Genomic DNA, 229,263 nt, shown 5'->3' with positions numbered 1-229,263 from the left:
TGAGTGAAGCAAGCTCGATTGTGGTTCATCGCGAAGTGGATGCCATTGGCATGAACTGCCCTTTGCCTATTTTGCGGACCAAGAAAACTCTCGCAGAGATGCAAACTGGTGAGGTGTTAAAGCTCAAGGCAACTGATTCGGGCGCAACGCATGATATCCCTGCCTTTTGTAAACAAACCGGTAACGAACTGATTGCCACCGACAACGAAGGCGATACGATGGTCTTTTACGTCAAGCGACGTTAAGACAACCCAGCACTTCGACCCAGCATTTTTTTAGCAGCCCACAAAACCTGACTGGGCTCTAGCAGGTCAAGGCACTCACTTTTGCTATTGGCCGTATCAAAGCAGCCTGCCTTTCGGCAGGGAACACAATCGCCAGGACCCTGCAAGATGCACACCTGATGCACGATTTGGGTACGGTCCCGAAGTTGATAAGGGCGTTCTCCAACAAAGCCATTAGGCCATGGCCCAAAATTAGTGGGCGGTGTGGGGCCAAATAAAGCAATCGTTGGGATTTCGCAGGCTGCGGCAAGATGCGTTACTGAGGTATCGACACCGATATATAAAGCCGCACCGTCTAACACGGTTTTGACTTGGGGTAAGTTGAGATGCCCTTTGGTGTCGAGCACTGATCGGCTCACCTCATGATCGAGCAAGGAGAGAATATCTCGATTGAGGGCCAGATCCTGCTCTGCGGGGGATGCGCTCAAGACTATTTGATAGTTCATGGCGACCAACTCTTTAATCAATTGAGCCCAATAGCCTAAAGGCCAACGCTTGTAGCCATTGAGTGGCCCTGGATGTAAAACAATATACGGTTGACGTAGCTGGCTTTGTAATGCTGGGTTAAGAACTTGACCGATGGGTGGAGTAACCGAGATCGAATTTGCAAAAAGATCGAGACCCTTAGCCCGATAAAAGGGCTCAAGAAGTTTGAGTTTTTCAACAATCACATGTTGTTCAAAATAATCGACAGCAACCCAATGCATGCAGATGGAACGCTTCCATGCACTTTTTTGATAATTCTTCGGCGTATCTTGTACGACCACGCCAACCCGACGAAGTGCAGCAAGGGATCCAAAAAAATAAGCTCGATCACTTGGTTGGGTAATGATCGCTAAGTCGTAACGCTGAAATAGCCGGTTGAAGAGCCTAAGATATTCCCAAAGACTGGGATGTTCGGAAGTTTCAATCAGATTATGCAGCTCCGGATTACCTTTGAGCATATCGAGCTTACCGCGGTAGCCCAGAAAATCAAATCGAGCCTCTGGCCAAATCCGGCGCGCAGCTTGAATGAGGGGTGTGGTGACTAGCACATCACCAATTTGTCGCGTAGCGATGAAGAGAACCTTAGATGGATCCCTCATTGCCTATTGGTATTGTCCAGAGCGCATTAATTCGATTTTATCGAGAAGTTTTTTAGTGCTCTCAGAGTTATTTGACTGGTCTCTAATTTTATGAAAGAGGTGAAGAACCTCAGTAGACCAAGACCCAGATTTTCTTTGCAATCCAATATTCTCTAATCGAAAAATAAAGTCAGCATCTTCATGACCCCAGCCAGTTATTGTTTCGTCAAAGCCATTCACTCTGACAGCATCTGCTTTCCAGCACGCCATATTGCATCCTTTAATACGCCTCCAAACAAATTTTTTGTAATTTCTCCACAGGCCATCATTGAGTTTTATATATAAGGGAAGAAATTTATTTAAATACCCTCTTAGACGATAAAAAAACGACCATGATTTAAGATGATTAAAGTCGAATTGTTTTGTAGATAAAATTTCTTGAGTAAATTCTTGATTCAATAAAATTCGACTTCCAGTAACAACACAACCTTTTTTTGCGAGACGAAGATGGTTTTCAATAAAATCTGGTTGCACAACACAATCTCCATCAAGAAAGACTAAATAATCCCCTTTTGCGGCATAAATCCCTTTATTGCCAATTAAAGTTTTCCTGCATCCGATATCTTCTTGCCATAAATGAGTGATACGGACCGGAAAATCTTGCGAGTGGCTGTCAATAAGAACCCGGGTATTTTCTTTGGAGCCATCATCCGCTATCAAGATTTCATAATTATTTACGGTTTGATTGCGCAACGATTCTAAGCACAGGTGAAGAGCTTCTGGCCAGTTGTACGTAGCAATAATTACAGAAACGAAGGTCATTGTTTTCTATTTTTTTCAAGCTTCCACAGCTTAATATAGCGTAGATATGATCCTTGTGCGTTAGCTAGAGCAAGAGAAAAGCCTTGGGGACCATCTAAAAAACCAGCCCGTAAGAAGTATGTTCGAATAAACGACCAGGTTCCATGCAAAACGGCTTTGATTGGATTGCCAGTTTTGCCTTTGGCAAATGCCTGTTGAGCGGAGTCGGTAGAATAGCGCTCCATTTTTGCTCTAACCTGCTCAGGGTTCATAAAGCTGTAATGAAGCATTTGATTTTTGAGTTTCAGAACAGAGCCCTCGGGGATTAAACGTTCATGCACTAAGTCAGACGAGAACCTAGCAGTTCCCCGCTTAAAGAGGCGATCAACATAATCGGGTGTCCAGCCCGAATGGCGCATAAATCGTCCGCAGTACCACGATAGTCTTGGAATGGCATAGCAGTTGGTTTGCGGTTGATTGAGAACTGCTTTGATCTCAGCACGAAGTTCGGGAGTGAGTCGCTCATCGGCATCGAGCGATAGGACCCAATCGGAGTTTGCCAAGTCAAGGGCTCGATTCTTTTGGGGACCAAAGCCTGGCCAATCCTCAGGGGAACTGATCAGCGCCCCATACGCTTTAGCAATCTCCAGGGTTTTATCAGTGCTTTGGGTATCTACCACTACAATTTGATTAGCTAGCCCGTCTAAGGAGGCTAAACAATCCCCAAGATTGGCTTCTTCATTCCGAGTAATAAGTATGACTGATAAGGTGGGCATAATTCATTATATGAATGCTTCAGACCGTCAAGCCCTAAATCGACTCATTGGCTATTTACGCCCCCATACCCGCCTGATCGTTGGATCCCTGTTGGCTATGGCTCTGGTAGCCGCCTCGGAGACCTCTATACCCGCTCTGATGAAGCCCCTCTTGGATGATGGCTTTTCTGGCAAGATGAATAATCAGTTATGGCTCGTCCCCGTCTTTCTGGTGGGGCTGGCTATTGTGCGAAGCGGCGCTCAATTTCTCTCTAACTATTTGCTAACCAAGGTGATTAGCAATATTTTGTTAAAACTGCGCGAACAAATGTTTGCCAGGCTCTTGCGTGCCAAGACCGAGTATTACCAAAAGACCACAGCCTCAAACTTAATTAATGCAGTGGTCTTTGAGGTCAATAATGTCTTATCGATTATGGGTGGAATGTTGATCAGTCTGGTACGCGATTTACTGACTGTGATCGGCTTGATGGGGTATTTGCTGTATTTGAACTGGCGCTTGACATTAGTAGTCTTCGTGATTTTTCCCATCATTGCGTATGTGATGAGTAAGATCAATAAGCGCTTACGCAGCCTCAATCGCCAGCAGCAGAGCATGACCAGTGAGTTAGCGTACGTGGTTGAGGAGGCTGCGGCCGGCCATAAGATTGTCAAAGTGCATGGCGGTGAGGATTATGAGATGCGGCGATTTATGGAAAAAGCCGAGCAATTGCGTAAGTTCACGCTCAAAGCCGCAGTTGCTGGTGGACTAAATCAGCCGATCACTCAGTTGATTGCCTCGATGGCTTTATCGGTAGTCCTGGTCATTGCCATCATGCAATCAGCGAGCCAGGGCGTGACGGTTGGTAGTTTTGCGGCGTTCATCACAGCGATGCTATTGATTGTGTCGCCACTTAAGCATTTGGCGGACATAAATCAACCCTTGCAGCGGGGGCTGACTGCTGCTGAGATGATCTTTCAGTTAATTGATCAGCCGATTGAGGAAGAAAAAGCGCAAACATCCAATTTGAAGCGGCTTGATAAGGCCAAGGGTGAGATAAACTTTGAAGACCTTTCTTTTTCTTATGATCAAGAAGGGGGCCGAAAAGATACTTTACGCAATATCAACCTTGGGATTAAGCCGGGCGAGGTCGTTGCCTTTGTAGGACCATCGGGTGGTGGCAAATCAACATTGGTTAATTTATTACCTCGTTTTTATCGGCCTAAATCTGGTCGAATTGTGCTCGATCAAATTCCGATTGAGGAAATCGTTTTAACTGATTTACGAAAACAAATTGCCTTTGTCAGCCAAGATGTCATTCTATTTAATGACACCATTGCAGCGAATGTTGCCTATGGCTCAAGTACGGGTGATGCGATTGATCGTGGTCGTGTAATCGAAGCGCTTGAGGCGGCTAATTTATCTAATTTACTTTCTGAGTTACCTGATGGAATAGATACGCAGATTGGAGATAATGGCAACCGCTTATCCGGTGGTCAGCGACAACGCCTAGCGATTGCGCGTGCGATTTACAAAGACGCACCAATCTTGATTTTGGATGAAGCAACGTCAGCCCTTGATTCAGAGTCTGAGCGGCAAGTGCAAGAGGCACTTGATCGGCTCATGGCTGGTAGAACCACTTTGGTTATTGCACATCGTTTATCGACGATTGAGCATGCCGATAATATTGCGGTAATTGATCATGGTGAGATCATGGAATATGGCCCGCACTGTGAGTTGATTACGAAGAATGGGCTATATGCAAGCCTGCATCGCTTGCAGTTTAGTGAAACGCATTAATTTAGAACAATATCGTATTGCTCTTGCTTAAAGCCAGCCTCCGCTTGGAGGCGAATTGGTTTTTGAATAAAGTCGCCGAGCATGGCTAAGAACTGATTTTCTTCCTCTAAAAATAAATCAATAACATCGGGCGCAGCAACGATACGGAACTCCTTAGGATTAAATTGACGGTGTTCGCGCACAATCTCTCGCAAGATTTCATAGCAAATCGTCTGGGGTGTTTTAGTTTCGCCCTTACCATTGCAGGAGGAACAGGGTTCACACAGAATATGAGACAAAGACTCGCGGGTGCGTTTGCGAGTCATCTCAATGAGTCCTAATGATGAGAAATCATTCACATTGGTGCGCACATGATCGCGCGCTAAATTCTTTTTTAGCTCGCTAAGAACGGCTTCTTGATGATCGCTCTGGGTCATGTCGATGAAATCAATAATAATGATGCCGCCCAAATTGCGTAAGCGCAATTGACGGGCGATTGCTTGTGCAGCCTCTAGATTGGTTTTAAAGACGGTATCGTCTAAATTACGAGCCCCTACGAAACTTCCAGTATTGACATCAATCGTGGTCATTGACTCGGTTTGATCGATCATGAGATAGCCGCCCGATTTAAGATCGACGCGCCGACCTAAGGCTTTATTAATTTCAGAGTCAATATCAAAGAGATCAAAAAGGGCGCGCTCACCCCGGTAGAGAGTTAGCTTTGAACTCAGCTGCGGCATAAAGGTTTGTGCAAACTGAGTGAGGCGCTCAAAGTTTTCTGCTGAATCAATCCGAATCTGAAGGGTTTCAGGGCCAGCCATGTCGCGCAATACGCGCTCTGCCAAATTGAGGTCCTGATGAAGAAGCGCAGGAGCCGCCTTCTCTTTTACTCGTTGAGCAATTTGCTGCCAGGTGGCACGTAGATACTTCAAGTCTGAAACTAAGGTTTCGTCGCTAACATGCTCAGCACTGGTGCGAACAATGATATCCCCGGATTCATCTGCAGGAATTAGGCCCTTGAGGCGATTTTTGAGGGCTTCGCGCTCCTCAGGGTTCTCGATCTTTTGCGAGATTCCGATATGAATCTCTTGCCCTAGCGGTCGATGAATTTGCGGCAGGTAGACTAAATTACGCCCCGCAATACTAATTTGGCGGGTGAGCCTTGCTCCCTTAGTCCCCAGTGGATCCTTCAGCACTTGCACTAGGAGTGTCTGACCTTCAAACAACACCTTTTCAATTTGACCGCCAGGTTGGGGTTCACCCAAATCATTAAAGTGAATAAATGCCGCACGCTCTAGGCCAATATCGATAAATGCCGACTGCATCCCAGGTAAGACCCGCGCCACTTTGGCTAAATAAATATTACCCACAATTCCACGTTGACGCGTCCGTTCAATATGCAGCTCTTGAACAGCATTTTGTTCTATTAAAGCAACTCGTGTCTCTTGTGGGGTGATGTTGATGAGGATTTCTTGACTCATGGATGGTTTAATCCAAAACGTACGTGGGCTGTTTGCAATAGTTGGGCGGTTTCGAATAAGGGAAGCCCCATGATACCGCTATAGCTTCCAGAAATCTCCTCGATAAACGATGCTGCCATCCCTTGAATACCATAGGCACCCGCTTTCCCAAACGCTTCGCCACTGCTCACATAGGATTTAATTTGTTCAGGGCCTAATGTTGCAAATCGTATCCTTGATTTTTGCAATGCACAGACTGGGGTACTTGTTGGCTCTGGGGTGATGGCAACTGCTGTGTAAACCCAATGCGTCTGACCGCTCAAGATTTGCAATATTCTTTCTGCATCTTCTTCATCGCGTGGCTTTCCGAGGATTTCGTGATCGGGTGAGTCTGGAAGGCTGACGGTGGTGTCTGCACAAACGATTGGGGCCCATGGAAAATCGCGATTGAGTTGACGTTGTTGCTGCCAGCGCTTGATGGCCGCGATGCTTTTAGCAATGGTGACCCGTTGTGTGTAGTCGGCGGCGCGCTCGTTTTCAAGGACTAACTCCAAAGATTCAGCATCTTCTTCTGGGCTTGGAAGCAGTAACTGAAAGCGAACTCCAATTTGCGAGAGTAGCTCTTGACGGCGCGGGCTTTGGGAGGCGAGGTAGATAAAGTCGTACTTCATACAAAATGATTACCAATTTACTCGCGATGATAGGGGTGACCTTGGAGGATCGTCCAGGCACGATAGAGTTGTTCGATCAGCACAAGGCGAGCAAAGGCGTGGGGCAGTGTCAGGCTTGATAGTTTCCAGATATGGTTTCCATTCGCTTTAAGGCTTGGGTCAAGCCCATTTGCGCCCCCAATCAAGAAAGCAACATCTTGACCGTTCGTGCGCCAATTCGTGAGGTGATCGGCAATCGCTTGGGTTCGTAGATCGATGCCATGCTCATCCAAGGCAATCACTACTGCACCCTTCGGAATCGCCGCGACGATCTTGCTCGCTTCTTTGGCAGGGCTGATATCAGGCTTTAGCTCCTTAATTTCAATGGTGCAGTCGCTGGGCATGCGTTTTTGGTATTCCTGGCATGCTTTAGACACCCAGTCTGGCATTTTGTGACCAACCGCAATAATCCAAAGACGCATGTTTATTCGTCGCCAGCGTCTTCACTGGCTTTGACTAGCTTCTTAGTGCCAGATAATTTGACCCGAACCGGTTTATCTCCCCAAAGCCCTTCCAGTTGGTAGTAGGCTCTGAGCATGGGTTGCAAGATATGAACCACAATATCACCGCAATCCACTAGAACCCATTCACCCGTCTCCAAGCCCTCGATCGAGATTACTTCGCCGCCTTTTTCAAGAACCTTTTCCTTTACCGATAGAGCGAGTGAGCGAGTTTGCCGATTACTGTTACCCGTTGCAATAATGACTCGATCAAAAAGTTCGCTGAGCTTACTGCTGTCGTAGACACGAATGTCTTGTGCTTTGACATCTTCGAGGGCGTCAATGATGGTGCGCTGTAGTTTTTTGATATCCATATGGGTTTAAGAACTCATCTTACCTTGGATTGGTAGAGGCCTTTTTCTAGAATAATGTCCCAGACCGATTCTGGCAGCCATTGTTGAATGGCATCGGCATTGGGATGCTGGGCAAGTAATGGTCGAAGGCTACTCGATGCTAAATCAATCGATAGCTCCTCATCCAAATAAATAAGACCGCAAGATTGCTTGCCCAATTGCAATGCATTGGTACTTTGATGAGCCTCATAGTGAGTTAGTAACGGCGGATGGTCACGTAGTTGGACCTTAATCCGATAGGGTGGCCGACTCGCGACCGCTAAGTGGATGTAATGCATTAAGTCTCGCCAGTCATTCCAGGTGTAGAGCTGTAAAAAACTATCAGCACCCATAAGCCAAATGAGTGAAGTTTGATCGCCATAGTTCTGTCGCAGGGCTTTGGCGCTATCGATCGTATAACTGGGTCCAGCTCGATCGATTTCCATGGTGTTTACAGTAACTCGAGTACCTAAGCCTAGTTGTTGAAGCTCGAATTCTAGAACCTCAGCTGCTGCGAGCGTCATGGCATAGCGATCAACTGCTGGAGTGATGTGCGCACCCTTTTGCCATGGCTCACCGCTAGGTAACCACATGAGTTCGTCGAGCTTTAGGCGTTTAGCAAAATGCGCTGCAAGATGAATATGGCCCCAATGCGGCGGGTCAAATGTGCCCCCCAGGATGCCGATGGTTTTATTCAAGAATGATTCGCCTTAAGCCTCAGTTAGCCAATCGCGTGGCTTCAGATAGCGATCATAGAGGCGTGCCTCAGGAGTCCCTGGTTGGGGCTGCCAATTGTATTTCCAGGTGACAACGGGCGGCATGGACATGAGGATGGATTCAGAGCGCCCGCCCGATTGCAGACCAAAGATGGTTCCACGATCAAAGATTAGGTTGTATTCAACATAACGACCGCGACGGTATTCCTGAAAATCGCGTTCTGCTTGAGTATAGGGTTCTTGGTAGCGGCGCTTGAGAATCGGTAAATACGCCTCGATGAATGCGTCTCCGACTGAACGCATCATGGCAAAACTTCTTTCAAATCCCAACTCATTGAAATCATCAAAGAAAATGCCTCCAATGCCACGCGGTTCATCGCGATGCTTAAGATAAAAATACTCATCGCACCATTTCTTAAAGCGTGGATACAAATCGGCACCGAATGGATCGAGAGCGTCTTTAGCGGTTTGATGAAAATGCTGACAGTCTTCATCAACCCCATAGTAAGGGGTTAGATCAAAGCCACCGCCAAACCACCAAACTGGATCTTGATTGGGAGCTTGGGCAATAAAGCAACGCACATTCATATGGGTTGTGGGTGCCTTGGGATTGCGGGGATGAAACACTAAGGAAACGCCCATTGCCTCAAAAGTGCGCCCAGCAATCTCAGGACGATTTTGGGTGGCCGCTGGCGGTAATTGATTTCCGCTTACGTGCGAGAACCCGACACCACCTTTTTCAAGGACATTGCCATTTTCCAGAATGCAGGTTCGCCCCGAGCCCTGCAATTTACTGTCTTTGGGTTTTTCCCAGCTATCCGTAGCAAATGATTTGCCATCGACTGCGCCAGTTGCGCTGGTAATTCGGTCTTGTAAATCGAGTAAATAAGCCTTGACGGCCTGAGTATCAATCGTTGCTGCCATTCAATATCCTTAACTTGTTCTTACCTATTTACTTGAGGGCTCGAAAGCCAATATCGCTGCGGTACTGCATTCCATCAAAATGAATTTGTTCAATGGCAGAATACGCTTTTTGTTGCGCACCTTTTACGGTGTCCGCTAGACCAACAACGCACAATACTCGGCCACCGGATGTGCGAAGCTCACCATCCTGTATTTTGGTACCCGCATGAAAGATGATCTGATCAGTCGTTTCAACAGGTATTCCAGTAATTGCAGCACCTGTTTTGGGATTTTCTGGGTAGTTAGCAGCTGCTAATACCACCCCAAGAGCAATACGCCGATCCCAAGTTAGTTCGACTTCATCAAGTTTGCCGTCAATGGCTTTATCCAACGCAGGCACTAAATCGCTCTCAAGGCGCGCCATAATCGGCTGGGTTTCAGGATCGCCCATGCGGCAATTGAACTCCAAGGTTTTAATCTGACCATTAGGCTGAATCATCAGGCCAGCATAGAGAAAGCCGGTATACGGAATCCCATCGGCGCGCATACCCTCTACGGTTGGCATGATCACTTCACGCATAGCACGTGCATGCACCTCGGGAGTCACCACTGGGGCTGGCGAGTAGGCACCCATACCGCCTGTATTGGGGCCTTGGTCGCCATCGAGTAAACGCTTATGGTCTTGGCTACTGGCAAGCGGTAAGACATTTTTGCCATCGACCAAAACAATAAAGCTTGCCTCCTCACCTGTAATAAATTCTTCAATCACAACCCGTGCGCCAGCATGCCCCAATTTGTTATCTGAGAGCATCATGTCAACCGCCATGTGCGCTTCGGGTAGACTCATTGCTACAACTACCCCTTTACCTGCAGCAAGACCATCTGCTTTAATCACAATGGGCGCACCTTTTTGATCAATGTAGTCATGCGCAGCTTCTGCATTAGTAAAGGTTTGGTAATCTGCTGTTGGAATACCATGACGCTTCATGAATGCTTTTGAGAAATCTTTGGAAGACTCCAGTTGTGCTGCCAATTGCGTCGGACCAAAAATCCGCAAGCCCTGATTGCGAAAGACATCAACAATTCCGGCAGCCAAGGGGGCTTCAGGCCCAACCACGGTCAGGCCAATTTGCTCACGTTTAGCAAATGCAGCAAGCTCTTCCAAATCAGTGATTGGTAAATTTTCAATACCAGCATTTTTTTGATTAGTCGTGCCACCATTACCAGGAGCCACGAATACTTTTTGCACTTTCGGTGAGCGCGCTAATTTCCAAGCCAGAGCATGTTCGCGACCGCCTGAGCCAATTAATAAAATTTTCATAAGGAACTTTCTTGTTCGGGCTTAAAGGTTGGCGTTGGTATAGACCGCCTGGACATCATCTAAATTCTCAAGCGCATCTAATAATTTTTGCATCGACTCGGCTTGCTCTTCACTGAGTTCAACCTCTGTCGATGGGCGCATTGTGACTTCGGCTAACTCGGGTTTTAAACCTGCCACTTCCAAGGCATTTCGAATATTGCTGAACTCAAAGGGGTCGGTCATCACCTCCAGCGATCCATCGTCATGCGTAATCACGTCATCCGCACCAGCCTCAAGGGCTAACTCGAGTAATTGCTCTTCATTCGTACCTGGGGCAAAAAGAAGTTGGCCGCAGTGTTTAAATAAGAAAGCTACGGAGCCCTCTGTGCCCATATTGCCACCATGCTTTGAAAAGGCATGGCGGACCTCGGCAACCGTGCGAGTGCGATTATCGGTCATCGAATCCACAATCACGGCAGCACCATTAATGCCATAGCCTTCATACCGAATCTCTTCGTAATCGACGCCATCGGCTGCACCCGTTCCACGAGCAATAGCACGTTGCACATTATCGTTGGGCATATTGGCATCTTTGGCCTTGTCGATTGCCAGGCGCAGACGCGGATTGGCGCTCAGATCACCTCCACCTAAGCGGGCTGCAACAGTAATCTCTTTGATGAGTTTGGTCCAAACTTTGCCACGCTTTTCGTCCTGGCGGCCCTTGCGGTGTTGAATATTGGCCCATTTTGAATGACCCGCCATGGTGGCAATCCTTCTCTGATGAATAAATGAATTTCGGCTTAGAACCATAATTTTAGGCAAAATACGGGCTTGGCTTAAAAAAACACACCCCAAGCATCGATTTCGATGAATTTGGAACAAGAACATTCAGGAGAATCTATATGTCAGTCATGAACACAAAAGCGATTCGGATCGATGAAGTTGGACCGCCCGAGGTCATGAAATACGTCGATGTTTCATTAGGTGAACCAGGACCCGGAGAGGTTTTAATTGCGCAAAAAGCATGTGGCTTGAACTACATTGATATTTACTTTCGATCGGGTTACTACCCTCAGCCATTGCCAGGCGGTATTGGCATGGAAGCGTCGGGCATGATTGAGAAAGTCGGGCCAGGCGTGACGCACCTTAAAGCGGGCGATCGCGTTGCCTATGCAGGTAGACCAACAGGAGCGTATGCACAGGCCCGCATCATGCCCGCAGAGGCGATTGTGAAGTTACCCGATGCGATCTCGTTTGAGACCGGAGCCGGCATGATGTTGCAAGGACTTACAGTGCAATATCTCCTAAATGATACCTATAAGGTACAGCGCGGTGATACGGTCCTCTTTCATGCGATTGCTGGCGGCGTTGGCTTAATTGCCTTGCAATGGTTAAAGGCAATTGGTGCCACAGTAATTGGTACGGTAGGCAGCCCTGAGAAGGCGGCACTCGCCAAATCCTACGGCTGCGATCATGTGATTGAATACCGTACTGAAGATTTTGTCACGCGCGTAAAAGAGATTACTAATGGCAAAGGGGTCGCGGTTGCCTACGATGCGGTCGGCAAAGATACCTTCATGAAGACCTTGGACTGTATCGCGCCCCGTGGCATGGCAGTGAGCTTTGGTAATGCCTCTGGATCAGTTCCGCCGATCGATTTAGCGGTCCTGTCAAGTAAGGGGTCGCTAAAGTTAACTCGTCCTACCTTAATGACCTATGTACATAACCGCGCATTACTGGAGCCAATGGCTAAGGATTTATTTGAGCGAGTGACTCAGGGTCAAATCAAGATTGAGATTAAGCAAACATATCCTCTGGCAGATGCTGTGCAGGCGCATCGCGATCTTGAGGGGCGCAAGACGACGGGTACAACGATCCTCATCCCTTAATTAGTTAATTTAGGCATTTTGGGTACAAGGCGATGAGATTGGTTAAAATCATCGCTTCAATCATGATTGTTAACCGTCCAACGTTAACGAACTTGCCTCGGTGATGGAATTGGTAGACGTGCCGGACTCAAAATCCGGTGCCGCAAGGCGTGTCGGTTCGAGTCCGACCCGAGGCACCATCAAATTTGATAATCACTCGACTCGCTTGACATGGCTTGTTCCACAATTTTGCGTGTGAGGGTGGGTGAAAAAAGCTCAATAAAAGTGAAGATAAATGAGCGCAGGTAAGCGCCTTGTTTGATGCCGATATGCGTGACATTGGTACCAAAAATATGTCCGACTGAAATTGATTTCAGTTGCCGATCGCGTTCGGGATCTAATGCAACCCCTGCCACAATCCCAACGCCCATCCCATTCTCGACATAGGTTTTGATCACATCCGCATCAATTGCTTCCAAAATGATGTCCGGGGTGAGATTGCGTTGCGCAAATGCCGCATCGATTTTGCTGCGCCCAGAGAATGCTTTTGCATAGGTAATGAGTGGATACTTGCTTAAGAGCTCCAGGGTGATGGATTCATGATTCAGTAAGGGGTGACCAGATGGCACAACCACTGCATGTTGCCATTGATGACTGGGAAGAGCCAAGACTCCAAGGGTATTGGCAAGCCCCTCCGTAGCAATCGCCAGATCCGCACGATCTTCAAGCAGCATTTGGGCAATTTGACTGGGGTTACCCTGCAACAGGCTTACGCGCACTTTTGGAAACCGCTTTGTAAATTCGCTCAAGACCTTAGGCAAAGCATAACGGGCCTGGGTATGAGTCGTGGCAATCACAAAGCTACCTTGGTCTTGATTGGCGTAATCATTGCCAACTCGCTTTAAGGTCTCGACTTCCTCCAACAGGCGTTCAATCGAAACTAAGATTCGCTTACCGGGTTCGGTTAATGAACGAATTCGCTTGCCATGGCGTCGAAAAATTTCAACACCCAACTCATCCTCAAGTTCAATGATCGCTTTGGAGACGCCGGGTTGCGAAGTAAATAGCGCTTTCGCAGCCGCAGTTAGATTAAAGTTCTGACGGACCACTTCACGAACAAAACGCAGTTGATGAAGGTTCATCCGAAAGTATCCTTACGCACGAGCTACCCACTTTAGAGCAGCGATTGCTAACAGTAAATAAATCAATGGTGGAAAGATTGCGGTAAACAGGGCAGGAAGTGCGCCGAGTAAGCCGACGCTGGAGAAAAGGGTATTAAATAGCTGAAAACTCATGCCCAACATGATGCCACCAAAGACCTTAATACCAACGCTTCCAGCCCGCACTTTCATGAACGCAAACGGTAGCGCAAGAGCGAGCATCACAAAAATAATAAAGGGGTAAACCACTTTTTTCCAAAAGGCGATCGCATGGCGTTGTGCATCTTGCTTATTTTCTTGAAGGTGCAAAATAAATTGGCCCAAACTGATGATGGACATCTTCTCGGGGCTGATCAGAAGAACATTAAGGATCTGTGGAGTAACTTGGGATTCCAAGCTCAGTTTTGGAATGGTTTTAGTTTGGGCGGTATAGACCGCATCTAAGGGATCACCACTGCGTTTCTCAATAAATCGGGTTTCTGAAACATCATTTAGTTCCCAAATACCCGCATTATTAAAGCGACCGGACGCAGCGCTACGAATTGAGAGAAGGCGGTAGTTGGGATCAAATTCATACATCCGAATTTGACGAATTTGATCATCTTGATCAATCGAGCCAACATTGACATACCGAACCCCAGCTTTAATCGGACCCGCTCCATCCTGATCGCGTAATTGATCTTTGAGCCAAACACCCGATCGAAACTGGGAGCTAAAGCTCGAGCCCAAGGCTTCCATTCGAATCCGCTCCGAGAGCCTCTCACTATATGGCCCTAAGCCCTCACTGATCGCAAGGGTCAATGCGACGATTGGTAAGGAAATTTTGGCAAGCGTGTAGAGGCTTTGTTTGATATCTAATCCAGCCACGCGAAAGATGGTGAACTCTGATTGACTGGCCATCATCGCAAAGACATAAATACTGCCAATTAAGCCAGCGATTGGAATAATTTCAACCATACGGCTAGGCGCTTTCAAGAGCACATGCAAAAGTGCCAGCGGCAGTGTGTATTTTGAATTGACCGATCCCAGTTCACTCAGAATGTCAAAAAATAAGAAGAGTGCCAGAAGGGCAAACAAAATAAAGCCAAAGCTCGCATAAATTTGCTTGGCAAAGTAACGCTCGTAAATTTTGGGAAAGAGCCAACTCATTTGCTTTGCCAGGCCCTTGGAAGTTGACGTTGCCACCACTTCACGGATGGATTAATGCGATTACGAATCAAAACAAACGCCAATCCGAATGCAATCAGGTGAATAGGCCATAGACCAATGAAGAAGTCGACACGACCTTGCGAAACGTAATTTTGGCTAAGGTTTAAGAGGTTGCTGTACATCAGGTAAATGAGGACGGCATAAAACATGGCCGTGTAGTTTCCTAAACGGGGATTCACATAGGCCAAGGGAATCGCAATTAAGACTAAACCAAGGGCCATGATAGGTAGACCAATACGCCAGAGCAACTCTCCAAAGTTAGCGCGTCGGATGTTGGGATCCGACTCTTGGATTAGCTCAATCACATTTTTTTCTCGATCGCGTGGCGGTGGCTTACTAACTTCCTTACTTAAGATCTTGGTCTCGTATTCATCAAACTCTAAAATTCTGAAGTTGGCTTGGGTTGGTTGACCTTCATAGCGACGACCTTTTAAGAGAACCACACTTTTATCACCGTTTGGGGCATTTTCAATGTAACCCGTAGCGGCAACCGCAACACTTAACTTTTGATTGCGCGTATCGGCCACAAAGATATTTTTAACTTCCCCCTTATCAACATCAAGATCTTCGATGAAAAAGACTCGCTCTGCCTTGGCAGATTCTTTGAATTGACCTGCTGCAACCATGGATACATCGTCGCGTTGTTGAAAGCGTTGACTAATCACACTCGACTCGCGATTTGCCCATGGCCAAACAAAAGCAGCCAATAAGGCAATGATGAGGATGAGCGGAATTGCAAATCGCAGGATTGGGCCAATTAAATTGGTAATACTCAATCCACTCGCAAACCACACGATCATTTCTGAGTCTTTGTACCAACGAACTAGAACAATTAGGACGGCAATAAACAGCGAGACGGTTAATAGAACGGCAAAGTAACCGAGGGTGGCTAGAGCAATTAACACTAAGGCGTCTTCGGGATTTACTGAACCACTCGCTGCAAATCCTAAAATTCGAATCACGAGCGTGGTAATCATGATGGTGACCAAGACCAAAAACACAGCACCTGTGGTCATGCTGAGTTCGCGGCGGAGGGCTTGTTCAAAGATCATGGTTACGGGGTCTAATTCTGCGACTTTAATTCGGTCGGTGGATAATGTAAAAAAACCCTTAATGGTGAAAGACGATGACGATTCAATTTAGCACGAAAGTTCTTGCCGATATCGATTTTAAAAGCCCTAAGGGCGCCGCTGCGGTTTGTGGCTTAAGTGGCGATTGTTTGGTGGTGGGGTACCGAGCCAACGAACTCTCCCAGCTAGAGGCGCTTGATGATCTTCTCGGTGGGGCCATTTCAGAGGCCCGCTCAGTGGGGGACCTCGATGGTAAAGCAGGAGCATGCACCTTATTACGCTCCACTCGGGCGTGGGCCTTGAATAACGTAAAGCTCAAACGGGTTTTATTGGTAGGCCTTGGTGATAACGAGTCTTTAGGTGATTTTGCCAAGATTGCACGATCGATTCTGAAGGCGGTGAGTGGTGGTTCCATTCAGTCAGTGCTGTGGCACACATCCAGTTTTGTTGGAAAGCAAAAATCCAATCAAAGTCCAACTGCAATCGTAGAACGGATTCGTTTGTTAGCCCAAATTGTGGGTGATCAGGTTTATCGCTTTGGGGTTCGACAGGAACAGTTTAAGACGAAGCCTTTGGAAAAACCAGACGCTCTACAGCAGTTCACCGTGCTTTCCAGTGCCAAGCAGGCATCGCTTGTGAAGGCAGCTGTTCACGAGGGATCGGCTTTGGTAGAGGGAATGAATTTGACCAAAGATCTGGGTAATTTGCCACCCAATGTTTGTACCCCAAGCTTTTTGGCACAGACTGCATTAAACCTTCCCAAGAAAACCAAGCTAAAGGTACAGGTGCTCAATCAACAACAAATTGAAGCACTTGGCATGGGCTCTTTCTTAGCAGTTGCTAAAGGCTCAGACACGCCCCCACGGTTCATCATCATGCGTCATGATGGTGGAAAGGCGAATGAAGATCCGATCGTTTTGGTTGGCAAGGGCATTACCTTTGATACCGGCGGCATTTCATTAAAGCCTGGCGAAGCGATGGATGAAATGAAATACGACATGTGTGGTGCGGCATCCGTATTTGGCACCATGTATGCGGTGTCTTTGTTGGGATTAAAAAAGAATGTGATCGGAGTGGTGCCAACCTGCGAGAACATGCCCTCAGGTCGCGCAACGCGTCCAGGCGACATTGTGAAGAGCATGTCTGGGCAGACCATCGAGGTTTTAAATACCGATGCTGAGGGCCGCCTGATTTTGTGTGATGCGCTAACGTATGTTGAGCGCTTTAAGCCAAATGTTGTGATCGATGTGGCTACTTTGACGGGCGCTTGCATTATTGCCCTAGGCCATGTGCATAGTGGTTTGTTCTCAGATGATGAAGTCTTAGTGAAAGCCTTGAGTAAGGCTGGTCATCAATCTTTAGATACGGTATGGCGTTTGCCTCTTGATGCGGCTTACCATGAGCAATTGAAGTCAAACTTTGCGGACCTCGCCAATATTGGGGGGCGTCCCGCAGGGAGTGTGACCGCCGCTTGTTTCCTATCGCGCTTTGCTGAAAAATTCCGGTGGGCTCATTTGGATATTGCTGGAACTGCATGGAAGAGTGGAGCCGCTAAAGGGGCAACGGGTAGACCAGTTCCACTTCTCCTCAATTTCTTACTCGATCAATAAGCGCTTAGTGCTCAGCGAATGGCCAGAATTGATTTCCATAGTCATGTTTCGGACAAACTACTCTATTGCTGTCGCCTAAGTCGCAAAATTTTAGCGAGTACTCATCCTCAGGGATTGCCGCGTACTATCGTCATTACAGGTGGTGAGCAAGACCTAAAAGGGCTTGATGATTTATTGTGGACCTTCAGTAAAACCGATTTTCTACCTCACGCCTGGTTGCATCAAGAGGGCGCCCACGAGACCCCGATTTTGTTGGTTCATCACTTATCCGAGTTAGATAATCAGGCGTTGGCGCATCAAGATGTCTTACTTTACTTGCACACGGAGGCACCACTTGGTCTTGATGCCTTGCTTGAGCGGTTTCCTCGTTGGATTGAAGTAGTTACGACCCAAGAGAATGAACTAAAAGCGGGGCGTGAGCGTTTTAAAGGTTACCGCGCCTTGGGGCATGAGCTCCATCACTTTGATCAAAGTAAGGCAGCAACTTAATGTTGATACACCCCCAAATCGATCCAGTAGCTCTCCAACTAGGCCCATTGGCGATTCATTGGTACGGACTAATGTATTTGTTTGCCTTTGCTCAATTTTTGTTACTTGGGCGACTGCGAGTTCGCCAAGAACCCTACCAAGCGATGCGTTGGACTTTTAAAGATGTCGAGGACATTTTATTTTGGGGTGTACTGGGTGTAATTGTTGGGGGCCGCTTGGGGTATGTGCTTTTTTATATGCCAAGTTTTTATCTGCAAAATCCAATCGCTATTCTTAAGTTATGGGAAGGGGGTATGTCCTTTCATGGCGGTTTATTAGGGGTCTTAATTGCCTTAGCGTGGTTTGCAAAGCGTCGTCAGATCTCCTATTTCGTGATAACGGATTTTGTGGCGCCACTCGTACCGTTGGGACTTGCTTTTGGTCGTCTCGGAAATTTCATTAATGGAGAGCTGTGGGGGCGGCCTAGCGATTGGCCTTGGGCAATGGTCTTTCCGATGGTCGATCAAGTTACTCGCCATCCGTCGCAGTTGTATCAGTTTGCAGGCGAAGGCCTTTTATTGGCATTGATTTTATGGCTGTATGCGAGTCAGCCAAGACGAGTAGGGCAGGTATCGGGCCTCTTTTTACTGGGGTATGGACTGCTTCGTTTTCTGGTGGAGTTTGCTAGGGAGCCCGATGCGTACTTGGGCTTATTAGGCTTGGGTTTATCTATGGGGCAGTGGCTATCGATACCCATGATCGGTTTGGGAATTTACTTACTACAGCGAAAGCCGCGCTAATAAACCATTTTTGGCCAATTGATTTAAACCTTTGTTAAAAAATCTGGTTATGCTGTCAGCATGCTAGAAAAAATTGCCCAAACTCGTTTTTTATCCCGAGCGACCAGCGCAGTTCGCCGATTGGTCTCCGAGCGGGGTGAGTCAAACGCTGTCAGCATGGCCCTCGATGTGATTTCAAACTATCGCAAGCTGAATGCCGAGCAACGACCAAAGTTCTTTGCCATGCTTGCTGAGCAATTCAATATTGATGCAGAGCAATTGACGAAAGCCGCTCAAAGTTTTGCAGCAGATCCAAATGCAAGAAACTACATTCGCCTACAGAAGATTTCAGAATCCCCACGGCAAGAGCTGTTAAGGCGACTCAACCGCGCTCCGGGCGGCACGGCCGCGGTAGTCGAGATGCGTCGCGACCTTTTGACTTTGCTGAATAAAAAACCAGAGTTGATGGGTTTGGACTATGACATGCGGCATCTCCTGTCATCTTGGTTTAACCCCGGCTTTTTGAAGATGCACCGTGTTGACTGGAAATCGCCTGCCGAGATTTTGGAGAAGATCATTGCCCATGAGGCCGTCCATGCCATTGATGGCTGGGATGATCTGCGCCGGCGTTTACAACCCGATCGGCGTTGTTTTGCCTTTTTCCATCCGCAGCTCCCCGATGAGCCTTTGATCTTTGTGGAGGTTGCTTTACTTCCTGAGATACCGGTTGCCATCATGCCCCTGGTGGATAAGAAATCCACCCCCGTAGAGCAATCCAACCAATTCAAGGTAGCCGCCTTTTACTCCATCAGTAACTGCGAATCCGGATTACGGGGTGTTTCGATGGGCAACTTCTTAATTAAGCGCGTTGCCGAGCAACTGCACGCCGAGTTCCCAGGATTAAAAACCTTTGTGACCTTATCGCCGATTCCAGGCCTCATGGAGTGGATCACCGCTGGGGCGCATCTGGGCGATCTGCCAAGCTCCGACAAAATTAAGCCAGCGGTTCGTAAGGCGCGCGATGATGCTCTGGAACTTCTAAAATTAAATGGCAGCAATTGGATGGATAAGCTGGGTAAAGCATGGCATCCAGATCAATGCAGTGAGCGCGAGAAAGCGGCATTCATGGCATTAACCGCGATTTATCTAACAACCGTGACCCCAAGTCGGGATGGGAATCCGGTCGCAAAATTTCACTTGGGAAACGGCGCCAAACTACATCAAATTAACTGGGCGGGGGATTTGTCCAAGAATGGCCTGCGGCAATCTGCTGGGTTAATGGTGAATTATCTCTATGATCTGTCGAGCGTTGAAGAAAATCATGAGCGCTTTGTGAATGGGGAGATGATTTATTCCCGCTCCGTAAGTAAGTTGATGAATATTTAAGCCTGAATAAGTCCTATATAAGACTCGGTTCTTGGTTTTTAGGGGTTTTGCCCTAGATTTTGAAGTTCGTTTTAGAATGATGTTCGCGATCGTTTTACCCTTTATAAGAATTGAAGAGGAGACAAATAATGGTGTTGAATCAAAAGAAAAAAATAGCGGGCCTCGTGCTTAGCTTATTAGCTGTAGTCGGCTTATCAAGTACCGCCAATGCACAAGAGTGGCCAGTTAAAACGGTCACCTTCTTAAACCCATTCCCAGCGGGCGGTGGAACGGATGCATTTGCCCGTCCTTTGGCTGCCCAATTAACAGAGCAATTGGGCAAGCAATTTATTATTGATAACCGTGGAGGTGCTGGCGGTACGGTCGGTGCTTCGGTGGCTGCTAAAGCAGCACCAGATGGTTATACATGGTTCATCGGCGCCTCGCATCATACGATTGCCCCTTCCATGTACAAGAACTTGGACTATGACATTCAAAAGAGTTTCATTCCAATTGCCTTGTTAGCAAGTGTTCCGCAGGTATTGGTTGTTAATCCAAATCGTGTGAGTGCTCGTAACCTCAAAGACTTCATTGCGCTCATGAAGAAGAACCCTGGTAAATACAACTTTGCTAGCGCAGGTAGTGGTACCGTGCATCACCTTGCAGGCGAGTTATTTAAGATTCAGACTGGTACCTTCATTGTTCACATCCCTTACCGTGGCGCTGGTCCAGCCATGAGCGATCTTCTCGCTGGTCAGGTTGATTTGGAATTTGATGGTTTGGGATCATCTGCTTCGCAAATTAACGCAGGTAAGTTATTTGCGATTGCTGTTGCATCCGATAAACGCAATCCAGCAATTCCTAACGTACCAACCTTTGTAGAAGCTGGTTTGCCTGACTATCGTGTATCGACTTGGTACGGCATGTTTGCTCCTGCTGGCACACCAAAACCAATCGTTGACAAGATGACTGCTGAAGTTCAAAAGGCGCTGAATTCTCCAAAGCTGAAAGCAATTTGGGCTCAAAACGGTGGGGATAATCCCAACCTATATGGAGAGGCATTTGGTAAGCAAGTTGCTTCCGACGTAACGCGTTGGTCTGAAGTTGTTAAGAAATCAGGCGCCAAGCTCGATTAATTTTGTATTCGTAGTTAAGGGTTTTGAGTGAATTTATACGCATTACTAGAGTCTGGCTTTCCTAAAAATCCCGAGGACTGTGCACTCGAAACCCAAGAAGGACTGTATTACTCGTGGCGTGATTTAGATCGCGCCACGGCCATGATGGCAAATTTACTCAAGAGCCTGAACTTACCCCAAGGCTCACGAGTTGCTGTCCAAGTTGAAAAATCCCCAGAAGCACTTTTTCTATACCTAGCTACTTTGCGAGCTGGGTATGTTTATTTGCCCCTAAATACGGCGTATCAAGAGTCTGAGATTGAATATTTTCTTGAGAATGCAGAGCCAGCTGTTGTCGTTTGCAGTTCCAAGAACTTTTCTTGGATTTCGAAGATTGCATTCAAAAGTGGCACTCTAAATGCATTTACATTGGATGAGAACCGCACCGGATCGCTCTTGGATCGTGCTGCACAATGTTCTGATCAGTTTAAGACCGTTAAAAAGGCTGACGATGATCTAGCAGCCATTTTGTATACATCGGGTACCACCGGGCGCAGTAAAGGAGCCATGCTGACGCATGGCAATCTTGGTAGCAATGCTCAGGTATTAAAAGAGTTTTGGGGTTGGAAAAAAGGCGACATCCTTTTGCATGCACTGCCCATTTTCCATGTTCACGGTTTGTTTGTTGCGGCTCATGGGGCATTATTAAATGGCAGCAAAATGATTTGGTTGCCTCGTTTAGATACAGCGCAATTAATTAAGCATTTGCCGCGTTCAACCATCATGATGGGTGTACCCACATTCTACGTGCGCTTATTGCTTGATCCAAACTTTAACCAGAGTGTTTGCAAAAACATGCGTCTGTTTGTATCGGGCTCAGCGCCATTGTTAACCGAGACCTTTAATACTTTTCAGAAGGTATCGGGGCATACCATTCTTGAGCGTTATGGTATGAGCGAGACCGTGATGTTGGTTTCTAATCCCTATCAAGGGTCGAGAGTCGGCGGATCTGTTGGAGTGCCTCTCCCAGGTGTTGAGGTTCGCGTCGTGAATGAATCTGGATCCCCATGCGGCGTCAATGAGATTGGTGCCATTGAAGTGCGAGGTCCAAATATATTTAAGGGCTACTGGCGCATGCCAGAGAAGACCGCTGAAGAGTTCACGAACGATGGTTGGTTTAAAACCGGTGATGTGGGTCGCTGGGGTGGTGAGACCAGTGCCGGTAAGGTTCCCGATCACTATCTTTGCATCGTCGGCCGCAATAAGGATTTAATCATCTCGGGTGGTTATAACGTTTACCCAAAAGAGATCGAGAGTTTTATTGATGATATGGATGGGGTTGAGGAGAGCGCGGTGATTGGTATTCCGCATAAAGATTTTGGTGAGGCAGTCATGGCGATTGTGGTTCCAAAGCCTGGAGCTAAACTCAATAGCCAGTCCATGATCGATGCATTGAAATCAAAGATTGCGAACTTTAAAGTTCCTAAGCGAATTGAAATAGTCGAGGGATTACCGCGTAACGCAATGGGCAAGGTGCAAAAGAACGTGTTGCGTCAGCAGTACAGTCATTAAGCACTCAGCGCTTTATGGGCTTCATTAAACATAAAGAGCGCCAAGAACATCAGCATTACCCCAAAGACACGTTTGAGCTGAACGACATTGAGCTTGCGAGCTAACTTTGCCCCTAACGGAGCAGTGAAAATACTCGTTGCTACGATGCAAGCAACTGCAGGTAGATAGATAAAACCAAAAGAGCCAGCGGGCAAGTCGGGTCGTCCAAAGCTACCAAAGACGTAACCCAGGGTTGAAGCAAGGGCAATCGGAAAACCCAGTCCCGAGGACGTTGCCATCGCCACATGGGGGCTTACGTTGCACCAGATCATGAATGGGACGGTGACAAAGGCACCGCCAGCACCCAATAGGCTCGACAAGCCTCCAGAGAAGGCGCCATAAGAAAATAAGCCTAGCTTCCCAGGCAGTTCGCGCTCGGGCTTCGGTTTTTTATTAATGAACATCTGAATTGAGGTGTACACAATAAAGACCGCAAAGAAAAGGGAGAGCCAGCCTGTATTAAACGCCTCAAATAACTCGCTACCCCCTAAAAAACTGCCAACAATAATTCCGGGGGTAAAGCCCGCAACCAGTTTCCAGTCAATTGAGCCGTGGCGATGATGAGCCCGAATAGCCGAGAGCGAGGTAAACAAAATGGTGGTCATGCCAGTGGCGATTGCCATATGAACAATGATGTCCTGGCTAAAGCCCTGGTGATTAAAGACGATGATCATGAAGGGAACCAAAATCATCCCACCACCAATCCCCAAAAGACCCGCTAAGAACCCAGCACATCCTCCGCAAACTAGGAGGATTGCAATGTCAGTCAAAAACATGAAAGGATCCCCGCCTTGGTCGCTAGACCGTCATCCTGAACCCTAAAGTTCAAGGTGGTACGGTAGCAATACTTCGGGTGCATCAAATGATTCAGGGAGTGTCGGACGGACCCACACTGTAAATCGATAAGACGCTCGCGCCCATACTGCAATACCCGTTCCGTATGCTTACGCATCGGTTCAAGGAACTATTGGCCTTGGCGCACCAGGCAGGGAAAGTGTTTTGATTAGAGAGTCGACTTGTTGTTCAAGTGCGTTCACTTCTTGCTCAATCAGATTTAGTTGTTCTGGATCAATCGTAGGGGTAGCAGAGGCTTGCGCAATGGATTGCTGAGATTGAATCAGGTCACCCGCTAATTTAATGGCAGCCATCATCGCTGCGCGCTCAATACTCTTATTGCCGCTAGCAAGAGCCAACTTGATTTGTTCATCCACCAAAGAGCAGGCCTCACGGAGCAATAGCTCGTGATCGCTTGAGGTTGCAAGCGTGATTTTGTGGCCAGCCAGACTGACTTCAATGCGTTGTTGGGTCATGGTCTTTATCAATCATTGCGTTATCACCCAACAGGTTCATTTGGCGCGAATCACTCTGTTCAGGAAGGCGCTTTAAGATGTGCTCGATGCGCTTTTGAGCATCCTCAATTTTTGACTCGAGGGTCACGCGATCTTGTCGTAATGCCTCAACGGAGGCATTCACCATTTTTAACTTCTCAGAAAGACGTCGGAGCGTTTGCTCAATGGAATCTTGCGACATATCTAAAATCGTATCAGAACTAGGCTAATTTCTTTTTAGCGGTTTCGGTAACCAGATAGAACCCGAGTGAGGCAACGGCAATGTAGCAGAGGGTGAAGAACAAATTACTAAAGAAATAAGTTCCAAATAGCTCAGCGAATCCCACAAGCGATGCACCGCTCTTTTGTAGATAAAAAGCCCCACTGGAGATTAGCTCACAAATCGCAACCCCAGCAACCAAGGCAATTGCAAATTGACCAATCTTGAACCCGTTCTGTTCATAGTGCTGGCGCAACCACCGACCGGCCATCCAGAGCGCCAAATACGATGGGATTAAAGCAACGTAGGCAAGGTTGAAAATGAAATCGCCCATAGCCAAATAATCGATTACAAAGGCTTGAGTCAAAACAAGCAAAAAGAGGGCTGGGCTTAATAAGAAACCAACTACAAAAGCAATTGCCCAGGTAGCGTCAGGCAAGCCCATCAGGGAGGCTACATGTTGTCCTCGAGTGGCCCACAAAATCAAGGAAAAAACCACAGCAATCCATACGGTCTGTTTGGTCGAAAGATTAAACATGATTCCTCCTTGAGTAATGGGGCTATTTTAGACCTAAATTAACACAAAACCTTTATTTCATGGCGTACCGAACCCCAATAAAAAGGTTCGATCCTGGGGTGTTGTAACCATAAGATAGTTGGTAATCTTTATTGAAGATATTGTTCCAACGACCAAAGATCGACCAGTCTTTGGCAAATTCGCAATTGCCATATAAATTGAAGATGGCATAACCGCCCATATAACTGGAGTTGCCCGAGTTATAGCGTCCTCCTTGAAACGTTCCCTCGGCGCCCACATTCAATTTCTGATAACGGTACTCAGCACCAAGGTTCCCAAATTGACGAGCGCGCTTAGCCAGTAGAAACCCCGTGGTTTGATCAATCGGATTTTGTTGATCATAGGATGCTTTCAAGCGAAGACTCGATAACTTTGCAATACCGCCAACGGATACGCCAGAGATTTTTGCAACACCTGCATTGCCAGCACATCCGCCATTAGGACCATTAAGTTGTGCAATCGTGCATGGAGGGGCAGTCGTGGTGTACTGAATGAGATTGGTAATGGTGCTATTAAATCCAATTAAATGAAGATCCAAGCCGCTGGACTCATAGTGGAGACCAATCTCGGTATTTTTACTTTTTTCTGCTTGTAAATTGGTATTACCGTAATCAGGAAAATACAAGTCATTAAATGACGGGGCCTTAAAGCCGGTACCGTAATTAATATTGCCTCGAATTTGTTTGGAGAAAAAGTAACCATACGATGCGCTGCCTGTCGTTTGTGGCCCATACCCAGTAATGCTGTCATTACGAAGTGCAAGGTTTGCTAAGTGTGATCCATGTTTAAGCTGATAAGAACCTGCCACGGTATTGGTATTTTGATCTTGACTGACGATACCGCCATCATTGGAGTAACCGCTTAAAGTTTTTCGCTCCGCAACAAGTTGTAATAGATCACTACCAATCTTGATATCGTTTTGCCAGGAATAAATCATCTGTTTTGTTTTGTAAACAGGATTTCCGGTGCTGTAGAGATTCTGTGAGTAATCATTTGACTGGGAGACTTGAAGCATGCTTTTCCAGTCTTTGTTGATTTGATTGTTCGAGAATAAGGAAAAGATCCCCAAATTGCTAATTTGACTCCCAATGCCACCCCCATAAAAACTAGAAACAGGGTATTGATTGTCGAGTCGAGAAGCCAAAAACTGAAATCCAAACTCTTGCCCACGATCCCATTCCTGGGCAATACGACCAGCACCACCACTCTTGGTATAGCCTGTTCGATTTTGACTTAATGCATTTCTATTATTTGTAGCTACAGAGTTAAACCCAGTAGAAATTTCTTGCGATCCGCTAATGGCGTAACTTGTTGTCCTCGTGTCTCCGAACGAGCCATAAAGGCTGGCATCCGTAATGCTGGTTCCATAACCGCCATACCCCGTTGAGGCATTCGCTTGAAACGGCCCCGTACCCTTTTTGGTAAATATCTGAATGACACCGCCAATGGCATCCGAACCATAAAGACTACTTTGTGGACCAAAAATGATTTCAATTCGATCAATAATTCCAAGTGGAATGGCTTGTAACGAAAACCCACCCGTTCCAGCAGCTTGACTACGCACACCATCAACCAATAAAAGAGCTTGATTCGAGTTTGATCCTCGCAAGAACACGCTTGCTGCGGATCCGGGACCGCCAATGGTTGAAATCTCCACCCCTCTTTGACGCTGTAAGAGCTCCACAAGACTGGTTTGTCCTGCATCAGCAATTTCTTCGGGGCCGATAAAAACGTAGTCAGCCAATACATCGTTGGCGCGAGTGGGGGTGCGGGTAGCAGTGACAATCACCGGATCCATCGGGTTATTGGCTGTGCTAACCAAGACATTCCCACTTTGGGCATAGACAGTTTGGTTGCTAAAGGAAATGGTTAATGCGAGAGTGAGAGCGGATAGGCGCCAACGGTTGTTGGCCTTCCAAAGATTACGGCAAGGTTGCATGACAAATCCAAGTTGTAATGCCTGCCAACCTCCCCGTTAGCGGGCGATACAGAACTCGGAATAGGGATGAGCGTCAATGTGGGCGTGTGAGGGCCCTCTATTGGCGCGCGAAGGTCCCCGTTCACGAAATTCCACCTGTCTTGGCCGGTATCCGGGCTGGTGAACTTTAGATTTGGCCTTCCCATGCATTGATACACAGTGGCTTATCAAACCATAGCACCGAACGACTGGCGCATTCACTTACCGTTGCGGGGGCAGCACACGTTTGAGTAGTGTTTCCCGTTTAACCCAAATGTCATACAAATGGGCACCACGACGACTCAATATTACCCTATTTATGACTAGGAATAACCCGAATTTCCTTTATTGGAAGGCTTACAATGAATAGTTCGAGTGAATATTTCAATGACCATACTAGATAGACATCCAGAAAAAAATCTAATTCGCTTGCAGCTTAGCCAAAATATTGTTTTGCGTAATTTAGATCCGGGCAGCATGGCTGAATTAGAGAGTTCCCTTGAGATCTCGGATCTTAAGAAATCCGAGATCTTGTTACGTCAAGGCAACTATCAAATGGAGCAATATTTTGTTCTTGATGGCATCTTAAAACGTATTGTTTCAAGTGCTGATGCAAAAGAAATGATCCTGCGATTTGCCATTGAGAAAGATATTGAAACCAGTTATGCCGCATGGCGCTTACAGCGCGCTGCGCCCTACAGTATTGCTTCGGTCACTAAGGCGCGGGTTGCGCGGATGCCTCTTAAAAAGTGGGCTGAGTTTTTGGATAACCACCCAAAACTAAAAGAAAGTTTTGAGTTTGAGGTGATGCGTCTCATGAGTGAAATCATGGCACACACGATTACATTGCACATGCTCGATGCCCCAGGGCGGGTTGAACGGTTTTTGCGAAAATACGAAAACTTATTTGAGGTTTTACCCAAGAAAGAATTGGCCGCTTACCTGAATCTTTCGCCCGAAACCTTAAGCCGTTTAAAGAGCAAACACAAAGAGCTATTTATCTAAATTTTAGGGTTATTTGATTCATTGAGTAAGCGCTAACCCTAGGTTTTTATTGGATTTTAGGGGAAATTGACGAAAGTCAATGCTGAACCCTCCTCTGAGTCCTAAGATTCGTCTCAGTTCAGCTGAGACTCTTTTATGGAGGCGAAGTTGAAGACAACCAATCCCACGGAGAGAGACAACGTTATGTTGACAGCTACGAAAGAGCATTCTGCCAATGTTGCTGCAGAAGATACCCCACTAACCGACGGTTTCCATTTGGTGATCGATGCCCTAAAGGCCAACGATATCGATACTATTTTTGGACTGGTTGGTATCCCTATTACTGATTTAGCGCGTTTGGCCCAAGCGGAGGGAATGCGCTTTATTGGATTCCGGCACGAACAGCATGCGGGTAATGCTGCGGCGATTGCTGGTTATATGACTCAAAAGCCCGGCATTTGCCTAACAGTGTCGGCACCCGGATTCTTAAATGGTTTGACTGCTCTAGCAAATGCAACCACCAACTGTTTCCCCATGATTCTGATTTCTGGATCAAGCGAGCGTGAGATTGTGGATTTGCAGCAGGGTGACTATGAAGAGATGGATCAGTTAAATGCTGCCAAGCCTTACGCAAAAGCATCCTACCGGATTAACAAGGCAGAAGACATCGCTATTGGTGTTGCGCGCGCCATTCGTGCCGCAGTATCGGGACGCCCAGGCGGAGTCTACCTTGATCTTCCTGCGCAGTTATTGGGGCAAAGTATTCCTGCTCAAAAGGGGAAAGAATCCTTATTCCGTGTGATTGATGCTGCACCTAAGCAAATTCCTGCACCGGATGCCATCAAGCGCGCGATTGATGTTTTGAAAAACGCCAAGCGGCCTTTGATTCTTTTGGGCAAGGGCGCTGCTTATGCACAAGCCGATCAAGAGATCAAAGATTTGGTTGAGAAATCAGGTATTCCTTATTTACCAATGTCAATGGCAAAAGGTTTGTTACCAGATACCCATCCGCAGTGCGCATCTGCAGCCCGTTCATTTGTGTTGGCAGAAGCGGACACCGTGATGTTGGTCGGTGCTCGTTTGAATTGGTTATTGGCCCATGGCAAAGGTAAAACTTGGGGCAACCATTTGAAGAAATTTATTCAGATTGATATTGCAGCAACTGAAATTGACAGCAACGTTCCGATTGCAGCCCCAGTGATTGGTGATGTCGGCTCTTGTGTCACCGAGCTGTTGAAGCAAATTGGTAGCGTTCCCAAGCCAAGCGCTGAGTGGATTCATGCAATTAATGAGAAAAAAGACAAGAACATTGCCAAAATGGAGGAGACACTCTCCAAAAATCCTTCCCCCATGAACTTCCACAGCGCATTGCGTGCGATTCGTGAGGTGGTGAAGGCCAATCCAGATGTCAATATCGTGAACGAAGGGGCTAACACCCTTGACTATGCTCGTAGCATCGTCAATATGTATAAACCCCGTAAGCGTTTTGACTCTGGTACTTGGGGAATCATGGGTATTGGTATGGGCTACGCCATCGGTGCAGCGGTTGTTAGCAAGCAACCCGTCATTGCCATCGAAGGGGATAGCGCGTTTGGATTTAGCGGCATGGAGCTTGAAACCATCTGCCGCTACAACCTGCCAATCATCACAGTCGTGTTTAACAACAACGGTGTTTACCGTGGTACGGATGTGAACCCTACCGGTGGTGCGGATGTTGCGCCAACCGTGTTTGTAAAAAATGCACGTTACGACAAGATGATGGAGGCGTTTGGCGGCGTTGGTTATAACGTCACTACTCCCGAGGAATTGACTGATGCATTGAACAAGTCTCTCGCCTCAGGTAAGCCAACGGTCATCAATGCTGTGATTGACGAAACTGCGGGTACTGAGAGCGGTCGTTTGACTAACCTCAACCCAGCTTCTACTGCAACCAAGAAGTAATCATTTATTGATATAAAGAGTCCAAAGGAGATTCAAAATGAGTAAACCACTAGACGGAATTCGGATTATCGATTTCACCCACGTACAAGCAGGTCCTGCTTGCACCCAATTGCTTGGCTTTTATGGCGCCGACGTGATTAAAGTTGAGCGTCCTGGCTCTGGCGACGTGACCCGTAGTCAGTTGCGTGACATTCCCGATGCCGATGCTTTGTATTTCACGATGCTTAACGGTAACAAGCGTTCCTTAACCTTGGATACCAAGACCCCAGAGGGTAAAGAGGTGCTCGAGAAGTTAATCAAGGTCTCTGATGTGATGGTTGAGAACTTTGGTCCAGGCGCTTTAGATCGCATGGGTTTCTCATGGGATCGCATTATGGAATTGAACCCCAAGATGATCTTGGCTTCAGTCAAAGGTTTCTCAGACGGTCATTCGTATGAGGATTTAAAAGTGTATGAGAACGTCGCTCAGTGTGCTGGCGGTGCGGCATCGACCACTGGTTTCTGGGACGGCCCTCCCACTGTATCCGCTGCTGCATTGGGCGACAGTAATACGGGTATGCACTTGGCAATTGGTATCTTGACTGCTCTCATGCACCGTCAAAAAACAGGTAAAGGTCAAAAGGTGGCTTGCTCGATGCAAGACGCTGTATTGAATCTCTGCCGTGTGAAGTTGCGTGACCAACAGCGCTTGGATCGCGTTGGTTACCTCGAAGAGTATCCACAGTATCCTCATGGCAAATTTAGTGATGTCGTGCCCCGTGGTGGTAACGCTGGCGGCGGCGGTCAGCCTGGCTGGGTCTTAAAGTGCAAAGGTTGGGAAACCGATCCAAATGCCTATATTTATTTCACGATCCAAGGTCATGCTTGGGAGCCAATTACCAAAGCCCTTGGCAAACCAGAGTGGGCAACCGATCCAGCCTATATGACTGCGCAAGCTCGTCAAGACAAGATTTTTGATATCTTCGCGACCATTGAAGATTGGCTCAAAGATAAGACTAAGTACGAAGCGGTCGATATCTTGCGCAAGTTTGATATTCCCTGCGCACCTGTCCTCTCCATGAAAGAGATCGCTGAGTCACCTGATTTGCGTGCTAGTGGATCCATTGTTGAAGTGGATCACAAAGTACGTGGCAAGTACCTCACGATTGGTAGTCCAATTAAGTTCTCTGAATTGAAGGTCGAAGTGAAGCCATCTCCAGTATTGGGTGAGCACACCGATGAGGTTCTATCTGATCTTGGCTATAGCAAAGAGCAAATTGCTCAATTGCATGCGGCAAAAGCGGTTTAATCGGTATAGCGCTTAAGTAATGGCGCCTTCGGGCGCCATTTGCTTTTCAGGGGAGAGACATCAACTATGAGCAACGAGGTCGATCTTCATCAACTCATTGAGGTGATTGGTGATGCTGTTGTTGTCTCCAATGTGGCGGGCAAAATCACTTTGTGGAATCGCGCTGCCGAGGACATGTTTGGATACACCGCTAGAGAGGCACTGGGACAAAATCTCGACATCATTACACCTGAACGATTTCGGGGACGTCATTGGGAGGGCTATCACCACTCCATGGAAACGGGCACTACAAAGTACGGAAAGCAAACTTTGCGAGTACCGGCGCTTCATAAAGATGGGCATACGCTGTCGATCGCATTTACTGTCGCCATGCTCCATGACGAACACCACCAAGTCAGCGGTGTCGTTGCGGTGATCCGAGACGAAACCGCTCGATTTATCGAAGAAAAAGAGCTCAAAAAACGTTTGATCGAGCTGGAATCCAAGCCGGGCATGTGATCCCTGCGCTTGCCCTAAATTGGGCTTGTATCGCCATTTTTAACCAATACCAGCGCTGGTAAAATGGCTTTCATCAAATTTTCATACTTTTTAGGACTCTTTTATGGCAAAAGCACTTGAGGGAATTAAGATCCTCGACTTTACGCACGTTCAATCTGGGCCAACGTGCACCCAGTTGCTCGCTTGGTTTGGGGCCGATGTTATTAAAGTTGAGCGTTCGGGTGAGGGTGATGCGACTCGCAAGCAATTGCAAGACATACCGGATGCCGATAGTTTGTATTTCACGATGCTAAATCACAACAAGCGCTCTTTAACTGTGAACACCAAAACGTCTGAGGGTAAAGATATCCTGGAGCGCTTGATTAAGCAGTGCGATGTGTTAGTTGAGAACTTTGCGCCGGGTGCTTTAGATCGCATGGGTTTTACTTGGCAGCGGATTCAAGAACTCAACCCCCGCATGATCATGGCCTCGATCAAAGGCTTTGGACCAGGGCCTTATGAGGATTGCAAGGTGTATGAGAACGTTGCGCAATGCGCTGGCGGTTCCGCATCGACCACAGGCTTTGATGATGGCCCACCGATGGTGACCGGTGCTCAGATTGGTGACAGTGGTACCGGTTTGCATTTGGCACTCGGGATTGTGACCGCACTTTATCAGCGCACGCATTCGGGTCGAGGGCAGAAGGTGGATGCCGCCATGCAAGACGCGGTTCTCAATCTGTGCCGCGTTAAGCTTCGTGATCAACAGCGCCTTGATCGAAACGGCACGATGCAAGAGTACCCCCAGTTTCCAAATGGTACTTTTGGCGATGCGGTTCCCCGCGCTGGTAACGCCTCAGGCGGTGGTCAACCCGGCTGGATTCTGAAGTGCAAGGGCTGGGAAACCGATCCTAATTCTTACATTTACATCGTCGTTCAAGCTGCGGTGTGGGAAGCCATTTGTAAAGTGATCGGCCGTGAGGATTGGATTACCGATACCGATTACGCATCACCCATGGCTCGTTTGCCCCGACTTATGGGGATCTTTGCAGAAATTGAGAAATGGACCATGACCAAGACAAAGTTTGAGGTCATGAATACGCTCAATCAGTACGATGTACCCTGTGGCCCGATCCTTTCTATGAAGGAGATCGCACAAGAGCCGGCTTTACGTGCAACCGGTACGGTGGTTGAGGTTGATCATCCAATTCGTGGTAAATATTTGACGGTTGGCAATCCGATCAAATTATCCGATAGCCCTACCGATGTGACCCGTTCACCCCTATTGGGTGAGCATACCGATGAGATTTTGCAAGAGCTTGGTTTTAAGATCGATGATCTGATTGATTTACGCCATAAGAAAGTCATCTAAATGCGCATCGCACTCATTGGCAGTCAAGATTTTGGTAAAGCCGCTCTTGAGGCTTTTTTGGAGCGTGGGGATGAGGTGGTGGCAGTGTTTTGTCCGCCCGATAATCCGAAGGCCACTAAGCCTGAGATCTTGAAAGAGACCGCCATGGCTCGGGGTTTGAATATGCTCCAGTTTCCGAGTCTTAAGGGACCGGAGGCTGCCAATGCAATGCGCGATAGTAAAGCGGATATTTGTGTGATGGCCTATGTGTTGCAATTTGTGCCACAGGATCTAGTGAAGATCCCACGCTTTGGCACGATTCAGTATCACCCATCTTTATTACCAAAGTACCGCGGTCCCAGCGCGATCGGCTGGTCGATCGCCTTAGGTGAAACCAAGACTGGATTAACGATTTTTAGGCCCTCCGATGGTCTCGATGAAGGCGCAATCATTTTGCAAAAGGAAGTACCGATTGGTCCAGATGACACCTTAGGTCAGGTCTACTTTAATCACCTCTTCCCCCTAGGAATTGCAGCCTTATTAGAGGCGGCCGATTTAGTAGCGGCAGGTAAGCACCAAGAAATGGTGCAAGATGAGTCGCTAGCGAACTACGAAGGTTGGTTTGATCAAGCTGCTGCTCGGATTCATTGGTCAAATCATGTGAGTCAAATTTATAACCTGATCCGGGCATGCAATCCAGCCCCAGGTGCTTGGACTGCACTCAATGGTGAGAAAGTTCAGATTTATGATGTGCGCAAACACATCACCCCAACCTACGGATCCGTTCAGGGTAAGCCCGGCGAAGTCGTTGAGGTTACCTCGAACTCATTTAGGGTGGCCTGCCATGGCGGTCAGATTGAGGTTCTCAAAGCCAAAGCCGGAAAGGGTTCGAAAGTCTCCGGGGGGGAGTGCGCTAGTGCGGCCGGTATTCAGGTCGGCCAATTCTTTGACGCGTAATTAGATCTCAAGATTATCAATTAGGCGAGTCTTGCCAAGTTTGGCAGCCGCCAAAATGACGAGTTCTTTCTTCGCCAGCAGGTCTTCATTGCTCGGCGTTAATAAATCGGCGCGCTTACGAATGGCAATGTAGTCAGGTTGCCAGCCACGTTGTGTAAGAGCATCAGCGGTCTTTTTCTCAAGCTCACGTAGCGATTGATCCAGAGGCTTCATGGGGCTGGCGTGATGCATGGTATCCAAAACGGCAAGTCGCAGCTCTTGCAGGCTTGTTTGTAAATGAGGGGCTTCAGTGCGTTCAGCCGCATTTAAATAAGCATTGCGCGAAGATAATGCTAAGCCATCATCGGCACGAATGGTTTCACCCGCCACAATCTCAACGGGTAAGGCAAACTGATGCGCCATTTGACGAATAATCATCAGTTGCTGATAGTCTTTTTTGCCAAAGACGGCGACACGGGGTTGAACGCAGGAAAATAATTTCAGAACAACCGTACAAACTCCCTTAAAAAATCCTGGACGGAATTCGCCTTCTAAAATATCGCCTAATTGCTTGGGTGGATCAACACGGTATTCTTGGGGCTCGGGGTAGAGGACTTTCTCGGTGGGGGCGAACAATACATAAACCCCTTCCTTTTCAAGCTTTTCGGCATCCGCCTCAAGGGTTCGTGGGTACTGATCAAAATCTTCATGGGGACCAAACTGCAGACGATTTACAAAAATACTGGCTATCACTGGATCGCCATGTTGTCTTGCAATGCGCATTAAGGAGAGATGCCCCTCATGCAGATTGCCCATGGTGGGTACAAAGGAGGCGCGGTTCTGTCCACGTAATTGATCGCGCAGCTCTTGAATATCGGTAACGATTTTCATGCGCTTGGGGTATAGGCTAGTCGGACGTAAATCGGTGCGTAGGGCTCGGCTTGGGTGATTTCAATTAACGATTCACGTGAGAGTTCGAGCATGGCAATAAAGTTCACCACAATCACCGGCACACCATTACCTGAGCGAATGGCATCTTCAAACAGTTCACTGAACTCAACAAAGCGGGTGTTCTGTAAGCGCCGCAGAATACGAGTCATGAAGTCGCGAACCGATAACTGCTCACGGGTAATCGTATGGTGTTGATTGAGTTTGGCCCGATGCAGCACATCGCGCCATGCCATTTGCAGATCCTCGAGATTAACCTCAGGCCAAGTCACTGCAATGCTGGTATCGACATAACCATGCGCCACCTGAAAATCACGACCGACTTGAGGAATGCGATCGAGCTCTTGTGCAGCTAATTTCATCCGCTCGTATTCCAAGAGGCGTCGTACCAGTTCGGCGCGCGGATCTTCCACTTCCTCATCACTGTCCGCCTTTTTCATGGGCAAGAGCATGCGCGATTTAATTTCAATCAACATTGCAGCCATTAATAAATACTCAGCTGCGAGTTCGAGATTGTGATGACGGATTTGATCGATGTAGCTGAGATACTGCTGTGTGACCTCCGCCATCGGAATATCCAAGACATTGAAGTTTTGCTTACGAATCAGGTAGAGCAGTAAATCCAAAGGACCCTCAAAGGCTTCTAGAAAAACCTCTAGAGCATCCGGTGGAATATATAAATCACTCGGTAATTGAAATAAGGGTTCGCCATACAACTTGGCAAACGCAGAGCTTAGGCCATCAATTTTTTCTTCCGATGGGCCATTGGGGAGCGGCTCGAGCTCCTCAGTCATTGCCATAAACGTATGCGCGTTGCTTAACTTTGGCGAGTTGGTTGCGGCGAATTTCTTCGGGACTTAATGCAGGCTTATCCCAAAGTAGAGCGCGACCCTCACGTTGCGCTTGCTCCAGTTGGGGATTTTGCGACTTTAGTTTCTCTAAAAACAAGGTGGCTTGAGATTTATATTTCTTCATAAAATCAATAACTTACATAATAAAATGGATTACAACACCCTTCATTATTAACGATTTTTAGGGATCCTCAGCGATTTAATTCGAGAAGCGCATCAACCTGGGCGGGCTCGACCCGTGTCATTAAATGACGATAGGGTTGGATTGCAGAATTGCTCTTTAATGATTTGCCGATATCGTGCCATTGCATTGGTGGAATGGACAAAAATTCTTCAACCTGACCCACCAAATTCGGTAAAACTGGCTTTAAGTACAAACTCAACCGGCGAAATGATTCTAAGATGACACTGCACACTTCATGCAGTTTGGCGAAGCCCTGAGGATCTTTTGCAAGTTCCCAAGGCTTATTCTCATCAACATAAGCATTCACAAGATCAGCCAGCTCCATGATTTGGCGTACGGCTTTTGCAAATTCGCGGCTTTCATAAAAATCAGCAATCAAGTCACTTGCGTTTGCTATCGACTCGAGTAAAGGATGCGTCATTGCCGCATCGGAGATCCGACCCTCAAAGCGTTTGACTAAAAATCCGGCAGTCCGACTGGCAATATTGATGTACTTTCCCAAAAGGTCGCTATTGACGCGTGCCACAAAATCGTGGAGATTTAAATCAAGATCTTCCATGGTTGCATTTAACTTGGTCGCAAAGTAATAGCGGAACCATTCTGGGTTCAGGCCCGCCTCAATCACACTGTTTGCAGAAATGAGCGTACCGCGCGATTTACTCATCTTTTCGCCATCCACGGTTAAGAATCCGTGAGCATAAACATTGGTGGGTGTACGATAGCCAGAAAAGTGCAAGGTAGCCGGCCAAAAGAGCGTATGAAAATACAAAATATCTTTACCAATGAAATGGTATTGCTCAGTCGTGCTATCGGGCTTGACCCAGTTGGCAAAATCGAGACCCCGCTCCTTACAGTATTTCAGGAAGCTTGCGTAATAACCAATTGGGGCATCAAGCCAAACATAAAAATACTTTCCTGGTGCGTCGGGGATTTCAAAGCCAAAGTAGGGTGCGTCACGCGAGATATCCCAATCGCCTAGTTTGCTGTCCCCTTCGGTGCCCACCCACTCCTTCATTTTATTTTTGGCTTCAATCTGTAGAGGCGTTTTCACCTGTGTCCACTCGCGCAAGAATGCCTCGCAACGCGGATCGGAGAGCTTAAAAAAATAATGATCAGATACTTTGCGAACCGGGGTAGCGCCACTGACGACAGAGTAGGGATTTTTGAGATCGGTGGGCGCATAGGTGGCACCACACTTTTCACAAGAGTCGCCATATTGATCTGCTGCACCACATTTTGGGCAATTGCCTTTAATAAACCGATCAGGTAAAAACATCTCCTTGACCGGATCGTAGGCTTGTTCAATTGCTCTTTTTTCAATCAGACCCGCATCGCGTAACTTGAGATAAATCTCGCGCGATAACTCTTCGTTTTCTGGGCTATCGGTAGTGTAGTAGTGATCAAACGAGATCAGAAAGTGATCAAAATCTCGCTTGTGTTCGTGCCACACTTTATCAATCAGAGCCTTGGGGGTAAGCCCTTCTTTTTCGGCCCGTAGCATGATCGGGGTACCGTGGGTATCGTCTGCACCGACGTAATGTACTTCGTGGCCTCGCATTCGTTGGAACCGAACCCAAATATCGGTCTGTACGTATTCCACCAGATGACCAATATGGATTTGGCCATTGGCATAGGGCAGGGCAGAGGTTACCAGCAGTTGACGCATATTAATCATTCTTGTTAAACATAGATTTTAGACTGCGGTTAAAGTGTATGGTGAGATACCGCTGGGTATCGTTGATGGCTAAGGATCAAATCACCGATGAGCAGTACTTCACAAACAACCATTGCAATGACCAATGCCTCGGTACCCGTGGTTCACGAGGTAACGATTATGGATGAGCTGGGTCGTCAGAAGAGCACTTTTATTCCGGGCGAGCGTTCCTTGACGATCTATTTGGATAAGCGCGAGGTTGTGACCTTGATGACCTTGGGCGCAGCCCCCGAGGCTTTGGTATTGGGATATTTACGCAACCAACGATTGGTTGAGTCTGCTGATGACATTGAGAGTATTCAGGTTGATTGGGACACCGATTCGGCAGCGGTCAAGACCCGACGAAGTTCTGTTGATATTGATGCAATCACCAGTAAGCGAGTTGTGACCACGGGCTGTGGTCAAGGAACCATGTTCGGTGGACTGATGGAAGACATGGCTCAGATTCAGTTACCAGAGGGCCCCAAACTTCATCAAGCTGCGATTGTTAATCTCTTGGAGCAAATCCGCTCGCATGAAACCATCTATAAGAAAGCCGGATCGGTTCATGCTTGCGCCGTATTTGAGCGTGCCGGGAGTGATCACGTCAAGCTCCTCCATTTGATTGAGGATGTGGGGCGACACAATGCGGTTGATTCCATTTCGGGCCTACTCTGGTTGGCCAAGCGCCATGGTGAAGACCTCATCTTTTTTACGACCGGCCGTCTAACTTCGGAGATGGTGATCAAAGGAGCGCAGATGGGGATTCCCTATTTGCTCACCCGCTCCGGAGTGACCCAGATGGGCTTGGAGCTAGCTAAAAAGACCCACTTAACCCTGCTATCGCGCTGCTCCGGTAAGCACTTTGAGATCTACAACGCCCCGGAGCGTGTGGTTTTTCAGACACCCTAGACCTTAAACCAGGGGTTTGTGTCCTCTTGGGCACGAAAGTCTTACAATCCCGCCATGACTATTAAATCTGACCATTGGATCCGCCGGATGGCTGAAAGCGGCATGATTAGCCCCTTTGAGCCTGGCCAAATTCGAATCAACTCTGCGGGGCAAAAAATTGTGAGCTACGGCACCTCAAGCTATGGCTACGACATTCGGTGTGCCGACGAGTTCAAGATTTTCACCAACATCAATAGCACGATTGTTGACCCAAAACAGTTTGATGAAAAATCATTCGTGGATTTCAAGGGCGATGTTTGCATCATTCCGCCCAACTCCTTTGCTTTGGCAAGAACGGTGGAGTATTTCAAGATCCCCCGCAATGTTTTAACGATTTGCGTTGGCAAAAGTACGTATGCGCGTTGCGGAATCATTGTTAATGTCACACCCTTTGAGCCTGAGTGGGAAGGTTATGTCACTCTGGAGTTTTCTAATACCACTCCGTTGCCAGCCAAAATTTATGCTGGTGAGGGTTGCGCTCAAGTCCTTTTCTTTGAGAGCGATGAAGTATGCGGCACCTCCTATAAAGACCGTGGCGGTAAGTACCAAGGCCAACACGGCGTTACTCTTCCCAAAACCTAAGCCATCATGAAATTCCGTTTCCCGATCATCATCATTGATGAAGACTTCCGCTCCGAGAACATTTCCGGTTCCGGTATTCGTGACCTCGCAGTTGCGATTGAGGGAGAGGGGATCGAGGTCATCGGTCTTACTAGCTATGGGGATCTCACTTCGTTTGCGCAGCAAGCCTCACGGGCATCCTGCTTCATTTTGTCGATTGACGATGAAGAGTTTGATGCCGTCATCGACTCTGAGGACAGTGATCTACCCGCGATTGCTAATTTGCGTTCCTTTGTCGTCGAAGTGCGTAAGCGCAATGAGGATATTCCGATCTTTTTGTATGGTGAGACCCGTACCTCGCGCCACATTCCCAACGATATTCTGCGCGAGCTGCATGGCTTCATTCATATGAATGAGGACACTCCGGAGTTTGTGGCCCGCCATATTATTCGTGAGGCTAAAGTGTATTTAGATTCCCTGGCGCCACCGTTTTTTCGGGCGCTTACCCATTACGCCTCTGAGGGCTCCTATTCATGGCATTGCCCAGGGCATTCAGGAGGTGTTGCCTTCTTGAAGAGTCCCGTTGGTCGCATGTTCCATCAATTTTTTGGTGAGAACATGTTGCGTGCTGACGTCTGTAATGCGGTTGAGGAGTTGGGTCAGTTACTGGATCACACCGGACCCGTGGTAGCGAGTGAACGCAATGCAGCACGCATTTTTAACGCGGATCACTTATTTTTTGTTACTAATGGCACGTCGACCTCGAACAAAATTGTTTGGCATTCAACCGTTGCTCCTGGAGATGTTGTTCTGGTGGATCGCAATTGCCATAAGTCCGTGATTCATTCGATCATGATGATGGGCGCAATCCCGGTCTTCTTGATGCCTACACGTAATCACCTTGGCATTATTGGACCGATTCCAAAGGAAGAGTTTGAGTGGGCCAATATCCAGAAAAAAATTGCAGCCAACCCCTTCATTAAAGATAAAAATGTTGTGCCACGGGTCTTAACCATTACCCAAAGCACCTATGATGGAATTGTCTACAACGTTGAGATGATTAAGTCGATGCTCGATGGCAAGGTCGACAGCTTGCATTTTGATGAGGCTTGGTTGCCGCATGCGGCCTTCCATCCCTTCTATCAAGATATGCATGCAATCGGGCAGCATCGCAAGCGTCCACAGAAGAGCCTATTGTTCTCGACCCAGTCCACCCATAAGTTGCTTGCTGGCCTATCGCAAGCCTCCCAAGTTTTGGTGCAGGATGCCCAAGAGCGCAAACTCGATCGGGATTGTTTTAACGAGGCCTACTTAATGCATACCTCGACTAGCCCCCAGTACGCCATTATTGCGTCGTGCGATGTGTCCGCAGCGATGATGGAGTCGCCCGGCGGCACAACCTTAGTTGAAGAGTCGATTGCAGAAGCTCTTGATTTTCGTCGTGCGATGCGTAAGGTCGATGAGGAGTTTGGTTCTGACTGGTGGTTTAAGGTGTGGGGGCCGGATCATTTGGCCGAAGAAGGGATTGGAACGCGTGATGATTGGATTTTGGAGCCCAACGCCTATTGGCATGACTTTGGTCCTTTAGCCAAGAACTTCAATATGCTTGACCCCATTAAAGCAACGGTGGTCACCCCTGGCCTCGATATTGAGGGTAATTTTGGTGAGATTGGTATTCCGGCAAGCATTGTGACCAAATACTTAGCCGAGCATGGTGTGATTGTTGAAAAAACTGGGCTTTATTCCTTCTTCATCATGTTTACGATTGGTATTACCAAAGGGCGTTGGAATACCCTCGTGACCGAGTTGCAACAGTTCAAGGATCACTTTGATAAGAACCAACCCCTGTGGAAGGTGCTACCCGAGTTTGTCGCAAAACATCCCCGTTACGAGCGCGTGGGCTTGCAAGAAATTTCTGCGCAAATCCATTCGTTTTATAAGAGTCGCGATGTGGCTCGCATGACCACCGAGATGTACCTCTCGAACATGGAGCCTGCGATGATGCCAGGCGATGCCTGGAGCAAGATGGCCCATAAAGAAATTGATCGAGTACCGATTGATGAGCTTGAGGGCCGCATTACTGCCATGCTGGTGACGCCATACCCGCCAGGTATCCCCCTGCTCATTCCGGGCGAGCGCTTTAATAAGGCGATTGTGGATTACTTACGCTTTGCCCGCGACTTTAATCAGCAATTTCCGGGCTTTGAAACCGATATCCATGGGCTTGTTAAAAATGCGGATGGCAACAACGGTTACTACGTTGATTGCGTGCGCGCTTAACTTCCCCTCGTTATTACTTCTTTCTCAGACCAGTACGCGCACGTTTGATGGCTGCAAGCACTTGTTTGGGTGCCGTGCCTCCCACATGATTGCGGGCATTGACCGATCCCTTGGGGGTTAGTACCGCAAATACCTCTTGGGTAATTAGCTTGGACTTCGGGCTGAGACCGCAAGCCTTGATGAGTTCAGTCAGACTGAGATCGCTTAAGGCGCAATGTTTATCGACACAGTGTTTGACTGCATGGGCAACCGCCTCATGCGCATCCCGAAAGGGTAAGCCTTGCTTCACTAAATAATCAGCGAGGTCAGTTGCAGTTGCAAAACCCTCCTGCGCTGCGTGTTCCATAGCAGTCCTATGAACCTTGATATGCGGCACCATGTCCGCAAAAATTTGGATCGTTTGACTAACCGTATCAACGGCATCAAAAAGTGGTTCTTTATCCTCTTGGTTATCTTTGTTATAGGCGAGAGGCTGCCCTTTCATCAGGGTTAAAAGGGCAATCAAATCACCATTCACCCGCCCAGTCTTTCCCCGGGCTAATTCTGGGACATCGGGATTTTTCTTTTGCGGCATGATCGAGCTACCGGTGCAAAAACGGTCTGGCAAATCGATAAAACCAAAGCGTGGGCTAAGCCACAGAATCAGTTCTTCAGACAGTCTTGAGATATGCATCATCAGAATTGCAGCGCTTGCGCAAAACTCAATCGCAAAATCACGATCAGAGACAGCATCAAGCGAGTTTTGGCAGACCCCATCAAACCCAAGTGTTTTAGCAACGCGTGCCCGATCAATTGGGTAGCTCGTGCCAGCTAAGGCAGCGGCACCCAAAGGTAATTGATTTACTCGGGCGCGGCAATCGGTCAAGCGCTGAGAATCCCGGGTAAACATTTCGTAGTAGGCCAGCAGATGATGCCCAAATGTAACGGGTTGAGCCACCTGCAAATGGGTATGACCCGGCATGATGGTGCTAGCGTGCTCCTCAGCAAGGCGAAGAACAGCAGTGCGTAGGCGTGTGAGATCCCCCTGGATTAAATCAATCTCACTTCTTAGCCATAAACGGATATCGGTAGCAACTTGATCATTGCGAGAGCGACCGGTATGCAGACGTTTGCCTGCATCCCCAATCAATTTGGTGAGCCTGGCTTCAATATTGAGGTGGACATCTTCAAGGGCTAATTGCCAATCAAAGCGTCCGGCCACAATTTCTTTTTCGATCTGTGCCATGCCCTTTTGGATGGCCATGAAATCTGCCTTCGAAATGATTTTCTGGGCAGCGAGCATCTCGGCGTGGGCAAGGGACCCAGCGATATCAACGAGGGCTAGGCGCTGGTCAAAGGCGAGCGAGGAGGTGTAGTGCTGAACGAGGGTATCAACGGGTTCAGCAAAGCGGCCAGACCATGCTTTGGATTTATTGGCTAAGGAATTTTTGGATGAGCTCATAAACACAGTATATTGTGTGTCGTAACAGTTTATTTTAATTCTGAAGTTGCCCTATGAGCCCAACGCGTTTAGTTATTGCCTCTCGTGAGAGCAGGCTTGCCATGTGGCAAGCCGAGCATGTTCAAGCATGTCTCAAAAATCTTTATCCCAACTGCGAGGTCATCATCTTGGGGATGACCACCAAAGGCGACCAGATCTTAGATCGCGCCCTCTCCAAAGTAGGGGGTAAGGGATTATTTGTGAAGGAGTTAGAAACGGCACTTGAGGATGGTCGTGCTGATCTTGCTGTGCATTCATTAAAAGATGTGCCAATGGTGATGCCAGAAGGATTTGACCTGTCATGCATTATGGTGCGAGAGGATGCGCGCGATGCCTTGGTATCCAATCAATACGCAAGCCTCGCTGAGCTACCAGCCGGAGCGGTTGTTGGTACATCGAGTTTGCGACGTGAAGCCATTATTCGGAGTCAGTACCCGCATTTGCAGGTTGAGCCCTTGCGCGGTAATTTGGATACACGCATGGCTAAGCTTGACCGTGGTGAATACCAAGCCATTATTTTGGCTGCTGCAGGCTTAAAGCGTCTTGGCATGGGTTCTCGCATTAAAGCCTTATTACCCTACGACCCCCATACCCCCGCTGCAGGCCAAGGTGCATTAGGCATTGAAACTTTAAGTGCACGCTCTGATGTGAAAGCTTGGCTTGCACCCTTAAATGATTTGCCAACCGCTTTAGCGGTGACTGCTGAGCGGGCGGTATCGCGTAAATTGGGCGGCTCGTGCGAGGTGCCTTTAGCAGCGCATGCTCAATGGCAAAGCCCTCAGGAGCTCACGATGCGCTCGTATGTCGCAAGTACCGATGGTCGGCAAATTTGTTTGGCTTCCGGTTCGCGAGCAATCAGTAATTATCAAGAGGCCGAAGCATTTGGTTTGGCGATTGCCGATGATTTAATTGCGAAGGGGGCGGCAGCCTTATTGCCGCACTAAATCTGTGAAGGCGTTTGAACCGGCGATTATCGTAACCCGACCAACCGGTCAAGCACGGCGCTTAATTGAATTGATGCAAGCAGCTACGCAGGCAATTTATCCATCAGTGCAGATTATTAGTCTTCCCTTGCTGACGATTGTTCCAAAAAATGATTCGGAGCTTTTAACGAAATTACGTAACGCTCTTCAACAGGCAACACTAATCATTTTTGTTAGCCCCAATGCGATTGAGTGCACCATGCGGGCCATTGACGACAGCAATTCATCCTGGGACCAATTGCTCGCAGCTAAAGCTAGGATTGGGGTAGTTGGGCAGAGTAGTCAGGAGGCCCTCATCCGGCACGGCGTTGATCAAAAGTCCATCCTGGTTCCTGCCCAGGATGAATCTGATTCTGATGGATTATGGAAGGTGCTCCATGCCACTATCCATGACTGGTCAACGGAGTCAGTGTTGATCATCAAAGGCGAAGGGGGTCGCGAGACCTTAATTGAGCGATTGGGCACGGTTGGCGCCACGGTTGAGCTTGTTTCGATTTACTCCCGGATTCCTTTAGACCCTGCAAGCCCGCTGTGGCAGTCGTATGCCGAGACTCAGCCACAGCACACCTTATGGACCTTAACATCCTCTGAGGCAGTTCGTCATCTGGGAGAGCGTTGCAAAGCGCTCAACCGAAGTCCGAAAATAATGATTGAGAATAGCCATGCGCTTTGCAGTCATTCGAACATCGCAAACGCGGCCCGGCAGATTGGATTTACGAATATCTTGGTTTGTGAGCCGCGAGATGAATCGATTAGTCAGTCTGCTGCAGTTTGGCTAACAGAGCAGGTAAAAAGATCTCCATCACTAAGAGAGGATGACCGTTGAGGTGGTAGAGGGTTCGCCTGGCCCAAACGCGTTTGGGGAGATCGGCATAGCGACGCTGACAAACTTTCCACTCAGGATGGTGAGGGTCTAAACGAACGATTTGCCGAATGGGACGAAAGCGTCCCTTAAGAACTTTGGCAAACAGAACCGCACCCAAGGGTTTATGGCCTAATTTCAGAATCGTATGATTGCTTCCGATCGAACTCGTAATCGGTAATACACTGCGCGCCATCACAATTGGTTCACCCTGATCGCACAGCAAGATCTCACGAATTCGTGAACGATTAATGGGGCGACTAAAGAATTTTTTCTCCGATGCCACTAAATCCTGTTTGCAATCGGCAAGAATCTGCAATTCAAGGTGACGATCGTCGGGGTAGAGAAGTGCTTTCTCGAGTTTGCGTGTGAGTGATCCGGTATCACTTAACCATTCTTGTAATGCCAATGGAGCACCCAAGGGTGCCCCATGATCAAGTTGATGCCAAGTGAATGGAGAGCGAGACTTCCGCCACAACATAGCAAGCGCTAGTTAATGCTGACGTGTGCTATTTTGGAATGAGCCGGTACGGGCGCCAAACCGTGGCCCTGAACTTTTGCGAGCTTGTCCACCAAACTTGGGTTTATTCCGCTTAGCGGTACCAGGGCGATGATTGGGTTTATGTGCACTGGGTTTTTGTTGGGGCTCAAGACCAGCAATTTCAGCCGCCGCCATGGGTTGCTGAGTAAATCGCTCAATGGCTCTAATCTTCACACGGTCACGATGCTCGGCCAATGTAATCGCAATGCCATTGCGACCAGCACGACCCGTACGACCGATGCGGTGGGTATAGTCTTCCGGCTTCATGGGTAGGCCAAAATTGATGACATGACTGATGCGAGGCACATCAATTCCGCGCGCAGCGACATCGGTGGCAACCAAAATACGGGTTTGACCTTTGCGCAATGAATCAAGGCGACGATTGCGAACGGCCTGTGGCATCGCGCCATGCAATGCGCTAGCCTGATAGCCATTGGCACGCAAGGTGTCGGCAATCTTTTCGCTTTCCACTTGGGTGCTCGCGAAGACAACTGCTTGATCGAGCTCGGGGTCGGAGAGCAGGTGCTCCAACAAACGATGCTTATGCGCCATGTTGTCGGCCCAATGCAGTTTTTGGGCAATGTTGGCATGCGCTTCACCGGCATGAGCCAGTTCGATGCGCTTTGCATCCTTTGTGAGGTTGGAAGCAAGGCTCATGATGCGCGGTGCGAATGTTGCTGAGAACATCAGTGTTTGGGAACGGCCCTTGCATCGCTCATCGATTGCCTCGAGATCCTCGGCAAAGCCAAGGTCTAACATGCGATCGGCCTCGTCGACGACTAGACACTCAACTTGGTCTAAGCGAATGGCACGGGAATTAAATAAATCCAGCAAACGGCCTGGGGTTGCTACTACTAAGCTTGCACCCTTAATGGCTTGGATTTGCTTGCCATAGGGCATACCGCCCATGATCGTAGCAATCCGCAGACTCTTAATGCCGCGAGCTAGATTAATTGCGTCGGTGGCAACTTGTTGGGCGAGTTCACGCGTTGGGCACAAGACCAAGATCTTGGGCTGAGCACGACCGGGCACAGGACTGCCATGCGGGTTGGCAAGAACGAGTTGGTGAAGAAGAGGTAGCAAAAAGGCGGCGGTTTTACCGCTACCCGTTTGGCTGCTTACCAATAAATCGCCGCCCTCGAGGGTCGCAGGGATAACCTGTGCCTGTACGGGGGTAGCTTGGGTATAGCCAAGCGCCTCAATGTTTTTGAGTAAGGGCGCGGCTAAGTTCAGTGAAGCAAATGAATGATTCGTAATTTCAGCAGAATGTGACATGCAATATCCATCCTCTTACAGGATGGTCTCCGGTTGTGCGCCTGGTTTATATAAAGGCGCGATGGTCTAGGGCATCGACCATCAGACAAGCGGCAGCGGGGTAAAAACCAAAACGCTGAAAAATGTAAATTGCTGGGGACGATGTTTCAAAAAGCTCACTATTATGACACGTTTCCTGTTTATGATCTAGTCATGCTGGATTGGATGAATTTGACTCAGGTAGGCGTTGTGGAGTTGCCGACCTTTATTCTGGGTACTATCGCGATTGTTTTATTGCCGGGCCCAAACTCCCTTTATGTTCTAGCGACCACCTCCCAATTGGGTTGGAGAGCAGGAGCGTGGGCATCATTTGGTATTGTTGTGGGCGATTCGCTCCTGATGGCAGCGATTGTTTTGGGTGCCGCGTCGCTGTTGCAAAACTCACCAACCCTCTTTATTGCATTACGCTGGCTCGGGGCGATTTATTTATTGTGGCTAGCTTGGGGTCTAATGCGAACCGCTTGGTACCGTTTTCAAAAAAGTGTTCCACAGAGTGGCGCCCAAGCAGGCTCGATTCGATTTCTGCAAATGCATCCTTTTGTCGCTGCTCTAGCTTTGTCGCTGACTAACCCCAAAGCCATTTTTTTCTTCATTTCCTTCTTTACTCAGTTTGTGGATCCGCAATTTGCCAACCCGGCGCTCAGTTTTTTATACCTTGCCATCATCTTGCAAGTGATTAGCATCACCTACTTAGGGGCACTGATTTGGGCTGGCGAAACCCTTGCCCATGGATTTGAGCGTCGCCCGCAATTGGCGGCTATGCTGTGGTTTGGAGTCAGCATCTTGTTTATTTATTTTGCATTACGCTTACTCATGGGAAGTTAAGTTCAAACAGCATTGGAGAATCTTCGTGGCAATGATTTCAGAGAAGGCGATATTGGGTGGGGGGTGTTTCTGGTGCCTCGAGGCGGTCTATCAGCGCGTCCAAGGCGTACAACATGTGATCTCCGGATATGCTGGGGGCCATATCGAAAATCCAAGCTATGAAGCGGTCTGCTCAGAGTCAACGGGTCATGCTGAGGTTGTTCAGATTGAATTTGATCCCACCGCCGTCACCTATCGGCAGTTATTGGAAATATTTTTTGTGATCCATGATCCAACCACATTGAACTATCAGGGGAATGACGTTGGAACCCAATACCGTTCGGTCATTTATGCCTTAAGCGAGCAGCAACTACAAAGCGCTAAAGAGCTCGTGAGAGAGCTTGAGGCACAAAGACACTTTTCCGATCCGATCGTCACCGAGGTGATCATGGCCCCAGTTTTTTATCCTGCTGAAGACTATCATCAAAATTACTACCGCAATCACCCATTTCAAGGGTATTGCATGGCTGTGGTTGGACCTAAGGTGAGTAAGTTCAAAAAAACCTTTGCAACCTTGCTCAAGGATTAAGGTATCCGCCCTATGGCGCTAAGCGACTAACACGCCATACCTCTTGAGTCTTGGTAAACAAAATGCGATCGTGCAAGCGCGAGGGGCGGCCCTGCCAAAACTCAATCTTCTCGGGCTTTAGGCGATATCCCCCCCATTGTGCTGGTCGGGGAGGGTTTTCTCCAAATTGTTCTTTAAAGCGAAGTTCTTCCTGTTCTAAAAAAGCACGACTCTCAATTTCTCGACTTTGGGGTGAGGCCCAAGCACCAATTCGAGAGGCTGGAGGACGTTGAAAAAAATAGTCATCACTCTCTGCTGCGGTGAGCTTCGACACAATGCCGTTAATGCGAACCTGACGTTCTAGTTCGTGCCAATGAAAAAGAAGTGCCGCTTGTGGACGGTTTTCAAGCTCTTGCCCTTTTTGACTGGCGTAATTGGTAAAGAAACAAAAATCACCCTGGCTGATTCCTTTTAATAAAACCACCCGTGCCGAGGGAGTACCGCTTGCATCAGCGGTAGCGAGCACCATCGCATTCGGTTCAGGGCACTGCGCCTGACTAGCCTGTAAAAACCAGGTTTCAAATAGAACAACCGGATCTGCTGGCACATCGTTTTCCGATAATTGCCCTGCGGTATAGTTTTTGCGTAGATCGGCTAAGTTTTTACTGATTGTGCTCATGGATTGAGTATAAAGAGAGCCTATGGCAAACGAAAGAACAGTTGACCAAACCACCTGTGAAAGCAACCCGGCTGCAGATCGACGATTTGCTGGAGTCGCCCGTTTATACGGCGAAGATGCATTTGAAGCTTTTGGCCGTGCCACGGTCGTAGTGATCGGTCTTGGCGGAGTTGGGTCATGGGCCGCCGAAGCTTTAGCACGCTCAGCCGTTGGCCATTTGGTTTTGGTGGATTTTGATCACATTGCGCAAAGTAACGTTAATCGTCAGTTGCATGCCGTTGAAGGAAATTTCGGAAAAGCGAAAGTGCTAGCGATGGCTGAGCGTTTACAAGCCATTAACCCAACGATACAACTCACGATTCATGATGCATTCGCCGAGTTAGGAAATCTAGAGCACATCATTCCCCAGGGGGCTTTTGTTCTCGATGCTTGCGATGAGGCGTCTACCAAGGTCGCGCTTGCCAATTTTTGTCAGCGTCACCAGATTCCATTAACCATGTGCGGGGGTGCCGGGGGGAAGTTAGACCCCACCCGAATTCAGATTGCCGACCTGGCTAAGACCATTCAAGACCCCTTACTGGCCAAAATCAGAGCGCAATTGCGAAAAAACCACTTATTTAGTAGGGATTTAAAGAAACCCATGGGAATTCAGGCGGTTTACTCATCCGAAGCCAGGAGGGGCATAGCCAGTGGGGGTTTGGAATGCTCAGGGTATGGTTCCGGGGTTACTGTAACCGCGCCGTTTGGGTTTGCGGCGGCCGCCGCTTGCCTTAAGCAAATCGCCAATTCCTCGGGCCAATCTTTTTGCTAAACTCCTGATTTACTTGAAATTGATGTTCAGGTAATTAGTTTGTCAACGCTTTGTTTTTCGGGAGCGTTAATGAACTAGCTTCGGCTAAAGCCATTCGTAGCTACATTGGTTTTGGTTGAGGTGGCAGTTAGATCCGTAGGAGACTACGTTTATTAATTTTATTTTGGAGTTTTACATGAAAAAGATCGTTGCTATGTTAGTTGCTGGTTTGTTCTCCGCTGGTGTTTTCGCTCAAGCTGCTCCAGCTAAGAAAGACGAGAAGAAAGACGCTGCTAAGCCAGCTGCTGCTGCTCCTGCTGCTAAGCCAGCTGACAAGAAGTAATCCTTTTTGTCTCAAAGAACCCCAGCTTGCTGGGGTTTTTTTGTATCTAATTTTCTGTTTGAAATTACTCCCCAATCCCCATCTTTTTTGATGGCGTCTTATACAAAACTGGTTAAACATCAGCGCGCCATTTAGATTGAAACAATCTCCTATCGCCAAACCATGTTCTACGCCATCGTTATTTTCATTTCCGCGTTCCTAATTTTTCTGGTTCAGCCTTTAATCGCAAAACAAATCTTGCCGTGGTTTGGGGGTTCTGCTGCAGTGTGGGGAACATGTTTACTTTTTTTTCAATCGGCGCTTCTCGCAGGTTATGCCTATGCCGATGTCTTGACTCGTTATCTGTCGATGAAGCGACAGGTCATGGTGCACGGCGTTCTTTTGGTAGCTGCAATTATTACGATGCCGATTATTGCGAGCGATGCGTGGCGCCCCTTTGGTAACGAGGATCCGATTTTAAGAATCCTAGGACTGCTACTAGCAACCATCGGGTTGCCGTATTTTTTACTCGCAAGCACTACCCCGTTAATTGGTGCTTGGTATTGGCGTCGCCACCAAGCCTCAGCCCCTTATCGCCTCTTTGCCCTCTCAAATTTTGCTTCACTCCTGGCTCTGCTCGGATACCCATTTTTGATTGAGCCTTGGCTTGGTAACCGTGAGACCGCTTGGGCATGGTCCGGATTATTTTGTATCTTTGCAGTCTTATGTTTTGCTCTTGGTTTATCAACCGTTAAGAACGCACAAAACGTTGGCGATCAGCAGGTTGGTGGATCCGATTTAAATGCTGCCGCTCATTCCATTCATATTGGCCAATGGTTACGTTGGGTGGCGTTATCGGCGATTGGTTCGGCATTGCTATTGGGAGTTAGTAGTCATTTAACCCAAAACATCTCATCAGCACCATTACTGTGGGTGGTACCCCTTGCGCTTTACTTAATCACCTTCATCATCAGTTTTGATCATCCCCGCTGGTATAAGCGCGCAGTATTTTTGCCGCTAGCGATTGTGCTGGTTCCAGCAATGGCGTGGCTGTCGGATTCCCTCAATCTCAAGATGGTGACACCGGTTTATGCACTCGGTTTATTTGTGGTTTGTATGGTGTGCCACGGTGAACTGGCTCGTCTGAAGCCACATCCTTCCAAGTTAACGACTTTTTATCTATCCATATCGATTGGTGGGGCACTTGGCTCATTGGCCATGGCCGTCATCGCACCCTTGGTCTTTACAGGGTATTTTGAGCTCTATGCCGCTCTCATTGGTGCTGCGGTGATTGCTCTATTTATACCGATTGGTGAAACCTCACGGATGCGTTGGTTGGCTAAGGGGGTTGCTTCCCTCGTTGTCTTAGCCGTTGGGCTGTTGTCATGGCAGGGAATTCGGGACTACACGCTTGATGTGCGATTTATGGAGCGCGATTTTTATGGTGTTGTACGTACCCGCGATAACTCTACCGGAGCGAATTTCCGAAGCTTGATTCATGGCGCGATCGCGCATGGCGGACAGTTGCTTGAAGAAGAGTTGCAAATGACGCCATCGAGCTACTATGGACCAACGAGTGGTTATGGACGGGTCTTCGCAAGTTTGCCCGACACACCAAAGACTGTCGGGGTAATCGGTTTGGGAGCGGGCGCGTTAGCAGTCTATGCCAAGCCTGGTGATCATTGGGTGTTTTATGAAATCTCACCGTCGGTGGTCACTGCGGCTAAAAAAGATTTCACTTTTTTGGAAAAGATGAAAGGAACCCATGAAATCGTGATCGGCGATGGTCGCCTTTCCCTCGATCGCGAGCCATCTCGACAATTTGATGTGTTGGCAATGGATGCCTTCTCAGGGGATTCAATTCCGACCCATTTAATTACCAAAGAGGCGATGGAAATTTATATGAAACACCTCAAGCCCAATGGCGTAATCGTGTTTCAGGCAACCAACCGTTTTGTGGATTTATTACCTGTGGCTAAAAATTTGGCCGATGCCCATGGCTTATCGATTGTTTTGGTAACCGACTCACCCGATTTTGAGACCGGGCCTGAGTATTGGTTGGCCAATACTGACCAAGTCATCATGACGCGAAATCAAAATTTATTGAATCAAGAGAAGATCAAATCCGGCGCAGTGGAAATTCAAAAGCGCACTGGTTTCCCGATGTTTACCGATGACTACATTAATTTATTACGGTTGTTTAAGCGTGGCTCTTAAGAATTCTCTGTTATTTGCCTAGGGCTATCCCTGTAAGAATTTACTGATTCTTCTGTAAGTAATCTTTTTTATTTAAGCAATTCATCTTGATTATTCAGCAGTTTCTACGAGAAGTCTAAGCACTAATTTAGTTCTTGATACTTCTGTAATTTTTAGGTACTGGTTTCAATCGAGTTCGCTCCATAGACTTTCATGCGGTGGCGTTGTGCCACCGTCATCATGAAAGGAGTTCTCTTGGAGAAGAATGAAGAAGGCTTAAAGCGCCACCTCAAAGTCAGGCACATTCGCTTAATGGCTTTGGGTTCTACGATTGGTGTTGGATTATTTTTAGGATCTGCCACCGCAATTCAAATTGCAGGGCCATCCATCTTGCTTGCCTACTTCTTGGCTGGCATGGTTGCATTTGTGGTCTTGCGAACCTTGGGAGAAATGGCTGTCCATGAACCGGTCACGGGATCATTTGCCACCTATGCCAATACCTATGTCAATCCACTAGCCGGATACATGGTGGGTTGGGGGTACTGGACCTACTGGGTGGTCGTGGCCATTGCTGAAGTGACTGCGGTGGGTATTTATATGGGGATTTGGTTTCCAGACACACCGCAATGGATTTGGGCATTGTCTTCCATCATCTTGATGGGGCTGATCAATTTGATTGCCGTCAAAGTATTTGGTGAGTTTGAGTTTTGGTTTGCACTCATCAAAATTATGGCAATCGTGCTGATGATTGCATTGGGTTGCTCAGTAATCTTCTTTGGGTTTACTAACGATTGGGTACCGATGGGTCTGAGTAACCTCTGGCAGCATGGCGGATTTTTTCCAAACGGGTTTAGTGGGTTTTTACTCTCATTACATATGGTGCTGTTTGCCTATGTCGGCATTGAAATGATTGGGCTATCTGCAGGCGAAGCACAAAATCCGAAACAGACAATTCCGATGGCCATCGACTCACTCATTTGGCGCATCCTCATTTTTTACTTAGGTGCGCTGATGGTTATTCTGGCAATCTTTCCATGGAATGAGGTCGGTCAGCAAGGTAGTCCATTTGTGGCCATGTTTGAGCGCATTGGCTTACGCGAGGCCGCTGGCATTATTAATTTTGTGGTGATTACTGCAGCTCTATCCGCCTGCAATGCCGGGGTGTTTAGTGGTGGCCGCTTGTTATATGCCTTATCTGCGAATGGCTATGCTTCAAAGTCTTTTGTTACGTTGTCACGAACGGGTGTTCCGCATCGTGCTGTGATTGGAACGGTATGCGTACCGATGGTTGGTGTCGTACTGAACTATTTTGTTCCTGAAAAGGCTTTCCATTACATGATGGCGGCGGTCACATTTGTGGGCCTCATGGTCTGGATCTCCATTTTGTATACCCACTTCCGCTTTCGGGCAAGTCTTAGCAAGGATCAACTTGCGCAATTGTCATACCGCGCTCCCTGGTGGCCGTATTCCAGCTGGTTTGCCTTGGCCTTTATTGCGTTGGTCATTGTCTTGATGAGTTTTCATGAGGATGCGCGCATGGCACTCATTGTGGGACCAATCTTATTAACCATTTATTTGATCCTGTATTTCGTATTAGGAATTAATAAAAAACACGTACTTCAATTAGGAGAGCAGAAATGATTATTGGTATTCCAAAAGAAATTAAAAATAATGAGTTTCGGGTTGGACTAACCCCTAGCCTGGTCAATGGCCTTACCCGCCAAGGCCACTCGGTGCTGGTAGAAAAAAATGCTGGCGCACAAATTGGGTTTGCCGATGCGCAGTATCAAGCGGCTGGTGCAACATTACTCGAGGATGCCAAAGCGGTCTTCGCCGCCGCCGAGTTAATCGTCAAGGTTAAAGAGCCACAGCCCATCGAGTGCGCCATGCTGCATGCAGATCAGACCCTGTTTACTTATTTGCATTTGGCGCCTGATCCAGTCCAGACACAGGCATTAATCGAGTCCAAAGCCATTTGCATTGCCTATGAGACGGTGACCTCATCGAGCGGTGCATTGCCACTGTTGGCGCCCATGAGCGAGGTGGCAGGGCGGATGTCGATTCAGGCAGGGGCTGCACATTTGGAGAAATCCAAAGGGGGCTCTGGATTATTGTTGGGCGGCATTCCCGGTGTTGCTACTGCAAAGATCTTGATCTTGGGCGCAGGCGTTGTAGGCCGTCATGCCTTGCAAATTGCGGTTGGCATGGGCGCGCACGTGAGCATCATGGATCGCGACTTAGATCGCCTACGGCAAATTGATGCGCTCTACGGTAATCGAGTGCAAACCCTGTTCTCTGATCAGCAAAGTATTGAGAATGCAGTGAGAGAAAGCGATTTGGTGATTGGCGCAGTGTTGCTGCCAGGTGGCTCAGCACCTAAATTGGTGACCGCGGCCATGATCAAGCAGATGCGAGCCGGATCGGTTTTGGTCGATGTGGCGATTGATCAAGGCGGTTGTTTTGAGACCTCACGCCCCACCACCCACGCAGAGCCGACCTACATAGAACATGGAGTGATTCATTACTGTGTGGCCAATATGCCAGGCGCGGTTGCTCGGACATCCACGATTGGTTTAACGAATGCGACCTATCCCTTTATTGAGCAAATTGCCAATCTTGGAGTGATGGAAGCTTTGCGATTGAACTCGCATTTAAGAAATGGGCTGAGTATTTGTCGTGGGCAACTCACTTCTGCACCCGTTGCTCGGGCACAGAAGCGGTCGCACGTTCCAATCGACGAGGCGTTATTAAGCCCCGATTTAGTCGAGGTCTGTGACTAAGGAAGCGAGTGTTTCATGGGGGAGGGTTTCGACATGCATGGGATAACCCTTGTGGTCGCAACCCACCATCATCTGGGCACCCGCCTTGAGCGCGTCTTTCATGGCCGGTGTTAGTGGAATGCGCAGGAAATGCACGGCCGAGGTTTTCTCGGTCGTTGCTCGCTCTAAATCCTCGTCGGCAATTGCGTAGACCCGTGGCTGACCTTCAATCTCAATAAAAATCTGATCTTCAACACCAACCAACTTTGCAAGCGCGACGCGACGATCGGCTTCATTGGGATACTCAATCATCATGGTGACCTTAAAGTCCGAACCACCAGGTACCATAGGGTTGTATGCATCCAACTCATCTTGAATGCCTTCATCTTCAAAGGTTTTCTCAACGCGTAACATTTCTTGAATCTGATAACGCATTAAGAACTCGTTCTCAAAAATCAGTGTGAGATGCTCGCCCAAATGAACAGTGCGCAGTTTGCGTTCAGCAATGGCGCGTGCCCTCATTTCAGGACGTGCTTTGTGGTAAGCCTCAAGGCTTAATAAACTATCGCGTGTAATTTTTCCCATTTCAATTGATCCTGTTGTCATGATTTAGAGTCCGTAGGCTTTGGCCATTAGTGTTAGTGGATGCGCCATGGCAGTTTTCGGCAAACCAAGTTCATCCATCCCTTGAGCAATATGATGCCCAGCGAGTTGGCAATCGGAGCTAATGTAATTGGGCGATTCTTCGGCCATGCTACGAAATACTGGACGACCAATTTTCATCGCCATTGCATGAAACTCTTTCTTTACACCCCACGTTCCTGAGTGGCCTGAGCAGCGTTCAACCACATTCACTTCAGTACCTGGAATCAGTTTCAATGCTTCAGCGGTCTTCTGGCCAACGTTTTGTACGCGCGAGTGGCAGGCAACGTGATAGCTCACATGACCCAACTCTTCTTTGAAGTCTTGATTGAGGAGGCCATCTTTGCTGCGCGCAATAAAGTACTCAAACGGATCCCACATCGCATCTTTGACCGCTTGCACATCAGCATCATCTGGGAACATGAGGGGCAACTCTTGTTTGAACATCAGGGTGCACGATGGAATTGGGGTCACGATGGCGTAGCCCTCACGCGCCAATTTAGCAAGTTTTGGGATGTTCTTATCTTTATTTTCTTTTACGGATTCAAGGTCACCCAGTTCGAGTTTTGGCATTCCACAGCACGCCTCTTTATCAACTAGCGCATAGGGAATCTGATTGTGATTCAGAATCTTGATGAGGTCTTGACCAATACCGGGCTCGTTGTAGTTGATGTAGCAGGTTGCATAAATGGCGACCTTGCCAGGAGTGCGTTGACCATCTTTAACTGGAAACGCCGCTGATGCCTTCGCCAATTGTGGGAAGGTCTTCGCAGCATATTCAGGAACCCACGCTTTTTTATCAACGCCTAGAGCACCTTCCATTACCAGTCGTGTAACACCCATGTTATTAACCGCATTGACTGTTTGGGTCACGATTGGAATGCCTGCAAACTGACCGAGTTTGTCCGTAGACGATAACAATTTGTCGCGAAAGGTCGTTTTACCCTCTTTGAAGGCAACGGCTTTGGCGCGCAACATGAGGTGAGGGAAATCAATATTCCACGGGTGAGGTGGGGTGTAGGGGCATTTGGTCATGTAGCAAACATCACACAGATAACACTGATCAACAACTTTTTGATAATCCGCTTTCGCTACCCCTTCCACTTCACCTTCTTCGGTCGCATCGACAAGATCAAAAAGGGTTGGGAATGAGCCACACAGGTTGACGCAGCGACGGCAACCATGGCAAAGATCGAACACCCGCTCCATCTCGGCTTCGAGCTTTTCGGTGTTGTAGAAGTCCGGATTTGTCCAGTCCAAGGGGTGTCTGGTTGGGGCTTCGAGATTACCTTCGCGTAAAGTCATGGGTTTACCTTCGAGAGAAAAATTAAGATGGACGCAGTTTAGGGTTTTTTCCTATGATAGCCAAATTGTATTAATTAAAAATATTGATAGATTTTATTTAAATAACTGATTTATATGGATTTTTATGGATTATTGATTTCCACTGGGGTCGTTGCCCTAGCGGAAATCGGGGATAAGACCCAGCTTTTATCCTTGATGCTCGCTGCGCGCTATCCCAAACATGCTTGGCCAATTGTGTGGGGGATCCTGCTGGCAACCCTTGCCAACCATGCCCTGGCCGCCTATGTGGGGCATTGGGTTGCTGGGCTACTGAGTCCTGATCTGTTGCGTTGGATCTTGGGGATTGGATTTTTAGCCCTCGGCGCATGGCTACTCATTCCCGATAAATTGGATGAAGACCAGGCTTCAAAACCAGCCAAAGGGGCTTGGGCAATTTTTGTCTTAACCACCAGCTTATTCTTCATTGCTGAAATGGGAGATAAAACCCAAATCGCGACGATTGCGCTCGGTGCAAAGTACGACAGTGTTTTATCTGTAACGCTTGGAACCACTATGGGCATGATGTTAGCGAATGCCCCGGCAGTATGGCTTGGACAACAATTTACCAAGCGCTTGCCAATTGCGTGGGTGCATCGCATTGCAGCCACGATTTTTATTCTGCTAGGAATGGCTACTCTACTTTGGGGTGGGAATCTTACCTAATTACTTATTTAGGAAGCAACTAAAATCATTTCATGCGAACTGATTCTGCCAAGCGCTTTTTGCGCCTCCACTACAAAGCTCCTGATTATCAATTTGGCCAGGTGGAACTTGATGTTGAGTTAATACCCCAACGTACCCTCGTACATAGTCGCATTGAGGTGATCCCGACTGAGGCAACACAAAATACTAAAGACGAGGTTCCCCTCATCTTGGATGGTGAAGATCTGGAGTTTATTAGTTTGCGTATCAATGGCCAAACGCATCGTCATGTGGAGTTAACACCAGGCCGAATGGTGATTCATGGCCTACCTAATCGAGGTAAGCAAAATTTTGTCATTGAAATCAAAACCGCATGCATACCTGAAAAAAATACTTCCCTAATGGGGCTGTATGTCTCACGCGGTAATTTCTTTACGCAGTGCGAAGCAGAGGGTTTTCGCAAAATTACCTATTACCAGGATCGCCCCGATGTGATGGCGCGCTATCGGGTGACCTTGCGTGCCCACAAAGCGGATTACCCGGTCTTGCTCTCGAATGGAAATTTGATTGCCAAAGAGGATTTAGCCGATGGTTGGCATAGCGCCATTTGGGAGGATCCATTTCCGAAACCTTCTTATTTATTTGCATTAGTGGCTGGCAAATTTGTTTGCTTAGAGGATGTCATTACTTCTGGTAGTGGCGATAAAAAGCTATTGCAAATTTGGGTCGAGCCCCGCGATTTGCATAAAACCCATCACGCGATGGATTCTTTAAAGCGATCAATCGCCTGGGATGAAGAGCGCTTTGGATTGGAACTTGATTTAGAGCGCTTCATGATTGTGGCCGTGAGCGACTTCAATATGGGGGCGATGGAGAACAAGGGTCTCAATATCTTTAATACCAAGTTTGTGCTTGCGGATGCGCAAACTGCCACGGATACAGATTTTGCTAATGTAGAGAGCGTGGTCGCGCACGAGTATTTTCATAATTGGACGGGTAACCGGGTTACTTGCCGGGATTGGTTTCAGTTATCACTAAAAGAAGGTTTAACGGTATTTCGGGATCAAGAGTTCTCAGCCGATCAAATGGGTACTGAGTCTGGTAGGGCAGTCAAGCGCATCGACGATGTGCGTTTATTACGCCAGATGCAGTTCCCCGAGGATGCGGGACCTATGGCGCATCCCATTCGCCCTGATGAGTATCAAGAAATCAATAATTTCTACACGGTCACGGTTTACGAGAAGGGTGCCGAAGTTGTACGGATGTATCAAACCTTACTCGGGGTCGATGGCTTTCGTCGCGGTATGGATTTGTACTTCAAGCGACATGATGGGATGGCGGTCACTTGCGATGAGTTCATCGCGGCGATGGCAGACGCCAACGGGCGTGATCTCAGTCAGTTTAAAAATTGGTACAGTCAATCGGGTACCCCACGGGTTCAAGTCAAGGAACAATTTGATTCGCGCAAGCACGAGTACCGCTTGACCCTCAAGCAATCTTGCCCACCCACTCCCGGGCAAAAGACAAAAAAGCCATTTCATATTCCATTAAAAGCGAGTTTGTTATTTAGCGGCAATGCAGCGCTTACATCTAAAGAAGCCAACTATTTTGGTCAGGAAGTTTTACTGGAACTGACCCAGCCTCAGCAAACTTGGGTGGTGAAGCAAATTCCTGCAAAACCCGTACTGTCGATTAATCGGGATTTCTCTGCTCCCATTGTGCTTGAGCATCCGCAGAGTGAAGCAGAGCTACTTGCTCTGATGGCATACGAAACCGACTCGTTCAACCGCTGGGAGGCTGTGCAAAAGTTAGCCCAACAATTTATTTTGTCCGACCGAAAGCCCAACCAACAATTATTAGAGGCATACCGCAGATTATTGGTTGATCCACAATTGGATCCAGCCTATAAGCAACTTCTCTTTACGCTACCAGCCGAAACCTATTTATACGAGCAGGTTCAATCGGTTGATCCTCAGAAATTACATTGGGCGCGTAGAGGTTTTAAGTCAACCCTAGCAAATGCGTTGAAATCCGATTGGGAGAGAATCTATCACTCATTACAAACCTCGGCCAAATACAGTCCAGATGCGAAGAGTATGGGTCGGCGTGCCCTCAAAAATGATGCACTCATGATACTTTTGGAAACTAAGGATACGCAGTGGTATGAGATGGCTGAAGAACAATACGAGTTAGCAAACAATATGACCGATCGCTTTGCCGCATTACAGGCTTTAGTGGCTGTCGGCGCCCCCCACGCCAAGAATGCGTTAGCGGATTTTTATCAGCGCTTTTCCGAAGACCCGCTTGTGGTCGATAAGTGGTTTGCTTTGCAGGCCACCCAACCCCCTCAGACTCGGGGCCATACTGTGCTTGGTCACGTTCAGGAGCTCATGCACCATCCCGCATTTCAGATGAACAACCCCAATCGAGTGCGCAGCTTACTGCATGCATTTTGCTTGAGCAACCCGGGTGGATTTCATGCGGCCGAGGGCGTGACGTATGCTTTTTGGGCACAGCAGGTTATTGCACTTGATGAGATCAATCCCCAAGTAGCGGCACGCCTCGCCCGAGGTTTGGACCGCTGGCGGCAGTTTGCACCGCGCTACCAAAAGTCAATGAAAGTCGCATTGGAGAAGGTTGCGGCCGTTAACCGTCTTTCCCCCGACGTTCGGGAAGTGGTTTCCAAGGCGTTGCTTGCAAAGCCTGCTCCGCGATGAGCAATTTGCTCAAAGTGCTGAGCTAAAATCATTGCTTCAAACAGGGTCTTTTTATCTCATAAGCCGGAATAGCTCAGTTGGTAGAGCAGCGCATTCGTAATGCGAAGGTCGTAGGTTCGATTCCTATTTCCGGCACCAATTCGGCTCGTAAATAAGTTTCCAAAGCAAGGGTTTTCACTAGTCAGTACGGGTTTTACTTATGTGAAAATTTTCGTTTGTTGATGTTTGTCAATTTTTGTCTAAAACTTTTATTGAAGAATTAGTCGTCAAAGTTGCTGCATAACAAAATTAATAATTTTGAAAATTTATTGGAGGAGCATCCATGCGTTTGAAATTCAAATCCACGTTGTTGAGCGTTGCTTTGGTAGCTGGTTTTGCAGCTACGACCACCGCTCACGCTCAGGCTAAGTGGGAGCCAACAAAACCTGTTGAATTCATTATCTCTGCCGGTCCTGGTGGCGGCGCTGATCAAATGGCGCGGATGATTCAGGGAATTATTTCTAAAAATAATTTGATGAAGCAATCCATGATTCCAGTAAATAAAGGTGCTGGTGCTGGTGCTGAAGGCTATCTAGCAATCAAGGAAGCCAAAGGCGATCCCCATAAGATCATTATTACCCTCTCAAATCTATTCACAACCCCACGTGCAACGGGTGTGCCATTTAAGTGGCAAGACATGACCCCAGTCGCGATGCTGGCACTTGATCAATTCGTGTTGTGGACAAATACTGAAAAAGGCTATAAGTCTGCGAAGGACTACGTTGATGCCGCTAAAGCTGCAGGTCCTAATAAGTTCAAGATGGGTGGAACTGGTTCGAAGCAAGAAGACCAAATCATTACCGTAGCACTTGAGAAAGCAACTGGTACTAAGTTCACTTATGTTCCATTTGCTGGTGGCGGCGCAGTAGCTGTTCAGTTAGTTGGTAATCACGTTGATTCCACTGTGAACAATCCAATCGAAGCCGTTGCTCAGTGGCGTGCTGGTAAGTTAACTGCGCAGTGCGTATTTGATACACAGCGTATGCCATACAAGGAGAAAATTACCCCAACGCTATCTTGGAATGATGTTCCAACCTGCCGTGAAGTGGGTGTGAATACTGACTATGTGATGTTGCGCGGTATTTTCATGCCACCTGGTGTGACTCAAGCACAAGTGGATTTCTACGTCGACTTGTTCAAAAAGGTTCGTGAGACACCGGAGTGGAAGAAGTTCATGGCCGATGGCGCATTTAACCAAACCTTCATGACCGGTAAAGAGTTTACAAACTGGCTCGAGAAAGCCGACGCTCAGCATGCTCAGCTGATGAAGGAAGCCGGCTTTATTGCGAAGTAATTGGTAGATGTGAAATAAGACCTCATGGTGAGGTCTTATTTTTTTTAGTAATCGATTAAGAGAAGAGTGAAGAATGTCAGAGAATTCAAATCATGATTCAGTCGTAAGTATGCGTACGATGGAAATCATCACCGCCCTCATGTTTATTGTTGTCGGCGTTGTGGTGATGGTGGGAAGCTTAAAACTTGGCGCTAAATGGGGCAGCGATGGTCCTGAGTCAGGCTATTTCCCTTTCTACATTAGCCTGATTATTTTGATTTGTAGCTCAGTGACCTTGATTCAGTCGATTCGCGCTAAAGAGCTTGCTGACGAGACATTTGTTGAGAGAGAACCCTTTCGGCAAGTGATGGCCGTTCTCATTCCGGCAGCCCTCTTTGTTTTGGGTGTTCAGCTGATCGGTATCTATGTTGCCGGCGTCCTCTACATTACCTTTTTCATGGTCTGGCTCGGGAAATACGTATTTTGGAAAGCCCTTGCGGTTGGACTGGGTGTAAGCATCGTTCTTTACATGATGTTTGAGTATTGGTTTCAAATTCCGTTGCCACATGGTTCGTTGTTTAACCCCTTGGCTATATTTGGTTTGCAGTAAGCAAAGCATCCACTACAAGATTGAATAAAAGGAGCAAACGTGGAAGAAATTAACGCGCTATTTGGAGGCTTTGCCGTAGCATTGTCACCCTACAACGTCATGTTGATGTTGATCGGAGTGATCCTCGGAGTCATTATTGGGGTATTGCCTGGGCTTGGCGGAGCCAATGGCATTGCCATTTTGCTACCCTTGACTTTTACCATGTCGCCCACTTCGGCGATCATCATGCTCTCCAGTATTTACTGGGGTGCTTTATTCGGAGGTGCGATTACCTCCATTCTGTTTAACATTCCCGGTGAGCCATGGTCGGTTGCGACAACATTTGACGGTTATCCAATGGCGCAAAATGGTAAAGCGGGCGAGGCACTTACAGCTGCCTTTACCTCATCGTGTATTGGTGCCGTTTTTGCAGTCGTTGTAATCACCTTCTTGGCGCCGCTCGTGGCAAAGTTTGCTCTGCAGTTCGGACCCCCTGAATTCTTTGCAGTTTACTTATTAACCTTCTGTAGTTTTGTGGGCATGAACAAAGGCTCACCGTTCAAAGTTTTATCAGCAATGATGCTTGGTTTTGCGTTAGCTGCTGTGGGAATGGATACCGTTACCGGTCAATTACGCTTAACCTTTGGCTCGTCGGAGTTAATGCGCGGCTTTGATTTCTTAATTGCGGTGATCGGTCTATTTGGTATCGGCGAAATTTTGCAATCCATGGAGGAAGGTCTCAAGTTCTCCGGTAAAAGTGCCAAGATCAAAGCAAAGGTTGTTTTTGAAACTTGGGCTCAGTTACCGAAGTACTGGGCAACATCCCTACGCAGCTGCTTAATTGGTTGCTGGATGGGTATTACTCCAGGCGGCGCAACTCCAGCCTCATTTATGAGCTACGGCGTTGCAAAGCAGATGGCCAAAAATAGAAATAATTTTGGCAAGGGTGAGATGGAGGGTATTGTTGCTCCAGAGACCGCAGCTCATGCTGCCGGTACCGCAGCTTTGCTCCCGATGCTCTCCTTGGGTATTCCTGGCTCACCAACCGCTGCGGTGTTATTGGGCGGCCTCCTGATCTGGGGTTTACAGCCAGGACCACTATTGTTTGTTGAGAAGCCAGATTTTGTTTGGGGCTTAATCGCAAGTATGTACTTGGGTAATATTGCCGGTCTCTTTGTGGTCTTGACCTGCGTACCGATTTTTGCCTCCATCTTAAGAATCCCATTCTCAATCATTGCTCCAGTGATCATTGTTATTTGTGCTGTTGGCGCATTTACGGTGAACAATGCGATGTTTGATGTATGGCTGATGTTGGGCTTTGGAGTCTTGGGCTACCTCTTTAAGAAACTCGACTACCCGATGGCGCCAATGGTTCTTGCCTTGGTATTGGGCGATCGTGCTGAAGATTCTTTCCGTCAAGCGATGTTGGTATCTCAGGGTAGCTTGGGCATCTTCTTCTCCAACTATCTGGTTGGTACGATCACCGCCTTGGCACTCATCCTGCTTTTCTGGCCGCTGATTTCTAAATTGCGTCAGATGAAGGCGTAATGCTGGTAACTTAAAAAAAGGGGGGCGCAAACCCCCTTTTTTGTTATTTCATACGCTTATCGATAAAATGACCAGATGTATTTTCCATACCGAAAACTGATTCATTGGCTAACTACTCTGGCGTTTATTTTCGGAGCACTGGCACCAACGATGACCCATGCAGTATCCATGCCAACCAATGGCTCGGCTTTGGCAATGGAAATTTGTATGGCGGACGGTACAAAACAAGTGCTTGACCTAAATACCGAGGATGCGGTAACGAACGCGTCTGTGGACTGCCTGTATTGCCTCGCTCAATCGGTAGGACTTCCTAATTTATTAAGTAATCTTGAGTTTGCTAGCCCTTCAACGCATGCATTGATCCCAAACCTTTTTCTAGAGTCTGCAAAGACACTCTTTGCATGGGTCAAGCTTCCCTCTCAGGGACCACCTCAGAATACTCGCACTTAAGTTCAATGGCGGGGCTGTGTTGCCCCTAATGCGAAGTTTTTATGGGAGTTTAAGCGTGATGAGTCACTTCATGCGTTCTTGGTTATTTACATTACTCGCGGTATTTAGTTTTTCAGCATTTGCAGGACCCAATGACCCACTATTTATTAGCCTAACCAGTGGGGAGCCTCATCGGGTTACGATGGCCCTCAATTTCGGTAAGCATCACAACGAAAATGGGCATCCCTTGAGTATTTTTCTAAGCGATCAAGGCGTCTTTGTTGGTGTTAAATCGGGTGCTGATAAGTACGCCGATCAACAAAAAATACTTCAAGAGATTATTGCCAAAGGGGGTACGGTCATTATGTGCCCCATGTGTTTAAAGCATTACGGATTAAGTCCAGGCGACCTATTGCCTGGAATCAAAATGGGCTCTCCTAAAGTAACAGGCGACGCACTCTTTAAAGATGGCACTAAAACAATGACATGGTAACGATTACAGAAAGGATCATTATGAATACCAAATTTCTACACGCAATCACCGCAAGCGCTCTAATCGGCTTTTCTGGCTGGTCCCTTGCCCATAGCGACGCTAAGGGCTCGGACTATCGGATTGGGCAACTGAAGATTGAGAATCCCTATGCGCGAGCAACGGCCCCAGGTCAAAAAGCTGCAGGCGGGTTTATGAAGATTGAAAATAAAGGTGCCGCTGATCAATTGATTGCGGCAAGCTCCCCGGTAGCTGGCGAGATGCAGCTGCACACCATGGCGATGGACGGTAATGTCATGAAAATGCGCGAAGTCAAGGGGATTGACGTCCCGGCTAATGGCTCTGTCGAGCTAAAACCGGGCGGCTTACACCTCATGTTTATGGATATTAAGACGCCCTTAAAAGCAGGCGAAACCGTTCCGGTGAAGCTGAAATTTCAGAAATCGGGTGAGGTGGAAGTTAAATTACAAGTTAGGGATATCTCCGGCGGTCATGGGGGCTCGATGAAGCACTAATTTCCTTGACTAAGGGTTTTTCCCGTAATTACCGCTTTTGGTGCGCCCGATTGATTTTTTGACTTCTAATTGTGATAAATTTATAGCTTATGGCAGATCTTTAGAGGGCTGCCTAATACTAAATTTATAAGCAATTATTCACGCTATTTAAGGGTTTTTCATGGTCGATGCAAATCAATCGGGTTGTCTATTTGTTGGTGAAGGGGTCATTTTGAAGGGAAATTTTGCTGTGCCCGATATTGCCTCGGTTTCCGGTGTTGTGGAAGGCGATTTGTCTGCCAAACAAGTGATTGTTGAAGCTTCTGGTTTGATTCGTGGCAAAGTGGTCGCAGAATCGGTTGATATCCGAGGAGAAGTTGCCGAGCAGTTAACTGCCTCCCGGTCGCTAATTATTCGCTCTAGCGGTAAAGTCGGCGGTTCTGTTCATTACGCTGAGATTGAGATCGAAAAGGGTGGATCTTTGCACGGCGATCTGCACCTTATTTAACCTCCCATTTAGGTGATCTATGTTTTCAAAGAAATCCAATGACATTCCAGAGAATCCCTCTGATGAATCTCAAAATACGTATTCAGAGCCAGTAACCGAAGTAGCAGCTGAGCCGGATCAAAGCTATGGCTATGAAAACAATGTAAATCGTGCAAATCCAATTAAGCCTTCCATTATTAGCGAAGGCTTTGAGTTTGTTGGAACCATTACATCCGAAGGCGTTTTAAATATCTCTGGTGTGATCAAAGGTAAAGTAACGGCCAAATCCGTTTTGATTGATTCATCGGGCCTTGTAGAGGGCGAACTCTTCTCCGATCAGGTGATGGTGAAGGGTAAAGTTCTGGGTGATATTAATTGCCAAGAGCTCAATATTGGCCCACTTGCCGAGGTTGATGGCTCCGTATCGTATGACTCGGTCCACATCCAACGTGGCGGTAAGATCAAGGGTCACTTCATTAAGAAGTAATTGCAATTATGTTTGGCAACAAATCCAAATCAATCAAAACCCTTGGCCAAACCATTGAGTCATTTCAGACCATGGTTGGCGAGGCCACTGAAATCCATGGGCGTCTGGTTGCCTCTGAGAGCTTGCGAATTGACGGTAAGGTCATTGGCAATGTGGAAACCTCGCAAGACGGGGTTGTCAGTATTGCGGTTGGAAAAAATGGTTTGGTACAAGGTGATATTTACGCCTATCGCGTCATTATTGCGGGGCGGGTCGAAGGCAATGTCTACTGTACGGAGCGCGTTGAACTTCACAATGGTTCTGTCGTGCATGGCGATGTGACCTACGGTCAGATTGGTATTGAGCCGGGCGCTCGCTTAAATGGCTTAATGATTTCAAGATCCAAGGACTTGGATACTCAGGATAGCAGTCAAGTATTTAAGAAAAACTGGGAAAAAATTACTTCTACCTAAGCCCTTTAGATGCAGCGGTAGAGTTTTCGTAGGTTTTCGATTTCACCAAACTTCACATTAGCGGCATCAAATTCGCGGTCAAAGCTCTCGTTTTTGTGGGCATGGGCAAAGATGGCAAGTACGCGTTTCGCTTGCTCATGCCCCATCATTGCCGCCAAGGTTAGGTAATAGGCTGCTTTGGAATTGTCTTGAGGAATAAATTCACCCTTGCCGTAGAGTGAGCCAATCGTGAAAGCTGACTGACGACTACCCGACTCGGCACCCTTACTGAGTAATTCAAGTCCTTTGAAAATATCCCGAGGAACCCCTTGCTCCATACCTAAGCCGAGGGCATAAATATTGCCTAAGTTGCAATAGGCATCATGGACTTCTTCTTTAATGGCTTTCTCGTAGTACTCGACCGCTACTTTGTAGTTTTGTTTTACTTTACCCAAACCGCGTTCGTGCATTAAACCCACGTTATAAAGGGCGTAGCCATTACCGTAGGACGAATGGGAGTTCTGAAACTCATAAAACTGTTCAATCTGTTCGGGGCCTAATTGACCATCGAAAGTCATCCGAGTCAACATGTAAAGTGCATCTTCATCCAGATCATTTTTGGCAAGATCAAAGAAGATATCAAAGGCAATATCGACCTTGCCTTTATCAAGATTTAGTTTGCCTAATTCGAATGCGCCTGCGTTATATCCCATCCTAAAATTATATAGGGTTAATCCTAGGCGCGTTATTTAGTCGATGCGCAAAATGTTTCAATAATATGAAAACCAACGGAATCAACGGGTAGGTCTATCCACGGCGGATCGCTCTCTGTCAGATCGATAAAACGACCCTTGCCCATGGGCTCGATGAAGCCTTGACTATTGAGTTTTTGGGACTTCTTTTCCTGGCAATCAAATTGAATTAGCGTGATCGCCGAGCGATAGGGTTCGTCATTTGGTCCCATCCGTTGGGCAAGGTAGTCTTGCAAGATCCATACTTTTAGGAAGGGCCCAATTTTTTCAATGGATTTTTCTTGAATGTAAATTGTGCTGTTAGAAAGCTTGCCAAATACCTTCCACGACTCGCTATTTGATTGCGCAAGAGCCGCCATTGAAAGGACCATCAGAAGGACAACAAGTAATCTATTAATCACCGGCAGCGAGGAAGAGAAAAATTTCATAAAGACTGCGCCTAAGAGCACCATGAGACATTTTGGAACCAGAATTTGAGTCGGCGCTGTACACGAGCGGTATGAATTCCATTTCGCGTGCTTTCAAATTCAATGCGATTGCGAGGGGTGGGATCCAAAAGTTGACAGCCAACGCGTATCCGCGAAGATTCTTGGCTCAGACGTGTGTTACGAATAACAAGATCAAATGGCTCAGAGCGATTTTTTAGGCGTTCAAATGAGCAGCGTGTCCAGATTGTGCCAATTGACATATCAGTGGCATCAGCACGCAAATCCAACTGGAGGCCATCCTCCGACATATCAACAATTTGCGCAATCATTTCCTTGCCTTGGGCAAAGTAAATCAGTAATTTAAAATCCCGATCAAAATTACCGGGTCCCGGTGTTCTAAAGCTTTTGCGTCGTTGAACAATTGCAATTTTTTGGGGAAGATCGCTGGTGTAGGACGAATCGGTCGCGAGGCGGATGTTGTTTAAGCTGAACTGCACCTTACCGCTATCCACATAAGTCACTAAGATGCGGTTACCAATGATGGCGGGATGGGATCCGTCTGCCAAAGGCATCACCTTAAAGCGTAATCCAGTGGACTCAACACCTAGAACATTGACGCTAATTCCTTCCCGATCTGAAGCATTTTTGAATAATCCACAGATTCGGTCTTCCTCAAAAATGCGTTCTAGATTTTTATAGGTAAACCGAGGGTCTACCCAGTAATTAGGGGCAATCTCTCCAAGTTCGGGGGGGTAAATGCGAGCGCTCAAAGGTGGTAAAAAATCTTATTTTGCCTGATAAATCATTTGTATACTAAGTTTCAGAACATTAATTAAATTCATCTTTATCAATATTCATCATGAATCATTTTCTTCCCGACGATCGATTGCGGCGATTTTTGATGCTTCTATTTATTGTGCTTGCCGTGATCGAACTTTCGCGAGCATCATTTATTTGGGGAGCGATTGATATCATTTTTGCAGCAAGTTTCTCTCCACGCGTTCAGGTCTGGGCTCAAACTCAGTGGGCGCGGATTTTCAAAAAGTAGAGATTTAGGTTGATAACTAGGAATGAAAAAAGACTACGAAATTCGACTTGCAACTCAGGTTCGAGGTAAGTGGTGGCGAGTTGATTATGTCAATAAAGAGGGCAGAATGGAGTTTGAGACCGTTGAGGCGCTCGATGTACAAGAGGCGATATCACTTACCAACACTATTTTGCGTCGCAAATACCATGCTAGAGAGAAAAAAGTTAGGAAGTGAACAAACTTCACATGACTTGGGAATATCAGGAATATCCCTCTACACTCAAAAAAACAGCTTGGTATCCAAATTAAATAAAAAAATCAATAAAATCAAGTACTTATAAAATTACCAGGCTATTGGATACTTTTATTTGTCGTAATTTTGACCTAGAATCAATGTGTTTATCATGATTAATATTGCATATGGCTGACACCCCGATAAATTCCGTATTAGCCCCCTACGTTGGCAGTTCCAACTTGCGTAGTGGCGCGACCTTGGCTGAGCTTAAACTGGGTCTTCCAGAGACCCAGGGCGATTATCGCTACGTTCCAAAATCCAATGCCATTGAGGGTACTGAAAAAGCCAGTGGCGTCATTGTTGACATCAATCCTTTATCAACTTCTTTGCAAACCAGTGTGGTTTATCCCAATGATCCTCGTTTGAAGATCTACAAGCAGATCGAGAACTCATAAAGGGGTATGGATCGTGAGACGGCCACAGCGCAATGATATGTATGTAAATGGTGAGGGGATGAAGGTGGTTGTTAATAATGTTCTGGCACCCAATCCGGCCGGCGTACAAATTTTGGAGTACAAATTTATTGGCTCACCCGAACTCCACTTTATTCCCGTTGACGAATTTACAGGTCAGTTTGAGTTTGTAGAAACTTTTTCATCATTTGATATCTACATCGAAGAGCGCAACAAAATACTGCAATTAAAAGAAGAGGAAGAGGAGCGAGCCGCATTGGCTCGTAAGAAGGCCAAGGAAGAGGCAGCCAGTGCAATTAAGCGCTGAGTTTGCGCGCATCGGTATTGGTATCTAGTCAGTTATGGAAAATTCAGATTTTTATGAGGCCGAGCGCTACCTCAAGTTAGGCCTTTATCCACAAGCCTTTGAGGCGTTTATGGCATTGGAATCCGGCAGTTACGAATGCACATACCTGATGCCATGCAAGATGGCCCTCAACAATCAATTAACTCCTCAGCAGCTCGAGCTTTTGTTTCATGACCTTGAGCGGGAACTTAAGCAAAAGAATCCAAGGGCCATCTATAACTATGGATTGGTGTTAGACCACATGGGCAATCATGCAAAAGCGATTGAGTTATTGCAAATTGCGATGGATCTCGATATTCCAGAAGCCAGAGCGGCACTGAGCCGTATTCTAATTAAAGGCTCTTAAGAAACCCTTACTTTGTATTGAGGTTGTTGGATTTGCTTTTGACCGGAGCAGGTGTGGCGATATCGGCAAATTGATCTTTAATGACCGTCAGCTCTTCAATTTTTTGATTGACCTGTGCAATATTGGCTTCCAGTTTTTGTACCTGTTCTTTGTAACTGGCCTCAATCGACTCTTTTTGTTGAATCGATATCGCTCCACCCATTGCCCGAGTGAGCTCGGGGTTCACATGAAAGGCAATCCGGTAGCCTAAAAAATGAACACCAAATCCAGTCAGGAACAAAAAAATACAGATAATCACGGTAAGCTTGATGAGACCCTTACCAGTGATACTGATTTTCTTGACTTGGGAGGTTGAGCCTCCGATCCAAATAAGTTGCATGCCTTATTTTAAATCCAGATCCGTGACAGCCCCAAGACTGGCGCTACTCGCTAGACGAGCGTACTTTGCCAGTAAACCCCGTGTATAGCGCGATTTTGGTTGTTTCCAGGTAGCTCGACGCTTGGCGATCTCCTCCTCGGGGACATTGAGCTGAATCAATAGTTGATTGGCATCGATGGTTACGGAGTCGCCTTCTTGAATCAGGGCGATGGTTCCCCCAACAAAAGCCTCTGGAGCTACATGTCCTACCACCATCCCCCAGGTGCCTCCAGAAAACCGTCCGTCGGTAATCAGGCCAACACTTTCTCCAAGCCCCTGGCCAACTAAAGCAGAAGTAGGCGCTAACATTTCGCGCATTCCAGGGCCACCTTTGGGTCCTTCATAACGAATAATCACCACATCACCGGCCTTAATCTTCTGGGCAAGGATCGCTGCCATGGCATCGTCTTCTGAGTCAAACACCCGGGCAGGACCGGTGATGGACGGATTTTTGAGACCAGTAATTTTTGCAACACAGCCCTCGGGGGATATATTGCCCTTTAGAATTGCCAAGTGCCCATGGGGATAGATTGGGTTGCTGAGTGGTCGAATGACCCGTTGATCGCTTCTTGGTTTTGCTGGGACATCTTTTAATACCTCGGCAACGGTTTCTCCAGTAATGGTTAAACAATCGCCGTGGAGCAGGCCGCCATCGAGCAAAATTTTCATGATTTGTGGAATTCCGCCGGCTTGGTGCAAATCGGTTGCCAGGAAAGTTCCGGAGGGTTTCATATCGGCGATGACCGGAACTCTTTTGCGGATCCGCTCAAAGTCATCAATCGTCCAATCAATCTCAGCGGCACTGGCAATTGCTAAAAAATGTAAGACCGCATTGGTTGATCCACCAACAGCCATGATGACGCTTACTGCGTTCTCAATTGATTTTTTGGTGATGACATCACGAGGACGAATATTTTTCTTAATTGCCTCAATTAAAACGCGGGCGGATTGGGCGGCGCTCTCGACCTTTTCTTGATCTTCGTTTGCCATGGTTGAGGAGTAAGGCAGGCTCATGCCGAGTGCCTCAAAGGACGAGCTCATCGTATTTGCGGTGTACATACCGCCACATGACCCGCTGCCTGGGCAGGCATGCTGTTCAACACCCTTGAGATCCTCCTCGCTCAAGCGACCGGCGGTAAATTCCCCAACCGCCTCAAAGGCCGATACGATGTTCAATTCTTTACCTTTGTAATGGCCTGGCTTGATGGTTCCACCATAAACATAAATGCCAGGGACATTGGTTCGAGCTAGTGCCATCATCCCGCCAGGCATGTTCTTATCGCAACCCCCAATAACCACTACACCGTCTTGCCAAAGACCATTGACGCAGACTTCAATGCTGTCAGCAATGACCTCCCGTGAAACCAATGAGTACTTCATGCCCTCGGTCCCCATGCCAATACCATCGGAAATGGTTGGAGTCCCAAATACTTGGGCCTTGGCGCCGGATGACTCAAGGGCGGCAATTGCAGCATCGGCTAGTTTTTGTAAGCCGCTATTGCAGGGTGTCACTGTGGAATGACCGTTGGCAACCCCCACCATCGGTTTGCCAAAATCCGATTCTTTGTAACCCATTGCGTAATACATGGAGCGATTGGGAGCCCTTGCAACCCCCTCGGTCACCTTGCGAGAGCGTTCATTTAAGCGTTTTTCAGTCTTGATATTTGACATGGGTTTGGTCATCCAAAAATTAAAGCATTAACGAGTTCGTCAGTGTATTCCTACACCGAATTGCTAAATAGCCATCATTTCAAAGCTATCTTTACCAGCGCCGCAATCTGGGCATGCCCAATCACTAGGTACCGCATCCCAAGGCGTTCCGGGGGCTATTCCATCCTCAGGGCGCCCAGCCGACTCGTCATAAATAAAGCCACAGACAATGCATAAATAGGTTCTCATGGGGTTTGTACTTTGAATTAAAAGAATTATTTTAGTGATATTGACCTAAATTAGCCATAAAGCGAATAGCCTAACGGGATCGGGGTCGGTAAATTCCAAAAATGCCAACTAGGGGAAAGCAATGAGCACATTGAACGGAACCATCTACTTAATTGATGATGATGATGCCATTCGCCGCTCCTTATCCCGCATGTTGGTAGATGTTGGCTACGATGTATTTGATTACAACAGTGCGACATCTTTTTTAAGCAATAGCCGCGTTGTTTCCCCAGCAGTTATTTTGCTTGATATGCAAATGCCCGATCTCTCAGGCTTGGAGTTATTGGATTGCCTCGAAAAAAATGGCAGTACAACACCGATTATTTTTCTGAGTGGACAAAGTCACCCCCAACAAATTGTTAAAGGGTTGAAAAAGGGGGCATTGGATTTTCTATTTAAGCCATTTAATTTAGAAGAATTATTAAATGCGATTCAAACGGCACTTGAATATGACAGGAAGCAGTTCAAGCGAATCCTAAAAACGAGCGAAATTAAGCAAAACTTTTTGTTATTGACGCCTCGCGAAAAGGAGGTTTTTTCTCTATTGGTGAGTGGCTTAATGAATAAAGAAATCGCTCAGCAGCTAGGAACAACCGATGCAACGATTAAGGTGCATAAGGCCCGGGTTATGGAAAAAATGCGCGCCGGGTCGGTCCAGGATTTAGTCCGTTTTCACCTTGAAATGAATTAGCCCCGAGGTAAATAGACTTTTGTTGATGTTTGGGCTATAGTGCGTTGATAAATAATGACTAAGATCGTTATAAATATTAATAATAAATCGATGAGACTGAATGCCAAATCATAATCCTCTGCCCGAAATTCGGGGTGAAGTCATTAAAAAGACTCGAGAGTCAAAAGGCATTTCTATCCACGAAATATCGAAGGATCTTTGTTTTTCGGTCAAACAAATCGAACAGATTGAAAGTGGTGAGCGCAGTCATTTTTATTCCTTAGCGATTAAAGTGGCTGCAGCTAAAAAAGTCGCTGATTATTTGGATTTAAGTTATGACGATGTTTTTGACTTTGGTCCCGATTTGGTTCAAGAGAGTCAACAGGCAGAAAAAAATGCTGAGGTGGAGCAGAGCGAAGTCCCCGAAGAAAAATCAAGCGAGCCACCAGTAACAAAACCAATTGTTGAAAAGATTCCTGAAACCATAGAACGTTTTGATTTGAGTGATGATGAACCAAAACCGAAAACTTCAAATACGAAGTATGTATTTTTTGCGCTCTTTGCAGCAATCGCCGCTACTTTTTTAATGATCGATTTTCCTGCGAAAGAGAAAGTTGTTGAGCCACCGCTTGCTAAGATGCCTACCGAGTCGCTTGACACTGCTCCGAAGAAAGAAGAGCCAGTGCCCGCTGCAACAACCAATCCAGCACCCGTTGCCACGACGACCCCGGCAGTGACCACTGCGACCAATGAAAACTGCCCAGCGCCCGATGCCAATCAAACCACGTATCGCTCCCCAAGTCCCACGAAGGCTGGAAACATGGTTTATATCTCCAGCCGTATTAAGCAAGTGGTATGCGTCAAAGATGGAACGGGCAAATTAGAAAAACGTGCCTTGGATGTAAATGGCTCACATTCGTTTTTTGGTAAAGCCCCATTTGTGTTGATGACCACCAATCTTTCTCAGGCGGATATCTTTTTTCAGGGCTATCGCGTTCGGATTGACGATCCAAATGCAAGCAGTGTCATTCTTGAGGAAGTTCAGTACTAATCAGCCCTAGACTGCAGCATCATCGATTTCGCCAGTACGAATTCGAATCGCTTGTTCTACGGAGCTCACAAAAATTTTCCCATCACCAATTTTTCCAGTGCGTGCGGCTTTGATGATGGCCTCGGTCACGGTTTCAACCAAGTTATCGGAAACCACCACTTCTACTTTCACTTTGGGCAAAAAATCAACCACGTACTCAGCGCCTCGGTAGAGTTCGGTGTGACCCTTTTGACGGCCAAAGCCTTTCACCTCGGTAACGGTAAGGCCAGTCACACCAACCTCAGCTAGTGCTTCGCGCACTTCATCAAGTTTGAAGGGTTTAATAATTGAAGTAATTAGTTTCATAGTGTCTCCTTTGCCTCAATCATACTCAAGGACGATGACTTCCTCATTTCCCCATGATTTTTAGGACTAGAGCTTGGCTCCTGATGTAATGGGGTAGCGCCAATCTCGGCCAAAGGCGCGAGCGGTAATGCGAACCCCAGGCGGTGCCTGACGGCGTTTGTATTCATTTATCTGAATGAGGCGTGTAATTTTTTGCACCGCCGCAGAATCAAAGCCGGCTGCAACGATTTCCGTACTGGATTGATTCTGTTCCATATAGCGCGCCAAGATGGCATCTAAAACTTCATAGGGAGGCAGGCTATCTTGATCGGTTTGATTGGGGCGCAATTCTGCCGATGGTGCCCGAGTCAAAATCCGCTCGGGGATCACCGGTTTTATTTGATTACGATAGCGACAGAGTTGATAGACCAAGGTCTTGGCAATATCTTTAATCACGGCAAAGCCCCCGGCCATATCCCCATAGAGGGTGCAATACCCAACGGCCATTTCACTCTTATTGCCCGTGGTGAGGACTAAGCGCCCCGTCTTATTTGAGAGTGCCATCAAGATCGTGCCACGCGCCCGAGCCTGAATATTCTCCTCGGTCGTATCGCTTGGTAAATCAGCAAATTGCTTTTGCAGGGCATCTTCAAATGCACCGACGGGACCTTGAATCGAAATCTCATCGTATTGCACACCCAAATTAGATGCGAGTTCGCGCGCATCAAGCCAAGAAATTTCTGCGGTATAGGGCGAGGGCATCATCACCGCACGGACCTGCTCAGGTCCGAGTGCATCAACTGCAATCGCCAATACTAAAGCGGAGTCGACCCCACCCGAAAGCCCAAGGATAACTCCTGGAAAACGATTTTTATGCACATAATCACGTGTTCCCATGACCAGTGCTTTATAGACTTGCGCCTCGAGCGTTAATGCAGGGGCGATTACTCCTCGCTGCGGTTCGCAGGCTTCAATTCGAAGGAATCCGACTTCTTCTTCGAACTGTGGCATTGCAAAAACGAGCTCCCCCTTGGAATTGACTGCGCATGATCCACCATCAAAAACGAGTTCATCTTGCCCACCCACCATATTGAGATAAACAATGGGTAAATTACAGGCTTGACTCTGCTGCTTGAGAAGCTCATAGCGTGTGTGTTCTTTTTGGAGGTGGTAGGGCGATGCATTTAACACCACAATCATTTGTGCACCAGCTTGTTGAGCTTTGAGCACAGGTTCTGGATGCCAAACATCCTCGCATAACAAAACGCCCAATTTCAAACCATGGTGATCAAAAACGCAGGCATTCTCACCCGCCACAAAATAGCGCTTCTCATCAAAAACTTCGTGATTGGGTAATTCGTTTTTGAAGTAAGTCGCAATGACCTTGCCGTTCTCAATGACCGACGCTGCATTCCGTAACCCACCATTGGATACAGCAGGGTGACCCACAATCACGGTTAAGCCTTGTAATGCTCCTAGTTGGGTACACAGGGATTGGAGAACGGTTTGTGTCTCTTTGATAAACCCAGGACGTAGTAAAAGATCCTCTGGAGGGTAACCAGTTAGGGAGAGCTCCGGAGTTAGGAGGAGGCTCGCCCCATGATGATGGGCTTTTTGAGCTGCCTCATAGATAGCCCGCGCATTACCAATGCAATCACCCAACAGAGGATTGAGTTGCGCTAGAGCAATCTGCATGGGGGAATGAGCACGCTGACTCATAACCAACGCCATGCACGATTCATGCTTATGCCTTCTCTTTCTGATAGCGGGCCATGCCATCGGTAATTTCTTTGTGGGCATCCGCAATGGAACCCCACCCTTTGACTTTGACCCATTTGCCCTTTTCTAAATCTTTGTAATGCTCAAAAAAATGCTGAATCTGATTTAAGCGCATTTGGTTGATATCCTCTGAGCTCTCCCAATGGCTATAGATCGATAAAATACGATCCTCAGGAACCGCCAGCAATTTGGCATCATCACCAGCCTCGTCATTCATTTGCAAAACGCCAAGCGCACGGCAACTGACCACCACTCCGGGGATTAAAGGAAACGGTGTAATTACCAAGACATCAACTGGATCGCCGTCCCCCGCAATGGTCTTGGGGATGTAGCCGTAGTTACAGGGGTAGTGCATGGCAGTACCCATAAAGCGATCTACAAAAATCGCCCCAGTTTCCTTATCGACCTCGTATTTGATGGGGTCGGCATTCATGGGGATTTCAATAATGACGTTAAAGTTCTCGGGAACCCTCTTTCCTGGGGTGACGTTATCAAGACTCATAAATGCTCCAAATTAAATAAAAACGGTCTGCTTAGTAGATACCCTGATCTTAGCAAAGTGGTAAAGCGCTAATTCTGTTGGATACTTTCAAAGCTGCAGGCTCACTATTTTAAGCCTTTGGGCTAATAGCAAGCTTGTCGTTTCAAAATTAAATTGAATCCTCAACCAAGTAGGAGTGATTTAGCATGAGTGATGTAACTTTTGGTCTGTATTTTGCCCTAGTGTGTGGTGTCATCGCGGTGGTATACGGCTTTGCGATGCGCACCTGGATTCTTAAGCAAGACACCGGCAACGCCCGGATGGTCGAGATTGCTGAGGCGATTCAGCAAGGGGCGGCTGCTTATCTAGCACGCCAATATAAAACGATTGCCATTGTCGGTGTGGTGCTAACCATCCTGATGGCGGTCTTTCTTGATTTAGCAACGGCGATCGGTTTTGTGATTGGTGCTGTGCTGTCGGGAGCCTGTGGCTTCATTGGCATGAACGTTTCAGTGCGCGCGAATGTACGAACTGCGCAGGCTGCTACTGAGGGCATGAACCAAGCCTTAAACGTTGCCTTTAAGGGGGGTGCGATTACTGGCATGCTCGTGGTGGGGTTGGGCCTCTTAGGTGTTGGCGTATTTTTTATGCTCCTCGTGTCGATGGATAACGGCCAAGATCTCTCTGATGTCTTGCATCCGCTGATTGGCTTAGCCTTTGGCTCTTCTTTAATTTCAATCTTTGCTCGTTTGGGCGGTGGCATCTTCACGAAGGGTGCTGACGTAGGCGCTGATTTAGTTGGCAAAGTCGAAGCGGGTATTCCGGAGGATGACCCACGTAACCCAGCGGTGATTGCCGATAACGTGGGTGATAACGTCGGCGACTGTGCGGGTATGGCTGCTGACTTATTTGAGACCTATGCAGTGACTCTGATTGCAACGATGGTCTTGGGAGCACTCATGGTCATGAATGCCCCAGTCGCAGCGGTTATTTATCCGTTAGTGCTCGGCGGCATTTCGATTATTGCTTCAATTATTGGTTGCTCGTTTGTCAAAGCGAGCCCTGGTATGAAAAACGTGATGCCTGCTTTGTATAAAGGCTTAATCATCTCAGGCGTGATTTCCTTGGTTGGTTTTTACTTTGTAACCAATTGGATTATTCCGGATGACGCCTTGGGCATCCCAGGCAGTCAGTGGCGCTTATTTGGATCATCGATTGTTGGTTTATTGCTGACCGCTGGATTGGTATGGATTACGGAGTATTACACCGGCACTGATTACAAGCCCGTTAAGCATATTGCCGAAGCATCAACCAAAGGGCATGGTACGAACATCATTGCGGGTCTTGGCGTATCAATGCGTTCAACTGCTTACCCCGTTATTTTTGTTTGTATGGCGATCTTTGCTGCGTATTACTTAGCAGGTCTTTATGGAATTGCAGTGGCCGCAACGGCCATGCTCTCCCTTGCCGGAATTGTGGTGGCACTCGATGCTTATGGCCCCATTACCGATAATGCTGGTGGCATTGCTGAGATGGCAGGATTGCCCGATTCAGTGCGCGACATCACCGATCCCTTGGACGCAGTGGGTAACACCACCAAGGCGGTGACCAAAGGGTATGCGATTGGCTCAGCGGGTCTTGCATCCCTGGTCCTGTTCGCAGACTACACCCATGCTTTAGAGGCAATCGGCCAGCAAGTGACTTTTGATCTTTCTAACCACATGGTGATCATTGGTCTATTTATTGGCGGCTTGATTCCTTATCTCTTCGGAGCGATGGCAATGGAGGCAGTAGGCCGTTGTGCAGGCGCCGTGGTGGAGGAAGTGCGTCGTCAATTTAGAGACATCCCTGGGATCATGGAAGGAACTGCTAAGCCAGAGTACGGTAAGGCTGTCGACATGTTGACCTCCGCAGCGATTAAGGAAATGATCATTCCATCGCTCTTACCGGTCGTGGTTCCAATTCTGGTGGGTCTCTTCTTAGGACCCGCTGCACTGGGCGGCCTTTTGATGGGAACGATTATTACTGGCCTCTTTGTCGCAATCTCGATGTGTACTGGAGGTGGTGCGTGGGATAACGCCAAGAAATACATTGAAGAGGGTAACCATGGCGGTAAAGGATCGGAGGCTCATAAGGCTGCCGTGACCGGTGATACCGTTGGCGACCCTTACAAAGATACTGCAGGTCCCGCGGTCAACCCGCTCATTAAGATCATTAATATCGTGGCACTCTTAATTGTGCCGCTCTTACCTGTAGTGCGGTAGGGAGCGAACCAAAACAAATAACCCAGATTTACTCTGGGTTTTTTGTTTGACAAGAGTAGTTCATTGAACTACTATAAGCGATGGACTTCGAATGGGATGAGTTAAAAAGTAATGATTGTTATATTCAGAGAGGGTTTGATTTTGAGGCGGTTATAGATGTATTTCGAGATCCCTACCGATTAGTGGAAACCGACGATAGGTGGGATTACGGTGAGGACCGATTTCGTTTAATTGGAAAATTAGACGAAAAATGCTACGTTGTTATATTTACTCATCGATCGAATATTATTCGAATAATTTCTGCCCGAAGAGCAAATGCTAGAGAGGTAAGAAAATATGAAAAAAGTTCGAGTTAGTATTGATTTGAGTACACCACGGAAGAAGGTTCGAGGGCGAATTAATCAAAAATTAATTGATGCTACAACCGAAATTGACATTGCTCGGCATAAAAAAAATGATGATGCTATGGCAATGCGTGACGCGGGTAAATATGCAGCTCGAGTCAGAAAGAAGATGGGTTTATCCCAGCTAGAGTTTTCTCGAAAAATTGGTGTATCACTAGAAACAATCCGCAATTGGGAGCAAGGTAAACGCGCTCCTACTGGTGCTGCTCGAGCGCTTTTGCGCATACTGGATCGCTCGCCCGAGCTTGCGCTAATTGCTCTTACTGCTTAACCGTCAAGTGCCTCTAAATAACGCTGCGCATCCAGTGCTGCCATACAACCTGTGCCTGCACTCGTAATGGCTTGGCGATAGATATGATCTTGGACATCCCCAGCAGCAAAGACGCCAGGGATATTGGTTGCGGTGGCATTACCCTCTAGGCCAGAATGCGTTTTGATGTAGCCATTGTTCATTTCGAGTTGACCTACGAATAAATCGGTATTGGGTTTATGGCCAATTGCAATGAAGGCGCCCGATACTGCAATGTCTTCTGTATTGCCATCCTGTTTTTTGATCCGTACCCCGGTCACTCCTTTTTCATCACCCAAGACTTCATCAAGGGTGGCGTTCAATTTAAGTTCAACCTTGCCTTCAGCAACCTTTGCCATCAATCGATCATTCAGAATCGGCTCAGCACGGAACTTGTCACGGCGATGAATCACCGTCACTTTTCGGGCAATACCAGTAAGGTAGAGCGCTTCTTCAACGGCCGTGTTGCCACCGCCGACCACACAGACATCCTGGCCTTTATAAAAGAAACCATCGCAGGTAGCGCAACCCGATACTCCGCGACCCATAAATGCCTCTTCACTCGGCAGACCAAGGTATTGGGCAGAAGCACCCGTTGAGATGATGAGTGCATCACAGGTGTAGGTGCCGGAGTCGCCTACCAGGCGAATGGGCTTTTCAGTGAGAGCGGCTGTGTGGATGTGATCAAAAATGATCTCGGTATTAAAGTGCTCCGCATGCTTTAAGAAGCGATCCATGAGCTCAGGACCTTGAACACCATTGGGGTCTGCTGGCCAGTTCTCCACGTCGGTGGTGGTCATGAGTTGGCCGCCTTGGGCGAGGCCAGTAATGAGAGTGGGTTTCAGGTTAGCGCGGGCGGCGTAGACTGCAGCGGTATAGCCGGCAGGGCCGGAGCCCAGAATCAGAACTTTAGAGTGTTTGGTGGTTGTAGTCATCCCTAAATTATAGGGTTCTACAGGCAAGGCTTGTTTACAATCAGACCAACATGGCTCGTAGCTCGCTTCCACAGATTAAGACCCCGTTGCCTCCCGAGGGCGGCACTGGCAAGATGTCTCGCCTAATTGCGGAAGTACGCTGGATGCTCCTACTGGCTATCTGCTTAGGCTTATTTGCTGTGCTGATTACGTACACCAAATCTGATCCGGCATGGTCGCACGCCAGTTTTGAGGCTCCTAAAAATATTGGTGGACGCATCGGTGCATGGACCGCTGATTTGATGCTTTACATTTTTGGGGTCTCAGCATTTTGGTGGGTCATTCTCTTTGCTAGACGGGTATATCAAGGTTGGCGTGAGCTGTGGAGTGTGCCCCTACCAGTTGACCCAGAAGCTAAACCAGAATCCTTTTGGACACGTTGGTTGGGTTTTACTTTGACCCTGACCTGCAGCATGGGGCTGGAATCGATTCGGATGCATTCCTTGCAATGGGAGTTACCAAGACCCCCAGGCGGCATCTTAGGCGAAGTGATCGGGGACCCCCTGCAAATGGCCTTTGGCTTTACAGGCGCAACCCTGATTCTTATCTTTGGCCTGGCGGTAGGACTCTCACTCTTTTTGCATTTCTCATGGCTAACACTCGCAGAGCAGGTTGGGCGCTATGTCGAGCTTGGTGTGCGGCGCTTACGTGAAAAGCGCGAAGCGCAGGAGGACCAAAAGATTGGTGAGCAGGCAGCTGTTGAGCGTGAAGAGCATGTCGAGGAAGTACGAATTCGGGAAGAGGTGGCACCGAAGGTACAAATTTTCAACCAGCCGCTCAAGATTGTGAAGAGCGAGCGGGTTGAGCGTGAGAAGCAACAACCGCTCTTTGTGGAAATACCGGACTCGGAGTTGCCGCCACTCTCACTTTTGGACCCCGTTCCTGAGGCGAAAGAAACCATTTCTGCGGAGACCCTGGAGTTCACCTCACGATTGATTGAGCGCAAACTCGATGATTTTGGGGTGCAGGCCAAAGTCATTGCGGCCTACCCTGGACCGGTCGTGACGCGGTATGAGATAGAGCCTGCAGTTGGTGTGAAGGGTAGTCAAATCGTCAATCTGTCACGCGACCTATCGCGCTCATTGGGTGTCGTGAGTTTGCGAGTGGTCGAGACCATTCCCGGTAAAACCTGCATGGCACTTGAGTTACCCAATCCCACGCGACAGTCGGTTTACCTCTCCGAGATTTTGAGTTCGCAAGTCTATAACGACAATCACTCCTTACTGACTTTAGCCTTAGGTAAGGACATTTCGGGTAGTCCGATGGTCGCAGATTTAGTGAAGATGCCCCATTGCTTGGTTGCTGGTACCACTGGCGCCGGCAAGTCGGTTGGGATTAACGCGATGATTTTGTCGATCCTCTTTAAAGCGAAGCCCGATGAAGTACGACTCATCATGATCGATCCCAAGATGCTTGAGATGTCGGTCTATGAGAAGGTGCCGCATCTTCTTTGCCCAGTCGTTACCGACATGAAGCAAGCCTATAACGCGCTGAATTGGGCGGTCAATGAGATGGAGCGCCGCTACAAACTGATGAGTAAGTTTGGTGTGCGTAACTTGGCGGGCTTTAATAAAAAGATTATGGAAGCCGAAGCCAAGGGCGAGAAACTCACTAATCCATTTAGCTTAACGCCTGAGGATCCTGAGCCACTCTATAAGGCCCCGATTATTGTGGTGATCATCGATGAACTCGCAGATCTCATGATGGTCTCCGGTAAGAAGATCGAGGAGTTAATTGCGCGGATTGCGCAAAAAGCGCGTGCCGCCGGAATTCATTTGGTGTTGGCAACGCAACGGCCTAGTGTGGATGTGATTACCGGTCTGATTAAAGCGAATATTCCAACTCGGATTTCGTTTCAGGTGAGCAGTAAGGTTGACAGTCGCACCATCTTAGACCAACAGGGTGCCGAGACCCTATTGGGGATGGGCGATATGCTGTATATGCCACCGGGTACTGGATTGCCGATCCGGGTGCACGGCGCATTCGTCTCTGACGATGAAGTGCATCGCGTCGTTTCATGGCTCAAAGAGAAGGGTGAGGCAAATTACATCGAGGGTGTGCTCGAGGGTGCCGATGAGTCCACCATGGATGCGATCAATGGTGGTGGCAATGGTGGTGGCGAAGCCGATCCCCTCTATGATCAAGCCGTTGCGATTGTGCTCGAAAACAAACGCGCCTCCATCTCGCTTGTGCAGCGGCATCTGCGAATTGGCTATAACCGGGCAGCACGCCTTCTAGAGGATATGGAAAAAGCCGGGTTAGTTTCGAAGATGGGCGGTAATGGTAATCGCGAGATTCTGGTTCGTCCAAGCGAATAAATCAGCAAATCGACGACATGGTGCGCGTTTTTTATTCCATCCTCTTAGCCTTTGTGCTCTTAAATCCTGTTCATGGACAACCAACAACACCATCCGGAATAGAGCAGCTCAAACAGTTTGTAAAGACAGTGCGCTCTGCTCAAGGCGAGTTTGTGCAACAACAAATGCGCTCACCCAAAGCGAATGAGCCACAAGATAAGCCAAAGATGATTCGGCAAACGTCAGGGCAATTTGTATTTCAGCGCCCTGGCCGTTTTGTCTGGGATACCCAAAAGCCATATGAGCAAAAACTCATCATGGATGGCAAACAACTTCTGATGTGGGATAAAGACCTCAATCAGTTAACGATTCGCTCGGCCAATCAAGCCTTAGCGGCATCGCCTGCTGCCATCCTCTTTGGGGATGTCGTCCTCGATCAGCAATTTGATCTCGAAGAGGCGGGGACCAAAACTAATCTTCAGTGGGTGAACTTAAAGCCAAAAGCAAAATCTGGGCAGGGCGATCTGCCATACACGCAAATTGCAATTGGCATGAGCTCGGGCCTACCCAGGGCTTTGGAGTTAACCGACGGATTTGGCAGCATGGTGTTGGTGATTTTTAATTCAATGCAAATCAACCCCAGCGTGGACCCCAGTCGCTTTCAATTTAAACCTCTGCAAGGCGCTGAGGTCGTGCGACTAAACTAATGGCTTGAACCCAAAGGAATCGTATGCTGGACCCCCAACTGCTCCGTAAAGATTTAGAGAGCGTCAAGGCACGCTTAGCAACCCGTAAGTTCGAGCTTGATGCAGACCTGTTTACTCAGCTCGAGAATGAGCGTAAACAGCTCCAAGCCGGCACTGAAGAGTTACAAGCCAAGCGCAATCAATTGGCTAAAGCCATTGGTATGAAAAAAGGCAAGGGCGAGAATGCGGATACGGAACTTGCCGAGTCGGCTAATGTCAACCAAGCGCTTGAGAAAAATTCTGCGCGCTTAACGATTTTGCAAGAACAGATTAAAGATTTTGTGCTTAATATTCCCAACTTGCCCGATGCGAGTGTTCCGGTTGGTAAAACTGCCGATGAAAACAAAGAGATCAAGGTTTGGGGAAAGCCAACGCACTTTGATTTCACCCCCAAAGACCATGTTGATTTAGGTGCACCGATTGGACTTGATTTTGATGCAGCTGCCAAAATCAGCGGCGCTCGTTTTGTGGTGTTAAAGGGAAATGCAGCGAAATTGCACCGTGCCCTAGCGCAATTCATGCTTGATGTGCATACCGAGCAGCATGGGTATCAAGAAGTCTACGCACCATATATGGTGAGTGCTCAAGCGATGCAGGGAACTGGACAACTTCCCAAGTTCGAAGCCGATCTATTCAAAGTGCCACGCAAGATGGGTGGGGAACACCCAGACGATGGGGGTGAGCGGATTGAAAACTTTTACCTGATTCCGACCGCTGAGGTACCCGTGACCAATTTAGTGCGCGATGAAATTATTAATAGTGAGCAACTGCCAATCAAGTATGTAGCCCACACTCCGTGCTTTCGATCGGAGGCTGGTAGTTATGGGCGCGATGTGCGCGGTATGATTCGACAGCATCAGTTTGATAAGGTTGAGTTGGTTCATATCAGTCATCCCGAGAAATCGATGCAGGCGTTAGAGGAACTCACTGCTCATGCTGAAAAGATTCTGGAGTTATTGGAGTTGCCATATCGCCGTGTGCTTTTATGTACAGGGGATATGGGATTTGGCAGTACCAAGACATATGATCTAGAGGTATGGATTCCCTCGCAAAATGCTTATCGGGAAATTAGTTCCTGCTCAAACATGGGTGACTTCCAGGCGCGACGGATGCAGGCGCGTTATAAAACTGGGCAGAACAAGCCCGAGCTACTCCATACTCTGAATGGCTCTGGATTAGCAGTGGGCCGAACGGGAGTAGCGCTGCTCGAGAACTACCAGCAAGCCGATGGCAGTATTCGGATCCCCAAGGTACTTCAGCCTTATATGGGCGGCTTAGAGGTGATTCGTTCGATATCTTAAAGAACCAGTGCCTTAATCATTGCTTTCTCTGAGTTTTTAGCAAGTACTTTATCCAAAGTCACCATCAATTTTGACTTCATCTCTTTCGCAGCAGCAAGATGCAATGCATCGCCTGCCCGAAGGTTTGACTTTGAATCTAAAGTCAACAGCCCGGCAGAGTAAAAGACATTTCTTTTGATTGGCAGCAACTCGACATCATACGAACAAATTTTTTCAAAGAGAGTCCAAGCACTACGACTTTGTTTGGAAGTAATTTGCCCAGTTCGCTCCTTAATTGCCAGCGCGCTAGCAAACTCAGTACAAGTCCAGATTGAACTAATCAGATCACCGCTTGCTTTCTCATACCAAACCTCAACAGCCTTACTTTTTGCTTCGCGTGTGCACAGCGCAACAAAAACACTCGTATCGATATAAATCATTGAAATTAGTATCGAGCTGAGTCGCGCAATTGCTTGATCACCGATTTGCTAATCGGCATTGATTCACGCAAATCATGGAGCTCACGAATCAGTGATTTACGGTCAACGTGCTTGGAGCGCAACACAATCGTTCCATCGGGCGTAAGGCTTGCACTTAAAAAATCACCCTCTGTCAAATTTGCCTCTTTTAAGAGATGCTGGGGAATCCGCAATGCAAGACTATTGCCCCATTTGGATATTTGAATATTCATGAACTGGTCCTAGAATTTGAATAATGTATATCTTTTAATGTAGATACATTATAAAGGCAGCCATCATTTGGGTCAATGCCAATCCCAGCTAATTCAGAGGGTTGGCTATAATTCAGTTTGAGTCGGAGAGGTGGCAGAGTGGTCGAATGTACCTGACTCGAAATCAGGCGTAGGTGCAAGCCTACCGTGGGTTCGAATCCCACCCTCTCCGCCAGTACTTAAAAGTTCCCAATGCTACTTCTCGTCACCTCGATCATCAATAGCTTGATTGCATTATTTGTGATCGTCATTCACTACGAGGTTTTATACAAACTAAATCACATTATGTCGGTGATTAAACATATTCATGCGCGTTATAAAGTACTCATTGCGGTCGGTGTAATTTTTATCGCACACATCATCGAGATTTGGGTATTCGCGATTGCCTATTACCTCATGCTGAAATTTCCAAATCTAGGCAAGATTATTGGTACCGCCTCAGAGCACGGTTCACTTCTCGATAGTGCGTATTTATCATTTGTCACATTTACCACGGTGGGGTATGGCGATATTGTCGTGGACGGTTATCTTCGATATCTGACTGGAGTCGAGGCGCTAACAGGCCTGATTCTAATTACCTGGTCTGCATCATTTTTATTTATTGAAATGCAAAAGTACTGGGGATCACAGCATTCGAAGTAAGATGGGCCTACTTAAAAAGATTTGGTGTATCTCAACGCTAAGCGCCGACTCTCCATAAAGCCATTCATTGTTGCGATATCGTTGCCATACTGAAGCATGAAGCGTCCAATTTTGGTGTAAGCAACACCGCTTACAAAGTAGCGCTGGGTCACTACGGTATTGTTTCGCTCAATGCCATTAAACGCAGTCTCTCCACCGGTGACATAGACATAAGTTGCAGCAACGGTATAGGTTTGGTTAATGCGATAAATAGGACCAATTTGGCTACTATAGAGAGGCTTCTGAGTGAACTGCAAGTTTGTTGTTGAGGAGCAGGCAGCCGCACATTGGCTATTAGCTCCGTACCAAACCGTATCAAAAGCAAATGCACCATCCACACTCTTGGTTATGGGCCGCTGATAACCAAGCTGCAATGCCTGGCTGTAGCGATTATTACCAAGATTGAAGGCTTTGGTCGAGGAATACTCGCCAGTAGGCAGGGATAGATAGGCTGCGACGCCAAAATAAGTACGCGTCGTATGGTTTGCATAAGGCCAAATTGCTGTTGCAATAGTGGTGTCAGTCATGCCTTGGCTTGCCGGATAGGCTGACAAGGATCCATCCGGAGATAAAGTGCCTCCACCCACTTGCACATAACTTACCGCAGGTAATGAGCCAATGGTATAGGTATGACCAAGGCGAACGATTCCAAGGTTGGATTCTAGATTGGGTGATGCGCCGGTAGGCACATTATTGACATACAAAGTGATATTTTGAGCATTGACATAAGAGATCGAAATCGCTGTTCGGTCAGGGGTCGGAGCCACGATATCGTTGGGCTGTAGATCAATTGCGAGTGCATGGCTACTGAGCACGCTGAGCGTTCCATATACAAGGAGGCAAAATTTAGCTGATTTGGCCATTTATGGATTAAGTAGGCAATTCAAGTACGATGAGAATATGAAAGTTTTACTAGCATTAAATTTCTTTATCTTTGCGGCCATTCAGTTTGGATTACTGCTAGGCATCCTGCATTATCTCCAGGGCGAATCAAAATCGAAACCCAATCCCTATTGGATATTGGCTCTTATTACGAGTGTAACCGGGCTCACATTTTTTGCGATTGGACTTTTAAATACGGATGATATTCAAAAAGTCCCACCCATATTTACGCCGGCCAATACCCTGTTTTATGCAGCAGCAATTTCTCAAGGTCTATTCTTTTACTCATTTAATCATTCAGTGAGCAAGTCCTTAAAGTTAGCCTTAGGACTTTCAATCCTTTGTTATGGACTTTTCTTTGAATACCTTAGACAGAATTGGACATTCGAGGCGCGGACGATGTTTGTGGCCTCGACTTATGCAATTATTCTTGCTTGGCAGATCCGAGAAGCTCGTATGGTCAATCGGGATTTGGGCTTGCAGCAATTGCGCTATTTTCAATATGCAGCGATTGGTGAGGCACTCTTTTTGGTCCCACGACTTATTGTTTTATTGGGTTCGAACCATCCAATTAATACCATGGAGCAATTACCGCAATTACTCATCATTTTTACTTATGGTCAAATTTTGATGAACACAATATCGTTCATCGCGATTTGGGGCTATTGGTCTGAAAAATTAGCCCTTGAGAACCGCTTAACGGTTAGCGAAACGGAAGAGGTAAAGAATCTATTACAAGAACGAGAGGCGCTCATCATCTCGCTTTTGAGGGCCAATAAAACGATTACCACTGGCGCCCTATCAGCCTCGATTGCGCATGAAATAAATCAACCTCTCGGTGCCATTCAGATTAATAGTGAATATTTGCAAAAAAAGATTCAGGAACCACAAATTGATCGTGAGCAAGTCAAACAGATCGCCAAAGAGATTGAGCGCGATAATATGCGCGCTGCTCAGATTATTAAGATCTTAAAATTAATTTTTACTGAAAAATATTCAGCAGTTCCTACTTTCGTAGCGGTTCAGGAAGCGATTGATTCCGTATTATTGTTATCAAGGTCGGAATTTATACGTCGGCGAATCGAAATGGAGATTAATATCGAGCCCGGCTTGCAAATTCCAGTGAGTTTTGGTGAAGCGGAGCAACTGTTTTTGAATTTATTGAATAATTCAGCACAGGCCTTAGAGCGCTCAAGCAATGAGCCTAAACGGATTCATCTGATTGCTAAACGGCATGAGGAAAAATCCATTATTCGAATTGAAGATAATGGCTGCGGTGTGCCAATCGATAGGCAAGATAGTCTCTTTGATCTATTTGCAACCACAAAACACGAGGGAATGGGCTTGGGTTTATGGCTTTGCCAATATATCGTGACGCGTAACGGGGGAAAGATTAGTTTTGACCGGAATTTCAATCAAGGTGCAGCATTCGAAATTGAGTTCCCGAGCCTAAGTTAATCAATCACTCGTTAGCCTTGCGATAACGAACAATCGCCGTTAAACGTTCTTGAGGATCAAAATCCAATCGATATACATTATTTTGATCAAAAATAAAGGAACGATAAACGCTAGAGCTCCAGCTCATTTTTAAGCGAATCATGCGGTACGAGCCTTCACTTAGGCCTTCCACCATCTTTTTTACTTGCTCAAATTGATTTCGTTGTTCTTCATTTGGATTAGCAACGCTACCCACATACTTTTCGTATGCATTCACTAATTCGGACTTATTGATTGTTTTGGCATAGTAGAAGATAGGTTCTTGAGGGTTTTCGCTAGGCTCGGTACCTAACCATTTAAACGAAATATCCGTTTTGGTCTCTAAATTCGTGATGACAAGAGCCTCACCTGAGATGGTGATTTGATTATTGGTGTCTAACCATTTTCCAAGCCAGCGTTTGTTAATTGGTTCGCTAGCAACCAGGTTTGGTTTAGAGGCCGGCTGGGGCTGGGTTTGAGGTTGGGGGTCACTTGGTTTTTCTTCAGCGGTTGGAGTTTTCACAATCGCCTCGGGCTCATCAGCCGGTTTTTGTTTGATGAAATAAATAGCAGAGGCAATCATGCCCACAATCAATAGCAACAAAATGAGTAAGCGATGATCGGATTTTTGGCTCTCGGCCCTTTGAGGCTTGGCTGCTTTGGGGGTGGGGCTCATGGCTGCAGGTTCGGCCGCTGGCTTCGGGCTTGCAAACCCAGGCTCGATGCGAGGGGTTACGGGCGGCGTAGTCTGTAAAACCGCGTTTTGGGGTTTGGCTGTTTCAGTGACTGGTAGTTCAGTGGGCTTACTAAAGTTGGTGGGCGGGGCAGTTAAGCGTGGTTTGGGGATGGTTTTTGAACCATCGGCATCGCTAGCGGTTCTCGATTTATAGAGGATGCCAAAGCCAATGAGACTAAGGCTCGCTAGGGATTGGGCGATGAGGCCTAAAAAGACAGGATTACCTTCAGTAACCACTTCTGGAGGGTTATTCATTGCGAAATGAACCCACTCATGGATTAAGTAGATCGACCAATTAATGCCGCTGATGATGGAACCTGCTTTTAATAGTTTTATAAATTCCATACCGATTACTCCAGGATGATTAAGCTAAAGTTTGTTGAAATCCTGAGTAATAATAGCAAATACTGTTTATAAAATGGATAACAAAAAGCGAGCTTTTAATTGATGTCCGATCGGAAATCCATGCAAAAAGTCATGACAAAATCCATCATCAAGGAACTTGAGCAATCGCAATGCATGTTCTTTTGGTCAAAAAAATGGATTTTTCAGAACTCATTAATTAATTCAAGTGATGCTTGGGCGATTACCAAGCAAGTCTACTTTCGTAATGTCCGCAAACATCGTGCCTTGGCATTTGCGCTTCCCTACATAGTGATTGAGGTTCCCTTGCTAGAGCAATCCACTCGGGCGCGGATATTGCTAAGCTACGCTGCAGACATTACCTTAATGATCGGTGCAATGGATCATTTCATTAAGGTTGAAAAAGGAATCAATGCTTGGCTCGAGAGACCTGACAAAACATGGAACCGTCAATCTTTAGCGTCGGTCTGTGGTCGAATTCTGAATACCGGGATTATTGCCGATGAGATTGCCTTACTGCGCTACCACGAGCCTTATCACAAGAAATTGGCTGGTCAATGGGAAGTCTTAGAGTAAGTATTTATTGAAGGACTGATTAACGATTAATCATAAATGCTTCAAATAAAACCGCTTGCACTGGAAGATCTTCGACTGTGATCTCAAGTGGAAAATCTTCTGCAGTCTCATCTGGATTGGGTTTTGTTGAGCCTGCATTATTTTGTTTGAGATAAATCGCGGTGAGCTGAGGATCAAGTAGATCATTTGAAAACAGTAACAATTGCTGTGCGATCTTGTTGCGTCCTGCGGTTGTGCGAAGCTCGTCGGCTGGAATTGAACCGAGAATCGTGTTTGCTTTGTGCTCAATTAAAGGAAGAATATCTTTTAGTGCACTTTTGACAGAGCTATTTTGAACTTTCAATACCAGTTCTGCCGTTGCATAACTGCGATATTTCCCGTCTTTAACGTTGACTTGAATACGGTTATAAAAATGACTTGAGACTTTCACATAATGGTTGTCAAATGGATTCTTTTCTCGGTATTTCCTCGCCTTAATAATTTTATTTTCTAATTTATTTTCTTCAATCTCGGCTAATTTCTTTTGATGCTCATTCTCTTGATAAGCTAAAAATCCACCGACGGCAATCAATACCAATAAAACCGCGCCAATCGCAATCAGCGATTTTCGGGTGAGCTTTAATGATGGAAGTTTTGGCATAGCAAGTGGTGGAATAGCTCAGCGAGTCATGAGGGTAGGCTTATTCTAAAGGCTTATGGCGCAATCTAGTTTTTACGAAGGTGGGCTGGAGGAATCCGCAGTTGTTCGCGGTACTTGGCGACCGTGCGGCGGGCCACGGTAAAACCTTGGGAAGCCAGTAAATTGGTGATTTGATTATCGGAGATTGGCTTTTTAGGGGCTTCGGCCGTGATGATTTGCTTAATTAACGATTGCACTGCAGTGGCCGAGACCGATCCACCCTTATCTGAACTTAATTGAGCACTAAAGAAATATTTAAATTCAAAGATTCCTGCTGGACAGGCTAAGTATTTGTTATTAGTAACACGCGATATGGTCGACTCATGCATACCAATTGCGCTGGCAATTTCACGCAGAACCATGGGTTTCATCGCAATATTGCCTTGATAGAAAAAATTTTGTTGGCGCTCAACGATTGCTTGCGCAACTTTTAGGATCGTTTCTTCGCGCTGTTCAATATTTTTGATTAACCAACGGGCCTCCAACATTTTTTGGTGTAACGCAGAATTACTCTTTTTGGAATTATTTTCTTTCAGAATCCGACTGTATTCTTGGTTTAACGTCAGGCGGGGTTTGAATGCTTGATTCGAATGAACTACCCACTTCCCTTTGGTGTTTAGCTTTACCACCACGTCGGGCGTCACCCACTGCTCCACATTGGTATCAAAGCGCAGGCCGGGGTTGTGTTGCAGAGATTTAATAATGGCAACCGCTTCAAGAATGGCTGACTCGGATTGTTTAAAGAGTTGCCGCAGTTTCCCCCAATCTTTTTGTGCAATTTTGGTGAGGTGATTCTGGGCAAGTAAAAATGCGAGTTCTAGGCAATCTTTATGCTCCAGATCAGCGGTCATTCGCCGTTGTATTTGTAAGCTCAGGCACTCGCTTAGCGAGCGAGCGCCGACGCCGGGGGGGTCGAGCTGCTGCAGTTGGGTTAAGCCCTCTTGCAATTGCGACAAAGCTGCCGCAGGAGTCAACTGCAAGGATTGATGGATCTCGATGGCTAAATCGTCTAATGACTCTAATAAATAACCGCGATCATCTAGGCAGCCTGCAAGATAAAAGATAAATCCTTTTTTCGCGGGATCGAGGCGCAAAGACTGTATTTGTTCCTCAAGATAGTTCAGAAGGGAAGTGGTCTGCGCCTGTTGTTCATGGCGAGTATCCCAATCCTCATCATCGTCACGCGAGCTTGGGGCGCTTGATGCCCAATTGGCTTGCATGACTTCGGCTTTGCCAGACAAATCCCCATCTTCTTTGTGCTGATCTGGTGGTGCATATTCCAAGAGGGGATTTTCTTCAGCCGCTTTGGCAAGCTCCTCTTCCAATTCGGCTGATGAGATTTGCAATAACTCAATAGAGCGCTGCAATTGCGGGGTTAGCGCAAGATGCTGGCTAAATTGAGTTTTGAGTGCAATCTTCATGGATTTATTCTAGAAGAAAGCAATGGCGTAACCAAATTAAGGGCCAAGGCCGAATGGCATGGCTTGCACTTCAGGGTAAATGCGTTGGGGGATGAGCCCCACGTGCGACTTAATAACTCGGCTTACTAATGACTTTTAGATCGCCAGTGAGATGCGCACCTTTTTCTACGCTGATTTGCGAATACTCAATGGTGCCAGTAATTTTGCCGGTAGCGTAAACCGTTAAATGGTCGGTCACTGAAAGGCCCTGCGTAATTTCGCCACGAACTTCGACGGTTTCTGCATTCACTTTGCCGTTGATCACCCCAGACGAGTCGACCATAACTTGCTTTGTTGTTAGCTCACCCTCGACCAACCCGGCAATGGCAGCCATATCGGGCACATCAAAATTACCTTTAATGACCACACCCTCACCAACGAATAGGGAGCCGGGTTTGATGTTTTCAGCCATTTTTTCTTTTCCTTTTTTTGAGGGCAAATTGCTAATGCCTTGATTCTACAAAATTATTCACCGGATAATCAATTGGCATGTGCATTAGTCAGCCCAAATAGGTATCAGAAGGGGCCTTCAAGTCAGCAATGTAAATGGATACTAACTTTATGAATGCAAAACCAATTCATCCATATGTTGGTAACTCCTTGATTCATATATTTAAATTATTGATGCCGGGAATCGGTTAATGGGTGACATGCTTTTTGCCGTTATATAAAATTACCAGGATCAATTAAGGTAAATCGTCATGTCGTCTCATCTCATTCAAGAATCTCGCATCAGTAGCCAGCGCTTCTATACCGTGATGCGGGAGAGCAAGATTAAGTTTTATACGACAAGCGTTGCAGCGGCTCGGTATTGGATTAAAAACTGCTCAGAGGCTCCACCACTGCATTCAAATGGTAAGGCGGTTCCAGCGGCTCCAGCGGCAGCTGAGGTTGCTAGCGAGGAGGCAGCATTGCCACCAAGCACAGAAAACCCCGAGGCGGCGCCAAACGCCTAATCGATACTTTGCCCAAGCTGGATTTGTTTTTATTGAGAGCGCGGGTAAATGGTGTTTTTCTGGACGTCTTCGGGATTCCAGTTTTTAGTCATATCGCCCGTCGGGCCAAAGAGCGTTAAAAGCAGCAAAACACCTAAAACCGCAAATGCGACCCCAAGGATTAGGAGTAAATTCTTGCTCTTTTTTTCTTCGTTAGCCTTAATGCTTGGTGGTCTGGCAGGGGGATTAAATTTCTCAGGGAAAGCCGATTCGATTGCCGCATTGGCTTTTTTAATATGGGCATAGATCGTCGCATCGTCTTTTTCATCCTCGATGGCGCGCATTGCCTCCAGATAGGAACGGTGAGCCAATTCAATCTGTTTAGCGGTTTTTAGGTACTGTTCGTGCCTAGAAAAATGTTCGGGCTTCATAAGGATGTACTTATAATTCCTCTACACTAAGTGCCTAGATTCGTAAGCCCATCAAGGATATGGGGTTTGCCTAGGGATGTTGATCATTACTGCTCTATGTTAACCAAAAACCATACTACCGCGCTGCAATCATTTTCAATGATATCCAATCAAGGAATTTATTGGTTACTTGCTTTGGTATGGCTTTGGGCTGGGGCTCTACAGGCTCAACCATTAATGGCAGATCTAAAACCGATCCTAGATACCAAGACCCATAGTATTTACATCTATAAAAGCTCGGTTAAAAACTTACCGCCTGATTGGAAAAAGGTCTGGGTATTAACGAACTTTTACCCAGACCCTAACCAGCCCCCGCTTACCGTTTTATCAACGCGTCGCAATGTGCTATTTGATTGCCGCAAGAATCGGTTCTCTACTTTGGCACTGATTCGTTATGGAGAGCCTAACGCGCTGGGCAAGCCTCTGTTGCAGACCGACTCCGGTTTTGATCTCAAAGAGCGCGAGGTCCCCGAGGGGTCGGCAATGGAGATTATTAAAGGCATTGTGTGCGGTTCCTAACAGGCTTGTTTAAACTAATGGGTTATGAAATTTAATATTTATCCTCCCGAAACCCCGGCTGTCATCGATCCAAATTGGAAAATCGATCCACGCTTTATAGCAAAAACCATCGAGCGGGAGGGGGAACGTCAGCCCTATGGCGGTTTTTATCCGAGTGCTACCGATCTGGGGGTGCCCATGGAGCTCTTGCGGGTCGATCCGGCCCAAGGCCTCATGTTTAAGCTTCATGGCGGCAGCGTCGCTGAGTTCATCGGTAGCGAGCAAATGGCGGTGTTATGCGGTCCCAACGGCAAGATGCAATTCAAAGCCCAAATAGCCAAAGCCAATGAAAAAGGCGAGCTAATTGCAGCTATACCCAATGAGTTAATTCTGATTCAGCGTCGCAAACAGTTTCGTACATTGGGTCCACCGGATGAGGACTTTAACTTTGTTCTAAGCCTTGGCGCTGGCCAGGAGTTACTAACTAAAGTGATTGATATCAGTTCTGGGGGTATGCTGCTCGATATTCGTTTAGATGCCACCCAAGTCGATATTGGGCGCTATTGGCATGACTGCTATTTTGAGCGCCTAAAGTCGCGCTCTGGCCCAATCGATTTACAAATTAAGAATAATCGCCCAGGTGCTCAGCTAGATCGCATTCGAGTGGGTTGCGAATTGTACGAACCGAACACTCGAGTTTTAAAAGAAATGGAAAGTACGCGCAGTGCGATTGAGAATGCACGCGTTGCTTCGAAATTAAATCGTTGGTACCTAAACGCATCGTGGTACGACTAAGCGGTTGATTGGCGATGATTGAGGTTCGTCAATCCCAGCTTCAATCGCTAAGTCAACATGAAATTGAGCGCTTGGTTTATGTTGACCCCTTAAGTCAATTACCCAATCGACGCTACGTCGAGGAATCGCTTCCCAACTTACTGCAAAAACTCGATGGAACTGCGCTATTTTGTTTTGTCGACATCGATCGCTTTAAACAAGCCAATCAAATTAGTTATGCATTTGGCGACTCTCTCTTAAGTGCATTTTCTCAACGGCTCGCATCGCTTCTCAGGGCCCATGACTTGGTATGCCGTTTTGGTGGTGATGAGTTCATCGTCATTCTGTCTGATCTATCCGCTGCGGATGCTTCGATGCAAGGTCAAGCCATCTGTGAGCGACTCTTAGCGCGCATGCAAGAGCCTTATCGGATTGATGGGAGACTCTATTCGGTCACAATCAGTATTGGATCTTGTCTAATCGACACGCAATCCACCTTTGAGGGACTGATCAAGAGTGCTGATGATGCACTTCGTGCAGCTAAGCGCAGCGGTGGAAATGCGCTGCGGATGGCAGATGCGCTCCCGCCCGAGGTCACTAGTGCACAGGCTACTTCGTTCGCGGCAGCGATGCAGATTGATAGTCATCAGAGTGGTGTTGGTGCAGAAATTCTATTACCTGCAGCGTGCATGGATTTGGCGCAATGGTTTCATTACTTAGAGCGCTTACGATTACACCATGCAGCATCCTTCGTTTCGGGTCATACGCCATTTCGTTTGGCCATTGATGTACCGCAGCGTTTGATTATGCAGGATATGGCATTAATTCAATCGTTTACCCAAATGCTCCAAGCGTATGTCGTGAATCATGCATTACCTGCTCAAACGATTTGCCTCGAAATCGACGAATCATTTTTGCAGTCAAGCCCGATGGTGTTGGATCATTTTTATCGGGCGATGAGTGAGGCTGAGATTATGCTGTGTTTGGATCATTATGGGCGCCCCCAATCGCGTTTTGGCAGTCAGTGCGAACCATTTTTTTCCTTGGTTAAGCTCTCTGTACATTTATGCGATCGGATTTGTGATGACGCACGTGCCCGATCGCAGATTGAGGGTATTGTTACTATGACCAAGACTATGGGCCAAATTCCCATTGCACAAAATTCCACTCATGATGCTGCCACTCAATTGGCATTAGCCGAATTGGGTTGCGAATATTTCCAAGGACCTTATAAAAGCCTTTAACTCCTCCCTATAAGGACTCGCATTGATTTTCATGGGCGCAGTCTAGAATAGGGCTATGGAGCATTGAACAGGTATTGGGCATTCGTTAAACTAAAGGTTTTGGTAGCGCTATGTTGGCATTCTTTCAGAATATGACCCTTGGAAAATGGATTGTGGTGGTTTGTGCCACCCTGTTTTGCATTGTCGCGATCGTATTCCTGCGGGACTTACTGACGAAGAAAAAAGAAGAGGAAGAAAAACCGGTTTCGCCTGAGGAGAGTGAAAAGGTCAAACTCGAACCCTTGTTGGTGGGCAGTCTACAAAAGACCCATCAATTAGAGGATGTGATTAATCAAAAAATAAGCAATATGAAGTTGGATTTGATGGCCGAGCGTCTTCGCATCACTTCCACCGCCGAGGTCTTAAAAAATTTAGCCATTGAGAAGCGTTTTCCAGAGACCCTCTATCAAATTTATTACGAAACCCGTGCCTTTCCTAAAAAATCACCCGAGGCACAAGAAACGGATTTGGAATGGCATCGTCAGGCGGGCATTACTGATTTATCGGTTGAGCCAATTGTTGCTGAAGACGGTATTTTGATTCGTTTCACACTCCAAGACCATCAGTACTCTCTGAGTGCAATCAACTATCGATTTGCAAGAACGTATTTTGTTGAACTGATCTTGCGAGATCCCGAGGATGTCAAATTATTAGTTGCGCGGGTCAAGGCCAATGAGTCTACAGGTCGAGAGATTTTAGAGAAAGCCGTCATTGAAATGCGTTCAGGCGACTGGATTGATGATATTGCGAGTTGCCGACTCTTAATGGATAAGCGTAAAACGGAAGTTCAACTCTTGGCAGAGCATCGTGAGGTTGAGACTTTAAAAAGCCGATTTATTTTGAATCAAGCGATTCGTAAAAAACAATAAAGACCAGTCACGACGTATGTCCACCGAAGTGAAAAAAACAGTGCATGGTTGGTTCTTGGGCTTTGCCAGCCTTCTCTTAGCCATTGCGCTGGGGGTTTTATTTAGTGCCGCTAGCGATCTAACCGATGCCTCGATGCAATTTAATGCCTTAACTGTGAAGCAACCCCGCTTTGCTGATTTTGTTGGCCCGCAGCGCTATGACATGTTGATGAAAAAGGCGACCAAACGCCCGGCTGCGAACCCTGCCCAAAAAGCAAATACCGAGGCAGCGAAGTCTCCGATCGATCCCGCGAAGGCTCCCCCCGAACCCTCAAAGGCCGCTAATCCCCCTGCCGATCAGCCACTTGCACTGGACGCTGCGATTCAGAGAACCTTTGAGTTTTTCTCGGAGTACGAAAATAAATTATCGAAGCCCAGCTTGCAGATCATTAAGCCCGTGGTTGCTGCGATCGAGATCGGATCACCGGCCGAGCAATCGGGGATCAAGGTGGGCGACACGATTTTGACCGTGGGCGGCACTAAGCTGGAATCCGTGATGGGGTTTTATCTAGCGCTTAGCGATAAGCCAAGCCCTGAACTCTCTTTGCGAGTGTTGCGGGATAAGCGGGAGTTAAACATTATTTTGCGCAGCCCCAAGGGAATTATTTTTCATGGCAACAACACAGGAATTAAGTTTGCCCTCCCAGAGGATGTTTTCTACATTACCGAGCAAGATGCCAAGCGACTGGCTGAGCAATATAAAAATGATTTTATGAGCACCATTCCCGCCGATTGGCGCGCTGATGCAGCCAACAATTTGATGCAGATGGCACGTCAGCTCAACAATTTAGGTACGGAAATGGTTGATCTCAATAACGCCAAGCCAATTCGGATTAAATCAAGTGATTTGATTGCATGGCAGCATAAACGCTGGTCAGAAAGTCTGGAGGATTATTTCAGTCAGCGCCGCTTGCTGGAAAACAAGGTCATTGAGATTTTGGGCAGCTTTGGGGATGCCATCAGCGGCCTGGTGGCTGCCTTATTGTTCTTTGGGATTGCTCTGTTATCGTTCTTATATAACCGCTCGTTTAGGCATAAAAGTTCAGCATGAATAGCCCTCTTATAGAGTATTGGCTTGGCATCGAGATCAATGGTCAGCATTGTGCGATCTCTGCACGTCAGATTTATGCCACGTTCATTTGTAAGCAGACTCCGCAGTCGGCCGATGCCCTACGCTTGGATGGCATCGTGGTGCATGAGGGGGAGCCCGTTTACCTTAAGCCCCATCATGCCCTCTTAAAACCCATGCAAAGTTCAATCAATCTTCAGGATTGGGGACGAGCCTGCGAAGATCCCAGTTGGGTGATTGTGTTAAAAGATCGCGGCCGAATGGGGCCTGCCTTTAGGGTGCGCAAAATTACTGGACCATTTCATGGGGGCGCGAGCGAGTCAGGCAACTCGGTGCACCATGGTGGCTTCGATTACTCTGTTGTCAAAGTACTGACAAATTAAATGCGTGGATAGTGAAATGGAAAATGCCAATACCCAGGACAAACCCAATCTCGATGAGGGTGTAAAGGACGCGGTCTTTGTTGCCCCCAAAGCTTCGGGCTCATGGTCCGTTCTTAGCTATGTCCTGTTAATTTTGTCGGTCCTCACGGGGATGGCTGCTTTTCTTGCAGAGCGCCATTGGGTTAATGAAGACCGTTATGCCAACGCAATCTCAGCAGAACAAGCAATTGCGGTGAAATTGCCGTTTGTATTAAAGGATCTTGCTGATCAAATCAATCGACCCCATCCGTTTGAAACCGCTTGGTTTGCCAGCCTTAAGAAATCCAACAAAGACCTTAAACAGTTTTTGGATCAAGTGCAGATTGTGAGTAAGCCGAAAGAGGCTGCCAAAGACCCAGAGGCTCCCATTGAGCCAAAACCAAGCTCATTTTTTGGCGCTCTCGATGGTTTAGCCCACTCCATTTTTTCTGCGTTGGATGAGTCGGTCAAGCCATCGGTTAAAGAGCCGGTGGTCACAGTACCCGATCCTCAAGCCATCCCGGTTCTTAAGAATGCGAGCGATGTGATTGCGGTTGCTGCGATCGTCGATACCGCAGTGACGACGCTCACCAATCAAGAGCTTGAGCTCAACAACATTAAAGTGCTGGCCCAAGCCTTAGCGCCGTTTATGGCTCCTGCTGGCATCCTCGACCTCACAAAAACCCCTGAGGATTCGCCGCTCTATAAGATGGCCGTGAGTGCCGATGCCTTTATCAAAGCCAGTAAAGCGTGGCAGATTAACGTCACTGACGTTACTAGCCTCACCGAACTGAATAAAAGTTTTGCCGAGACCATTGATCAGCGCAATTTGTTGGATGCTAGTGTACAAAAGCCAGCGCCTGGTGCCAAACCAAATCCCAAGGTCATTGAACTGACGACTAAATTAAGGGCAAGTTTGTGGCAGACCAAGGCTCAGCCTACACTGCGCGCCTTGCAAGAGTTCAATAAGCAATTGATTGCGATTCGTACTGCCACCGCAGATCCACGCAGCATTCGGTTGGCCGCTCAAAAGAGTGGCTTGCAACCCACGGCGCTCGAGGACAACTACGGCAACTTGCCATCGATTTTGCTCCTCATTAGCGTACTGTCATCCCTCTTGGCACTCATTAGCGCTGCCGTAGTGAGCCGTTTAAGCAAGACCCTGGTGTATACCGATCGCACTCCAAAATCATCGATCGCGCAACGGTGGACCAAAAATCAATCGGACCGGAAGGCCGAGCGTATTTCCACGAAGCAGCAGATTGCGTTTAAGGATGACCTCCATAAAGAATTGGATCGCCTCAGTGAACAATTTCATGCGGTTAATGAACTCGGAATTAAACTGCGCCAATCGATCACCATGCTGAGTCGGCAAGCTGGTGAAGTGGGCCATCCACCAGAACTTGAAAATGATTCATCTGCGATTGAGGTCATTGCGGTACCCGAGCAAATCCAAGAAGCCTTTGATGCACTCAAGCAACAAGGTATTCGTCTATACCTCGCGATTTTAGATAACCATTCTGGCAAACAACTGGCCGCCGAAACCGAAAAATTGAATGGCTTAATTGAGGAAGTGGAGTCGACCGTCACCCAGTCTGAGGGCTTGGTCAAGCAGTTGTATGACGAGCTGGATTTACGGATGCGCAAATCACAGGCTGCGATTTCAAGTTCGGGTTCCTTGCAAATCTTTGAGCAGGATGCAAACCGGGTGATCGTTGCGTTTGATGAGTGGAAAGCCGAGCTGGAGCAATTGGGCGAAGCGGTATCGTCACTGAAGAAGTGGGTTGATCACCATGGCTGAAGAGCGCCCACTGTTTCTGGTTGACATTGATCGAGCCTTAGAAGGCTTGGTCATTGCGCAATCGCAAGAACTGGGTAATTTTGATAGCCTCATCATGCATTGCGTTGATTTAGCCAATGCCCTAGATGGCGCGCGGATGGTTGAGCTTTCTAACTTTGCAACCGAGCTTAGTCAGCAACTCAAAGATCATCGCCCGAGTAATGCCCAAAATGAGGCCGAGAGTAAAAGTAGTAAAGAGCTCGTGCTGCTCGTGCACGATCTTGTCGAGATTGTGCGAGCTGAAACGGAGAGCGTCTCCGTTTTGGCCGATGAAAATGGTGAGAACACTCACGCTGCGGACCTCACGCACCTGGAGAGTCAAAAAAAGGAGTTCTGGAAGCAGTTGCTGCGTTTTAACAAACAAAGCATTGCCCATTCACTCTCGGAGGTGCATGCAAGCCTAAGCCATGCGCACGCTGCGGTGGATTCCTTTAAACACCGCGCAATTTCGCAAAGCAGTGTGGTTGATCCGATCATTGACTACCCAACCCAAAGTGACATTATTAATAAGCGTCTGGATCAAACCATTCAAGACCTTGATGCCATTTTTAAACCCTTTTTAAATCCGATGACCAGTGCAAGTGATGGAATCGCTACCCTTGACACTGCATTGACTATCCCAGTAGCCGCCACGGAGATCAACGATATGAGTTCGCTTGATAAATCAATCGCTACGAACTTTATTGATCAAAATAGCCAATACAGCTTTAATCGTCGCGCCGCCCTAAATCGATTGCAAGCTGTTCGGATGATTGCGCAAAAGGCTAAAGGCTGGAGCCGCAGTGAAAGCGATCATTTATTGTCTGACCAGCAAGATGACATCGTGCGGGTTGGGCAGCAATCCCTAAAAAAACGGTTTGAGGGATTGAGCGATGAGCTTTTGATTGATGAGGTCTATGCCGATCCCGATATTGCCCAAACGCTTGTGACCTGCTTAAGTATCTTGCCCCCATGCCCGAGTATTTTTGCTGTGGAGCAGGGCTCCATGATTTTTGTGGATCTGGATGCCATCGTTCCCACCGAAGACCAGGTGGTTGCGATTGGCGGTTTGCTTGCTTCGATTGCGGGCAGTATTGAGGTCATGGAGCAAGGGATTCGGATGAGTTGCCCCTCAAGTTTGATTCGGATGCCGATTGTAAACATGGTGCGTCATCACGAGCTCTATGCCATTCCCGCTGTTCAATACCTCTCCTCAGATCGCATCCTCGAGTCCGAGAAAACGGTTTGGGATCAACTCGGCTCGATTGAGGAACCGAAGATTCAGTTAAAGCTGCGAGTGGGTAATCAACTGTACGAGCTTTATGCCCACGAGTTTATTGGGATGCAGACCATGAACATCCACCTCGAGATCCCCAGTTCCATTTCGAAGCCGGCGTGGCTTGGCGGGATTGCACTCGATGGCGATAGCCAAGCCCATTATTGGGTAGCGATTGATCGCTTCACACGATGAATCGTCTGCGTGCGCTATTGCTTTGCCTAGGGCTTGCCCTTTTTGGAACCCAGGCGGCTGACGCGCAAACCCAAGCCCAAGCCCAATCCAACCCCCCCACCAATCTTGCCCAGCAAGTTCCAGGCATTCCTCTTGAGGTGCAAAACAACATTCGGCGCTTTATCCAAAAAAGCCCGACGGTGGCTGGTTTTCGGACCGAAGTGGACTTTTTGGAGCCCTCCATGGTGCTCCCAGCCTGTCCCGGAGGAACGATTGAGGTCTTATCGGCCCCCAATATGCGTCTTTGGGGGCGCAGCGTGGTGCAGGCCCGTTGCCTAAAAGCGGCCTGGTTATTCAATATCCCGGTGATGATCCGGGTGTACGGGGATTATGTGGTCTCGACCCGCTATTTACAGGCCGGAAGCCGCTTATCGGCCTCGGACATGCGCATTACCAATGGTGATCTCACCGGGGTGCCCGATGACGTACTGCGCAGCCCCAGGGAGGCGGACGACCGGGTCTTGACCCGCCCCATCCAGATGGGGATGCCAATTGGGCTAAACGATTTACGGGAAACTGCCGTAATCAAAGTAGGGGATCCGGTCACCATTTTGCTAAAAGGCCGGGATTTCCAGGTTACCGGGACCGGAACCGCCCAAACGCAAGGCATGATGAACGAAATGGTGCGGGTTCGGTTAAACGATGGCCAGGTATTGCAGGGTAAGGTGATACGGCCCGGGGTTGTAGAAATGACCCTAGACCGTTAAAGTAGGGACTTATAAGGGAAAACGATGAAGATTAACGACAGTACACCACTCATTCCGTCGGGCAAAGAGCCAGGCCGGGTGGATGTTGCTCAAAAATCGCCCCCTGGTATCCAAAATCCCAATGCAAAGGCCGAGGCACTGAAGGGCCCCGCAGTCAGCCTCGATATTAGTCTCACAGCCAAACTGGCTGAGATTAAGGAAGAGCTCAAAACCGATAAGGCAACGGACAAAGTCCTCTTGGATAAAATCCGCGCCAAGATCGATGCTGGCGAATTTGAGATCGACTACCAAAAGATTGCCAACGGCATCCTAGGCGATACGATTGCTGCGCTCGGTAGCAAAGTCCGCGCCAAGTAAGTTTCCAAACCCCAAGCAAAACTTGAAGCCATTCATGGCTTAGCGTATGCTATCGCCAACTTCATTGATTCCTTCATCGCTATGACCTTTGCTGAACTCCAGTCGCTCTTAGAACAAATTGCCGCCGCCGTTGCTCGTCTGCGCCAAACACTGGAAACCAACAATATGGATGCATTGCCCGATGCCCTTGAGCAAACCCGGGTTGCGTTGGAGTTAATCAATGGCTATCCCGAGGGACCCGAGAAACTTAAAGCCGATATCAATCAATACCCCGAAGAGCAAAAACAAATCCTGCATCAATTACTCGATCAAGCATCAGTCGATCACCAAATTAATGGCGATTTGATTCGTCTAGCCATGCAACGCAGTGCCGCCATGCAATCCTTCATCGCCCAACAAGCTCCGGGAGCAACCTACGGTAGTGACGGCGAGGTGCCTGGTGCAGTGGGTGGGGTGTTGTCTCGGAAAGCTTAAATAATTAATCAATCAATGAAGAAAAAAAATAATATAAAAATAAAAAAAAATTCTCTAGAAGTAAAAAAGAATTTAGAAAAAGGTTTGCATTATTACAATCTTGAGCGATATCAAGAATCTCAATTATTTTTAGAAAAAGTTCTTGAACTTGACCCTGTAAATTTTGATGCTATTACGATGTCAAGTGTAATTGCATACAAGACAAAAAATTCAGCACTTGCAGCAGAACTTGCACTAATTGGTTTAAATATAAATCCTAATAGTGCAAAACTTCATAATCACTTTAGTTATGTATTGAGAGATTTAAAACTATTCGATAGGGCATTTAAAGAAATTCAGATTGCGATTCAGCTTGAACCAGAAAATCCCAGCCATTACAAATGCAGAGGCTCAATATATCAAGATCAAGAAAAATTTTTAGAGGCAAAGGGTGATTATGAGAGAGCACTCAAACTTAAAAATAATGATGAACTCGTTTTTAATAACTTAGGCGTGGTGTTGGCGGAGTTAAAGGACTACAACAAAGCTATTGAAAATTATGAAAAAGCTATAAATTTAAAGAGTGATTATGCAACAGCTTATTCAAATTTATCCTTGGTTTATCAGAAATTACATCAATATGAAAAAGCCAAAGAGTTGATCAGTAAAGCAATTTCGATTGACCCAAAGAAAGATATTTTCTATACCAATCAGTCTGCAATTTTGAGCGACAACAACGAATTAGAAGAAGCTCTAAAAAGTCTAAAAATTTCAACTGAATTAAATCCAGATAATCACGATTCTTTTTATAACATGGGATTAACTTATTTAACCCTAGGTCACTTTTTTGAGGGATGGAAAGGATACGATCATCGATGGCATGTTAAATCATTCAATTCAAAAAGGATTGAATTTGATAAACCAATATTAGATGTAGGTCAAAAAGCAGAGCGTTTGTTGATTTATGGCGAACAAGGGATTGGAGATCAAATTTTGTACTCTTCGTTATTGCCGCTCATTGAAAATATAGCAAACAGAACTATTATTCTTGTGGAAAAAAGATTAGTGGAGCTGCTCAATCGCTCTTTTCCAAATATTGAATTTATTAGCGAAATAAATTCAAAAACTATTTTTGATCAGTATTTGGCTCTGGGGTCGTTAGGAAAGTTCTTTATAAATCAGGCTGATGATTTTAATAAGATCGCTAATAAGTTTTTAATTGCTAATGAAGCGTACTCTGAATCATTAAAAAATCAGCTTTGTCTAGAGAAAAAATTATTATGTGGTATTTCATGGAGAAGTAAATCAGGTAAGCATGGAGAAAGTAAAAGTCTCACTCTAGAGGATTTTCTACCATTATTTAATTTGCCAAACATTCAATTTGTTAATCTTCAGTATGGAAATGTTGAGGAAGAGTTGAAGGAGTTTGAACATAGGCATGGCATCAAAATACTGCAGTGTGACTCGGTGGATAATATGCAAGATATTGACGGCCTAGCTTCGTTAGTAGAGGCTTGCGATTTTGTAGTAACGTGTAGTAACACCACCACTCATATTGTTGGTGGACTCGGTAAAGAGTGCTATCTGATGACTCCAAGTAATGCGGGCAGTTTATGGTATTGGGGCAACGTGAAAGATGGTAGAAGCCTTTGGTATCCAAGTATTCAAATATTCAAGCAACCTTCCTTAAATAACTGGGCAGGCGCAATGAATTTAATCGTTGATAAAATCAAACAAAAGTATCTAGTCTGAAGAATTAATCTTCAACTTCGCCCGAATCCGAATCATTCCTTGGGTATGGATTTGGCTAATGCGCCCAGCCGTTAGGTTCATGACCTGCGCAATCTCACGATAGGATAAGTCTTCCTGGTAATGCAGCGCCATTACTAGTCGTTCATTTTCAGGTAAGCCCTCAAGAATCGATGCAATACGATCGGCAAACTGCCGCATCGATGCTGCTTGAAGTGGATCGGAACCCAGATCAGCGGGGAGCATTTCTTCGGAGAGATCATCCAAGGGCATGAGATTGACCATCGTCCCCATCACCTCATGGTATTGATCAAGGCTCATTTCACAAGCATCAGCCACTTCGATCTCGGTGGGATGGCGACCGAGGGTCTGTTCAAGAGAACGCGTAGTTTTTTCAAGTCGGACAAGATCATCGCGTTGGTTGCGCGGCAGGATATCGTTGCGCCGACAAGCATCGTAAATGGCCCCCCGAATTCGGGTACGCGCATAGACCTCAAAGTTCAGATTTGGTTGCGGTTCGTAACGCTTGAGTGCATCGAGTAAACCCGTTAAGCCCTCTTGCACCAAATCATCGATTTCAACATTAGGGGGTAAACGCGAAGCAATCTGATAGGCAATGCGTTTTACCAGCGGTAAATGGGTGGTGATGGCCTCATTGAGGTCAAGCGCCTGATAGGCAGTGGGAGTGCGTGGAGGCATGCCAATACGGTAATAAAAACGGTAGGCCAATAATACGGCAGAAATGAACCTAAGCCATTATTTTTGCGGAAATCGTTTTGAAAAACTCCACGGGCAGAACAAATTCGCTCACGGGGCCAGCGACCGGAACACTGATTTCGTTATCTTCGGGATCCACCACAATGCGACTTGACATAAACGCACGAATCCAACCGGCAAAGTGCAGTGCTTGATGTAAGACCGTTTGCGAAGCCTCGGCTAATTTTTGAAAGGCAGCTTGCCCCTCTTCTTCGGAGGCGCCACCAATGATTAATACCGGATAACTTTCATCGGTCTGAAACACGCACATCTCGCGCACCATGGCTAAGGCTCGACTCAGGGATTCGTGATCGGGCGAGCTCACCACAAAACGTTTAATTTGATGACCATAGTAGGACAAGATGGTGGCATTTGGATCGGTGGTGGGTACCAAGATGTAATCGATGCTTAAGCCCGCTTGCAAAAGTCGCTCATCCAAGGTTGGCAACTTAATTTGCCGACGGGCGTGCAGCGCTCGAATCTTCGCTGCCGTGGCATACCAAAAGTGATCCTCAATATTACGAACTACTTTTAAGAGATGAACAGCGTTACTCAAGGCTTGGGCCAGATCGTAGCGAGTGGGGTATAAAAAACCAGCCATGGTGCGTCGCTCGGATAAGCCAAACTCATCAAGCAGCAAAGTCTTATGACCCCCATTTTTCAGGGCATGCGCAGTGCCATGCCCCAAATGAATCGTCGTATCGACATCAAGGGCGCTGGCTAAGCAAACCACACAACTGGATTCAGCGCCAAAGATGGAGCGCAGGCCCTCGGCTTGATCAACGCCTGATTGTGTAACGCTCTCAGTCATTAGGAGGTTTTGATCCAATCACCCAAGTTATTGGAGAAGATGGCTGGGATTTGATCGTCGCTGTAAGACAGATCTTCAGAGAATGCCCGTGCTTGAACGGCGCGATGACTTAAGTAATCAAGATCAGGCAAGCTCAAATCTTCGGGTACGCGCTGACCATTGGAAATAAATAAGAGCGGCATGTCGTGCCGAATAATGCTATCGACCACGGGTGCCACGTGGGCCGCTTCATCAATCTTGGTAATGACCGCCGCATCAATCTTGCCAGCCCCATTCTTTTGAGCTGCTTGGTTGTGTAGCTTAATCACTTCTTCTTGGGTTCTTAAATCGGTTGTCGAGCTCATCACCAAGATCCGCGACGCATTTTGTGAGCCATCTTGCAAGGTCTTGGATTGCTCAAGCATCAGGGTGTCGCGCTGACTAACGCCGGCGGTATCGAGTAAAACAATCTTGCGGCCTGAGAGTTCTTTAAGTTTGGTTGAGAGGTCTTCGCCGTCACGCAAAGAGGTCACGGTAAGTCCCAAGATCTTGGCAAATACTTTTAACTGCTCTTGGGCGCCGATACGATAGGTATCGGTCGTTAAGAGGGTGACTTGATTGCGTCCATAGCGCAACACGCAACGCGCTGCAATCTTAGCTACCGTGGTGGTCTTACCCACCCCAGTGGGTCCAATGAATGCAAATACGCCACCTTTATCAAAGGTCGCAAAGGCGTCGACGGTTTTGATCATGCCCTTAATCTGATCGCGCACATTGTGTAAGAGGGTGGGGAGATCCGAAGTCTCTGGAAGTTGCCGGGTAATATCCGCGCACAACTGAGGGGAGAAGCCGGTATTGAGTAAATGCTTGATAACTTCAGTAAGGTGGGCTTTCTCTTGCTGCAAATTACCCCAAAAATTACCAGCCACCCGCGATTGCAATAAGTTCTTCACCTCGCCAATCTCGGAGAGGAGTTTCTCAACGCGCGGTGAGTTGGCAAGCTCGGCAATGGTTTTTGGGTTTGGACTAACTTCAGCAGCACCATTGCGATGGCTGCCATTGAGTGATTTGGGCGTAACTGGCGCTTCCTCCGAACCCTCGCCTACAAATTTAGCCTCACTGGCAGGGATGCGCTGCGAGGACTCAAAAAAAGCCGGCTTAAAACTATCCCCCGAGCTCATGTTGGCTGAAGAAGGGGAGATTCTAGGGAACTCTACGCGTTTGAAGCCTGCGTTGTTACTGGGATCGGCTGTGGCGAAGGTGCTGGGCTTGGGTATATTGCGAGCCGCACTTAATTTAGCTGGTTGGGCAAAGCTTGGGGCAATCTCCACTTCGGGGTCGAGATCGCGGGGGCGACCGCCCGATCCGGATCCTCCGGAGGAGAGCTTGGCCAAATCTTGGGGGGTGATGGCCACAATTTCAACGCCATTGACGGTGTCGCTTGTCGACAAAATCATGGCATCGGCACCCATCTCGAGGCGAACCTTTTTTAAGGCTTCTGCAGTGTTTGAGGCGGTGAATTTTTGGGGACCCATATGTACTCCGTTATACAGGGATTTTAGTTGGTTTGGCCTGCCTGACTACATATTACTCGGTAAAAGCTCAGATTCGCGCTGGGGGGGAGTTCGCCCAGTGCCAGGACGATGGCTTGCGGGCAAACCCGCTTGGCAATCTTGGCAAAGGTCATGCGGGTACGGGTGCCACTCACAATCACTGGCGGTAAATTATTGGCTTCCATTTCTTGCACGCCCTTAATTACTTCCTCTCCAAAAAGACGGGCCAAGGAGGGCTCAATCACACCATCCGGAGCGATTGCACCAGCGCCAATCGATTGCTCAATGAGGCGTTCAAATTCCGGCTGAATCCCCAAGACCTGGTAGTTGGGGCCTTCACCTAAAGTCTCTTGCACGATGGTGCGGCGCAGGGCATAGCGAATGAAGGGCATGACATCGATGGGGTTGGACAACTTATCAGGGTGCTCGCTCGCAACCTCGATGATGGTGCGCAAATCTTTAATGGGGACGTTCTCATCCAGGAGCATTTGCAAAATCCGCTGGAGGGTGGCCACACTCACCACCTTTGGAATCACATCCTCAACCAATTTGGGGTAGCTCAACTTAAAGTGATCCAACAAATCCTGGGTCTCTTGGCGACCGAGTAATTCGCTTGCGTGTTGGCGGATTAAATGATCTAAGTGCGTTGCTAGTACCACCGCAGGCTCGACCACGGTGCAACCTTTGGTTATCGCATCATCGCGTTGGGAGCGCTCAATCCATACCGCGGGCATCCCAAAGGTTGGATCTTTCACAGCAATGCCATTAATGACTTCGGCACCACTCGGTTGAATTGCTAAGAGGCGATCGGGTAAGCATTGGCCGCGACCAATCTCGGCTCCATAAAGCAAGACGCGATAGTTCTCAGCGGGCAGTTGCAAGTTATCCCGAATATGCACCGACGGAATTAAGAACCCAACCTCGGTTACGAACTTGCGACGAATCGCTTTGATGCGTTTAATGAGATCGCTCTCATCACCCCGATCAACTAGCGGTATTAAGCGATAGGCCAACTCCAAGCACAGAGGCTCAACGATGGGCACATCTTTCCATTCCAACTCTTCACGAACCGGTGCGGCGCGCGCCGCCACCGCAGCCTCCTCTTCGCGCTTGACAGTTCTTTGGTGCGCTAAATAAGACAAGCCCCCAAACAGAACGGCAAAGGTAATAAAGATAAAGTGGGGCATCCCAGGAATCACACCCAAGACCCCAAAAACTCCAGCGACTACCGCTAGGGCATTGCTATTGGCCTGGAACTGCTTGGATACCTGGCCCGAGAAATCATCTTCGGTTGCAACGCGGGTCACCAAAATACCAGCAGCCGTGGAAATGATGAGCGCCGGAATTTGTGCTACTAGACCATCACCGATGGTCAGCGCTCCATAGGTGGCGAGCGCTTTGCTAAATGACATGTCGTGTTGGAGTACGCCAACCAATAAACCGCCGACTAAGTTGATGACCAAAATCATGATCCCGGCAATGGCATCGCCGCGCACAAATTTGGACGCACCATCCATGGAGCCAAAGAAGTCGGCTTCTTGCGCAACTTCAGCGCGCCGCGCCTTCGCTTCACTTTGCTGAATGATGCCGGCATTTAAATCCGCATCAATTGCCATCTGCTTACCGGGCATTGAGTCCAAGGCAAAGCGGGCTGAGACTTCAGCGACACGTCCTGAGCCTTTGGTGATCACCACAAAGTTAATGATGGTGATCACAATAAAGATCACGATACCGACCGCAAAGTTACCGCTAATTAAGAACACCCCAAACGCCTCAATCACCTTACCCGCTGCATCGGTGCCTTGATAGCCTTCGGAAAGCACCACCCGGGTGGAAGCCACATTGAGAGAAAGTCGTAAGAGGGTGGTGAGCAATAAAACCGTGGGAAACGCCACAAAATCCTTAAAGGATTTGATATTGATGGCAGTAAATAAAACGATGATCGATAAGGCGATGTTGAAGGTAAAGAGCACATCGAGCATCACGGCTGGTAATGGCACCAGCATCATGATTAAAACGAGTAAAACAAGGACAGGTATAGCGCCCTGGGCAGATGGACTAGGTAGTTTGGCTGTTTCTATACCTAAGATATTCATAAATGATAGGTATTAACCCTTAAATTACGCAAATAAGACCCCTCAAAAAACAAAAAAAGTACTAAATCTGCCAATAAATGCAAAATTTGCCCTAAATATACCCATATGAGGAAAAAATGTAAACAATTTAGGCAATATTTGCCGATAAGATACCGATTTTCTTAGGGAAATTGCTAAGGAAAAGCCTTCCTAGGTTAGGAAGTCCTCAGTCTTAAAGCCAATTAATAGATGACTTACCATCTCCCGTCATCTTAAAAACGTCTACAGCAAATTATTTCAACTTAATGTCGTCCCAAAGCCGCATTAACACCTTAATGGGGTTCACTAATGAATTCGCCTCTTTGACCATCCGAGTGGAAACCTCGAGGTGGGCTTGTTTTTGAATGAAGCGAGCTGATTCTGCTGCAACATCAGTATCGACTAAATCCGATTTGGATTTCTCGGTATTGATGCTTTGGGAGCGTAGGTTGGTGTTAATGAAGTCAACCCGATTCATTTGGGCGCCAACAATACCGCGCTCATAGGATAAATAATCAAGCGCTTTATAAGCTTGGTCTTGCAGATAATCAAATGCAGCATTCCATTCGGAGCGCGAATTACTTGAAGTAAAACTACTCATTTCAACAATCTTTCGATCGACCGCCACTAAGTTGGAATTGTTACGTGGAAGGGCGGGCTGTGGATCACCAACGACAATCGTGGCAGACGCGGAGCCATCCCAGGGTTGACGACCCGGTGTCAAATTAATTTGTAGACCCGTGGTCACATCCGTGAAGACGTTTATGTCATATGTGATCGAACGAGCAGCCCCACCATTAAACGAAATGCTCAACTTTGCATCCCGAGCAGGATCAATGCCAATAACCGAATTAAGTAAGTAGGTGTTGGATGTAAAAGTTTGATCCCATAGCGTTCTATCATAAGGATAGGTTGAGGTATCGCGCTCATAGGAGGAATTGAGTGGCTGATCACGTGTTCCGAGGTTAACAATGTAATTTGGATTTGGAATTGTGTTGCCAAATCCATCGGTAATCGTTACGCGATGATCTGCTGTAGGGTCATAACGCGCGTCGTAATCGTAAGTGTAGTTTTTATCCCAATGGGTAGCATACCAATTGGATGTTGCTAGTGGAGCTGGAGGTTGATTAACATAGACATTAATATATTTTGGACTTGTTGGATCATAACGAGGATCGTAAGTTTCGGTTGCAAATGGATAGCTAGGTGTGGGACCTAATTCTCGATTAATTAATATTCCATTTACAGTAGAAATTCCATCATTGTAAGTTGGCAGAGATGAATATGAACCTGCGCTCAATTGTAGGTAGTCATAATTATTTCCCTCATACCCTCCAAAACTCACGGCAGAAGTTTGAATTGCTGAGTTAATATTTGAGGGATCAACAGCACCGCTTTGATAATTTGGAAAGCTTGTAGTCAACTTGCCATCTGCAGCTAGGCTCACATTTCCATAAATCTTAGTTGTGGTTGGATAAGTATCGATACCAACTGCAAGATTAAGGTTTGAAAATGATACGGCGTTGGCTTCGCCTAAAGCCCCACCATTAATCTTGACCGAATAGTCCCCCGTGGTCCGTTGATAGAGACGTGCAGAAATATTTTGGTCATTTAAGCTATTAATCCAATTTGTAAATGTATCGATTGAAACGAGCTCTGAATCGGAAACAATTGGGTTGTTAGAGTATGTGGAATTTAACCCAGCCCTTAACCCAATGCCGCTCGCTTTGTCATACGAATTACTTCCAACCCTTAAGGAAAAATTAGAATTTATTCCAATACTATTGTTAACGGTAAGCGAGCCCGATGCGCCTGTATTTGTAAATCCAACAAGCTCAAACTCTGTCGCCGCTGCTGTCTGGGTAGTTGAAATTACATAAGTACCCTTTGCAGTGGCCGGCGAGGGCAAAACTTGTATGATGCTCGAGTTAGTGTTACTGATCCCGTTTTGATTCATGGAAGCCGGATCAAGTTCAATATCGGGTCTGGCAATCGTTGTGAGGTTAATTGGCCGAAATGAAATCAATTCATTATTATTGATACCGACCCCAAAGTTCAATTTGATTAACTCATCAACAATAATAGGTTTGAAAATATTGCTAAGTTTCTGAGCAATCTCTTCCCCGCTATCTGTTAAATTGTTTACGTTATTGGGTTTCGTTCGGCTTCGAAGGGTAATGGAAATGCCAAACTCACTAAAGTTAAGCGATTGATCAAAATTCGTATCCTTTGCACCAGTTGGCGTAGCAACAGCTAAGGTTTGGGTCCCAAGGGTATTATCGTTGTAATCGGTTTTAGTCATTGTTAGACTGGCACCAGTATTTGAAAACTTATAAACCCCTGGACGAGCACCGGACACATCGATAACCGATGCATAAGTATCATCTAGGGTTCCCACGTTAGTCACATTAGCCTGAAGCCCAGAATTACTGTTTAGAACCCCATAATTTGTGAGTAGGCCGTGACCATTCATTTGGGTTCGATCAATCACATTATTGATTTCTTGGTTTAGGGACGACAACTCCGAAACGATATTAATTTTCTGGTTACTACTAAGACCATCATTGCGACCCTGAATAGCTAATTGCCCTATCCGCAAAAACATACTCTGAAGAGAAGCGATGCCAGTATCAGCAATTTGCATCAAATTAGTCGCATCATTTAAATTTTTGACGGATTGATTCATTGTTTGAATCTGGTTAACCATATTCTGGGAAATGGCCAATGACGCAGCATCATCCTGAGCCCTATTTACTCTTTTCCCAGTCGATAGGTGAACAATCGTTTCAGTCAGAGCCTTTTGCGCCTCTATTAGATTTTGCTGAGCCGTAAGAGAATTAGTGGCGTTTGTACTGTTAATCGTGGACATTTGGGAAAAAATTTAATCTAAGTATTAGTTTTACGGCTAATTTTTTGCATTTGTTAAGAAATCTCCGAAATAAGCCCATTTATCTAACAAGTAGATATTGCCAATAAGTGTGTTTACTAAAGATAGGTAAATAAATATCTATATAAATCAATGGTTTAAGTTAATCCCATCAAGATTAATAAAAAATTCCTAATCTCCCCTAAACACTTTCCCCCGTGTTGCCGTTATTAGAAGTACAGAGCCATTGATTTGGCTAATTAATTAATAACCTGAAGTAAAAGGAGTACTTAAATATGCCGACCGTCATTAATACCAATATGGCTTCTTTGCTCGCCCAAAACAGCTTATCGGGTGCGCAAAATGCCCTCGCAGGCTCGGTGCAACGCCTTTCTTCGGGTTTGCGGATTAACGCTGCCAAAGACGATGCAGCTGGTTTAGCGATTTCGCAGAACATGCAATCGCAAATCAATGGCATTAACCAATCAATTCGCAATCTCACCGATGCGACCAACCTAATTCAGACGGCCGACTCCTCCTTAGGCACTGTCCAAGATATGCTCTTGCGCATGAAGACCTTGGCGGTTCAAGGCTTTAATGGTTCGCTATCGTCGCAACAGCGTAGTAACTTAGTGGACGAACTCCGTCAACTCAACGATGAGATTAATAACACTGCGATTCGCACCCGCTTTAACGGGAATAACTTGATTGTGAGTGATGTGGCAACAACTCCATCAGCAAATACATTAAGTCTTACGAGTGCAACATTTACAGTTAGTTATGACAAAAATAGCACTCAACATAATGTAGAATTTGAAGGTTTGTATACATTAGATTCAGTAAATGCAACAACATTAACGATAACAGACCGTTTTGGAAATATTGATACTGCTTCAATAACGAGAACAAGCCCGATAAATTCGACAAGTAGTTCAAGTCAAACTATAAATGCAGTATTTTCTGATTTTGGTTTAACAATTAATGCAACAATTACAAACACAAGTTCAATGGTGGCGGATTTCATAACTGGGTTGGATGGTGATACTTTAACTTTACAAGGCTCCGCCTCCGAGGAGTACACCTTCCAGTCGGGTCCAGATAATTCAGCTCTAACGACGTTTAATACGATTGATGTAAAGACTTACGGTACTACCGGCATAGCTAATTCAAAAATGACGGTGATTGGCGATACTTTAACCTCTGGTGGGTCTTTATATACAGCCCAGTCAGCGTGGTTGGCGAATAGTTCCGCTACCGCTGTGAATACTTGGGATAACGCATTTAAAGATCTCTCCGGATACCTTGACGATGCGATTGATTGGATTTCTGATAAACGCTCAGTCTTTGGCGCCCAGATTAACCGCATCGCTTACATCTCAGAAAACTTAGAGGCGTACACCACGAACTTACAGTCCACCCGTTCAGCAATTATTGATACCGACTTCGCTGCCGAGACTGCACGGTTAACAAAGGGACAGATCATGCAGCAAGCGGCTACTGCGATGCTTGCCCAGGCAAACCAAATGCCAAATGTGATTCTGTCTTTACTCAAGTAAGCTAAGCATGCTGGGGGTTATCCCCCAGTTGCCTAGAGGATGAAGAAGAAACAGAGTTTAGGGAGTATTTGGGATGAGCGCAGTTAATAACATCAATGTAGGAGCAAGTGCTGTGGTAACGCCCGCTATGGCGCACCCCAGTGCTTTGCCCCAACCACAAACGCCCACCAGTCCTGCCCCCGTTGTTGCCGATTCGGAGATTGTGGCAAAAGTTGCCAGTACCGTGATCAAACCTTCAGGGGTCAATGAGGCAGCCCAGCCAACCCGGGAGGTGGTGGAGAAAGCCGCTAAAGAAATCCAGGCCTTTGTGCAAAAGATGGGCCGTAATCTTAACTTTTCAATCGACGAAACAACGGGTTATCACGTGGTACGGGTAGTCAATCCGGATACCGGAGAACTCATTCGTCAGCTTCCCTCCGAAGAACTTCTGAAGATCGCCCGGGACTTTGAACGTATGAATAACGTTCTAGTCAGTCAGAGGGCTTGAGAACCAATTCATTCGAAGTGGTAGAAGACATATTCCCCTAAACACTTTCCCCCGTGTTGCCGTTATTAGAAGTACAGAGCCATTGATTTGGCTAATTAATTAATAACCTGAAGTAAAAGGAGTACTTAAATATGCCGACCGTCATTAATACCAATATGGCTTCTTTGCTCGCCCAAAACAGCTTATCGGGTGCGCAAAATGCCCTCGCAGGCTCGGTGCAACGCCTTTCTTCGGGTTTGCGGATTAACGCTGCCAAAGACGATGCAGCTGGTTTAGCGATTTCGCAGAACATGCAATCGCAAATCAATGGCATTAACCAATCAATTCGCAATCTCACCGATGCGACCAACCTAATTCAGACGGCCGACTCCTCCTTAGGCACTGTCCAAGATATGCTCTTGCGCATGAAGACCTTGGCGGTTCAAGGCTTTAATGGTTCGCTATCGTCGCAACAGCGTAGTAACTTAGTGGACGAACTCCGTCAACTCAACGATGAGATTAATAACACTGCGATTCGCACCCGCTTTAATGGAAATAATTTGATTTCGAGTGATGTGGCTAGTTCTGGAGGCACTACTTCTGTTAATATAACTGGTACTACGGGTGGAAGCGCTACAATTACTGCTAGTAAAACCGTTGAAGGCGATTACACATTCTCGGCATCTAATGGAAAATTGATAGCTAGCAATGGTAGAGGAGCAACAGATACAGCTACTCTAGTACAAGTAACTTCTAGTAGCGTTGCTAGTTATTACTTCAATGACTTTGCCATAGAAATTACCGTTACAGGTGGTAGCGGTACAGCCGCTACTATTGCTAACCAAGAAACAAATCTTGCAACACTAACTTTGAATACTGAAGGCTCCGCCTCCGAGGAGTACACCTTCCAGTCGGGTCCAGATAATTCAGCTCTAACGACGTTTAATACGATTGATGTAAAGACTTACGGTACTACCGGCATAGCTAATTCAAAAATGACGGTGATTGGCGATACTTTAACCTCTGGTGGGTCTTTATATACAGCCCAGTCAGCGTGGTTGGCGAATAGTTCCGCTACCGCTGTGAATACTTGGGATAACGCATTTAAAGATCTCTCCGGATACCTTGACGATGCGATTGATTGGATTTCTGATAAACGCTCAGTCTTTGGCGCCCAGATTAACCGCATCGCTTACATCTCAGAAAACTTAGAGGCGTACACCACGAACTTACAGTCCACCCGTTCAGCAATTATTGATACCGACTTCGCTGCCGAGACTGCACGGTTAACAAAGGGACAGATCATGCAGCAAGCGGCTACTGCGATGCTTGCCCAGGCAAACCAAATGCCAAATGTGATTCTGTCTTTACTCAAGTAAGCTAAGCATGCTGGGGGTTATCCCCCAGTTGCCTAGAGGATGAAGAAGAAACAGAGTTTAGGGAGTATTTGGGATGAGCGCAGTTAATAACATCAATGTAGGAGCAAGTGCTGTGGTAACGCCCGCTATGGCGCACCCCAGTGCTTTGCCCCAACCACAAACGCCCACCAGTCCTGCCCCCGTTGTTGCCGATTCGGAGATTGTGGCAAAAGTTGCCAGTACCGTGATCAAACCTTCAGGGGTCAATGAGGCAGCCCAGCCAACCCGGGAGGTGGTGGAGAAAGCCGCTAAAGAAATCCAGGCCTTTGTGCAAAAGATGGGCCGTAATCTTAACTTTTCAATCGACGAAACAACGGGTTATCACGTGGTACGGGTAGTCAATCCGGATACCGGAGAACTCATTCGTCAGCTTCCCTCCGAAGAACTTCTGAAGATCGCCCGGGACTTTGAACGTATGAATAACGTTCTAGTCAGTCAGAGGGCTTAGAGTGGCATAGTTTTTGCTTAAATAAAAATACTCTAGGCAAGACTATTAGGAAAACTTATGGCAGTTAACTCTACAAGCGGAGCCGGTAGCTCATCGATAGCTCAAATTGATGTTGCGGCAATTGTTGATCAATTAATGAAAATTGAGAACAAGCCGCTTGATCAAATCAATAAAAAAATAGAAAAACAAACCACAGTCATTAGTGATCTCGGTGTTATAAAAAGTAAGATGTCAGCTTTTGCTGATTCTTTGTCAGCGTTTGAAAGTGCTAGCTCATACAACACCACAAAAGCTACCTCAAATAGTCCAGAAACTATTGCTGTAACTTCATCAAATGGCGCAAAATCCGGAAACTATACTTTAAGTGTCACTGCTTTAGCTCAAGCAAAGCAATATGTAAAAGATGGCATTAGCTCAAAAACAGCCCCAATAGCCAGCCCAATTTCAATCAACATAAGTCGTGAGACAGCTAACGTTACATTTGGCAACTTAGACCCAGGCGAAACTATTATTTTAGGCGGTAGAAAATTTACTGCAGGTAGTGGAGGAGCTTCAGCTGACGTTGTTCGAAGCGCTTTTATAGAAGATATTAATTCAACATCGGGGTCAGTTGAAAGTGGAGCTTATAGTGGGAGTTTTTTAGGGGCAATTACAAATTGGGAGGTTAGTAATGAAGATCCTGATGGCGAAGCGTTAAATGATAACGAATTAAGATTTGTATCGAAAAAATCTGGAAACGTCAGTAACTTACAAAATTCTGGTACTGGTGAAGCAACAATTTCAACTGACTATAGCTCTACGAAAAGTTATTCATCTGCATCATCAAGCCTGCCAGTGAATGACATAAGTAGCCTCGTTAGATGGGTAAACTCGCTTGGTGAAAATATTTCAGCAAGTCTTATTGCAGAAGATGTTGCTGAAAATTCCTGGACATTAATGATACAAAGTGCCGAAAGTGGATTATCAAATGATTTTGAAATTACTGGTTATACATTTAATCCAGCCCTGGAAAGATCGGCGGAAGACGCTGCGTTCAGCATCAATGGCATTGCTCTAACGCGCTCAACAAATTCTATAAATGATGCTATTGAGGGCTTAAATATTGACCTTTACAATACAACAATTGGAGAATCTACAGTATTAGTCCAAGTTAGAAATGATTCAGCTGACTTCAGTAAAGTTGTTGAGAACTTAGTGGCGAGCTATAACGATTTAATTGCTACACACAAATCGATGACAGCAAATAGTTTGACGACCAGCACTCCTGGAACATTTGCTTCCGATCCCTCTACGTTATCTTTTATTAATGAGGTCAAGGCGCGCTTTTCTAAAGGTATTTACTACGGAACTGATTATGCCAATCAATACAGTTTGAGTAGTCTTGGTATCAATATGCAATTGGATGGTAGTTTAAAGTTTGATAAGGCCACCTTTTCAACTGCTGTTAATAACGGACTTCAAAATATCTTACGCAATGGGGTCAGCATTGGTTATCAGGAAAATTTAGGGGGAGCCTCATCCACCTTAAATGATTTCCTGAATAATTATTTGAAACCCGGTGGCTATTTTAGGGATTTATTAACATCCCAAACTCAAACAAGCTGGACTCTTTTAGATCAACAAGAGAATATTCAATCGCGTCTTGATTCGATTCGCCAACGTTATATCACTCAGTACTCAGCATTAAATGCACTTCTGTATCAATTGAGTTCCACTAGCAATGCCCTTGGCAGTGCATTGGACGCGCTAAATAATCAAAATCAGAATTAAGGATCCTTTATGCCTATGAAATCAGCGTTAGCATATGCGTCTAATGCAGCGGAGACAGGGGTTGCTTCTGCAGAAGCTGGTCAATTAATTGTTTTGGTTTATGAGCGAATTTTTGACCATTTAAAAGTTGCAAAAAAAGCCCTCGAAGAGGGGGGGTACGGTGTCGAGTCATTTTCAAAAGCACATGACTTAATTCAACAGGGTTTATTAGCCTGTTTGGATTACAAAGATGGTGGAGAGGTGGCTCAAAATCTTGGTGCTATTTATGAATGGTCATTGCGGGAAATTCTCAGTGCACGTCTGAGTAAGTCGCCACAAAAGGTACAAACAGTCATTGATACATTAGCCCCTCTTTATGAGGCATGGGTTGCTCTCGCTCCCAAAGAGCCCATCCAAACCTTAAGGCCCTTACCAGCTGATCAGTCTTTGATGGCATTGCGACCAGCCGCTGCTTAATAACTGATTGCTTAGAAGTCTTTGCGCACGATTGTGGCATAACACAACCAGCTAATTTAGCCGTAATATAAGCGTATGCGCCAATTACGGGGTTAGGGTGCGCAGTGAGTCCTAAGGGGTCAGGATGGCAATCCAAATACCGACGACCGGAATACCAGCTAATCCAATTGTGGAGTTTCACAAAAACGATCTGGTGAACCCACCCGCTGCCCCATCGGTCATTGACAATCTTAAAGCGATTGATCCCCGCGTGGCTCTGAACATGCCACTGCCAGTCACCGACACAAACCAAGGCGCGGCGATGCAATCAGCGATTCAGAATGCGGTACTTAAAGGAAGTCAGCTCGCTGAGCCTGAAATTAATCAAGCGGTGCTGCTTGAGCTTTCTAAGACCCAGTCACAAATGAACCCGGCTACTGCCGCGGTGGTAGCCGATGCCAAATCAAGCTTAGCTCCGAGTCTTAGTCGACTTGATAGCCTTGGAAGTGCTGCCTTGGGACAGTTGTTATCGAACATCTTAGATGCCGATGAGGTGGACCCCACCTTGGCACAAAAAAATAAGCTCAACACAGCCATCGTGAACTGGCCATCAACCAATCGTGAGGTAGCCCTTGCTAGCGACCCCCGTGTGGCGATGAACGTTTTGTACCAAAATCTGCAAAATTCGGGGCTCTTTGCTGGCGAACAAATTAAGAAGTTACTCATGCCTGCCGCGCTGTCAATTGCAGAAGATATCGAGACCATGCCCGATGGGGATGTGGTCCAACAAGCCACAACCCTATTGGGTCAGATGAACTCGGATACACCCCAAGTACGCGATGCAGTCAAACTCCTCTTGCGCGGGGATCTTGCTTGGTACGGTTTGGTGTTACCCAATGTGTATGCGTGGATTGAGCGCGAGGATGCTTGGCAGCAAAGCGCCGAAGATTCAGCGCAAGTGGTGAAGGGAGCTCGCATTACCATGGAGATGGAGTTTCCGCATTTAGGAAAGATCAAGGTAATCGGTACGCAATTTGGCGAGGTGGTCAATCTCACCATCGAGACCAGCTCGGAGACAAAGGCCATATTAGCCAATCAATTGACGACCCTGAAAGAGCAGATTCGGGAGCGAGTGCAATCGCAAACCCATGTGGCAATCCATGATGAGACAGCACCATGACACCCAATCAACCCAATAAAGTTCTAAAGGCAGTTGCGCTCAAGTATGAACTCAATACCAGCGCACCGCGTGTGACCGGACAAGGCGAGGGTTACGTCGCTGAAGCCATTTTGGCAAAAGCCAAAGAGTTTGGAATCCCAACTCGCAATGAGCCCGAACTTGTTGAGTTCTTGATGCAATTAAAACTAAATGACGTAGTACCACCTGATTTATATGCTGCGGTGGCAGAAGTTCTAGCATGGGCCTATGAGATTGATGGTAAAGCAATTCCTGAAAAAAGTATTTAGGTGGAAACTATTTTTAAAATTTCTTGATTCAATTATCATCTAACCAGTTAAATTAAATCAGTTAAAACGTTATGCTTGATACCATCACTAATGATTATCTCCAACAGCAACGTAGATTACATCAAAATCCAAATTACGGACTTGCGTCCCTTAGTTTTGCCCCAATTTTCGCAGATGTTATGCGACAAACAGGGTGTTCTTCTGTATCCGATTATGGAGCAGGTAAAAAACGACTATTAGAGGGGCTTCAAAAAGCTGGAGTTAACCCTTCGCTGTATTTACCCTATGACCCAGTATTTCCAGAATATGGGGAGCCCCAAAGCGCAGATTTGGTTTGCTGTATTGATGTTCTTGAACATATTGAGCCTGAATTAATAGACAACGTAATCTTAGAGTTATCTAACATAACTACAAAACTAGGATTTTTTTCAATTCATATGGGTCCAGCGGGAAAGACATTGGAAGATGGCAGAAATGCTCATTTGATTCAAAAACCAAGCTCATGGTGGCTTAAAAAGTTCATAAATTACTTCGAAATTCTTCATCTTCAAACACATCAGATGATGGGGAATGGTATATGGATACTTGTTACGCGTAAGGAAAATATTTGATAAATATTTCATTGTGGTTGATAGTAGAAATAAATTAGCAATTTTTTTTTAAGGAAATTTCTATTAGTAAAATAAAAATCACCGTTGGCTTTGATCAATCCGAAGCGATTGCATACCATGCCTTTTGTCAAAGCGTGATTGATTGCGCTACTGTTCCTGTGGAGTTTTTGCCTCTCGCAATCAATACTTTGGTAAATTACCGAGAGACCCATACGGATGGTAGTAATAAATTTATTTATTCACGCTTTCTTACTCCGTATCTCAATCAGTTTGACGGCTGGGCAATTTTTGCTGATGGCGACATGATTTGTCGGGAAGATATAAAACAGCTTTGGGATTTGCGGGATGAGCGTTACGCCGTTATGGTCGCCAAGCATGATTACCAAACCAAGGCAACCACAAAATATTTCGGAAATAAAAACGAAAACTACCCACGTAAAAATTGGTCTAGTTTAATTTTGTGGAATTGTGCCCACCCTGCAAATCGCATCCTGGATCCAGCCTTTATTCAAAGTCAACCTGGATCATATCTACATCGGTTTTCCTGGCTGAAGGACGAAGAAATTGGCTCCTTACCTCTGGAGTGGAATTGGTTAGCGATTGAGTATCCGGTTAATCCTCAGGCAAAACTAATTCACTACACCCTTGGCACGCCCTGTTTAAAGGATTACGAGCAAACGGACATGGCTAATTATTGGAAAGAGGCGTACGCACGATCCCAAGAGGGTATGGGCGACTAATTAAACCTGCAGACTGGTAACTTCTTTATAGGCATCAACCAAACGGTTACGAACCGCGATCATGCCTTGCAGAGAAAGATTGGCTTTTTGGAGAGAAACGATCACTTCTTCTAAGGAAGTGTCAGAATTACCGGCAGAAAATGCCTGTGCTTTGGCTTGAGCAGCATTTTGGGCACTGTTGACATTCTCAATGGCATTTTTGAGAATGTTCTGAAAATCTACCCCGTTGGCGGATTTCACCTCATTAGACGCAGGAGCACCCGGCAAGCCATTCATCGCAGCTTGCATGGCCTGCATTCTTGCCATCATCGAATCAAGGTTCTTCGTGTCCATGTCCTAATTATTACGAGCTTTATTAATTAAATCAATACTTTACTTAAATAATTTACCTACTTATCCACCTCAAAACCAGCCTCCTTGTAGGACTTGAGCTTGTACCGCAAAGCACGCTCAGAAATGCCTAAAATTTGGACCGCTTTACTGCGACTCCCGCCCACCTGGGCCAACACTTTGAGGATATGTTCCCGCTCTACCGAGTTCATATCGCTTGCCGAACCGACTGCATTGGGCTGAGTCATTGAATTAGAAGCAATATTTGTGCCATTTTGCGGGTTTTCCCTTGACTGAAGTGAGGAACCACTCGCATTGCTACTCGCTAGGGGACTAATTTCTAGGTGTTCGGCCTCGATCGCATCGCCATCGCATAGTAGGACCGCACGTTGGATGATGTTCTCAAGCTCGCGTACATTCCCGGGCCAGTGGTAGGTGGGCAAGACCGCCAATGCCGAGGGCCCAAAGACGAGATCATCGCGACCAATGTTTAAGCGATAGCGTTTAAGAAAGAATTCAGCGAGGGGCAAAATATCGCCCGAGCGTTTATGTAGCTCCGGAATATGAATTGGGAAGACCGCTAAGCGAAAGTACAAATCCTCCCGAAATCGTCCCTCTTTCACTTGCTCTTCTAAGTTGCGATTGGTCGCCGCAATAATGCGCACATCTACCTTAATGGGCTCCGGAGAACCTAAGCGCTCCACCAATTTATCTTGCAAGACCCGCAATAGTTTGGCTTGTAAAGGGGCGGGCATTTCACCGATCTCATCAAGAAACAAGGTGCCACCATCGGCTTGCTCAAACTTACCCGATTGGGATTTGGTGGCACCAGTAAACGAGCCTTTCTCATGACCAAAGAGAATGGACTCTAAAAGCGTATCAGGAATCGCCGCGCAGTTGAGAGCAACATACGGACCCGCAGCACGTTTGGAGGTGAGATGAATGTGATGCGCGATGATTTCCTTTCCAACCCCCGAGCCACCCGTGATTAAGACGCTGGTATCGGTCTTCGCCACGCGCTCGCAACGAGCGAGTGTATGGATCATGGCAGGATCCACCGCAATAATTTCGGGGGCGGGACGGTGACTGGGCTCTGGAGTTTCTTTAGCAACCGGTGCAAGCGCTTGGGGTTCTATTTTGGCCGATGCAAGCTGAGGCGCGCGATAGCGGGTGATGATTTCAATTAATTGATCGGGCACAAAGGGCTTGATTAAAAAATCACGCGCTCCGGCTTTGAGCGCTTCAACAGCCAACTTCGCATCAGCAAAAGCGGTCATGACAATCACTGGTAGATCCGGAATTTCTTTGGTGGCTAATCTCAGCAGATCCAACCCATTCATACCGGGTAAGCGGTAATCGGTGATGATCACAGTCTTCAAACCCGGTTGCAATAAGGGTAAAACGGTCTCAGCGCGTTGATGGGTCACAAACTCAATATGATTGAGTCGCAAGGTGACGGCAATGGCCTCACGCAAGTCTTCATCGTCTTCAACCAAAATGACAGGAAAGTCGGAATGGGGCGCAGTCATGATGGCATCAATTCTAGAGGGAGTTCATTGAAGGTAAGGTAATAGTAAAGCGCGCACCACCGTCGTAGTTTTCTGCATGAATCGAACCGCGATGCGCTTCAAGAGCATTTTTAGCAATCGCTAATCCAAGACCCGTGCCGCTGGAGTGACCCGTGGAGAAGGGCTCGAACAAGGACTCCAGCATGGCGTTGGGGATGCCCGGGCCTTGATCATCAATCACGATGGTGACGCGCTGATGATTTCCACTGGCTGTGATCGAAATGGTTTGACCGGCTTCGGAGACCTCCAGGGCATTTTCTAAAATGGCTAAGAGCGCGTTCACAATCGCTTGCTGCTCGACATTCACCAATTGATCTTTGGCAATGCTCATTTGCGATCGCAGTGTTACTCCTTTTTCTTCACATAAGGGCCGGATTCCTTGCTCTGCCGTTTGCAAAATACTGGTAATCGGAACGAGTTCGGATTTACGGGGCCGATTGGTAATGAAGCGCAACATGTCTTGCGAGAGTTTTTCAAGACCCAAGAGTTGTTTGCGAAGGCGCTGGGCAAATTCTTGGGACTCATCAGCAGCAATCTTGCCATCGCATAAATGCGATGAGTACAAGAGCGCAGTTGCCAAGGGAGTACGAAATTGATGCGCAATGCTGGCTGCCATCTTGCCCATCGCGGCTAAACGATTTTCTTGTTGCGACTGTTGATGCAAACGAATGTTGGCTGTAATGTCTTGGATTTGCACAATGCTGCGGGTGCCCTCGTCTATGCGCACAAGTTGAATGGTGCGCCGACCCTCGGCGTTTTCAATTAAATACTCACCCGGCGCGATCGAGGGTTGCCAATCGAGCGGCAGGGTCAGCGCCTTGCCAATCACAATGGTTGGCAAAAAGTTGAGTACGGAAGGGTTGTGCAACGACACCAGGTTGTTCTCCAGCAAAACGACCCCGGCGGGGATGGCGTTGAGCAAAATACCTAGGCGATGGTTCGAATCGTAGAGCTCTTGGGTGAGCTGGTTAATTTTCTCTTGTAAATCAGCCTGTTGCGATTCAAGCTTCTTGGATTCTTCGTAAAAAAGGGCAAAGGCCTCCGCTAACTGGTTTGGCATCATCTGAGCGGACTCATTGGGGGGCTCAGAGGGGCTTGCAGCGGGCATGCTTGAGGGTAAATGGGGAGGGGAAATCGGCAAAATTTTCCTAGAAATCGGCAATATATGTTATAGAATATCAACATTTAGTGGTTTAATGATAAAAATATTCCGTATATAGTTGTTTTGGGTCGTTTTTGACAGTTCTGTGAACCGTGAACGACCTAGGGAGACGGTCTGATTTCATTAGGTAAAAAGCGGTAATTGATTGATTTAATTTAGGAATCTGCCATTGAGCGACGAAGCTGTACCAGGTTTGCAGGGAGATGGTAAAGATGCTGCTGTAGTCAATATTGGCTCCAACAGCGCGGCTTCTGCACCCCCTGCGGCTGGAATGGCAGCGATTGCAGCCCGGGCAGCCAATGCTCCCGCGAAGACAGCGACCCCCGCCAAGCTGCGCGAACTGATTTTCCGCTTTAGCTCCCTCAATCTCCAGCAACGTCTCATCGTTCTCGCGGCCGGAGTTCTATTCCTGGCGGCCATTATTTTTGTCTCGCTCTCAAACCGCAAAGACGATTACCGGGTTCTGTTTTCGAGCATTAATGAGCGCGATGGTGCGGCGATCGTAGCTGCCCTACAGCAAATGAATGTGCCCTACAAATTTACCGAGGGCGGAGCGGCGATCTTAGTGCCCGAGTCATCGGTTTATGAAACGCGCTTGAAGTTGGCCGGACAAGGCTTACCTAAAGCGGGTAACGTTGGCTTTGAGTTGCTCGAAAACCAAAAAATGGGAACCAGCCAGTTTGTTGAGCAAGTCAACTACCAGCGTGGTTTAGAAGGCGAGTTGGCGCGCAGCATTAGTTCCCTCTCGCAAGTCAAATCAGCGCGCGTGATGCTCGCGATTCCAAAGCAAACTGCCTTTATGCGTGAACAAGAAAAACCCACTGCTTCGGTGGTGGTGACCATGCACCCTGGGCGATTCTTGGATAACCAACAAGTTGCGGCGATTGCCAATTTGGTGGGCTCATCAGTCCCCAATCTTGGTCCAGCCAATGTCACGATTGTGGATTCGGAAGGAAGCCTGCTCGCCCCCAACCCACAACGCTCGGTCGGCTTAGATAGTACGCAATTGAAGTACGTCGCTGAACTCGAAGGCGCTTTATCAAAGCGCGTTCAAGCAATCCTAGAACCCGTAGCCGGTAAAGAAAATGTCCGCGCTCAGGTAACCGTGGATATGGATTTTGGCGAACTCGAGCGCATGGAAGAAACCTTTGGGCGCAATACCCCGCCCAATCAAGCGTCGATTCGTAGTCAGCAAAGTAATCAAGGCTCAAGCGGTAGCACCGGCGCTTCTGGGGTGCCTGGCGCACTTACCAATCAGCCCCCAGGACCTGGGCAGGCACCGCTCAATACCCAAGCCGCTGGTAACAATAATCCACAAAATCTCAATGCACCGCCTGGTAATACCGGTAGTGGTGTGACCAATACTCGCAATGACAATGTTATTAACTACGAACTTGATCGTGCAATTCAGCGGATCAAGGGTGAAAAAGGCAAAGTGCGTCGTGTATCGGCAGGCGTTGTTGTGAACTTCAAACCTGGCGGGGTCGATAAGGATGGCAAACCCCAAAAGCCGGTGGCGTATACGGCCCGTGAACTCGAGCAAATTAATAATTTAGTGAAAGATGCGATTGGCTTTAACGAAAAAAGAGGCGATAGTGTTAGTGTTGCCAATATTTTGTTTCGGACTGAGGCGAGTGATGAGCCACCGTTTTACAAACAACCTGGGGTTATCGAACTTAGTAAAGAGCTCTTTAAGTTCCTCATTATTGTGGGTTCCCTGGGCATCCTCTTCTTTGGTGTTGTGAGGCCACTCTTGTTCCCACCGAAAATCGACCAAGCCTTGGAAGAACAGCGTATTGAAGAAGAGTTTGACGAGAAGATCAAAGCCGAGATGGAAACCATGTCGCCTGCTGCGCGTGAGAAGCGCCGTATGGAGGTTGAGCTTGAGCGTGAGCGTCGACGCATTCAGGAAGAGGAAGAGCGCATGCGAATCGAGGCCGAGAAGAAAGCCGAAGAAGACTCTCGCAAACGCATTGAGGAAGAGAAGAAAGCCGAGTACGATGAACTTTTGGCCTATGCCATTGAGTTTGTCGAGAGTAACCCCAAAGTGGTCTCCGGCATCTTTAAAGAATGGCTGGCACAAGATGCCGCTAAAACCAATGAAGCCAATGCCGCTGCTGGCGGCGCAGCGTAATCGGTAGAGTCCTATGCCAGAAGAGAACGTAGAAGCCCCGAAGACACTATCGATTGCCGATGCTCTCAAGGAGGGCGTCAAAGGCGCGTCGCAATCGGGCACGATCACCTTTAGCGATCTTGATGGTGCTTCCAAAGCCGCCGTGATTTTGCTTGCAGTTGGTGCTGAATCGGCAGCTAACGTTTTACGTCAAATGACACCGTTTGAAGTGCAACGCCTCTCAGGCAAGATGGCCGTTGTGAAATCACTCAGTCGTGATTTGGTATTGCAGGTACTGCGCGAGTTTAAAGATGTCACGGCCAACAATGCGCAAGTGGCGTTTGATACCGACTCCTTCATGCAAAACATGCTGACCAAAGCCATGGGTGCTGAAGGAGCCTCGGATCTCTTGGGTCGCTTGGAGTCGACCCTGGATATGTCGGGTATTGAAACACTCAAGCGGATGGAATCCGACGTTTTGTATGAGATGATCAAGAACGAACACCCGCAGATTATTGCCACGGTGATGGTGTTCTTGGATTCTGCGCAAGCCGCATCGGTCTTAAAATTGTTCCCAGACGAGTTGCGCAACGAATTGATTTTGCGCGTGGCGCTTCTTGAGAAAGTTCAACCTGCTGCATTGAAGGAGTTAAACGAGGTGATGTCACGCTCTGCTGGCCCTGATTCGGATTTCCGTCGCAGCACAGTGGGCGGCATTGTGCCAACCGCCGAGATCTTAAACATGCTCTCTGGCGGGCTCGATAAGATGGCGCTAGATACCGTTCGTAACTACGACGCAGAGTTGGCGGATGCGATCCAAGAAAAAATGTTTGTGTTCGAAGATTTCTTGGAAATCGAAGACCGCTCTTTACAAACCTTGTTACTCGAGGTTCCCCAAGATACTTTGGTGATCGCACTCAAAGGTGCCAGCCCCAAATTGCGTGAGAAGCTCTTTAAGAATATGGCCAAGCGCGCTGCCGATGGCGTGCGTGAAGACCTTGAGACACGACCACCTGTGAAGATTCAGGAAGTCGAAGAGATGCAAAAAGAAATCATCCGCGTGGCCCGTGCACTTGCTGAAGAGGGTCGCATGATCATGGAACGAGGTAAGCAAGGCGATGCCTTCCTCTGATCCGGATTCCATCCCTTTTCGGTGGGAGGTTCCCTCGTTTGATCCTCCTAAACCCCCTAAGCCACCTAAAAATCCTCCGGTTCAATACCCCACGGTCGAAGAAGTTGAAGCAATTCGAGCCAGTGCATATCACGAAGCGTATGAGCTCGGATCCAATCAGGGGTTTATTGAAGGCCGTGAGAGCGGATACAAAGAAGGTCAGGCCAAAGGCTATGAGGAGGGTTATCAAAAAGGCTACCTCGATGCCCATGGCGAGACCAATCGCTTACACGATGCACTCAAAGAGCTACTCCAAACCTTAGACGGATTTCCTGAGGCGATGGCGCAACCTCTAACCCAGTTGGCCTTTGAGATCGGCGCACGCTTATCTGCCAACGAGTCCATGGAACGAGCCCCTTTTGTGGCTGCCGTGCAAGAGGCATTGATGCGTTTGCCTCGCCCCGGTGAGAGTTTGTTCTTGCGCATTCGACCCGAAGAAATTGCGACCTGGAAAAAAATTGTGGATGATCCCGGCTTGCCATTTACCTGCTCGATCTTGCCTGATGCGGATGTGCAGTTTGGTCATGCCTATGTGGAAGTCGCTGGCGCACGAATCGATGTTGGTCAGGAAGCACGAAAGGCCTTAGTGAGCGCCGCCCTCGGATTAGCAGATGCCCCATCACCCACCGCGGAATTACCTAGCGTGCCAAACTCATCGAACTCAACTGAACAAAATACAAACGTCGATGACCAATCAACTTCTTGAATTTGCCGAGCAGTTAAGCGATGTGCGGGAGCACTTAGCAGTCACTCCACGCTCGATTCGGGAAGGCAAATTAAAACGGGTCTCCGGAATCGTGTTAGAGGTGGAGGGCTTGCCATTAAGTATTGGATCCAGCGCGACGATTGTTTCGCAGGCAGGGGATCTCAGTTTTGATGCCGAGTGCATTGGCTTTAATGGGGGTATTACCTATTTGATGCCGCTTGACCAAGTCGAAGGCATTGCCCCAGGTGCCTTGGTTTATCCAGCGAGTACTCCGGTCGATTATGGGGGTGGCTACACCACCAAAGTCGCGACCAAACCACTACCAATTGGCGAAGCATTATTGGGTCGGGTCGTCGATGGCTTGGGCCGACCGATTGATGGCAAAGGTGATGCTTCGCAAAAAATGACAAGGCAAGCCCGAACCATCCTAAATCCGCTCGATCGAACTCCCATTCATGAACCCCTCGATACCGGAATTCGGGCGGTGAATGGGTTGCTTACGGTCGGTCGCGGTCAACGCGTTGGCATTTTTGCTGGTTCGGGCGTGGGGAAAAGTGTATTGCTTGGAATGCTAGCCCGTAACTGCGTGGCCGATGTGATTGTGATTGGTCTTGTGGGAGAGCGTGGTCGTGAGGTTCGTGAGTTTTGTGAAGAGACGCTTGGCCCAGAGTCCTTTAGTCGTGCAGTTGTAGTCGCAGCACCCGCTGATGCCTCGCCACTGGCCCGATCTAAAGGTGGATCGTATTCCACCGATGTGGCAACCTGGTTTCGGGATCAAGGCAAGCACGTTGTGCTAATTGTGGATTCATTGACGCGGTATGCCATGGCGTTGCGTGAAATTGGTTTGAGTTTGGGCGAAGCGCCAGTTGCAAGGGGTTACCCACCAAGTGTCTTTGCCCGCATGCCAGAGCTCGTTGAGCGCGTCGGCAATGGCGCCAATCCCGATGGCTCCATCACTGCCTTCTATACAGTGCTCCTTGAAGGAGATGACACTAACGATCCAGTGGCCGATACCGCACGTGGAATCTTGGATGGCCATTTCTTCTTATCCAGAGAACTAGCCGATAGCGGACACTACCCAGCCATTGATATTGAGAAATCAATTTCCCGAGTGATGCCCAAGGTGTCTTCGCGTGAACACTTAATGAGCGCTCGTCGTGTTAAACAACTCTATAGCCGGTATATGCGTGGCCGGGACTTGGTCTCCATGGGCGCCTATGTGGCGGGCAGTGATCCAGAGCTCGATGCCGCATTGCAAATGTGGCCCAAGATTAAGCAATTTTTGCAACAAGATATGGATGATCGTGTGCCCATGCCCGAAACCCTCGTCGAACTCGAAGCGATTGCACCTAGCCAAGTGGATCCAGCGGCCAACCCCAATTCGAGCCCTGCCCTTCAAAACATCCGCCGCGTATGAACACCCTTGAACTTCTTTTGCGACTAGCCAAGATTCGGGAGGATCAGGCCATGGCCAATGCCAGACGGGCGACTGGGCAGGTTAATCAAGCCCAAGGCTTTCAACGCCAAGTTTTGGACTATGCCAAGGACTATGAAAATCAGATTATGGAAGGCGCAAAAACCGGTACATCCGTTGCTTTTATTCAGGATGCCAATGCGTTTCGGGAAAAATTACTCCTTAGTTCTGCCGAAATTAGCAATCAAATCAAAGGCTTATCCGTAAACTCCGAACAAGCCCTCAAAGTCGCCATGCAGGCCAAACTCCGCTCCCAGGGGCTTGGCAAGCTGGTTGCCAAAGCCCACCTCGAGGCCCGTAAGAAGCTAGCCCGGGCAGAGCTTGCCCAGCTTGAGGATGGCTATATGGCACGCTTTAATCGCAACTCTGGCACGGAAAATGCTTATTAAAGGACATCCTTTATGGAGAACGTATGTCTTTTGCAAACGCGGTACCTACTAAGCATAGCCTAAGCCAGCTGCAAAGCGGGCAGGGACCGCTCATGCCAAAAAACGAGCCCAGAGCCAATCCTGGCGGGCTTGAGGACTTTATTAATGAATTAAATCAGGCGACCAATCTGCGCCTGCGAATCCAAGACGATGCCGCCCAAGAGGGTCGCGTCAAGATCAAGAAAAATCCCGAGACCAAAGAATCAAAACCCAATCCAGAACTGCAAATTTTGCAAAAACCGGATGGCACGCAGCCAAATCCTGCAAATATTGCCGTTCAAGGTGAGGCTGACTCGGAAACGGCCCGTGCCAATCTATTGGCCGCTTTGCAGCAACTGCAACTTCAAAACCCCAACCAAACCAATACTCTTTTGAGCCAGTGGGGAACCCAAGCCGAAACCCTTGGTTCCAATCAAGCAATTAGCATGATGAATGGCCTCGATCTTGAAGGCTTGCGCGCTAAGCTGCAAAACCTCGGTTTTGATGCGCTCTTAAATCGCTTAGAGACCGCTAAGGCATCTGGTAACGCTCAAGAAATTGCAGCGATGGAAGAGCGTTTGGCGCAAAGTTTATTAGCAAAGCTTACGACCCTGAACCCGCAAACCAATGACGGTTCTGTGATGCCGGCGGGTTTACAAAGTCAGCTTGATGCCAAAGCGCTTATGGCTCTAATTGCTCAACGCGACTCTAACACTGCTCTGCAAAGCACTCCTCAGGGCGCAGCGGTTGCAAACGTCACCTTGGCAAACCCCGAGTTACCGGTGGAGGCGGGTGATGTGGTTCGTGTGCTCGCTGTTGAGCCAAGCCTTGCTCAAGAGCTCAAAATCAAACAGTTGATGGACCTTGATCAGAAATTTACCTTGGGCCAAGGGGCGCGTGCGCTCGGTGAGCAAAATGTAGAGCAGGCAAGTAGCCTTAGCGAATTAATTGCAGCCCAGAGCACTTTGGATGAGCATGCTCTCAAAGATTTCAATCTCATCCATGGCGCTAGCGCTAAGCCCAGTAAAGACCTTGATTTGCTACCAGTCGATGATGCATCCGGAAACTTCCTCTTAGCAGCCCAAACCGCTCAGGCATCAGCCCCGATTGCAACCCCAACGCAAATTGCATTGAGTATGCAAGACGCATCGATGGTGCGTGGACCCCTTCATCAGGAAATCTTGACCGCTGCGAAAGCCGGCGGTGGCAGAATTCAGCTGGAATTGACCCCGCCTGAGCAGGGCACGATCCGTATTGATCTGCGCATCGACCAATCCGGCCGGGCCCATCTGATCGTCGAGGGCGCCAATGATGCTGCCAAAGCCCGATTGGACCAAGGTGGCCAGCAACTCAAGCAGGAATTTGCCCAAATGGGCCTAAACCTGACTTTGGATCTGCGCCAGGGTGAAGGGCGCTTTGCTCAAAACCAGCAATTTGGGTCCAATCAAACCGCATTCAATCAGCCTAGTTATTCCACCGATAGATCCTCACAGGGGATTGGTTTATTATCTGAAAATTCCGTTAGTTCTCGCTGGTTTGGCGATGCTTCGGGGGGCAGTTCAGGTATAAATCTGTATGCTTAATACAGTTATGAATGAGGATCGGCAATGGCTGAAGAAGATAAAGTTGAACCTACGCTAGAAGCGGGCGCAAACCCCGCACCGGCTGCCGCACCTGCTTCTGCTACTGACGAAGCACCCCCACCTCCCAAAAGTAAGAAAAAACTCTTCATCATTATTGGAGCGTTAGTTGTTCTAATTGGTGGCGGTGCTGGTGGCTATATGTACATGCAAAAAGCAGAAGCCGACAAGAAAGCGGCCGAAGCCGAGGCCAATAAGCCCGAGAATATTCTTAAAAAGCAGCTGACTGAGCGCAAGCAAAATGCGCCACCCATTTACATCCCCTTGGATGAAATGATTGTGAACTTACCGGGACGCGGTGGTGAGCATTATTTGCAAACCAAAATTGTTCTGCGCACCGCTGACCCCTCAACCGAGGGAAAAGTAAAGCAGTTCATGCCGGTGATCCGCGATAAGATCATTACTGTATTGTCTTCACGGCAAATGCAAGAGTTGGCAACCGTCGAGGGTAAAACCATGATGGCGCGCGAGGTTGCACTGGTGATTAATTCCATCATTGCACCGCAGTTAACAGCGATTTACATCTTGCAGCAGCAACCGAACACTGCTGATTTGCAAAACTTGGAACGCATTGGTGCAATTCCAAAAGAAACCTCAACGGGTAAGAAGATTACTAATGAGGCCGCTCGTGCAGCAGCCGAGTTTTGGAATGTCACCGAAATGGATTTACCGGTTCAAGCCGTTTTGTTTAGCTCTTTTGTGATGCAGTAATGACCTTCATCTGCTGGAGTACTCCACAGGAAAAAAATGGCAGATCAGGACGTTAACTTTGAAATGAACATCAACGCTGTTGATCAGCGTGAGATGTTCGACAAATCCAAGATCATTGCGCGTCGGCGGATGCCTACGCTGGAGCTCATTCATGAGCGCTTTAGCCGCGCTGTTCGCCTGACGCTATTCAATATGATCCGCGCACCGATTGAGGTGCAAATGCATTTGCCGGTGGTCAAGAGCTACGAGAACTTCGTTAATGAGTTTCCTGAGCGCACCAATATCAATATCGTTGGGATTCGGCCATTGCGTGGTGTGGGTTGCTGGATTGTGGATCCGGGCGTGGTCTATATCGCCATTGATAACATGTTTGGTGGCGAAGGACGGTTGCCGCCGCGCTTGAGTTTGCGTGAATATACCGCAACCGAGTTGCGTATCATCCGTCGCCTAGTCGATGCGTTGCTAAGCGAATATGAAAAGGCGTGGAAAGCCGTCTACGAAATCAAGTTCGATTTCATGCGCCAAGAAACCAACTTTGGCTTTGCCAAAATTACCTCGCCAAGCGAGATGGTTTTGCACTCCAAATTTACAATTGAGATTAATGGCCGCCCTGGGGATGTTGATCTGTGCATTCCGTTTTGGGTTTTAGAACCCGTTAAGTCGATTCTCTATAACAACATGCAAGGATTTGCGAGCGAGCCTGACGAGCACTGGGCTAATTTGCTGTCTGATCAAGTGCATGAGGCTCCTGTAACGGCTGTCGCAGTTCTTGCCAGAAAACAAATGTTGCTTGGCGAGGTCGCCTCATTAGCGGTGGGCGAGATTATCCCAATTGAGATCATGGATCCGGTCACGGTCTTCGTTGATGGTCTGCCGGTGATTCGAGGCCAGTACGGGGTCAAAAATGGCCGGTATTCGGTCAAGATTCAAACGATTCAGCATCCCGCCGAGTTTTTAAAGAGCCCTCTCGAGAGCGCTCGCTTGGGGCCAAGCATGATGCGCGGAGCCGAGCAGGGTGAGTTGTATGAACAGTTTCAGGATGGCACAGCACCCTTAGCCAATGGCGCCGAGGTGCAAACGGTAAATCCTGCAGATTTAGCGAAACCGGCGGTAAGCGATACAATTAATTCACTTGCCGATACTTTGGTGGCAAAAGACGAAACCAGTTCAACCGAGGGAAATCAAAAAGGGGATACAAATGGCTGAAAATGATAATGATTTAGCTAAGTCCCTAACGAGTAAAGATTTAGCAGGTTCCCTACGAAAAGCCAATTTTTCCAATTTGGAAGATGGTGCAAAAGTGGGCGCGGACTTCAACGAAATTGATCTGGTCATGGATGTGCCCGTTCAGGTGACTGTAGAACTTGGGCGCGCCAAGATGCAAATTCGGAATTTATTGAACTTGACCTATGGTTCGGTAATTGAGCTTGATATTCTGGCTGGCGAGCCCCTTGAGGTCGTTGTCAATGGTTGCCTCGTTGCTCAAGGAGAAGTCGTGATTGTGAACGATCGTTACGGTATTCGCCTTACCGATATCGTTACTCCGGCAGAGCGTTTACGCAAAATTAACCGTTGAGTCGAGCATGAACCCCTCGCTTGGAGGCATGCTTTGGTTTTCCTTCTTTTGGCTTGCCCTAGCCGCCGGTTTAATTTGGGTAGTCGCATACATTGTTAAGCGGGATGCCGCGACGAAGGCATCGAATCCAAACGTTAAGATCCTCGCTCAACAGGCCATCGGCCCGCGCGAACGTATTTTGGTGGTAAATGTCCTTGGCCGAATATTAGTGCTTGGACATTCACCCAATCAAATTAATTTACTAATGGAATTAGCGCCAGAAGATTTGGCGAACCTAACCCAGCAAAATAATTCTTTGGATTTCTCAATCAACCTTAAGCGGTTTGTTAAAAGGAAAGTGTCGTGAGGCGTTTTGCGCTCTGGCTCTCAGTTAGTCCGTTTGCAATCCTTTTGGCTCCTGAGCTGGCATGGGCGCAATCCTTACCTTTGGTGACCACGAAAGCAGCAGGAGGCAGTACGGTCTATGCCGTCCCGGTGGAGACGGTACTAGCCCTGACGGCGCTGAGTTTTTTGCCTGCCGCGTTAATTCTGTTAACGAGTTTTACTCGCATCTTGATTGTGTTTTCATTATTGCGTCAGGCGCTGGGACTAACGACCATGCCGCCAAATATTGTATTGATCGGACTGTCTTTCTTTTTGACACTCTTCATCATGAACCCTGTGTTTGAGAGCATTTATCAAAAAGCATATCAACCGTATACCGCAGGCAAAATTAACTTTGCCCAAGCGGTTGATATTGGCTCGGTACCGTTAAAAGAGTTCATGTTGAAACAAACGCGTCGCGATGATCTCAATTTGTTTGCCAAAATGTATGGCAAGCCCATTGATAACCGTGAAGATGTGCCGATGACCGTTTTAATTCCAGCGTTTGCAATCTCAGAAATTAAAACCGGATTTTTGATTGGCTTTGTCATTTATTTACCGTTTTTAGCGATTGACTTTGCCGTGGCCAGTATTTTGACCTCGCTCGGAATGGTGATGGTCTCGCCCATGATGTTTTCACTTCCGCTCAAGCTAATAGTGTTTGCCTTAGCTGACGGTTGGACCTTGTTGTCCTTATCACTGGTGCAAAGTTATTTTAATTAGCCATGGAAAGCGGACAAATCATCGATCTCGTGTTCCAAGCATTGCGCATGGCCGCATTCTTGGCAGGCCCGACCTTGTTAGCACTCTTGGTGGTGGGATTGGTCCTTGGTATTTTGCAAGCTGCTACCTCAATTAATGAATCAACCGTGGCCTTTGTTCCCAAATTGGTTGTCTTTGGTTTGGTTGTTTTACTAGCAGGCCCAGTAACCCTTGCCTTATTTGTTGATTACATCAAAGAATTACTCGGCCGCATTCCTGGTTTGATTAGTTAGCTCACAGTTCATCATGATCACCATCACCGGCGTGCAAATTGAGCAGTACATGTTGGTGTTGATGCTGGCTTCGGTTCGTATCTTTGGCCTTTTTCTGACGGCACCCATGTTTGCATTTCGCGCATTGCCGATGCAGTTTAGGGTTCTACTAACTCTATTGTTGGCTTTTTATGTTTTCCCTTTTGTCGGTACTGAAAATTTTCCAACGCCCGGGGGCAGCATTAACTTTTTCTTTGTCATGATTGAACTGGCCACCGGAGCGTTTATCGGCTTCATGATTCGTTTGGGCTTGATGGCGGTCGACGTGGCTGCGGAAGTGCTGTCGTTTCAGGCAGGATTTAGTTTTGCATCCACCTTCTTTAATGATCCGATGCTGGACTCGGGATTAGTCGGGCAGTTTCTGGGGCTCATCATGATTGCCCTGTGTTTTGCCCTGAACATTCATTTACTCGTTCTTGATCTTGTGCTCTCTAGTTTTAAAACGCTCCCTTTTGGAGTATGGCCAAGTCAGTGGAGTATTCAAGGGGTGATTGATATATTGACGAGCTCCTTTCGATTGGGTTTAATTTTGGCGATGCCCGTATTATTGGTTTACATCATGTTTAATATGACCCAAGCGTTTTTAGGAAGAACCAGCCCGCAAATGAATTTATTCTCGGTCGGCTTTGCGATTAGCATCCCCTTGGCATTCTTGGTCTTGGTGATCGTGCTCCCTGACTTACCCGATGTTTTAAAGCGTTCGCTAGAGGAGCCGATGCAACTGATTCGGCAAGGTTTAGGAGTAAAAAATGGTCCGTAGTCAATCGTCCTCGATCGCACGCTACGTAACTAATGCGCTATGCGCATGCCTTTTCAGTAGTCTCGCAATAGGGGCACAAGCGCAGAGCCCCAGTCCAGACCCCAGTGAACCCAAAATCATTATTCGGTCAGAGCCAATCCCCCCTCAAAATGAGGAGACTCCCGCGGCACCCAAACCGGATCCAGCGTTGGGCGAGGGTCAGGCAGGCCCCACTGATTGTGAGCAAAAATTTCCGATGCCCGCATCGCGAAAAGCATCCAACCCTTATGCGGAGGATGGCGCCATTATCTGTAAACGCTTAGAGGTTCGGGGCCAACGCATGCAGTGCGAAATTGATAAGTTAATCAACGATCGCTCGGATGTCTTTGCCACCACGGGGGCCAAAACAGAACTGGCCAACTGGGCGCGTTGCAATGAGAAGATCGCCAGGCTGTTGATTGATGGCTATTACATTCCTGGAAGTGAGATTGAGCGCCGCTTACAAATTTGCAGCGCTAACTTTTATGCTGATCCTGGCAAGGCGCCCAAATTAGGTGGCCTTTACACCCGATTTATCCGTTGGATGAACATTAACGATTACACCCCACCGCCCAGTGATGCGGCGCTAGAGGCGGCCATCAAGCAATCAACTCCGCTTAATAGCCAAGAAAACGTCGCCGGTCTCATGAAATGCGAGTGGATGTTTGCGACTAGCAAAACGCCACAAATTGATCCATTGCCAAGCTTAGCTCCGCCACCCAGCTCAACTCCACCCACTAACCCGAAAACGGCTAAACCCCCAGCCAAGAAGAGCTCTAACTAGCAGTAACCACTAACTTATTTAACTGTTTTGGAATAAAAACCGTAAGTACCATTATGAATAGACACTTAAATCGCACCGCTCACCCCACCACAAAAGCGCTTTGTGGTCTCAGCGCCATCATTTTTTGTGCATCGCACCCCTTGGCCGCTGACGATAAAGCTGCACCCAAGGCTCAGCCCCAATCTCAGCCTCAGCCAGCAGCAATTGCCCAACCCGCCGCCCCAACTCCGCCTGTTGTTGCTAAACCGGTCGCACCCACCGCTCCAAGCGTAGCTAAATCGAGCACCGCGGCGACTCCAAAAAGTGGACCGCCCACCGATCAGGATATGGCTGAAGCGCTGATTCAGAAGATTAATAAGGGCTCTGGAGATATTGTCTTGCGAAGCAGCGATTTGCCTGCCCCGTATCCACCCAAGCCTGAGGTAAAACCTGAACAAAAGGTTGCTGCCAAACCAGAAACCAAAACTGAAGCAAAGCCAACTACAGCGGCTAAACCGGTAGTAACTCCACCGCCTCCAGCGCCCGAGATCCCATGGACCTATGCCGACGGTCCTGGCGGCCCAGAGAATTGGGCAAATCTAAAGAAAGAAAACCTCTTGTGCTCTAAAGGCAAGATGCAGTCGCCCATCAATATTAATTTTGATAATGCGGTGAAGGCTGATTTGACTCCGGTGGTCTTTGAGTATCGCCCCTTCTTCTTATCCATTATGGATAATGGACGGACCGTTGAGATCATTGGCGCTGAAGGCAATACCATCTTCTTTAACGAGAAACAGTACCGTCTCATGAGCTTGGATTTTCATAAGCCGAGCGAAGAAGCGTTTAATGGCGAGCGCTTTGAGATGTCGGTCCATCTTGTCCATCAACATTTTGATGGTAGCCAAGTGATTGTGGCCGTGATGCTTAGCTCCTCCCCAAAATTATTCGAAGCGGCCAAAAAATCGCGCTGGGACACCCCGCCTAAGGAGAGTGCCGTTTTTCAGATCGTTCTTAATAATGTTCCCCTAGTCAAGAATCAGGTGGTGTCACCACCCAATGTGGCCATTAACCCCAACCAGTTCCTCCCAGAAAATAGGAGCTATTTCACTTACATCGGTTCCTTGACCGAACCGCCATGTACCGAGGGAGTGACCTGGATTGTCATGAAAAACCCAGTATTGGTATCTGCCCAGCAGGTTCATAGTTTTGGTCAGATTTATTCCAATAACGCTCGACCCCTACAAATGCGGGGCGATCGGGTGATTAAAGAGTCGCGTTAAACGCCAAACCGGCAAAATTTACCGCGATTGATTCAGGAAGGGATTGTTGGGCCAACAATTCCGGCTTGATGACCTAATTCCAGCTCAAATTCAAGCGTAAATAAGTAATTAAAACAATATCTTAGCTATATTGGCATAGCTTTTGCTTATATCTCACTGACTATTGGACTTTTGGCCATTGCCAAAGGTGAGATTGAAGGAAAGCTTGATGAACGCTGTACCAAAATACGACTCGCTGGTTTTTCACGAAGCTGCGCTTAAATTGCGTACGCGGCGTCAGGAGATTTTGGCCAACAATCTAGCCAACTCCGATACCCCTGGCTACAAGGCTCGGGATATCGACTTTGCCAAAACCCTAGAGAACGAGTTAGCTGGCAAAAGCCGTTTTCCAAATTCAATCCCTCTAGCACTGACCCATCAGGCACATATTGCGATTAAGCCCCCGATGGAAGATCCCGGTTTGCTCTATCGCGTCCCCAATCAACCATCGATGGATGGCAATACGGTCGATGGCGATATCGAGCTCAGTCAATTTACGAAAAACTCGGTATTTACCGAGGCCGCATTGACCTTCTTAGGCGGCACCATTCGTAGCCGCTTATCTGCAATTACTGGACAAGCCTCATGAGCCTTCTAGGATCCTTTGATATCGGTGCGACGGGTTTAACTGCTCAAGCGATGCGCTTGAATGTGATCTCGTCCAACATCGCAAACGTGGACAGCGTTTCTGGACCTGATGGGCGCGCATACCGAGCCCGTCAAGTGGTTTTCTCGGCTTTGCCAAGTACCAATTCAGCAGGGTCAGGCGTGGCAGTCACCGAGATTCGGGAAAGTCGTGAGCCGTTTCGTCGTGAGTATCGCCCTGGTCACCCCAAAGCCGATGCCGCTGGTTACGTGGATATGCCCAACGTAAACCCCGTCGAAGAAATGGTGAACATGATCTCGGCACAACGCTCGTATCAAATGAACATCGAAGCCATGAACGTTTCACGGCAATTGATGCTTAAAACATTGGATTTAGGTAAATAGAGGTCGCTATGGCAACATCCCCAATGAGTGGTATTCGTACCTATGATCCGGCAGCGGCAAATCGGCCACGGGATACCGATCCCAATACCGGAATGAGCGCTGCGGATCAAACTCAAAACTTTTTGAAACTGCTCATTGCGCAGATTAAGAACCAAGATCCAATGAGTCCGATGGATGCATCGACGATGACCGCGCAAATGTCCCAGCTCAATATGGTGAGCAGCATGGGCACGATGAACACCTCGATGCAAGCCATGTTGGCTCAGATGCAAAGTGCCAATTTCCTAAACCAAGCAACCCTAATTGGTCATAGCCCGATGGTTGCTGGTAACACGATCAATTTCATGGGTGGCGAAGTAATACTAGGAGCCAATTTGGCTAACCCCTTGCAAGGTGTGGTTGCCACCATTAAGGATGCGAGCGGCAATGTGGTGGGTACAGCTGACCTTGGAAATCTCAATAGCGGCATGACCAATTTTGCATTTGATGGCATTGATGCTAGCGGCGCAACCATGCCAAACGGAATTTATCGGGTTGAGATTACTGGCAAAAACAGTGCTGGTGCGAATGAGACGCCAACTGCTTATGTTGGATCACCCGTGGTCTCGATTTTGAAGGATGGCAGTTCAGGTCAAGCTTTATTAAAGCTCGCGGATGGTCGCAGCATTAAAGCCTCAGAAGTTACGCAGTGGGTTAACTAAATATTTTTGAAGAAAGAAGGGTGGCACTATGGCACAGTACGGAATCGGTCTATCAGCCTTAAATGCATTCTCCGAGGCGATTGACGTTACCAGTAATAACATCGCAAACGGACAAACGGTCGGTTATAAATCTGCCGAGTACGTGTTTGCTGACCAGTTCTTCAAAGCCCAAAACCCGCAAAGCCGTGACCGCGCTGGTATGGGAACGTCGCGAATGATCATTCGTCGTGCCAATACTTATGGAACGATCTCAGGAACACAAAATCCGTTGGATCTCGCAATTGCCGGTCCTGGAATGTTCATCCTGGCAAAACAAGTAGACGGAACAACCCCAACAGAGAACCCACAGAAATTTCAGTACACCCGTAATGGCCAGTTTGCTGTTGATGCGAATAAGCGGATCGTGAATGAGAACGGATTATTTTTGGTTGGTTATGCCGCCGATAGCAAGGGTAATATCATCACAAATACTAAGTCAACATTAAAGCTGGATGATGAGCCCTTATCTCAAGTTCCAACTCGAGAGTCAACGATCAATATCAATATTGATAACCGAGCAGATACACTTTCAGGTAGATTATTTGATCCATTAGATCCCGCTAGTTACAGTCAATCGACATCACAAACTGTATACGATAGTCTTGGTAAATCGCATATATTGTCCTTGTATTACAAAAAGGTAAATTCCTCTGATCTCACGCTGACAGATAGTGCATCAACCGGAACAAAATTTACATTTGATGTTAAGCAGTCACTTGGCACAACTCAAAACGGAGAGCAGACTGATAAAATAGCTACAACAGCTGTACCTTCTACGGTTACCGGCTCTACTCAAACTCTTAGTAATGCAAAGTTAACCTATCTCAGTGGCGGTTTAGAAGGTCTTAATGGAGTTAAAACCTTAACAATTTCGGGTGCAGGTTCCGGACTAAAGGACGGAATTTATAAAGATTTATCTTTGTCAGGTGGATTTGGAAGCGGAGCAAAAGCTACTTTCACTGTATCTGGAGGAAGTGTAACAAGCGCTGTCATAACAGAAACAGGTAAAGATTATGGCGGATCTGATTCATTATCTGCAACTGTTGATGGGGCAACAATATCTTTAACGGTTAGCGCAAGAACAGCAGCCGCTTCAGGAAGTGGCAAGCTGGGATCAATTTATGACCTTAAATTAAGTGATGGAACAATATTAACTGTTAAACAATCTAACTTTAGTGGTACATCTGATTCAACATACGTTGTTCAAGCAGATCGCTACGCAGTATTTGCAACAATTGATGGCATTCCTGTTGGTTCCGATATTACTGGAACTGGTAAGACATCGGTTAAGTTATCTGGAGTTACTAATAGTGAACAAACTTCACTGGGAACAATGGCATTTGTCGCGGGTAAAAATTTAGATTCATTGTCTCGCGATGCATACGATAAGCCACAATTCAATACAAAATTAACAATTACTGCTGGGCCCAGTATAGGAAATACATGGGGTAAGACAGCAAATGGCGGTACGATTGGCTTCACTTTAAGTAGCACAGATACTACCGGTTACTCATCATTTGCTCAAACCTATACTAATACTCAGGACGGTTCGCCAACCGCTCAATTAACCGCTTACTCATTTGATTCTTATGGGAAGCTGGTTGCTCAGTATGACAATGGTAAATCGATTGTTAAGGGCCAGTTGATCCTAGCAACCTTCAATAACTTTGAAGGATTAGTACCAGTTGGCGGTAACGGATTCCAAGCCTCTGCCGTATCTGGTGATCCACTCGAAGACACTCCAAACGGCTCTCAAATGGGTGCGATTCGAGCACAGGCCGTTGAGGAGTCTAACGTTGATTTAACTCAGCAATTGGTCAAACTCATGGTTTTGCAACGCGCTTACTCAGCCGCATCACAGGCAACCAAAGTGCAAGTAGCAACGCTGGTTGATGACACCTTACGGATTGGCCAATAAACCAATTAGGGAATCAGGAACTAGGCCATGATTAACCGCTTCGCATACGTCTCGATGACTGGGGCAAAAGCCTCAACCGAGCAGTTGGCGGTGACTAGTAATAATTTGGCCAATGGTTTGACTCCTGGCTTTAAGGAAGTCATTAGTGCGTTTCGGGCAGTACCTCTGCGTGGTGACGGCGAGCCATTTCAGGGGAACGGAGCCGATACCCGAGTCTTTGCAATTGATACGACGCCAGGAAGTAATTTCACGGCAGGATCGGTGCAAACTACCGGCAACCCATTGGATGTTGTAATCAAGGGCGATGGATTCTTTGCTGTGCGTCGTCCAGATGGTCAAGAAACCTACACACGCAATGGTAAGTTTATGGTGGATGAAAATGGCACCCTCAAAGTAGGACGTGACATTCCAGTGATTGGTACCGGGGGCTTAATTACGATTCCACCGAATGCCACAATTCAGATTGCTGAAGATGGTGGCGTATTTACTCAATTACCAGGAACACAGTTTCTGAACCAAGCAGGAAAATTAAAGCTGGTTAACCCCAATCCAAATAGTTTGCAACGTGCTGAAGACGGATTTTTTGATCTTCCCGGAACCCAGGCGCCACCGGATGGAACAGTACGAGTTGCCCAAGGTGCATTTGAGGGAAGTAACGTCAACCCCACTTTGGCGATGGTGCAGATGATTGATCAAAGCCGTCTATTTGATCTGAACTTTCGTGCTGTTCAAACCGCTGACCAAAATGCTAGGGCAGCGATAGGCCTAGTTTCCTTATCACGTGGTTAATTAAAAGAAAGAGAAATCGATGCTACGCTCACTATGGATATCGAAAACGGGGATGGATGCCCAGCAGATGAATCTGGACGTGATTACTAATAATCTCGCCAATTCATCAACCACTGCATTTAAACGTGTTCAACCGATGTTCCAAGATCTGTTGTACACAACACTCCGTGCCGCAGGATCATCAAGTAATGCCCAAAACTTACTGCCCACCGGATTGCAAGTGGGCGCTGGATCAGCAGTGACATCGACTGAGCGCATCATGATTCAAGGATCGATGTTACAAACCGGCAATCAACTCGACGTTGCGATTAATGGCAATGGCTTTTTCCAAATTCAGCTAGCTGATGGTACCTTGGCTTACACCCGTCAAGGACAATTTAGCTTAAGTGCGACGGGACAAATTGTGACCCAAGCGGGTAATGTGGTTGCGGGTGCCGGTGTGATTCCGAGTACTGCAACGAGTATTACGATTAGTCAGGCTGGCCTCGTGCAATACTCCACCCAAGGATCAAGCACCTTAACCCAAGCGGGTCAAATTACGATGGCTAATTTTGCTAATCCTGCGGGATTAGTCGCCATTGGTGGAAATAATTTTATTCCTTCACCCGCATCTGGTACGGCACAAAATCAAATTGCCGGAACGAATGGTATGGGAACCATACAGCAATATTACGTCGAACAATCGAACGTAAACGTGGCTGAAGAATTAGTGAATCTGATTGCGGCCCAGAGAGCGTATGAAATTAACACCCGCGCTGTGACCGCATCCGATCAAATCTTGCAACGCGTTAGTAACTTAGGGCAATAAGTATGAAACTCTATAAGCGTACGATCGCATACCTCACACTCAGTACGATTTGTGTCGGAATCCTCGGCGCTTGCGCAAGTGCTGATCGTCCGACTTTATTGCAAACACCGACAAGCGCCCGACCAAAACCCATACAAGAAACATCTGCCAATATGGGCAGCCTCTACCCAGCCAATGCGGGTGGGCCCTATGTCTCAATGGTAAGCCATCGCCCTTTGTTTGAAGATCGGCGTGCCAGAAATGTAGGCGATACCCTAACCGTGGTTTTGAATGAGACCACGAGTGCAGCGAAGAATTCAAATATGGCTGCGCAACGAAAGGGTAATGTCAATAGTGAATTTACGCCAGGTGTAACTGGGATGCCATTTGGACCCTATACCAGTGTTAAGGCAATTGCAAATTTTGATGGGACTGGTGAGATTAAGAGTGAAGGCTCTGGAACTAGCGCAGCAAATAATACATTCGCCGGAACAATTACGGTTACTGTGATTGAGGTGCTATCTAACGGCAATCTGGTTGTTGCTGGTGAGAAACAAGTCGCCATTAGTAATGAGGAAGAGATTATTCGGTTTGGTGGCGTAGTAAATCCAAATACATTGGTATTTAATCGAGTCTCATCGCAAGAGGTTGCTGATGCCCGTATTGAGTATCGGGGACGTGGCGCAACCGATGATACCCAGGGCGTTGGTTGGTTTACACGCCTATTATTGAAGATAGCCCCATTCTAATCATCATGCGCCTTTCTATCCAAAAAATTAGAACCATCACGCTCGTATTGTGTATGAGCGTGATCTCGAATACGGCTTTTGCAGATCGGATTAAAGATTTTGCAGATATTGCTGGACAGCGTCCTAATCAACTTGTTGGTTATGGATTGGTAGTGGGTTTAGATGGAACCGGTGACCAAACCACCCAAACACCCTTTACCCTCCAAAGCGTATTGCAAATGATCGGAGTCTTGGGCGTGACGCTACCATTGACTGGTACTCAAGCGCAGCTACGTAATACTGCCGCGGTGATGGTTACTGCTGAGTTTCCACCATTATCAAAGCCAGGACAGCAAATTGATGTCACGGTCTCATCGCTTGGTAACGCAACGAGCTTAAAAGGTGGAACCTTGGTAATGACCCCGCTTAAAGCGGCCGATGGTCAAGTTTATGCGCAAGCACAAGGAAACTTGGTGATTGGTGGCGCAAGAGCCGCAGCGGGTGGTGCCCAAACATCGGTAAATCACTTATCGGCTGGACGTATCCCATCGGGTGCCATTATTGAACGCGCAGTCCCAGCACTCTTAGTCGATGAGTTCGTGCAGTTGGATCTGCGTCGCGCTGACTTTAGCTTAATGCAACGAACCGCAGAAGCGATTGGACGACGTTTTGGTTTGGGAACCGCAATCCCCATTGATGCGCGGGCTCTCAATGTACGAGTACCGACGGATCCGTTGCGCCGCACGGCCTTCATGGCAGCATTGCAAGATCTTGATGTTCCTGCAGTGAGTGGACCCGCTAAAGTGGTTCTCAACTCGAGAACAGGATCGGTGGTGATTAATCAAGCGGTGCAGTTATCGCCTGCTGCTGTAGCCCATGGCAGCTTGACCGTTCGCATCGAACAAACACCAACCACGAGCCAACCATTGCCATTTAGTCGTGGACAAACCACCGTAACGACGCAAGATACCGCATCGATTACTGACAATGGTAAAGAAAATAGCTTAATTCGAGTGGATAGTGGTGCAAATTTAGATCAGGTTGTGAAAGCCCTAAATATGTTGGGCGCAACCCCGCAAGACCTGATTTCCATATTGCAAGCACTGCGTGCAGCAGGCGCATTACGTGCGGAGTTGGAGGTCATCTAATGAGCCCCTTATTTTCTTTAACCACAATTGATTCATCTTCTGCACGATTAGTTAATAAGTCGGATAAAGCGAAAAAGCCTGACGAAATTACCAAATCGGAGAAAAAGATTCGGGAGGCAGCCGAAGGTTTTGAGCGCACCTTGCTGCGTCAATTGCTAAGCGTTGCCAGAAGCACCAATATCAATAGCCCTGAACCCAAAAGCTCAACCTCGATGGCTTACCTGCAAATGATGGATGATCGTTTAGCTGATCTGCTATCGAAGTCTAAAAAGATTGGATTTGGCGACAAGATGGCCGAACAGCTTCTTGAGCAGTCCAATATTAAGCAATTAATCGCTAATGAGAAAAAGGCCGTAAACAGTAAGGATGAAGTGGCTTCGCCCGTGCTCAATAAGTACATGCGTCCCAACCCGCTTCCATTTAAAAATTAAGGCTTTAGAACGAAATCATGGGAATTTATTCGATTAATGAATCGGCCAGTGCGGCGCTAAAGATTGCCCAAGCGGGCATCTTGGTGACCTCGCAAAACGTTGCTGGAACCTCGGTTGAGGGGTACTCCAGACGTAGTGCGTCGACCATTATGGACGCCTTAGCACCCAATTCATTAATGCTCAATGGCAGTAGCTTTGCTGTTGAAGGATTTACCCGCGAATACTCCTCATTAATTGGTGCCCAATTACTGAATCAACAAGCGAAGTCATCAAACTCCGAGACATTGGTGCAGTATGTCTCAACGATCGACAGCGTCATTGCGGATAAGTCAGCTGGATTGAGCTCTGCAATCACAGAATTTTTCAATACCATGGGTAAGTACGCTGCAGACCCAACTAACAAGGCTTTAGCAACCGCGATTACCGGATCAGCCAATGTGGTAGCGCAGCGAATGACCGGCATTACAACCTTGGTTAGTCAGCTAAAAAGTGATAGTAGTACTGGCTTAACCGATACGGTTCGTCAAATTAATACCTTCTTACCCGCCTTGGCCGCGGTCAATCAACAAATCGTTGAAGCCAACAGTCCAGGTAATAGCGCACCATCGGCAGATTTGCTCGATGAGCGTGATCGAATCTTGGCCAATTTACAAAAATTAATTGGTGGCCAGTCGCTTATTAATAGTGATGGTACAGCTACACAATTGGTTGGCGGACTTCCTTTGGTGGAGCGAGGATTGGCTAATACGATCGGCATCAATGGCGATGGCAAAAGTTTATCCGTCAGTTTTAAGCAATCGAATGGCAATATCACCGCCACCCAAACCATTCAGGGGGTTGATGGTGGACAAGCTGGCGCGCTACTAACTCTTAAAAATGAGTTTATCCCTAAGCTGGAACAGCGCTTAAATACTGCAGCCATTGGACTGGTAAAAGTTGCGAATGAAACAATTGTTGATACCGATAGCACGTCTGCACCAATCCGCATCTTTGGATTTAAGGTCGGATCCAATACGTATTCGGATTTCAATGACAGCCGCTTAACGGTCAGTGTCCCATCGTTTAATGTTAGTACCGAAGTGGATGTCAAAAATCTATACGATAGTTTAGGCTCTGCTGCGCAAACTGAGACGGCCACCGTAACCTTTAAAGCATTGACAGCTGGTCAAACGGTCATTATTGGCGGTCTTGAATTTACAGCTGGAAGTAATGGCGCATCAGCGGTACAGGTGGCAAACGCATTTGCCAGCCTAGCAGTTGGGGATGCTGCTGGCACAATCAATACTCGAAAGAGTTTAGGTGCCTCGGCCGGAGGTACTTTTACGAGCGGAACTCTAGCTGGCTGGTCAACAGGTGGACCCTCAAGTGAGTACGTCGCATTTACAAGCACATCGTCTAATCAAAATGTCACCAACTTAAGTGCGAGTGGCACCGGTGTCACTCCAACGATATCAACGTGGAAAGAGGGATACACCGGCAATTCAGTCTTTATATCCAACCAATTGATTGCTGAAAATTTCCTCTCGATTGCACCTACCGACCCCTTGATGTACTACAACGGTGGAAATTTACTCAATCCCAAAATTAGCTCTGCTAATGCAAATACAGCCCAATTAAAAAGTTCCCTATTTGGAAATGTGGTTGCTGATTTGGTCACCGATGTCGGCGTTCAAGTTGCAACCTGGAAAAATACACAAAAAGCCAATGACACCGTATTGGCTAATTTGAAAGATCAACGGGATCAATTATCTGGTGTGAATTTGGATGAAGAGGCTGCAAACCTATTGAAGTATCAACAGCTCTATAGCGCATCCACCAAAATCCTACAAACCGGAAATCAAATGTTCAATACGCTTTTAGCGATCATGAACTAGAAACGGAATAATCATGCGAGTTTCCTCCAATCAAATTCTTGAAGCCGGCGTTAAGTCGATGGAGAGTAGTCTCGCCGATGCAATGGCTTGGCAAAAGAAAATCAGTACAGGGAAGAATTACAGTAAAGCATCGGATAACCCATACGCAGTATCCCGTGGGGTACGTTTAGAGTTTGATGTTGCTCGATTGGAAATGTACAAGACCAATCAGAACTATGTGGCGAGTTCGCATGCCATTGCACAAACGCAAATGAGCACAATCATTGATGAGATTACCGTGCTCAAACAAGCATTTGTGCAGTCACAAAACGGTGCGCTAAATAGTAATAACTTTAGAGCACTCAAAATCCAAGCAGAGCAAATTCGAGATACGATCAAAGCCCAGTCGGTTGCTAAGGATGCCACGGGTAATGCGATTTTTCCAGAAACGATCTACAACGTTCAGATTGAACCTAATTTAACCGTTAAGTCGGGCGTTCAGTTCTCTGATCTGAGTGGAAACTATCTAAATTCATCGGCAACCGATCAGTTTGACTTCTCAGCACTTACCTTAGCGAGCGGTGATACGGTCAGAATTGGCACAGTCACCTTTACAGCAAGCGGTGCCACCACCGGCAGTTCACTTGCCAGCCAATTTGTTGCTTATCTCAACTCAGGAACAGCGGGAACCTCTGGTGCTTTTGCCAATACTGGTTCAGGTACTTCGATTGCAAATTGGACGGGTACAGCTAGCGCTAGTTCGGGCGTTCTTACTTTAGTGGCCACTACTGCTGGGTCTGGAAAAGTTAGCCCAGGAGATGCCGCAACGACTATTTCAGCGGTCTCTGGCAGCGTGAAGTCAACGTTTACCGACGGTGGGGTTGATGAGACAAGTTCTGACTTGTATCAAAAAATCAACGATTTTGTCACCTATTTGGACGAACGAGCATCAGGCTCAAGCCTTACTAAGACGGCAGGTGCGATTGAAAGCGGCCTAGATGCTATTTTTGATAGAATCACTACAGCCCAGCAACGAAGTGGCGGGATTGCTGCGCAAGTCGATATTTCGAAAGAGGCTATGGGGACAATTGGTACTGAAATGGCAGCAACGGCATCAGCCTTGCTCGATACGGATTTAGCTGCGGCTACCGCTGCCTATACACGGTCTCAAACCTTGTTAAATGCTGCGCAAGCGATGTTTGCCCGGCTGCAACAAAGTTCCCTGTTCTCAAAACTGTAGTGTTAACGATATAAACGCATGAATATTCCAATCGGTTGGATCATCGCACTAGGTTGTGCCCTTGGAGGCTACGCGCTCCACGGCGGAAACATCCTGGTTTTGTGGCAACCTACCGAAGTTCTCACCATTGTGGGTGCAGCGGTTGGCACGATGATTGCCTCCAACAACATCACCAACCTTAAAAAGACCTTTGCGGCTTTGGGTGGTGCTTTTAAGACAAAAAGTGCTGTGAAGCAAATGCACTTGGATTTGCTTTGCCTCATGTTCGAGATTTTGCAAAAGATTAAGCGCGATGGCTTGATGTCTCTCGAAGGCGATATCGAGGAACCCGAATCAAGCCCATTATTTGAAAAATATCCTTCAGTGACCAAAGATCATCATTTGGTTGATTTCATTACCGACTATTTGCGGATGATGCTAGGTGGATCATTGGATGTAATCCAAATTGAAAGTTTGATGGAGCAAGAGCTCGACGTTCATCATCAAGAAGCCCATATTCCAGTGTCCTCGGTTACTAACGTTGCCGACGGTTTGCCCGCCTTCGGTATTGTGGCTGCGGTGATGGGGGTAGTTCACACCATGGGATCGATTGGCTTGCCACCTGCCGAACTCGGTAAGTTGATTGGTGCTGCACTGGTTGGAACCTTCCTGGGTATTTTGTTAGCCTATGCTTTCGTTTCGCCCGTAGCTAAGGTGATGGAGCAAAACTTGGAAGCTGAAACCCGTTCCTATATGGCAGTCAAAGCCATTTTGATTGCAAGTCTTAATAATTTTCCACCTGCTGCAGCCGTTGAGTTTGGTCGCAAAGTACTGTTCACATACCAGCGTCCAACCTTTACAGAGTTGGATGAGGGCACTAAAGCCGTTAAAGGTAAATAACCATGGCCAAAAATGACGCGCCGCCAATTGTCATCAAGCGCGTTAAAAAAGGCGGACATGGACATCACGGCGGCGCTTGGAAGATTGCTTACGCAGACTTCGTAACGGCCATGATGGCCTTCTTCCTGCTAATGTGGGTATTGGGATCCACAACCGCAGGTGACCTAGCAGGTATCTCAGCGTACTTCCAAAATCCTCTGCGGGTTTCTCTATCCGGTGGCCAAGGCTCAGGGGATGCCACCCGAATTATCAAGGGCGGTGGTGACAATATTTCTAAGGTCGTTGGCGAAGAAAATCGTGCCGACGCAGATACCGAACAGCGCCGCATGAGTGATTCTTCGGTGACTGACGTAGAAAATGCCCGTAAGGATCGGACCCGCAATGAGATGGTGCGCGATGAAATCAATAGTAAGATCGATATTGACCCCGAGTTGCGCAATGCCAAAGGTCAAATCTTTATGGATATCTCGGCCGAAGGCTTACGAATTCAGGTGGTGGATGAGAAAAATAGACCCCTCTTTGCGACTGGCAGCGCTACACCGACACCCACAGCTAAACGCCTATTACGCATTATTGGCAGCGCCCTTAAGAATGAACCCAAACCGATTCGCATCGAGGGCCACACGGATAACACGCGCTATAGCGCCAATGCGGCATACAGTAACTGGGAACTCTCAACCGAGCGCGCATTATCAGCACGCCGGGAAATGGTTGCGGGCGGTTTGAATGAGGCAAAGGTTTCTCAGGTGATTGGCTTTGCCGACACCATTCCATTGAATACGCAAGATCCGAAGGATCCGCTCAATCGTCGAATCTCAATTACGATCCTCAATAAAAAGCCAATTAATAATGCGGACAAAGTGTCATATGAGAAAGCGAAGGCTGAAAAATTACCAGATAACGTAAAACCCGGTACCCAAGAGATTCCGCCGAATTTACGGGCGCCCGCTCAATTTATGCCAAAAGAGGATGAGAAAAAATCCCCTCGAAATCCGCAGCTCGAGTTGCCGGCTAAACCAAACCAAAAGTCCGAGAATAGGTAGCTACCATGACCCTTCGGATCATCATCACGCTGCTTACTTTGGCATTGAGCGGATTGGCTTGGTCTGCTAAAGAGAAATCGCCACAGACCGCTACTGATCCGAGCGCCGCGACTTCCACCAAAAAAGCGAGCGCAGCACCTGCGAGTGAAGCGGAGAAGCTATACCAACGCTATGTGCGACTGCACGGAAAAATGGTGCTTGCGATTGCCTGTGTTCAGAACCCAAAATGCATTGAGCCTGAAGACGAGGTATATAAATACAGCTCAGCCCTAGTTCGCATTACGGATCGACTCGACGATTTGGTCAAGCAAAAAGATTTAGATGCATCCTACTATCGAGGATTGATCGCCTATGAGCGCGGCCGATATTATGTGGGTCGAGCCATGCTAATTACTGATCCGGATTTTATTCTGTCGGCAACGGTGTTTCGAAGACATTCGCTTGATCAATTTCGGATTGCTGAGAAGAATCTAACGATTAATGCGGCGCTTAAGAATCCTGATGCTTGTAAGTATCTAGGTGATATTGCCGATAAAGGATACTTGGGGCTTAAAAATAAAGATAAAGCGACTGACTATTACTATTGTGCCGCGATGGCTTATTTGGATCAGGGTAAGAAAAATGCGGCGGCCGATATGTATAACGCCATGAAAAATACTGCCCTTCATAATGATCCGCGAACCATTGAAATCTACGCCCGCTTGCACAACGATCCAGTAGCAACAAATTGGCGTAAATCATCCAGCCAAACGACTCAGGTCGACCTAGAACAAAGTAAAATCAATCGGCAATAGGGAGAGCGTTCATCATGAATCCAAAAGTCGATTTAGTGTTTAAGTTATTAAAGAAGTTACTGATTTGGTTAGTGGCGCCATTGGCATTTGTGGTGTTCCTGTTCTTCTTGGGTGAGCAATACGAAGTAGGGCGTTTATCAGCGGTTGCAAGCTGTGAGGGTAGTGTTAATACGCCCGCCTGTATTCGGAGTAAAGGGTATTTAGCCAGTGAGCCGTATTACCCCGATTTAGGGCGTCGTTATATTGGCGGCTTTGCTCGGATGGTAGGTGGTGATCTCGGCGCGAGTTACCGCGTTGAACCTAAATTACCTGCTCTTGCTCCAAAACCCGCTGACAGCCCAGAAGAGGATGATGATCTCAAGGATCTTCCTCCCGAAAAACCGAAAGCCCCAGCCCCCCCTCCGACCAAAGCTCCGGCCAAGATTTAATCATTTAGGCATTTTTAGATGCGCATGACCCGCCTACTGATCATCGTGCTTGCAAGCCTAAGTCTCTTGGCTTGCTCGGACTATCAACGGGCACGCTCTGCCTATGAGGGCGGAAATTATCCAAAAGCATTTGAGCTATTTAAGAAGATGTCTGAAGCTGGCGATATTCGGGCTGAATACGATTTGTCATTAATGTACTTGCAAGGCATCGGTACAAAGCAGGATCTGAACCAAGCATGGTATTGGATGCGTAAGGCTGCTGACCATGGTAACCAGTTGGCCATGGTGGAATTAGGAGGTCGCCATGAGTATGGGGTTGATCTAGATAAAGATGAAACCAAAGCCGTGTACTGGTTTAAGAAGGCGGCCTTAGCCGGTAACTCAGTGGGGCGCTATAACTTAGCCAAAATGTATATGGATGGCCGTGGAGTGCCCCAGGATCCACCAAGGGCATATTCATGGTTAATGCTCTCCGCTCAAACTGGAAATCCAATCGCCAAGGCTGAAGCTGAGGCTTACAAAGCTAAATTTAACCCACAGGTTCAAGCCGAGTGTGACGCGATGCTCAAGCAACTCAATGCCGATCCAAATTCTTAAAAATATATATAAATCAAATAGTTATAAAAATAGCGGTGTTTTAAAACTGCTAAAATTCTGAGTAGCACCCCCCAACTTTGCAGAAACTTGGGGATGATCAAAATGGCAAATCCTTACATTTTTTGATATAAAGATGTTCCTGCTATAAATCCAGCTGTTAATTATGAACGTTGTCGAGTTTGCTGAAACCAATTGGCTGCGCCTTACTAGCGTACTTTGCCTTGGAATTGCCGACATCCTCCTCGTGGCGGATCGGTGGTGGATGTTTTTTAACCTATTTTTGATTGCCTTACTCTCCGAGTTGTTGCGTAAGCGCTTGTACGAGCGCCTCCTCTACAACTATGAAATTGATGAGCGCAATCGCAAGATACAGCGTCGAAAAGAGCAAGCTGAACAACTCATGCGTCTTAAGAAAGACGCTGTTACACCCTAGCCCATTCTTGGGCTAACGGGCGATAAGGAATAGACGTGGGTCTCTTTGATGCCGTTCTAGGCGGTAAAACGGGTGCTGACCATATGTGTCAGGCGCTTTTCAACGTGGTTGCATTTTTACCGTATTGTTCCCGAGCGAACTACCAAGATTTCAATGACTTTTGGCACGCAAAAGTTCCTACGGAGAGTGGTGCGGAGGAGCGTCTAAATCAAGTTTTTTATAACTACAGCGCGCACTTCAAAAAAGACGAGTCGCTGCTTAAGCAGTTATCTCAGACCACTCTCGAAATTGAGAAGTATTGGATTAGTAAATATGGGTTATCGAACCGTTCAATTGCTCTTTTTGCAGCGATTAAGCGGCTTGCCGATGAATACCTACCCGATGGCACAAAAGCCAAAGAGTCTGATTTTATGCATGGCGCAACCCACCCCAACCCGGAAACACGCGTTGCGCAGTGCATGTTGGATCTAAAGGCTTATGAGGCAATGCTACCTAATTTGATGCAAATTGAGATCTCTCAGGATGAGCGAATTCATTTCTTTGTAGCCGATCTCTATGAGAATGCGGTCTCGCATTATCAATACAGCGGAAGTGATTTAAAGGTGTATGAAGAAGATTCCTACTTTATTGATAAAGATACCTACTGGGGGCGGTGGGGTCTGTATCGAAATAGCACATTGTTAACGGATACATGGATTGTGCTGATCAAAAATGATCTCCCCAGTGTCCAAAAAATCGTGGTTGCAAAAGCCGATGGCGGCTATGAACTTGATGAGATTCCAAAAAAGATTGAGCTCGATGGGGAGATTCTCAAAGCAATCTCAAAAACCAAGACAACGGGGGTAGAAAATGCCGCATCCTTTGGAATGCCCCCTAAGTATTTACAAATGATTGCTATCTTAAATACGATTCATCCGCAGCAAAACTGATCGCAGCAAACTAGCTACTACCTTCATCTTTTCTTAAGAATTGGGGAATGAAATTGCTGGTCATTTCACCCACCTTTTTAGAAATCACCTCTTTCCTCTCTTGATCACCTGCTTCACCATTGCGGGCGCGCAGTCGACCTAAGCGGTAATCATCCAAGATGCTCAATTTTTTACCTGTGAGGCCCATATATTTATTCGTATTCGAAGAGCGTGATTTTTCAACCGAGCAAGCGATAATTTTTTCGTGGACGTATTCACCAAAGCGTAGAAAGTTATCGGCGACCGCCTGATCCTGTGATAAGAACAGGAAGTCGTGATAGACATATTGATCAATATCAGGCGCCGAATAGATTGGTGGCGCGATGATGCAATTATTCAGAAACTCAAGATTTGTGAACGCTGTTGCAGGCGAGAAGTCATGATTGACTTTGCTAGGCGCAATCAAAATCAGTTGTTTGTTATTTGAAAAGCGCGAAAGATAGAGTTGCGCATACTCCAGAATAAAGATCTCGGTGCTTGCCATTTCAAACTTCGACGTGGAGCTTGGCACTAACAAAATATCAAAATCAAGCAAGAATTCGTAGGGAATTGCATGGGTCCAAGTTAGATCGGAAATGCAAATATCCGAATTGATTGAGTAGTTACGTAACATCGCTCGGGCATCGAGGAGTGTCAAACCACTATTTTTATAGTCCAGCTTGGCTTGATGAATATCGATACCAATATCCGGCGCTTTGCTTGCCCAGCGCGAAGCAGACGATTGCTTATCAAAGTCGATTAAAGAAACCTTCTTCCCCGCCTGAATTGCTAAGTAAGCAGCCAAATTTGCTGAAATGGTACTTTTACCAACCCCACCTTTTTGGTTGGTTACAAGAATTTTGATGGTTTCCATAAGCAGACACCTTCACGCCATTGAAGAACTGAAGGTAAATACTATATAAATTATTGATTTGAAACAAGTATTTTTTGATTTATTGGCTTTATTACCGCACAAAAAAGACCAATATCAGGGTTTTGCCCTAAATCAGAAGGCATTGGGGATAATAGAAATAGATCAGCAGTTCCTAAATTGATTGCCTGGAGCTCATTTGGCCGAAAATCAAAACGACTCGCAAGACCGCGAACTAGAACCGACCGAGCGACGAATTCAGCGGGCGCGGGAGCAGGGGCAGCTTCCCCAATCGCGAGACATTACGACTTTTGCTTTGTTACTGGGCTTCATTATTTTTCTGATCACGGCTGGCCCTATGTTGATGCGTCAGCTTGTCATCATGATGCAATCCGGACTGCAATTTTCTAAACCAATTAGCTTGATCGATCGAATTTCAGAATGGGCATCCGGAGCCTTTTTGATTGTTCTATTTATCTGCGCGGTTGTGCTGTTAGTGATTTGGATCATCTCCATCTTCGCACCTTTATTTCTGGTTAATTTCAAAGCTTACTTTGCTCTGCAGTTCAATTTGGAGCGACTCGATGTCTTTGCTGGATTTGCCAGAATGTTCTCGGTAATGGTTTTACTGGAGGTTGTTAAGAATATCTTTAAGACCATTTTGATTTTAGGAATTAGTTTTGCGTATTTATACGGATTGTTTGCTTTTATTCGCTCGATCGTTGATCTTGATTTTGATCTTGCGCTTGAAAATACCACCGTATTCATCTTTAACGGATTTATCTTATTGATGATTCCCTTATTGGCGATTGCCATTGGTGATGCGGTATTGCAATGGTTTAACTTTCGCAAACAAATCAAGATGAGTCCGGAAGAAATGAAACAGGAACTGAAAGAGACCGAAGGCTCTCCGGAACTGCGCGCACGACAGCGGCAAAGGCAGCGTCAGATTGCTTCTTCCCGAATGATGGCGGCAATTGAACGAGCCGATGTGGTCTTGGCAAACCCTGAGCACTACTCCGTAGCGATTCGCTATGATCCCCAAAGAATGTCTGCTCCGATTATTTTGGCTAAGGGTGCAGACGAAGTTGCCTTACGAATTCGTGAGGTTGCCAAGGAGCACGAAGTTCCAATTGCACAAATACCCGCTCTCGCACGTTATTTATTTAATCAATTGGATATTGGCGAGTCGATACCCGCCCCATTATTTGAAGCGATTGCCATGGTCTTAGCATGGGCTTATGAGGTAAAAGATACCGGCATGAATAAAGATTTACCTGAAATTAGTTTCAAACCAGATGTACTAAAACCTGGTAGAGCTCTAATTTAGTTTTGAATGCTGTTGGCAAAAGCAGCGCCGACGTCCTCTGGAAAATAGTAGACCAGCATCAGTTCGTTACGATTGTTTAGGCTTCTGCCCACCTGAAAGGCGACTTGCCCTTTACCAAATAAATAGGTCTTGGTTTTGCGAAGGCCTGCATTAAAAGCGCTTAATTGACCCTCGGTAGGCTCGTGATCCAAGCCATACTTTAGAGTGAACCGTTCGATGATTTGTTGAGCTTGCTCCTTATTGAAGTAGCCAAGCTCTTTTTTAATCAAGATCATTCGTCCTGATTCGTTATAGATTGCCCAGACGTGGTCTTCATTGCCATTCACCTTAATTTTGCAACTTAAGGTTAGTTCGTATTCGGTGCAATTAAATTGATTCTTAATCTGCTCTTTGGAGCCTGAAAAATTGATCCCTTGATAGCCCATAATGGGTAGCTGTTCAGCTTTGGTATCTGGTAGCCATGCGGTCGGTTTGCTTTTCTCAACTTCGCCTTTACCGCAGCCCGAAATAATCAGGGCTGAAAAAATAGGGATGAATAAGCACTGCAGGCGAAAAAAATGAATTTTCTGAATCATGATCTGATTTTAGGATATCTCCAAAGAATTCAAGGGGTTTTGAAATCGACCAAAGCAATGATTAGTATTAACCCTAATCATTTTGCTTGGACCGTAACAAAAATTGGTTTATTTCAGCTTAGAATGATTTGAAATAGCAGTTATGGAGACAACCATGTTTAATGTTCAAGCAAAACATCCTGCGACGCCTACGAATTTGGTGTTTAACAACATCATTGGCGCAGGATCATTTATTCAAGGTGATCAGATTATTAAGGGGCACTTGCTCATTTCGGGCGAATGCATTGGCAACCTAAAATTTGATCTAGCAACCGAAGATACTGCCGTAGTCGATCTGAATGGCGTAATGCGTGGTGATATTACGTGTAAAAACGCAATTGTGATTGGTCGTGTTGAGGGAAATTTGCGGGTTGAAAATCGGCTCGAAATTTATCCAAGCGCTATCGTGAACGGTGATATTGATTACGGTCAAATATTTATTCATGCGGATGCTCGTGTCAACGGCCAATTGCACTGCTTATTGGATGATGCTGAGTCTTTGCAAGCAACCCCCAAATCTGAGTCCGTAGCCAAATTAAAGGCAGTTTAATTGTTGCTGAGCTGATCGACTATTCTCAAGCGAAAGGGATTAGGTGCCCGCCCGATTTATTCCCTGGATACTTAGTATTCTCATAGCAATTCTGAGCGGTTTGTATTGCATTGTTGGCCCAGGTGGCCATCATGTTTGGCTCTTGTGCGCGATCTTTGTTGGTTTTTCCATCGTTGGTTTCATGGATCTCATGCAAAGTCATCATGCGATTTTGCGTAACTATCCCCTAATCGGGCATCTACGTTTTTTCTTTGAATTCATTCGCCCCGAGATTCGGCAATACTTTTTAGAGTCGGATAACGAAGAAATCCCTTTTTCGAGAGCTCAGCGCGCGCTGGTGTATCAGCGTGCCAAGGGCGCTTCAGACAAAAGACCATTTGGAACGCTAGTAGACGTCTATAAGCCGAGCGCAGAAATTTTGTTGCAAAGAGGAAACCCAATTAGCCCCCCTAGTGTGGAATCTTTACGGGTGCGAGTCGGGGGCGCACAGTGTACGCAACCCTATTTCATTTCTTTATTTAACATTTCTGCCATGAGTTTTGGTGCTTTATCGGCCAACGCCATCATGGCCTTAAATCGTGGCGCTCAAAAGGGTGGCTTTGCGCATGATACGGGTGAGGGATCCGTTTCCGTCTACCACCGAAAATATGGCGGTGATTTGATTTGGGAAATCGGATCGGGTTATTTTGGTTGCCGCAACAGCAGCGGGCAATTTGATCCTGAACGCTTTAAGGCTACCGCATTAGATCCGCAAATCAAAATGATTGAGATTAAGCTCTCGCAGGGAGCCAAACCTGGACACGGCGGGGTCTTGCCAGCTTCTAAGATTACCCCCGAAATTGCACAGGCGCGTGGCGTTCCCATGGGTGAAGACTGCGTCTCCCCAGCAAACCACTCCGCTTTTCATACCCCTAAAGAATTGTGTTTGTTTATTCAAGAACTGCGCCAATTGTCAAATGGTAAGCCCGTTGGATTTAAGCTTTGCATCGGAAATATTGCAGATTGGTTTGCGATTGTTAAGGCAATGCTTGAAACCAAAATCTACCCGGATTTTATTGTGGTTGATGGCAGCGAAGGGGGTACTGGTGCAGCGCCCGTAGAGTTTGTAGACAACATTGGGATGCCCATGCGAGATGGGCTCCGATTAGTTCATAGCTCTCTAATAGGCGTTGGGTTGCGCGATCAGATTCGAATTGGGGTAGCTGGAAAAATTGTGAGTGCGTTTGACATGATGCGTGCCTTAGCCATTGGTGCTGATTGGTGTAATTCAGCACGCGGCTTTATGTTTGCGATTGGTTGTATTCAATCGCGCTCATGCCATACCGATCATTGCCCTACCGGGGTTGCTACCCAAGATCGTTTGCGTCAGGGTGCCTTAAATCCCATGGATAAAAGTGAACGCGTCTACCGTTTTCATCATGAAACCTTATTTGCCTTTGCAGAGATGTGTGCAGCAGCGGGAATACGTGATCATGAAGCGATTACTGAAGATTTAATTTTGCGGCGGGATACGCAAACTAAGCTGACTCCGTTAGGGGACCAGTTGATGAAGATTCCGGTAGGCGCTTTGCTCACTGCGCAAGCTGAGCAAATTCTAGACAGTCAAATGCATGGATTAGGAAAACAATGGAGCTTGGCCCAAGCATCGGCTTGGTAAATATCTAGCGCAGTTTTTCTAATTGAATTAGTATCACGATACCCATGGCTAAGAAAAAAAATCCTGCAATCCGCTTTTTGGATCCAACCGTCGAATCCTTTGAGACAATTGTTGGCCCCAGAACAGTCTTTCGGGGCAACATTGCTGCTTTTGAAAGTATTCGTATTGATGGCAAGGTCATCGGTAATATCGAATCACCCCCGGGAAGTAATATTACGGTGGCGCTTGGTAAAACCGCCATGGTGGAGGGCAATATAAATACTTATCGAGCACTCATTGCAGGTCGAGTTGAAGGTAATATCTACGCCTCAGAGCGCGCCGAGCTTCATGATGGAGCTGATATTCATGGGGAGGTCATTTATGGCCAAATTGGGGTTGAGCAGGGTGCCAAACTAACCGGCACGATGTCTCGGATTGATCCTGACGAGCCTCAAGAGATCTCCGCAGAGGCAATGGAAATCTTTGAGCAATTTAATCGCGAAGACGACAACAGTTAATTCAATCAATACAACAGTGAAATATCACTGACTGGCAACTGCGGTTCCAGATTTGGGGCTAGTGGCAAGGCTATTTTGTCTAGGCATTAGCAAAACTTGTGCTGGATTGAGATTGCTACCATTGCGAATAATTTCGTAGTGCAAATGGGGTCCTGTCGAACGTCCTGTCGAACCCACTTCAGCAATCAATTGACCCTTGGATACTTGTTCGCCTTGTTTAACAAATACTTTTTGAGCATGCGCATATTTACTGACAAATCCGTCCGAGTGACTAATTTCAACGTAACGGCCATACACCGCATCAGTACCGACTTTGCTAATCGTGCCGTAGCCACTAGCGACAATTCCGGTGCCTGGACTTGCCTGGAAATCAATACCGGAATGAAATGCCAAGTTCTTCGTAAATGGATCAACTCGCATTCCGTAATTACTACTCATGGAGCCAAATTGGGCTGCCACAGGGATACCAATCGGCAATTGGTTTAACCAATCATACTGTTGAGACCAGTCATTTTTAAACTTAGTCAGAATTTGATTTAAGTCTTTTGAGCTTTGTACTGTCTCGGAAAAATTTTTATCGATTGACTTATTGGCATCCACTTTAAAGGCAAATGGTTTTAATGGGCCACCACGGGCACCAGAACTTGGCTCATTGAATTTACTTTTCACCGGCGCTGGAGTGGCAAGATCTGCAAACCGGTCTTTGAGGGTTTTGAGCTCAGTAATTTTTTCAAGGGATTTTGAAAGTTGCTCTTGCAATTGAACCAACTGCTCTTTGTAGGACGCATCGAGTGCATCGAGCTCTTCAAACGTTACGACACCGCTGAGTGAGCGGGCAAAATCAGGGCGAACCTGTAAGGCCACCTTAAAGCCGATAAAGTGAACTCCCATGCCGCACAATAGGAAAAAAACGCCAATCACTGACCCAATTTTCATTAAACCTTTGGGGGTGATATTGAATTTTTGAACCTTTGAGGTGGCTCCGGAAATCCAAATTAGCTGCATGGAATTGACCTTTTGTCAGAATGTGCATCATTTTAAATGAAAAACCGTGATTCTTTACCCTTTTTTAATGCAAATAAATAGATAAGATGTTGATTATTATAGAAAATTAATGCCTTCTCGTCTGCCCCACATATTGTTATCATTCATCAAAAATAGAGATTAATGCTGTTTTATGACCAATCAAGCCAATCTTCCTAAAATTCAGGGGGACGTGTTTACCCGAGCGAGGGAGCATGTTCAGCTGTCATATTTGGATCTTGCCAAGATGGCTTCATTGACGGAGAGTCAGGTTAAACAAATCGAAAATGGAGAGACGAGCGCTTTCTACTCTCCGGCGATTAAATTAATTGCCACAAAAAAAATAGCAAAGATATTAGGTCTATCCGAAGAGGAGTGTTTGATTTATGCCGATGCCGATGACGTGCCTAAGCAACGGCCAGATCATAAAAAAGATTCTGCACAGTCGATAAGTCAGTTGCACCAAACAATCGCTAAAGAAAATTTTGATCAGATACTGCTTGCCACCCAAGAGACTGGTGGACAAAAAAAATTAAAGTCCTATCAAAAAATAAGCGTCTATCTAATTCTGGTGATTTTAGGTGTTGGAGCGTTTTTCTCTTTCTATGCCCGTGCCGATATTGTTGGGTTTATGCCAGCTTACGGAGAGCGCTTGGTCATTACTTCGGAGACATGCAAATGGGAAAACGGTAGGGAGGAGCCAAATTGGTTGTTTGCCTATTTTGAGAGCTCGTTTGGAAATGTTACCCGCGCGTGTTATGTTCGCTACAACAACCAGATTTGGTTGCGAAAGTCTTCTGGGGTTGAAATGGTATTCCCGGCTGATTACTTTACAAAGCCAGCGAATAATCCCGAGCCATCCAAAAACTAAATTTTTTTACAGAAAAAGTCGAATAACAATTCACTCATGGTATCGGGAATGACTCGTTCCCAGTTGGAGTTTCGGGTATCTTCACTTTCAACGGGAACTCCACCACCATCAATTCCTGAATAGTAGCCAATATAAAACTGCTTGTAGCTTTCATAGCCGGGCCGACAAAAATACGAAATGTCCTGAAGAACTGAATAGACTGCCTGACCATTCGGTGCAGTCATTTGCTCAACATAGCTAATCATTTGCCATGAACTCACCAGGTCTGACGCGGGGTCTTTCACCACTTTGGTATCTTCATAAAAATAAGAATTACCTTGACCATCTTTTGAAATAAAAACCCACTTAGCAAAAGCAGGCTGCGCCGCTAAAAGCAAAAGGATTGAAAGTAGAAAAAATTTTTTCATGATTCAAAAATTGTAAAATGGCATAAAGTAATTAGATCTAAATCTTAAAACATTATTTGGAGTACAAATGAGCATTTTTTGGAGTTTATTGGGAATTTTCTCAACCATTGGCGGAATCGTTGCCTTTATTAATACAGGTAATGTGATTTATTTTGCAATTGGTTTTCTGATTCTATTTTGTCAAGCATGGTTTCGTTCAAAAGATGACGATGAGGTGAAGAAATACTTTTAACGGTGTTCTAGCACCATCTTGATGTGCGCAATCCCAGCCTCATTAAATTCAGAATCAATCGGCTTAAACCCAAGTCGCTCATAAAAGCCGATGGCTGAAGTTTGGGCGTGTAAGTAAAAATCAAGGATGTCCAGATTCTTGCCGTGGTCCACAAGGGCTCTCAATAATTTACTTCCAAATCCTTGGCCTCGATGCTGCTTGAGAACTGCAAGACGACCAATCTTGCCGTCCCTCATTAGTCGGCCTGTAGCGATTGCCCTCCCATTTTCAAAAACAATGGCATGCCAAGCCAGTGGATCATCGGCATCGAGCTCGAGCGCTTTGGGTACCTTTTGTTCCTCTACAAATACGGTAAGTCGAATCGGGTAGGCTAGGGACTTTGCGTCCTCCCAGTTCATGATTCGGATTTCTTGCATGGATAAATCATAAACTGCTATTGTTATGGCCTATGATTCGGATTACTGAGCTTCGCTTACCCATTGATCATGCCCCACAAGCATTGGAAGCAGCGATTCTGACTCAGCTTGGTATTGCCTCAAAGGATCTTGTTCGATTTGAGGTCTTTAAGCGCAGTTACGACGCTCGTAAGAACAGTACCCTTACCTTTATTTATACCCTCGATGTGTCGGTCCGTGATGAAGCAAGTGTTCTCAAAAAACACATGCATGATCCCCATGTCCGACCGAGTCCCGATACGTCGTATCACTTCGTTGCCATGTCCGGCGATCACCGGTTGGCAAAATCCGATTTACGACCAGTGGTGATTGGTTTTGGCCCCTGCGGAATTTTTGCTGCACTGCTCTTGGCGCAAATGGGACTGAAGCCCATTGTTCTCGAGCGCGGTAAGGCGGTACGCGAGCGTACCCAAGATACATGGGCCTTATGGCGAAAAAAGATTTTGAACCCAGAATCCAATGTCCAGTTTGGTGAAGGCGGGGCGGGCACGTTTTCGGATGGCAAGTTATGGAGTCAAGTGAAAGATCCCAAGTTTTATGGCCGCAAAGTTTTGCATGAGTTTGTCAAAGCAGGCGCACCTGAGGAAATTCTGTACGTTTCTAAACCGCACATTGGTACCTTTCGGTTGGTGGGAATGGTAGAAAAGATCCGCCAAGAAATTATTAATCTGGGTGGTGAGGTACGCTTTGGTCAAAAGGTCATTGGCTTTGATGTTGACAATCACGTGCTACAAGGTTTGCAAATGGAAAGTGGCGAGTATCTACGCGCCGATCATGTGGTGTTAGCGCTGGGGCATAGTGCGCGCGATACCTTTGAAAAGCTTCTTGATGCGGGCGTGTATATGGAAGCCAAACCCTTTTCCGTTGGCTTTCGAATCGAGCATCCTCAGTCACTAATTGACCGTGCACGCTTGGGACCGCATGCGGGTCACCCATTGATTGGGGCGGCTGACTATAAGTTAGTGCACCATGCCAAGAATGGTCGTTCGGTCTACAGCTTTTGCATGTGCCCAGGGGGCACCGTGGTAGCCGCCACGTCAGAGCCGAATCGAGTAGTTACGAACGGCATGAGCCAGTATTCGCGTAATGAGCGCAATGCTAATGCGGGGATTGTGGTGGGGATCGATCCGAGCGACTACCCAGGCGGACCATTGGCAGGCGTTGCCTTTCAACGCGAATTGGAATCAAGGGCATTTATCTTGGGGGGCTCGAATTACCAGGCACCCGGACAGCTGGTCGGTGATTTTTTACAAGGTAAGCCGTCCACTGAATTTGGTGGGGTTGTGCCGTCCTATAAGCCCGGTGTGCATCTCACCGATCTTGCAACGAGTCTGCCAGGCTATGCGATTGAGGCAATACGAGAGGCCATTCCTGCTTTCGAGAAAAAGATTAAAGGCTTTGCGATGCCCGATGCAGTTCTGACCGGCGTTGAGACCCGAACCTCATCTCCTCTGCAAATTAAACGAGGACCAGACTATCAAAGTATTAACACCAAAGGACTTTATCCAGCCGGTGAGGGGGCAGGGTATGCCGGAGGAATTATGTCGGCAGGGATTGACGGCATCAAAGTGGCTGAAGCGATTGCACTAGATCTTACGAGTGCCTAATTAGATCTCAATATTGTCGAGCACAGAATCCGTAAGGTGACTTGTATCACCCCAGCGTTCAATTGCCCAAGTATTCCCATCATGAGTAATCCAATTTAACGATGTATTCGGTACAACCGCGACGCGCTCGGCATTTAAAGCTTGTTGAGTGACGATACGGTAGATCATATCGAGTGCGCCCCCATGGCTTACCGCTAAGATCTGTTTGCCAGCATGCTTCACTAAAAAATGATTGAGCATGCGTTGCATTCGTGCATGAAACTGCACAATACTTTCGCCACCACCGAGGTCAAAGTCTAACTCTCGAGCGAGGTGACGCTGCCATAGTTCCGGCTCTACCCGCGGTGCATCCGCCAAAAGCAATCCTTGCAATTTACCCACATGGCGCTCACGCAAATCAGGATGGATAAGGACATCCAAAGACTGGGGAATCGCAATGGTCTTTGCAGTATGAAAAGCTCGCTCTAAATCACTGGAGTAGATGCAATCAAAGTGTTGTCCGGTTTTTAGTAATGCTTTCGCTAAGCGATCGGCTTGCATGACGCCATGGGCATTGAGCGGGATATCAGTATGCCCCTGCATCCGCTTCTCGACATTCCAATCCGTTTCCCCATGGCGCACAAAGCAAATACGAGTTTGATGTTGGGCTTGCATATTAGGCTCTTACAAAAGAAAGTAATTCAGAGTAATCGGATCGGTCAGCCTTACGCAGAGCATCAATATATTTTGTACGAAGTAAATCCGTACTAATTGAGGAGTAATTTGCTCCCCAGCTAAAGCGTTTCATGTCCTTTGTCATTAATAGACAATCAGTCATCAATCGTGCATGGCGTCCATTTCCATTTGGGAATGCATGAATCCAGACCAATTGATGATGAAAGCGAGTAGCTATCTCATCAATTGCATCAGCGGAGTGGTCAAGTTGATACATGGTATTAAGTAATAAATCATTGAGCTTTACTGATATCTGAGTCCAGTCCACTCCGATATTTTTGTTACTTTTCCTAAAGGTTCCTGACCAGCGCCAGGTTCTATTAAACATCTGGCGATGAAGTTCACGAACAAAGCCTTCAGTCAGTACGGTACTCATATGGAATTGACGTTGACGTTTATTTACCCAGAACTCAGCCTGCGTAATATTCGCCTCCTCCCACAGATTGAGATCTGCCTGATTCCTAATGTGACTCGGAAATAAATCAATAGCCTCATCAGGGTCCAAGGGGGTAGACCCAAACGGATACTCAAACTGAATCACCAAAGATCCCGTCGTGGTCCAGCCAAAAGTTCTTGAGCAAGAAATTCCAGTTGCTTTTCCTGGTTTGGATGATCAACCTGTTGTCCTTCTAGTGCCATCGAGTGAGAAACTGTTGCGAGCTTTTCTCTGGCTAAATCGTATGCTCGATGTTTAATCATCGCCTCAATTGGTTCACGAGGTACCAAGGCGTAATGCACTTCGCAATTGAGTGCATCGGCTAGTTTTCGAAGGCTTGCCAAGGTAATGCGGTCCTCTATTTCTGCTTTCTCCAGTTTGGCCACGCCCGCTTGGCTAATCCCCAGTCGCTTAGCCAGAGCGGCCGCAGTCATGCCAAGGCCTTGGCGAATTGCCTTTGCCCAGCCAAGGTGAGGCCTTGCCACCCCCCGAATTGATTGCCAAGGCATTAAGCTACTATCTAATTGATATATTTGAAGTTTTTCAAATCGGCTGGTCATTTATTAACCTATAAGTTAATTATAATAATTTAATTATAACCTATAAGTATTAAATAATCAGTAAAAATTAAGCTGCTTGAGTGCTTGATTACATCTCGGTTTGATAAATAAGACCCGCGTGCTCACGTAGCGCATGAAACTCGATTTGCTCCCATCGTTGTTGTGCGACATCGAGCTCCGATTTATGTGCTGCTAAAAAGACCGATGCGCCAACTACATCTTCGGCCATGCGGTGATTGTTTTCTGTCATGAACTTTTTGATAGCGACTGGATCTTCAGAAGTAACCCATCGCGCCATGGTGTAGCGTGCTGGTAAGAGGCGTACTTCTGCGCCGTACTCGGATTGCAGACGGTGGGCAACGACTTCAAACTGCAGCTGCCCAAACGCACCCAATAGCATCGTGCCGCCACTCATAGGTCGAAAGACTTGAATTGCTCCTTCCTCACCAAGTTGCATGAGACCGGTGCGAAGTTGCTTATTTCGCATTGGATCGGCTGCCTCAACCATCCGAAAGATCTCGGGCGCGAAAAAAGGCAGACCAGTAAATTGCAATTCCTCACCTTCAGTGAGGGTGTCACCTAAGTGTAAGAGACCGTGATTGGGTAAGCCAATAATGTCCCCAGGAAAAGCCTCATCCAAGATGTCACGCCGTTGCGATAAAAAGGAAAGTGCATTATTTGTTCTGATCTCTTTACCATTACGCACGATCTTGAGTTTCATGCCCCGCTCAAAGTGGCCTGAGCAAATTCGTAAAAATGCCACCCGATCGCGGTGTGCTGGATCCATATTGGCTTGGATCTTAAATACCACGGCAGTAAATTTTTTCTCCTGAGGCTCAACCTGGCGTTGTACAGCCTTGCGTGATCCAGGCCCTGGAGCGAGATCAACCAAGGTGTTCAAAATCTCGCGTACGCCAAAATTATTAATCGCAGAGCCAAAGAAGACTGGGGATTGCTCACCTGCTAAGAAAGCCTCACGATCAAAAGCTGGCATCGCATTTTTGACAAGATCAACTTCGGCTAAGGCCTCCTCTAATTCGCTACCAAAACGCTCAGCTAGCATTGGATCATCCAAAGATACGACTACATTGGAGTCGTCAGTAACGCGATCTTCACCGGCTTTAAATAAGCGCATTTGGTGATTGACGATGTCAATCACGCCAGCAAAGGATTTACCCATCCCTACTGGCCATGTAAACGGTACTACCGCCATACCCAAGGCCGCTTCAATCTCATCCATCAGATCGAGTGGTTTCTTCACCTCGCGATCAAGCTTATTAATAAAAGTGACCAAGGGCGTATGCCGTGCACGACACACGTCAATCAAGCGTCTGGTTTGGGGCTCCACACCATTTGCCGCATCAATGACCATCAGAGCTGAATCCACTGCGGTTAAAACCCGATAGGTATCTTCCGAAAAGTCTTGGTGTCCTGGTGTGTCGAGAAGGTTAATGATCGCATGACGGTATTCCATTTGCATCACCGAACTGGCGACCGAGATACCGCGTTGCTTCTCAATCTCCATCCAATCCGAAGTGGCATGGCGGCTTGCTTTGCGGGCTTTTACACTCCCTGCAATTTGAATGGCACCAGCGTAGAGGAGTAGTTTTTCAGTAAGCGTAGTCTTGCCCGCATCTGGGTGCGAGATGATGGCAAAGCTTCTACGACGGGCAACCTCATCCTGAGTAGAAAGTGCGGATGATGTATCGGGGGAGTTAATAGATATACCTCAGGAAAACCACCATTATAAGGTGCTCAGACCCATTAAACCGTTGATAATGATGGGTTATGGCGCTTATTGCACTCACCAATGCCAAACTCGCGTTTGGTCATCACTCATTATTAGATCAAACCAACCTTGCCCTCGAGGACGGTGAGCGTGTCGGTCTCATCGGTCGAAATGGCACTGGGAAATCATCGCTCCTTAAAATCTTGGCAGGAATTGAAAAACTCGATGATGGTCTTTTGCAGATCCAACAAGGACTACGCATTGCATATGTCGCTCAAGAACCAATCTTGGATTCAAAAAATACCATTTTTGAAGCAGCCTCTGAGGGGATAGCAAATATCAAGTACCTCCGAACGGAATACGAGACGCTCGCGCAAGCAGACTGGAATGAGGCCAATCAGGAGCGTTTGGATCAATTGCAATCGCAACTCGATGCGAGTCACGGTTGGAACTGGGAACAGCGCGTATCCGAAATCCTAAATCGCTTGCATTTACACAGCGATCAAATCATCGGAACGCTTTCGGGCGGAACCAAAAAACGAGTAGCGCTCGCGCAAGCTCTCGTCACTCAACCTGATGTGCTATTGCTCGATGAGCCAACCAATCACTTGGACTTGGATTCGATTACTTGGTTAGAAGGTCTTCTCAATGAGTATTTGGGATCGATTGTTTTCATAACCCATGACCGTAGCTTTCTAGATCAAGTCGCTACACGAATTATGGAGCTCGATCGCGGGCTATTGCGCAGTTATCCTGGAAATTACAGCCGCTACGAGTTTGTGAAAGAGGAAGAGCTCAATGCCGAAGCCTTAGCAAATGCCCGAGCCGATAAGTTGCTGGCCCAAGAGGAAGTATGGGTGCGCAAGGGTGTTGAAGCCCGACGAACCCGCAGTGTTGGACGTGTGGCGCGTCTAGAAAAGCTCCGTGCCATGCGCGCTGAGCGACGCAATGCCATGGGCCAAGTAAAGCTCTCGATTGCTGCCGGTGAGCGAAGCGGTAAGATCGTTGCTGACTTGGACAATATCTCTAAGTCTTACCAAAAGCCGATTGTGAAAAATTTCACGGCAACGATCTTGCGTGGCGATAAGGTTGGTATTTTGGGCCCCAACGGGGTTGGTAAAACCACACTGCTGAAATTAATTCTGGGCGAGCTTGCACCCGATAGTGGGATTGTCAAACTCGGAACTCGCATCGAGGTCGCATACTTTGATCAAATGCGTGAGAGTTTAAATTTAGAGGCCACTCTCGAGGACTTTATCAGTCCTGGTAGCGAGTGGGTAGAAATTGGTAATCAACGTAAGCACGTCAAGAGTTATTTGGGGGATTTTCTGTTTGCACCCGAGCGCACCAACTCACCAGTGCTGACCCTCTCAGGGGGTGAACGCAATCGCTTGTTACTCGCTAGACTCTTTGCACGACCCGCAAATGTTCTTGTGCTTGATGAGCCCACCAATGATCTGGATATTGATACCTTAGATCTTCTTGAGCAACTCTTACAAGACTATCAGGGCACTGTTTTTCTGGTGAGTCACGACCGCACTTTCTTAGATAATGTAGTCACTAGCATGATTGCCTATGAAGGCGATGGATTGTGGCGTGAGTACGAGGGTGGTTATGAGGATTACAAAGTACAGAAACAACGATCGGCTGTCATCATTTCTGATCATGATCCAAAACCGGCTGAGGTCAAAGCCCCTGTGAAGCCCGTTTCTAATCGTAGTGCAACCAAATCAAAACTGAGTAGTAAAGAAAAAATTGAACTTGAGCAATTACCAGTAAAAATTGATGAATTAGAACAAGAACAACTATTGATTCATCAGCGACTATCTGATCCAGAAATTTATAAAAACGATCCGCAATTGATGATTTCCCTAAAAGAAAAATTAATCGTGACGACGAATCAACTTGAGCTATCAATGAGTCGTTGGGAGTTTTTATTGCAGCGTTCAGATTCATAAGGGATGGATTAATGACGACTCTCTCTTTTCAATCACGTCTTGGCCTAGGAACCTGGCAAATGGGTGAGAGTATGCGCTCTGAAGTCGAGGAGCTTACTGCAATTGCATCAGCCATCGCCATGGGCTATCGGCTGATTGATACCGCCGAGATGTATGGATCCGGCCAGGCTGAAACGCTCATTGGTAAGGCGCTAAAACATGCGGGTAAAAGTGCGCGTGACCATTTACAAATTGTGAGCAAGGTCTTGCCCAGCAATGCTAGTACCAAAGGCACGATCGCTGCTTGCGAGCGCTCAATCAAACGGATGGGCTGTGACTATCTCGATTGCTACCTCTTGCATTGGCAAGGCTCTCATTCTTATGAATCTACCCTAGAGGGAATGATCATGCTTCAAGAGCGAGGACTGATTCGTAGTTATGGCATTAGTAATTTTGACGCTTCGGATGTAAACGCTTGGCTCGCTGCTGAGAGGAATGTGGGTAGTCCCTATGCAACCATATGTAATCAGGTCTATTACGCTCTTAATGCGCGCGGGATTGAGTACGATTTACTCCCACTCATGAAGGAAAAGGGTATGGCATTGATGGCCTATTCGCCTTTGGGTGCTGGGAGCTTGATGCGCAACTCCCAGCTTGTCGCGCTTGCCAAACAGGCTGGTTTGACGCCAGCGCAAGTTGCGCTCGCTTGGGTCTTGCGTCAACCTATTGCCGTCGCTATTCCGAAGACGATCCATGCAGATCGTTTGGAGGAAAACTTAGAAGCGAGTGAAATCCTTTTGGATGCTCGCATTTTGGAGGAGCTTGATCGGGCTTTCCCTCCCCCACTTAAAAAGACCCCATTGCATATTATTTAATATGATTACCTGAATGAATGGTTTAGAGAAACGTTCAGAGGTGATGATCGATAAAATTCAGACCATTCCAGTTGATAAGATTGGCGGAGAAATTGGGCGTGCTTCTGATGAAGAAATGCTAGCAATTAATCGTGCACTAGCAATATTTTTGGGATTTACCTAACCAGCGCGCTGCATGGCAGGGTTTTCAAAGACTCCCTCGAGACGATCTTCAAGTTCTTCACTGGCTTGTTTCATGGCGGCGCGCATTTCATCATCGGGTTGCCAATAGTTCCGATTTGAGGCTTCCATGAGACGGTTCGCCATACGTGCAGAAGCGGTGGGATTCAATTGTGCTAAGCGCTCTCGCATCTTTGGATCCAAAATAAAGGTCTGCGTGAGTTGTTTATAGACCCAGGGCTGCACTTGCCCGGTTGTTGCTGACCAGCCCATGGTGTTGGTGATATGAACCTCAATCTGTCTTACACCCTCGTAACCGTGTTTTAACATTCCCTCAAACCACTTGGGATTGAGCATGCGCGTCCGAGTCTCGAGTGACACTTGTTCTGAGAGAGTGCGCACCACACCTTCGCCTTGAGTTTGATCGCCGATGTACACCGGAATTTCTTCACCACCCTTGGCACGTTTCACAGCCTTGGTAATACCGCCTAAGGTATCAAAGTAGTTATCGATGGTAGTCACCCCAAGTTCCATCGACTCTAAGTTCTGATAACTCATACTGACGTCGGCAAGGACACTTTTTAAGAGCGCGTTATTGCAAACCGGTTTACCCGATTTGCCATACGCAAAACCCTTACGGCGCATATAGGTCTCCGCAAGTTCATCGTCCTCATCCCAAACGCTGTGCTCGACCAAATGATTGACGTTAGCACCGTAGGTGCCATCGGCATTGCCATAGACTCGCAATGCCGCCGTCTCGAGATCACAACCATGCTCATTTATATAAGCGAGCGCATGTTTGCGAACAAAGTTTTGCTCGACGGGCTCATCGGCAGCAGCAGCAAGGTACGCCGCTTCAGCAAGAAGTTTAATTTGCAGGGGCATCAAATCACGAAAGATCCCGGAAAGCGTGATTACTACATCAATGCGTGGGCGCCCGAGTTCTGCAAGTGGTATCAGAGTGGCGCCCGCAAGTCGTCCGTAGCCATCAAAGCGCGGTAGTGCGCCTAAAAGCGCAAGCGCTTGACCAATTTGCCCACCTTCGGATTTGAGGTTATCGCTCCCCCATAAAACGAGAGCAATCGACTCGGGAAGGGCTTTGGCATCGTCGATGTGCCGCTGCAAAATCTTCTGTGCTTGCTTAGCCCCATCCTTTACTGCAAACGCACTCGGAATTCGGAAGGGATCAAAACCATGCAGATTGCGACCAGAGGGCAAGACCTCCGGGTTACGCATGACATCGCCACCGGGTGCAGGGCGAATAAAGCGACCATCAAGCGCCTTCAAAATACTGGGGATCTCCGTTTCTTCCTGAATTTGCTGATCCCAGTGTTGAAGTTTCTCCAAAATCGCAATCGCTTCTTCTCGAGCAAATTCTTGCAAATCCACATTTTTATTAACGATTGTTTGGATCGATTTACCTTGCACCAATTGCGTAATGGCTGAATTGGGTAAGGTTTGACTAAAGGAACCAATCGCCATTGCACTGAGTAAATCCACTCGCTCGGACTCACTGGGAGTAGAGCCAACGACATGCATCCCATGCGGAATTAAGGTGTACTCTAATTCTAAAATCTGCTCATACAGTTTGGTAACGCGCTGTTGAATATCGTCTGCATCGTGCACATCCCACAAGGGTTCTGCCTTACATAAATCCATCTGTGCGGCTTGCGCTTGAATCAGGGCCGCTAAATCATGATCTTCCTCTTCGCCACGTTGCTCGGGCGAGAGACCACGCCAGCGCTCAATCGAGGTTTTAAGATCGGCCAGTCCCGCATAAATCCCCGCTTGCGTGACGGGTGGCGTAAGGTAACTGATCAGCGTTGCACCCGCGCGCCGTTTGGCAAGCGCACCTTCTGAAGGATTATTGGATGCATAGAGATAAAAGTTGGGTAGATCGCTAATTAAGCGATCAGGCCAGCATGAGCCGCTCATGCCTGCTTGCTTACCGGGCATAAACTCAAGGGCGCCGTGGGTACCAAAATGCAACACCGCATTGGCGGCAAAATCTTCACGCAAGTAGCGATAAAACGCTGAGAACGCGTGTGTAGGAGCAAAGCCTTTTTCAAAGAGGAGGCGCATCGGATCGCCCTCAAATCCAAATCCGGGTTGCACGGTCACCAAGACGTTGCCGTATTGCTTGCCCAAAATAAAAATATCCGAGCCATTGCTCCATTGCTTTCCTGGAGCTGGGCCCCATTGCGCTTCGATCTCACTTAACCAACGCTCACGCTTTACATGTTCGTCAGCACTAATGATGGTGTGCACATTGGCTTCCGCTCCATATTGTTGGGCATTGCCTTCAATAATTTCTTTACGTAAGGTCTCAGGAGTGTCTGGTACGGTCAGAGTGTAACCATCGGCCTTGAGTCCTAACATGGTTTGGTGCAATGATTCAAAGACGTTAAGGTAGGCGGCAGTGCCGGTGTGGCCGGCATTGGGTGGGAAATTAAAAATCACCAGACCCACTTTGCGATTGGCTTTATCGGAGTTCCGTAGATCCACCAACTTAGCGGTACGCGAAGCCAGCATTGCAGTGCGCTCGACGCACGTGAACATGTCTTGCGGGTTGTGGTCTTCGGTAAAGGTGCACCGTTGATGGCAACCCGTGCACGTCGTACCTGCAGCTCCAGGCCGACCGCCATACACCATGGGTTGGGTCGCACCATCGAGTTCAGGGATTGCTACCATGATGGTACTTTCGACTGGCATCAAACCACGATCGGAACCACCCCACTGCGTCAGTGTCTGAAACTCAACTGGGTGTGCAGCAATATAAGGTACATCGAGCTTGGCGAGTACCTCTTCAGCTGCTTTGGCATCGTTATATGCAGGGCCGCCAACCAATGAGAAGCCGGTCAGCGAAATCACTGCATCAACGGTAACCTCATTATTTTTAATGAAGTAAGTATCAATTGCGGGTCGCGCATCAAGTCCTGCTGCAAAGGCTGGCACCACTTGTAAACCATGGGCCTCGAGTGCGGCAATGACGGGATCATAGTGACCGCTATTGCCTGAGACCAAGTAGGAGCGCAACAATAAGAGACCAACGCGACCCCGGCGCTTACTATCCGGAATTACCTTTGGTAGATCCGAGAGCTTTTCACTCAAGCGATTTTTCATGCGCGGGTGGTAGACACCGAGATCGGGATACTCCACTGGCTCGGTTGGTTTCGCTAAACCCTGTAAGGCTTCGCGCGGACCCGCTGCATAACGATTAATGAGATAGCTAAATAGATTAAATAAATTTTCTTCGGAACCGCCTAACCAATATTGCAAAGTTAAGAAGTACACCCGCACATCCTGCGCTGTTCCCGGAATCCATCGCAAGATTTGTGGAATGAGTCGCAACACTTTCATTTGTTTTGCGCCCGAACTGGTTTGTTTCTCACCCTCGGTCTTGGGTTTGGGGCGCAGTTTTTTGAGGATCGCCATTGGCCCGCTGGCTGGCTTACTCATATCGAGCTTACCAATTTTGGTGAGCTTAACCACGTCACCGGCTGACATTGCGCACACCATCGCATCGCAATGATCACGCTTGGCTTTTAAGGCTTCAAACACTGGAAGGTAATGGTCCTCCATAAACAACATCGTCGCCAGCACAATGTCGCCCCGGGCAATATCCTGCACCGCCTTCTCAATGAGTTCTGGATTGCCAGTAAATTCACTCGCGGCATGGATTTGCAATGACAAACCAGGGATGACCCGTTGCAACTGAAATTGGGCGCGTCTTGCCGCACTATTTAAGTGCGTGTCCATGGTCACCAATACCAAACGAATGGGAACGGCTTCCTTCTTGGACTTGGATTGAACGGCCATAGCTGCCTAACTCGGGTGGGACTCCTCTTTTTATATTGAATTGTGCTAAATGTGTCAACTTTTATTGACACTTATACCTGTATTAGTGATTAAAACTAGGGTTAACCCTTAAAAGTAATCATTCATGGAGATAAATGGCTGAACGATCTATAAATGACACACAACCAATCGACGCAAAAGTAGGCCTGATTTTTAGTACAGCAGGGCAAGCCTGAAGCGCCACAGAAGAAAATCGGAGTGTGCATGGCTTTATGGCGTTATGCCAGTCTCATCAAAGAAAAGTTATTTTCAGGCGATGAGGGCAATCAAAGAAAGAGACCTAAGGGTTCCGAGTGGGAGAGTTGTGTCCAAGAGGATCACGACGAGAACTCCTTGCGCATTTCTAAAATCGCCAGTGATATTGGCAACCGACCACTGCGTATCAATGCAGGTCCCGATGAGCATTTGGATTGGCTCATGCAAACGATTGAGACCAATGTCATTCCACGCCTACTCGTTAGCCACTCGCACTCGCCAGAAGCCAATCGTTCCCCGGTGATGAGCATTCGGCTCAATGACGAGAGCCGCGTTCATGAGCTAACACAAATGGTATTGCGTGATGATGCTAGTAAAGCAGCTAAGTTCGTGCAGGATCTCTACGAGCAGGGCGTGCCACTTGATGAAATCTATCTTCGCTTACTCGCACCAGTCGCAAGACGTTTAGGCGTGATGTGGGAAGAGGATCGCGCTACATTTACACAAGTCACAACCGCAATGTGGCGCATCAAACAATTAATTTATGACTTCAGCCCACTGTTTCAGGAATTTGCTAGAACCGATGAGAAGGCGCCGCATGCAATGCTGGTTCCGTTACCCGGATCGCAGCACACGCTTGGATTATTTATTGTTTCTGAGTTTTTCAGGCGAGGCGGCTGGAAGGTGTGGGGCGAATTAGCTGCGAGTGAAGGTGAAATTATTGTGGCGATCAAAACCCAATTCTTTGACCTGGTTGGTTTATCGGTAAGCACCGAAGATCAGATACCTGCACTTAAACGATTCATTCAATTGCTGAAAGAAGAATCATTAAATCCAAAGATTGGTGTAATGGCTGGCGGTCCAATATTCATCGCCCGCCCTGAACTAAGAGAAGGGATTGCAGCCGACATTGTAGGACTCGATGCGGAAGAAGCGCTTGCGCAAGCGGAGTTCTTCCTAGACAAAAATCAACACCACTAGGTAAAAGTTCTAAAAGTAATTAAAACTCTTCGTCCTCGCTCTAAGCCACGATTCGATACGGTATATCGAGTTGTACAAGCGCTTGGTTTACGTATTGCAGTTCATCCCTAATCCGCATCACACCATAACTTCCCGCCGGTAGCCCAGTCTTCCTTCTTGACATCGGTGATGATGATGTCGACCGATCCGGGGCTGCATCCTAAGGTCTCACAGGTGACCCGGGTTACCTCGGCAACAAATTTCCGTTTTTGTTCAACGGTTCGTCCCTCAAACAGTTGTACATTGAATGTTGGCATCGATGCTCCTTGATTGGTTATTAAGTCGTTAATCTTTATAGCTCTCATCAAAGCGGTCTAGCATACGCAGTAGAGCTGGCCACTCCAACAATCCTTCTTCAGCGCCTTGATCATGCAATTCATCTGCTGCTTTCTGGATCACACTCTGCTTGGGTAGATGCAGTTGATCGCTTGAGAGCGCCGCAATTTGGATTTCGCAGGCTTTAATCAAAGTGGCCATGACCACATACGCTTCACCGATGGTACGACCCACAGTGAGTGTGCCGTGATTGCGTAAAAGCATGGCAGGGTGCTTACCAAGGGATTCGGTCAAACGCTTTCCTTCGGACTCGGTCAATGCAACACCTTCATAATCGTGATACGCCAAATGCCCCATAAAGCGCATGGCATGTTGCGAGAGCGGCAATAATCCATTTTCTTGAGCGGATACCGCAATCCCAGCAGTGTTATGCAGATGCATGACGCAGTTCGCATCAGGGCGGGCGCGATGCACTGCCCCATGAATCGCAAAGCCGGTGGGATTGACGCGGTAGGGTGAGTTGGAATCCACAATTTCACCCTTGGTATTGACCTTCACTAAATTGGATGCGGTGATTTCATTAAACTGATAGCCAAAAGGATTGATGAGGTAATGATTGGGTTCCCCCGGAACGGTCGCTGAGATATGCGTATAAATGAGATCATCCCAAGCTTCAAACGCACATAAGCGGTAGCAGGCCGCTAAATCAATTCGCGTTTGCTGCTCGGCAGGACTCACATTTATTCTCCGCCGTGTTGATCGGGCTTACTCGGAAACTTATTGGACGCATAGCGAACCAGTGCATTAGCGAGCGCTAAGACCAAAATGGTTAGGCCCATAAGCAAGATCCCCATATCCGCTTCATGCTTCGTGCCGACCAGATCAATGATGAGACGGGTCACCGCAGTGATGGCAATGTAGATTAAGAAACGTACAGGCATGTGATTGGTCTTAAAGTAAATTCCGACCATTGCACCAATTTCTAAATAAATAAAGAGAAGAAGTAAATCTTGGACCGAAGCGTAGGGCTTTTGCATCATTTCAAAGAAACTCATCCCGGCTGCCCAAACCGTAGCCGCTCCGATCGCAAACAGGGCAATTCGATGAAATAAGGAAACAAAGAGATTACCAGTCGGAATAAGCCAGGACTCAATCCGATGCTCAATGTTTTTTATCTCTTTTGGGTTGGTGTCGTTCATCGTTTTTCCTCAATTGGGCTAATTGCCCGTTAGATGCCTTATATTTAACCTTAAATTAGCGACAAACCGATAAAGTTCATTCAAGGAGCGGTTGCATGACCCGTAATTACCCCTTTTCAGCCATAGTGGGCCAAGATGATATGAAACTGGCCATTTTGGCGGCCGCATTAGAGCCCAGCATCGGTGGGGTCTTGGTGATGGGGGATCGCGGTACGGGTAAGTCAACCGCAGTTCGTGGTTTAGCAGCGCTCTTGCCAAGCATGACCGTTGTAAAAGACTGTGCGTATGGATGTGATCCCAAAGCTATGGCGAGCTTGTGTGCCATTTGCAGTTTAGGAGCTAAAACTAAAGTCAAGACTGAGCTTCGCCCCGTACCCGTAGTTGATCTACCCTTGGGGGCAACCGAGGATCGCGTACTTGGGGCCTTGGATATTGAAAAAGCCTTAACGCTTGGCGAGAAGGCCTTTGAACCCGGCTTATTGGCCAAAGCCAACCGCGGGTTTTTGTATATCGATGAGGTTAATCTTTTGGATGATCATCTCGTTGATTTATTAATTGATGTCGCTGCATCGGGACAGAATGTGGTCGAACGTGAGGGGTTGAGTGTGCGCCATCCAGCCCGTTTTGTATTGGTAGGTAGCGGTAACCCCGAGGAGGGTGAGTTACGCCCACAACTTTTGGATCGTTTTGGTCTTGCCGTGGAAGTGAAAACGCCGACCGATATGACAAGTCGTATTGAAATCATCAAACGCCGTGACGCATTTGAGCGTAATCCCGATGCATTCATGAAGATTTGGGACAAGGAGGACGCAAAGATTCGGGAGACGATGGCAAGTGCTCGTAAGAAACTCGCAAGCGTCAAAGTTGATGACAAATTACTTCGTGATGCGAGTACGCTTTGCGCTCACCTTGGTACCGACGGTCTGCGTGGTGAACTTACGCTTTTACGAGCCTCGCGGGCAGTTGCTGCACTTGATGGAAAAAATAAAGTAACGCGCGATCATCTCAGACGGATCGCGGTGCCAGCCCTACAGCATCGTTTGCGTCGTAACCCACTCGATGAATCGAGTTCAGCGACCCGTGTACAACGCGCACTTGACGAGTTATTTACCTAGGGTATGCCCACTTACTGGTTAACGTGTCTCCACGTTGCACAGCTCATTGCACTCGCTCCCCATGAGTTTGGTGGAGTAATTGTCCATGCACGGTCTGGGCCTGTCCGTGAACGTTGGATGCAAGCGCTCGAACAGCTTGTGCGTCATCACGGTTTAGTAACACCATTGCGTAAGATTCCCAGTGGCATTACCGATGAGAACCTACTTGGTGGTTTGGATATTGAGGCCACCATCATCTCGGGTAAGCCGGTCTTTCGACCAGGACTCTTAAGTCATTGCGATCACAATCTTGTGATTCTGCCGATGGCCGAACGTTTGGAAGCGGGGACGGTAGCACGGATTGCTGCCGCTTTAGATCATGGCAGCATACAGGTTGAGCGTGATGGCCATGGAGAGCGGATTGCATGCGCGATGGGGGTGATCGCGCTTGACGAAAGCATTGAAGAGGATGAAGTTGTCAATCCAAAATTAATGGAGCGCTGCGCCTTTTATCTTGATTTAGACTCGCTGGCTTGGCGTGACCTACCCGATACCAAACTCGACGCAGAGTTTCTGGATTTGGATCCGGTCGGGATTAAAGAGCGGGTTGAGCAAATTACCCTCCGTGATGAGCAATATGCGGCACTGATTGGAATAGCAGCGCAGTTGGGTATTGAGTCCTTACGCGCTGTGCAATTTACGGTGCGTACTGCACGGTACTTGGCTGCAATTGATTTTGATTGGCAGCAGGATGAGCCCAGTCAAGAGCATCTTGAGCGCGCGGTGACCTTGGTATTGCTACCCAGAGCAACACAAATACCTGATATGGCCGATGAGACTCAAGCTGAGGATGAACCAACTCCTGAACAAAACGAGGAAGCTAATTCAGAGGAGACCCAATCCCCGAATCACGAGACCGATGTTTTAGAAGATCAAGTATTAGAGGCAGCACAAGCAGCAATTCCGCGCGAGTTGCTTGATCGACTGACACAGCTTGCGCTGGTTCGTCAAAAAAATCATTCCGTTGGAAAGGCGGGTGCGAGTCAGTTGAGTAATCAGCGTGGTCGTCCAATGGGCTCAAAGCCTGGTATGCCCTCTGGTCATCAACGACTGAGTTTGATTGATACCCTGCGAGCCGCCGTGCCATGGCAACGGATTCGGCAACTTCAATTTAAGAGTAGTAAAAATCAGTCGCAACCAAAAATCCTCATTCGCAAGGATGATCTGCGGGTTAAACGCTACCGACAACGCAATCAAACACTCACAACCTTTGTGGTTGATGCCTCTGGCTCTGCAGCGATCAATCGCTTAGCTGAAGCAAAAGGCGCAGTAGAGTTACTGCTTGCCGAGTGCTATGTACGACGCGATCAGGTGGCACTCATTAGTTTTCGGGGAAGCGAAGCAGAACTGTTGTTAAGCCCAACGCGTTCCTTGGTGAGAGCGAAACGTTCTTTAGCATCGCTACCCGGCGGTGGTGGGACCCCACTAGCCAAAGCGATTGACACGGCCTTTGCACTGGCAAAAGGGTCGCTCAAAAAAGGGATGACTCCCACTTTAGTGTTTTTGACCGATGGCCGAGCTAATATCGCGCGTGATGGTACGCCAGGGCGCACCCAAGCGCAAGCCGATGCGGAGCAATCTGCAAAACTAGCATCTCAAGTGAAGGTGCGAAGTTTATGGATTGACACTTCCCCGCAAGCGCGTGAGGAGGGACAACAAATTGCACAGCTGATTGGCTCGTTCTATTTGCCGCTACCGCATGCGCGTGCTCAAGAGCTTTCGCAAGCAGTCTTAGGTGTCCTGCACACCTAAACCAATTACTTCTTGATGGTTCGCAGTTCGCTTAAGATTAAATCAGCGGTCTTTGCGGTTTCGACCTCGTGCATGATGTGGCCGCCTGGCCAATAGATCACCGTTGATTTAGGAAAGTATTGACTGATGATTTTCTTGAGACCGATCTCAGGAACCCACTGGTCACTCTCACCAATCACCCAAATTAATTGACTTGGTAAGGCAGAACCTGCTTTGAGTACTTGATCGATATTGGCCGAGGCCATAAAGTTCATCGCGCCGCGGACATGCTCAGGCGATTGAAACAAGCGACGATAGTAGTTGCGATTGGTCTCTGGCAAATTGGTGTTGGTGGAATCCAATAAACGATCAGTCATGCCTGAGAGCGGCGCAATCTTAGCCAGGATCGATGCGAGGGTTGCCGATTTGGTAACCGGCCCAAGCATTGGTCCAAAAAATTGGGTATAGCTTGGCGGCGGCGGGATCAACGAGGGATTAAGACCAATAATGATCTGAGGTTTGGTGGGTGCTTGGTTGGCAAAGGCCAGCGCCAAGGGAGCGCCAGCGGAATGACCAACGACCATAGTCGGCCATGGCATTTTGAGTTCGCTAATGAGCGCAATTAAATTGCTTGCAATCTGCTCAAGTCGCAAAGAGTCTACCGAAGCCCCCAATGTAAAGGCGTGCCCGGGTAAATCGACGCTTAGTACTTGCGCTTCTTGATTGAGTAAGGGAGTGAGCTCCCCCCAGGAGTGTGTCGAGGAGCCGGTGCCGTGCAATAACAAAATCACCGGCCCTTTACCGGAGATTTGCACATGCCAGGTGAGATCACCCACGGTGATTGAACGGCTAATCTGGCGATTGGGCCAGTCGTAGGGAATGCGATTAATGGCGCTCATTAGGGTTTTCCCTAGATTTGTTTGATTGACCCTGTTGCATTAGCTGTCTATATTCATCATCATAATAAGTGTAAAAAAATATTTACACTTTTTACACCCGTATTACGACCCGATTAACTCTGAAAGCCGGTCATGAGTTCAAAAATTAGCCCCAGTCACGTAATGCAACAGCGCATTGAAACGGGCTTGCATCAAGCTCTTGCCATCGCAGAGTCTAAGACAGCCCCGCAAAATTTACAAAGGGCCTTGCACCATGCGGTTTTCCCAGGTGGTGCGCGCATTCGGCCACAGCTGTGTTTGGCGGTTGCTGCAGCTTGCGGGGATGATGACCCAGATTTATCGATTGCGGCCGCAGGCGCGATTGAACTTTTGCATTGCGCATCACTAGTGCACGATGACTTACCCTGTTTTGATAATGCTATGGTGCGTCGTGGCCAGCCATCAGTGCATGCGGCATTTGGTGAACGTGTTGCCGTACTTGCTGGCGATGCACTGATTGTGTTGGCATTTCAGTACATTGCCTCGTGCAGTATGCGCTCCCCATTGCGTCTTGCACCACTTCTAAAAACGATCGCTGCTTCAGTGGGGGCACCGCATGGCATCGTATCCGGCCAAGCCTGGGAATGCGAATCAAAAGTACAACTGTCGCAATACCAAAAAGAAAAAACAGGCTCACTCTTTGAAGCTGCAACCGCAGCGGGCGCACAAGCCGCAGGAGCGGATGCCGATACTTGGAAACCATTAGGGGAGTGGTTGGGCGAGGCCTATCAAGTGGCCGATGATATTCGGGATGTATTGGCTGACCAAGCGATGATGGGTAAACCACAAGGTCAAGACCTAGCCCATGATCGACCCAGTTCTGCGCGAGACTTGGGATTGGTGGGTGCGGTTCAGCATTTTGATGAGTTAGTTTACAAAGCAATTCATTCAATTCCAAGCTGCAAAGGCGAGAAGATGCTACGCGCCTTAGTAGCGAAAGAAGCCGAGCGCTTGATTCCAGAAGCATGGTTTATGAATACGAGTCGACCGCTGCATCACCATGCCACTATCTGAGCATGTGTCCAACGACACGCAGACCCGTCAACGAACTCTAGGTGAAGTATTCGCCGACTGGCGAAATAGTGTTATTGCGTCAGCACGATTTCAGCGCTGGGCTGCACGCTTTCCATTGACACGTTGGATTGTGCGGCGTCAGGCTTCTGCACTTTTTGATGTGATGGCAGGTTTTGTGTATTCCCAAATCTTGTTGGCGTGTGTGAAAGTCAATCTCTTTGAGCTACTTGCAAACGGAGCCTTATCCAAAACACAATTGCAAGAGCGCATTGCACTACCGCCCGCGGGGGTAAATCGTTTGCTCGATGCCGCAGTTGCGATTCGTCTGCTTACCAAACGAGAGAATGAACACTATGCACTTGGCATGTTGGGTGCACCATTAGTTGGTAACCGAGCTCTCGTCGATATGATCGTGCACCACGGCGATTTCTATCGCGACTTACATGATCCGTTAGCACTGTTACGCGGTGATATTTCTGGGAAAGCGGCGATGGCCGAGTATTGGCCCTATATCAATCACGCCCACGATCCCAAACCAGAATCCCTATCGGCTGAGCGCGTTGCGAACTATTCAAAGTTGATGGCGCACACCCAACCTTTGGTTACTGCTGAAGTGATCGATGCTTATTCGTTTGCCAAGCATCGCCATTTACTGGATATTGGTGGCGGGCAGGGGGCATTTGCCACTCAACTTGCAAATCGTTATCCAAATCTGAAGTGCACGATTTTTGATCTCCCGGGCGTGGCTGAGTTAGCAAGAGCTCACATTAGTCAAACCCATTTATCCAATCGGATCGAGGCGATTGGGGGGAATTTTTTTGATGGGGCGTTACCCAAGGGCGCGGATGTGGCTACGCTCATCCGAGTCATTTTTGATCACGATGACTCTCGGGTCAACACCCTATTACGTAATGTTTTCAATGCCTTAGAGCCGGGTGCAAGCTTAATCTTGGCGGAGCCCATGGCAGATACCCCGGGTCAAGAGGCAATGGGCGATGCGTATTTTGGCTTCTATTTACTGGCAATGGGGCGGGGAAGACCGCGTTCCAAGGCAGAAATTACCCAAATGCTGGTGGAGGCCGGTTTTGAGGCCGTTCGGCTCCTACCATCGGCTATCCCTTTGAATGCGCAGATCTTGCATTGTAAAAAACCAATGATTTCAGTAGCTTAGAGTCTAAAAGCTATTTTTCACCCAAAAAGCCTTGTAAATACTGGGGGTCATCAGTAAAAACCCCTAGATAAATTATCCCCAAAGTGGTGAAGAATAAGTAATGTAAATAAATATTTACACATAATATATGTAAATAAGAAATGACACTATGAACACAATCTATCAAGCAAAGGCCATCGTGCTCGAGAAGCCCGAGAGCGTTGTCTTGAGTGAGTTGAAGTTATCACCCGTTACCGAAACCGATGTGGTGGTTGATATTGAATGGAGCGGTATCAGTACGGGCACCGAAAAACTTCTCTGGAGTGGGCGCATGCCTCACTTCCCGGGCATGGGTTATCCGCTGGTACCGGGCTATGAGTCGGTCGGCAAAATTTATCAAGCAGGAATTCGGTCTGGGTATCAGCCCGGTCAGCGTGTATTTGTCCCTGGGGCGCGGTGCTTCGGTGATGTGAAAGGCCTCTTTGGTGGCGCTGCATCACGCGTAGTTGTGCCAGCAAGTCGAGTGATTGGCGTGGACAACAAGTTAGGCGCAGAAGCCGTTTTGTTTGCCTTAGCAGCGACAGCGCATCACGTCACATCCGCTGAAGGGAGTCAACAGCCTGATTTGATTATTGGTCACGGTGTGTTAGGTCGTCTCATTGCGCGCATTGCGGTGCTTGCTGGCAAATCACCAGTGGTTTGGGAAACCGATACCGATCGTCGCAAAGGTGCGATTGGATACGAAGTGATTGACCCAAAAGCAGATCAAAAGCGCTATTACAAAACGATTGTCGATGTGAGTGGTGACGCAGCGCTACTCGATACCTTGATTTCGTGTTTAGCGCCCGGCGGTGAAATCGTTCTGGCGGGCTTTTATGACGCCCCAATGACCTTCTCATTCCCTCAGGCATTTATGCGCGAGGCTCGCATTCGGGTGGCAGCGCAGTGGCAGCCTAAAGATTTATTAGCGGTGAAACATTTAGCTGAGTCGGGACGACTCTCGTTAGATGGATTGATTACGCATCATGCCTCACCAGCACATGCGGATAAAGCCTATCGCCAAGCGTTTAGCGATAAAGATTGTTTAAAGATGGTCCTTGATTGGAGAACCTTGCAATGAGTCCAGCAACCGCAAAATTAGAAGGTGTGCCAGCCGAAGCAACGGTGCAATTTGTCAATCTCAAAAAAGAGGCTGACATGGAACCGGATCCAGTCCACAAAGGACCCGTCACCAAAGAAACCCAAATCATCGCCATTTATGGCAAGGGCGGAATTGGGAAAAGTTTTACCCTCGCTAATCTTTCATACATGATGGCGCAACAAGGTAAGAAGGTATTGTTGATTGGTTGCGATCCAAAGAGCGATACCACCTCCTTATTATTTGGTGGAAAAGCATGCCCGACGATTATTGAAACCTCCTCGAAGAAAAAATTATCGGGGGATGCGGTTTCGATTGGTGATGTCTGTTTCAAACGCGATGGCGTATTTGCGATGGAGCTTGGTGGCCCCGAAGTAGGACGCGGTTGCGGTGGGCGCGGCATCATCCACGGCTTTGAGACCCTGGAGAAGTTGGGTTTTCATGATTGGGGTTTTGATTACGTCTTGTTGGATTTCTTAGGCGATGTGGTGTGTGGTGGTTTTGGTTTGCCCATTGCCCGTGACATGTGCCAAAAAGTGATTGTGGTGGGTAGCAATGATTTGCAATCCCTCTATGTAGCGAACAATGTTTGCTCCGCAGTGGAATATTTCCGTAAGTTGGGCGGTAATGTCGGTGTCGCAGGGATGGTCATCAATAAAGATGACAGCACCGGCGAAGCCCAAGCCTTTGCAGAAAAAGTTGGTATTCCAGTCTTGGCTGCGATTCCTGCACACGAAGATATTCGTCGCAAAAGTGCTAGCTATGAAATCATCGGTCGTCCAGGCACGCAATGGGGCCCACTCTTTGAAGAGTTGGCGACCAATGTCGCGAGCGCACCACCGGTGCGACCAAAGCCACTGAGCCAAGATGATCTCTTAGGACTCTTCTCATCAGACATTACCGGTCGCGACTACGTTCTTGAGCCTGCTACCGATGTTGACATGATGGGTAAAGACGCAGTTGTGAAGAAAACCCTTGAAGTGGTGTACGACAAGGTTTAAGTTCATGAGTAAGCCCATCATTCCGATCGTGCCTGAGCAGTTGGTCAACGATCCGTCCAAAGGCGATGGATTGGGATGCCATGCGGGCGAAAAGCAAATGATGGATGCGGCGAAATCATCGGGCAAGGGGGAGGTGTTGCAACGCTACGCGCAAGACTATCCCAAGGGTCCGCACGATCAACCACAGAGTATGTGCCCAGCCTTTGGTTCATTGCGTGTTGGTTTGCGCATGCGCCGCACCGCTACGATTTTGTCAGGCTCTGCCTGCTGCGTATACGGTCTTACGTTCACATCGCATTTTTATGGTGCACGACGCAGCGTGGGTTATGTGCCATTTAATTCCGAGACCTTGGTTACTGGAAAATTATTTGAAGATATTCGGGACTCGGTGCATGAACAAGCCGACCCCAATAAGTACGATGCGATTGTCATCATTAATTTATGCGTGCCGACTGCCAGTGGTGTGCCACTGCAATTACTTCCAAAAGAAATTAATGGCGTACGCATTATCGGTATCGATGTACCTGGATTTGGTGTACCAACCCATGCTGAGGCTAAAGATGTATTAGCCGGGGCCATGTTGCAATACGCTCGCCACGAAATCATGGCGGGTCCCGTACAAGCACCGCGGACTGGTGTGCAAACTAAGCCCACCATCACACTTTTGGGTGAGATGTTCCCAGCCGATCCTGCAGTGATTGGTGCGATGTTGGAGCCGATGGATCTTGCGGTAGGCGCCACAGTACCAACTCGTGAATGGCGCGAGCTATATCAAGCGCTCGATTGCAAAGCAGTGGCAGCGATTCATCCGTTTTACACAGCGAGTATTCGGGAGTTTGAAGCCGCAGGTCGCCCGATTGTTGGATCTGCCCCCGTTGGATATGAAGGTACCGCCGCATGGTTAGAAGCCATTGGCAAAGCAACCAATACTCCGCAAGACCGAATCAATGCGGCCAAACATAAAATCTTGCCAGCAATTAAAGCCGTTCTTGGCGCAACCCCGATTAAAGGTCGCATTACCTTAAGCGGTTACGAGGGGTCCGAACTTTTAGTAGCGCGCTTACTGATTGAGAGCGGTGCAGATGTTCGTTATGTTGGATCTGCATGTCCGCGCACCACCTGGAGCGATGCCGATCGGGAGTGGTTGGAAGCGAAGGGTGTCCAAGTGCAGTTTCGTGCATCACTCGAACAGGACTTGGCAGCGATGGCCGAGTACCAACCCGATTTGGCGATCGGCACAACGCCAGTGGTACAAGCTGCGAAGCAAGCATCGATTCCCAGTCTCTATTTCACTAATTTAATTTCAGCACGTCCTTTGATGGGTCCGGCTGGAGCAGGATCGCTCGCGCAGGTGATTAATGCAGCCATTGGAAATCAAGCACGCTTTGATGAGATGAAAGCCTTCTTTGGTGAAGTGGGTGCGAATCACAATGCGGGCGTTTGGGAAGCGGTGCCTAAAGATCGTCCTGAGTTCAAAGCCGAGACCCGTCGCAAGTTGGAAAAAGCGATTAAGAAACGCAAAGCCGAGGAGATGATCTGATGTACGTCATTGATCACGATCGTGCTGGCGGCTATTGGGGAGCCGTATATGTATTTACGGCCATCAAAGGATTGCAAGTGGTGATCGATGGTCCGGTGGGCTGTGAGAATTTACCCGTTACCTCGGTGTTGCATTACACCGATGCTCTGCCACCGCATGAGTTACCGATCGTGGTTACTGGATTGGCTGAAGAGCAATTAGGTCGTGAGGGCACCGAAGGTTCGATGAAACGCGCGCACGCTACATTGGATCCTGATTTGCCAGCGGTGGTTGTGACCGGATCAATTGCTGAGATGATTGGCGGCGGAGTTACTCCAGAAGGGACTGCGATTGCTCGCTTCTTACCGCGCACGATTGATGAAGACCAATGGCAGTGCGCTAACCGCGCCATGTATTGGTTATGGTCGGAGTATGGCATTAAGAATGTGCCGGCACGTAAACCCCGTAAAGAAGGGGAGAAGCCCCGCGTCAATATTATTGGCCCTGCATATGGCACGTTTAATATGCCAAGCGATTTGGCAGAGATCCGCCGCCTAGTTCAAGGAATAGGTGCCGAGATCAATATGGTGTTTCCACTCGGTAGCCACTTAGCCGATGTATCCCGCTTGGTCGAAGCCGATGTCAACATTTGCATGTATCGCGAGTTTGGTCGCATGCTCTGCGAAGCCCTAGATCGCCCTTATTTACAGGCGCCCATTGGTCTGCATAGCACGACTAAGTTCTTGCGTAAATTGGGTGAGTTATTGGATCTTGATCCAGAACCATTTATTGAGCGCGAGAAGCACACCACGATTAAACCGATTTGGGATCTATGGCGCTCGGTGACCCAAGACTTTTTTGGTACAGCAAACTTTGCGATCATTGCAAACGAGACCTACACGCGTGGAGTCTCGCATTTCTTAAGCGAAGAGATGGGATTGCCGTGCAGCTTCGCTATTTCTCGCAAGCCTGGTCAGAAAACCGATAGTGAAGCGATTCGTCAATTAGTCAAAGAGAAAGCACCCTTAGTACTTTTCGGAAGCTACAACGAACGCATGTATTTAGCTGAAGCGGGTGGCAAGGGAATGTATATCCCCGCATCGTTTCCTGGGGCAATCATTCGACGCCATACCGGTACTCCATTTATGGGATACGCCGGCGCAACCTATTTAATCCAAGAGTTTTGTAATGGACTCTTTGATGCTTTATTCCATATCTTGCCCTTGGGTACGGAGATGGATAAAGTCGACTCCACCCTAGCACGCGGTCAAGCGGCCAATGCTTTCTTGTGGGATAGCGATGCCCAAACCATGGTCGCCAATTATGTTCAGAAGCAACCTGTACTGGTACAAATCTCGGCTGCTAAGCAATTGCGTGATCGCGTCGAGCGCGATACCGAATCCTTTGGAGAGGCGCGCGTAACCGCAGAGCGCGTTCGTCTTTCCTGTCCAGAGATTGTGCAAGAGAAGGTACCTAACCCGATATCGGAGAAAGTATGAGCATGGCTACTTTCATCCATCCCCAATGTGGCAGTTCACTGCCATATGCCCTTGTCGCGCGGGCTTTGCGCGGTGCTAGCCGAAAGGCTAATTTTGAAGGAGGGATCTCGAATGAGTGATCACAGAGGCTCTATTTCTGGTCTTACCGACGACGAGGCGAAAGAATTTCACCAGTTTTATGTCCAAGGTTTGGTCGGGTTTACTGCAATAGCGGTCATTGCTCACATTCTCGTGTGGGCTTGGCGTCCTTGGTTCTACTGAAATCGGAAGTAACAACGTAAAGGTAACGATATGAAAGATATCCATTTAAACCACTCGGTACAAGAGATCGTGAAGAACGATTCAATCACGTTCAAGACGATTTTTGTCTTGTGTTTTGTGGTGTGTTTTGTACTCGCGCTCTTTACTGTGTTCCTACCAGGTCAGTGGAGATCCTGGTTACCAGGGTCCGAAGAGAAGTCAATGATCGACGGCGTAAGGTCTGCGGTTTATAGCTTTATGTCGTATTTAACTTAGGAGAAATACCATGTGGAGAATTTGGAAACTATATGACCCATTACGGGCTATGGCTATTCAAGGAATCTTCCTGTTCGGTTTAGCAGCAATGATTCACTTGATTCTGCTAAGCACCGTGCGCTTTAACTGGTTAGATGGTTTAAGTCAAACCCAGTACAAAGCAAAAACAGGTACGGGTTCTGCAACCCCACCAGCAGCACCAGCAGCAAAGTAGTACGCATCATGAAAACCGTGGTGGATAAGACTTGACCACGCATCGAGTCTTATCTACCAATTTAAGGAAGGACTAAAAAATGGCCATGCTCAGCTTTGAACGAAAGTACCGAGTACGAGGGGGAACCCTGGTTGGCGGAGATTTATTCGACTTTTGGGTAGGCCCTTTTTATGTCGGATTTTTTGGTATCACCACGATCTTCTTTGCCTTTTTAGGCACTGCACTCATTTTGTGGGGCGCATCGCAAGGACCCACATGGAACTTGTGGCAAATTAATATTGCCCCACCCGATTTAAAGTATGGCTTGGCACCTGCACCACTGATGGAAGGTGGACTATGGCAGTTGATCACAATTTGTGCCTTAGGCGCATTTGGGTCTTGGGCACTGCGTGAAGTGGAGATCTGTCGCAAATTAGGTATGGGCTTTCATGTACCGTTTGCCTTCTCCGTTGCGATCTTTGGTTATTTCACATTGGTTGTGATTCGCCCCGTTTTAATGGGCGCTTGGGGTCATGGGTTCCCATACGGCATCTTGAGTCACCTTGATTGGGTCTCAAACGTTGGCTATCAATACCTACATTTTCATTACAACCCCGCGCACATGATTGCGATCACCTTATTTTTCACGACAACTCTCGCGCTTGCCATGCATGGCGCCCTTGTGTTGTCGTCAACGAATCCGCAAAAGGGCGAGTTTGTTAAAACCCCCGAACATGAAGACACCTTCTTTCGGGATTTGATTGGCTACTCCGTCGGCACTTTGGGTATTCACCGACTCGGCTTGTTCTTAGCCTTAGCTGCAGTATTTTGGAGCGCAGTTTGCATTGTCATTAGTGGACCATTTTGGACTCGTGGTTGGCCAGAGTGGTGGGGTTGGTGGTTAAACCTCCCCATTTGGTCATAAGAAAAATCGAGGGATAACGATATGGACTATCAAAATTTATTCACTCAGGTTCAGGTTGTCGCTGAACCGCATCATGGCTCACCACTTAATCCCAGAAAGGATGAGCGTGAGCGTATTGGCAAACCATTTTTAGTCCATTTATTTGGACGTTTAGGCAATGCGCAGATTGGTCCTATTTATTTAGGAACGATTGGGATTGCATCCTTATTCTTTGGCATGATTGGCTTTCAGATTATTGGCTGGAACATGTTAGCCTCGGTGAACTGGGATCCCATCCAGTTTGTGCGCCAACTGTTTTGGTTATCGCTCGATCCACCGTTACCCAAGCATGGCTTGAGTTTAAATATGCCACTCGCTGAGGGTGGTTGGTGGATGATGGCTGGTGCATTCTTAACCGCATCGGTCTTGTTGTGGTGGTGGCGCACCTACCGACGCGCAGTTGCGCTTGGCATGGGTACGCATATCGCATGGGCCTTCCTCTCTGCAATTTGGTTGTTCCTGGTCTTGGGATTCTTTCGACCATTATTAGTTGGAAGTTGGAGTGAGGGCGTACCGTTTGGTATCTTCTCGCACCTCGATTGGACCGCTGCATTCTCTTTGCGTTACGGTAATTTGTTTTACAACCCATTCCATATGCTCTCGATTGCCTTCCTTTATGGATCAGCGCTGTTATTTGCAATGCATGGCGCAACCATCTTAGCGGTTGGTCGATATGGTGGTGAGCGCGAGATTGAACAAATTGTCGATCGCGGAACTGCATCGGAGCGTGCCGGACTATTTTGGAGATGGACCATGGGCTTTAATGCCACGATGGAGTCCATTCACCGTTGGGCCTGGTGGTTTGCCGTATTGGTACCACTGACAGGTGGAATCGGAATTTTATTAACGGGTACTGTGGTTGATAACTGGTACTTGTGGGCAGTCAAGCATGGGGTTGCACCAGCATACCCTGATGTGTATAGCATCCCCACAGTTGATCCAGCAGCGACATTCGTGCCACCTCCACCCGTCGCCAAATAAGGAGCAATCATGAACTCAATTCAACGCATATTGAGCATCGCTGCTCTCATCGGCAGTACGTTCGTTCTGACGGCGTGTGAGCGCCCACCCATCGAATCGGTACAGAATGGATTTCGGGGCACCGGTATGGCGATGGTTTACAACCCTCGTACCTTAGATGCGCAGGCCGAAAAGAATGCGGTCCCTGCAGGAATTCCTGCTGACCCTAATGGCCCCAAAGCAGGAGCCGTTTATAAGAACGTCAAGGTTTTAGGAAACCTGAGCGTTGCGCAATTTACGAATTTTATGGTGGCAATGACCAGTTGGGTTGCGCCTGAGCAGGGCTGCGCTTACTGCCATAACGTCGCGAATTTTGCAGAGGACGCCAATTACACAAAAATTGTCTCGCGCAAGATGATCCAGATGACCCAACGCATTAACGTTGAATGGAAATCACACGTCGCAGAGACTGGAGTGACCTGTTATACCTGCCACCGCGGTAACAATATTCCACAAAACGTTTGGTTTACCGATCCAGCCAAGCCGCAGGGCAGTGGATTCTTAAGCGGTAAGAATGGTCAAAATACGCCTTCCGCATCGGTTGGTGGGAGCGATTTACCCTATGACCCATTTACCCCATACTTATTAAAAGCGGAGAACATTCGTATGAATGGGCCCACCGCTTTACCGACAGGCAATAAGAACAGTATTCAGGATACCGAAAAGGTATTTGGCTTGATGGTGCATATGTCGACCTCGTTGGGAGTGAACTGCGCTTATTGCCACAATACCCGCTCGATGCCCGAGTGGTCACAAAGCCCTCCGCAGCGTATGACAGCTTGGTATGGCATTCGCATGGCACGTGATATCAATAACAATTACATGGTGCCCATCACCAATGTATTTCCGGCCCATCGATTGGGGCCTGAAGGGGATGTAGCGAAAGCGAATTGCGCAACCTGCCATCAGGGAGCTTATAAACCTCTTTATGGAGTTTCAATGCTTAAAGATTATCCATTCTTGACAGGCACGCCAGCACCACGCGTCGCTCCAAAGCCTGCTGAGAAGAGCAATACTGTCGCGATGAAGTAAGGAATGATGTAACCGGTACTTATGGCGTCCTTCGTGGCGCCATTTTTTTCTAAATTAGGAAGCCATGCTCAAACGAACCTACCTACCCAGTGATGACCGCCCGATTGCGGTGGTGATTGGGAGTGGTTTTGGTGGCTTAGCCGCAGCCATTCGGCTTTCTAACAAAGGGTATCGGGTTAAGGTATTCGAGAAGCTTGATAAGCCGGGTGGTCGAGCCTATGTGCATGAGCGCGATGGTTATACCTTTGATGCCGGACCGACCATCATTACCGCTCCTTTTTTACTCGAGGAGTTATGGGAGTTGTGTGGTGAGAAACTCGAAACCGATGTGGATCTGCGACTTATGGATCCGTTTTATCGAATTCGGTTTGACGATGGCAGTCATTTTGATTACACCGGTGATCTTAAGCGTATGCGTGATGAAGTTGCTAAATTCAGTCCGGCGGATTTACCTGGTTACGATCGCTTTCTAGCGGAGGCTGAGAAATGCTACCAATTGGGTTTTAAGGAACTTAGCAATGTCGCCTTTGACTCTCTAAGCGATTTATTCGAGGCCTTTCCATCCATGGTGAAAATGAAAGCCTGGGAGAGTATCTACACACTGGTTGCACGGCATTTAAAGAATGACAAGTTACGCCAGGTGATGAGTTTTCATCCATTATTAATTGGGGGAAACCCATTCTCGGTAACTGCGGTGTACTCGCTTATTAACTCCTTGGAGCGTAAACATGGCGTGTTCTCGGCCATGGGAGGCACAGGATCCTTAATTAGGGGATTGGTTCGCTTATTGGCTGATGTGGGGGTGGATGTGCAATGCAATCAGGAAGTGAAGCGCATCGAAGTACGTGATGGCAAAGCCGTTGGCATTACGTTGGCAGATGGTAATTTTGTGCCCGCGGATATCGTGGTCTCCAATGCGGATGCTGCCTGGACCTATCAGAAACTAATTGAACCACAGCATCGCAAAGTCTGGACCGATCAAAAGGTGGCGCGGAGTAAATATTCGATGAGTTTATTTGTTTGGTACTTTGGGACCAAGCAGCAATACCCGGATGTGCCTCATCACATGATCTTATTAGGTAAGCGCTATCGCGAGTTGCTGGAAGATATCTTCAAGCGTAAGGTGCTGGCAAAGGATTTCAGTCTATATCTGCACCGACCAACCGCGACCGACCCGAGTCTTGCGCCAGTTGGTCACGATACATTTTATGTGCTCTCACCTGTGCCGAATTTAGATAGTGGTACTAACTGGCAAGAGACTGCCGAGCCTTATCGACAAGCGATTGCAGAGTATCTGGATCAATCGGTATTGCCCGGTCTTGAAAAGCATGTCACTACCTCGTTTTGCACCACACCGCAGGATTTTCAGGATCGACTGTTGTCGGTCAAGGGTGCAGCCTTTGGTTTTGAACCACTCTTATTACAAAGCGCTTGGTTTAGACCCCATAACCGGAGTGAGGATGTCAAAGGACTTTATATGGTTGGCGCAGGTACCCATCCCGGCGCCGGAATACCTGGGGTTCTCTCATCAGCTAAGGCATTAATGTCGGTGGTTCCGCATCCGATTAATGTGGCTAAAGGGTATGCACAATGAATCGTAGCTCCAAGCGCTTTGATGAGGATCTCAATGAATGCGTAGAAACCATGCGTGATGGCTCAAAATCCTTCTTTGCTGCCTCACGCGTATTACCGAGTCGTGTGCGCGATCCCGCTACAGCTCTCTACGCGTTTTGCCGGATCACCGATGATATTGCTGATGCCGCAGACGCAACTGAGCAATCCATCATTACGCTTCAAGAGCGATTAGATGCCATTTATCTAGGTCAACCCATGGATGAAGCGGCAGATCGGGCTTTGGCAGAAGTCGTGCGTGCCTTTGATATTCCAAAAGAGTTACCACTCGCATTGATTGAGGGGTATGCCTGGGATACGCAATACCGAACTTACGAGACTTTTGATGAGTTACTCGATTACTGCTCACGAGTTGCAGGCACGGTTGGCGCCATGATGTGTTTGATTATGGGAAAACGTGAGCCAGAGACTGTCGCGCGCGCCTGTGAGCTGGGACTCGCTATGCAATTAACCAACATTGCTCGTGATGTCGGTGAAGATGCGATGAACGGCCGGATCTATTTACCGATTGAGTGGATGCGGGAAGAGGGGCTCGATCCCGATGAGTGGTTAGCAAACCCACAATTTAGTGAAGCAATTTCTCGCGTCGTGGCGAGGCTACTCAAAGCAGCTGACAAACTCTATACCCAAGCAGAGATTGGAATCAGTGACTTGCCGTGGGACTGCCGCCCAGCGATTGCTGCAGCACGTCTCATTTATGCGGAGATTGGTCGTGAGGTCGAGCGTCTAAACCTGGATTCTGTATCAGTTCGGGCCGTAGTTTCGAAGCAGCGCAAACTCGTCTTATTAACCCATGCAACATCGGCCATCATTGCGAAGTTCTCGATCCGACGCTTTAACCCAAAAGCGCATCCATCGGTTCAGTTCTTAATTGAGGCAGTGAATAAAACTCCGCACATCCGTCATTACGGTGGAACGATCCACGAGAGACTTACATGGGTTGTTGACCTGCTCGAGCGCGTTGAGGAGCGAAAGCGAGAGGCAGAAATGACCGTTGCAGATCGTTTTATTCAACCACTTCGTTAACCACGAATTAATTACCTCACCCTCGGCATCCGCCACGGCAACATAAACTGTACGGCCCAGGATGAGAGTCTTGGAACGTCTAGCGTCTCATGAAATGAGGTGACGCGCTCACCGAGTAGTTCGCTGCTAAGAACCGAGCGTGCATAAAATGGAGTGTCTTCCAGGGTTTCCAGTATTTTTAGTTGAGCATCCTTGGGGTTGCGCATTTGTCTCTGAATCCGCCAACCAGTTTTGGGGAGAGCTTGACGAGGAGGGGGTTCAAAGTACTCAATGCGACCATCGGGAGTAAAAATAAGCCCCAGCACCCGCTCCACTCCATTCTTTTGGCGCACATCGTAAATGACAGCGGTACGTTCACCACTTAATTGCGCGCGCGACCAGTCCCAATCTTTAAAGGGAATCGCAATCGGCTCATCCCCCTCATTGGAATCAAAATACGCATTCCCCTGCCACTTGATTTTGGGAGACTCTAGCTCAACTTCGATGCGCGCAGCAGGAGCTAAGGGTCCCCAACGATGCTTGTGTTGATCATCCAGATGGGTCGAGATATTAAATAATTGCTTTGGGTATAACTTAAAGTGGCCAACGACACGCTGACCAAAGGGAACGGCCCGCTCCACAAAATCAACCCGTAGATGATCACCATTCCAATGCAAACTACTAGGCCCAATGACAAACTCAGTTTGATTACGAGAAATACTCGCTGCACTTCGTTCGGTCATGGTCCAACGTTTATTACCAGGACTATAGATTGCTAAATTAATCGCACAGTGGTTCTCTGGGTTGACATGGGCATGGCGACGGCGCGCTAAAGCATAGTAGGGAGAGAACACGCTCCCTACAAACGCAATCATGACCAGACCATGCTGGCCATCATCACTTAAGGCATCGACGTACCACCAGAGATAAGCACCCGACCCGACCGCTTGGTCAAACCGAGGTGACCCATCAGGGTTGCGGCCGCCATACGACCCGATAGAGCTGCCATGGGTACTCCCGCTCCCGGATGTGCGCTGCCCCCCGCTAGATAAAGACCCGGTATTGCTGTTTGAGCTGCTGGCCGACGAAAGGTATCCATCCAGCCGTGATTGGCTTGGCCATAAAGAGCCCCACCCGTTGCTGGAAAGAGGCGATGAAAGTCCTGTGGCGTCGTGCGCGTCACCGTTGCATCCGCTAAGGAGAGATTGAGGCCACAATGTTCGACCAGGGAAAGGGATTTTTCTTGACATGATTCAATCTCAGATAAAGTAGGTTGTTGATGATCACCAGTGGCTGGCGCGTTGACTAAACACAAGAGTCGCTCTCCATCAGGATGCGAAATGTGGGTATCGGTTTGATCTTGGGCGCAAATATAGACCGTTGGCTTTTGTGGCAAACGCCTGCGGTAGAAAATATCCGTGAACTCACTATCGTAGTCTGAGTCAAAGAATACGTTGTGCCGAATTAAAGGAAAACCGTGTGGCTTTGCGTACATTGACCAGGTAATCGCAGAGAGCGACCGAGTATTTTGGGTAATTGGGGAAGCGTGACGATTGGCTTCACCCAACAAGCCAGTTTGCAGAGCCATCGCATCACCATTAAAGATGACCGCTTGCGTTTGAATGGTCTCACCACTACTCAAGCGCACTCCCGAGACCTTGCGATTATGTTGTGTGATCTCATCACAGTTCACTCCACAAATAAAGCGCACACCTTTGGCGCGCGCTAGATCAGTGAGTGCCTGCGTAATGGCAATCATGCCACCTTGCACAGCCCACACTCCTTGCATTTCCACATCGGCGATCAGCATCAAGGTTGCAGGCGCCTGAAAAGGTGAGGAGCCACAGTAGGTGGCATAGCGACCAAAGAGCTGATGCAAGCGGGGGTCTTTAAAGTAACGACCTAAACTCTTCCAAAGATCATTGAATAAACCAATCTCATAAAGCGCTTTCGAGCCAGTCGGTCCCAAATCGCTCATCATCCCCATCATGGAGGGGCGTTGCGATAACATGTATGGCTTCTCTAAGGCACGATAGAGTTTGCGCGTTTGTTCGCAAAACTCAATAAAGCGTCTAGCTTCCGCAGCACCGGCAAAATCCTCAATCGCTTTAGCAGATTCATCGCGATTGGCAAAAAGATCCAAGCGCTCGGATTTACTCCATGCATGACGAGCTAATATTTTTAAAGGTTCAATCTTCAACACATCGTCAAGTCGTGAGCCTGCGTTGGCAAAGATGCCATCAAAGACCCAACGCATGGTAAATACCGTTGGTCCAGAATCAACCCCATGACCAGCGCAGTTGATTTGCCGGATCTTGCCCCCAAGGTTTTGTTCTTTCTCAACCACGATGACCTCAAGACCTGCACAAGCAAGCTCAAGAGCGCTTACTAGGCCACCGATGCCCCCACCGATTACTACAACCGGTTGATTGCCAAGGGATTTAGGCAAGTCCTCTTCCTTTCCACGTCCCGGTTGCATCAAATGGTTGAAAACGGACAAACATCGATTCAGAAAAGTATTGCCCTTGCATTGCTGATTTGATCGCTGCCAAATGAGCACCAGAGCGAGCATACGCATCCATGGCGGCTTGCGATTCCCAGATCGTAAATGTGGCCTGTCGAAGGATTGGCGCCTCACCCACACCTGCAGAAATTAAGCAGCCATCGGTATGCAATAAATCGACTTCGGCAGGGGGCGCCTTGGTCCAAAACGAGACCGCTTTTGAGGGTTTAATCGATGCGCGCGTGAGCGAAGCAATGGGTCCCGAGCTTGGTGGCGCAATGGATTCACTTAATTGATGTCCAGACCATCGACCTTTGACGGAGTAGGCACGAAGTTTGACAGTAAATAGTTCAAGAGCATGTCTTTGATACCACTTGAGTAAAGGGGACTCGCAAATAAATGCATTTGCATGCTCTAAAGAATCAAAGAGACTAAATAGACCTTGATGAGTCCCACTCGGGCTCACAGAGAACCCCGCATTTTTGCCAGACCCCATGTGCTTTTGTAAGACTAAGCCTTTGGGTCGATAAGTACTAAATCGATTAAACATGAGCCGGGTAATACCAGCGAGTTTGGCTTGCGGTTGGATGCTAACCAAGCTCATGACCGCCACCTGTGATGACATCTTATTCCTCGATGTCGCTATCTTTGCTTTGATCGCTCAGATTGTATTTGCGTAATTTGATGTAGAGACTTTGCCGTGACAAGCCCAACATCTCAGAGGCCGAGACGCGATTACCACGCGTCAGATCGAGCGCAGCTTTAATGCAAAGCTGCTCAATCAGATCAGTGGTCTCATTAATAATTTCTTTTAGGGGTAAACGCCCAACCAGTTGCGTGAGTTCCTCGCTCGAACGGGTAATGGATTCATCAGGTTGAATTTTCGAGCGAATGCGTGAACCTACCTCGCGAATCGTAAATCCTAAACAGGAATGCGGGTAAGAGACTGATACAGCGGAGATCTCAACCGGATGCAGGGTACCAAAGGAATCGCGAATCGATGTCGCAAATAATTTAATCGACCCTTTTTCTTGAAGATTAGAGAGCATGACACGCAAATCAACACTCGAGCGTTCGAGCCAGCGCTCGAGGGGCTCATTTAAGATTTGATCGAGCTTATCCGCCATGACCAAGCGTAAGAACGCTTGATTGGCCGTTAATATTTTTCCTGCCGAATTCGTCACAATAAATCCATCGGGTGCATTTTCGAGGGCTTGAATGACTAGCGACTGGGCTCCAGCATCTTGACGATCAACAAATTCACCAGAGCGCTTAATTGTGATTAATAGTAGGGATTGATTTTCATTACGAAATGGCGCAGCAGATAAAAATGCTTCTTGACCATTGAGTAATTTGGTATTTAAATCAGCGGCGGTGCTGGTATAGGCAACCTTACTCAATAAAGATTGCGCCTGAATCCGATCACCCTTGGCGAAATAATCAATCAGGGAGCGGCCATTTAGTTTCTTGATGGACTCACTTAATAAATCAGCAGCACGTGGATTAGCTTCAACGATTTTGAAGGTGTTCGCATCAAGAACAAGTACGGCCTCCGAGGCCATTTCAAATAAAACCCGATAACGGGTTTCGAGTTGGCGTAAGCGGGTGTAATCCCGCTCAATCGCTTGCTGAGCATCGACTAAGCGTTGTTGTAAAAGAGAGATCTCGCGCAAATCCCTAGCGAGCGCAATGATTTGACCTGAACTGCCGATTTTTAGTGTTGCGCAGAGTAGGGGTAAATCACTCGCCCCCGGCATTGGAACATTAATTTGCCGAAAGCGTGAGAGCGATGATTCATTGGCATCTGTTAAAAGCGCCTGAATCTTCGGACGGCTCTCTACCGTGACCATATCAATCCAGGATTTACCAACCCAGTTTTCTAAATTGGGACTTCGTAGATCCGGATTACCAAAGGCAATACTCTGAATCACACCCGCTGAATTGAGCGTTAGTGAGATGTCTGCCGAGGCCTCGACGAGATTCGCAATCTCATCGGGGTTTAACTGCCCAAAAGTGTGGGCGGTGCTGGCAATATTGGTCACGGGCTTAATCTTTTATTGATTTTTCTTAAACACGCGATTTTAAGATATTCTCTGCGGCAATCACGGCATCTGGGGCGCTCAAGGTGCAGATATCAGCGTTGCACTGATTCATTAAATCCGGCTTGGCATTAAAGAGTGCACCTCCGGCCATAATCCCGATTTGCGAGTTGGCCGAACATTGACGGATTGCTTTGACTAATTCCTGCATAGCATCCCATTGCAGCTCATATGAAATCGAGATTCCGACAATATCAAATGCTTGCTCACGGCATAGCGAGAGGATTTCTTCGCTGGAGGGGTTGGCTACCGTTGTGACATTCCAGCCTGCTTGAATAAAGAATTCACTTAGCATCAAAACCCCCATAGTGTGTTGGGAGTGGGGCATTGCAAACAACAACGCTTTTCCTGAGAGGGTTTTGTGCTGATTTTCGATATTACGAAAATCGGGACTGAGTTCTTGCATGAGTCGCTGGACTCGACCAAGGGCAAGGGTCACTGTTGTAAAGCTTTGCTCATCCAGTTCCCAATAACAGCCTAAGCGCCTAGCGGCAGGGGCAATTAAGTCGAGATAAATTTCATTTAAATTTCGCCCCTCGAGGCGCAATGCTTGAATATAACCAAGGCAAATATCGTTGGTGCTATGGATGAGTAGTTCAGCGAAGTGTTTTACCTCATCGCTAGAGATTGTCGTTCCTCGATGGCCCGAATCGATCTCGGGACGATTTTGACCATGCTGCATGAGGAGGCGGGGAATAATTTGTGCCTCTATGGTTTTATGAAGCAAATTGGAGAGTTCATGGGACGTCGGCGCATGAACTTTTTTGGAAATTGGGGTGCTGGAGTATGAATTCTTGGGCCATGATCGGCGTTCCTTGCCTTCTTGTGATTGATTACCGTCTCTCGGTAGATTAAGTTGATCCACTGTTTACCCCTAAGCCGTTTGCTAATGTTGCGATGCAATATTTATTGCACTAAATGCACCTTTTTTCAGTGATTTCTCTTCAGAAAGTACTTAAAACAAAGGCTAATTTGGGCCAAAAACCTTCCTTTTTTGACCCGTTTCCATAAGGTTTACCACTAGGAGGCTAAACTGTCAAAATAATTTGACACTTATAAGGGTTTATTCCTAGATTTGTCTACATAAAAAAGCGTAAACTTGAGTTTACATATTTATATAGGAGCCAGGCTGCGTAAGGAAAAAAGCACATGGCAAGTCAAATTCACCCCCTTTATACACCCGAAGAACGAATCCGACGTGATCGCTCGAAATGGACATTGGTTCAGGGAATCTTGGCGCCAGTGCAATTTGTCATTTTCTTAGTGAGTCTGTATTTCGTGATTCGATTTTTAATCACGGGCCAGGGCGAGTTTGCCGCCAATGTCTCGATTGTGATCAAGACCTTAATTCTTTACACAATCATGATCACGGGTAGCATTTGGGAAAAAGAGGTGTTCGGCAAGTACCTTTTTGCCCCCGCTTTTTACTGGGAAGACGTATTTAGCATGCTGGTTTTAGCATTGCACACCGCTTACTTATTTGCCCTCGCATTCGGAATTTTGGAAGCACGCGCTTTAATGGCTCTGGCCTTGTCAGCCTACTTGGCGTATGTGATTAATGCTGCCCAGTTTTTGTGGAAGCTGCGTCAGGCACGCTTGCAAGAGTCAAGCCAACGAACAGAACAGGTGATGGCATGAATCGCGTCATTCCTTTGCAACCCACCAGTGATGGTTGCGATTCGGCAGACCGTGCAATCCTCAAAGAGCGTGGTCAACGCGAGGTGTTTTGTGGCCTGACCGGCATCATTTGGCTGCATCGCAAAATCCAGGATGCTTTTTTCTTAGTGGTTGGTTCGCGCACCTGCGCACACTTGGTGCAATCTGCGGCAGGTGTGATGATTTTTGCAGAGCCTCGTTTTGCTACGGCCATTATTGATGATCATGATTTGGCAGGCTTAGCTGATGCCAATGAGGAACTCGATCGGGTGGTCGATCAGCTCCTCACTCGCAGACCCGATATCAAGATGCTCTTCTTGGTTGGCTCATGCCCATCCGAGGTCATCAAATTGGATCTCTCACGCGCTGCTGAGCGATTAAGCAAAACATACACACCACGCGTACGAATCCTTAACTACTCGGGTAGTGGGATTGAAACGACCTTCACTCAAGGTGAGGATGCTTGCCTAGCGGCGCTTGCCAAAGAGATTCCGCAGCATGCAAAGCTGCATTCGACAGAAAGGGAAGTAGACCTCTTGATTGTTGGTTGCTTGGCCGATATTGTTGAGGATCAGTTCTCCCGAATCTTTAATGAGCTGGGGATTGAGTCGTATGCATTCTTTCCACCAAGACGATCGGGTGATATTCCGCGCCTTGGTCCGAATACCCGGTACTTGCTGGTACAACCCTTTTTAACGGATACCGCTCGTGTTCTTGATGATATGGGCGCCAAACGAATTCCAGCGCCATTCCCACTCGGTGTTGAAGGGACAGAGGCGTGGTTTGCTGCTGCAGCCAAAGTATTTGGAATTGATCCAAATCGTGTTGAGACAGTCATTGCACCGAAGCGTCAGCGTGCAAACCTAGCGCTCGAGCGCCAACGCCAAGTGCTCAACGGACGTTCAATCTTTTTCTTTCCAGACTCGCAATTAGAAATTCCGCTAGCTCGATTCTTGCACCGCGAACTGGGGATGCAGTTGACTGAAATCGGGATGCCTTATATCCATCGGCAACATCTAGCAGAGGAACTGGCCTTACTACCAACCGAAGTGAGCTTATCCGAAGGGCAGGATGTGGAGAAGCAATTGGATCGCTGTCGCAGTTACCGCCCCGATATGGTGGTTTGTGGCTTGGGTTTAGCAAATCCCCTTGAAGCTGAGGGAATGACAACCAAATGGTCAATTGAATTGGTATTCACACCGATTCAAGGGTTTGATCAGGCGGCTGATTTGGCTGAACTCTTTGCGCGGCCATTGGTGCGCAGAACCAAATTGGCAGCTTAGGAGAGGTCATGAAATTAACACTGTGGACTTACGAAGGACCTCCGCACATTGGCGCGATGCGCATTGCTACTGCGATGGAGGGAGTGCATTACGTCTTGCATGCACCGCAAGGTGATACCTATGCGGACTTGCTCTTTACCATGATTGAGCGTATGAACAAACGCCCACCGGTGACCTACACGACATTTCAGGCACGCGATCTTGGTGGCGATACAGCAGAGTTATTTAAGGATGCGGCGCGTTCTGCTTATGCACGCTTTAAGCCAGACCTACTCATGGTTGGTGCATCGTGTACCGCTGAACTGATTCAGGATGATCCAGGTGGATTAGCAGCAGCGTTGCAGTTATCGGTTCCGGTATTGCCTTTGGAATTACCCGCCTATCAAAAGAAAGAGAATTGGGGAGCAGCAGAAACTTTCTATCAAATGGTGCGTTTATTGGGTAAAGATTATGTTTTACCTCCAGGAGAAATACGCAAACCACGACCCGCTGGATTGCCACCAAGTTGCAATATCTTAGGACCAACCGCCTTGGGATTTCGGCATCGCGATGATTTGGTGGAAATTCGGAAGCTGCTGCGACAGATTGGTGTGCGAGTCAATGTTGTCGCACCCTTGGGTGCTAAACCTGAAGATATTTCACGCTTGCATGAGGCAGACTTTAACGTGGTGCTCTATCCCGAAGTGGCCAATAGTGCAGCCCAGTGGTTAAGTAAAAACTTTGGGCAACCCAGTACTAAAACTATCCCAATCGGATTTAATGCAACACGAGCTTTCATTGAGGAAGTATGTACGCTTGCACAAATCCATTGTGATATCGAAGAGCTTACTAAACGTTCGCGTGCTCGCTGGTATGCCTTATCGGTCGATTCAACCTATTTAACCAACAAACGCGTCTTTATCTTTGGTGATGCAACCCATGCAATTGCAGCTGCAAAAGTTGCATCGCAAGAAATGGGTTTTCAGGTAGTCGGCCTTGGTACTTATAGCCGAGAGTTGGCTAGGGAAGTGAGAGAAGCAGCCACTCAGTATGGTGTAGAGGCTTTAATCACGGACGATTACCTCGAGGTTGAGCAGCGTATTACCGAACTACAGCCTGAGTTGATCCTGGGTAGTCAGATGGAGCGCCATATTGCCAAACGTCTCAAGATTCCGTGTGCTGTGATCTCAGCACCAATCCATGTGCAAGACTTCCCTGCGCGTTACTCGCCACAAATGGGGTTTGAGGGAGCCAATGTTCTCTTTGATACCTGGGTTCATCCATTGATGATGGGCTTAGAAGAGCACTTGATCGGTATGTTCCGTGAAGACTTTGAGTTTCATGATGGTGCAGTGCCCTCACACTTAGGTCATGGGCATCAACGCACTTCAGCCAATGAGGCTAGTGTCGCCGCTGAGCCAACACCGATTGCTGAGATTGCAGTCGCCAACGGCGCCCCAGTAACAGAGAGTGTGTGGGAGCCAGAGGCACAAAAAGAGCTGAATAAGATCCCATTTTTTGTACGCGGTAAGGCAAAACGCAATACCGAGCGCTTTGCGATTGAGCGCGGTTTACCAACGATTTCTTTAGAAACTTTGTACGACGCAAAAGCCCATTTTGGACGCTAAGCGCACTGGAGCCATGTTATGAACGTAGTCAATATTCCCGTAAGTGAGATGAAACCACGGCGAGCGGACGGAGAGGGCAGTGTTCAAGTCCAACTTGACCCCAATTTAAAGATTGGGAAGGCAAAAGTCTTTGCGGTTTATGGCAAGGGCGGAATTGGTAAGAGCACCACCTCCTCAAATCTCTCGGTAGCGTTCTCTAAGTTAGGAAAGCGCGTGATTCAGATTGGCTGCGATCCAAAGCATGATTCCACCTTCACGCTCACCAAAAAATTGATGCCGACTGTGATTGATGTTTTGGAGAAGGTTGATTTTCATTCAGAAGAATTGCGCGTCGAGGACTTTGTCTACGAAGGCTATAACGGGGTTATGTGTGTTGAAGCCGGCGGCCCTCCTGCAGGAACAGGTTGTGGCGGCTATGTTGTTGGTCAAACTGTGAAATTACTCAAAGAACATCACTTGCTTGACGATACTGATGTCGTGATTTTTGATGTCTTGGGTGATGTAGTATGCGGTGGCTTTGCAGCACCCTTACAGCATGCGGATCGCGCACTCATCGTTACGGCTAATGATTTTGATTCGATCTTTGCGATGAATCGCATTGTGCAAGCGATTGGTGCCAAAGCTAAAAACTATAACGTGCGCTTAGGCGGCGTGATTGCCAATCGCAGTGCTGCTACGGATCAAATTGACAAGTTCAATGAAAAAGTAGGCCTCAAAACGATGGCGCATTTTCCAGATTTGGATGTGATCCGTCGCAGCCGCTTAAAGAAATCAACGCTCTTTGAGATGGAGCAATCGCCAGAGCTCGACAAAGTGCAGCAAGAGTATCTGCGTCTAGCAGCAGCCCTCTGGGCTGGCGCAGACCCTCTGCCAGCAGTTCCCATGAAAGACCGTGACATTTTTGATCTCTTGGGATTTGATTAATTAGGGTATTGGTATGCAAGAGCATTCGTATCTCGAAAAACGTAGTCAGTTGCAGCAGTACTTTGATCGGACTGCGTTTGATGCCTGGGCAAAATTAACCTCGACCGCACCAGTAAGCGGGATTCGCAAAACGGTGCGGGCGGGGCGTGATGAGATGCGTAAAGTCCTACTTAGTTATTTACCAGCCGACTTGCATGGACAGCGGGTTTTGGATGCGGGTTGTGGTACGGGTGCGCTAGCTGTCGAATTGGCTAAGCGCGGTGCGCAGGTGATGGCCACCGATATTTCACCGACCTTGATTGACTTGGCACGCGAACGCTTACCGACCGACTTGGGTCGGGGGTCAATTGAGTTCTTTGCTGGGGACATGTTAGACCCCTCTTTGGGTAATTTTGATCACGTGGTTTGTATGGACTCGATGATTCATTACCACCGCCGCGATATTACCAAGGCGCTTGCTGGTTTAGCGCAGCGAACTAGTCAACGAATCGCATTTACTTTTGCACCGAAGAACCCATTTTTATCCACCATGATTACCGTAGGACGTTTATTTCCTCGCGGTGATCGGGCACCCTTTATTGAACCGGTTGCTGAACAAACCCTGGCAAAGATGATCAGCCAAGAAACCGATTTAAGTGCTTGGAAAATTGATGCGACCCAAAAAATTGCGCGCGGTTTTTATATTTCGCAAGCGATGGTGCTAACCCGATGATGCGCACGATGAACCTTAATCTTTTCTCAGCCTGGCGTCGGATCTCGCCACGGCTCATGCCATTTTCTGATGTGGCAACGAAAGACCTGCCTTTAAGTAAATGGTTACGTTTGGCATTGTTCCAAGTATCCGTTGGGATGGCGACGGTAATGCTGATTGGCACCCTCAATCGCGTGATGATCGTTGAGATGGGAGTGCCCGCAAGTCTCGTCGCGCTAATGGTAGCGCTCCCGTTATTGTTTTCACCATTTCGTGCACTGGTGGGATTTAAAAGTGATCACCACCGCTCGTTTTTGGGTTGGAAGCGTGTTCCATATATTTGGTTGGGGAGTTGGTTGCAGTTTGGTGGTCTTGCCATCATGCCATTCTCTCTAATTTTATTGTCTGGTGATTCCAACTGGCCTCACTGGTTTAGTTATATTGCTGCAGCACTGGCATTCCTATTGGTTGGTGCGGGTATGCAAATTACCCAAACTGCGGGCTTGGCTCTCGCATCGGATTTGGCAACCCCAGCATCCCGCCCACGGGTTGTGGCTCTTATGTATGTGATGTTCCTGATCGGTATGGTCTTCAGTAGCGTTTTATTTGGACTATTGCTTAGTAACTTCTCACCACTGCGTTTGATTCAGGTGGTGCAGGGCGCTGCTGCGCTGACGATGGTGCTAAATCTGATGGCACTCTGGAAACAAGAGGCGCGCCAACCGAAGACGAAGGAGCAACTCAGTCAAGAGCCAATCACTCGCTTTAAAGAATCTTGGAATCAATTTGCCAAGCAAGACAAGGTTATTCGTTTCTTGATTGCTTTAGGGATGGGAACTGCAGCCTTTAGCATGCAAGACATCATTTTGGAGCCTTATGGGGCCGAGGTGCTTCACTTGTCGGTCAGTGCTACAACCTTGTTAACCGGCTTGACCTCAATCGGAGCCTTATTGGCATTTATGTTGGCGGCTAAGGTCCTAAATCGTCAAATTGATTCGCATCGCTTAGCTGCGGTCGGGGCTCTGTGTGGGATCTTCGCCTTTACCTGTGTGATCTTTTCAGAGCCATTGCTCGCACCTAATTTATTCCGAGTCGGCGCATTCTTGATTGGTTTTGGTGGCGGATTGTTTGCTGTTAGCACCTTAGCAACTGCGATGAGTTTTGATTCCTTAGGAATGAATGGTCTCGTGATCGGTGCCTGGGGTGCGGTGAGTGCGAGCGCAGCTGGATTGGCTATTGGACTTGGTGGAGTGATTCGGGATGTGGTTTCCAGCTTAGCCGTATCGGGATCGCTTGGATCCGTTTTGGTTTCACCAGGAACGGGATATAGCTTTGTCTATCACATTGAATTGTTTTTGTTGTTTGCAACCTTGGTTGCGATTGGTCCTTTGGTCATGATGAAGCATCCAAAGCCAACGCAGTCGGATTCGAAGTTTGGATTAGCGGAGTTTCCAAGCTAATTCATTGTTAAAGAGGGGAGTACGTTATGGGAACTGGAGCAATTACACAATACGTGGATGTCGCGCAACTAGCCTTGTATGCATTTTGGGTTTTCTTTGCCATCCTCATTTATTACCTCACCATTGAGAGTAAACGCGAGGGATTTCCTCTGGAATACGATCAAGCGGGCAAGGTGCGTCGTGCTGAGGGCATTGCTGCAATGCCTAAGCCAAAAACCTTCAAAACCCAATTCGGTGGCGATGTTACGGTGCCCCGTGATGAGCCCTTAGAGCGTTTGGCTGCGCGACCAGCGAATGGGATGAATGGTGCACCGATTGAGCCAACTGGCAATCCAATGCTCGATGGTATTGGTCCTGGTGCGTATGCCAATCGTGCCGATGTACCCGATCATATGCCAGAAGGTGGCCCGCGTATTGTTCCAATGCGCTTATTGAGTGACTTTAGTGTAGCCAGACAAGACATTGATCCTCGTGGCCTTAATGTGGTGGGTGCCGATGGGGTGCGCGGTGGAACCATTAAAGAGATTTGGGTCGATCGCCTCGAGATGATGATTCGGTATTTGGAGCTCGAGACCACGCCAGAAGCAGGCGCTCGTCGCGTGCTGTTGCCCATGAACTTTGCCCGTGTAGGTCGTAATCAGGTTTCTGTGAAAGCGGTATTGGGCAAACATTTTGCAAAAGTTCCGGCGACGAAGAGCATGGAGCAAATTACCTTGCTCGAAGAGGAAAAAATCATGGCGTACTTTGGGGCGGGCACTTTATATGCCACTCCTGAGCGCAGTGAGCCATTGGTGTAATTGCAATGAGTACGATCTACCAATCCCCAGAGCACGAGTTCGAGGCACAGCCCGGATTGCCTGAGCCTTTGCCTCAGAACGAGCGCATTCTGTGGCAAGGAAAGCCAGACCTCAAATCGTTTGCACTTCATGCAGCGCATTTGCAATGGTTCGCACTGTACTTTTCTGCCATGGTTGTTCTAAAGGCAATTGCCATTAGCCGATCTGCAGGCGGCTGGGTTGAGGAATGGCCAGGCTTTGCTTGGGCTTTGGGATTATCACTTTGCGCGTTGGTGATGTTGGCCTTACTGACCTATTGGTCCGTGAATGCAACGATGTATACCTTAACCAATCGGCGTTTGGTCATGCGCATTGGGATTGTGCTGACGATTACATTTAATTTACCCCTCAAACGTTTAGCACAAGCGGGTGTTCATATTTATCCTGACGGTAGTGCGGATATCCCCATCAAGCTCAATGCCGATGACAAAATCCCGTTCTTGCATCTGTGGCCACATGCCCGCGCTTGGAAGTTGGCCCACCCCGAGCCAATGTTGCGATGCGTGCCAGACGGCGCTAAGGTAGCTAAGTTATTTGCAGATACTTGGGCGACGATGAATCAGGTTGAACTTCGCTCTCAGCCCATCGGTCAGTCCGAGTCACCAATTAGCGCCTATGGGCAGGGTATGGCTATTGCAAAGGTTTCTCAATCACGCTCATGAACCGTTCACCATCGCCCTTAATGACTAAAACAAGTGTTCTCGCACTCGCACTTGGAGCGCTTGTTGTATTCGCTACTTGGGTAACGCAGCAGTCCAAACAGATGGTGCGGTATCCCGATGCGCCCGCAGCACTCATCAAACAATTGCGGTTTGAAGATCGTACTGATGGGTCGATTGCGGTCGTTGATTATCAAACGAAGCAGCAAGTCGATGTGATTACTGGAGAGGCAGGCTTTGTGCGCGGGGCTTTAAGAACCCTAGCGCAAGAGCGCAAGCGTCGCGAAATCGGAAGCGAGCCTCCTTTTGAGCTAATTGCCCGTCAAGATGGGCGCTTGACCCTTGCCGATCCCAGTACAGGACGCATGATTGATTTGGAGTCCTTTGGGGTTATTAATTCGCAGCATTTTGCACGCCTTCTTCGGACGGATGCAAATCAAATCCAACAACGTTGATATTGGAGAAATACATGGAGTCCGCAGAAAGCCTATTACGAGATCAAATTCCGGTGGCCCCGCAAATTAATGATTCAACCAAGAAGGCATTGCAAGATGCGATGTTGAGTCCGCGGTTTTACACCACTGACTTTACCGAAGTGGATCGCACCAACATTGATGCATTGCGCTCGGAATGGAATGTTCTGATGGCTGAGTTTGCAGCAGATATTAATTCGGATCATTTTCAGCGACCCGCCGATATGAGTAAGAACTATTCCAATGTGGATCCCGAACTCTATGACGAGTTTGTTGATTTCTTGATTAGCTCAATTACATCAGAGTTTTCAGGATGTATTTTGTATGCTGAAATCAAGCGCAAGGTCAAAAATGAGGATATGAAGTTGCTCTATGGCTATATGGCTCGTGACGAGTCGCGCCATGCGGGCTTTATTAATCAGTGGCTCAAGGATTTTGATATTGGGATTGATCTCGGATTTTTGGCAAAGGCAAAAAAATACACGTATTTCAAGCCAAAATTTATTTACTATGCAACCTATCTCTCCGAGAAAATTGGATACGCTAGGTACATCACGATCTTTCGTGAGCTTGAGAAAAAACCAGAGCTGCGTTTTCATCCGATCTTCTTGTGGTTTGAGAGGTGGTGCAATGATGAGTTTCGTCACGGCGAAGCCTTTGCATTAATCATGCGTGCAAATCCCCATTTATTAACGGGGCTTAATAAATACTGGATTCGGTTCTTCTGCTTAGCGGTCTATAGCACGATGTATGTTCGTGATCATTCAAGACCACAGTTGTATAAAGCCATGCAGATCTCACCGACCGACTATGACAAAAAAGTCTTGCGAATTACCAATGAGATTACCAAACAGGTATTCCCCATCACCTTGAACTTGGATGACCCTCGGTTTTACGAGTGCATGAACCAAATGTTGGCCTTATTCCAAAAAATGGATGTTTATAAGGCACGTGGAGGGCTTTTAGCAAAAGTCATGGTGCCACTCCTGGGCATTCGTGCTGGTTTGGTCTTTGCGCGCGCTTATTTCTTACCCGTACACAATCATGAGTTACCCCGTAATGTTCGCTTGGTTCCTAGCTGGTAATGAACGATGAGCGTAAGTAGCTTTCTCTTTCCCATGCTGTACACCATCTTTTTATGGTGGTTTGGGACTGGCATTATTTTGCTACTCAACCAACGCCCACGCTCGACCCATCAGGCAACTTTTTGGATGAGCGGTATGGTTTTACTGTTTGCCTTGGTTGGGTTAAAAACCAGCGCTAATTTAAATACGGTCGCTGGAGCATATTGCGGATTTACTTGTGCTTTATTAGTCTGGGCTTGGCAAGAAATTGGATTTCTATTGGGGTATGTAACAGGTTCGCGTCGCACTCCATGCCCCCCGGATTGCAGGGGTGTGCGTAAAGCGTTTTATGCCTTTCAAACGATTTTTCATCACGAATTAGCCCTGATCGTTCTCGGAATTGCTGTAGCAATTGCAACCTGGGGTGGTAGTAATTTAGTTGGGTTATGGACCTTTCTCATCCTCTGGGCGATGCGGCAAAGCGCCAAACTCAATGTGTTCTTGGGAGTCTTGAATCTCAATGAGAAGTTCTTGCCCGTGCATCTTCAATACATGCATAGTTACTTCACCAAGCGAGCGATGAACCCCTTGTTACCGATTTCGATTCTTTTGGCGTGTTTGGCGGCATTGCCTCTTTGGCAGCACGCATTTGCTGCGAATGCCAATGCGTATCAAATTGCGTCGTCGACCATTTTGGCGACTTTACTATCGCTTGCGATTCTCGAGCACATCATGATGGTCTTACCATTTTCAACGGACGGATTATGGAAATGGGGACTTCGGTCTTAAACCAATCTTCTCAACGGTCCTGGCCAACTCCATTGGTAATCCTGGAGTTGCTCAAGCCCATCACATGGTTTCCTCCCATGTGGGCATTTGCTTGTGGTGTCATTGCAACCGGTATTGCGATCACCGAGCGTTGGCAAGTTTTATTGGCGGGCGTGCTGTTAGCTGGGCCGATGGTGTGCGCAACCAGTCAGGCAATTAATGACTGGTTTGATCGGCATGTCGATGCGATTAATGAGCCCAATCGTCCGATTCCGTCAGGGCGCATGCCGGGACGCTGGGGCCTATACATTGCCATTCTTTGGACCGGTTTATCGCTGCTCGTGGGTTGGTGGATTAGCCCCTGGGCATTTGTTGCAACCTTGATTGGTCTATTCCTAGCCTGGGCATATAGCGCACCACCGTTACGCCTCAAACAAAATGGCTGGTGGGGGAATGCAGCTTGCGGATTATCGTATGAAGGTCTTGCTTGGTTTACTGGTTCCGCTGTGATGCTAGGGGATGCATTTCCGTCGGTGGCATCCATCATCTTGGCTTTACTCTATAGCATTGGTGCGCACGGCATTATGACCTTGAACGACTTTAAAGCAATTGAGGGCGATCGCCAAATGGGCGTGCGTTCATTACCCGTGCAATTGGGTATTAACGGAGCGGCTTGGAATGCCTGCTTGATGATGATTGTTCCGCAATACCTTGTTGTTGGATTCTTGTACTGGCATGGCAGCTCATTTCATGCATTAGCGATTCTGGTCTTAATCATTGCGCAATTATTGATGATGAAGTACTTCCTAGAGGACCCGGTAAAGCGCGCATTATTCCTAAGTGGTTTTGGTGTCCCATTATTTGTAAGTGGCATGATGATTAGTGCCTTTGCTGTGGGTCGATCAGCATGACTCAACATTTCACTACCCTCAATTGGTTTGGGATTGCTCGTTTAGGACTTGTACAAGCCTCCTTAGGTGCAGTCGTGGTACTGACCACATCGGTTTTGAATCGCGTGATGGTGATTGAGCTTGCACTTCCTGCATTACTACCCGGTTTATTGGTAGCGATGCATTATTTAGTGCAATTTATTCGACCCCGGATGGGCTTTGGATCGGATCGCAGTGGCCGTTCAACGCCCTGGATTCAGGGTGGAATGTTAGTTCTGGCCAGTGGTGGCGTGTTGGCAGCGGGTGCGGTGGCTTTGATGAGTCGCGATGTAAGCTCGGGTATCGGCCTCGCTTTTATTGCTTTCATGATGATTGGTTTAGGAGTGAGCGCAAGTGGTACGGCTTTACTAGTGCTCCTAGCAAAACGCGTAGATGAAAAGCGTAAGGCCGCCGCTGCAAGTTGCGTCTGGCTCATGATGATCTTTGGCTTTGCGATGACAGCGGGTATTAGCGGAAAACTACTCGACCCATTTTCCTTTGAGCGCCTCATCATGGTCTCACTGGGTGTGTCGTGCATCGCACTTGCGATTAGCTTTATTGCACTGCATGGACTTGAACCTAAATCCCTTGCACAAACCGCACAGAACGCCAATGAGCCCAAATTGCGATTTAAAGAAGCCTTAGCCGAAGTATGGCAAGAGTCACGTGTACAGCGTTTTACCGTGTTCGTCTTTATCTCGATGTTGGCGTATAGCTCACAAGATCTAATCTTGGAACCTTTTGCAGGTACTGCGTTTGGTTTAACCCCTGGAGAGACAACGAGCCTATCTGGCCTTCAACATGCTGGAGTACTTTGCGGCATGCTGCTGTGTGGGTTTATCACGAGCAGAAGTAAGAATCCAAATTTATCGTCACTGCGGATATGGACGGTTGGAGGCTGTATTGCCTCATCACTCGCCATGCTGAGTTTGGTGATGTCTGGATTGGTGGGTCCTGGTTGGCCATTCTTTAGTACCGTATTTATATTAGGAGTATCGAACGGCGCGTTTTCGATCGCAGCGATTGGTTCGATGATGCAATTTGCTGGTATGGGCAAGGAGCGTCGCGAAGGTGTCCGTATGGGCGTTTGGGGAGCAGCCCAAGCAATTGCTTTTGGACTGGGTGGTATTTTAGGAACGGGGGCGAGCGATCTCGCGCGTTATATATTAGGTGACCCAGTAACCGCTTATGCAAGCGTCTTCTTTGTTGAGGCCATTTTATTTATGGCTGCTGCCATTCTGTCGTTTTATATCCGACCCAATGAACGTATTACCAAAACCCAACCGGTTGAGTCATCAATCCCTCGCCCGTTTATTTCCCATGGAGGATCATCATGAGTACCCTAGAAACCTTTGATGCAGTGGTCGTTGGCGGCGGGCCCGCAGGGGCAACCGCAGCTGGTGATCTTGCCAAAATGGGACATACCGTTTTATTGCTCGATCGCGCGGGCCGCATTAAACCCTGTGGCGGTGCAATTCCACCCCGTCTGATTAAAGACTTTGGGATCCCCGACGAGCTATTGGTCGCTAAAGCCCGTTCAGCCCGTATGATCTCACCTAAAAATAATCAAGTCGACATCCCAATTGATGGTGGTTTTGTGGGAATGGTCGATCGTGATCAGTTTGATGAATGGCTTCGTGTTCGTGCAGCCAATGATGGCGCCACACGTCGCACCGGTATTTTTGAGAAGATCACACGCGACACTGATGGTACGGCCATTGTTCACTATCGAGTTCACTCCGCCAATCGATCAGAGCCGGAGAAGACTGGGGCGGTTCGTGCGAAGACCATTATTGGTGCTGATGGCGCCAAATCGGGTGTAGGGCGCCAGGCAATCCCTGGGGCCAAAGATGTCGATTACGTATTTGCTTATCACGAGATTGTTCGGGTTCCCGAGGCACCGCCACAAGGTTATGATGGCTCGCGTTGTGATGTGTTTTATCAAGGTACACTATCGCCCGATTTCTACGGTTGGATCTTTCCGCATGGCAATACCATGAGTATTGGAACGGGTAGTGCAGATAAAGGATTTTCATTGCGTAGCGCCGTAGGCCAACTCAAGAAACTAACTAATTTAGAAAATACCGAGTTGCTACGCCACGAAGGCGCACCATTACCAATGAAGCCACTTAAAAAATGGGATAACAATCGGGATGTCATTTTGGCGGGGGATGCTGCCGGGGTCGTTGCTCCCGCTTCGGGCGAGGGGATTTATTACGCGATGGTGGGGGGTCGATTAGCGGCTGAGTCGGTGCATGAGTTATTAGTAACCGGAAATGTCAAGGCCTTAGCCCAAGCACGCAAGCGCTTCATGAAAGAGCACGGTACAGTATTTCTGGTTCTGGGGATCATGCAACGCTTTTGGTATGGAAACGATAAGCGTCGCGAGCGTTTTGTCAAAATGTGCGAAGATAAAGATGTACAACGTTTAACCTTTGAATCGTACATGCATAAGAAATTAGTTCGTAAAGATCCGATGGCTCATATTAAAATTTTCTTTAAAGATATGGCTCACCTTTTGGGCATGGCCAAGGTATGAGTGCGGAGTGGTTTGCGCACTATAAGCCAATTATTTTTGCTGTTGTTTGGGGTTTAGTGCTCGCACTGGCTGGAGCATGGGCCACCGATATTGGTGAGTGGTACAAGAGTCTGCAACAACCCCCCTGGAAACCACCCGATTGGGTGTTTGGGCCAATGTGGACAGTCATCTTTATTCTTGCGGGCGTTGCTTTTGTAATGGCTTACCATCGAGCCCCCAATCAAGAAACCATCCGGATGTTGGTCATTCTCTTCATTGTGAATGGTTTATTTAATTTCATTTGGAGCGTTTTGTATTTTCGGATGCAAAGACCCGACTGGGCGCTGATTGAGGCGGTTGGATTATGGCTCTCGGTATTAGCGATCGTACTCGCTACGCGTTCGTATTCACCCATCTCAAGCTTCTTGATGCTGCCATACCTCGCTTGGGTATCGGTGGCCATGTTGCTTAACTGGACCACGATTCAATTAAACGGCCCATTTGGTCGGGGCTAATAAAAAAGCCAAGCAGAGCGCTTGGCTTTTCCTAAGGCAAGTAGTTGATTAACCCAGGCTGTCTGCCCAAATGTTACGAGCCCAACCCCAAGCGTAAACCCCTTCCAACTTACTGGCTTCAGCGGATAGGCCACCTGAGCCTGGAACGGTCTTGAAGGTCTTATCTTTGGCATCGTACTGATGGACGCTGGCAACGTGAACCACCTCATCCGCACTTACAAAGCTGTAGCAGGTGTTGGTGAGAACTGGATTTTGATTGACTTCAAAACCACCAAGTTCAGCAACGATCGCTGCTGCCGCAACTTTGGCATGCGAGTTGGCCATATGGCCTGATTTGGGCATTAGTGGAGCAATCTGAATCGAATCACCAAGAACGTGGATGTCTTTGGCGGCAGTCGATTCAAAATTGATGTAGTTGACATTCACCCACCGGGCATTCGAATTCGCAATACCGGTGCGTACTGCGATGTCGCCAGCGCGCATGAGGGGCAAAACATTCAATACATCAGCTTTGACGTCATTTTGCACATCAAATTTGAGCGTCTTGGTTTTGCTATCAACCTCAACTACATTGTGTTTCGGACGGTATTCAATCATGCCGGCATACATGGAGGCCCAAGCCTTTTTGAAGAGACCACCTTTCGAAACCACATCGTCATTGGCATCAAGGATTAATACCTTCGACTTGGGCTTAAATTGCTTAAAGTAACTGGCGACTTGGCAGGCACGCTCATAAGGTCCGGGAGGGCAGCGATACGGTGCCATTGGAATGGATATTGCGTAGACGCCGCCATCTTTCATGGACTCGAGTTGCTTGCGAAGTAAAACAGTTTCAGGGCCAGCTTTCCATGCTTGGACCGTCACACCTTCTTGGTTAGCCTTATCTAAGCCTTTGATGGTATCCATCATCAGACCAATACCAGGCGACAGGATGAGCTTGTCGTATTTCATTGAGCCACCCGAGGCCAAGCGAATGGTCTTTTGCTTCGCGTCAATGGAAGCCACCATATCCTTCACAACCTTAATGCCATGGCGCTTGGTCAAGTTGTCATAGGGAGTCGAGATATTGGCGATGGTGGTGTGACCACCAACAACTAGGTTCGACATTGGGCAGGAGATAAATTCTGCATTCGGTTCAATTAAAGTAACTTGAGCAGTGTTGTTCGAAAACATCCGCACATACTTCGCGGCGGTAGCGCCACCGTACCCACCCCCGACGACGACTACATTAGCTTTACTAATATTGACGGGAGGGCTAGCACAACCAGCCAATACACCTAACGATGCTGCGGAACTAACTCCTAAAAAGTGACGACGATCCATTTTTTTTATCCTCAATTATTTTTTGCCAAGCACATTGGCAATGGTTTGGAGTTGCTCATCGGTATAGCCTTTAGCTAATTGATGCATGATGGTTCCAGTGCGTGCACCGCTCTTAAACGCTTTGAGTTGAGTCAACATGGCATCGGGCGATAAATGATTAATTTGAGGCATGCCCGCATTTGGAACACCAACACCATTCGTGCCATGGCAATTCGCACAAGTAGCTGCCAAGGACATTTGATTGATATTGGCAGGACTAGTTTGCGCAACCGCAAGGCCACTAAAGGATAGTAGACCTACAGTGCCGATACTAAGCCCCATGACCTTGAGCTGATGGACAGATGGAAAGTGCATTTTGATAATCTCCATTGGTTTTAATTCAAACAACAAAAGCATCCGTGATATTAATTGATTGATGGGCAATATCGAAGGAAATATCCCATGGTTTCAATACTTAATAGTCATAATCATATAACCCGAACGATTGCTTAGGATTAAGGTTTTCCCTAGGTTTTATGGAAATACTTCCAGTAAATAAAGAGCCTTAAACGCTAGGCTAATAAACTATTGATTATGCAAGCGCCCATCTCCATTCCTTCGATTCTGTTTGGGCTCGTTTTGGCATGCGTTACCTATTTTTATGGCGTCGATAGTCGCTTTGCTCCGAAGAATGGCGATGAATACCCATATACCCATATTGTCCGTATGACCAATGCCGCGGATGCATGGTTACCGTTGCAGTCAGAAATGGTTGGTATCAAAAATACCAAACCACCATTGTTGTTTTGGCAGGGCATGCTCTCAACCGATCATGGCAACGCATGGTCACTCTTTAATCTACGCTGGCCAAGTTTGGTGTACACCGCGCTCACTACTCTTCTGATTGTGTTGAGTGCAGTCGCAATCAGTAAAAATCTCTCGGCTGGCGTATTGGCAGGGGTTATTTGGCTTGCCTTCTATAATACCTATCGTTATGGACGTCCGTATCTAGCCGAACCCCCAGAGATTTTTTGGCTTTCTCTCCCATTTTTTCTGTTACTGATTGTTGGTAAACGGCTCATCGAGTCTAAATTGGTATTTCCTCTGATCACGGGTAGCGCTTTTGGCTTTGCATTGCTGTACAAGTCGGTAGCCTACATCGTTCCTGCCTGCCTAGTATTAACTCTTTGGTATTGGCAATGGCGCGATTGTCGGGTGGTGGAATGCATTCAACGCGATCTTTTCAAAGTGATCTCGATCGGCCTGATTGCATTAGGTTTATTCGCGCTGTGGTTTGTCTTCGATCCCGATCCTATGGCGATCTGGAATGAATTCGTGATTGGTGAGAATGCGGGTAAGTTTGCTGCCAGGAATACGAGCTATCTGAAAGACTTTGTCTGGGGTGGAGATAGTGTGGGCATGCTTTTAGTGACTGGGGTAGCAAATGCCGGATTTTTAGCATTCGTAGTATTTAACCTCTTTTATCTGGCGATTCGTGATCGCAAATCGATGAGCACGGAAGAGAAATTACTGTGGATTTGGATTGCGGTGTTTTTTATCATCTTTTCCCTACCTAGCCAGCGTTCGGGCCGATATTTGTTGCCCATCATGCCAGCGATTGCCATCTTATTGGCCATGCATTGGCAGCAACTTAGTCGCTGGACCTTTTGGCTTGGCTTGGTATTGCAGGGTATTGTTTTAATAGCCTTGGCATGGCTCTCTTGGAATATCAATCTTTGGTCGTATCCAATATGGCATTGGTTTTTACTCATCGGCGCAATTGCCATCGTTTTGATTGGGCTATTTCAGGCTCGCTTTACCAAAACAGCAACGCTGCTTGCTTGTTTTCTCACTGTTCTATCTTTAAGTAGCAGCATCATGCCGCTCGATGGAGCTGCAGGGCGCTTTGATGCGAAAACCATTGCCGCACTTCAAGGTAAGACGGTGTGGTTCCCTTGTGACTTTCGGGCCAAGGATGAGGAGTATCGGTTTTTGATCCCGGGCGCGAATATCAAAGGTTACCCAGCGAGTGAAGCAAAAAATCTTACGCAGTTAGCGAATCAATACTCCTTATTCGCAGTTCAGGCTCCCGTCAATACGAAATTTACTCCATGCCCCGATTGTGAGGTGATCGGTGAGCGCCTAGAGATGCGTGCTCGGCATTCATCTGACGAGATTAAGGCGATGCTACTGGGCCAAGTAAGCGACAATCTCTTCGTGAAAGAGTACATCGTATTTGCCCCATTTAATATCGGTAAGGATGCAGCCCCCGAGAAAGATGCATGCCGATGATGCGGGTACTGGCATTTGTATTCCTAATCGTGGCAATCGCAATGGCGTATTTTCAGTTACATGATCATCCGGCCTGGGCGGATTTTCAGGTTCCGGTTGAGCAATCCACTGCCGAACTAACCCCATCAAGTACTCCTACTTCTTCTAAAACGAAGCCCATCGTTAATCCACCGACATTGCAAGGATTGACGGAGTGGTTGCCTGACACAACAAGACCGTCGGTACATGCTGCGAGCGTTATTCCCCTAAAGGATGGAAACTGGCGGGCTTTTTGGTTTGCCGGTTCACGAGAAGGTGCGGCCGATGTAGTCATTTTGAGTGCAACCTGGGATTCAGTGATTAAGCAATGGGGACCCGCGAGTGTGGTTTTGGATCGAGAGGGTGCGCAAGCAGGTCTTGGACGCTACATTGCCAAGCTGGGTAACCCTGTACCGATGCGCAATATCAACGGCCAACTGCAGCTTTATGTGGTGGCAGTCTCGATTGGTGGTTGGGCAGGTAGCTCAATCAGTGTGATGCACTCCGATGATGATGGAGTCACTTGGTCTGGACCAAAGCGCCTAATCACCACGCCTTTACTCAATCTCAGCACCCTAGTGAAGGGTTCTGGGTTTTTGTTTGCAGACGGCACGATGGGAATCCCGGTTTATCACGAGTGGATTGGTAAATATGGTGAGCTCATACGACTTGATCCGACTGGTCAAATGCTGGATAAACGACGGATGTCCTCGGGCCGTGGTACCTTGCAACCCATCGTCTTTATCGATGATGCTAAGCATGCAAGTGCGTATTTTCGTCAAGCCCGTCGCACGGGCCCCAAGCAAATTCCTGTAAGCCATACTGCAAGTGCTGGTGAGCGTTGGGAGTTAGCTCCCGATTTAGGGCTAGCCAACCCCAATGCAGCCATCACTGGAGTGGAGTTATCGGATCGAACCCGTTTGATGGTCTTTAATGATTTAGAACACGGGCGTCATCGCCTCGTACTTGCAGCAGCGTGGCCTAATCCAGCCAAAGCAGATAGTAGTCAGTCGGCAAAGAGTAATTACTCGCCCTGGAAGACAATTGCGGTGCTTGAGGATGAGACCGCCTCAACGACGAATCCAAAAGAAGAGTTCTCTTATCCCTATATGAGCCTGAACCAACAAGGGCAAGTCTTACTGGTCTATACCTGGAATCGCAAACGAATCAAGTCAATCCTTTGGGACGCTGGTTATCTACAGTCGTATTTACAACATATCAAATCAGAAACGGATAGGTCGCAATGACGCTTTCCACCTTGATTCATCAACTACCGCTGATTGAGATTAGTCTCATTACTAGCATTATTTTTTTGCATCTGATTCGAGCCACTCTGAATATCGGCTATGGGCTTATTCCAGGACTTCTCTTGGTGAGTATTGCATCACTCGTTTTACTTGCCCCGTTCGGAGCCATTGGCGCACCATGGAGTTTGCCGTTTGCTGCCTATATTCGGGGAGTAACCGGTGATTTGAGTATTTTGAGTCTAATGCTAATTATTTGTACATGGAGTGGAATGAATGCGTTTCGTATTGCAAGCATTACTCCAATCCTAATTGCAGTAGTAGCTATTTTGTTTTATCCCTTTGCTTTGGGATTCACCATGTTTGATCCCTATGCGTGGGGCTATCATTCCAGTATTTTCGTGGGAACCGTTTTGTTAGTTGCTGCAATTTATTTCTTTGCCAAGCACTCTTGGGAAGCGTTCATGATCTCCATTACCGTGATTGCCTGGTCGATTCATTGGCATGAGTCGATTAATTTATGGGATTACTTATTAGATCCATTTCTCGCAGTCTGGGCAATTGGGCTTAGTATCCGATGGGTAATTTGGGGAAGACCTCAGCCCGATGATGCCAATGAATGGGGCATGGATGCAAGTCTGATGTCGCGCCGTAAGCGCGGTCGGATGTTTGGCTAACACCCAAATAAAAAGGCCGGTTTGCACCGGCCTCGTAATCATTGAAAGCGCAACGAATTAATCAGGAATGTTGGCTTTACGAATGATTGGACCCCAACGATTGATCTCAGCATCTAAGTGAGCTTTGAGCGCCTCACCGTTTTGCTTCGAAACAGGAACGATATCAATGTTTGAGGAATCTAAGCGAGCCTTCAGATCAGGATCGGTCAATGCCTTCTTGAGGGCAGCATTGAGTTTCTCGAGAACAGGTTTTGGTGTGCCAAGCGGAGCATAAATACCATGCCACACCTTCACGTCAAAGCCTTTCATGCCTTGCTCATCCAAGGTTGGAACATTGGGGAGGGCAGAAAGACGCTTGGGAGTAGTTACGCCATAGACCTTAACCTTGCCGTCTTTGATGAACGGAATAGTTTGGGTAGTTTGGTCACACAAAATGTTCACTTGACCGCCAACTAAGTCGGTCAATGCTGGACCAGTACCTTTATAAGGAACGGTTGTCACACGCACACCTAAACGGCTTTGGAAAATCAATCCGCACAGTTGGGACACGGCACCTGGACCGGCATTGGCCATCGTTACCTTGTCTTTATTGGCGCGGATGTATGCCTCAAGCTCTTTGAAGTTATTCGGTGGGAAGTTTTTGCTGCCCAAAAGCACCATTGGTACATCTGCAACTTGACCGATGTACTCAAAATCTTTGAGGGGATCGTAGGGCAACTTGTCATACAGCGCTTGAGCAGTGGCCATACCCATGTGGTGGATATAGATGGTGTAACCATCGGGTTTGGATTTGGCAACCTTGGCAGAAGCAACGGTACCACCGGCACCAGCGACGTTTTCAACCACAACGGTTTGACCAAGTGTTTTACTCATATTGGTTGCGAGTAAGCGGGCAATCGTATCGGTTGGACCACCAGCTGCAAACGGTACCACTAAGCTAATTGGCTTATCAGGGTATTTTTGCGCGTTCGCTGTTCCGGTCAATAACAGACCAGCACTCATCACCGCAGCAAGTAATGCATTTAAAGGTTTATTTAATTTCATTCAAAAGTCTCCGTAAGGGATAAAGCAAACGCCATTTTGCCATGGATTTTTAGCGAAAAACCTAGGGATTACCAGCCAAGCTTAGGATTCGGCGCGCCAGCATGACGACCGGCCGATCGATCATCTTCCCATCCACTTTGGCGGCTTGCCCCCCAGAGGCCTTATCTGCTGCAATCACCCGTTGGGCCCAGTCGACCTCTTGAGGAGTAGGGGTAAAAGCTTGTTTCACAACGGGTATTTGCTTTGGATGTATGCACAACTTGGCACCAAAACCAAAACGTCTGGCTTTATGTGCATGTGCAAAAATGAGGTCGACATCGCTTGTGGACTGAGTAACCCCATCAATTGGCGGGGCAATACTGACCAATTTTGATGCCAGGGTCATCATGAATCTGGCGGTATCCAGTTCGGTTTCATTCTCATCGCAGCTAATACCCAGTTCCACTTGCATATCAAAGTTACCTAGCGCAAGTCGTAAAACCTGTGACGAGCTCGCAATCTCATTTAAATGGTGCAAACCAAGTGGGGTTTCGATCATTGGGATGAATGCAGTGTTCGGTAGTTCTCTCGCAGCACCATTGATGTGATCGCGCGTTTCTGTTTTTGGGATCATGAGGCATGGCACTTGCAATTCTTTAAGCAATACTAAATCGGCTGCATAAAAGGGTGAGCCTGGAGCGTTGCAGCGGACCACAATACGCTCTTTATCCGTCTCTGAAATCGCTGACCAATGTTGTTTGAGTAGATCACGTGCTTTGGGCTTGTCGTCTAGACCAACCGCATCTTCTAAATCAATAATGACACCTTGCGCTCCACTGGCTAATGCTTTGCTGTAACGCTCCGGTTGATTCGCTGGAACAAATAAGAAGCAACACGCATCACTTAGCAGTAAGTGGGGAAGGTTCATAGCAGCAATCCTTATTTGGAAAGAATAAAAGGGACAGTATTTACCCGGCGAATATCAAATAGCAATGCAATCGCATCGTGCATCTCGGATTCAGTGGCGCCGCCACTAAATGCAGCTAGACGCAAAGCCTTCTCTTTAATTTCCGCTCGGGTCAGTGTATTACCTGGATCACCTTTAGGCTCATCGACGCGGCCTTCATAAACCTGACCATTCTTTAGGTACACCTTCACCTTACCAATCCATCTCTGCGGGTAAGCCTTATCAACTTCGGGATCTAAAATCATACTGACTCGATTGCGTAGCGCGCAAATCTCAGGATCGTTAAAGTGTTTAGCAAACTCATCAAGGCCTGCAAACTGAAACTTGCAGATGAGCGCAAGAACCGTGCCCATGGAAAACTTGGATTGATGCAGGGTCGTCGCATCACTAGCGGGACCAAGAACATCGATGGCTCCTTGGTGCACCAAGGTCTCAATGCGGTCAATGTAAGCCATTTTGACTGCGTGTTTTTGGATGACCTGCAATAGCGCATCGGCTGCTGGATGGGTGTGGCGACATGAGGCGTGATATTTAAACGAAGTCTCTGCTAGGCACCAACGTGAACCTAAGCGATCAATTAATTTTTCTGGGTTGGCATCGGTCGATGTTCCTGCCGCAAGACCTTGCACGCCCTCCAGTATTTTCTGAGCGCCAGTAAATCCGGCCTGTGCCAAATAGGCGGACATTAGGCCAGTGGCGCTGGCATGCGCAGTGTGCAGTTGTTTGGAATCGGCAGCGTCGCGAAGAAATTCCCATAGACCCGCTGATTGGGTACCCGCAGAGCCGAAGGCATGAAGCATCTGCTGGGGATTGAGTTTGAGTAAGCGACCGACGGTTGCGGCGGCAGCTAATGTACCCGCGGTACCGGTGGTATGAAAAATTTTGTAGTGGGAGCGACCCAAGAACTCACCAACACGAATACCGACTTCATAGCCAACCACCGCCGCTGTTAAGAACTCGTGACCACTGAGTTGTTTGGCCTGAGCAAGCGCTAATGCCGCAGGAAATACGATTGTTCCTGGGTGAAACACTGAACCATTATGAACATCATCTTGTTCAACCACGTGCGATGCGGCTGCATTGGCTAAGCAAGCAAGAAATGGACTCGATAAGGAGCGCGACACAATGATTTCAGCAGACCCGGCAATTGCAGGTTGCGATACCGGTCCCATCGCTTGGGCAAATTGCGTGATGATCTCAACCGGTTTCGATCCTTTGCCACCAACGGTCGAGGCAAACCAATCCACTAATAAATCTTCGGCCCGTGAAATAACATCTTTCGGAATATCCTCAAATTGCAATTGGCTTGCAAAGCGCGCAAGCTCTGCGGAGTAATGAGGACCCGTCGTCATGGACTCAAGACTGCTTTGGCTTGCATGGTGAGCCAGCCCTCATGATCTTCTGACCAAACCCGCAAGGTTTGACCGCTTGGATCATCACCATCTAAGGCGGCGTTGACTTTCATGCGATGGATATCAAAGGTTGGACGAATTGCTCTGAACTCAAAGGACTGCAGTTTTCTGCCGGGATGATGTTCTCTCACTAAATCCACAAGGAGCGTAGCGATCAAGGGGCCATGCACGATGAGACCAGGATACCCTTCCTCTTGGGTGACGTAACTGCGGTCGTAATGAATCCGGTGTCCATTAAAGGTGAGCGCCGAGTAGCGAAATAAAAGAACCGGATCAGGGTTAATCAATTTAGTCCACTGCCCATTCTGTGGGGCGGGCGTTGGGGCAGGGGGTTTCTCATCAGGACTTGGGGCTGCGCGATAGACAATGTCATGCTCTTCAGTTAGAACAAGACCTTTTTGATTGGAGATTTGATGCTCAACTAAGACGAATAGCAAATCACCCGTGCGGCCTGATTTGTGTGTGACGGACTTGATTGTTGATACGCGTTCGATCGTATCGCCAATTTGCAACTCACCCACCCAACGCAGTCGGCCACCAGCCCACATGCGGCGCGGAAGTGGGACGGGCGGCAAGAAGCCACCTCGTTTTGCATGACCATCAGGACCGATTTCTGACTGCTGGGGATGTGGCAAGAAATACAACCAGTGCCATAACTCAGGAAGAAAGACTCCCGGATTGGGCTCAGGGTCATTGCGATCAAGGGTTGCAGAAAGAGCACGGTAAGGAGCGGCAGTCACTTGATCTGGATAACGCTCGGATTTACCAATCCACTCTTGAAGATGGGATAGTGTGGCTTCGTCGATTCTCATGACGCCATTATGCCAAGTTTGGCATCAGGCTCATCGATCAATACCTACGAAAACAGCAGGCCGCTCTGCGCAAAAAGAATGCCTAAAAGTCCCGCTAGACCGAGGGTGCGAATCACGCCCCACTGGAGCCGTAACATGAGAAGCAATGAGGCTAAACAAATGAGAAGTGCAAATATCGATAAGCCTTGGGAGAAGCCCTTCGGAAAAAATACCTGATACGCAAAGAACATCCCAAGGTTGGCAATCACGCCAACTACTGCTGCGCTAATCGCCGTGAGGGGCGCAGTAAATCGCACATTGCCGTGGGTCGATTCAATTAAAGGGGCGCCCAGAAAAATAAATAAGAATGATGGCAAAAAAGTAAACCACGTTGCCACGAGGGCTCCAAGCGCACCACCCCAAAATCCCAAACCACCGAGAATCGTGTCATTGGCAAATCCAGCCAAGAAACCCACAAAGGCAACCACCATGATGAGGGGTCCCGGTTTGGTTTCACCCAAGGCCAAGCCGTCCATCATTTGTGAGGCCGTTAACCACTGGTAGTGTTCGACAGCGCCCTGAAAGACATAAGGCAAAACAGCATATGCGCCCCCAAAGGTCAGGAATGCCGCTTTAGTAAAAAACCATGCTATCTGTGGGTAGAGGGATTTCCAACCCTCAATCAGAATCAAAGCCACGATCGGAATAAGCCACAACAAAACCCCAATGCTCAACTGCCGATAAAGGCGTGTTGCATCATAGCGAGCATGTTCTGGGGTGGGGGTGTGATCATCGATGAGCGCTTTGATCGAGGAGTCACTGTGATGCGATGGGGTATGGGCCTGTTGCGTAAATAGGGTTGGGCGGTATTGGCCTAAAAAAAATCCAATGAGTCCAGCGCTCACAATAATTAGTGGGAACGGTACGTTAAAAATAAAGATGGCAATAAAAGAAAAAAACGCAAGCCATGCCAGGATGGCGTGACGAATACTACGTTTTGCGATCCGAATGACCGCCACAATGACGATTGCGGTCACCGCCGGCTTAATTCCTTCAAACAGTGCAGCGATTAAAGGTGTTTGTCCGAACTCTAAATAAATCCAAGAGAGCGCAATCAGGATCAAGAGCGAAGGCAGAATAAATAAAGTGCCAGCCAAGATGCCACCCCAAGTTCGATGCATGAGCCAACCTAAGTAGGTGGCTAATTGCTGTGCTTCTGGGCCGGGAAGCAACATGCAGTAATTGAGAGCGTGTAAAAAACGACGCTCGGAGATCCAGCGTTTTTTCTCAACCAACTCATCATGCATCATGGCAATCTGAGCGGTTGGTCCGCCAAAACTAATAAATCCGAGTTTGAGCCAGTAGGCTAGCGCCTCTCGAAGCGGTATTTGTGCTTGGGTTTGATTCGAAGAATCGATTTTTAAACCTCGTCCATCCCACCGACCACTTGGCTAAAGCCGTTATCCACATAGATGATTTCAGCGGTGATGCCGCTTGCTAAATCGGATAGTAAGAATGAGGCAGCATTTCCAACATCATCGACGGTCACATTGCGTCGTAGCGGGGCTGTTTTTTCAACGGCATCCAGAATTTTTCCAAACCCTTTAATTCCGGAGGCGGCTAAGGTTTTGATCGGACCTGCTGAAATACCATTGACTCGAATTCCCTTGGGTCCAAGTGAGCCTGCCAAATAACGGACAGATGCTTCAAGGGAAGCTTTGGCTAATCCCATGGTGTTGTAGTTGGGAACATTACGTAATGACCCCAAATAGGTCAGGGTAAGAAGGGCCGCATTGGGACTTAGCATGGGCAGAGCCTCTTTGGCCATTGCCGGAAAGCTGTATGCTGAGATATCGTGGGCAATCTTGAATGCCTCGCGACTTAAGCCCTCCAGAAAATCACCAGCAATAGCCTCACGGGGTGCAAATCCAATGGAATGGACAAAGCCATCAAATTGGGGCCACGATTTGCCAAGCTCCTCAAACAGTGCATGGATTTGTTCATCACTACCCACATCGCAATCAAAAATGAGTGAGCTATTGAACTCCTTTGCAAATTCAGTGATCCGGTCTTTAAAGCGTTCACCCACATAGGTAAATGCAAGTTCGGCACCCTCCCGGTGGCAGGCCTTGGCAATTCCATAGGCAATTGAGCGGTTGGAGAGAAGCCCAGTAATTAGGATGCGTTTACCGCTTAAATAAGCCATGATGAGTCCTTTACTTCAAAATTGATTTGCTATCTACAATTGTTGCATATGCTAAGCCAATTACCCCTGCGATTACTGCCTTGCCAGTTTTGGGCTCATTGGCGTCCTTTGGGCATTGCAATCCTGTGTTGGATACTGATTTGCCCATCGAGCGCTGGGGCCGCACAGGGTATTGCGCAATATGGCAAGCCCAAATATGCCGATGGTTTTGCCCATTTTGACTATGTCAATCCAAATGCGCCGCGGGGTGGAACACTCACGCTCCCCAATCCGGATCGTCGTACGAGTTTTGATAAGTTCAACCCCTTTACCTTGCGGGGTGTGACCGCCCCGGGGATTGGCGCTTTAATGTTTGAGTCATTGGCGGTGGGAAGTGCCGATGAGGTGTCTAGTGTGTACGGTTTGATTGCTGAAGACATTAAGGTGGCCGCAGACCAGATGTCGGTAACCTTTCGGCTTCGACCTGAGGCACAGTTCTCGGATGGCAGTCCAATTTTGGCAGACGATGTCAAACACAGTTTTGATACGCTCATCAGTAAACTCGCCAATCCACAGTACCGCACCATCTACGCAGATGTGAAGCAAGCCGTCGTCGTATCGGAGCGGGTGATTCGTTTTGACTTTAAGGTTCGCAATAGCGAGCTACCTCTCATGGTTGGTGGCTTACCGATCTTTTCTAAACACTGGGGCAAAAAAGCCGATGGTAGCCACACCCCTTTTGACAAGATTACTTTTGAACATCCGATTGGCAGCGGTCCTTATGTGATTGAGTCGTACCGCGCTGGTAAATCGATGATCTACAAACGCAACCCAAACTATTGGGGAAATAAAGTTAATGTACGAGTGGGTTTCTTTAATTTTGATCGAATTGTCTACAAACTCTATAGCGACGATGCGGTGCGCTTAGAGGCGTTTAAAGCAGGAGAATTTGATGCGCTCGTGGAGTACCGTGCCAAAAATTGGGCAAAGAGTTATGTGGGCCCCAAATTTAATAATGGCACTTTAATTAAGAAAGCTTTCCCCAATCACAATGGCGCGGGAATGCAAGGTTTTGCGATGAACTTGCGGCGCCCCATTTTTCAAGATGCACGAGTTCGTAAAGCACTCGGGTATGCACTGGATTTCGAATGGCTAAATCGCCAACTTTTTTATGATCAATACAGCCGCATTAACAGTTACTTTCAAAATAGCGATCTGAGTGCAAATTACAACGGCGAGACCGTTCCTACTGCCGCAGAACTCAAACTCTTAAAACCCTTGCAAGAGAAGTATCCCCAATTTGTACCCGAGGCAGTCTTTGGGGCGATGCCGTCAGCGCCGAGCACTGCGCCACCAAGTAGTTTACGCACCAACCTTCGTAAAGCAAAGGAGTTGCTGGCCGAAGCTGGGTGGACGTACCGCGATGGCGCATTACGTAATGCGAAGGGCGAAGTGTTCCGATTTGAGATTGTGGAGGATGGCCCATTCTTTTTGCGTATCTTGACCGCCTATGTACGAAATCTTGAAAAGTTAGGGATCAAAGTTGATATTCGTACCAGCGACTTTGCACTACATCAAAAACGGATGGATGACTATGATTTTGATAT

At 47.6% G+C, this 229,263-nt stretch carries 236 protein-coding genes, 3 tRNA genes, 1 other RNA gene, 3 pseudogenes and 1 riboswitch (1 of these 244 running past the window's edge); of the genes and pseudogenes, 160 read left to right on the top strand and 83 right to left on the bottom strand.

What is annotated here, in order from left to right; all coding sequences use genetic code 11:
• Positions 1-17: 17 nt before the first annotated feature.
• Positions 18-245: a sulfurtransferase TusA family protein gene (locus ICV32_RS08105; RefSeq protein ID WP_108509395.1), complete on the top strand. Its 228-nt coding sequence runs from the start codon at positions 18-20 to the stop codon at positions 243-245.
• Here ICV32_RS08105 and ICV32_RS08100 read toward each other — a convergent pair.
• From ICV32_RS08100 to ICV32_RS08090, 3 genes are read right to left on the bottom strand one after another with little or no spacing between them, the layout of a single operon-like run.
• On the bottom strand, positions 242-1,369 hold the full coding sequence (locus ICV32_RS08100) for a glycosyltransferase family 9 protein (protein WP_215369893.1): 1,128 nt from the start codon (positions 1,367-1,369) through the stop codon (positions 242-244). The genes ICV32_RS08105 and ICV32_RS08100 overlap by 4 nt on opposite strands.
• A 3-nt stretch (positions 1,370-1,372) precedes the next feature.
• Positions 1,373-2,170, bottom strand: a complete 798-nt coding sequence (locus tag ICV32_RS08095) for a glycosyltransferase family 2 protein (RefSeq protein ID WP_215369891.1) — start codon at positions 2,168-2,170, stop codon at positions 1,373-1,375.
• Positions 2,167-2,925, bottom strand: coding sequence for a glycosyltransferase family 2 protein (locus tag ICV32_RS08090; protein WP_215369889.1), 759 nt, complete (start codon positions 2,923-2,925; stop codon positions 2,167-2,169). The genes ICV32_RS08095 and ICV32_RS08090 overlap by 4 nt, the downstream gene beginning before the upstream one ends.
• Before the next feature lie 10 nt (positions 2,926-2,935).
• On the opposite strand from ICV32_RS08090, the gene msbA reads away from it, so the two are divergent.
• Positions 2,936-4,702, top strand: coding sequence for a lipid A export permease/ATP-binding protein MsbA (gene msbA, locus ICV32_RS08085; protein WP_215369887.1), 1,767 nt, complete (start codon positions 2,936-2,938; stop codon positions 4,700-4,702).
• Here msbA and rng read toward each other — a convergent pair.
• The 8 genes and pseudogenes from rng to ICV32_RS08045 form a co-directional block, all read right to left on the bottom strand.
• Entirely contained in the window at positions 4,699-6,162 is a 1,464-nt protein-coding gene (gene rng, locus ICV32_RS08080; protein ID WP_215369885.1) for a ribonuclease G, read from the bottom strand. The two genes, msbA and rng, sit on opposite strands and share 4 nt — an antisense overlap.
• The gene (locus tag ICV32_RS08075; RefSeq protein WP_215369883.1) at positions 6,159-6,812 is read right to left on the bottom strand and encodes a nucleoside triphosphate pyrophosphatase; all 654 of its coding nucleotides are present in this window, start codon (positions 6,810-6,812) and stop codon (positions 6,159-6,161) included. The genes rng and ICV32_RS08075 overlap by 4 nt, the downstream gene beginning before the upstream one ends.
• Positions 6,813-6,829: 17 nt before the next feature.
• Positions 6,830-7,273: a 23S rRNA (pseudouridine(1915)-N(3))-methyltransferase RlmH gene (gene rlmH / locus ICV32_RS08070; protein WP_215369881.1), complete on the bottom strand. Its 444-nt coding sequence runs from the start codon at positions 7,271-7,273 to the stop codon at positions 6,830-6,832.
• Positions 7,274-7,278: 5 nt separating this feature from the next.
• Positions 7,279-7,665 (bottom strand): annotated as a pseudogene (gene rsfS, locus ICV32_RS08065) (ribosome silencing factor); the annotation flags it as partial.
• 14 nt (positions 7,666-7,679) lie between these two features.
• The gene (locus tag ICV32_RS08060) at positions 7,680-8,381 is read right to left on the bottom strand and encodes a nicotinate-nucleotide adenylyltransferase (RefSeq protein ID WP_215369877.1); all 702 of its coding nucleotides are present in this window, start codon (positions 8,379-8,381) and stop codon (positions 7,680-7,682) included.
• A gap of 12 nt (positions 8,382-8,393) precedes the next feature.
• Positions 8,394-9,323, bottom strand: a complete 930-nt coding sequence (hemF, locus tag ICV32_RS08055) for an oxygen-dependent coproporphyrinogen oxidase (protein ID WP_215369875.1) — start codon at positions 9,321-9,323, stop codon at positions 8,394-8,396.
• Between the two features lie 28 nt (positions 9,324-9,351).
• The gene (purD, locus tag ICV32_RS08050; RefSeq protein ID WP_215369873.1) at positions 9,352-10,623 is read right to left on the bottom strand and encodes a phosphoribosylamine--glycine ligase; all 1,272 of its coding nucleotides are present in this window, start codon (positions 10,621-10,623) and stop codon (positions 9,352-9,354) included.
• 21 nt (positions 10,624-10,644) lie between these two features.
• Positions 10,645-11,364 carry a YebC/PmpR family DNA-binding transcriptional regulator gene (locus ICV32_RS08045; RefSeq protein WP_215369871.1) on the bottom strand — a complete coding sequence of 240 codons (720 nt, stop codon included), beginning with the start codon at positions 11,362-11,364 and terminating at the stop codon, positions 10,645-10,647.
• Positions 11,365-11,513: 149 nt separating this feature from the next.
• Between ICV32_RS08045 and ICV32_RS08040 the strand changes: the two genes are divergently transcribed.
• The gene (locus ICV32_RS08040) at positions 11,514-12,491 is read left to right on the top strand and encodes a quinone oxidoreductase (RefSeq protein WP_371817077.1); all 978 of its coding nucleotides are present in this window, start codon (positions 11,514-11,516) and stop codon (positions 12,489-12,491) included.
• Positions 12,492-12,585: 94 nt separating this feature from the next.
• Positions 12,586-12,670: transfer RNA gene (locus ICV32_RS08035), tRNA-Leu, on the top strand.
• On the opposite strand, the gene ICV32_RS08030 is transcribed toward ICV32_RS08035, so the two are convergent.
• The 3 genes from ICV32_RS08030 to lptF are packed head-to-tail and all read right to left on the bottom strand — an operon-like array spanning position 12,671 to position 15,891.
• Positions 12,671-13,612, bottom strand: a complete 942-nt coding sequence (locus ICV32_RS08030; protein ID WP_215369868.1) for a CysB family HTH-type transcriptional regulator — start codon at positions 13,610-13,612, stop codon at positions 12,671-12,673.
• A 12-nt stretch (positions 13,613-13,624) separates the two neighbouring features.
• Positions 13,625-14,779, bottom strand: a complete 1,155-nt coding sequence (gene lptG / locus ICV32_RS08025; protein WP_215369866.1) for an LPS export ABC transporter permease LptG — start codon at positions 14,777-14,779, stop codon at positions 13,625-13,627.
• Positions 14,776-15,891 (bottom strand): LPS export ABC transporter permease LptF, encoded by a 1,116-nt coding sequence (gene lptF, locus ICV32_RS08020; RefSeq protein ID WP_215369864.1) that lies wholly within the window; start codon positions 15,889-15,891, stop codon positions 14,776-14,778. Before lptF ends, lptG begins: the two co-directional genes overlap by 4 nt.
• Positions 15,892-15,971: 80 nt before the next feature.
• Between lptF and ICV32_RS08015 the strand changes: the two genes are divergently transcribed.
• The 6 genes from ICV32_RS08015 to ICV32_RS07990 all read left to right on the top strand — a co-directional run bounded on the left by ICV32_RS08015 (position 15,972) and on the right by ICV32_RS07990 (position 22,818).
• Complete coding sequence (locus ICV32_RS08015; RefSeq protein ID WP_371817076.1) at positions 15,972-17,519, top strand: leucyl aminopeptidase; 1,548 nt, start codon at positions 15,972-15,974, stop codon at positions 17,517-17,519.
• 18 nt (positions 17,520-17,537) lie between these two features.
• The gene (locus ICV32_RS08010; RefSeq protein ID WP_215369861.1) at positions 17,538-18,008 is read left to right on the top strand and encodes a DNA polymerase III subunit chi; all 471 of its coding nucleotides are present in this window, start codon (positions 17,538-17,540) and stop codon (positions 18,006-18,008) included.
• The gene (gene lgt, locus ICV32_RS08005) at positions 18,008-18,787 is read left to right on the top strand and encodes a prolipoprotein diacylglyceryl transferase (protein WP_215369860.1); all 780 of its coding nucleotides are present in this window, start codon (positions 18,008-18,010) and stop codon (positions 18,785-18,787) included. Before ICV32_RS08010 ends, lgt begins: the two co-directional genes overlap by 1 nt.
• Before the next feature lie 60 nt (positions 18,788-18,847).
• Positions 18,848-20,152, top strand: a complete 1,305-nt coding sequence (locus ICV32_RS08000) for a malonyl-CoA decarboxylase (protein ID WP_215369858.1) — start codon at positions 18,848-18,850, stop codon at positions 20,150-20,152.
• 128 nt (positions 20,153-20,280) lie between these two features.
• Positions 20,281-21,267: a tripartite tricarboxylate transporter substrate binding protein gene (locus ICV32_RS07995; RefSeq protein WP_215369856.1), complete on the top strand. Its 987-nt coding sequence runs from the start codon at positions 20,281-20,283 to the stop codon at positions 21,265-21,267.
• Positions 21,268-21,294: 27 nt separating this feature from the next.
• Positions 21,295-22,818, top strand: a complete 1,524-nt coding sequence (locus ICV32_RS07990; protein ID WP_215369854.1) for a malonyl-CoA synthase — start codon at positions 21,295-21,297, stop codon at positions 22,816-22,818.
• Here ICV32_RS07990 and ICV32_RS07985 read toward each other — a convergent pair.
• The 6 genes and pseudogenes from ICV32_RS07985 to ICV32_RS07960 form a co-directional block, all read right to left on the bottom strand.
• A complete protein-coding gene (locus ICV32_RS07985; protein ID WP_215369852.1) occupies positions 22,815-23,633 on the bottom strand; it encodes a sulfite exporter TauE/SafE family protein in 819 nt (272 codons plus the stop codon). The genes ICV32_RS07990 and ICV32_RS07985 overlap by 4 nt on opposite strands.
• Positions 23,634-23,636: 3 nt before the next feature.
• Positions 23,637-23,852, bottom strand: a non-coding RNA gene (ssrS, locus tag ICV32_RS07980) — 6S RNA.
• Between the two features lie 84 nt (positions 23,853-23,936).
• A pseudogene (locus tag ICV32_RS10080) lies at positions 23,937-24,167 on the bottom strand (cell division protein ZapA); the annotation flags it as partial.
• Positions 24,148-24,387 (bottom strand): hypothetical protein, encoded by a 240-nt coding sequence (locus tag ICV32_RS07970; protein ID WP_215369850.1) that lies wholly within the window; start codon positions 24,385-24,387, stop codon positions 24,148-24,150. The pseudogene ICV32_RS10080 and the gene ICV32_RS07970, both read right to left, overlap by 20 nt.
• A gap of 19 nt (positions 24,388-24,406) precedes the next feature.
• Positions 24,407-24,943, bottom strand: a complete 537-nt coding sequence (locus ICV32_RS07965) for a hypothetical protein (RefSeq protein ID WP_215369848.1) — start codon at positions 24,941-24,943, stop codon at positions 24,407-24,409.
• 52 nt (positions 24,944-24,995) lie between these two features.
• Positions 24,996-26,921, bottom strand: coding sequence for a TonB-dependent receptor domain-containing protein (locus tag ICV32_RS07960; protein ID WP_215369846.1), 1,926 nt, complete (start codon positions 26,919-26,921; stop codon positions 24,996-24,998).
• Between the two features lie 124 nt (positions 26,922-27,045).
• A riboswitch (cobalamin riboswitch) is annotated at positions 27,046-27,251 on the bottom strand.
• Between the two features lie 75 nt (positions 27,252-27,326).
• Between ICV32_RS07960 and ICV32_RS07955 the strand changes: the two genes are divergently transcribed.
• The 6 genes from ICV32_RS07955 (at position 27,327) to ICV32_RS07930 (ending at position 33,937) form a co-directional block, all read left to right on the top strand.
• Positions 27,327-27,944, top strand: a complete 618-nt coding sequence (locus tag ICV32_RS07955) for a Crp/Fnr family transcriptional regulator (RefSeq protein ID WP_215369844.1) — start codon at positions 27,327-27,329, stop codon at positions 27,942-27,944.
• A 183-nt stretch (positions 27,945-28,127) separates the two neighbouring features.
• The gene (oxc, locus tag ICV32_RS07950; RefSeq protein ID WP_215369842.1) at positions 28,128-29,864 is read left to right on the top strand and encodes an oxalyl-CoA decarboxylase; all 1,737 of its coding nucleotides are present in this window, start codon (positions 28,128-28,130) and stop codon (positions 29,862-29,864) included.
• A 37-nt stretch (positions 29,865-29,901) separates the two neighbouring features.
• On the top strand, positions 29,902-31,152 hold the full coding sequence (gene frc / locus ICV32_RS07945) for a formyl-CoA transferase (protein ID WP_215369840.1): 1,251 nt from the start codon (positions 29,902-29,904) through the stop codon (positions 31,150-31,152).
• A gap of 66 nt (positions 31,153-31,218) precedes the next feature.
• Positions 31,219-31,650, top strand: coding sequence for a PAS domain-containing protein (locus ICV32_RS07940; protein ID WP_215369839.1), 432 nt, complete (start codon positions 31,219-31,221; stop codon positions 31,648-31,650).
• 103 nt (positions 31,651-31,753) lie between these two features.
• Positions 31,754-33,001 carry a formyl-CoA transferase gene (frc, locus tag ICV32_RS07935; RefSeq protein WP_215369837.1) on the top strand — a complete coding sequence of 416 codons (1,248 nt, stop codon included), beginning with the start codon at positions 31,754-31,756 and terminating at the stop codon, positions 32,999-33,001.
• Positions 33,002-33,937 (top strand): methionyl-tRNA formyltransferase, encoded by a 936-nt coding sequence (locus tag ICV32_RS07930; RefSeq protein WP_215369835.1) that lies wholly within the window; start codon positions 33,002-33,004, stop codon positions 33,935-33,937.
• Here the strand turns inward: ICV32_RS07930 and panC are convergent, their stop codons facing one another.
• The 4 genes and pseudogenes from panC to metG all read right to left on the bottom strand — a co-directional run.
• Entirely contained in the window at positions 33,938-34,807 is an 870-nt protein-coding gene (gene panC, locus ICV32_RS07925) for a pantoate--beta-alanine ligase (RefSeq protein ID WP_215369834.1), read from the bottom strand.
• On the bottom strand, positions 34,804-35,658 hold the full coding sequence (locus tag ICV32_RS07920) for a ScpA family protein (RefSeq protein ID WP_215372669.1): 855 nt from the start codon (positions 35,656-35,658) through the stop codon (positions 34,804-34,806). The genes panC and ICV32_RS07920 overlap by 4 nt, the downstream gene beginning before the upstream one ends.
• Positions 35,651-35,839, bottom strand: a complete 189-nt coding sequence (locus ICV32_RS07915) for a DUF3460 family protein (RefSeq protein WP_215369832.1) — start codon at positions 35,837-35,839, stop codon at positions 35,651-35,653. The genes ICV32_RS07920 and ICV32_RS07915 overlap by 8 nt, the downstream gene beginning before the upstream one ends.
• Positions 35,840-35,909: 70 nt before the next feature.
• Positions 35,910-37,565, bottom strand: a pseudogene (metG, locus tag ICV32_RS07910) (methionine--tRNA ligase); the annotation flags it as partial.
• A gap of 96 nt (positions 37,566-37,661) precedes the next feature.
• On the opposite strand from metG, the gene ICV32_RS07905 reads away from it, so the two are divergent.
• From ICV32_RS07905 to ICV32_RS07895, 3 genes are read left to right on the top strand one after another with little or no spacing between them, the layout of a single operon-like run.
• On the top strand, positions 37,662-38,504 hold the full coding sequence (locus ICV32_RS07905; RefSeq protein ID WP_251371838.1) for a formate dehydrogenase accessory sulfurtransferase FdhD: 843 nt from the start codon (positions 37,662-37,664) through the stop codon (positions 38,502-38,504).
• Positions 38,505-38,558: 54 nt separating this feature from the next.
• Entirely contained in the window at positions 38,559-39,125 is a 567-nt protein-coding gene (gene dcd, locus ICV32_RS07900) for a dCTP deaminase (RefSeq protein WP_215369829.1), read from the top strand.
• A gap of 6 nt (positions 39,126-39,131) precedes the next feature.
• Positions 39,132-41,384 (top strand): arginine/lysine/ornithine decarboxylase, encoded by a 2,253-nt coding sequence (locus ICV32_RS07895; protein ID WP_215369827.1) that lies wholly within the window; start codon positions 39,132-39,134, stop codon positions 41,382-41,384.
• Between the two features lie 13 nt (positions 41,385-41,397).
• Here ICV32_RS07895 and argH read toward each other — a convergent pair whose 3' ends face one another.
• Positions 41,398-42,825, bottom strand: coding sequence for an argininosuccinate lyase (gene argH / locus ICV32_RS07890; RefSeq protein ID WP_215369826.1), 1,428 nt, complete (start codon positions 42,823-42,825; stop codon positions 41,398-41,400).
• 53 nt (positions 42,826-42,878) lie between these two features.
• Here argH and hemC point away from each other — a divergent pair, with 53 nt between their 5' ends.
• A complete protein-coding gene (gene hemC / locus ICV32_RS07885; protein ID WP_215369824.1) occupies positions 42,879-43,808 on the top strand; it encodes a hydroxymethylbilane synthase in 930 nt (309 codons plus the stop codon).
• A 4-nt stretch (positions 43,809-43,812) separates the two neighbouring features.
• A complete protein-coding gene (locus ICV32_RS07880) occupies positions 43,813-44,673 on the top strand; it encodes a uroporphyrinogen-III synthase (protein ID WP_215369823.1) in 861 nt (286 codons plus the stop codon).
• On the opposite strand, the gene ICV32_RS07875 is transcribed toward ICV32_RS07880, so the two are convergent.
• Together ICV32_RS07875 and ICV32_RS07870 are read right to left on the bottom strand one after the other, a co-directional pair.
• Positions 44,600-45,190, bottom strand: coding sequence for a chorismate lyase (locus ICV32_RS07875; protein WP_215369821.1), 591 nt, complete (start codon positions 45,188-45,190; stop codon positions 44,600-44,602). The genes ICV32_RS07880 and ICV32_RS07875 overlap by 74 nt on opposite strands.
• A gap of 12 nt (positions 45,191-45,202) precedes the next feature.
• Positions 45,203-46,525, bottom strand: coding sequence for a DEAD/DEAH box helicase (locus tag ICV32_RS07870; RefSeq protein ID WP_215369819.1), 1,323 nt, complete (start codon positions 46,523-46,525; stop codon positions 45,203-45,205).
• Positions 46,526-46,717: 192 nt separating this feature from the next.
• Between ICV32_RS07870 and leuE the strand changes: the two genes are divergently transcribed.
• Both leuE and msrA read left to right on the top strand, forming a co-directional pair.
• Positions 46,718-47,389: a leucine efflux protein LeuE gene (gene leuE / locus ICV32_RS07865; protein ID WP_215369818.1), complete on the top strand. Its 672-nt coding sequence runs from the start codon at positions 46,718-46,720 to the stop codon at positions 47,387-47,389.
• Positions 47,390-47,420: 31 nt separating this feature from the next.
• On the top strand, positions 47,421-47,957 hold the full coding sequence (gene msrA, locus ICV32_RS07860) for a peptide-methionine (S)-S-oxide reductase MsrA (RefSeq protein WP_215372666.1): 537 nt from the start codon (positions 47,421-47,423) through the stop codon (positions 47,955-47,957).
• A gap of 10 nt (positions 47,958-47,967) precedes the next feature.
• On the opposite strand, the gene pdxH is transcribed toward msrA, so the two are convergent.
• Positions 47,968-48,615 carry a pyridoxamine 5'-phosphate oxidase gene (gene pdxH, locus ICV32_RS07855; RefSeq protein WP_215369816.1) on the bottom strand — a complete coding sequence of 216 codons (648 nt, stop codon included), beginning with the start codon at positions 48,613-48,615 and terminating at the stop codon, positions 47,968-47,970.
• 22 nt (positions 48,616-48,637) lie between these two features.
• Here pdxH and ICV32_RS07850 point away from each other — a divergent pair, with 22 nt between their 5' ends.
• From ICV32_RS07850 to ald, 5 genes are all read left to right on the top strand, one after another.
• Positions 48,638-49,426 carry a ThiF family adenylyltransferase gene (locus tag ICV32_RS07850; protein ID WP_215369814.1) on the top strand — a complete coding sequence of 263 codons (789 nt, stop codon included), beginning with the start codon at positions 48,638-48,640 and terminating at the stop codon, positions 49,424-49,426.
• 175 nt (positions 49,427-49,601) lie between these two features.
• Positions 49,602-49,748, top strand: a complete 147-nt coding sequence (locus ICV32_RS07845) for a hypothetical protein (RefSeq protein ID WP_215369812.1) — start codon at positions 49,602-49,604, stop codon at positions 49,746-49,748.
• A gap of 162 nt (positions 49,749-49,910) precedes the next feature.
• The gene (locus ICV32_RS07840; RefSeq protein WP_215369810.1) at positions 49,911-51,944 is read left to right on the top strand and encodes a fused MFS/spermidine synthase; all 2,034 of its coding nucleotides are present in this window, start codon (positions 49,911-49,913) and stop codon (positions 51,942-51,944) included.
• Positions 51,945-52,136: 192 nt separating this feature from the next.
• Positions 52,137-53,564: an amino acid permease gene (locus ICV32_RS07835; protein ID WP_371817052.1), complete on the top strand. Its 1,428-nt coding sequence runs from the start codon at positions 52,137-52,139 to the stop codon at positions 53,562-53,564.
• Positions 53,561-54,703 carry an alanine dehydrogenase gene (gene ald, locus ICV32_RS07830; RefSeq protein WP_215369808.1) on the top strand — a complete coding sequence of 381 codons (1,143 nt, stop codon included), beginning with the start codon at positions 53,561-53,563 and terminating at the stop codon, positions 54,701-54,703. Before ICV32_RS07835 ends, ald begins: the two co-directional genes overlap by 4 nt.
• Here the strand turns inward: ald and ICV32_RS07825 are convergent.
• On the bottom strand, positions 54,683-55,288 hold the full coding sequence (locus ICV32_RS07825) for a DUF3501 family protein (RefSeq protein WP_251371837.1): 606 nt from the start codon (positions 55,286-55,288) through the stop codon (positions 54,683-54,685). The genes ald and ICV32_RS07825 overlap by 21 nt on opposite strands.
• A 3-nt stretch (positions 55,289-55,291) precedes the next feature.
• Positions 55,292-56,629 (bottom strand): heterodisulfide reductase-related iron-sulfur binding cluster, encoded by a 1,338-nt coding sequence (locus ICV32_RS07820; protein ID WP_215369806.1) that lies wholly within the window; start codon positions 56,627-56,629, stop codon positions 55,292-55,294.
• A gap of 114 nt (positions 56,630-56,743) precedes the next feature.
• On the opposite strand from ICV32_RS07820, the gene ICV32_RS07815 reads away from it, so the two are divergent.
• The 12 genes from ICV32_RS07815 (at position 56,744) to ICV32_RS07760 (ending at position 66,315) form a co-directional block, all read left to right on the top strand.
• Positions 56,744-57,331, top strand: a complete 588-nt coding sequence (locus tag ICV32_RS07815) for a TMEM165/GDT1 family protein (RefSeq protein WP_215369804.1) — start codon at positions 56,744-56,746, stop codon at positions 57,329-57,331.
• A gap of 32 nt (positions 57,332-57,363) precedes the next feature.
• Positions 57,364-60,027 (top strand): aminopeptidase N, encoded by a 2,664-nt coding sequence (gene pepN / locus ICV32_RS07810; RefSeq protein WP_215369802.1) that lies wholly within the window; start codon positions 57,364-57,366, stop codon positions 60,025-60,027.
• A gap of 62 nt (positions 60,028-60,089) precedes the next feature.
• Positions 60,090-60,165, top strand: a tRNA-Thr gene (locus tag ICV32_RS07805).
• Positions 60,166-60,349: 184 nt separating this feature from the next.
• Positions 60,350-61,360 carry a tripartite tricarboxylate transporter substrate binding protein gene (locus tag ICV32_RS07800; RefSeq protein ID WP_215369800.1) on the top strand — a complete coding sequence of 337 codons (1,011 nt, stop codon included), beginning with the start codon at positions 60,350-60,352 and terminating at the stop codon, positions 61,358-61,360.
• A gap of 73 nt (positions 61,361-61,433) precedes the next feature.
• Positions 61,434-61,949, top strand: coding sequence for a tripartite tricarboxylate transporter TctB family protein (locus ICV32_RS07795; protein WP_215369798.1), 516 nt, complete (start codon positions 61,434-61,436; stop codon positions 61,947-61,949).
• 39 nt (positions 61,950-61,988) lie between these two features.
• On the top strand, positions 61,989-63,476 hold the full coding sequence (locus ICV32_RS07790) for a tripartite tricarboxylate transporter permease (protein ID WP_215369796.1): 1,488 nt from the start codon (positions 61,989-61,991) through the stop codon (positions 63,474-63,476).
• Positions 63,477-63,551: 75 nt separating this feature from the next.
• Positions 63,552-63,926: a DUF2946 domain-containing protein gene (locus ICV32_RS07785; protein WP_215369795.1), complete on the top strand. Its 375-nt coding sequence runs from the start codon at positions 63,552-63,554 to the stop codon at positions 63,924-63,926.
• A gap of 58 nt (positions 63,927-63,984) precedes the next feature.
• Positions 63,985-64,398, top strand: coding sequence for a DsrE family protein (locus tag ICV32_RS07780; protein WP_215369792.1), 414 nt, complete (start codon positions 63,985-63,987; stop codon positions 64,396-64,398).
• A 20-nt stretch (positions 64,399-64,418) separates the two neighbouring features.
• Positions 64,419-64,910, top strand: a complete 492-nt coding sequence (locus ICV32_RS07775) for a copper chaperone PCu(A)C (RefSeq protein ID WP_215369790.1) — start codon at positions 64,419-64,421, stop codon at positions 64,908-64,910.
• A gap of 160 nt (positions 64,911-65,070) precedes the next feature.
• On the top strand, positions 65,071-65,397 hold the full coding sequence (locus ICV32_RS07770) for a polymer-forming cytoskeletal protein (protein ID WP_215369789.1): 327 nt from the start codon (positions 65,071-65,073) through the stop codon (positions 65,395-65,397).
• A 19-nt stretch (positions 65,398-65,416) separates the two neighbouring features.
• Positions 65,417-65,863, top strand: coding sequence for a polymer-forming cytoskeletal protein (locus tag ICV32_RS07765; protein WP_215369787.1), 447 nt, complete (start codon positions 65,417-65,419; stop codon positions 65,861-65,863).
• An 8-nt stretch (positions 65,864-65,871) separates the two neighbouring features.
• Complete coding sequence (locus ICV32_RS07760) at positions 65,872-66,315, top strand: polymer-forming cytoskeletal protein (protein ID WP_215369785.1); 444 nt, start codon at positions 65,872-65,874, stop codon at positions 66,313-66,315.
• A 5-nt stretch (positions 66,316-66,320) separates the two neighbouring features.
• Here the strand turns inward: ICV32_RS07760 and ICV32_RS07755 are convergent, their stop codons facing one another.
• The 3 genes from ICV32_RS07755 to ICV32_RS07745 are packed head-to-tail and all read right to left on the bottom strand — an operon-like array spanning position 66,321 to position 68,244.
• Complete coding sequence (locus ICV32_RS07755) at positions 66,321-67,007, bottom strand: tetratricopeptide repeat protein (protein ID WP_215369783.1); 687 nt, start codon at positions 67,005-67,007, stop codon at positions 66,321-66,323.
• Positions 67,008-67,039: 32 nt separating this feature from the next.
• The gene (locus tag ICV32_RS07750; protein WP_215369781.1) at positions 67,040-67,474 is read right to left on the bottom strand and encodes a surface-adhesin E family protein; all 435 of its coding nucleotides are present in this window, start codon (positions 67,472-67,474) and stop codon (positions 67,040-67,042) included.
• Positions 67,475-67,485: 11 nt separating this feature from the next.
• Positions 67,486-68,244 (bottom strand): PilZ domain-containing protein, encoded by a 759-nt coding sequence (locus tag ICV32_RS07745; RefSeq protein WP_215369779.1) that lies wholly within the window; start codon positions 68,242-68,244, stop codon positions 67,486-67,488.
• Between the two features lie 89 nt (positions 68,245-68,333).
• Here ICV32_RS07745 and ICV32_RS07740 point away from each other — a divergent pair, with 89 nt between their 5' ends.
• The 5 genes from ICV32_RS07740 to ICV32_RS07720 all read left to right on the top strand — a co-directional run bounded on the left by ICV32_RS07740 (position 68,334) and on the right by ICV32_RS07720 (position 69,901).
• The gene (locus ICV32_RS07740) at positions 68,334-68,522 is read left to right on the top strand and encodes a hypothetical protein (protein WP_215369777.1); all 189 of its coding nucleotides are present in this window, start codon (positions 68,334-68,336) and stop codon (positions 68,520-68,522) included.
• 22 nt (positions 68,523-68,544) lie between these two features.
• Positions 68,545-68,736: a hypothetical protein gene (locus ICV32_RS07735; protein ID WP_215369776.1), complete on the top strand. Its 192-nt coding sequence runs from the start codon at positions 68,545-68,547 to the stop codon at positions 68,734-68,736.
• A 185-nt stretch (positions 68,737-68,921) separates the two neighbouring features.
• Entirely contained in the window at positions 68,922-69,191 is a 270-nt protein-coding gene (locus ICV32_RS07730; protein WP_215369774.1) for a hypothetical protein, read from the top strand.
• A 13-nt stretch (positions 69,192-69,204) separates the two neighbouring features.
• Positions 69,205-69,516 (top strand): hypothetical protein, encoded by a 312-nt coding sequence (locus ICV32_RS07725; RefSeq protein ID WP_215369772.1) that lies wholly within the window; start codon positions 69,205-69,207, stop codon positions 69,514-69,516.
• A 34-nt stretch (positions 69,517-69,550) separates the two neighbouring features.
• Complete coding sequence (locus tag ICV32_RS07720) at positions 69,551-69,901, top strand: hypothetical protein (RefSeq protein ID WP_215369770.1); 351 nt, start codon at positions 69,551-69,553, stop codon at positions 69,899-69,901.
• Positions 69,902-69,908: 7 nt separating this feature from the next.
• On the opposite strand, the gene ICV32_RS07715 is transcribed toward ICV32_RS07720, so the two are convergent.
• The 3 genes from ICV32_RS07715 to ICV32_RS07705 form a co-directional block, all read right to left on the bottom strand.
• Positions 69,909-70,280, bottom strand: a complete 372-nt coding sequence (locus tag ICV32_RS07715; RefSeq protein WP_215369769.1) for a hypothetical protein — start codon at positions 70,278-70,280, stop codon at positions 69,909-69,911.
• Between the two features lie 3 nt (positions 70,281-70,283).
• A complete protein-coding gene (ilvD, locus tag ICV32_RS07710) occupies positions 70,284-71,990 on the bottom strand; it encodes a dihydroxy-acid dehydratase (protein ID WP_215372661.1) in 1,707 nt (568 codons plus the stop codon).
• 63 nt (positions 71,991-72,053) lie between these two features.
• On the bottom strand, positions 72,054-72,218 hold the full coding sequence (locus ICV32_RS07705; RefSeq protein WP_215369767.1) for a rubredoxin: 165 nt from the start codon (positions 72,216-72,218) through the stop codon (positions 72,054-72,056).
• Between the two features lie 121 nt (positions 72,219-72,339).
• Between ICV32_RS07705 and ICV32_RS07700 the strand changes: the two genes are divergently transcribed.
• Positions 72,340-72,948, top strand: a complete 609-nt coding sequence (locus ICV32_RS07700; RefSeq protein WP_215369765.1) for a response regulator transcription factor — start codon at positions 72,340-72,342, stop codon at positions 72,946-72,948.
• A 100-nt stretch (positions 72,949-73,048) separates the two neighbouring features.
• A complete protein-coding gene (locus tag ICV32_RS07695; protein ID WP_215369763.1) occupies positions 73,049-73,978 on the top strand; it encodes a RodZ family helix-turn-helix domain-containing protein in 930 nt (309 codons plus the stop codon).
• A 6-nt stretch (positions 73,979-73,984) separates the two neighbouring features.
• Here the strand turns inward: ICV32_RS07695 and ICV32_RS07690 are convergent, their stop codons facing one another.
• The 3 genes from ICV32_RS07690 to ppa form a co-directional block, all read right to left on the bottom strand.
• Positions 73,985-74,323: a P-II family nitrogen regulator gene (locus ICV32_RS07690; RefSeq protein WP_215369761.1), complete on the bottom strand. Its 339-nt coding sequence runs from the start codon at positions 74,321-74,323 to the stop codon at positions 73,985-73,987.
• Between the two features lie 66 nt (positions 74,324-74,389).
• The gene (locus tag ICV32_RS07685; RefSeq protein ID WP_251371836.1) at positions 74,390-76,021 is read right to left on the bottom strand and encodes an NAD+ synthase; all 1,632 of its coding nucleotides are present in this window, start codon (positions 76,019-76,021) and stop codon (positions 74,390-74,392) included.
• Positions 76,022-76,046: 25 nt separating this feature from the next.
• The gene (gene ppa, locus ICV32_RS07680; protein WP_215369759.1) at positions 76,047-76,583 is read right to left on the bottom strand and encodes an inorganic diphosphatase; all 537 of its coding nucleotides are present in this window, start codon (positions 76,581-76,583) and stop codon (positions 76,047-76,049) included.
• 185 nt (positions 76,584-76,768) lie between these two features.
• On the opposite strand from ppa, the gene ICV32_RS07675 reads away from it, so the two are divergent.
• From ICV32_RS07675 to ICV32_RS07665, 3 genes are all read left to right on the top strand, one after another.
• Positions 76,769-78,826, top strand: a complete 2,058-nt coding sequence (locus tag ICV32_RS07675; RefSeq protein WP_215369757.1) for a sodium-translocating pyrophosphatase — start codon at positions 76,769-76,771, stop codon at positions 78,824-78,826.
• 80 nt (positions 78,827-78,906) lie between these two features.
• The gene (locus ICV32_RS07670; protein ID WP_215369756.1) at positions 78,907-79,182 is read left to right on the top strand and encodes a BrnT family toxin; all 276 of its coding nucleotides are present in this window, start codon (positions 78,907-78,909) and stop codon (positions 79,180-79,182) included.
• Positions 79,163-79,501: a DNA-binding transcriptional regulator gene (locus ICV32_RS07665; protein ID WP_215369754.1), complete on the top strand. Its 339-nt coding sequence runs from the start codon at positions 79,163-79,165 to the stop codon at positions 79,499-79,501. The genes ICV32_RS07670 and ICV32_RS07665 overlap by 20 nt, the downstream gene beginning before the upstream one ends.
• Here ICV32_RS07665 and trxB read toward each other — a convergent pair.
• The gene (gene trxB, locus ICV32_RS07660) at positions 79,498-80,454 is read right to left on the bottom strand and encodes a thioredoxin-disulfide reductase (RefSeq protein ID WP_215369752.1); all 957 of its coding nucleotides are present in this window, start codon (positions 80,452-80,454) and stop codon (positions 79,498-79,500) included. The two genes, ICV32_RS07665 and trxB, sit on opposite strands and share 4 nt — an antisense overlap.
• Before the next feature lie 50 nt (positions 80,455-80,504).
• On the opposite strand from trxB, the gene ICV32_RS07655 reads away from it, so the two are divergent.
• From ICV32_RS07655 to serS, 3 genes are read left to right on the top strand one after another with little or no spacing between them, the layout of a single operon-like run.
• Positions 80,505-82,811: a DNA translocase FtsK gene (locus tag ICV32_RS07655; RefSeq protein ID WP_215369750.1), complete on the top strand. Its 2,307-nt coding sequence runs from the start codon at positions 80,505-80,507 to the stop codon at positions 82,809-82,811.
• Positions 82,812-82,828: 17 nt separating this feature from the next.
• Positions 82,829-83,497: an outer membrane lipoprotein carrier protein LolA gene (locus ICV32_RS07650; protein WP_215369748.1), complete on the top strand. Its 669-nt coding sequence runs from the start codon at positions 82,829-82,831 to the stop codon at positions 83,495-83,497.
• Between the two features lie 23 nt (positions 83,498-83,520).
• Positions 83,521-84,837: a serine--tRNA ligase gene (serS, locus tag ICV32_RS07645; protein WP_215369746.1), complete on the top strand. Its 1,317-nt coding sequence runs from the start codon at positions 83,521-83,523 to the stop codon at positions 84,835-84,837.
• Here the strand turns inward: serS and ICV32_RS07640 are convergent.
• Both ICV32_RS07640 and ICV32_RS07635 read right to left on the bottom strand, forming a co-directional pair.
• Positions 84,834-85,256 carry a type II toxin-antitoxin system VapC family toxin gene (locus ICV32_RS07640; protein ID WP_215369744.1) on the bottom strand — a complete coding sequence of 141 codons (423 nt, stop codon included), beginning with the start codon at positions 85,254-85,256 and terminating at the stop codon, positions 84,834-84,836. The two genes, serS and ICV32_RS07640, sit on opposite strands and share 4 nt — an antisense overlap.
• 5 nt (positions 85,257-85,261) lie before the next feature.
• Positions 85,262-85,507, bottom strand: a complete 246-nt coding sequence (locus ICV32_RS07635) for an AbrB/MazE/SpoVT family DNA-binding domain-containing protein (protein WP_215369742.1) — start codon at positions 85,505-85,507, stop codon at positions 85,262-85,264.
• A 124-nt stretch (positions 85,508-85,631) separates the two neighbouring features.
• Here ICV32_RS07635 and ICV32_RS07630 point away from each other — a divergent pair.
• Positions 85,632-85,721 (top strand) — tRNA-Ser (locus ICV32_RS07630).
• Between the two features lie 17 nt (positions 85,722-85,738).
• Positions 85,739-86,188 carry a potassium channel family protein gene (locus ICV32_RS07625; protein WP_215369740.1) on the top strand — a complete coding sequence of 150 codons (450 nt, stop codon included), beginning with the start codon at positions 85,739-85,741 and terminating at the stop codon, positions 86,186-86,188.
• Positions 86,189-86,199: 11 nt separating this feature from the next.
• On the opposite strand, the gene ICV32_RS07620 is transcribed toward ICV32_RS07625, so the two are convergent.
• Entirely contained in the window at positions 86,200-87,090 is an 891-nt protein-coding gene (locus ICV32_RS07620; RefSeq protein WP_215369738.1) for a transporter, read from the bottom strand.
• A 37-nt stretch (positions 87,091-87,127) separates the two neighbouring features.
• Between ICV32_RS07620 and ICV32_RS07615 the strand changes: the two genes are divergently transcribed.
• Positions 87,128-88,567 carry a sensor histidine kinase gene (locus ICV32_RS07615; RefSeq protein ID WP_215369736.1) on the top strand — a complete coding sequence of 480 codons (1,440 nt, stop codon included), beginning with the start codon at positions 87,128-87,130 and terminating at the stop codon, positions 88,565-88,567.
• 4 nt (positions 88,568-88,571) lie between these two features.
• On the opposite strand, the gene ICV32_RS07610 is transcribed toward ICV32_RS07615, so the two are convergent.
• Positions 88,572-89,666, bottom strand: a complete 1,095-nt coding sequence (locus tag ICV32_RS07610; RefSeq protein ID WP_215369735.1) for a hypothetical protein — start codon at positions 89,664-89,666, stop codon at positions 88,572-88,574.
• Positions 89,667-89,786: 120 nt separating this feature from the next.
• Between ICV32_RS07610 and ICV32_RS07605 the strand changes: the two genes are divergently transcribed.
• Positions 89,787-90,260, top strand: a complete 474-nt coding sequence (locus tag ICV32_RS07605) for a hypothetical protein (protein ID WP_215369733.1) — start codon at positions 89,787-89,789, stop codon at positions 90,258-90,260.
• Positions 90,261-90,279: 19 nt separating this feature from the next.
• Here the strand turns inward: ICV32_RS07605 and fliL (ICV32_RS07600) are convergent, their stop codons facing one another.
• From fliL (ICV32_RS07600) to ICV32_RS07590, 3 genes are all read right to left on the bottom strand, one after another.
• The gene (gene fliL, locus ICV32_RS07600) at positions 90,280-90,900 is read right to left on the bottom strand and encodes a flagellar basal body-associated protein FliL (RefSeq protein ID WP_215369731.1); all 621 of its coding nucleotides are present in this window, start codon (positions 90,898-90,900) and stop codon (positions 90,280-90,282) included.
• A gap of 65 nt (positions 90,901-90,965) precedes the next feature.
• Positions 90,966-92,360, bottom strand: a complete 1,395-nt coding sequence (gene rpoN, locus ICV32_RS07595) for an RNA polymerase factor sigma-54 (protein ID WP_215369729.1) — start codon at positions 92,358-92,360, stop codon at positions 90,966-90,968.
• A gap of 109 nt (positions 92,361-92,469) precedes the next feature.
• The gene (locus tag ICV32_RS07590; RefSeq protein ID WP_215369727.1) at positions 92,470-92,811 is read right to left on the bottom strand and encodes a polymer-forming cytoskeletal protein; all 342 of its coding nucleotides are present in this window, start codon (positions 92,809-92,811) and stop codon (positions 92,470-92,472) included.
• Between the two features lie 289 nt (positions 92,812-93,100).
• Here ICV32_RS07590 and ICV32_RS07585 point away from each other — a divergent pair, with 289 nt between their 5' ends.
• The gene (locus ICV32_RS07585; RefSeq protein WP_215369726.1) at positions 93,101-93,355 is read left to right on the top strand and encodes a hypothetical protein; all 255 of its coding nucleotides are present in this window, start codon (positions 93,101-93,103) and stop codon (positions 93,353-93,355) included.
• 29 nt (positions 93,356-93,384) lie between these two features.
• Here ICV32_RS07585 and ICV32_RS07580 read toward each other — a convergent pair whose 3' ends face one another.
• Positions 93,385-93,765, bottom strand: a complete 381-nt coding sequence (locus ICV32_RS07580) for a hypothetical protein (protein ID WP_215369724.1) — start codon at positions 93,763-93,765, stop codon at positions 93,385-93,387.
• 138 nt (positions 93,766-93,903) lie between these two features.
• On the opposite strand from ICV32_RS07580, the gene ICV32_RS07575 reads away from it, so the two are divergent.
• From ICV32_RS07575 to ICV32_RS07520, 12 genes are all read left to right on the top strand, one after another.
• Positions 93,904-94,323: a surface-adhesin E family protein gene (locus tag ICV32_RS07575; protein ID WP_215369722.1), complete on the top strand. Its 420-nt coding sequence runs from the start codon at positions 93,904-93,906 to the stop codon at positions 94,321-94,323.
• Positions 94,324-94,347: 24 nt separating this feature from the next.
• Positions 94,348-95,097 (top strand): hypothetical protein, encoded by a 750-nt coding sequence (locus ICV32_RS07570; protein WP_215369720.1) that lies wholly within the window; start codon positions 94,348-94,350, stop codon positions 95,095-95,097.
• 14 nt (positions 95,098-95,111) lie between these two features.
• Positions 95,112-96,320, top strand: a complete 1,209-nt coding sequence (locus ICV32_RS07565; protein ID WP_251371980.1) for a diguanylate cyclase domain-containing protein — start codon at positions 95,112-95,114, stop codon at positions 96,318-96,320.
• Positions 96,321-96,451: 131 nt separating this feature from the next.
• Positions 96,452-97,228, top strand: coding sequence for a hypothetical protein (locus tag ICV32_RS07560; protein WP_215369716.1), 777 nt, complete (start codon positions 96,452-96,454; stop codon positions 97,226-97,228).
• A 16-nt stretch (positions 97,229-97,244) separates the two neighbouring features.
• The gene (locus ICV32_RS07555; RefSeq protein WP_215369714.1) at positions 97,245-98,318 is read left to right on the top strand and encodes a PDZ domain-containing protein; all 1,074 of its coding nucleotides are present in this window, start codon (positions 97,245-97,247) and stop codon (positions 98,316-98,318) included.
• The gene (locus ICV32_RS07550; RefSeq protein WP_215369713.1) at positions 98,315-98,719 is read left to right on the top strand and encodes a hypothetical protein; all 405 of its coding nucleotides are present in this window, start codon (positions 98,315-98,317) and stop codon (positions 98,717-98,719) included. The genes ICV32_RS07555 and ICV32_RS07550 overlap by 4 nt, the downstream gene beginning before the upstream one ends.
• A 16-nt stretch (positions 98,720-98,735) precedes the next feature.
• The gene (locus ICV32_RS07545) at positions 98,736-100,538 is read left to right on the top strand and encodes a hypothetical protein (RefSeq protein ID WP_215369711.1); all 1,803 of its coding nucleotides are present in this window, start codon (positions 98,736-98,738) and stop codon (positions 100,536-100,538) included.
• Positions 100,531-102,027 carry a hypothetical protein gene (locus tag ICV32_RS07540; protein ID WP_215369710.1) on the top strand — a complete coding sequence of 499 codons (1,497 nt, stop codon included), beginning with the start codon at positions 100,531-100,533 and terminating at the stop codon, positions 102,025-102,027. The genes ICV32_RS07545 and ICV32_RS07540 overlap by 8 nt, the downstream gene beginning before the upstream one ends.
• Positions 102,024-102,773 carry a flagellar basal body P-ring formation chaperone FlgA gene (gene flgA / locus ICV32_RS07535; RefSeq protein WP_215369708.1) on the top strand — a complete coding sequence of 250 codons (750 nt, stop codon included), beginning with the start codon at positions 102,024-102,026 and terminating at the stop codon, positions 102,771-102,773. The genes ICV32_RS07540 and flgA overlap by 4 nt, the downstream gene beginning before the upstream one ends.
• A gap of 24 nt (positions 102,774-102,797) precedes the next feature.
• On the top strand, positions 102,798-103,130 hold the full coding sequence (flgM, locus tag ICV32_RS07530; protein WP_215369706.1) for a flagellar biosynthesis anti-sigma factor FlgM: 333 nt from the start codon (positions 102,798-102,800) through the stop codon (positions 103,128-103,130).
• An 81-nt stretch (positions 103,131-103,211) separates the two neighbouring features.
• A complete protein-coding gene (locus tag ICV32_RS07525) occupies positions 103,212-103,604 on the top strand; it encodes a hypothetical protein (RefSeq protein WP_215369704.1) in 393 nt (130 codons plus the stop codon).
• 15 nt (positions 103,605-103,619) lie between these two features.
• Positions 103,620-105,335: a tetratricopeptide repeat protein gene (locus ICV32_RS07520; protein WP_215369702.1), complete on the top strand. Its 1,716-nt coding sequence runs from the start codon at positions 103,620-103,622 to the stop codon at positions 105,333-105,335.
• Here the strand turns inward: ICV32_RS07520 and ICV32_RS07515 are convergent.
• The 5 genes from ICV32_RS07515 to ICV32_RS07495 all read right to left on the bottom strand — a co-directional run bounded on the left by ICV32_RS07515 (position 105,327) and on the right by ICV32_RS07495 (position 113,414).
• Positions 105,327-106,031 carry a FliA/WhiG family RNA polymerase sigma factor gene (locus tag ICV32_RS07515; RefSeq protein WP_215369700.1) on the bottom strand — a complete coding sequence of 235 codons (705 nt, stop codon included), beginning with the start codon at positions 106,029-106,031 and terminating at the stop codon, positions 105,327-105,329. The two genes, ICV32_RS07520 and ICV32_RS07515, sit on opposite strands and share 9 nt — an antisense overlap.
• Positions 106,032-106,080: 49 nt before the next feature.
• The gene (locus ICV32_RS07510; RefSeq protein WP_215369698.1) at positions 106,081-106,899 is read right to left on the bottom strand and encodes a hypothetical protein; all 819 of its coding nucleotides are present in this window, start codon (positions 106,897-106,899) and stop codon (positions 106,081-106,083) included.
• Positions 106,899-108,413, bottom strand: coding sequence for a flagellar biosynthesis protein FlhF (gene flhF, locus ICV32_RS07505; protein ID WP_215369696.1), 1,515 nt, complete (start codon positions 108,411-108,413; stop codon positions 106,899-106,901). Before flhF ends, ICV32_RS07510 begins: the two co-directional genes overlap by 1 nt.
• Positions 108,414-108,436: 23 nt before the next feature.
• Entirely contained in the window at positions 108,437-110,527 is a 2,091-nt protein-coding gene (flhA, locus tag ICV32_RS07500; RefSeq protein ID WP_215369694.1) for a flagellar biosynthesis protein FlhA, read from the bottom strand.
• Between the two features lie 271 nt (positions 110,528-110,798).
• Complete coding sequence (locus tag ICV32_RS07495) at positions 110,799-113,414, bottom strand: flagellin (protein WP_215369692.1); 2,616 nt, start codon at positions 113,412-113,414, stop codon at positions 110,799-110,801.
• A 293-nt stretch (positions 113,415-113,707) separates the two neighbouring features.
• Here ICV32_RS07495 and ICV32_RS07490 point away from each other — a divergent pair, with 293 nt between their 5' ends.
• The 10 genes from ICV32_RS07490 to ICV32_RS07445 all read left to right on the top strand — a co-directional run bounded on the left by ICV32_RS07490 (position 113,708) and on the right by ICV32_RS07445 (position 122,322).
• Positions 113,708-114,967, top strand: coding sequence for a flagellin (locus ICV32_RS07490; protein WP_215369691.1), 1,260 nt, complete (start codon positions 113,708-113,710; stop codon positions 114,965-114,967).
• 73 nt (positions 114,968-115,040) lie between these two features.
• Positions 115,041-115,454 carry a flagellar protein FlaG gene (locus tag ICV32_RS07485; protein ID WP_215369687.1) on the top strand — a complete coding sequence of 138 codons (414 nt, stop codon included), beginning with the start codon at positions 115,041-115,043 and terminating at the stop codon, positions 115,452-115,454.
• Positions 115,455-115,585: 131 nt separating this feature from the next.
• Complete coding sequence (locus ICV32_RS07480) at positions 115,586-116,812, top strand: flagellin (RefSeq protein ID WP_215369689.1); 1,227 nt, start codon at positions 115,586-115,588, stop codon at positions 116,810-116,812.
• A 73-nt stretch (positions 116,813-116,885) separates the two neighbouring features.
• A complete protein-coding gene (locus ICV32_RS07475) occupies positions 116,886-117,299 on the top strand; it encodes a flagellar protein FlaG (protein ID WP_215369687.1) in 414 nt (137 codons plus the stop codon).
• Between the two features lie 57 nt (positions 117,300-117,356).
• Positions 117,357-119,069, top strand: a complete 1,713-nt coding sequence (gene fliD / locus ICV32_RS07470) for a flagellar filament capping protein FliD (protein ID WP_215369685.1) — start codon at positions 117,357-117,359, stop codon at positions 119,067-119,069.
• A 9-nt stretch (positions 119,070-119,078) separates the two neighbouring features.
• The gene (gene fliS / locus ICV32_RS07465) at positions 119,079-119,525 is read left to right on the top strand and encodes a flagellar export chaperone FliS (protein WP_215369683.1); all 447 of its coding nucleotides are present in this window, start codon (positions 119,079-119,081) and stop codon (positions 119,523-119,525) included.
• Positions 119,526-119,649: 124 nt separating this feature from the next.
• Positions 119,650-120,684 (top strand): hypothetical protein, encoded by a 1,035-nt coding sequence (locus tag ICV32_RS07460; RefSeq protein WP_215369682.1) that lies wholly within the window; start codon positions 119,650-119,652, stop codon positions 120,682-120,684.
• Positions 120,681-120,971, top strand: a complete 291-nt coding sequence (locus tag ICV32_RS07455) for an EscU/YscU/HrcU family type III secretion system export apparatus switch protein (RefSeq protein ID WP_215369680.1) — start codon at positions 120,681-120,683, stop codon at positions 120,969-120,971. The genes ICV32_RS07460 and ICV32_RS07455 overlap by 4 nt, the downstream gene beginning before the upstream one ends.
• A gap of 71 nt (positions 120,972-121,042) precedes the next feature.
• Positions 121,043-121,582: a hypothetical protein gene (locus tag ICV32_RS07450; RefSeq protein WP_215369678.1), complete on the top strand. Its 540-nt coding sequence runs from the start codon at positions 121,043-121,045 to the stop codon at positions 121,580-121,582.
• Positions 121,583-121,716: 134 nt separating this feature from the next.
• Positions 121,717-122,322, top strand: a complete 606-nt coding sequence (locus ICV32_RS07445) for a glycosyltransferase (protein ID WP_251371835.1) — start codon at positions 121,717-121,719, stop codon at positions 122,320-122,322.
• Here the strand turns inward: ICV32_RS07445 and fliE are convergent, their stop codons facing one another.
• The 3 genes from fliE to ICV32_RS07430 are packed head-to-tail and all read right to left on the bottom strand — an operon-like array spanning position 122,323 to position 125,361.
• Entirely contained in the window at positions 122,323-122,655 is a 333-nt protein-coding gene (fliE, locus tag ICV32_RS07440) for a flagellar hook-basal body complex protein FliE (protein ID WP_215369677.1), read from the bottom strand.
• Between the two features lie 56 nt (positions 122,656-122,711).
• On the bottom strand, positions 122,712-124,181 hold the full coding sequence (locus ICV32_RS07435; RefSeq protein ID WP_215369675.1) for a sigma-54 dependent transcriptional regulator: 1,470 nt from the start codon (positions 124,179-124,181) through the stop codon (positions 122,712-122,714).
• A 13-nt stretch (positions 124,182-124,194) separates the two neighbouring features.
• Positions 124,195-125,361 carry a PAS domain-containing sensor histidine kinase gene (locus ICV32_RS07430; RefSeq protein WP_215369674.1) on the bottom strand — a complete coding sequence of 389 codons (1,167 nt, stop codon included), beginning with the start codon at positions 125,359-125,361 and terminating at the stop codon, positions 124,195-124,197.
• A gap of 190 nt (positions 125,362-125,551) precedes the next feature.
• On the opposite strand from ICV32_RS07430, the gene fliF reads away from it, so the two are divergent.
• From fliF to ICV32_RS07265, 33 genes are all read left to right on the top strand, one after another.
• The gene (gene fliF / locus ICV32_RS07425; protein ID WP_215369672.1) at positions 125,552-127,516 is read left to right on the top strand and encodes a flagellar basal-body MS-ring/collar protein FliF; all 1,965 of its coding nucleotides are present in this window, start codon (positions 125,552-125,554) and stop codon (positions 127,514-127,516) included.
• Between the two features lie 13 nt (positions 127,517-127,529).
• Positions 127,530-128,627 (top strand): flagellar motor switch protein FliG, encoded by a 1,098-nt coding sequence (gene fliG / locus ICV32_RS07420; RefSeq protein ID WP_215369670.1) that lies wholly within the window; start codon positions 127,530-127,532, stop codon positions 128,625-128,627.
• Positions 128,614-129,372 (top strand): FliH/SctL family protein, encoded by a 759-nt coding sequence (locus tag ICV32_RS07415; RefSeq protein ID WP_215369669.1) that lies wholly within the window; start codon positions 128,614-128,616, stop codon positions 129,370-129,372. The genes fliG and ICV32_RS07415 overlap by 14 nt, the downstream gene beginning before the upstream one ends.
• Complete coding sequence (locus ICV32_RS07410; protein WP_215369667.1) at positions 129,353-130,789, top strand: FliI/YscN family ATPase; 1,437 nt, start codon at positions 129,353-129,355, stop codon at positions 130,787-130,789. The genes ICV32_RS07415 and ICV32_RS07410 overlap by 20 nt, the downstream gene beginning before the upstream one ends.
• Complete coding sequence (locus ICV32_RS07405) at positions 130,786-131,235, top strand: flagellar export protein FliJ (protein ID WP_215369665.1); 450 nt, start codon at positions 130,786-130,788, stop codon at positions 131,233-131,235. Before ICV32_RS07410 ends, ICV32_RS07405 begins: the two co-directional genes overlap by 4 nt.
• 92 nt (positions 131,236-131,327) lie before the next feature.
• Positions 131,328-132,836: a flagellar hook-length control protein FliK gene (locus tag ICV32_RS07400; RefSeq protein WP_215369664.1), complete on the top strand. Its 1,509-nt coding sequence runs from the start codon at positions 131,328-131,330 to the stop codon at positions 132,834-132,836.
• Between the two features lie 24 nt (positions 132,837-132,860).
• Positions 132,861-133,604 (top strand): flagellar basal body-associated protein FliL, encoded by a 744-nt coding sequence (fliL, locus tag ICV32_RS07395; RefSeq protein WP_215369662.1) that lies wholly within the window; start codon positions 132,861-132,863, stop codon positions 133,602-133,604.
• A 36-nt stretch (positions 133,605-133,640) separates the two neighbouring features.
• Entirely contained in the window at positions 133,641-134,810 is a 1,170-nt protein-coding gene (gene fliM, locus ICV32_RS07390) for a flagellar motor switch protein FliM (protein WP_215369661.1), read from the top strand.
• Positions 134,803-135,180, top strand: coding sequence for a flagellar motor switch protein FliN (gene fliN, locus ICV32_RS07385; protein WP_215369659.1), 378 nt, complete (start codon positions 134,803-134,805; stop codon positions 135,178-135,180). Before fliM ends, fliN begins: the two co-directional genes overlap by 8 nt.
• A gap of 7 nt (positions 135,181-135,187) precedes the next feature.
• Positions 135,188-135,526 carry a flagellar biosynthetic protein FliO gene (gene fliO, locus ICV32_RS07380; RefSeq protein WP_215369658.1) on the top strand — a complete coding sequence of 113 codons (339 nt, stop codon included), beginning with the start codon at positions 135,188-135,190 and terminating at the stop codon, positions 135,524-135,526.
• A complete protein-coding gene (gene fliP / locus ICV32_RS07375; protein WP_251371834.1) occupies positions 135,523-136,266 on the top strand; it encodes a flagellar type III secretion system pore protein FliP in 744 nt (247 codons plus the stop codon). Before fliO ends, fliP begins: the two co-directional genes overlap by 4 nt.
• A gap of 2 nt (positions 136,267-136,268) precedes the next feature.
• Positions 136,269-136,538: a flagellar biosynthetic protein FliQ gene (locus ICV32_RS07370; RefSeq protein WP_215369656.1), complete on the top strand. Its 270-nt coding sequence runs from the start codon at positions 136,269-136,271 to the stop codon at positions 136,536-136,538.
• A gap of 13 nt (positions 136,539-136,551) precedes the next feature.
• Positions 136,552-137,337, top strand: coding sequence for a flagellar biosynthetic protein FliR (locus ICV32_RS07365; protein WP_215369654.1), 786 nt, complete (start codon positions 136,552-136,554; stop codon positions 137,335-137,337).
• Positions 137,327-138,139, top strand: a complete 813-nt coding sequence (locus tag ICV32_RS07360) for a hypothetical protein (protein WP_215369653.1) — start codon at positions 137,327-137,329, stop codon at positions 138,137-138,139. Before ICV32_RS07365 ends, ICV32_RS07360 begins: the two co-directional genes overlap by 11 nt.
• Positions 138,140-138,192: 53 nt before the next feature.
• Positions 138,193-139,398, top strand: a complete 1,206-nt coding sequence (locus ICV32_RS07355) for a carbonic anhydrase (protein WP_215369651.1) — start codon at positions 138,193-138,195, stop codon at positions 139,396-139,398.
• 208 nt (positions 139,399-139,606) lie between these two features.
• Positions 139,607-140,026, top strand: coding sequence for a flagellar basal body rod protein FlgB (gene flgB, locus ICV32_RS07350; protein WP_215369649.1), 420 nt, complete (start codon positions 139,607-139,609; stop codon positions 140,024-140,026).
• Positions 140,023-140,427 (top strand): flagellar basal body rod protein FlgC, encoded by a 405-nt coding sequence (flgC, locus tag ICV32_RS07345; RefSeq protein WP_215369647.1) that lies wholly within the window; start codon positions 140,023-140,025, stop codon positions 140,425-140,427. The genes flgB and flgC overlap by 4 nt, the downstream gene beginning before the upstream one ends.
• Before the next feature lie 8 nt (positions 140,428-140,435).
• Positions 140,436-141,128 (top strand): flagellar hook assembly protein FlgD, encoded by a 693-nt coding sequence (locus ICV32_RS07340; RefSeq protein ID WP_215369645.1) that lies wholly within the window; start codon positions 140,436-140,438, stop codon positions 141,126-141,128.
• A gap of 28 nt (positions 141,129-141,156) precedes the next feature.
• Complete coding sequence (locus ICV32_RS07335) at positions 141,157-143,085, top strand: flagellar hook-basal body complex protein (protein WP_215369643.1); 1,929 nt, start codon at positions 141,157-141,159, stop codon at positions 143,083-143,085.
• Positions 143,086-143,112: 27 nt separating this feature from the next.
• Positions 143,113-143,874, top strand: a complete 762-nt coding sequence (flgF, locus tag ICV32_RS07330; protein ID WP_251371833.1) for a flagellar basal body rod protein FlgF — start codon at positions 143,113-143,115, stop codon at positions 143,872-143,874.
• Between the two features lie 19 nt (positions 143,875-143,893).
• Entirely contained in the window at positions 143,894-144,682 is a 789-nt protein-coding gene (gene flgG / locus ICV32_RS07325) for a flagellar basal-body rod protein FlgG (protein WP_215369641.1), read from the top strand.
• 2 nt (positions 144,683-144,684) lie between these two features.
• Positions 144,685-145,410, top strand: a complete 726-nt coding sequence (locus ICV32_RS07320; RefSeq protein ID WP_215369639.1) for a flagellar basal body L-ring protein FlgH — start codon at positions 144,685-144,687, stop codon at positions 145,408-145,410.
• Between the two features lie 5 nt (positions 145,411-145,415).
• Complete coding sequence (locus ICV32_RS07315) at positions 145,416-146,537, top strand: flagellar basal body P-ring protein FlgI (RefSeq protein ID WP_215369637.1); 1,122 nt, start codon at positions 145,416-145,418, stop codon at positions 146,535-146,537.
• Positions 146,537-146,968 (top strand): hypothetical protein, encoded by a 432-nt coding sequence (locus ICV32_RS07310; RefSeq protein WP_215369636.1) that lies wholly within the window; start codon positions 146,537-146,539, stop codon positions 146,966-146,968. Before ICV32_RS07315 ends, ICV32_RS07310 begins: the two co-directional genes overlap by 1 nt.
• A 17-nt stretch (positions 146,969-146,985) precedes the next feature.
• The gene (locus ICV32_RS07305) at positions 146,986-148,842 is read left to right on the top strand and encodes a flagellar hook-associated protein FlgK (protein WP_215369634.1); all 1,857 of its coding nucleotides are present in this window, start codon (positions 146,986-146,988) and stop codon (positions 148,840-148,842) included.
• A 13-nt stretch (positions 148,843-148,855) separates the two neighbouring features.
• The gene (locus ICV32_RS07300) at positions 148,856-150,061 is read left to right on the top strand and encodes a hypothetical protein (protein WP_215369632.1); all 1,206 of its coding nucleotides are present in this window, start codon (positions 148,856-148,858) and stop codon (positions 150,059-150,061) included.
• 18 nt (positions 150,062-150,079) lie between these two features.
• On the top strand, positions 150,080-150,940 hold the full coding sequence (motA, locus tag ICV32_RS07295; protein ID WP_215369630.1) for a flagellar motor stator protein MotA: 861 nt from the start codon (positions 150,080-150,082) through the stop codon (positions 150,938-150,940).
• A 2-nt stretch (positions 150,941-150,942) separates the two neighbouring features.
• Positions 150,943-151,983, top strand: a complete 1,041-nt coding sequence (gene motB, locus ICV32_RS07290; protein ID WP_215369629.1) for a flagellar motor protein MotB — start codon at positions 150,943-150,945, stop codon at positions 151,981-151,983.
• Between the two features lie 5 nt (positions 151,984-151,988).
• The gene (locus tag ICV32_RS07285) at positions 151,989-152,777 is read left to right on the top strand and encodes a hypothetical protein (protein WP_215369627.1); all 789 of its coding nucleotides are present in this window, start codon (positions 151,989-151,991) and stop codon (positions 152,775-152,777) included.
• 14 nt (positions 152,778-152,791) lie between these two features.
• A complete protein-coding gene (locus ICV32_RS07280) occupies positions 152,792-153,205 on the top strand; it encodes a hypothetical protein (protein WP_215369625.1) in 414 nt (137 codons plus the stop codon).
• A gap of 18 nt (positions 153,206-153,223) precedes the next feature.
• Positions 153,224-153,802, top strand: coding sequence for a tetratricopeptide repeat protein (locus ICV32_RS07275; protein ID WP_215369624.1), 579 nt, complete (start codon positions 153,224-153,226; stop codon positions 153,800-153,802).
• A gap of 163 nt (positions 153,803-153,965) precedes the next feature.
• Positions 153,966-154,235, top strand: a complete 270-nt coding sequence (locus ICV32_RS07270) for a hypothetical protein (protein WP_215369622.1) — start codon at positions 153,966-153,968, stop codon at positions 154,233-154,235.
• 35 nt (positions 154,236-154,270) lie between these two features.
• A complete protein-coding gene (locus tag ICV32_RS07265) occupies positions 154,271-155,164 on the top strand; it encodes a hypothetical protein (RefSeq protein WP_215369621.1) in 894 nt (297 codons plus the stop codon).
• Between the two features lie 10 nt (positions 155,165-155,174).
• Here the strand turns inward: ICV32_RS07265 and ICV32_RS07260 are convergent, their stop codons facing one another.
• Positions 155,175-156,056 (bottom strand): ParA family protein, encoded by an 882-nt coding sequence (locus ICV32_RS07260; protein WP_215369619.1) that lies wholly within the window; start codon positions 156,054-156,056, stop codon positions 155,175-155,177.
• A 196-nt stretch (positions 156,057-156,252) separates the two neighbouring features.
• Here ICV32_RS07260 and ICV32_RS07255 point away from each other — a divergent pair, with 196 nt between their 5' ends.
• Positions 156,253-157,383, top strand: coding sequence for a flagellar biosynthesis protein FlhB (locus ICV32_RS07255; protein WP_215369618.1), 1,131 nt, complete (start codon positions 156,253-156,255; stop codon positions 157,381-157,383).
• Here the strand turns inward: ICV32_RS07255 and ICV32_RS07250 are convergent.
• A complete protein-coding gene (locus ICV32_RS07250) occupies positions 157,380-157,958 on the bottom strand; it encodes a hypothetical protein (protein WP_215369616.1) in 579 nt (192 codons plus the stop codon). The two genes, ICV32_RS07255 and ICV32_RS07250, sit on opposite strands and share 4 nt — an antisense overlap.
• A gap of 154 nt (positions 157,959-158,112) precedes the next feature.
• Between ICV32_RS07250 and ICV32_RS07245 the strand changes: the two genes are divergently transcribed.
• The 3 genes from ICV32_RS07245 to ICV32_RS07235 are packed head-to-tail and all read left to right on the top strand — an operon-like array spanning position 158,113 to position 160,701.
• Positions 158,113-158,547 carry a polymer-forming cytoskeletal protein gene (locus ICV32_RS07245; RefSeq protein ID WP_215369615.1) on the top strand — a complete coding sequence of 145 codons (435 nt, stop codon included), beginning with the start codon at positions 158,113-158,115 and terminating at the stop codon, positions 158,545-158,547.
• Between the two features lie 43 nt (positions 158,548-158,590).
• Positions 158,591-160,204, top strand: a complete 1,614-nt coding sequence (locus ICV32_RS07240) for an FMN-binding glutamate synthase family protein (protein ID WP_251371832.1) — start codon at positions 158,591-158,593, stop codon at positions 160,202-160,204.
• A gap of 44 nt (positions 160,205-160,248) precedes the next feature.
• Positions 160,249-160,701 (top strand): polymer-forming cytoskeletal protein, encoded by a 453-nt coding sequence (locus tag ICV32_RS07235; RefSeq protein ID WP_215369613.1) that lies wholly within the window; start codon positions 160,249-160,251, stop codon positions 160,699-160,701.
• 24 nt (positions 160,702-160,725) lie between these two features.
• On the opposite strand, the gene ICV32_RS07230 is transcribed toward ICV32_RS07235, so the two are convergent.
• Positions 160,726-161,637 carry a M23 family metallopeptidase gene (locus ICV32_RS07230; RefSeq protein ID WP_215369612.1) on the bottom strand — a complete coding sequence of 304 codons (912 nt, stop codon included), beginning with the start codon at positions 161,635-161,637 and terminating at the stop codon, positions 160,726-160,728.
• Positions 161,638-161,971: 334 nt separating this feature from the next.
• On the opposite strand from ICV32_RS07230, the gene ICV32_RS07225 reads away from it, so the two are divergent.
• A complete protein-coding gene (locus ICV32_RS07225) occupies positions 161,972-162,595 on the top strand; it encodes a hypothetical protein (RefSeq protein ID WP_215369610.1) in 624 nt (207 codons plus the stop codon).
• Here ICV32_RS07225 and ICV32_RS07220 read toward each other — a convergent pair.
• Positions 162,592-163,002, bottom strand: a complete 411-nt coding sequence (locus ICV32_RS07220) for a surface-adhesin E family protein (RefSeq protein ID WP_215369609.1) — start codon at positions 163,000-163,002, stop codon at positions 162,592-162,594. The two genes, ICV32_RS07225 and ICV32_RS07220, sit on opposite strands and share 4 nt — an antisense overlap.
• Positions 163,003-163,069: 67 nt before the next feature.
• On the opposite strand from ICV32_RS07220, the gene ICV32_RS07215 reads away from it, so the two are divergent.
• Complete coding sequence (locus ICV32_RS07215; protein ID WP_215369607.1) at positions 163,070-163,234, top strand: hypothetical protein; 165 nt, start codon at positions 163,070-163,072, stop codon at positions 163,232-163,234.
• On the opposite strand, the gene ICV32_RS07210 is transcribed toward ICV32_RS07215, so the two are convergent.
• On the bottom strand, positions 163,231-163,650 hold the full coding sequence (locus ICV32_RS07210; RefSeq protein WP_215369605.1) for a GNAT family N-acetyltransferase: 420 nt from the start codon (positions 163,648-163,650) through the stop codon (positions 163,231-163,233). The genes ICV32_RS07215 and ICV32_RS07210 overlap by 4 nt on opposite strands.
• A 32-nt stretch (positions 163,651-163,682) precedes the next feature.
• Between ICV32_RS07210 and ICV32_RS07205 the strand changes: the two genes are divergently transcribed.
• The gene (locus tag ICV32_RS07205; RefSeq protein WP_215369603.1) at positions 163,683-165,296 is read left to right on the top strand and encodes an NAD(P)/FAD-dependent oxidoreductase; all 1,614 of its coding nucleotides are present in this window, start codon (positions 163,683-163,685) and stop codon (positions 165,294-165,296) included.
• Here ICV32_RS07205 and ICV32_RS07200 read toward each other — a convergent pair whose 3' ends face one another.
• The 4 genes from ICV32_RS07200 to ICV32_RS07185 all read right to left on the bottom strand — a co-directional run bounded on the left by ICV32_RS07200 (position 165,297) and on the right by ICV32_RS07185 (position 168,657).
• Positions 165,297-165,950 carry a histidine phosphatase family protein gene (locus tag ICV32_RS07200; protein WP_215369602.1) on the bottom strand — a complete coding sequence of 218 codons (654 nt, stop codon included), beginning with the start codon at positions 165,948-165,950 and terminating at the stop codon, positions 165,297-165,299.
• A 1-nt stretch (position 165,951) separates the two neighbouring features.
• On the bottom strand, positions 165,952-166,551 hold the full coding sequence (locus ICV32_RS07195) for a mobile mystery protein B (protein ID WP_251371831.1): 600 nt from the start codon (positions 166,549-166,551) through the stop codon (positions 165,952-165,954).
• Positions 166,548-166,955: a mobile mystery protein A gene (locus ICV32_RS07190; protein WP_215369599.1), complete on the bottom strand. Its 408-nt coding sequence runs from the start codon at positions 166,953-166,955 to the stop codon at positions 166,548-166,550. Before ICV32_RS07190 ends, ICV32_RS07195 begins: the two co-directional genes overlap by 4 nt.
• Positions 166,956-167,094: 139 nt before the next feature.
• Positions 167,095-168,657 carry a peptide chain release factor 3 gene (locus tag ICV32_RS07185; protein ID WP_251371977.1) on the bottom strand — a complete coding sequence of 521 codons (1,563 nt, stop codon included), beginning with the start codon at positions 168,655-168,657 and terminating at the stop codon, positions 167,095-167,097.
• 137 nt (positions 168,658-168,794) lie between these two features.
• Here ICV32_RS07185 and ICV32_RS07180 point away from each other — a divergent pair, with 137 nt between their 5' ends.
• From ICV32_RS07180 to ICV32_RS07170, 3 genes are read left to right on the top strand one after another with little or no spacing between them, the layout of a single operon-like run.
• Positions 168,795-170,693 (top strand): ATP-binding cassette domain-containing protein, encoded by a 1,899-nt coding sequence (locus tag ICV32_RS07180; protein ID WP_215369597.1) that lies wholly within the window; start codon positions 168,795-168,797, stop codon positions 170,691-170,693.
• 11 nt (positions 170,694-170,704) lie between these two features.
• Positions 170,705-171,547: an aldo/keto reductase gene (locus ICV32_RS07175; RefSeq protein WP_215369595.1), complete on the top strand. Its 843-nt coding sequence runs from the start codon at positions 170,705-170,707 to the stop codon at positions 171,545-171,547.
• Positions 171,548-171,560: 13 nt separating this feature from the next.
• Positions 171,561-171,710 (top strand): type II toxin-antitoxin system PemK/MazF family toxin, encoded by a 150-nt coding sequence (locus ICV32_RS07170; protein ID WP_215369594.1) that lies wholly within the window; start codon positions 171,561-171,563, stop codon positions 171,708-171,710.
• Here ICV32_RS07170 and ICV32_RS07165 read toward each other — a convergent pair.
• On the bottom strand, positions 171,707-175,525 hold the full coding sequence (locus ICV32_RS07165; RefSeq protein ID WP_215369592.1) for a magnesium chelatase subunit H: 3,819 nt from the start codon (positions 175,523-175,525) through the stop codon (positions 171,707-171,709). The two genes, ICV32_RS07170 and ICV32_RS07165, sit on opposite strands and share 4 nt — an antisense overlap.
• A 243-nt stretch (positions 175,526-175,768) precedes the next feature.
• On the opposite strand from ICV32_RS07165, the gene ICV32_RS07160 reads away from it, so the two are divergent.
• Together ICV32_RS07160 and ICV32_RS10075 are read left to right on the top strand one after the other, a co-directional pair.
• A complete protein-coding gene (locus ICV32_RS07160) occupies positions 175,769-176,740 on the top strand; it encodes a B12-binding domain-containing protein (RefSeq protein ID WP_215369590.1) in 972 nt (323 codons plus the stop codon).
• 18 nt (positions 176,741-176,758) lie between these two features.
• Positions 176,759-176,851 (top strand): hypothetical protein, encoded by a 93-nt coding sequence (locus ICV32_RS10075; protein ID WP_371817075.1) that lies wholly within the window; start codon positions 176,759-176,761, stop codon positions 176,849-176,851.
• On the opposite strand, the gene ICV32_RS07155 is transcribed toward ICV32_RS10075, so the two are convergent.
• From ICV32_RS07155 to ICV32_RS07145, 3 genes are read right to left on the bottom strand one after another with little or no spacing between them, the layout of a single operon-like run.
• On the bottom strand, positions 176,848-177,036 hold the full coding sequence (locus tag ICV32_RS07155) for a 4-oxalocrotonate tautomerase (protein ID WP_215369588.1): 189 nt from the start codon (positions 177,034-177,036) through the stop codon (positions 176,848-176,850). The two genes, ICV32_RS10075 and ICV32_RS07155, sit on opposite strands and share 4 nt — an antisense overlap.
• 28 nt (positions 177,037-177,064) lie before the next feature.
• Positions 177,065-177,799 carry a class II aldolase/adducin family protein gene (locus ICV32_RS07150; protein ID WP_215372648.1) on the bottom strand — a complete coding sequence of 245 codons (735 nt, stop codon included), beginning with the start codon at positions 177,797-177,799 and terminating at the stop codon, positions 177,065-177,067.
• Positions 177,796-178,254, bottom strand: a complete 459-nt coding sequence (locus tag ICV32_RS07145; RefSeq protein ID WP_215369586.1) for a phosphate-starvation-inducible protein PsiE — start codon at positions 178,252-178,254, stop codon at positions 177,796-177,798. The genes ICV32_RS07150 and ICV32_RS07145 overlap by 4 nt, the downstream gene beginning before the upstream one ends.
• A 95-nt stretch (positions 178,255-178,349) precedes the next feature.
• On the opposite strand from ICV32_RS07145, the gene bchI reads away from it, so the two are divergent.
• A complete protein-coding gene (gene bchI / locus ICV32_RS07140) occupies positions 178,350-179,369 on the top strand; it encodes a magnesium chelatase ATPase subunit I (RefSeq protein WP_215369584.1) in 1,020 nt (339 codons plus the stop codon).
• Between the two features lie 3 nt (positions 179,370-179,372).
• Complete coding sequence (locus tag ICV32_RS07135) at positions 179,373-181,160, top strand: magnesium chelatase subunit D (RefSeq protein WP_215369582.1); 1,788 nt, start codon at positions 179,373-179,375, stop codon at positions 181,158-181,160.
• Positions 181,161-181,165: 5 nt separating this feature from the next.
• Here ICV32_RS07135 and bchO read toward each other — a convergent pair whose 3' ends face one another.
• Positions 181,166-182,038, bottom strand: a complete 873-nt coding sequence (gene bchO / locus ICV32_RS07130) for an alpha/beta fold hydrolase BchO (protein WP_215369567.1) — start codon at positions 182,036-182,038, stop codon at positions 181,166-181,168.
• 132 nt (positions 182,039-182,170) lie between these two features.
• Here bchO and ICV32_RS07125 point away from each other — a divergent pair, with 132 nt between their 5' ends.
• From ICV32_RS07125 to ICV32_RS07060, 14 genes are all read left to right on the top strand, one after another.
• Positions 182,171-183,091, top strand: a complete 921-nt coding sequence (locus tag ICV32_RS07125; RefSeq protein WP_251371830.1) for a polyprenyl synthetase family protein — start codon at positions 182,171-182,173, stop codon at positions 183,089-183,091.
• Positions 183,078-184,262 (top strand): methyltransferase, encoded by a 1,185-nt coding sequence (locus tag ICV32_RS07120; RefSeq protein ID WP_215369565.1) that lies wholly within the window; start codon positions 183,078-183,080, stop codon positions 184,260-184,262. Before ICV32_RS07125 ends, ICV32_RS07120 begins: the two co-directional genes overlap by 14 nt.
• 148 nt (positions 184,263-184,410) lie before the next feature.
• Positions 184,411-185,361 carry a chlorophyll synthesis pathway protein BchC gene (gene bchC, locus ICV32_RS07115; RefSeq protein WP_215369563.1) on the top strand — a complete coding sequence of 317 codons (951 nt, stop codon included), beginning with the start codon at positions 184,411-184,413 and terminating at the stop codon, positions 185,359-185,361.
• Positions 185,358-186,380, top strand: a complete 1,023-nt coding sequence (locus tag ICV32_RS07110) for a chlorophyllide a reductase iron protein subunit X (protein WP_215369561.1) — start codon at positions 185,358-185,360, stop codon at positions 186,378-186,380. The genes bchC and ICV32_RS07110 overlap by 4 nt, the downstream gene beginning before the upstream one ends.
• 4 nt (positions 186,381-186,384) lie before the next feature.
• Positions 186,385-187,920 carry a chlorophyllide a reductase subunit Y gene (gene bchY / locus ICV32_RS07105; protein WP_215369559.1) on the top strand — a complete coding sequence of 512 codons (1,536 nt, stop codon included), beginning with the start codon at positions 186,385-186,387 and terminating at the stop codon, positions 187,918-187,920.
• Positions 187,920-189,398: a chlorophyllide a reductase subunit Z gene (gene bchZ / locus ICV32_RS07100; protein ID WP_215369557.1), complete on the top strand. Its 1,479-nt coding sequence runs from the start codon at positions 187,920-187,922 to the stop codon at positions 189,396-189,398. The genes bchY and bchZ overlap by 1 nt, the downstream gene beginning before the upstream one ends.
• A 111-nt stretch (positions 189,399-189,509) precedes the next feature.
• A complete protein-coding gene (gene pufB, locus ICV32_RS07095; protein WP_108508840.1) occupies positions 189,510-189,659 on the top strand; it encodes a light-harvesting antenna LH1, beta subunit in 150 nt (49 codons plus the stop codon).
• 30 nt (positions 189,660-189,689) lie between these two features.
• Positions 189,690-189,914 carry a hypothetical protein gene (locus ICV32_RS07090; RefSeq protein ID WP_215369556.1) on the top strand — a complete coding sequence of 75 codons (225 nt, stop codon included), beginning with the start codon at positions 189,690-189,692 and terminating at the stop codon, positions 189,912-189,914.
• A gap of 10 nt (positions 189,915-189,924) precedes the next feature.
• The gene (pufA, locus tag ICV32_RS07085) at positions 189,925-190,128 is read left to right on the top strand and encodes a light-harvesting antenna LH1, alpha subunit (RefSeq protein ID WP_215369554.1); all 204 of its coding nucleotides are present in this window, start codon (positions 189,925-189,927) and stop codon (positions 190,126-190,128) included.
• Between the two features lie 79 nt (positions 190,129-190,207).
• Positions 190,208-191,032 (top strand): photosynthetic reaction center subunit L, encoded by an 825-nt coding sequence (gene pufL / locus ICV32_RS07080; protein ID WP_215369552.1) that lies wholly within the window; start codon positions 190,208-190,210, stop codon positions 191,030-191,032.
• Between the two features lie 21 nt (positions 191,033-191,053).
• Entirely contained in the window at positions 191,054-192,052 is a 999-nt protein-coding gene (gene pufM / locus ICV32_RS07075) for a photosynthetic reaction center subunit M (protein ID WP_215369550.1), read from the top strand.
• Between the two features lie 9 nt (positions 192,053-192,061).
• Positions 192,062-193,123 (top strand): photosynthetic reaction center cytochrome PufC, encoded by a 1,062-nt coding sequence (pufC, locus tag ICV32_RS07070; RefSeq protein WP_215369549.1) that lies wholly within the window; start codon positions 192,062-192,064, stop codon positions 193,121-193,123.
• A gap of 64 nt (positions 193,124-193,187) precedes the next feature.
• Positions 193,188-194,717 (top strand): phytoene desaturase, encoded by a 1,530-nt coding sequence (locus tag ICV32_RS07065; protein ID WP_215369548.1) that lies wholly within the window; start codon positions 193,188-193,190, stop codon positions 194,715-194,717.
• Complete coding sequence (locus tag ICV32_RS07060; RefSeq protein WP_215369546.1) at positions 194,714-195,781, top strand: phytoene/squalene synthase family protein; 1,068 nt, start codon at positions 194,714-194,716, stop codon at positions 195,779-195,781. The genes ICV32_RS07065 and ICV32_RS07060 overlap by 4 nt, the downstream gene beginning before the upstream one ends.
• An 11-nt stretch (positions 195,782-195,792) precedes the next feature.
• Here ICV32_RS07060 and ICV32_RS07055 read toward each other — a convergent pair whose 3' ends face one another.
• The 5 genes from ICV32_RS07055 to ICV32_RS07035 are packed head-to-tail and all read right to left on the bottom strand — an operon-like array spanning position 195,793 to position 201,227.
• Positions 195,793-196,635 carry a carotenoid 1,2-hydratase gene (locus ICV32_RS07055; RefSeq protein WP_215369544.1) on the bottom strand — a complete coding sequence of 281 codons (843 nt, stop codon included), beginning with the start codon at positions 196,633-196,635 and terminating at the stop codon, positions 195,793-195,795.
• A gap of 26 nt (positions 196,636-196,661) precedes the next feature.
• A complete protein-coding gene (gene crtD, locus ICV32_RS07050; RefSeq protein WP_215369543.1) occupies positions 196,662-198,239 on the bottom strand; it encodes a 1-hydroxycarotenoid 3,4-desaturase CrtD in 1,578 nt (525 codons plus the stop codon).
• Entirely contained in the window at positions 198,202-198,867 is a 666-nt protein-coding gene (locus ICV32_RS07045) for a spheroidene monooxygenase (protein ID WP_215369541.1), read from the bottom strand. Before ICV32_RS07045 ends, crtD begins: the two co-directional genes overlap by 38 nt.
• Positions 198,868-198,889: 22 nt before the next feature.
• Complete coding sequence (gene ppsR, locus ICV32_RS07040; RefSeq protein WP_215369540.1) at positions 198,890-200,305, bottom strand: transcriptional regulator PpsR; 1,416 nt, start codon at positions 200,303-200,305, stop codon at positions 198,890-198,892.
• Between the two features lie 25 nt (positions 200,306-200,330).
• Positions 200,331-201,227, bottom strand: a complete 897-nt coding sequence (locus ICV32_RS07035) for a B12-binding domain-containing protein (protein WP_215369538.1) — start codon at positions 201,225-201,227, stop codon at positions 200,331-200,333.
• Between the two features lie 284 nt (positions 201,228-201,511).
• Between ICV32_RS07035 and bchF the strand changes: the two genes are divergently transcribed.
• Genes bchF through ICV32_RS06960 form a run of 15 tightly spaced genes read left to right on the top strand, consistent with a single transcriptional unit; the run spans position 201,512 to position 215,745 of the window.
• Positions 201,512-202,000 (top strand): 2-vinyl bacteriochlorophyllide hydratase, encoded by a 489-nt coding sequence (gene bchF, locus ICV32_RS07030; RefSeq protein ID WP_215369537.1) that lies wholly within the window; start codon positions 201,512-201,514, stop codon positions 201,998-202,000.
• On the top strand, positions 201,997-203,301 hold the full coding sequence (locus tag ICV32_RS07025) for a ferredoxin:protochlorophyllide reductase (ATP-dependent) subunit N (protein ID WP_215369535.1): 1,305 nt from the start codon (positions 201,997-201,999) through the stop codon (positions 203,299-203,301). The genes bchF and ICV32_RS07025 overlap by 4 nt, the downstream gene beginning before the upstream one ends.
• Positions 203,302-203,309: 8 nt before the next feature.
• Complete coding sequence (gene bchB / locus ICV32_RS07020; protein ID WP_215369534.1) at positions 203,310-204,908, top strand: ferredoxin:protochlorophyllide reductase (ATP-dependent) subunit B; 1,599 nt, start codon at positions 203,310-203,312, stop codon at positions 204,906-204,908.
• Positions 204,909-204,956: 48 nt separating this feature from the next.
• Entirely contained in the window at positions 204,957-205,832 is an 876-nt protein-coding gene (bchL, locus tag ICV32_RS07015) for a ferredoxin:protochlorophyllide reductase (ATP-dependent) iron-sulfur ATP-binding protein (protein WP_371817074.1), read from the top strand.
• A 13-nt stretch (positions 205,833-205,845) separates the two neighbouring features.
• Positions 205,846-206,544 carry a magnesium protoporphyrin IX methyltransferase gene (bchM, locus tag ICV32_RS07010; RefSeq protein WP_215369531.1) on the top strand — a complete coding sequence of 233 codons (699 nt, stop codon included), beginning with the start codon at positions 205,846-205,848 and terminating at the stop codon, positions 206,542-206,544.
• An 8-nt stretch (positions 206,545-206,552) separates the two neighbouring features.
• On the top strand, positions 206,553-207,983 hold the full coding sequence (locus ICV32_RS07005; RefSeq protein WP_251371829.1) for a BCD family MFS transporter: 1,431 nt from the start codon (positions 206,553-206,555) through the stop codon (positions 207,981-207,983).
• 26 nt (positions 207,984-208,009) lie between these two features.
• On the top strand, positions 208,010-208,780 hold the full coding sequence (gene puhA / locus ICV32_RS07000) for a photosynthetic reaction center subunit H (RefSeq protein WP_215369529.1): 771 nt from the start codon (positions 208,010-208,012) through the stop codon (positions 208,778-208,780).
• Between the two features lie 5 nt (positions 208,781-208,785).
• A complete protein-coding gene (puhB, locus tag ICV32_RS06995; protein WP_215369527.1) occupies positions 208,786-209,481 on the top strand; it encodes a photosynthetic complex putative assembly protein PuhB in 696 nt (231 codons plus the stop codon).
• A complete protein-coding gene (gene puhC, locus ICV32_RS06990) occupies positions 209,478-209,933 on the top strand; it encodes a photosynthetic complex assembly protein PuhC (RefSeq protein WP_215369526.1) in 456 nt (151 codons plus the stop codon). The genes puhB and puhC overlap by 4 nt, the downstream gene beginning before the upstream one ends.
• Before the next feature lie 14 nt (positions 209,934-209,947).
• Positions 209,948-211,036 (top strand): magnesium-protoporphyrin IX monomethyl ester (oxidative) cyclase, encoded by a 1,089-nt coding sequence (gene acsF, locus ICV32_RS06985; RefSeq protein WP_215369524.1) that lies wholly within the window; start codon positions 209,948-209,950, stop codon positions 211,034-211,036.
• A 6-nt stretch (positions 211,037-211,042) separates the two neighbouring features.
• Positions 211,043-211,804, top strand: a complete 762-nt coding sequence (puhE, locus tag ICV32_RS06980; RefSeq protein WP_215369523.1) for a putative photosynthetic complex assembly protein PuhE — start codon at positions 211,043-211,045, stop codon at positions 211,802-211,804.
• Positions 211,780-212,694 carry a chlorophyll synthase ChlG gene (chlG, locus tag ICV32_RS06975; protein ID WP_251371828.1) on the top strand — a complete coding sequence of 305 codons (915 nt, stop codon included), beginning with the start codon at positions 211,780-211,782 and terminating at the stop codon, positions 212,692-212,694. Before puhE ends, chlG begins: the two co-directional genes overlap by 25 nt.
• A complete protein-coding gene (locus tag ICV32_RS06970) occupies positions 212,691-214,049 on the top strand; it encodes a BCD family MFS transporter (protein ID WP_215369522.1) in 1,359 nt (452 codons plus the stop codon). The genes chlG and ICV32_RS06970 overlap by 4 nt, the downstream gene beginning before the upstream one ends.
• Positions 214,046-215,251 (top strand): geranylgeranyl diphosphate reductase, encoded by a 1,206-nt coding sequence (locus ICV32_RS06965; RefSeq protein WP_215369521.1) that lies wholly within the window; start codon positions 214,046-214,048, stop codon positions 215,249-215,251. The genes ICV32_RS06970 and ICV32_RS06965 overlap by 4 nt, the downstream gene beginning before the upstream one ends.
• Entirely contained in the window at positions 215,248-215,745 is a 498-nt protein-coding gene (locus ICV32_RS06960) for a TspO/MBR family protein (RefSeq protein ID WP_215369520.1), read from the top strand. Before ICV32_RS06965 ends, ICV32_RS06960 begins: the two co-directional genes overlap by 4 nt.
• A 48-nt stretch (positions 215,746-215,793) precedes the next feature.
• Here ICV32_RS06960 and ICV32_RS06955 read toward each other — a convergent pair whose 3' ends face one another.
• Together ICV32_RS06955 and ICV32_RS06950 are read right to left on the bottom strand one after the other, a co-directional pair.
• A complete protein-coding gene (locus tag ICV32_RS06955; RefSeq protein ID WP_215369519.1) occupies positions 215,794-217,068 on the bottom strand; it encodes an NAD(P)/FAD-dependent oxidoreductase in 1,275 nt (424 codons plus the stop codon).
• Positions 217,069-217,083: 15 nt separating this feature from the next.
• Positions 217,084-217,422 carry a c-type cytochrome gene (locus ICV32_RS06950; RefSeq protein ID WP_251371827.1) on the bottom strand — a complete coding sequence of 113 codons (339 nt, stop codon included), beginning with the start codon at positions 217,420-217,422 and terminating at the stop codon, positions 217,084-217,086.
• Between the two features lie 219 nt (positions 217,423-217,641).
• On the opposite strand from ICV32_RS06950, the gene ICV32_RS06945 reads away from it, so the two are divergent.
• The 3 genes from ICV32_RS06945 to ICV32_RS06935 are packed head-to-tail and all read left to right on the top strand — an operon-like array spanning position 217,642 to position 221,278.
• Positions 217,642-219,339 carry a glycosyltransferase family 39 protein gene (locus ICV32_RS06945; RefSeq protein ID WP_215369518.1) on the top strand — a complete coding sequence of 566 codons (1,698 nt, stop codon included), beginning with the start codon at positions 217,642-217,644 and terminating at the stop codon, positions 219,337-219,339.
• Positions 219,330-220,604 (top strand): sialidase family protein, encoded by a 1,275-nt coding sequence (locus ICV32_RS06940; protein WP_215369517.1) that lies wholly within the window; start codon positions 219,330-219,332, stop codon positions 220,602-220,604. Before ICV32_RS06945 ends, ICV32_RS06940 begins: the two co-directional genes overlap by 10 nt.
• Positions 220,601-221,278, top strand: coding sequence for a hypothetical protein (locus ICV32_RS06935; protein ID WP_215369515.1), 678 nt, complete (start codon positions 220,601-220,603; stop codon positions 221,276-221,278). Before ICV32_RS06940 ends, ICV32_RS06935 begins: the two co-directional genes overlap by 4 nt.
• Positions 221,279-221,335: 57 nt before the next feature.
• Here the strand turns inward: ICV32_RS06935 and ICV32_RS06930 are convergent, their stop codons facing one another.
• From ICV32_RS06930 to fabI, 6 genes are all read right to left on the bottom strand, one after another.
• Positions 221,336-222,322, bottom strand: a complete 987-nt coding sequence (locus tag ICV32_RS06930; RefSeq protein WP_215369513.1) for a tripartite tricarboxylate transporter substrate binding protein — start codon at positions 222,320-222,322, stop codon at positions 221,336-221,338.
• 61 nt (positions 222,323-222,383) lie between these two features.
• Positions 222,384-223,229: a CoA ester lyase gene (locus tag ICV32_RS06925; RefSeq protein WP_215369511.1), complete on the bottom strand. Its 846-nt coding sequence runs from the start codon at positions 223,227-223,229 to the stop codon at positions 222,384-222,386.
• A gap of 11 nt (positions 223,230-223,240) precedes the next feature.
• Complete coding sequence (locus ICV32_RS06920) at positions 223,241-224,620, bottom strand: MmgE/PrpD family protein (protein WP_215369509.1); 1,380 nt, start codon at positions 224,618-224,620, stop codon at positions 223,241-223,243.
• Positions 224,617-225,492, bottom strand: a complete 876-nt coding sequence (locus ICV32_RS06915; protein WP_215369507.1) for a MaoC family dehydratase N-terminal domain-containing protein — start codon at positions 225,490-225,492, stop codon at positions 224,617-224,619. Before ICV32_RS06915 ends, ICV32_RS06920 begins: the two co-directional genes overlap by 4 nt.
• A 44-nt stretch (positions 225,493-225,536) precedes the next feature.
• The gene (gene chrA, locus ICV32_RS06910; protein ID WP_251371826.1) at positions 225,537-226,781 is read right to left on the bottom strand and encodes a chromate efflux transporter; all 1,245 of its coding nucleotides are present in this window, start codon (positions 226,779-226,781) and stop codon (positions 225,537-225,539) included.
• A gap of 110 nt (positions 226,782-226,891) precedes the next feature.
• Positions 226,892-227,677, bottom strand: a complete 786-nt coding sequence (fabI, locus tag ICV32_RS06905; RefSeq protein WP_215369506.1) for an enoyl-ACP reductase FabI — start codon at positions 227,675-227,677, stop codon at positions 226,892-226,894.
• Between the two features lie 48 nt (positions 227,678-227,725).
• Between fabI and ICV32_RS06900 the strand changes: the two genes are divergently transcribed.
• On the top strand, positions 227,726-229,263 hold the 5' portion of the coding sequence (locus ICV32_RS06900) for an extracellular solute-binding protein (RefSeq protein WP_215369504.1). The gene runs 352 nt beyond the window's last position; 1,538 of the gene's 1,890 nt are visible here — the first part of the coding sequence; its start codon is at positions 227,726-227,728; its stop codon lies off the right edge, out of view.

Source organism: Polynucleobacter sp. MWH-UH24A (assembly GCF_018687475.1).
Classification (GTDB): Bacteria; Pseudomonadota; Gammaproteobacteria; order Burkholderiales; family Burkholderiaceae; genus Polynucleobacter.
The sequence above is the reverse complement of the archived record's forward strand: the minus strand, read 5'-3'. Positions and strand labels throughout refer to the sequence as shown.

Bases quoted from the DNA above. Each gene is read 5' to 3' on its own strand.
- ICV32_RS08100 (WP_215369893.1), bottom strand. From the start codon at position 1,369: ATGAGGGATCCATCTAAGGTTCTCTTCATCGCTACGCGACAAATTGGT.
- ICV32_RS08095 (WP_215369891.1), bottom strand. From the start codon at position 2,170: ATGACCTTCGTTTCTGTAATTATTGCTACGTACAACTGGCCAGAAGCT.
- ICV32_RS08090 (WP_215369889.1), bottom strand. From the start codon at position 2,925: ATGCCCACCTTATCAGTCATACTTATTACTCGGAATGAAGAAGCCAAT.
- msbA (WP_215369887.1), top strand. From the start codon at position 2,936: ATGAATGCTTCAGACCGTCAAGCCCTAAATCGACTCATTGGCTATTTA.
- rng (WP_215369885.1), bottom strand. From the start codon at position 6,162: ATGAGTCAAGAAATCCTCATCAACATCACCCCACAAGAGACACGAGTT.
- ICV32_RS08075 (WP_215369883.1), bottom strand. From the start codon at position 6,812: ATGAAGTACGACTTTATCTACCTCGCCTCCCAAAGCCCGCGCCGTCAA.
- rlmH (WP_215369881.1), bottom strand. From the start codon at position 7,273: ATGCGTCTTTGGATTATTGCGGTTGGTCACAAAATGCCAGACTGGGTG.
- hemF (WP_215369875.1), bottom strand. From the start codon at position 9,323: ATGGCAGCAACGATTGATACTCAGGCCGTCAAGGCTTATTTACTCGAT.
- purD (WP_215369873.1), bottom strand. From the start codon at position 10,623: ATGAAAATTTTATTAATTGGCTCAGGCGGTCGCGAACATGCTCTGGCT.
- ICV32_RS08045 (WP_215369871.1), bottom strand. From the start codon at position 11,364: ATGGCGGGTCATTCAAAATGGGCCAATATTCAACACCGCAAGGGCCGC.
- ICV32_RS08040 (WP_371817077.1), top strand. From the start codon at position 11,514: ATGAACACAAAAGCGATTCGGATCGATGAAGTTGGACCGCCCGAGGTC.
- ICV32_RS08030 (WP_215369868.1), bottom strand. From the start codon at position 13,612: ATGAACCTTCATCAACTGCGTTTTGTTCGTGAAGTGGTCCGTCAGAAC.
- lptG (WP_215369866.1), bottom strand. From the start codon at position 14,779: ATGAGTTGGCTCTTTCCCAAAATTTACGAGCGTTACTTTGCCAAGCAA.
- lptF (WP_215369864.1), bottom strand. From the start codon at position 15,891: ATGATCTTTGAACAAGCCCTCCGCCGCGAACTCAGCATGACCACAGGT.
- ICV32_RS08010 (WP_215369861.1), top strand. From the start codon at position 17,538: ATGGCCAGAATTGATTTCCATAGTCATGTTTCGGACAAACTACTCTAT.
- lgt (WP_215369860.1), top strand. From the start codon at position 18,008: ATGTTGATACACCCCCAAATCGATCCAGTAGCTCTCCAACTAGGCCCA.
- ICV32_RS08000 (WP_215369858.1), top strand. From the start codon at position 18,848: ATGCTAGAAAAAATTGCCCAAACTCGTTTTTTATCCCGAGCGACCAGC.
- ICV32_RS07995 (WP_215369856.1), top strand. From the start codon at position 20,281: ATGGTGTTGAATCAAAAGAAAAAAATAGCGGGCCTCGTGCTTAGCTTA.
- ICV32_RS07985 (WP_215369852.1), bottom strand. From the start codon at position 23,633: ATGTTTTTGACTGACATTGCAATCCTCCTAGTTTGCGGAGGATGTGCT.
- ICV32_RS07970 (WP_215369850.1), bottom strand. From the start codon at position 24,387: ATGTCGCAAGATTCCATTGAGCAAACGCTCCGACGTCTTTCTGAGAAG.
- ICV32_RS07965 (WP_215369848.1), bottom strand. From the start codon at position 24,943: ATGTTTAATCTTTCGACCAAACAGACCGTATGGATTGCTGTGGTTTTT.
- ICV32_RS07960 (WP_215369846.1), bottom strand. From the start codon at position 26,921: ATGCAACCTTGCCGTAATCTTTGGAAGGCCAACAACCGTTGGCGCCTA.
- ICV32_RS07955 (WP_215369844.1), top strand. From the start codon at position 27,327: ATGACCATACTAGATAGACATCCAGAAAAAAATCTAATTCGCTTGCAG.
- oxc (WP_215369842.1), top strand. From the start codon at position 28,128: ATGTTGACAGCTACGAAAGAGCATTCTGCCAATGTTGCTGCAGAAGAT.
- frc (WP_215369840.1), top strand. From the start codon at position 29,902: ATGAGTAAACCACTAGACGGAATTCGGATTATCGATTTCACCCACGTA.
- ICV32_RS07940 (WP_215369839.1), top strand. From the start codon at position 31,219: ATGAGCAACGAGGTCGATCTTCATCAACTCATTGAGGTGATTGGTGAT.
- frc (WP_215369837.1), top strand. From the start codon at position 31,754: ATGGCAAAAGCACTTGAGGGAATTAAGATCCTCGACTTTACGCACGTT.
- ICV32_RS07930 (WP_215369835.1), top strand. From the start codon at position 33,002: ATGCGCATCGCACTCATTGGCAGTCAAGATTTTGGTAAAGCCGCTCTT.
- panC (WP_215369834.1), bottom strand. From the start codon at position 34,807: ATGAAAATCGTTACCGATATTCAAGAGCTGCGCGATCAATTACGTGGA.
- ICV32_RS07920 (WP_215372669.1), bottom strand. From the start codon at position 35,658: ATGACTGAGGAGCTCGAGCCGCTCCCCAATGGCCCATCGGAAGAAAAA.
- ICV32_RS07915 (WP_215369832.1), bottom strand. From the start codon at position 35,839: ATGAAGAAATATAAATCTCAAGCCACCTTGTTTTTAGAGAAACTAAAG.
- ICV32_RS07905 (WP_251371838.1), top strand. From the start codon at position 37,662: ATGAGCAGTACTTCACAAACAACCATTGCAATGACCAATGCCTCGGTA.
- dcd (WP_215369829.1), top strand. From the start codon at position 38,559: ATGACTATTAAATCTGACCATTGGATCCGCCGGATGGCTGAAAGCGGC.
- ICV32_RS07895 (WP_215369827.1), top strand. From the start codon at position 39,132: ATGAAATTCCGTTTCCCGATCATCATCATTGATGAAGACTTCCGCTCC.
- argH (WP_215369826.1), bottom strand. From the start codon at position 42,825: ATGAGCTCATCCAAAAATTCCTTAGCCAATAAATCCAAAGCATGGTCT.
- hemC (WP_215369824.1), top strand. From the start codon at position 42,879: ATGAGCCCAACGCGTTTAGTTATTGCCTCTCGTGAGAGCAGGCTTGCC.
- ICV32_RS07875 (WP_215369821.1), bottom strand. From the start codon at position 45,190: ATGTTGTGGCGGAAGTCTCGCTCTCCATTCACTTGGCATCAACTTGAT.
- ICV32_RS07870 (WP_215369819.1), bottom strand. From the start codon at position 46,525: ATGTCACATTCTGCTGAAATTACGAATCATTCATTTGCTTCACTGAAC.
- leuE (WP_215369818.1), top strand. From the start codon at position 46,718: ATGCTGGATTGGATGAATTTGACTCAGGTAGGCGTTGTGGAGTTGCCG.
- msrA (WP_215372666.1), top strand. From the start codon at position 47,421: ATGATTTCAGAGAAGGCGATATTGGGTGGGGGGTGTTTCTGGTGCCTC.
- pdxH (WP_215369816.1), bottom strand. From the start codon at position 48,615: ATGAGCACAATCAGTAAAAACTTAGCCGATCTACGCAAAAACTATACC.
- ICV32_RS07850 (WP_215369814.1), top strand. From the start codon at position 48,638: ATGGCAAACGAAAGAACAGTTGACCAAACCACCTGTGAAAGCAACCCG.
- ICV32_RS07845 (WP_215369812.1), top strand. From the start codon at position 49,602: ATGAAAAAGATCGTTGCTATGTTAGTTGCTGGTTTGTTCTCCGCTGGT.
- ICV32_RS07840 (WP_215369810.1), top strand. From the start codon at position 49,911: ATGTTCTACGCCATCGTTATTTTCATTTCCGCGTTCCTAATTTTTCTG.
- ICV32_RS07835 (WP_371817052.1), top strand. From the start codon at position 52,137: ATGCGGTGGCGTTGTGCCACCGTCATCATGAAAGGAGTTCTCTTGGAG.
- ald (WP_215369808.1), top strand. From the start codon at position 53,561: ATGATTATTGGTATTCCAAAAGAAATTAAAAATAATGAGTTTCGGGTT.
- ICV32_RS07825 (WP_251371837.1), bottom strand. From the start codon at position 55,288: ATGACAACAGGATCAATTGAAATGGGAAAAATTACACGCGATAGTTTA.
- ICV32_RS07820 (WP_215369806.1), bottom strand. From the start codon at position 56,629: ATGACTTTACGCGAAGGTAATCTCGAAGCCCCAACCAGACACCCCTTG.
- ICV32_RS07815 (WP_215369804.1), top strand. From the start codon at position 56,744: ATGGATTTTTATGGATTATTGATTTCCACTGGGGTCGTTGCCCTAGCG.
- pepN (WP_215369802.1), top strand. From the start codon at position 57,364: ATGCGAACTGATTCTGCCAAGCGCTTTTTGCGCCTCCACTACAAAGCT.
- ICV32_RS07800 (WP_215369800.1), top strand. From the start codon at position 60,350: ATGCGTTTGAAATTCAAATCCACGTTGTTGAGCGTTGCTTTGGTAGCT.
- ICV32_RS07795 (WP_215369798.1), top strand. From the start codon at position 61,434: ATGTCAGAGAATTCAAATCATGATTCAGTCGTAAGTATGCGTACGATG.
- ICV32_RS07785 (WP_215369795.1), top strand. From the start codon at position 63,552: ATGTATTTTCCATACCGAAAACTGATTCATTGGCTAACTACTCTGGCG.
- ICV32_RS07780 (WP_215369792.1), top strand. From the start codon at position 63,985: ATGAGTCACTTCATGCGTTCTTGGTTATTTACATTACTCGCGGTATTT.
- ICV32_RS07775 (WP_215369790.1), top strand. From the start codon at position 64,419: ATGAATACCAAATTTCTACACGCAATCACCGCAAGCGCTCTAATCGGC.
- ICV32_RS07770 (WP_215369789.1), top strand. From the start codon at position 65,071: ATGGTCGATGCAAATCAATCGGGTTGTCTATTTGTTGGTGAAGGGGTC.
- ICV32_RS07765 (WP_215369787.1), top strand. From the start codon at position 65,417: ATGTTTTCAAAGAAATCCAATGACATTCCAGAGAATCCCTCTGATGAA.
- ICV32_RS07760 (WP_215369785.1), top strand. From the start codon at position 65,872: ATGTTTGGCAACAAATCCAAATCAATCAAAACCCTTGGCCAAACCATT.
- ICV32_RS07755 (WP_215369783.1), bottom strand. From the start codon at position 67,007: ATGGGATATAACGCAGGCGCATTCGAATTAGGCAAACTAAATCTTGAT.
- ICV32_RS07750 (WP_215369781.1), bottom strand. From the start codon at position 67,474: ATGAAATTTTTCTCTTCCTCGCTGCCGGTGATTAATAGATTACTTGTT.
- ICV32_RS07740 (WP_215369777.1), top strand. From the start codon at position 68,334: ATGAATCATTTTCTTCCCGACGATCGATTGCGGCGATTTTTGATGCTT.
- ICV32_RS07735 (WP_215369776.1), top strand. From the start codon at position 68,545: ATGAAAAAAGACTACGAAATTCGACTTGCAACTCAGGTTCGAGGTAAG.
- ICV32_RS07730 (WP_215369774.1), top strand. From the start codon at position 68,922: ATGGCTGACACCCCGATAAATTCCGTATTAGCCCCCTACGTTGGCAGT.
- ICV32_RS07720 (WP_215369770.1), top strand. From the start codon at position 69,551: ATGGAAAATTCAGATTTTTATGAGGCCGAGCGCTACCTCAAGTTAGGC.
- ICV32_RS07715 (WP_215369769.1), bottom strand. From the start codon at position 70,280: ATGCAACTTATTTGGATCGGAGGCTCAACCTCCCAAGTCAAGAAAATC.
- ilvD (WP_215372661.1), bottom strand. From the start codon at position 71,990: ATGTCAAATATCAAGACTGAAAAACGCTTAAATGAACGCTCTCGCAAG.
- ICV32_RS07705 (WP_215369767.1), bottom strand. From the start codon at position 72,218: ATGAGAACCTATTTATGCATTGTCTGTGGCTTTATTTATGACGAGTCG.
- ICV32_RS07700 (WP_215369765.1), top strand. From the start codon at position 72,340: ATGAGCACATTGAACGGAACCATCTACTTAATTGATGATGATGATGCC.
- ICV32_RS07695 (WP_215369763.1), top strand. From the start codon at position 73,049: ATGCCAAATCATAATCCTCTGCCCGAAATTCGGGGTGAAGTCATTAAA.
- ICV32_RS07690 (WP_215369761.1), bottom strand. From the start codon at position 74,323: ATGAAACTAATTACTTCAATTATTAAACCCTTCAAACTTGATGAAGTG.
- ICV32_RS07685 (WP_251371836.1), bottom strand. From the start codon at position 76,021: ATGAGTCAGCGTGCTCATTCCCCCATGCAGATTGCTCTAGCGCAACTC.
- ppa (WP_215369759.1), bottom strand. From the start codon at position 76,583: ATGAGTCTTGATAACGTCACCCCAGGAAAGAGGGTTCCCGAGAACTTT.
- ICV32_RS07675 (WP_215369757.1), top strand. From the start codon at position 76,769: ATGAGTGATGTAACTTTTGGTCTGTATTTTGCCCTAGTGTGTGGTGTC.
- ICV32_RS07670 (WP_215369756.1), top strand. From the start codon at position 78,907: ATGGACTTCGAATGGGATGAGTTAAAAAGTAATGATTGTTATATTCAG.
- ICV32_RS07665 (WP_215369754.1), top strand. From the start codon at position 79,163: ATGAAAAAAGTTCGAGTTAGTATTGATTTGAGTACACCACGGAAGAAG.
- trxB (WP_215369752.1), bottom strand. From the start codon at position 80,454: ATGACTACAACCACCAAACACTCTAAAGTTCTGATTCTGGGCTCCGGC.
- ICV32_RS07655 (WP_215369750.1), top strand. From the start codon at position 80,505: ATGGCTCGTAGCTCGCTTCCACAGATTAAGACCCCGTTGCCTCCCGAG.
- ICV32_RS07650 (WP_215369748.1), top strand. From the start codon at position 82,829: ATGGTGCGCGTTTTTTATTCCATCCTCTTAGCCTTTGTGCTCTTAAAT.
- serS (WP_215369746.1), top strand. From the start codon at position 83,521: ATGCTGGACCCCCAACTGCTCCGTAAAGATTTAGAGAGCGTCAAGGCA.
- ICV32_RS07640 (WP_215369744.1), bottom strand. From the start codon at position 85,256: ATGATTTATATCGATACGAGTGTTTTTGTTGCGCTGTGCACACGCGAA.
- ICV32_RS07635 (WP_215369742.1), bottom strand. From the start codon at position 85,507: ATGAATATTCAAATATCCAAATGGGGCAATAGTCTTGCATTGCGGATT.
- ICV32_RS07625 (WP_215369740.1), top strand. From the start codon at position 85,739: ATGCTACTTCTCGTCACCTCGATCATCAATAGCTTGATTGCATTATTT.
- ICV32_RS07620 (WP_215369738.1), bottom strand. From the start codon at position 87,090: ATGGCCAAATCAGCTAAATTTTGCCTCCTTGTATATGGAACGCTCAGC.
- ICV32_RS07615 (WP_215369736.1), top strand. From the start codon at position 87,128: ATGAAAGTTTTACTAGCATTAAATTTCTTTATCTTTGCGGCCATTCAG.
- ICV32_RS07610 (WP_215369735.1), bottom strand. From the start codon at position 89,666: ATGGAATTTATAAAACTATTAAAAGCAGGTTCCATCATCAGCGGCATT.
- ICV32_RS07605 (WP_215369733.1), top strand. From the start codon at position 89,787: ATGCAAAAAGTCATGACAAAATCCATCATCAAGGAACTTGAGCAATCG.
- fliL (WP_215369731.1), bottom strand. From the start codon at position 90,900: ATGCCAAAACTTCCATCATTAAAGCTCACCCGAAAATCGCTGATTGCG.
- rpoN (WP_215369729.1), bottom strand. From the start codon at position 92,360: ATGAAGATTGCACTCAAAACTCAATTTAGCCAGCATCTTGCGCTAACC.
- ICV32_RS07590 (WP_215369727.1), bottom strand. From the start codon at position 92,811: ATGGCTGAAAACATCAAACCCGGCTCCCTATTCGTTGGTGAGGGTGTG.
- ICV32_RS07585 (WP_215369726.1), top strand. From the start codon at position 93,101: ATGTCGTCTCATCTCATTCAAGAATCTCGCATCAGTAGCCAGCGCTTC.
- ICV32_RS07580 (WP_215369724.1), bottom strand. From the start codon at position 93,765: ATGAAGCCCGAACATTTTTCTAGGCACGAACAGTACCTAAAAACCGCT.
- ICV32_RS07575 (WP_215369722.1), top strand. From the start codon at position 93,904: ATGATATCCAATCAAGGAATTTATTGGTTACTTGCTTTGGTATGGCTT.
- ICV32_RS07570 (WP_215369720.1), top strand. From the start codon at position 94,348: ATGAAATTTAATATTTATCCTCCCGAAACCCCGGCTGTCATCGATCCA.
- ICV32_RS07565 (WP_251371980.1), top strand. From the start codon at position 95,112: ATGATTGAGGTTCGTCAATCCCAGCTTCAATCGCTAAGTCAACATGAA.
- ICV32_RS07560 (WP_215369716.1), top strand. From the start codon at position 96,452: ATGACCCTTGGAAAATGGATTGTGGTGGTTTGTGCCACCCTGTTTTGC.
- ICV32_RS07555 (WP_215369714.1), top strand. From the start codon at position 97,245: ATGTCCACCGAAGTGAAAAAAACAGTGCATGGTTGGTTCTTGGGCTTT.
- ICV32_RS07550 (WP_215369713.1), top strand. From the start codon at position 98,315: ATGAATAGCCCTCTTATAGAGTATTGGCTTGGCATCGAGATCAATGGT.
- ICV32_RS07545 (WP_215369711.1), top strand. From the start codon at position 98,736: ATGGAAAATGCCAATACCCAGGACAAACCCAATCTCGATGAGGGTGTA.
- ICV32_RS07540 (WP_215369710.1), top strand. From the start codon at position 100,531: ATGGCTGAAGAGCGCCCACTGTTTCTGGTTGACATTGATCGAGCCTTA.
- flgA (WP_215369708.1), top strand. From the start codon at position 102,024: ATGAATCGTCTGCGTGCGCTATTGCTTTGCCTAGGGCTTGCCCTTTTT.
- flgM (WP_215369706.1), top strand. From the start codon at position 102,798: ATGAAGATTAACGACAGTACACCACTCATTCCGTCGGGCAAAGAGCCA.
- ICV32_RS07525 (WP_215369704.1), top strand. From the start codon at position 103,212: ATGACCTTTGCTGAACTCCAGTCGCTCTTAGAACAAATTGCCGCCGCC.
- ICV32_RS07520 (WP_215369702.1), top strand. From the start codon at position 103,620: ATGAAGAAAAAAAATAATATAAAAATAAAAAAAAATTCTCTAGAAGTA.
- ICV32_RS07515 (WP_215369700.1), bottom strand. From the start codon at position 106,031: ATGCCTCCACGCACTCCCACTGCCTATCAGGCGCTTGACCTCAATGAG.
- ICV32_RS07510 (WP_215369698.1), bottom strand. From the start codon at position 106,899: ATGACTGAGAGCGTTACACAATCAGGCGTTGATCAAGCCGAGGGCCTG.
- flhF (WP_215369696.1), bottom strand. From the start codon at position 108,413: ATGGGTCCCCAAAAATTCACCGCCTCAAACACTGCAGAAGCCTTAAAA.
- flhA (WP_215369694.1), bottom strand. From the start codon at position 110,527: ATGAATATCTTAGGTATAGAAACAGCCAAACTACCTAGTCCATCTGCC.
- ICV32_RS07495 (WP_215369692.1), bottom strand. From the start codon at position 113,414: ATGTCCACGATTAACAGTACAAACGCCACTAATTCTCTTACGGCTCAG.
- ICV32_RS07490 (WP_215369691.1), top strand. From the start codon at position 113,708: ATGCCGACCGTCATTAATACCAATATGGCTTCTTTGCTCGCCCAAAAC.
- ICV32_RS07485 (WP_215369687.1), top strand. From the start codon at position 115,041: ATGAGCGCAGTTAATAACATCAATGTAGGAGCAAGTGCTGTGGTAACG.
- ICV32_RS07480 (WP_215369689.1), top strand. From the start codon at position 115,586: ATGCCGACCGTCATTAATACCAATATGGCTTCTTTGCTCGCCCAAAAC.
- ICV32_RS07475 (WP_215369687.1), top strand. From the start codon at position 116,886: ATGAGCGCAGTTAATAACATCAATGTAGGAGCAAGTGCTGTGGTAACG.
- fliD (WP_215369685.1), top strand. From the start codon at position 117,357: ATGGCAGTTAACTCTACAAGCGGAGCCGGTAGCTCATCGATAGCTCAA.
- fliS (WP_215369683.1), top strand. From the start codon at position 119,079: ATGCCTATGAAATCAGCGTTAGCATATGCGTCTAATGCAGCGGAGACA.
- ICV32_RS07460 (WP_215369682.1), top strand. From the start codon at position 119,650: ATGGCAATCCAAATACCGACGACCGGAATACCAGCTAATCCAATTGTG.
- ICV32_RS07455 (WP_215369680.1), top strand. From the start codon at position 120,681: ATGACACCCAATCAACCCAATAAAGTTCTAAAGGCAGTTGCGCTCAAG.
- ICV32_RS07450 (WP_215369678.1), top strand. From the start codon at position 121,043: ATGCTTGATACCATCACTAATGATTATCTCCAACAGCAACGTAGATTA.
- fliE (WP_215369677.1), bottom strand. From the start codon at position 122,655: ATGGACACGAAGAACCTTGATTCGATGATGGCAAGAATGCAGGCCATG.
- ICV32_RS07435 (WP_215369675.1), bottom strand. From the start codon at position 124,181: ATGACTGCGCCCCATTCCGACTTTCCTGTCATTTTGGTTGAAGACGAT.
- fliG (WP_215369670.1), top strand. From the start codon at position 127,530: ATGCCAGAAGAGAACGTAGAAGCCCCGAAGACACTATCGATTGCCGAT.
- ICV32_RS07415 (WP_215369669.1), top strand. From the start codon at position 128,614: ATGCCTTCCTCTGATCCGGATTCCATCCCTTTTCGGTGGGAGGTTCCC.
- ICV32_RS07410 (WP_215369667.1), top strand. From the start codon at position 129,353: ATGACCAATCAACTTCTTGAATTTGCCGAGCAGTTAAGCGATGTGCGG.
- ICV32_RS07405 (WP_215369665.1), top strand. From the start codon at position 130,786: ATGAACACCCTTGAACTTCTTTTGCGACTAGCCAAGATTCGGGAGGAT.
- ICV32_RS07400 (WP_215369664.1), top strand. From the start codon at position 131,328: ATGCCAAAAAACGAGCCCAGAGCCAATCCTGGCGGGCTTGAGGACTTT.
- fliL (WP_215369662.1), top strand. From the start codon at position 132,861: ATGGCTGAAGAAGATAAAGTTGAACCTACGCTAGAAGCGGGCGCAAAC.
- fliM (WP_215369661.1), top strand. From the start codon at position 133,641: ATGGCAGATCAGGACGTTAACTTTGAAATGAACATCAACGCTGTTGAT.
- fliN (WP_215369659.1), top strand. From the start codon at position 134,803: ATGGCTGAAAATGATAATGATTTAGCTAAGTCCCTAACGAGTAAAGAT.
- fliO (WP_215369658.1), top strand. From the start codon at position 135,188: ATGAACCCCTCGCTTGGAGGCATGCTTTGGTTTTCCTTCTTTTGGCTT.
- ICV32_RS07370 (WP_215369656.1), top strand. From the start codon at position 136,269: ATGGAAAGCGGACAAATCATCGATCTCGTGTTCCAAGCATTGCGCATG.
- ICV32_RS07365 (WP_215369654.1), top strand. From the start codon at position 136,552: ATGATCACCATCACCGGCGTGCAAATTGAGCAGTACATGTTGGTGTTG.
- ICV32_RS07360 (WP_215369653.1), top strand. From the start codon at position 137,327: ATGGTCCGTAGTCAATCGTCCTCGATCGCACGCTACGTAACTAATGCG.
- ICV32_RS07355 (WP_215369651.1), top strand. From the start codon at position 138,193: ATGAATAGACACTTAAATCGCACCGCTCACCCCACCACAAAAGCGCTT.
- flgB (WP_215369649.1), top strand. From the start codon at position 139,607: ATGAACGCTGTACCAAAATACGACTCGCTGGTTTTTCACGAAGCTGCG.
- flgC (WP_215369647.1), top strand. From the start codon at position 140,023: ATGAGCCTTCTAGGATCCTTTGATATCGGTGCGACGGGTTTAACTGCT.
- ICV32_RS07340 (WP_215369645.1), top strand. From the start codon at position 140,436: ATGGCAACATCCCCAATGAGTGGTATTCGTACCTATGATCCGGCAGCG.
- ICV32_RS07335 (WP_215369643.1), top strand. From the start codon at position 141,157: ATGGCACAGTACGGAATCGGTCTATCAGCCTTAAATGCATTCTCCGAG.
- flgF (WP_251371833.1), top strand. From the start codon at position 143,113: ATGATTAACCGCTTCGCATACGTCTCGATGACTGGGGCAAAAGCCTCA.
- flgG (WP_215369641.1), top strand. From the start codon at position 143,894: ATGCTACGCTCACTATGGATATCGAAAACGGGGATGGATGCCCAGCAG.
- ICV32_RS07320 (WP_215369639.1), top strand. From the start codon at position 144,685: ATGAAACTCTATAAGCGTACGATCGCATACCTCACACTCAGTACGATT.
- ICV32_RS07315 (WP_215369637.1), top strand. From the start codon at position 145,416: ATGCGCCTTTCTATCCAAAAAATTAGAACCATCACGCTCGTATTGTGT.
- ICV32_RS07310 (WP_215369636.1), top strand. From the start codon at position 146,537: ATGAGCCCCTTATTTTCTTTAACCACAATTGATTCATCTTCTGCACGA.
- ICV32_RS07305 (WP_215369634.1), top strand. From the start codon at position 146,986: ATGGGAATTTATTCGATTAATGAATCGGCCAGTGCGGCGCTAAAGATT.
- ICV32_RS07300 (WP_215369632.1), top strand. From the start codon at position 148,856: ATGCGAGTTTCCTCCAATCAAATTCTTGAAGCCGGCGTTAAGTCGATG.
- motA (WP_215369630.1), top strand. From the start codon at position 150,080: ATGAATATTCCAATCGGTTGGATCATCGCACTAGGTTGTGCCCTTGGA.
- motB (WP_215369629.1), top strand. From the start codon at position 150,943: ATGGCCAAAAATGACGCGCCGCCAATTGTCATCAAGCGCGTTAAAAAA.
- ICV32_RS07285 (WP_215369627.1), top strand. From the start codon at position 151,989: ATGACCCTTCGGATCATCATCACGCTGCTTACTTTGGCATTGAGCGGA.
- ICV32_RS07280 (WP_215369625.1), top strand. From the start codon at position 152,792: ATGAATCCAAAAGTCGATTTAGTGTTTAAGTTATTAAAGAAGTTACTG.
- ICV32_RS07275 (WP_215369624.1), top strand. From the start codon at position 153,224: ATGCGCATGACCCGCCTACTGATCATCGTGCTTGCAAGCCTAAGTCTC.
- ICV32_RS07270 (WP_215369622.1), top strand. From the start codon at position 153,966: ATGAACGTTGTCGAGTTTGCTGAAACCAATTGGCTGCGCCTTACTAGC.
- ICV32_RS07260 (WP_215369619.1), bottom strand. From the start codon at position 156,056: ATGGAAACCATCAAAATTCTTGTAACCAACCAAAAAGGTGGGGTTGGT.
- ICV32_RS07250 (WP_215369616.1), bottom strand. From the start codon at position 157,958: ATGATTCAGAAAATTCATTTTTTTCGCCTGCAGTGCTTATTCATCCCT.
- ICV32_RS07245 (WP_215369615.1), top strand. From the start codon at position 158,113: ATGTTTAATGTTCAAGCAAAACATCCTGCGACGCCTACGAATTTGGTG.
- ICV32_RS07235 (WP_215369613.1), top strand. From the start codon at position 160,249: ATGGCTAAGAAAAAAAATCCTGCAATCCGCTTTTTGGATCCAACCGTC.
- ICV32_RS07230 (WP_215369612.1), bottom strand. From the start codon at position 161,637: ATGAAAATTGGGTCAGTGATTGGCGTTTTTTTCCTATTGTGCGGCATG.
- ICV32_RS07225 (WP_215369610.1), top strand. From the start codon at position 161,972: ATGGCTTCATTGACGGAGAGTCAGGTTAAACAAATCGAAAATGGAGAG.
- ICV32_RS07220 (WP_215369609.1), bottom strand. From the start codon at position 163,002: ATGAAAAAATTTTTTCTACTTTCAATCCTTTTGCTTTTAGCGGCGCAG.
- ICV32_RS07215 (WP_215369607.1), top strand. From the start codon at position 163,070: ATGAGCATTTTTTGGAGTTTATTGGGAATTTTCTCAACCATTGGCGGA.
- ICV32_RS07210 (WP_215369605.1), bottom strand. From the start codon at position 163,650: ATGCAAGAAATCCGAATCATGAACTGGGAGGACGCAAAGTCCCTAGCC.
- ICV32_RS07205 (WP_215369603.1), top strand. From the start codon at position 163,683: ATGATTCGGATTACTGAGCTTCGCTTACCCATTGATCATGCCCCACAA.
- ICV32_RS07200 (WP_215369602.1), bottom strand. From the start codon at position 165,950: ATGCAAGCCCAACATCAAACTCGTATTTGCTTTGTGCGCCATGGGGAA.
- ICV32_RS07190 (WP_215369599.1), bottom strand. From the start codon at position 166,955: ATGCCTTGGCAATCAATTCGGGGGGTGGCAAGGCCTCACCTTGGCTGG.
- ICV32_RS07180 (WP_215369597.1), top strand. From the start codon at position 168,795: ATGGCGCTTATTGCACTCACCAATGCCAAACTCGCGTTTGGTCATCAC.
- ICV32_RS07175 (WP_215369595.1), top strand. From the start codon at position 170,705: ATGACGACTCTCTCTTTTCAATCACGTCTTGGCCTAGGAACCTGGCAA.
- ICV32_RS07170 (WP_215369594.1), top strand. From the start codon at position 171,561: ATGAATGGTTTAGAGAAACGTTCAGAGGTGATGATCGATAAAATTCAG.
- ICV32_RS07165 (WP_215369592.1), bottom strand. From the start codon at position 175,525: ATGGCCGTTCAATCCAAGTCCAAGAAGGAAGCCGTTCCCATTCGTTTG.
- ICV32_RS07160 (WP_215369590.1), top strand. From the start codon at position 175,769: ATGGCTTTATGGCGTTATGCCAGTCTCATCAAAGAAAAGTTATTTTCA.
- ICV32_RS07155 (WP_215369588.1), bottom strand. From the start codon at position 177,036: ATGCCAACATTCAATGTACAACTGTTTGAGGGACGAACCGTTGAACAA.
- ICV32_RS07145 (WP_215369586.1), bottom strand. From the start codon at position 178,254: ATGAACGACACCAACCCAAAAGAGATAAAAAACATTGAGCATCGGATT.
- bchI (WP_215369584.1), top strand. From the start codon at position 178,350: ATGACCCGTAATTACCCCTTTTCAGCCATAGTGGGCCAAGATGATATG.
- ICV32_RS07135 (WP_215369582.1), top strand. From the start codon at position 179,373: ATGCCCACTTACTGGTTAACGTGTCTCCACGTTGCACAGCTCATTGCA.
- bchO (WP_215369567.1), bottom strand. From the start codon at position 182,038: ATGAGCGCCATTAATCGCATTCCCTACGACTGGCCCAATCGCCAGATT.
- ICV32_RS07125 (WP_251371830.1), top strand. From the start codon at position 182,171: ATGAGTTCAAAAATTAGCCCCAGTCACGTAATGCAACAGCGCATTGAA.
- ICV32_RS07120 (WP_215369565.1), top strand. From the start codon at position 183,078: ATGCCACTATCTGAGCATGTGTCCAACGACACGCAGACCCGTCAACGA.
- bchC (WP_215369563.1), top strand. From the start codon at position 184,411: ATGAACACAATCTATCAAGCAAAGGCCATCGTGCTCGAGAAGCCCGAG.
- ICV32_RS07110 (WP_215369561.1), top strand. From the start codon at position 185,358: ATGAGTCCAGCAACCGCAAAATTAGAAGGTGTGCCAGCCGAAGCAACG.
- bchY (WP_215369559.1), top strand. From the start codon at position 186,385: ATGAGTAAGCCCATCATTCCGATCGTGCCTGAGCAGTTGGTCAACGAT.
- bchZ (WP_215369557.1), top strand. From the start codon at position 187,920: ATGTACGTCATTGATCACGATCGTGCTGGCGGCTATTGGGGAGCCGTA.
- pufB (WP_108508840.1), top strand. From the start codon at position 189,510: ATGAGTGATCACAGAGGCTCTATTTCTGGTCTTACCGACGACGAGGCG.
- ICV32_RS07090 (WP_215369556.1), top strand. From the start codon at position 189,690: ATGAAAGATATCCATTTAAACCACTCGGTACAAGAGATCGTGAAGAAC.
- pufA (WP_215369554.1), top strand. From the start codon at position 189,925: ATGTGGAGAATTTGGAAACTATATGACCCATTACGGGCTATGGCTATT.
- pufL (WP_215369552.1), top strand. From the start codon at position 190,208: ATGGCCATGCTCAGCTTTGAACGAAAGTACCGAGTACGAGGGGGAACC.
- pufM (WP_215369550.1), top strand. From the start codon at position 191,054: ATGGACTATCAAAATTTATTCACTCAGGTTCAGGTTGTCGCTGAACCG.
- pufC (WP_215369549.1), top strand. From the start codon at position 192,062: ATGAACTCAATTCAACGCATATTGAGCATCGCTGCTCTCATCGGCAGT.
- ICV32_RS07065 (WP_215369548.1), top strand. From the start codon at position 193,188: ATGCTCAAACGAACCTACCTACCCAGTGATGACCGCCCGATTGCGGTG.
- ICV32_RS07060 (WP_215369546.1), top strand. From the start codon at position 194,714: ATGAATCGTAGCTCCAAGCGCTTTGATGAGGATCTCAATGAATGCGTA.
- ICV32_RS07055 (WP_215369544.1), bottom strand. From the start codon at position 196,635: ATGATTGCGTTTGTAGGGAGCGTGTTCTCTCCCTACTATGCTTTAGCG.
- crtD (WP_215369543.1), bottom strand. From the start codon at position 198,239: ATGCAACCGGGACGTGGAAAGGAAGAGGACTTGCCTAAATCCCTTGGC.
- ICV32_RS07045 (WP_215369541.1), bottom strand. From the start codon at position 198,867: ATGAGCTTGGTTAGCATCCAACCGCAAGCCAAACTCGCTGGTATTACC.
- bchF (WP_215369537.1), top strand. From the start codon at position 201,512: ATGGCAAGTCAAATTCACCCCCTTTATACACCCGAAGAACGAATCCGA.
- ICV32_RS07025 (WP_215369535.1), top strand. From the start codon at position 201,997: ATGAATCGCGTCATTCCTTTGCAACCCACCAGTGATGGTTGCGATTCG.
- bchB (WP_215369534.1), top strand. From the start codon at position 203,310: ATGAAATTAACACTGTGGACTTACGAAGGACCTCCGCACATTGGCGCG.
- bchL (WP_371817074.1), top strand. From the start codon at position 204,957: ATGAAACCACGGCGAGCGGACGGAGAGGGCAGTGTTCAAGTCCAACTT.
- bchM (WP_215369531.1), top strand. From the start codon at position 205,846: ATGCAAGAGCATTCGTATCTCGAAAAACGTAGTCAGTTGCAGCAGTAC.
- ICV32_RS07005 (WP_251371829.1), top strand. From the start codon at position 206,553: ATGAACCTTAATCTTTTCTCAGCCTGGCGTCGGATCTCGCCACGGCTC.
- puhA (WP_215369529.1), top strand. From the start codon at position 208,010: ATGGGAACTGGAGCAATTACACAATACGTGGATGTCGCGCAACTAGCC.
- puhB (WP_215369527.1), top strand. From the start codon at position 208,786: ATGAGTACGATCTACCAATCCCCAGAGCACGAGTTCGAGGCACAGCCC.
- puhC (WP_215369526.1), top strand. From the start codon at position 209,478: ATGAACCGTTCACCATCGCCCTTAATGACTAAAACAAGTGTTCTCGCA.
- acsF (WP_215369524.1), top strand. From the start codon at position 209,948: ATGGAGTCCGCAGAAAGCCTATTACGAGATCAAATTCCGGTGGCCCCG.
- puhE (WP_215369523.1), top strand. From the start codon at position 211,043: ATGAGCGTAAGTAGCTTTCTCTTTCCCATGCTGTACACCATCTTTTTA.
- chlG (WP_251371828.1), top strand. From the start codon at position 211,780: ATGGAAATGGGGACTTCGGTCTTAAACCAATCTTCTCAACGGTCCTGG.
- ICV32_RS06970 (WP_215369522.1), top strand. From the start codon at position 212,691: ATGACTCAACATTTCACTACCCTCAATTGGTTTGGGATTGCTCGTTTA.
- ICV32_RS06965 (WP_215369521.1), top strand. From the start codon at position 214,046: ATGAGTACCCTAGAAACCTTTGATGCAGTGGTCGTTGGCGGCGGGCCC.
- ICV32_RS06960 (WP_215369520.1), top strand. From the start codon at position 215,248: ATGAGTGCGGAGTGGTTTGCGCACTATAAGCCAATTATTTTTGCTGTT.
- ICV32_RS06955 (WP_215369519.1), bottom strand. From the start codon at position 217,068: ATGGATCGTCGTCACTTTTTAGGAGTTAGTTCCGCAGCATCGTTAGGT.
- ICV32_RS06950 (WP_251371827.1), bottom strand. From the start codon at position 217,422: ATGCACTTTCCATCTGTCCATCAGCTCAAGGTCATGGGGCTTAGTATC.
- ICV32_RS06945 (WP_215369518.1), top strand. From the start codon at position 217,642: ATGCAAGCGCCCATCTCCATTCCTTCGATTCTGTTTGGGCTCGTTTTG.
- ICV32_RS06940 (WP_215369517.1), top strand. From the start codon at position 219,330: ATGCCGATGATGCGGGTACTGGCATTTGTATTCCTAATCGTGGCAATC.
- ICV32_RS06935 (WP_215369515.1), top strand. From the start codon at position 220,601: ATGACGCTTTCCACCTTGATTCATCAACTACCGCTGATTGAGATTAGT.
- ICV32_RS06930 (WP_215369513.1), bottom strand. From the start codon at position 222,322: ATGAAATTAAATAAACCTTTAAATGCATTACTTGCTGCGGTGATGAGT.
- ICV32_RS06925 (WP_215369511.1), bottom strand. From the start codon at position 223,229: ATGAACCTTCCCCACTTACTGCTAAGTGATGCGTGTTGCTTCTTATTT.
- ICV32_RS06920 (WP_215369509.1), bottom strand. From the start codon at position 224,620: ATGACGACGGGTCCTCATTACTCCGCAGAGCTTGCGCGCTTTGCAAGC.
- ICV32_RS06915 (WP_215369507.1), bottom strand. From the start codon at position 225,492: ATGAGAATCGACGAAGCCACACTATCCCATCTTCAAGAGTGGATTGGT.
- chrA (WP_251371826.1), bottom strand. From the start codon at position 226,781: ATGATGCATGATGAGTTGGTTGAGAAAAAACGCTGGATCTCCGAGCGT.
- fabI (WP_215369506.1), bottom strand. From the start codon at position 227,677: ATGGCTTATTTAAGCGGTAAACGCATCCTAATTACTGGGCTTCTCTCC.